This is a genomic window from Streptomyces sp. NPDC046887 (genome assembly GCF_040644755.1).
In the GTDB taxonomy this organism is placed as follows: Bacteria; Actinomycetota; Actinomycetes; order Streptomycetales; family Streptomycetaceae; genus Streptomyces; species Streptomyces lichenis.
Map to the genome: position 1 here is coordinate 1 of NZ_JBEYXH010000006.1, position 230,686 is coordinate 230,686.

At 72.9% G+C, this 230,686-nt stretch carries 175 protein-coding genes, 1 tRNA gene, 1 rRNA gene, 5 pseudogenes and 1 riboswitch (1 of these 183 cut by a window edge); of the genes and pseudogenes, 122 read left to right on the forward strand and 60 right to left on the reverse strand.

What is annotated here, in order from left to right; all coding sequences use genetic code 11:
* Positions 1-138 precede the first annotated feature (138 nt).
* The 3 genes from rrf to ABZ945_RS08560 all read left to right on the forward strand — a co-directional run bounded on the left by rrf (position 139) and on the right by ABZ945_RS08560 (position 1,139).
* Positions 139-255 (forward strand): 5S ribosomal RNA (rrf, locus tag ABZ945_RS08550).
* Positions 256-259: 4 nt separating this feature from the next.
* Positions 260-332: transfer RNA gene (locus ABZ945_RS08555), tRNA-Thr, on the forward strand.
* Between the two features lie 216 nt (positions 333-548).
* Positions 549-1,139, forward strand: a complete 591-nt coding sequence (locus ABZ945_RS08560) for a hypothetical protein (protein ID WP_361266019.1) — start codon at positions 549-551, stop codon at positions 1,137-1,139.
* 8 nt (positions 1,140-1,147) lie between these two features.
* Here ABZ945_RS08560 and ABZ945_RS08565 read toward each other — a convergent pair whose 3' ends face one another.
* On the reverse strand, positions 1,148-3,814 hold the full coding sequence (locus ABZ945_RS08565) for a SpoIIE family protein phosphatase (protein WP_361266021.1): 2,667 nt from the start codon (positions 3,812-3,814) through the stop codon (positions 1,148-1,150).
* Positions 3,815-4,108: 294 nt separating this feature from the next.
* Here ABZ945_RS08565 and ABZ945_RS08570 point away from each other — a divergent pair, with 294 nt between their 5' ends.
* The 10 genes and pseudogenes from ABZ945_RS08570 to ABZ945_RS08615 all read left to right on the forward strand — a co-directional run bounded on the left by ABZ945_RS08570 (position 4,109) and on the right by ABZ945_RS08615 (position 19,456).
* Complete coding sequence (locus ABZ945_RS08570; protein ID WP_361266024.1) at positions 4,109-9,613, forward strand: HAMP domain-containing protein; 5,505 nt, start codon at positions 4,109-4,111, stop codon at positions 9,611-9,613.
* A gap of 254 nt (positions 9,614-9,867) precedes the next feature.
* Positions 9,868-10,527 carry a response regulator gene (locus ABZ945_RS08575; RefSeq protein ID WP_248631029.1) on the forward strand — a complete coding sequence of 220 codons (660 nt, stop codon included), beginning with the start codon at positions 9,868-9,870 and terminating at the stop codon, positions 10,525-10,527.
* Positions 10,528-10,636: 109 nt separating this feature from the next.
* The gene (locus tag ABZ945_RS08580; RefSeq protein WP_361266027.1) at positions 10,637-13,435 is read left to right on the forward strand and encodes a DNA translocase FtsK; all 2,799 of its coding nucleotides are present in this window, start codon (positions 10,637-10,639) and stop codon (positions 13,433-13,435) included.
* A gap of 250 nt (positions 13,436-13,685) precedes the next feature.
* Positions 13,686-14,543 carry a RodZ domain-containing protein gene (locus ABZ945_RS08585; protein ID WP_361266382.1) on the forward strand — a complete coding sequence of 286 codons (858 nt, stop codon included), beginning with the start codon at positions 13,686-13,688 and terminating at the stop codon, positions 14,541-14,543.
* Positions 14,544-14,879: 336 nt separating this feature from the next.
* Positions 14,880-16,379: a 30S ribosomal protein S12 methylthiotransferase RimO gene (gene rimO, locus ABZ945_RS08590; protein ID WP_361266029.1), complete on the forward strand. Its 1,500-nt coding sequence runs from the start codon at positions 14,880-14,882 to the stop codon at positions 16,377-16,379.
* Positions 16,376-17,254, forward strand: a complete 879-nt coding sequence (pgsA, locus tag ABZ945_RS08595) for a CDP-diacylglycerol--glycerol-3-phosphate 3-phosphatidyltransferase (protein ID WP_361266031.1) — start codon at positions 16,376-16,378, stop codon at positions 17,252-17,254. Before rimO ends, pgsA begins: the two co-directional genes overlap by 4 nt.
* A pseudogene (locus ABZ945_RS08600) lies at positions 17,251-17,776 on the forward strand (CinA family protein). The gene pgsA and the pseudogene ABZ945_RS08600 overlap by 4 nt, the downstream one beginning before the upstream one ends.
* Positions 17,777-17,885: 109 nt before the next feature.
* Positions 17,886-18,269 carry a helix-turn-helix transcriptional regulator gene (locus ABZ945_RS08605; protein ID WP_248631034.1) on the forward strand — a complete coding sequence of 128 codons (384 nt, stop codon included), beginning with the start codon at positions 17,886-17,888 and terminating at the stop codon, positions 18,267-18,269.
* A 188-nt stretch (positions 18,270-18,457) separates the two neighbouring features.
* Positions 18,458-18,928, forward strand: coding sequence for a DNA starvation/stationary phase protection protein (locus ABZ945_RS08610; protein WP_361266034.1), 471 nt, complete (start codon positions 18,458-18,460; stop codon positions 18,926-18,928).
* A gap of 204 nt (positions 18,929-19,132) precedes the next feature.
* Positions 19,133-19,456: a hypothetical protein gene (locus ABZ945_RS08615; protein WP_361266384.1), complete on the forward strand. Its 324-nt coding sequence runs from the start codon at positions 19,133-19,135 to the stop codon at positions 19,454-19,456.
* On the opposite strand, the gene ABZ945_RS08620 is transcribed toward ABZ945_RS08615, so the two are convergent.
* Entirely contained in the window at positions 19,399-20,223 is an 825-nt protein-coding gene (locus tag ABZ945_RS08620) for a DNA-formamidopyrimidine glycosylase family protein (RefSeq protein WP_361266036.1), read from the reverse strand. The genes ABZ945_RS08615 and ABZ945_RS08620 overlap by 58 nt on opposite strands.
* Positions 20,224-21,095: 872 nt before the next feature.
* Positions 21,096-25,721, reverse strand: coding sequence for an ATP-dependent helicase (locus ABZ945_RS08625; RefSeq protein WP_361266039.1), 4,626 nt, complete (start codon positions 25,719-25,721; stop codon positions 21,096-21,098).
* A gap of 135 nt (positions 25,722-25,856) precedes the next feature.
* Here ABZ945_RS08625 and ABZ945_RS08630 point away from each other — a divergent pair, with 135 nt between their 5' ends.
* From ABZ945_RS08630 to ABZ945_RS08650, 5 genes are all read left to right on the forward strand, one after another.
* Positions 25,857-26,735 carry an AraC family transcriptional regulator gene (locus tag ABZ945_RS08630; protein ID WP_361266041.1) on the forward strand — a complete coding sequence of 293 codons (879 nt, stop codon included), beginning with the start codon at positions 25,857-25,859 and terminating at the stop codon, positions 26,733-26,735.
* Between the two features lie 10 nt (positions 26,736-26,745).
* Complete coding sequence (locus tag ABZ945_RS08635) at positions 26,746-27,585, forward strand: AzlC family ABC transporter permease (RefSeq protein WP_361266043.1); 840 nt, start codon at positions 26,746-26,748, stop codon at positions 27,583-27,585.
* Positions 27,582-27,890 carry an AzlD domain-containing protein gene (locus ABZ945_RS08640; RefSeq protein WP_248631040.1) on the forward strand — a complete coding sequence of 103 codons (309 nt, stop codon included), beginning with the start codon at positions 27,582-27,584 and terminating at the stop codon, positions 27,888-27,890. The genes ABZ945_RS08635 and ABZ945_RS08640 overlap by 4 nt, the downstream gene beginning before the upstream one ends.
* Positions 27,891-27,974: 84 nt before the next feature.
* On the forward strand, positions 27,975-28,169 hold the full coding sequence (locus ABZ945_RS08645; protein ID WP_248631041.1) for a DUF3046 domain-containing protein: 195 nt from the start codon (positions 27,975-27,977) through the stop codon (positions 28,167-28,169).
* A gap of 299 nt (positions 28,170-28,468) precedes the next feature.
* Positions 28,469-29,686: an AI-2E family transporter gene (locus tag ABZ945_RS08650; protein WP_361266386.1), complete on the forward strand. Its 1,218-nt coding sequence runs from the start codon at positions 28,469-28,471 to the stop codon at positions 29,684-29,686.
* Here ABZ945_RS08650 and ABZ945_RS08655 read toward each other — a convergent pair.
* Positions 29,668-30,261, reverse strand: a complete 594-nt coding sequence (locus ABZ945_RS08655; RefSeq protein WP_361266388.1) for a CGNR zinc finger domain-containing protein — start codon at positions 30,259-30,261, stop codon at positions 29,668-29,670. The genes ABZ945_RS08650 and ABZ945_RS08655 overlap by 19 nt on opposite strands.
* A gap of 239 nt (positions 30,262-30,500) precedes the next feature.
* On the opposite strand from ABZ945_RS08655, the gene ABZ945_RS08660 reads away from it, so the two are divergent.
* Complete coding sequence (locus ABZ945_RS08660; protein WP_361266047.1) at positions 30,501-31,700, forward strand: MFS transporter; 1,200 nt, start codon at positions 30,501-30,503, stop codon at positions 31,698-31,700.
* Here ABZ945_RS08660 and ABZ945_RS08665 read toward each other — a convergent pair.
* The 6 genes from ABZ945_RS08665 to ABZ945_RS08690 all read right to left on the reverse strand — a co-directional run bounded on the left by ABZ945_RS08665 (position 31,681) and on the right by ABZ945_RS08690 (position 36,735).
* Positions 31,681-32,472 (reverse strand): ABC transporter permease, encoded by a 792-nt coding sequence (locus ABZ945_RS08665; RefSeq protein ID WP_361266049.1) that lies wholly within the window; start codon positions 32,470-32,472, stop codon positions 31,681-31,683. The genes ABZ945_RS08660 and ABZ945_RS08665 overlap by 20 nt on opposite strands.
* Positions 32,469-33,479, reverse strand: a complete 1,011-nt coding sequence (locus ABZ945_RS08670; RefSeq protein WP_361266051.1) for an ATP-binding cassette domain-containing protein — start codon at positions 33,477-33,479, stop codon at positions 32,469-32,471. The genes ABZ945_RS08665 and ABZ945_RS08670 overlap by 4 nt, the downstream gene beginning before the upstream one ends.
* A 77-nt stretch (positions 33,480-33,556) precedes the next feature.
* The gene (locus tag ABZ945_RS08675; RefSeq protein WP_361266053.1) at positions 33,557-34,405 is read right to left on the reverse strand and encodes a DUF4097 family beta strand repeat-containing protein; all 849 of its coding nucleotides are present in this window, start codon (positions 34,403-34,405) and stop codon (positions 33,557-33,559) included.
* 88 nt (positions 34,406-34,493) lie between these two features.
* A complete protein-coding gene (locus tag ABZ945_RS08680; RefSeq protein WP_361266055.1) occupies positions 34,494-35,012 on the reverse strand; it encodes a toxin-antitoxin system HicB family antitoxin in 519 nt (172 codons plus the stop codon).
* A gap of 242 nt (positions 35,013-35,254) precedes the next feature.
* Positions 35,255-35,983, reverse strand: coding sequence for a class I SAM-dependent methyltransferase (locus ABZ945_RS08685; RefSeq protein WP_361266057.1), 729 nt, complete (start codon positions 35,981-35,983; stop codon positions 35,255-35,257).
* A 113-nt stretch (positions 35,984-36,096) separates the two neighbouring features.
* Positions 36,097-36,735, reverse strand: coding sequence for a thioredoxin domain-containing protein (locus tag ABZ945_RS08690; protein ID WP_361266059.1), 639 nt, complete (start codon positions 36,733-36,735; stop codon positions 36,097-36,099).
* Positions 36,736-37,086: 351 nt separating this feature from the next.
* Between ABZ945_RS08690 and ABZ945_RS08695 the strand changes: the two genes are divergently transcribed.
* The 4 genes from ABZ945_RS08695 to ABZ945_RS08710 are packed head-to-tail and all read left to right on the forward strand — an operon-like array spanning position 37,087 to position 41,489.
* On the forward strand, positions 37,087-37,461 hold the full coding sequence (locus ABZ945_RS08695; RefSeq protein ID WP_361266061.1) for a hypothetical protein: 375 nt from the start codon (positions 37,087-37,089) through the stop codon (positions 37,459-37,461).
* On the forward strand, positions 37,458-38,933 hold the full coding sequence (locus ABZ945_RS08700) for a PrsW family glutamic-type intramembrane protease (RefSeq protein ID WP_361266063.1): 1,476 nt from the start codon (positions 37,458-37,460) through the stop codon (positions 38,931-38,933). The genes ABZ945_RS08695 and ABZ945_RS08700 overlap by 4 nt, the downstream gene beginning before the upstream one ends.
* Positions 38,930-39,304, forward strand: a complete 375-nt coding sequence (locus ABZ945_RS08705; RefSeq protein WP_361266065.1) for a hypothetical protein — start codon at positions 38,930-38,932, stop codon at positions 39,302-39,304. Before ABZ945_RS08700 ends, ABZ945_RS08705 begins: the two co-directional genes overlap by 4 nt.
* Entirely contained in the window at positions 39,294-41,489 is a 2,196-nt protein-coding gene (locus ABZ945_RS08710; RefSeq protein WP_361266067.1) for a hypothetical protein, read from the forward strand. The genes ABZ945_RS08705 and ABZ945_RS08710 overlap by 11 nt, the downstream gene beginning before the upstream one ends.
* A gap of 85 nt (positions 41,490-41,574) precedes the next feature.
* Here the strand turns inward: ABZ945_RS08710 and ABZ945_RS08715 are convergent, their stop codons facing one another.
* The 3 genes from ABZ945_RS08715 to ABZ945_RS08725 all read right to left on the reverse strand — a co-directional run bounded on the left by ABZ945_RS08715 (position 41,575) and on the right by ABZ945_RS08725 (position 43,012).
* Complete coding sequence (locus ABZ945_RS08715) at positions 41,575-41,709, reverse strand: hypothetical protein (RefSeq protein ID WP_361266069.1); 135 nt, start codon at positions 41,707-41,709, stop codon at positions 41,575-41,577.
* Positions 41,710-41,755: 46 nt separating this feature from the next.
* Positions 41,756-42,586, reverse strand: a complete 831-nt coding sequence (locus ABZ945_RS08720) for a MerR family transcriptional regulator (RefSeq protein ID WP_361266071.1) — start codon at positions 42,584-42,586, stop codon at positions 41,756-41,758.
* A gap of 78 nt (positions 42,587-42,664) precedes the next feature.
* Positions 42,665-43,012 carry a VOC family protein gene (locus tag ABZ945_RS08725; protein WP_361266073.1) on the reverse strand — a complete coding sequence of 116 codons (348 nt, stop codon included), beginning with the start codon at positions 43,010-43,012 and terminating at the stop codon, positions 42,665-42,667.
* A 199-nt stretch (positions 43,013-43,211) separates the two neighbouring features.
* Between ABZ945_RS08725 and ABZ945_RS08730 the strand changes: the two genes are divergently transcribed.
* The 3 genes from ABZ945_RS08730 to recX all read left to right on the forward strand — a co-directional run bounded on the left by ABZ945_RS08730 (position 43,212) and on the right by recX (position 45,269).
* Positions 43,212-43,388, forward strand: a complete 177-nt coding sequence (locus ABZ945_RS08730; RefSeq protein ID WP_361266075.1) for a hypothetical protein — start codon at positions 43,212-43,214, stop codon at positions 43,386-43,388.
* 186 nt (positions 43,389-43,574) lie between these two features.
* Positions 43,575-44,702: a recombinase RecA gene (recA, locus tag ABZ945_RS08735; protein WP_361266077.1), complete on the forward strand. Its 1,128-nt coding sequence runs from the start codon at positions 43,575-43,577 to the stop codon at positions 44,700-44,702.
* A 3-nt stretch (positions 44,703-44,705) separates the two neighbouring features.
* A complete protein-coding gene (gene recX / locus ABZ945_RS08740) occupies positions 44,706-45,269 on the forward strand; it encodes a recombination regulator RecX (RefSeq protein WP_361266078.1) in 564 nt (187 codons plus the stop codon).
* Between the two features lie 144 nt (positions 45,270-45,413).
* Here recX and ABZ945_RS08745 read toward each other — a convergent pair whose 3' ends face one another.
* The 8 genes from ABZ945_RS08745 to ABZ945_RS08780 form a co-directional block, all read right to left on the reverse strand.
* Positions 45,414-45,830 (reverse strand): rhodanese-like domain-containing protein, encoded by a 417-nt coding sequence (locus ABZ945_RS08745; RefSeq protein ID WP_361266080.1) that lies wholly within the window; start codon positions 45,828-45,830, stop codon positions 45,414-45,416.
* Positions 45,831-45,859: 29 nt separating this feature from the next.
* The gene (locus ABZ945_RS08750) at positions 45,860-46,426 is read right to left on the reverse strand and encodes a cysteine dioxygenase (protein ID WP_361266082.1); all 567 of its coding nucleotides are present in this window, start codon (positions 46,424-46,426) and stop codon (positions 45,860-45,862) included.
* Positions 46,427-46,598: 172 nt separating this feature from the next.
* Positions 46,599-46,685, reverse strand: a complete 87-nt coding sequence (locus ABZ945_RS08755; RefSeq protein ID WP_313960178.1) for a putative leader peptide — start codon at positions 46,683-46,685, stop codon at positions 46,599-46,601.
* A gap of 559 nt (positions 46,686-47,244) precedes the next feature.
* A complete protein-coding gene (locus ABZ945_RS08760) occupies positions 47,245-49,131 on the reverse strand; it encodes an FAD-dependent monooxygenase (RefSeq protein ID WP_361266084.1) in 1,887 nt (628 codons plus the stop codon).
* 333 nt (positions 49,132-49,464) lie between these two features.
* The gene (locus ABZ945_RS08765) at positions 49,465-50,400 is read right to left on the reverse strand and encodes an amino acid ABC transporter permease (protein WP_361266086.1); all 936 of its coding nucleotides are present in this window, start codon (positions 50,398-50,400) and stop codon (positions 49,465-49,467) included.
* Positions 50,397-51,044: an amino acid ABC transporter permease gene (locus ABZ945_RS08770; protein WP_361266088.1), complete on the reverse strand. Its 648-nt coding sequence runs from the start codon at positions 51,042-51,044 to the stop codon at positions 50,397-50,399. Before ABZ945_RS08770 ends, ABZ945_RS08765 begins: the two co-directional genes overlap by 4 nt.
* 383 nt (positions 51,045-51,427) lie before the next feature.
* On the reverse strand, positions 51,428-52,348 hold the full coding sequence (locus tag ABZ945_RS08775) for a glutamate ABC transporter substrate-binding protein (protein ID WP_361266090.1): 921 nt from the start codon (positions 52,346-52,348) through the stop codon (positions 51,428-51,430).
* Positions 52,349-52,487: 139 nt separating this feature from the next.
* Entirely contained in the window at positions 52,488-53,273 is a 786-nt protein-coding gene (locus ABZ945_RS08780; protein WP_361266092.1) for an amino acid ABC transporter ATP-binding protein, read from the reverse strand.
* Between the two features lie 340 nt (positions 53,274-53,613).
* On the opposite strand from ABZ945_RS08780, the gene ABZ945_RS08785 reads away from it, so the two are divergent.
* Together ABZ945_RS08785 and ABZ945_RS08790 are read left to right on the forward strand one after the other, a co-directional pair.
* Positions 53,614-54,339 (forward strand): response regulator transcription factor, encoded by a 726-nt coding sequence (locus tag ABZ945_RS08785; protein WP_361266094.1) that lies wholly within the window; start codon positions 53,614-53,616, stop codon positions 54,337-54,339.
* Positions 54,340-54,359: 20 nt separating this feature from the next.
* Positions 54,360-55,760, forward strand: a complete 1,401-nt coding sequence (locus tag ABZ945_RS08790) for a HAMP domain-containing sensor histidine kinase (RefSeq protein ID WP_361266096.1) — start codon at positions 54,360-54,362, stop codon at positions 55,758-55,760.
* A gap of 19 nt (positions 55,761-55,779) precedes the next feature.
* Here ABZ945_RS08790 and ABZ945_RS08795 read toward each other — a convergent pair whose 3' ends face one another.
* The gene (locus tag ABZ945_RS08795; protein ID WP_361266098.1) at positions 55,780-56,772 is read right to left on the reverse strand and encodes a TAXI family TRAP transporter solute-binding subunit; all 993 of its coding nucleotides are present in this window, start codon (positions 56,770-56,772) and stop codon (positions 55,780-55,782) included.
* A gap of 193 nt (positions 56,773-56,965) precedes the next feature.
* On the opposite strand from ABZ945_RS08795, the gene miaB reads away from it, so the two are divergent.
* On the forward strand, positions 56,966-58,504 hold the full coding sequence (gene miaB / locus ABZ945_RS08800) for a tRNA (N6-isopentenyl adenosine(37)-C2)-methylthiotransferase MiaB (protein ID WP_361266100.1): 1,539 nt from the start codon (positions 56,966-56,968) through the stop codon (positions 58,502-58,504).
* 61 nt (positions 58,505-58,565) lie between these two features.
* Positions 58,566-59,273: a class III extradiol dioxygenase subunit B-like domain-containing protein gene (locus ABZ945_RS08805; RefSeq protein ID WP_361266102.1), complete on the forward strand. Its 708-nt coding sequence runs from the start codon at positions 58,566-58,568 to the stop codon at positions 59,271-59,273.
* 95 nt (positions 59,274-59,368) lie between these two features.
* Here the strand turns inward: ABZ945_RS08805 and ABZ945_RS08810 are convergent, their stop codons facing one another.
* Positions 59,369-59,620: an antitoxin gene (locus ABZ945_RS08810; RefSeq protein ID WP_361266105.1), complete on the reverse strand. Its 252-nt coding sequence runs from the start codon at positions 59,618-59,620 to the stop codon at positions 59,369-59,371.
* Between the two features lie 65 nt (positions 59,621-59,685).
* Positions 59,686-60,096 (reverse strand): hypothetical protein, encoded by a 411-nt coding sequence (locus ABZ945_RS08815; protein ID WP_361266107.1) that lies wholly within the window; start codon positions 60,094-60,096, stop codon positions 59,686-59,688.
* Between the two features lie 181 nt (positions 60,097-60,277).
* On the opposite strand from ABZ945_RS08815, the gene miaA reads away from it, so the two are divergent.
* The 6 genes from miaA to hflX all read left to right on the forward strand — a co-directional run bounded on the left by miaA (position 60,278) and on the right by hflX (position 68,873).
* Complete coding sequence (miaA, locus tag ABZ945_RS08820) at positions 60,278-61,216, forward strand: tRNA (adenosine(37)-N6)-dimethylallyltransferase MiaA (protein ID WP_361266109.1); 939 nt, start codon at positions 60,278-60,280, stop codon at positions 61,214-61,216.
* 107 nt (positions 61,217-61,323) lie between these two features.
* On the forward strand, positions 61,324-61,818 hold the full coding sequence (locus ABZ945_RS08825) for a hypothetical protein (RefSeq protein ID WP_361266390.1): 495 nt from the start codon (positions 61,324-61,326) through the stop codon (positions 61,816-61,818).
* An 85-nt stretch (positions 61,819-61,903) separates the two neighbouring features.
* On the forward strand, positions 61,904-62,785 hold the full coding sequence (gene dapF / locus ABZ945_RS08830) for a diaminopimelate epimerase (protein WP_361266111.1): 882 nt from the start codon (positions 61,904-61,906) through the stop codon (positions 62,783-62,785).
* 359 nt (positions 62,786-63,144) lie between these two features.
* The gene (locus tag ABZ945_RS08835) at positions 63,145-65,379 is read left to right on the forward strand and encodes an HD domain-containing protein (RefSeq protein ID WP_361266114.1); all 2,235 of its coding nucleotides are present in this window, start codon (positions 63,145-63,147) and stop codon (positions 65,377-65,379) included.
* Positions 65,380-65,478: 99 nt separating this feature from the next.
* On the forward strand, positions 65,479-67,068 hold the full coding sequence (locus tag ABZ945_RS08840) for a M1 family metallopeptidase (RefSeq protein WP_361266116.1): 1,590 nt from the start codon (positions 65,479-65,481) through the stop codon (positions 67,066-67,068).
* A gap of 311 nt (positions 67,069-67,379) precedes the next feature.
* Positions 67,380-68,873 (forward strand): GTPase HflX, encoded by a 1,494-nt coding sequence (gene hflX / locus ABZ945_RS08845; protein ID WP_361266118.1) that lies wholly within the window; start codon positions 67,380-67,382, stop codon positions 68,871-68,873.
* A gap of 170 nt (positions 68,874-69,043) precedes the next feature.
* On the opposite strand, the gene ABZ945_RS08850 is transcribed toward hflX, so the two are convergent.
* Positions 69,044-70,228 carry a hypothetical protein gene (locus ABZ945_RS08850; RefSeq protein WP_361266121.1) on the reverse strand — a complete coding sequence of 395 codons (1,185 nt, stop codon included), beginning with the start codon at positions 70,226-70,228 and terminating at the stop codon, positions 69,044-69,046.
* A gap of 522 nt (positions 70,229-70,750) precedes the next feature.
* Here ABZ945_RS08850 and ABZ945_RS08855 point away from each other — a divergent pair.
* The 5 genes from ABZ945_RS08855 to ABZ945_RS08875 all read left to right on the forward strand — a co-directional run bounded on the left by ABZ945_RS08855 (position 70,751) and on the right by ABZ945_RS08875 (position 79,623).
* Positions 70,751-72,175, forward strand: a complete 1,425-nt coding sequence (locus ABZ945_RS08855) for a diaminobutyrate--2-oxoglutarate transaminase family protein (RefSeq protein WP_361266123.1) — start codon at positions 70,751-70,753, stop codon at positions 72,173-72,175.
* A 32-nt stretch (positions 72,176-72,207) separates the two neighbouring features.
* The gene (locus ABZ945_RS08860; RefSeq protein ID WP_361266125.1) at positions 72,208-74,238 is read left to right on the forward strand and encodes an IucA/IucC family protein; all 2,031 of its coding nucleotides are present in this window, start codon (positions 72,208-72,210) and stop codon (positions 74,236-74,238) included.
* Between the two features lie 331 nt (positions 74,239-74,569).
* Positions 74,570-75,307, forward strand: coding sequence for a GNAT family N-acetyltransferase (locus tag ABZ945_RS08865; protein ID WP_361266127.1), 738 nt, complete (start codon positions 74,570-74,572; stop codon positions 75,305-75,307).
* Positions 75,308-75,630: 323 nt separating this feature from the next.
* Positions 75,631-77,448 (forward strand): IucA/IucC family siderophore biosynthesis protein, encoded by a 1,818-nt coding sequence (locus tag ABZ945_RS08870; protein ID WP_361266392.1) that lies wholly within the window; start codon positions 75,631-75,633, stop codon positions 77,446-77,448.
* 183 nt (positions 77,449-77,631) lie between these two features.
* Positions 77,632-79,623, forward strand: a complete 1,992-nt coding sequence (locus ABZ945_RS08875) for an ATP-dependent DNA helicase (protein WP_361266130.1) — start codon at positions 77,632-77,634, stop codon at positions 79,621-79,623.
* A gap of 178 nt (positions 79,624-79,801) precedes the next feature.
* Here ABZ945_RS08875 and lexA read toward each other — a convergent pair whose 3' ends face one another.
* Positions 79,802-80,599, reverse strand: coding sequence for a transcriptional repressor LexA (lexA, locus tag ABZ945_RS08880; RefSeq protein WP_361266132.1), 798 nt, complete (start codon positions 80,597-80,599; stop codon positions 79,802-79,804).
* A gap of 600 nt (positions 80,600-81,199) precedes the next feature.
* Between lexA and nrdR the strand changes: the two genes are divergently transcribed.
* Together nrdR and ABZ945_RS08890 are read left to right on the forward strand one after the other, a co-directional pair.
* Entirely contained in the window at positions 81,200-81,712 is a 513-nt protein-coding gene (gene nrdR, locus ABZ945_RS08885) for a transcriptional regulator NrdR (RefSeq protein ID WP_361266134.1), read from the forward strand.
* Between the two features lie 258 nt (positions 81,713-81,970).
* The gene (locus ABZ945_RS08890; protein ID WP_361266136.1) at positions 81,971-84,859 is read left to right on the forward strand and encodes a vitamin B12-dependent ribonucleotide reductase; all 2,889 of its coding nucleotides are present in this window, start codon (positions 81,971-81,973) and stop codon (positions 84,857-84,859) included.
* An 80-nt stretch (positions 84,860-84,939) separates the two neighbouring features.
* Here the strand turns inward: ABZ945_RS08890 and ABZ945_RS08895 are convergent, their stop codons facing one another.
* Positions 84,940-85,479, reverse strand: a complete 540-nt coding sequence (locus ABZ945_RS08895; protein WP_361266138.1) for a TerD family protein — start codon at positions 85,477-85,479, stop codon at positions 84,940-84,942.
* Positions 85,480-85,638: 159 nt separating this feature from the next.
* Between ABZ945_RS08895 and ABZ945_RS08900 the strand changes: the two genes are divergently transcribed.
* The 4 genes from ABZ945_RS08900 (at position 85,639) to ABZ945_RS08915 (ending at position 90,286) form a co-directional block, all read left to right on the forward strand.
* On the forward strand, positions 85,639-86,244 hold the full coding sequence (locus ABZ945_RS08900) for a YdbC family protein (RefSeq protein ID WP_361266140.1): 606 nt from the start codon (positions 85,639-85,641) through the stop codon (positions 86,242-86,244).
* 161 nt (positions 86,245-86,405) lie between these two features.
* Positions 86,406-87,065 (forward strand): histidine phosphatase family protein, encoded by a 660-nt coding sequence (locus tag ABZ945_RS08905; RefSeq protein ID WP_361266143.1) that lies wholly within the window; start codon positions 86,406-86,408, stop codon positions 87,063-87,065.
* A 12-nt stretch (positions 87,066-87,077) separates the two neighbouring features.
* The gene (locus ABZ945_RS08910; RefSeq protein WP_361266145.1) at positions 87,078-88,076 is read left to right on the forward strand and encodes an ADP-ribosylglycohydrolase family protein; all 999 of its coding nucleotides are present in this window, start codon (positions 87,078-87,080) and stop codon (positions 88,074-88,076) included.
* Positions 88,077-88,567: 491 nt separating this feature from the next.
* On the forward strand, positions 88,568-90,286 hold the full coding sequence (locus ABZ945_RS08915; RefSeq protein WP_361266147.1) for a DUF4173 domain-containing protein: 1,719 nt from the start codon (positions 88,568-88,570) through the stop codon (positions 90,284-90,286).
* 34 nt (positions 90,287-90,320) lie between these two features.
* Here the strand turns inward: ABZ945_RS08915 and ABZ945_RS08920 are convergent, their stop codons facing one another.
* On the reverse strand, positions 90,321-91,811 hold the full coding sequence (locus ABZ945_RS08920) for an MFS transporter (RefSeq protein ID WP_361266394.1): 1,491 nt from the start codon (positions 91,809-91,811) through the stop codon (positions 90,321-90,323).
* A 259-nt stretch (positions 91,812-92,070) separates the two neighbouring features.
* On the opposite strand from ABZ945_RS08920, the gene ABZ945_RS08925 reads away from it, so the two are divergent.
* From ABZ945_RS08925 to ABZ945_RS08935, 3 genes are all read left to right on the forward strand, one after another.
* Positions 92,071-92,694: a TetR/AcrR family transcriptional regulator gene (locus ABZ945_RS08925; RefSeq protein ID WP_361266149.1), complete on the forward strand. Its 624-nt coding sequence runs from the start codon at positions 92,071-92,073 to the stop codon at positions 92,692-92,694.
* A gap of 194 nt (positions 92,695-92,888) precedes the next feature.
* The gene (locus ABZ945_RS08930; protein ID WP_248631090.1) at positions 92,889-93,599 is read left to right on the forward strand and encodes a ribonuclease HII; all 711 of its coding nucleotides are present in this window, start codon (positions 92,889-92,891) and stop codon (positions 93,597-93,599) included.
* Positions 93,600-93,846: 247 nt separating this feature from the next.
* A complete protein-coding gene (locus ABZ945_RS08935) occupies positions 93,847-94,500 on the forward strand; it encodes a hypothetical protein (protein ID WP_361266152.1) in 654 nt (217 codons plus the stop codon).
* A 202-nt stretch (positions 94,501-94,702) separates the two neighbouring features.
* Here the strand turns inward: ABZ945_RS08935 and ABZ945_RS08940 are convergent, their stop codons facing one another.
* Both ABZ945_RS08940 and ABZ945_RS08945 read right to left on the reverse strand, forming a co-directional pair.
* The gene (locus ABZ945_RS08940) at positions 94,703-95,332 is read right to left on the reverse strand and encodes a hypothetical protein (RefSeq protein ID WP_361266154.1); all 630 of its coding nucleotides are present in this window, start codon (positions 95,330-95,332) and stop codon (positions 94,703-94,705) included.
* A 273-nt stretch (positions 95,333-95,605) separates the two neighbouring features.
* On the reverse strand, positions 95,606-97,786 hold the full coding sequence (locus tag ABZ945_RS08945; protein ID WP_361266156.1) for a RecQ family ATP-dependent DNA helicase: 2,181 nt from the start codon (positions 97,784-97,786) through the stop codon (positions 95,606-95,608).
* Between the two features lie 200 nt (positions 97,787-97,986).
* Here ABZ945_RS08945 and ABZ945_RS08950 point away from each other — a divergent pair, with 200 nt between their 5' ends.
* The 3 genes from ABZ945_RS08950 (at position 97,987) to ABZ945_RS08960 (ending at position 103,410) form a co-directional block, all read left to right on the forward strand.
* A complete protein-coding gene (locus ABZ945_RS08950) occupies positions 97,987-99,675 on the forward strand; it encodes a DUF4192 domain-containing protein (protein WP_361266158.1) in 1,689 nt (562 codons plus the stop codon).
* Between the two features lie 546 nt (positions 99,676-100,221).
* Positions 100,222-102,180: a glycogen debranching N-terminal domain-containing protein gene (locus ABZ945_RS08955; RefSeq protein ID WP_361266396.1), complete on the forward strand. Its 1,959-nt coding sequence runs from the start codon at positions 100,222-100,224 to the stop codon at positions 102,178-102,180.
* A 129-nt stretch (positions 102,181-102,309) separates the two neighbouring features.
* A complete protein-coding gene (locus ABZ945_RS08960) occupies positions 102,310-103,410 on the forward strand; it encodes a winged helix DNA-binding domain-containing protein (RefSeq protein ID WP_361266160.1) in 1,101 nt (366 codons plus the stop codon).
* A 132-nt stretch (positions 103,411-103,542) separates the two neighbouring features.
* On the opposite strand, the gene ABZ945_RS08965 is transcribed toward ABZ945_RS08960, so the two are convergent.
* Positions 103,543-105,519, reverse strand: coding sequence for a heavy metal translocating P-type ATPase (locus tag ABZ945_RS08965; RefSeq protein ID WP_361266162.1), 1,977 nt, complete (start codon positions 105,517-105,519; stop codon positions 103,543-103,545).
* Positions 105,520-105,638: 119 nt separating this feature from the next.
* Here ABZ945_RS08965 and ABZ945_RS08970 point away from each other — a divergent pair, with 119 nt between their 5' ends.
* The 6 genes from ABZ945_RS08970 to ABZ945_RS08995 all read left to right on the forward strand — a co-directional run bounded on the left by ABZ945_RS08970 (position 105,639) and on the right by ABZ945_RS08995 (position 113,935).
* Positions 105,639-106,037 carry a metalloregulator ArsR/SmtB family transcription factor gene (locus ABZ945_RS08970; protein WP_361266164.1) on the forward strand — a complete coding sequence of 133 codons (399 nt, stop codon included), beginning with the start codon at positions 105,639-105,641 and terminating at the stop codon, positions 106,035-106,037.
* A 70-nt stretch (positions 106,038-106,107) separates the two neighbouring features.
* The gene (locus ABZ945_RS08975) at positions 106,108-106,875 is read left to right on the forward strand and encodes an NUDIX domain-containing protein (protein WP_361266166.1); all 768 of its coding nucleotides are present in this window, start codon (positions 106,108-106,110) and stop codon (positions 106,873-106,875) included.
* Between the two features lie 171 nt (positions 106,876-107,046).
* Positions 107,047-109,161, forward strand: coding sequence for an ATP-binding cassette domain-containing protein (locus ABZ945_RS08980; RefSeq protein WP_361266169.1), 2,115 nt, complete (start codon positions 107,047-107,049; stop codon positions 109,159-109,161).
* Positions 109,162-109,267: 106 nt separating this feature from the next.
* On the forward strand, positions 109,268-110,209 hold the full coding sequence (locus ABZ945_RS08985) for a FadR/GntR family transcriptional regulator (RefSeq protein ID WP_361266171.1): 942 nt from the start codon (positions 109,268-109,270) through the stop codon (positions 110,207-110,209).
* A gap of 1,070 nt (positions 110,210-111,279) precedes the next feature.
* Positions 111,280-112,827, forward strand: a complete 1,548-nt coding sequence (locus ABZ945_RS08990) for an RNA polymerase sigma factor (protein ID WP_361266173.1) — start codon at positions 111,280-111,282, stop codon at positions 112,825-112,827.
* A 334-nt stretch (positions 112,828-113,161) separates the two neighbouring features.
* Positions 113,162-113,935 (forward strand): serine protease, encoded by a 774-nt coding sequence (locus ABZ945_RS08995; protein WP_361266398.1) that lies wholly within the window; start codon positions 113,162-113,164, stop codon positions 113,933-113,935.
* A gap of 616 nt (positions 113,936-114,551) precedes the next feature.
* On the opposite strand, the gene ABZ945_RS09000 is transcribed toward ABZ945_RS08995, so the two are convergent.
* On the reverse strand, positions 114,552-114,779 hold the full coding sequence (locus tag ABZ945_RS09000; RefSeq protein WP_248631104.1) for a hypothetical protein: 228 nt from the start codon (positions 114,777-114,779) through the stop codon (positions 114,552-114,554).
* A 431-nt stretch (positions 114,780-115,210) separates the two neighbouring features.
* On the opposite strand from ABZ945_RS09000, the gene ABZ945_RS09005 reads away from it, so the two are divergent.
* From ABZ945_RS09005 to ABZ945_RS09015, 3 genes and pseudogenes are all read left to right on the forward strand, one after another.
* Positions 115,211-117,346 (forward strand): DNA topoisomerase IV subunit B, encoded by a 2,136-nt coding sequence (locus ABZ945_RS09005; protein ID WP_361266176.1) that lies wholly within the window; start codon positions 115,211-115,213, stop codon positions 117,344-117,346.
* A 201-nt stretch (positions 117,347-117,547) separates the two neighbouring features.
* Positions 117,548-117,973 (forward strand): annotated as a pseudogene (locus ABZ945_RS09010) (DUF485 domain-containing protein); the annotation flags it as partial.
* Between the two features lie 542 nt (positions 117,974-118,515).
* Positions 118,516-120,111: a cation acetate symporter gene (locus ABZ945_RS09015; RefSeq protein ID WP_361266178.1), complete on the forward strand. Its 1,596-nt coding sequence runs from the start codon at positions 118,516-118,518 to the stop codon at positions 120,109-120,111.
* Between the two features lie 34 nt (positions 120,112-120,145).
* On the opposite strand, the gene ABZ945_RS09020 is transcribed toward ABZ945_RS09015, so the two are convergent.
* Positions 120,146-120,829 carry a response regulator gene (locus ABZ945_RS09020; RefSeq protein WP_361266180.1) on the reverse strand — a complete coding sequence of 228 codons (684 nt, stop codon included), beginning with the start codon at positions 120,827-120,829 and terminating at the stop codon, positions 120,146-120,148.
* Between the two features lie 797 nt (positions 120,830-121,626).
* A pseudogene (locus ABZ945_RS09025) lies at positions 121,627-123,177 on the reverse strand (sensor histidine kinase); the annotation flags it as partial.
* Positions 123,178-123,500: 323 nt separating this feature from the next.
* On the opposite strand from ABZ945_RS09025, the gene ABZ945_RS09030 reads away from it, so the two are divergent.
* From ABZ945_RS09030 to ABZ945_RS09045, 4 genes and pseudogenes are all read left to right on the forward strand, one after another.
* Positions 123,501-124,595: a GTP-binding protein gene (locus ABZ945_RS09030; RefSeq protein WP_361266182.1), complete on the forward strand. Its 1,095-nt coding sequence runs from the start codon at positions 123,501-123,503 to the stop codon at positions 124,593-124,595.
* A 257-nt stretch (positions 124,596-124,852) separates the two neighbouring features.
* The gene (locus ABZ945_RS09035; protein WP_361266184.1) at positions 124,853-125,614 is read left to right on the forward strand and encodes an isocitrate lyase/phosphoenolpyruvate mutase family protein; all 762 of its coding nucleotides are present in this window, start codon (positions 124,853-124,855) and stop codon (positions 125,612-125,614) included.
* Positions 125,615-125,990: 376 nt separating this feature from the next.
* Positions 125,991-127,346: pseudogene (locus tag ABZ945_RS09040) on the forward strand (bifunctional o-acetylhomoserine/o-acetylserine sulfhydrylase); the annotation flags it as partial.
* Positions 127,347-127,432: 86 nt separating this feature from the next.
* Positions 127,433-128,566: a homoserine O-acetyltransferase gene (locus tag ABZ945_RS09045; RefSeq protein WP_361266400.1), complete on the forward strand. Its 1,134-nt coding sequence runs from the start codon at positions 127,433-127,435 to the stop codon at positions 128,564-128,566.
* Positions 128,567-128,810: 244 nt separating this feature from the next.
* Here the strand turns inward: ABZ945_RS09045 and ABZ945_RS09050 are convergent, their stop codons facing one another.
* Complete coding sequence (locus tag ABZ945_RS09050) at positions 128,811-131,267, reverse strand: DNA topoisomerase IV subunit A (protein ID WP_361266186.1); 2,457 nt, start codon at positions 131,265-131,267, stop codon at positions 128,811-128,813.
* A gap of 347 nt (positions 131,268-131,614) precedes the next feature.
* On the opposite strand from ABZ945_RS09050, the gene ABZ945_RS09055 reads away from it, so the two are divergent.
* From ABZ945_RS09055 to ABZ945_RS09070, 4 genes are all read left to right on the forward strand, one after another.
* Positions 131,615-132,982, forward strand: a complete 1,368-nt coding sequence (locus ABZ945_RS09055) for a pitrilysin family protein (RefSeq protein ID WP_361266188.1) — start codon at positions 131,615-131,617, stop codon at positions 132,980-132,982.
* A 26-nt stretch (positions 132,983-133,008) separates the two neighbouring features.
* Positions 133,009-134,376 (forward strand): pitrilysin family protein, encoded by a 1,368-nt coding sequence (locus tag ABZ945_RS09060; protein WP_361266402.1) that lies wholly within the window; start codon positions 133,009-133,011, stop codon positions 134,374-134,376.
* Between the two features lie 227 nt (positions 134,377-134,603).
* Positions 134,604-134,767, forward strand: a riboswitch (cyclic di-AMP (ydaO/yuaA leader).
* Between the two features lie 12 nt (positions 134,768-134,779).
* Complete coding sequence (locus ABZ945_RS09065) at positions 134,780-135,607, forward strand: M23 family metallopeptidase (protein ID WP_361266190.1); 828 nt, start codon at positions 134,780-134,782, stop codon at positions 135,605-135,607.
* A gap of 239 nt (positions 135,608-135,846) precedes the next feature.
* Complete coding sequence (locus tag ABZ945_RS09070; protein ID WP_361266192.1) at positions 135,847-136,542, forward strand: GntR family transcriptional regulator; 696 nt, start codon at positions 135,847-135,849, stop codon at positions 136,540-136,542.
* A gap of 278 nt (positions 136,543-136,820) precedes the next feature.
* Here the strand turns inward: ABZ945_RS09070 and ABZ945_RS09075 are convergent, their stop codons facing one another.
* Positions 136,821-137,102: an HPr family phosphocarrier protein gene (locus ABZ945_RS09075; protein WP_361266194.1), complete on the reverse strand. Its 282-nt coding sequence runs from the start codon at positions 137,100-137,102 to the stop codon at positions 136,821-136,823.
* Between the two features lie 160 nt (positions 137,103-137,262).
* On the opposite strand from ABZ945_RS09075, the gene ABZ945_RS09080 reads away from it, so the two are divergent.
* From ABZ945_RS09080 to ABZ945_RS09095, 4 genes are all read left to right on the forward strand, one after another.
* Complete coding sequence (locus ABZ945_RS09080; protein ID WP_361266196.1) at positions 137,263-140,157, forward strand: GNAT family N-acetyltransferase; 2,895 nt, start codon at positions 137,263-137,265, stop codon at positions 140,155-140,157.
* 68 nt (positions 140,158-140,225) lie between these two features.
* Positions 140,226-140,810, forward strand: a complete 585-nt coding sequence (locus tag ABZ945_RS09085; protein ID WP_248631119.1) for a DUF5998 family protein — start codon at positions 140,226-140,228, stop codon at positions 140,808-140,810.
* Entirely contained in the window at positions 140,810-142,015 is a 1,206-nt protein-coding gene (locus ABZ945_RS09090; protein WP_361266199.1) for a nucleotide pyrophosphatase/phosphodiesterase family protein, read from the forward strand. The genes ABZ945_RS09085 and ABZ945_RS09090 overlap by 1 nt, the downstream gene beginning before the upstream one ends.
* 54 nt (positions 142,016-142,069) lie before the next feature.
* Positions 142,070-142,720, forward strand: coding sequence for a thymidine kinase (locus ABZ945_RS09095; RefSeq protein WP_361266201.1), 651 nt, complete (start codon positions 142,070-142,072; stop codon positions 142,718-142,720).
* 30 nt (positions 142,721-142,750) lie between these two features.
* On the opposite strand, the gene ABZ945_RS09100 is transcribed toward ABZ945_RS09095, so the two are convergent.
* Positions 142,751-143,314, reverse strand: coding sequence for a hypothetical protein (locus tag ABZ945_RS09100; protein ID WP_361266203.1), 564 nt, complete (start codon positions 143,312-143,314; stop codon positions 142,751-142,753).
* 174 nt (positions 143,315-143,488) lie between these two features.
* On the opposite strand from ABZ945_RS09100, the gene ABZ945_RS09105 reads away from it, so the two are divergent.
* On the forward strand, positions 143,489-146,044 hold the full coding sequence (locus ABZ945_RS09105; RefSeq protein ID WP_361266206.1) for a discoidin domain-containing protein: 2,556 nt from the start codon (positions 143,489-143,491) through the stop codon (positions 146,042-146,044).
* Between the two features lie 64 nt (positions 146,045-146,108).
* Here ABZ945_RS09105 and ABZ945_RS09110 read toward each other — a convergent pair whose 3' ends face one another.
* Positions 146,109-146,894: a VOC family protein gene (locus ABZ945_RS09110; RefSeq protein WP_361266208.1), complete on the reverse strand. Its 786-nt coding sequence runs from the start codon at positions 146,892-146,894 to the stop codon at positions 146,109-146,111.
* A gap of 414 nt (positions 146,895-147,308) precedes the next feature.
* Between ABZ945_RS09110 and ABZ945_RS09115 the strand changes: the two genes are divergently transcribed.
* Positions 147,309-148,175 carry a sulfurtransferase gene (locus ABZ945_RS09115; protein WP_361266210.1) on the forward strand — a complete coding sequence of 289 codons (867 nt, stop codon included), beginning with the start codon at positions 147,309-147,311 and terminating at the stop codon, positions 148,173-148,175.
* A 582-nt stretch (positions 148,176-148,757) separates the two neighbouring features.
* Here the strand turns inward: ABZ945_RS09115 and sepH are convergent.
* Entirely contained in the window at positions 148,758-149,852 is a 1,095-nt protein-coding gene (gene sepH, locus ABZ945_RS09120) for a septation protein SepH (RefSeq protein ID WP_361266212.1), read from the reverse strand.
* A gap of 440 nt (positions 149,853-150,292) precedes the next feature.
* Here sepH and ABZ945_RS09125 point away from each other — a divergent pair, with 440 nt between their 5' ends.
* Positions 150,293-151,411 carry a hypothetical protein gene (locus ABZ945_RS09125; protein ID WP_361266214.1) on the forward strand — a complete coding sequence of 373 codons (1,119 nt, stop codon included), beginning with the start codon at positions 150,293-150,295 and terminating at the stop codon, positions 151,409-151,411.
* A 146-nt stretch (positions 151,412-151,557) separates the two neighbouring features.
* On the opposite strand, the gene ABZ945_RS09130 is transcribed toward ABZ945_RS09125, so the two are convergent.
* A complete protein-coding gene (locus ABZ945_RS09130) occupies positions 151,558-152,880 on the reverse strand; it encodes a D-arabinono-1,4-lactone oxidase (RefSeq protein ID WP_361266216.1) in 1,323 nt (440 codons plus the stop codon).
* The gene (locus tag ABZ945_RS09135) at positions 152,837-154,087 is read right to left on the reverse strand and encodes an MFS transporter (RefSeq protein ID WP_361266218.1); all 1,251 of its coding nucleotides are present in this window, start codon (positions 154,085-154,087) and stop codon (positions 152,837-152,839) included. Before ABZ945_RS09135 ends, ABZ945_RS09130 begins: the two co-directional genes overlap by 44 nt.
* A 1,296-nt stretch (positions 154,088-155,383) precedes the next feature.
* Between ABZ945_RS09135 and ABZ945_RS09140 the strand changes: the two genes are divergently transcribed.
* Complete coding sequence (locus ABZ945_RS09140) at positions 155,384-156,511, forward strand: ferrochelatase (RefSeq protein WP_361266404.1); 1,128 nt, start codon at positions 155,384-155,386, stop codon at positions 156,509-156,511.
* Between the two features lie 51 nt (positions 156,512-156,562).
* A complete protein-coding gene (locus ABZ945_RS09145; protein ID WP_361266406.1) occupies positions 156,563-157,372 on the forward strand; it encodes an inositol monophosphatase family protein in 810 nt (269 codons plus the stop codon).
* 88 nt (positions 157,373-157,460) lie between these two features.
* On the opposite strand, the gene ABZ945_RS09150 is transcribed toward ABZ945_RS09145, so the two are convergent.
* Entirely contained in the window at positions 157,461-157,628 is a 168-nt protein-coding gene (locus ABZ945_RS09150) for a hypothetical protein (RefSeq protein WP_361266220.1), read from the reverse strand.
* A gap of 467 nt (positions 157,629-158,095) precedes the next feature.
* Between ABZ945_RS09150 and ABZ945_RS09155 the strand changes: the two genes are divergently transcribed.
* From ABZ945_RS09155 to ABZ945_RS09170, 4 genes are all read left to right on the forward strand, one after another.
* Positions 158,096-158,749 (forward strand): response regulator transcription factor, encoded by a 654-nt coding sequence (locus tag ABZ945_RS09155; protein ID WP_361266222.1) that lies wholly within the window; start codon positions 158,096-158,098, stop codon positions 158,747-158,749.
* Positions 158,750-158,753: 4 nt separating this feature from the next.
* Positions 158,754-159,983, forward strand: a complete 1,230-nt coding sequence (locus ABZ945_RS09160; protein WP_361266224.1) for an ATP-binding protein — start codon at positions 158,754-158,756, stop codon at positions 159,981-159,983.
* A gap of 641 nt (positions 159,984-160,624) precedes the next feature.
* Positions 160,625-160,921, forward strand: a complete 297-nt coding sequence (locus ABZ945_RS09165) for a DUF4193 domain-containing protein (RefSeq protein ID WP_003955561.1) — start codon at positions 160,625-160,627, stop codon at positions 160,919-160,921.
* Between the two features lie 13 nt (positions 160,922-160,934).
* Positions 160,935-161,855, forward strand: a complete 921-nt coding sequence (locus ABZ945_RS09170) for a hypothetical protein (protein WP_361266226.1) — start codon at positions 160,935-160,937, stop codon at positions 161,853-161,855.
* A 79-nt stretch (positions 161,856-161,934) separates the two neighbouring features.
* Here ABZ945_RS09170 and ABZ945_RS09175 read toward each other — a convergent pair whose 3' ends face one another.
* Positions 161,935-162,483 carry a DUF3093 domain-containing protein gene (locus tag ABZ945_RS09175; RefSeq protein ID WP_361266228.1) on the reverse strand — a complete coding sequence of 183 codons (549 nt, stop codon included), beginning with the start codon at positions 162,481-162,483 and terminating at the stop codon, positions 161,935-161,937.
* A gap of 58 nt (positions 162,484-162,541) precedes the next feature.
* Here ABZ945_RS09175 and ABZ945_RS09180 point away from each other — a divergent pair, with 58 nt between their 5' ends.
* From ABZ945_RS09180 to ABZ945_RS09210, 7 genes are all read left to right on the forward strand, one after another.
* Complete coding sequence (locus tag ABZ945_RS09180; protein ID WP_361266230.1) at positions 162,542-163,117, forward strand: PaaI family thioesterase; 576 nt, start codon at positions 162,542-162,544, stop codon at positions 163,115-163,117.
* The gene (gene dut / locus ABZ945_RS09185) at positions 163,117-163,692 is read left to right on the forward strand and encodes a dUTP diphosphatase (RefSeq protein ID WP_248631135.1); all 576 of its coding nucleotides are present in this window, start codon (positions 163,117-163,119) and stop codon (positions 163,690-163,692) included. Before ABZ945_RS09180 ends, dut begins: the two co-directional genes overlap by 1 nt.
* A gap of 1 nt (position 163,693) precedes the next feature.
* Positions 163,694-164,461, forward strand: a complete 768-nt coding sequence (locus ABZ945_RS09190; protein ID WP_361266232.1) for a DUF3710 domain-containing protein — start codon at positions 163,694-163,696, stop codon at positions 164,459-164,461.
* 201 nt (positions 164,462-164,662) lie between these two features.
* Positions 164,663-167,242 carry an ATP-binding protein gene (locus ABZ945_RS09195; RefSeq protein WP_361266234.1) on the forward strand — a complete coding sequence of 860 codons (2,580 nt, stop codon included), beginning with the start codon at positions 164,663-164,665 and terminating at the stop codon, positions 167,240-167,242.
* Entirely contained in the window at positions 167,239-167,961 is a 723-nt protein-coding gene (locus ABZ945_RS09200; protein WP_361266236.1) for a response regulator, read from the forward strand. Before ABZ945_RS09195 ends, ABZ945_RS09200 begins: the two co-directional genes overlap by 4 nt.
* Positions 167,962-168,036: 75 nt before the next feature.
* Complete coding sequence (locus ABZ945_RS09205) at positions 168,037-168,447, forward strand: OB-fold nucleic acid binding domain-containing protein (RefSeq protein WP_361266238.1); 411 nt, start codon at positions 168,037-168,039, stop codon at positions 168,445-168,447.
* Positions 168,448-168,450: 3 nt separating this feature from the next.
* On the forward strand, positions 168,451-169,266 hold the full coding sequence (locus ABZ945_RS09210) for a DUF3159 domain-containing protein (protein WP_361266240.1): 816 nt from the start codon (positions 168,451-168,453) through the stop codon (positions 169,264-169,266).
* A gap of 133 nt (positions 169,267-169,399) precedes the next feature.
* Here the strand turns inward: ABZ945_RS09210 and ABZ945_RS09215 are convergent, their stop codons facing one another.
* Together ABZ945_RS09215 and ABZ945_RS09220 are read right to left on the reverse strand one after the other, a co-directional pair.
* Positions 169,400-170,080, reverse strand: coding sequence for a TrkA family potassium uptake protein (locus ABZ945_RS09215; RefSeq protein WP_361266242.1), 681 nt, complete (start codon positions 170,078-170,080; stop codon positions 169,400-169,402).
* Complete coding sequence (locus ABZ945_RS09220; RefSeq protein ID WP_361266244.1) at positions 170,080-170,751, reverse strand: TrkA family potassium uptake protein; 672 nt, start codon at positions 170,749-170,751, stop codon at positions 170,080-170,082. The genes ABZ945_RS09215 and ABZ945_RS09220 overlap by 1 nt, the downstream gene beginning before the upstream one ends.
* Before the next feature lie 319 nt (positions 170,752-171,070).
* On the opposite strand from ABZ945_RS09220, the gene ABZ945_RS09225 reads away from it, so the two are divergent.
* Both ABZ945_RS09225 and ABZ945_RS09230 read left to right on the forward strand, forming a co-directional pair.
* Entirely contained in the window at positions 171,071-173,164 is a 2,094-nt protein-coding gene (locus ABZ945_RS09225; protein WP_361266246.1) for an APC family permease, read from the forward strand.
* Between the two features lie 142 nt (positions 173,165-173,306).
* Positions 173,307-174,662 (forward strand): class I SAM-dependent RNA methyltransferase, encoded by a 1,356-nt coding sequence (locus ABZ945_RS09230; RefSeq protein ID WP_361266248.1) that lies wholly within the window; start codon positions 173,307-173,309, stop codon positions 174,660-174,662.
* Between the two features lie 158 nt (positions 174,663-174,820).
* Here the strand turns inward: ABZ945_RS09230 and ABZ945_RS09235 are convergent, their stop codons facing one another.
* Both ABZ945_RS09235 and ABZ945_RS09240 read right to left on the reverse strand, forming a co-directional pair.
* Positions 174,821-175,366: a hypothetical protein gene (locus ABZ945_RS09235; protein WP_361266249.1), complete on the reverse strand. Its 546-nt coding sequence runs from the start codon at positions 175,364-175,366 to the stop codon at positions 174,821-174,823.
* Between the two features lie 745 nt (positions 175,367-176,111).
* Positions 176,112-176,834, reverse strand: a complete 723-nt coding sequence (locus tag ABZ945_RS09240; protein WP_361266251.1) for a helix-turn-helix domain-containing protein — start codon at positions 176,832-176,834, stop codon at positions 176,112-176,114.
* Between the two features lie 68 nt (positions 176,835-176,902).
* On the opposite strand from ABZ945_RS09240, the gene ABZ945_RS09245 reads away from it, so the two are divergent.
* From ABZ945_RS09245 to ABZ945_RS09255, 3 genes and pseudogenes are all read left to right on the forward strand, one after another.
* Positions 176,903-177,556, forward strand: coding sequence for a flavin reductase family protein (locus ABZ945_RS09245; protein WP_361266253.1), 654 nt, complete (start codon positions 176,903-176,905; stop codon positions 177,554-177,556).
* 121 nt (positions 177,557-177,677) lie between these two features.
* Positions 177,678-179,159, forward strand: a pseudogene (locus ABZ945_RS09250) (transposase).
* A gap of 154 nt (positions 179,160-179,313) precedes the next feature.
* Positions 179,314-180,048 carry a hypothetical protein gene (locus ABZ945_RS09255; protein WP_361266255.1) on the forward strand — a complete coding sequence of 245 codons (735 nt, stop codon included), beginning with the start codon at positions 179,314-179,316 and terminating at the stop codon, positions 180,046-180,048.
* Between the two features lie 31 nt (positions 180,049-180,079).
* Here ABZ945_RS09255 and ABZ945_RS09260 read toward each other — a convergent pair whose 3' ends face one another.
* Entirely contained in the window at positions 180,080-180,565 is a 486-nt protein-coding gene (locus tag ABZ945_RS09260; protein ID WP_361266257.1) for a DUF4265 domain-containing protein, read from the reverse strand.
* A 534-nt stretch (positions 180,566-181,099) separates the two neighbouring features.
* Here ABZ945_RS09260 and ABZ945_RS09265 point away from each other — a divergent pair.
* Both ABZ945_RS09265 and ABZ945_RS09270 read left to right on the forward strand, forming a co-directional pair.
* The gene (locus tag ABZ945_RS09265; protein WP_361266259.1) at positions 181,100-181,729 is read left to right on the forward strand and encodes a PASTA domain-containing protein; all 630 of its coding nucleotides are present in this window, start codon (positions 181,100-181,102) and stop codon (positions 181,727-181,729) included.
* A gap of 223 nt (positions 181,730-181,952) precedes the next feature.
* Positions 181,953-184,769, forward strand: coding sequence for a phosphatidylinositol-specific phospholipase C domain-containing protein (locus tag ABZ945_RS09270; RefSeq protein ID WP_361266261.1), 2,817 nt, complete (start codon positions 181,953-181,955; stop codon positions 184,767-184,769).
* Positions 184,770-184,930: 161 nt separating this feature from the next.
* Here the strand turns inward: ABZ945_RS09270 and ABZ945_RS09275 are convergent, their stop codons facing one another.
* Positions 184,931-186,010 (reverse strand): LacI family DNA-binding transcriptional regulator, encoded by a 1,080-nt coding sequence (locus tag ABZ945_RS09275; protein ID WP_361266263.1) that lies wholly within the window; start codon positions 186,008-186,010, stop codon positions 184,931-184,933.
* 258 nt (positions 186,011-186,268) lie between these two features.
* Here ABZ945_RS09275 and ABZ945_RS09280 point away from each other — a divergent pair, with 258 nt between their 5' ends.
* The 12 genes from ABZ945_RS09280 (at position 186,269) to ABZ945_RS09335 (ending at position 203,021) form a co-directional block, all read left to right on the forward strand.
* Positions 186,269-187,519 carry an ABC transporter ATP-binding protein gene (locus ABZ945_RS09280; protein WP_361266265.1) on the forward strand — a complete coding sequence of 417 codons (1,251 nt, stop codon included), beginning with the start codon at positions 186,269-186,271 and terminating at the stop codon, positions 187,517-187,519.
* 16 nt (positions 187,520-187,535) lie between these two features.
* The gene (locus ABZ945_RS09285; RefSeq protein ID WP_361266267.1) at positions 187,536-188,792 is read left to right on the forward strand and encodes a spermidine/putrescine ABC transporter substrate-binding protein; all 1,257 of its coding nucleotides are present in this window, start codon (positions 187,536-187,538) and stop codon (positions 188,790-188,792) included.
* The gene (locus ABZ945_RS09290) at positions 188,789-189,679 is read left to right on the forward strand and encodes an ABC transporter permease (RefSeq protein ID WP_361266269.1); all 891 of its coding nucleotides are present in this window, start codon (positions 188,789-188,791) and stop codon (positions 189,677-189,679) included. The genes ABZ945_RS09285 and ABZ945_RS09290 overlap by 4 nt, the downstream gene beginning before the upstream one ends.
* Positions 189,676-190,500, forward strand: coding sequence for an ABC transporter permease (locus tag ABZ945_RS09295; RefSeq protein ID WP_361266271.1), 825 nt, complete (start codon positions 189,676-189,678; stop codon positions 190,498-190,500). The genes ABZ945_RS09290 and ABZ945_RS09295 overlap by 4 nt, the downstream gene beginning before the upstream one ends.
* Before the next feature lie 43 nt (positions 190,501-190,543).
* Positions 190,544-191,590 (forward strand): SIS domain-containing protein, encoded by a 1,047-nt coding sequence (locus ABZ945_RS09300; RefSeq protein WP_361266273.1) that lies wholly within the window; start codon positions 190,544-190,546, stop codon positions 191,588-191,590.
* Between the two features lie 110 nt (positions 191,591-191,700).
* Complete coding sequence (locus tag ABZ945_RS09305; RefSeq protein ID WP_361266275.1) at positions 191,701-192,666, forward strand: PfkB family carbohydrate kinase; 966 nt, start codon at positions 191,701-191,703, stop codon at positions 192,664-192,666.
* Positions 192,630-192,920, forward strand: coding sequence for a peptidase inhibitor family I36 protein (locus ABZ945_RS09310; protein ID WP_361266277.1), 291 nt, complete (start codon positions 192,630-192,632; stop codon positions 192,918-192,920). The genes ABZ945_RS09305 and ABZ945_RS09310 overlap by 37 nt, the downstream gene beginning before the upstream one ends.
* Before the next feature lie 142 nt (positions 192,921-193,062).
* On the forward strand, positions 193,063-194,568 hold the full coding sequence (locus ABZ945_RS09315; protein WP_361266279.1) for a hypothetical protein: 1,506 nt from the start codon (positions 193,063-193,065) through the stop codon (positions 194,566-194,568).
* Complete coding sequence (locus tag ABZ945_RS09320) at positions 194,565-195,431, forward strand: hypothetical protein (RefSeq protein ID WP_361266281.1); 867 nt, start codon at positions 194,565-194,567, stop codon at positions 195,429-195,431. The genes ABZ945_RS09315 and ABZ945_RS09320 overlap by 4 nt, the downstream gene beginning before the upstream one ends.
* Positions 195,424-199,902, forward strand: a complete 4,479-nt coding sequence (locus tag ABZ945_RS09325) for a hypothetical protein (protein WP_361266283.1) — start codon at positions 195,424-195,426, stop codon at positions 199,900-199,902. The genes ABZ945_RS09320 and ABZ945_RS09325 overlap by 8 nt, the downstream gene beginning before the upstream one ends.
* Positions 199,899-201,062: a hypothetical protein gene (locus ABZ945_RS09330; RefSeq protein WP_361266285.1), complete on the forward strand. Its 1,164-nt coding sequence runs from the start codon at positions 199,899-199,901 to the stop codon at positions 201,060-201,062. The genes ABZ945_RS09325 and ABZ945_RS09330 overlap by 4 nt, the downstream gene beginning before the upstream one ends.
* Before the next feature lie 117 nt (positions 201,063-201,179).
* Positions 201,180-203,021, forward strand: coding sequence for a tetratricopeptide repeat protein (locus ABZ945_RS09335; protein WP_361266287.1), 1,842 nt, complete (start codon positions 201,180-201,182; stop codon positions 203,019-203,021).
* Between the two features lie 94 nt (positions 203,022-203,115).
* Here the strand turns inward: ABZ945_RS09335 and ABZ945_RS09340 are convergent, their stop codons facing one another.
* The 4 genes from ABZ945_RS09340 to ABZ945_RS09355 all read right to left on the reverse strand — a co-directional run bounded on the left by ABZ945_RS09340 (position 203,116) and on the right by ABZ945_RS09355 (position 206,698).
* Positions 203,116-204,312: a cytochrome P450 gene (locus ABZ945_RS09340; RefSeq protein WP_361266289.1), complete on the reverse strand. Its 1,197-nt coding sequence runs from the start codon at positions 204,310-204,312 to the stop codon at positions 203,116-203,118.
* Positions 204,309-205,499: an MAB_1171c family putative transporter gene (locus tag ABZ945_RS09345; protein ID WP_361266291.1), complete on the reverse strand. Its 1,191-nt coding sequence runs from the start codon at positions 205,497-205,499 to the stop codon at positions 204,309-204,311. Before ABZ945_RS09345 ends, ABZ945_RS09340 begins: the two co-directional genes overlap by 4 nt.
* The gene (locus ABZ945_RS09350) at positions 205,496-206,023 is read right to left on the reverse strand and encodes a regulator component (RefSeq protein ID WP_361266293.1); all 528 of its coding nucleotides are present in this window, start codon (positions 206,021-206,023) and stop codon (positions 205,496-205,498) included. Before ABZ945_RS09350 ends, ABZ945_RS09345 begins: the two co-directional genes overlap by 4 nt.
* A 219-nt stretch (positions 206,024-206,242) precedes the next feature.
* Positions 206,243-206,698, reverse strand: a complete 456-nt coding sequence (locus tag ABZ945_RS09355; RefSeq protein WP_361266295.1) for a helix-turn-helix transcriptional regulator — start codon at positions 206,696-206,698, stop codon at positions 206,243-206,245.
* 381 nt (positions 206,699-207,079) lie between these two features.
* Between ABZ945_RS09355 and ABZ945_RS09360 the strand changes: the two genes are divergently transcribed.
* Positions 207,080-207,781: an HAD family phosphatase gene (locus ABZ945_RS09360; RefSeq protein WP_361266297.1), complete on the forward strand. Its 702-nt coding sequence runs from the start codon at positions 207,080-207,082 to the stop codon at positions 207,779-207,781.
* Positions 207,782-207,863: 82 nt separating this feature from the next.
* Positions 207,864-208,637 carry a glucose 1-dehydrogenase gene (locus ABZ945_RS09365; protein ID WP_361266299.1) on the forward strand — a complete coding sequence of 258 codons (774 nt, stop codon included), beginning with the start codon at positions 207,864-207,866 and terminating at the stop codon, positions 208,635-208,637.
* A 220-nt stretch (positions 208,638-208,857) separates the two neighbouring features.
* Here ABZ945_RS09365 and ABZ945_RS09370 read toward each other — a convergent pair whose 3' ends face one another.
* Positions 208,858-209,868 (reverse strand): ScbA/BarX family gamma-butyrolactone biosynthesis protein, encoded by a 1,011-nt coding sequence (locus ABZ945_RS09370; RefSeq protein ID WP_361266301.1) that lies wholly within the window; start codon positions 209,866-209,868, stop codon positions 208,858-208,860.
* Between the two features lie 166 nt (positions 209,869-210,034).
* On the opposite strand from ABZ945_RS09370, the gene ABZ945_RS09375 reads away from it, so the two are divergent.
* A complete protein-coding gene (locus ABZ945_RS09375; RefSeq protein ID WP_361266303.1) occupies positions 210,035-210,670 on the forward strand; it encodes a ScbR family autoregulator-binding transcription factor in 636 nt (211 codons plus the stop codon).
* 243 nt (positions 210,671-210,913) lie between these two features.
* Here the strand turns inward: ABZ945_RS09375 and ABZ945_RS09380 are convergent, their stop codons facing one another.
* Positions 210,914-211,618, reverse strand: a complete 705-nt coding sequence (locus ABZ945_RS09380) for a ScbR family autoregulator-binding transcription factor (RefSeq protein ID WP_361266305.1) — start codon at positions 211,616-211,618, stop codon at positions 210,914-210,916.
* 327 nt (positions 211,619-211,945) lie between these two features.
* Between ABZ945_RS09380 and ABZ945_RS09385 the strand changes: the two genes are divergently transcribed.
* Positions 211,946-213,157 carry a transposase gene (locus tag ABZ945_RS09385; RefSeq protein ID WP_361266307.1) on the forward strand — a complete coding sequence of 404 codons (1,212 nt, stop codon included), beginning with the start codon at positions 211,946-211,948 and terminating at the stop codon, positions 213,155-213,157.
* Here ABZ945_RS09385 and ABZ945_RS09390 read toward each other — a convergent pair.
* A complete protein-coding gene (locus ABZ945_RS09390) occupies positions 213,137-214,060 on the reverse strand; it encodes a shikimate dehydrogenase (protein ID WP_361266309.1) in 924 nt (307 codons plus the stop codon). The two genes, ABZ945_RS09385 and ABZ945_RS09390, sit on opposite strands and share 21 nt — an antisense overlap.
* A gap of 402 nt (positions 214,061-214,462) precedes the next feature.
* Here ABZ945_RS09390 and wrbA point away from each other — a divergent pair, with 402 nt between their 5' ends.
* From wrbA to ABZ945_RS09405, 3 genes are read left to right on the forward strand one after another with little or no spacing between them, the layout of a single operon-like run.
* Positions 214,463-215,077: an NAD(P)H:quinone oxidoreductase gene (gene wrbA, locus ABZ945_RS09395; RefSeq protein ID WP_361266311.1), complete on the forward strand. Its 615-nt coding sequence runs from the start codon at positions 214,463-214,465 to the stop codon at positions 215,075-215,077.
* A gap of 43 nt (positions 215,078-215,120) precedes the next feature.
* Positions 215,121-216,377, forward strand: a complete 1,257-nt coding sequence (locus ABZ945_RS09400; RefSeq protein ID WP_361266313.1) for a 3-hydroxybenzoate 6-monooxygenase — start codon at positions 215,121-215,123, stop codon at positions 216,375-216,377.
* Positions 216,378-216,397: 20 nt separating this feature from the next.
* Positions 216,398-217,888: an ABC transporter substrate-binding protein gene (locus ABZ945_RS09405; protein ID WP_361266315.1), complete on the forward strand. Its 1,491-nt coding sequence runs from the start codon at positions 216,398-216,400 to the stop codon at positions 217,886-217,888.
* 141 nt (positions 217,889-218,029) lie between these two features.
* Here the strand turns inward: ABZ945_RS09405 and ABZ945_RS09410 are convergent, their stop codons facing one another.
* The 4 genes from ABZ945_RS09410 to ABZ945_RS09425 form a co-directional block, all read right to left on the reverse strand.
* Complete coding sequence (locus ABZ945_RS09410) at positions 218,030-219,979, reverse strand: anthranilate synthase family protein (RefSeq protein ID WP_361266317.1); 1,950 nt, start codon at positions 219,977-219,979, stop codon at positions 218,030-218,032.
* 65 nt (positions 219,980-220,044) lie between these two features.
* Entirely contained in the window at positions 220,045-220,692 is a 648-nt protein-coding gene (locus ABZ945_RS09415) for an isochorismatase family protein (RefSeq protein WP_361266319.1), read from the reverse strand.
* A 171-nt stretch (positions 220,693-220,863) separates the two neighbouring features.
* The gene (locus tag ABZ945_RS09420; protein ID WP_361266408.1) at positions 220,864-221,631 is read right to left on the reverse strand and encodes a 2,3-dihydro-2,3-dihydroxybenzoate dehydrogenase; all 768 of its coding nucleotides are present in this window, start codon (positions 221,629-221,631) and stop codon (positions 220,864-220,866) included.
* Between the two features lie 60 nt (positions 221,632-221,691).
* On the reverse strand, positions 221,692-222,933 hold the full coding sequence (locus tag ABZ945_RS09425) for a 3-deoxy-7-phosphoheptulonate synthase (RefSeq protein WP_361266321.1): 1,242 nt from the start codon (positions 222,931-222,933) through the stop codon (positions 221,692-221,694).
* A gap of 586 nt (positions 222,934-223,519) precedes the next feature.
* Between ABZ945_RS09425 and ABZ945_RS09430 the strand changes: the two genes are divergently transcribed.
* From ABZ945_RS09430 to ABZ945_RS09455, 6 genes are all read left to right on the forward strand, one after another.
* Positions 223,520-224,329, forward strand: coding sequence for an arginine deiminase-related protein (locus tag ABZ945_RS09430; RefSeq protein WP_361266323.1), 810 nt, complete (start codon positions 223,520-223,522; stop codon positions 224,327-224,329).
* A gap of 32 nt (positions 224,330-224,361) precedes the next feature.
* On the forward strand, positions 224,362-226,233 hold the full coding sequence (locus ABZ945_RS09435) for a FixH family protein (RefSeq protein WP_361266325.1): 1,872 nt from the start codon (positions 224,362-224,364) through the stop codon (positions 226,231-226,233).
* Positions 226,234-226,375: 142 nt separating this feature from the next.
* Positions 226,376-227,656, forward strand: a complete 1,281-nt coding sequence (locus ABZ945_RS09440; RefSeq protein WP_361266327.1) for an MFS transporter — start codon at positions 226,376-226,378, stop codon at positions 227,654-227,656.
* A 312-nt stretch (positions 227,657-227,968) separates the two neighbouring features.
* On the forward strand, positions 227,969-228,796 hold the full coding sequence (locus ABZ945_RS09445) for an isocitrate lyase/phosphoenolpyruvate mutase family protein (protein WP_248631182.1): 828 nt from the start codon (positions 227,969-227,971) through the stop codon (positions 228,794-228,796).
* Between the two features lie 144 nt (positions 228,797-228,940).
* On the forward strand, positions 228,941-230,356 hold the full coding sequence (locus tag ABZ945_RS09450; protein WP_361266330.1) for an XRE family transcriptional regulator: 1,416 nt from the start codon (positions 228,941-228,943) through the stop codon (positions 230,354-230,356).
* Positions 230,357-230,535: 179 nt separating this feature from the next.
* Positions 230,536-230,686, forward strand: partial view of a SidA/IucD/PvdA family monooxygenase gene (locus tag ABZ945_RS09455; RefSeq protein ID WP_361266332.1) — the 5' end (the start) only. Its footprint extends 1,160 nt past the window's final position; the window shows 151 of its 1,311 coding nt (coding positions 1-151); the start codon lies at positions 230,536-230,538; its stop codon lies off the right edge, out of view.

Below are 230,686 nucleotides of genomic sequence, written 5' to 3' on the forward strand. Positions count from 1 at the left end.
GAAGCCCAGTAATGGGTGGAGTTGACCGGTACTAATAGGCCGAGGGCTTGTCCTCAGTTGCTCGCGTCCACTGTGTTAGTTCTGAAGTAACGAACAGCCGTGAATTTTGCCCGGTTGGTTTGGTTAACTTCATAGTGTTTCGGTGGTCATAGCGTTAGGGAAACGCCCGGTTACATTTCGAACCCGGAAGCTAAGCCTTTCAGCGCCGATGGTACTGCAGGGGGGACCCTGTGGGAGAGTAGGACACCGCCGAACTTCTGCCCCTATAGCTCAGTCGGTAGAGCGTCTCCATGGTAAGGAGAAGGTCAACGGTTCGATTCCGTTTGGGGGCTCCGTAACGAAAGCCCCGCCCATCATTGATGGGCGGGGCTTTTTTTGCGTTGTGCGTGGACATTCCAGGCTCACCTTCGTCCCTGAGTCGCATGATCCCCTCAGTCCGGCGGCGGAGTGGAGTTGGCTCTGTGGAGCGATCCGCCGGCCCGCCGCTCACTGCGATCGTCATGGCGGGACGGGTCCGCCAGCGGCCCGCCGACACCGGGGGGTCACACATGCCGTTCGCCGCACCTCGCCACGATGCCGTTGCCGCTCGTCGGCCCGGTCGGTTCCGCGCCGGGTGGCGGGCGGCGCATCAGCCCGTACCTGGGGTGTCACCGCACCTGCGACGTACCGCCTACGCCGTGCCCCTTGTCGTGCTGCCCTCAAGCCTGTGGCGGCTTCCGGCGGCGTTCGACCGGGGGAGCGGCTGGGGGGAGGGGCTGTATATCGTCTCCCTCTCCGTCGTCTCCGAGCTTCTGGCCTTCGCCGCGATCGGGCTGGTCGCCCGCTGGGGGGAGGTGTTCCCGCGCTGGGTCCCTGGGCTGGGCGGCAACCGGGTCCCGACGAAGGCAGCGGTCATCCCCGCCGCCCTCGGGGCCACGGTCCTCACGCTCGCGTTCACTGTGCTGGCCATCGTCAACGAGGTCCGGGGCACCACGATGCGTGGCGACGATCTGCCTGCTGACTTCCCCGGCGAGGCCGGCGGCTGGGAAGCCGCCTGGTTCTACCTCTGCTACACGCCCCTGATCCTGTGGGGACCGTTGCTGGCCGTGCTGACCGTCGCCTATGCCAAGCGCCGCCGCGGAGAGAAGCGCGCAGCTTAGAAGGCGCCTCAGGCGGGCGGGGGCTCCTCGGGGACGCGCATGGCGAGGATGGCCATGTCGTCGGAGGGCGGGTCGGCGGCGAAGCGTTCGACGGCGCGCATGATGCGGGCGGAGACCGCGCCGGCCGTGAGGCCCGTACAGCTGGTGAGGACTTCGGCGAGGCCGTCGTCGCCGAGCATGCGGGAGCCCTCGCGGCGCTCGGTGACGCCGTCGGTGACGCAGAGGAGGACATCCCCGGGATCGAGGGTGACGGTCTCCTCGTACAGCTCCAGGTCGTCCATGACGCCGAGGAGGGGCTGCGGTTCGGCGGCGGGGGTGACGGTACCGTCCTGGCGCAGCCGCAGGGGGAGCGGGTGGCCGGCGCAGACGACCTTGAGTTGGGCGCTGCCGTCGGGCTGGGGCCGCAGCTCCCCGTAGAGGAGGGTGAGGAAGCGGCTGCGGGCGCCCTCGTCCAGGATGGCGGCGTTGAGGCGTTCCAGGACGGCGGGGCCGCCGAGGCCCTCGCGGGCGAGCAGGCGCAGGGCGTGGCGGGCCAGGCCGGTGACGGCGGCGGCCTCCGGGCCCGTACCGCAGACGTCGCCGATGGCGAAGCCGTAGGCGTTGTCGCGGATGGGGAAGAGGTCGTAGAAGTCGCCGCCGACCTCGTTGCCCTCGCCGGCGGCGCGGTAGATGACGTCGACCTCGACGCCGGGGATGTCGGGGAGGCCGGGCGGGAGCAGGCTGCGCTGGAGGGACTGGCTGATGGCGGTGCGCTCGCTGTAGAGGCGGGCGTTGTCGAGGGCCAGGGCCGCTCGGCGGGAGAGGTCCTCGGCGAGTTCCAGGATCTCCTGGCGGAAGTGGTCGTCGGAGGGCTTGCCGAGGGTCAGCATGCCGATCACGCGGTTGCGGGCGACCAGGGGGAGGACGACGGTCTCGCCGCCGACGGCCGAAGCGGTGGCCAGGGTGGTGCTGATGCCGGGGGACGCGGAGGAGCCGAGGCCGAGCTCGCGCATGGAGGTGCGGACGGCGGCCTGGTGGGCGGCTTGAGAGGGCGCGGTCCAGACACGGGCGCCGGGGGAGGGCACCGGTTCGGGCGGCGGGACCTTGCCGAGCAGGTCCTTGAGGCCGTCGATGCGCTCCTCGTCCTCGTGCAGGACGTAGGAGAGGTACGGGTCGGAGGTGGCGTCGGCGATCGTGTAGACGGCGCACCAAGTGGCGAGCGTCGGCACGGTCATCTGGGCCATGAGGGCGAGGGTCTGGTCGCGGTCCAGGGTGCCGGCGAGCAGGTCGGAGGCCTCGACCAGGAAGCTGAGGGAGCCGCGGCGCAGGCGTTCGAGCTCACCGAGGCGGGCGGATTCGACGGCGAGCGCGATCCGGTCGGCGGCGAACTGGAGGCGCAGGGCCTCCTCGTTGGAGTAGCGGGCGGAGGCTTCGGCGGCGACGCCGAGGGAGCCGGTGAGCCGCCCTTCGACCTTGAGCGGGACGGTGACGACGGAGCGCATCCCGGTGCCGCCGAGGAGGGGTACGGCGCCGGGGGCGGCGTCCAGGTCCTCGTGGACGGCGGGCATCCGGGCGGAGGCGTACCGTCCGGTGCCGGACTCGACGGGGACGCGGGCGAAGCGCTGGCGGGCGGAGGGCAGCCCGGTGGTGGCGCGGACCTCCAGCTCGGTCTCGTCGTCGGTGGCCAGGAGCAGGAAGGCGGCGTCGCCGTCCAGCATGTCGCGGGCGCGCTCCACGGTGCGCTGGAGGAGGCCGTCCAGGTCGTCGGGGGCGGGGGAGCCGATGAAGACCTCGAAGGGGTCGATCGGGCGGCCCTCGGCACCGGCCGTGCCGTTGTCGGCGGTGGCGGAGTGGTTGCGGGGCGGGGACTGGAGGACGGCGCGCTCGTAGTCGCGGACCAGCAGGCAGACGGTGGAGGGCTCGCCGCTGGTGTCGCGGACCCGGAGGTGGGAGCCGTAGACCGGGATGACGCGGCCGCCGGTGTCGCGGATGCCGTAGCTGCCCTCCCAGCGGGAGAGCTTCAGGGCCTCGGCGAGGCCGGTGCCGGTGCCGGGGGTGTGCGGCCAGGCGGCGAGGTCGCCCAGCGGTTTGCCGGTGACCTGGTCGGCGGTGTAGCCGAAGAGCTGCTCGGCGTCCTCGTTCCACGCGCCGATGGCGCCGCCCTGGTCGATCTGGACGACGGCGACGCGGACCCGGTCGTCGGTGGTGGGCAGCAGTTCGACGGGGAGGACCGGGCCGGCGGAGCGGGTGCCGACGGGGCGCTCGGGCAGGTCGAGCTGGAACCAGACATGCTTGCGAGTGGGGGAGTAGTCGACGCCCCAGCGGGTGGCGAGCGCGGCGCAGAGCATCAACCCGCGGCCGTTCTCCTGGTCGGGGTCGGCGACGGCCGGGCCGCTGCCCTGGAGGGGGACCTCGCGTTCGGGGTAGCGGTCGGCGACCTCGACGCGGACGCTGTGCTCGGTGCGCAGGCACAGCACATCGGCGGAGGTGCCGGCGTGGATGACGGCGTTGGTGACGAGTTCGCTGGTCAGGACGACGGCGTCATCGACGACATCGGTGTGGCCCCACCCCTGGAGGGTGTCCCGGACGAAGGCCCGGGCGGTCGCCACGGACCGCCCCACGGGTTCGAAGGTGGCGGCCGCCCGCGCGGTGATCACAGAACTCCTCGTACGCGTCTCGACGCCCGGGTCTGCCATGCTCGGCTCAGCCCCTCCCCTGGTAACACCGGTAACCGCTGGTCGTGCCGCCCGTCCACCGCCTCCGCCGGGCGGACCGGGGCGGTTGGACAGCCGGATGCCAGGTTACTTACCTTCGCTGTCCTGGCGGATGGTGGTCACCGCTGTTTCCGTCCCCCGAGGGTGGGGACGTTATGCGAAGCTGCCGAACTGTTATGGCCTGGTTCCGCCGCGGTGAAACACTGGGGGATGGTTCCGGCGCCGGCTGGTGGCGGAGTACCGAGCATGACGGTCGACCCTTGCGGGAGGGACACGGTGGAGTCTGGCGTGACGGCGCGGGGCGGCAGCACGCGCGCGAAGGGCGGACGGCCCCGGTCGCGGTCGCGGGGCAACGGGACCGTGGAGGTGGACGCGGCCGCGCTGGACCGGCTGCTGAGCGCCCTGGTGTCGATGCGGGACGGGAACGTCCGCAAGCGGCTGACGGTGACCGGCGACGGGCCGATGGCGGAGATCGCGGCCGTCTTCAACGAGGTCGCGGACCGGCAGATGCATCTGACCGGGGAGCTGTCGCGGGTGCGGCGGGTCGTGGGCCGTGAGGGCAAGCTGTCGGAGCGGCTGGAGGTCGGGGCCGGCGAGGGCGCCTGGGCGCAGGCCGTGGAAGCGGCGAACGCGCTGGTCGACGACATGACCCGGCCGGTGTCCGAGGTGGGCCGGGTGCTGGCGGCGGTGGCCGACGGCGACCTGGAGCAGCGGATGGAGCTGCGCTCGGAGGGGGCGGACGGGTCGGCGCGGCCGCTGCGGGGCGAGTTCCTGCGGGTGGCCCGTACGGTGAACAACCTGGTCGACCAGTTGTCCACGTTCACCGACGAGGTGACCCGGGTGGCGCTGGAGGTCGGTACCGAGGGCATCCTCGGTGGCCAGGCCCAGGTGCGCGGGGTCTCGGGGTCCTGGAAGGACCTCACCGACTCGGTCAACACCATGGCGTACCGGCTGACGGCGCAGGTGCGGGACATCGCGCTGGTGACCACGGCGGTGGCCGAGGGCGACCTGTCGCAGAAGGTCACCGTGCATGTGTCCGGGGAGATGGCGGCGCTGAAGGCGACCGTCAACACGATGGTGGACCAGCTGTCGTCGTTCTCCTCCGAGGTGACCCGGGTGGCCCGCGAGGTGGGCACCGAAGGCGAGCTGGGCGGTCAGGCGAAGGTGCCGGGGGTCGCGGGGGTCTGGAAGGACCTGACGGACTCCGTCAACACGATGGCGGGCAACCTCACCTCCCAGGTGCGCGGGATCGCCGAGGTGACCACGGCGGTGGCCAGCGGTGACCTGTCGCAGAAGGTGCGGGTGAGCGCGCGCGGTGAGGTGGCGCAGCTCGCGGACACCATCAACCAGATGACCGAGACGCTGCGGACCTTCGCCGACGAGGTGACGCGGGTGGCGAGCGAGGTCGGCGCGGAGGGCCGGCTCGGTGGCCGGGCCCGGGTGCCGGGGGCCGCGGGGACGTGGAAGGACCTGACGGATTCGGTGAACACGGCGTTCACCAATCTGACCGGCCAGGTGCGGGACATCGCCACGGTGACCACCGCGGTGGCGAACGGCGATCTGTCGCAGAAGGTCACCGTCGATGTGGCCGGCGAGATGCTGGAGCTGAAGAACACCGTCAACACGATGGTGGACCAGCTCTCCGCGTTCGGCTCGGAAGTGACACGGGTGGCCCGTGAGGTCGGCGTGGAGGGCCGGCTGGGCGGTCAGGCGAAGGTGCAGGGCGCGGCGGGGACGTGGAAGGACCTGACCGACTCGGTGAACACCGCGTTCACCAACCTCACCGGCCAGGTGCGGGACATCGCGACGGTGACGACGGCGGTGGCCAATGGCGATCTGTCCCAGAAGGTCACCGTGGACGTGGCCGGGGAGATGCTGGAGCTGAAGAACACCGTCAACACGATGGTGGCGCAGCTGTCGTCCTTCGCGGACCAGGTGACCCGGATGGCGCGGGACGTGGGCACCGAGGGCCGTCTCGGCGGTCAGGCGAAGGTGCCCGGCGTTTCGGGCACCTGGAAGGAGCTGACGGACTCCGTCAACTTCATGGCCGGGAACCTCACCGACCAGGTGAGGCAGATCGCGCAGGTGACCACGGCGGTGGCCCGAGGTGATCTGTCGCAGAAGATCGATGTGGATGCCCGGGGCGAGATCCTGGAGCTCAAGAACACCATCAACACGATGGTCGACCAGCTGTCGGCCTTCGCCGAGCAGGTGACCCGGGTGGCCCGCGAGGTGGGCACCGACGGGCGCCTCGGCGGTCAGGCGCAGGTGCCGGGCGTGGCCGGGGTGTGGCGGGATCTGACGGACTCGGTGAACGGCATGGCCGGGAACCTGACGGCCCAGGTCCGCAATATCGCGCAGGTCGCCACCGCGGTGGCCCGGGGCGACCTCTCGCAGAAGATCGACGTGGACGCCCGGGGCGAGATCCTGGAGCTGAAGAACGTCCTGAACACGATGGTCGACCAGCTGTCGGCCTTCGCCGAGCAGGTGACGCGGGTCGCCCGCGAGGTGGGCACGGACGGGCGACTGGGCGGTCAGGCCGAGGTGCAGGGGGTCTCCGGCACCTGGAAGGACCTGACCCAGTCGGTCAACTCGATGGCGAACAACCTGACCTCCCAGGTGCGCAACATCGCCGAGGTGACCACCGCGGTGGCGCGCGGCGACCTGTCCAAGAAGATCACCGTGGACGCGCGCGGGGAGATCCTGGACCTGGTGACCACCGTCAACACCATGGTGGACCAGTTGTCGAACTTCGCCGACGAGGTGACCCGGGTGGCCCGTGAGGTCGGCACCGAGGGCATCCTCGGCGGCCAGGCCCGGGTGCGCGGGGTGACCGGCATCTGGAAGGACCTCAGCGACAACGTCAATGTGATGGCCAACAACCTGACCTCGCAGGTGCGGAACATCTCCCGGGTGTCCTCGGCGGTCGCCAACGGCGATCTGACCAAGAAGGTCACCGTGGAGGCGCGCGGCGAGGTGGCCGAGCTGGCCGACACCGTCAACACCATGGTGACGACGCTCTCCTCGTTCGCGGCCGAGGTGACCCGGGTGGCCCGCGAGGTGGGCACCGAGGGCGAACTGGGCGGCCAGGCCCGCGTACCCGGGGTCTCCGGGACCTGGAAGGACCTCACCGAGTCGGTGAACTCGATGGCGTCCAACCTCACCGGCCAGGTGCGCCAGATCGCCACCGTGACGACGGCCATCGCCAAGGGCGATCTCACCAAGAAGATCGACATCGACGCGCGCGGTGAGATCCAGGAGCTGAAGAACACCATCAACACGATGGTCGACCAGCTCTCCTCGTTCGCCGAGGAGGTCACCCGGGTCGCCCGTGAGGTGGGCACCGAGGGCAGCCTCGGCGGCCAGGCCCGGGTGCGGGACGTGGACGGCACCTGGCGCGATCTGACCGAGTCGGTGAACGAGATGGCCGGGAACCTCACCCGGCAGGTGCGGGCCATCGCGGCCGTCGCCACGGCGGTGACCCGCGGCGACCTCAACGTGAAGGTCGACGTGGACGCCTCGGGGGAGATCCAGATCCTCCAGACCCACATCAACACGATGATCGTCAACCTGCGGGACACCACCCTCGCCAACGAGGAGCAGGACTGGCTGAAGGGCAACCTGGCCCGGATCTCCGGGCTGATGCAGGGCCGCCGGGACCTGGACGACGTGGCCTCGCTGATCATGAGCGAGCTGACCCCGGTGGTCTCCGCCCAGCACGGCGCGTTCTTCCTGGCGATGCCCACCGGCGGCGGCAACGAGATCGGTTCGGACGAGGACGGCTCGTACGAGCTGTGCATGCGCGCCAGCTACGGCTACACCGCCGGGGCGATGCCCACCGCCTTCCGGCCCGGGGAGACGCTGATCGGCACCGCCGCCGAGGAGAAGCGGACCATCCAGGTCAACGTCCCGCCCGGCTATCTGAAGATCTCCTCCGGGCTCGGCGAGGCCGCCCCGGCGCATGTCATCGTGCTGCCGGTGCTCTTCGAGGGGAAGGTCCTCGGGGTGATCGAGCTGGCGTCGTTCCAGCCGTTCACCCAGATCCAGCGGGACTTCCTCAACCAGATCGCCGAGATGATCGCGACCAGCGTCAACACCATCAGCGTCAACTCCAAGACGGAGGTGCTGCTGAAGCAGTCGCAGGAGCTGACCGAGCAGCTGCGGGAGCGCTCCGCGGAGCTGGAGAACCGGCAGAAGGCACTCCAGGACTCCAACGCCGAACTGGAGGACAAGGCCGAGCTGCTGGCCCGGCAGAACCGCGACATCGAGGTGAAGAACACCGAGATCGAGGAGGCCCGGCAGGTGCTGGAGGAGCGGGCCGAGCAGCTCGCCGTCTCCATGCGCTACAAGTCGGAGTTCCTGGCGAACATGTCGCACGAGCTGCGCACCCCGCTCAACTCGCTGCTGATCCTCGCCAAGCTGCTCGCCGACAACGCCGAGGGCAACCTCTCGCCGAAGCAGGTGGAGTTCGCCGAGACCATCCACGGCGCGGGCTCCGACCTGCTCCAGCTGATCAACGACATCCTGGACCTGTCCAAGGTCGAGGCCGGCAAGATGGACGTCTCGCCCACCCGGATCGCGCTGGTGCAGCTGGTCGACTATGTGGAGGCCACCTTCCGGCCGCTGACCGCGGAGAAGGGCCTGGACTTCGCGGTGCGGGTCTCGCCCGAGCTGCCCGCCACCCTGCACACCGACGAGCAGCGGCTCCTCCAGGTGCTGCGCAACCTGCTGTCCAACGCGGTGAAGTTCACCGACAGCGGGGCGGTGGAGCTGGTCATCCGGCCCGCCCGGGCCGATGTGCCGGCCTCGATCCGCGAGCAGCTGCTGGAGGCCGGTTCGCTGCGGGAGCCGGGCGGCGATCTGGTCGCCTTCTCGGTGACGGACACCGGGATCGGTATCGCGGCCGGCAAGATGCGGGTGATCTTCGAGGCGTTCAAGCAGGCCGACGGCACCACCAGCCGCAAGTACGGCGGTACGGGGCTGGGGCTGTCCATCAGCCGGGAGATCGCCCGGCTGCTGGGTGGCGAGATCCACGCGGCGAGCGAGCCGGGCCGCGGCTCGACGTTCACCCTGTATCTGCCGCTGGCCTTCAACGAGTCACTGCATGTGCCGGTGGCCGAGGACGGCCCGGAGGCGGGCGAGGCGGGTGCGGTACGGGATGTGCCGCCCGGCCAGGGCCGCGCACCGCGCTCGGGCGCGCTCTTCCGGCACCAGCGGCGGGCCGCGCTGGACGGCGCTCCGGCCCGGGCGGCGCTGGAGGCCGGCAACGGCACCGCCACCGCCCCCGAGCAGGCGTCCGCGCCCGCGCCGAGCGGGGCGACCGCGGCCCAGGGCGGTGAGGCCGCCTGGGCGGTGGCCGGGCAGGACGAGGGGGAGGCGCCGGAGGCGGCGCGGAGCATCACGTTCAGCGGCGAGAAGGTGCTGATCGTGGACGACGACATCCGCAATGTGTTCGCGCTCACCAGCGTGCTGGAGCAGCACGGTCTGTCGGTGCTGTACGCGGAGAACGGCCGCGAGGGCATCGAGGTGCTGGAGCAGCACGACGATGTGACCGTGGTGCTGATGGACATCATGATGCCCGAGATGGACGGGTACGCGACCACCACCGCGATCCGCCGGATGCCCCAGTTCGCCGGTCTGCCGATCGTGGCGCTGACCGCCAAGGCGATGAAGGGCGACCGGGAGAAGGCCATCGAGTCCGGCGCTTCCGACTATGTGACCAAGCCGGTCGATCCCGATCATCTGCTGTCGGTCATGGATCAGTGGATGCGCGGGGAGTGACGTTGAGTGACCGATCAAGGGGGTAAATCTGGCTGCTTGTTGACAGACTGTGGTGGAAAACGTGTGAGAAGGCCCTCACCGGGGAACTTTCTGGTCGTCGGCCGCGTTTGAGCTGTGTGGGCAGTGACATCGCGGTGACAGGGTGTGGTGACAGGCGGGGTGCGGCTACGATGACCGGCACAAGGACGGACGGCGCAAGGGAGTCGTCTTCTGGGGCGGCGCCCGGCCGACTGCCGGGGCGAGGAGGACGGGCCATGGTGCAGAAGGCCAAGATCCTCCTGGTCGATGACCGACCGGAGAATCTGCTGGCGCTGGAGGCCATCCTCTCTGCGCTCGATCAGACGCTGGTGCGGGCATCGTCAGGGGAGGAAGCGCTCAAGGCGCTGCTGACGGACGACTTCGCGGTCATCCTGCTGGACGTCCAGATGCCGGGGATGGACGGCTTCGAGACCGCCGCGCACATCAAGCGCCGCGAGCGGACCCGGGACATCCCGATCATCTTCCTCACCGCGATCAACCACGGCCCGCACCACACCTTCCGGGGCTACGCGGCCGGCGCGGTCGACTACATCTCCAAGCCGTTCGACCCCTGGGTGCTGCGCGCCAAGGTCTCCGTCTTCGTCGAGCTGTACATGAAGAACTGTCAGCTCCGCGAGCAGGCCGCGCTGCTGCGGCTCCAGCTCGAAGGCGGCGAGAGCCCGGAGCAGAACGGCGCCGCGGTACGCGAGTCCCCCGGGCTGCTCGCCGAGCTCTCCGCCCGGCTGGCCGCCGTCGAGGAGCAGGCCGAGGCGCTGTCCAAGCAGCTTGACGACGAGTCGGCGGACGCCGCCGCCGTCGCCACCGCCGCCCATCTGGAGCGCAAGCTCACCGGGCTGCGCCGCGCCCTGGACGCGCTGGAGCCCGGCGCCTCCTGACCCGCCCCGCTGAGGCGCCGTCAGCCCGCCCTCGTACACCGGACGACACGAACGGGTGAAGCGGTGGGCACACGTGTCCACCGCGCCCCGCGGCGGTAACCTCACCCCCATGGCCTCACGTACGTCCGGCAAGGGTTCCCAGGGCACGGCGGGCGCCGCGAAGCCGCCAGCCGGCCGTACGGCGGCCGCGCGGAAGACGGCGTCCGCCGCCCCTCCGCCGCCCGCCCGCAAGGCCGCCGCCCGCAAACCCCCCGCCAAGAAGGCGCCCGCCAAGCGTCCGCCGGCCAGGAAGGCCGTCCGCACACCGGCCAAGCCCGCGCCCTCAGCCACCGGTGGCGTCTACCGCCTGGTCCGCGCCTGCTGGCTCGGCCTCGCGCACGCCGTCGGCGCCGTGTTCCGCGGCATAGGGCGCGGCGCTAAGGGACTCGACCCGGCCCACCGCAAGGACGGTCTCGCGCTGCTGCTGCTCGGCATCGCCCTGGTCGTCGCCGCCGGCACCTGGGCCCAGCTGCGCGGGCCGGTCGGCGACCTGGTCGAGATGCTGGTCACCGGCGCCTTCGGCCGGCTCGACCTGATCGCCCCGCTGCTCGTCGGCGCCGTCGCCGTCCGGCTCATCCTGCACCCCGAGAAGCCCGAGGCCAACGGACGGATCGTCATCGGGCTCTCCGCCCTGGTCATCGGCGTCCTCGGCCAGGTGCACATCGCCTGCGGCTCCCCGGCTCGCAGTGAGGGCACCGACGCCCTGGCCAACGCCGGCGGCCTCATCGGCTGGGCCGCCTCCCAGCCCCTGGTCTTCCTGATGGGCGAGGTCCTCGCGGTCCCGCTGCTTGCGCTGCTCACCGTCTTCGGCCTGCTCGTGGTCACCGCCACCCCGGTGAACGCCATCCCGCGCCGTCTGCGGGCGCTCGGCGAACGGCTCGGGATCATCGAGCCCCGGTACGCGCCCGAGGCCCCCGGCGAGGAGGGGTACGCGGACGAGTGGCGGGACGCCCCGGCGCGGCCCCGCCGACGGGCCGCCGCCCCGGCCGAGGACGACCCCTACGCGGCCGAGGCGGAGGCGCTCGGCAGCCGCCGCCGCACCCGGCGCACCGGGAGCGGCGGGCCCTCGCAGGACGCGGTGGACGTGGCCGCGGCCGCCGCGGCGGCGCTGGACGGAGCCGTACTCGGCGGGATGCCGCCCTCCCCGGTCGTCGCCGACCTCACCAAGGACGTCACCGCCGACCGGCGCAAGGCCCGCGAGGAGGCGGCCGGCGCCCCGGTGCCGGGCAGCCGCCGCGACCTCCCGGGCCCCGGCTCCGTACCCCCGGCCCGGGACTCCGGCACCGCGGGGGACGGCGAGGACAGCGGGCAGGTGCCCGACCTCACCAAGTCCAGCCCGGTGAAGGAGGACAGCGGCTCACTGCCGGCCCGCGCCGAGCAGCTCCAGCTCTCCGGCGACATCACCTACTCGCTGCCCTCTCTGGACCTCCTGGAGCGCGGCGGCCCCGGCAAGACCCGCAGCGCCGCCAACGACGCCATAGTGGCCTCGCTGCGCCGGGTGTTCTCCGAGTTCAAGGTGGACGCCGACGTCACCGGCTTCACCCGCGGCCCGACGGTCACCCGCTACGAGGTGGAGCTCGGCCCGGCGGTCAAGGTGGAGCGGATCACCGCGCTCACCAAGAACATCGCCTACGCCGTCGCCAGCCCGGACGTGCGGATCATCTCGCCCATCCCCGGCAAGTCCGCCGTCGGCATCGAGATCCCCAACACCGACCGCGAGATGGTCAACCTCGGAGACGTGCTGCGGCTCGCCGACGGCGAGGAGGACGACCCGATGCTGGTCGCCTTCGGCAAGGACGTCGAGGGCGGGTATGTGATGCACAGCCTCGCCAAGATGCCGCACATGCTGGTGGCTGGCGCCACCGGCTCCGGCAAGTCCTCCTGCATCAACTGCCTGATCACCTCGATCATGATGCGGGCCACCCCGGAGGACGTCCGGCTGGTGCTGGTCGATCCCAAGCGGGTGGAGCTCACCGCGTACGAGGGCATCCCGCATCTGATCACCCCGATCATCACCAACCCCAAGAAGGCCGCCGAGGCCCTCCAGTGGGTGGTGCGCGAGATGGACCTGCGCTACGACGACCTGGCCGCCTTCGGCTACCGGCACATCGACGACTTCAACGCCGCCATCCGCAGCGGCAAGCTGAAGACCCCCGAGGGCAGCGAGCGGGTGCTCCAGCCCTATCCGTATCTGCTGGTCATCGTGGACGAGCTGGCCGACCTGATGATGGTCGCCCCCCGGGACGTCGAGGACGCCATCGTCCGCATCACCCAGCTTGCCCGGGCCGCCGGCATCCACCTGGTGCTCGCCACCCAGCGGCCCTCGGTGGACGTGGTCACCGGACTGATCAAGGCGAACGTGCCGTCCCGGCTGGCCTTCGCCACCTCCTCGCTCGCCGACAGCCGGGTCATCCTCGACCAGCCCGGCGCCGAGAAGCTCATCGGCAAGGGCGACGGGCTGTTCCTGCCGATGGGCGCCAACAAGCCCACCCGTATGCAGGGCGCCTTCGTCACCGAGGAGGAGGTCGCGGCCGTCGTCCAGCACTGCAAGGACCAGATGGCCCCGGTCTTCCGCGACGACGTCACCGGAGGCAGCAAGCAGAAGAAGGAGATCGACGAGGAGATCGGCGACGACCTGGACCTGCTCTGCCAGGCCGCCGAGCTGGTCGTCTCCACCCAGTTCGGCTCCACCTCGATGCTCCAGCGCAAGCTGCGGGTGGGCTTCGCCAAGGCCGGCCGGCTGATGGACCTGATGGAGTCCCGGGGCGTGGTCGGGCCGAGCGAAGGGTCCAAGGCCCGGGACGTCCTCGTCAAGCCGGACGAGCTGGACGGCGTACTGGCGGTCATCCGGGGGGAGTCCGAAGGCTGAGGACACGCATTCGCCGCCCGCACGCGGGCAACCGTTTCCCCTCGGCGTACGTCACGTTGGGCAAGGAGGCGGATGATGCCGTCCCGAGCCCACTGCGAGACCCCTCCGTCACCCGCTTCTGTCACCTCCGGGCGGACAATCATTCCAACGGCGTACGAAGTGCGTCCGTCCGGTTGCTCCACCCTTTCGCTCCCCTCATAAACTGAACTACCCGCAGGTGGTTGCACGCTCGAAAGGCGCACTCGTGTCCATCGGCAACTCCCCCGAAGAAGAGCAGCCTTCGACAACTCCGGACCCCGAACCCGCTGAGGACCGGCCCTCGATCGGCAGCGTGCTCCGGCACGCGCGGACCGCCTCCGGTCTCACCGTCGAGGAGGTCAGCGCCTCCACCCGCGTGCGCGTCCCCATCGTGCACGCGATCGAGGAGGACGACTTCTCCCGGTGCGGCGGAGACGTGTACGCCCGAGGCCACATCCGTACGCTCGCGCGTGCGGCCGGCCTGGACGCCGACGCCCTGGTGGAGCGGTACGACGCCGAACACGGCGGCCGCCCCGCCCCGACCCCCGCCGCGCCGATGTTCGAGGCGGAGCGCATCCGCCCCGAGCGCCGCCGGCCCAACTGGACCGCGGCCATGGTGGCGGCGATCGTCGCGGTCATCGGCTTCGTGGGCTTCACCCTGTTCAGCGGGGGTGAGCCCGACGCGCGCGGCAGCAATGTGGCCGGCGACCCGGCCTCGCCCGCGCAGGAGTCGGTTTCCCCGCCCAAGCCGAGCAAGGCCGCCCCCCGGCCCGCCCCGGCCGAGAGCGCCATCGCGGCGGTCCCCAAGGACCGGGTGACGGTCAAGCTCACCGCCGTCCAGGGCAAGAGCTGGGTCACCGCCACCGGCACCAACGGCAAGCGGCTCTTCGACGGCCTGCTGGACCAGAAGGGCCCCGAGAAGAGCGCCAGGACCGTGGACGTCGAGGACCCCGAGCAGGTCGACCTGGTCCTCGGCAACGCGGGCGCGATCGAGCTGTTCGTCAACGGCAAGAAGGTCGAGGACAGGTACGCCCTCGGCGAGGTCAAGCGGATCAGTTACCAGAAGGGCGACGACCCCCAGGACGGGTGAGCCCCGGCACATTCACGGCCGGTACGTCCACAGGCGCCCGGGAGCGATCGGCTCCCGGGCGCCTGTGTGTCTGCGGGGGCCGGAGGCCTGATTCCCGGGGGCGGGGCGGCCTCCTGCCGTCGCCCGGGGCGCTCGGGCGGGGTGCGCGGTGGGCGGGATACGGGGTGGGCGGGATGCGGGGCCGGATGCCGCGGCCCGGCGGGGTCCGGCCCCACCGGCTGACGCCGCCCGGGGGCGCTCAGGCGGGGTGCGCGGTTCGCGCCGGCGGGCGGCCGGCCGCAGGGGTGGCGACCCTGCGCGGCAAGGCGCCCATCGGGACGAAGTAGTCTTGAGTCCATGCCCGAACGCCGCACCGTCGCCCTCGTCACCCTTGGCTGCGCCCGTAACGAGGTGGACTCGGAGGAGCTCGCCGGCCGCCTGGCGGCGGACGGCTGGGACCTCGTCGAGGAAGCCGCCGACGCGGATGTCGCCGTCGTCAACACCTGCGGCTTCGTCGAGGCCGCCAAGAAGGACTCCGTCGACGCCCTGCTCGAAGCCAACGACCTCAAGGACCACGGCCGCACCCAGGCCGTCGTCGCCGTCGGCTGTATGGCCGAGCGGTACGGCAAGGAGCTGTCCGACGCGCTGCCGGAGGCCGACGGCGTGCTCGGCTTCGACGACTACGCCGACATCTCCGACCGGTTGCAGACCATCCTCAGCGGCGGCGTCCACGCCTCGCACACCCCCCGCGACCGGCGCAAGCTGCTGCCGCTGTCGCCGGTGGAGCGCCAGCAGGCGGCCGGCGGGGTCGCGCTGCCCGGCCACGGCGACGCCGACGCCCTGGCCAGCGCCCCGAGCGACCTGCCCGACGGCCTCGCGCCCGCCTCCGGGCCGCGCGCCCCGCTGCGGCGGCGGCTCGCCACCAGCCCGGTGGCCTCGGTGAAGCTCGCCTCCGGCTGCGACCGGCGCTGCTCGTTCTGCGCCATCCCCTCCTTCCGCGGCTCCTTCGTCTCCCGCCGCCCCAGCGATGTGCTCGGCGAGACCCGCTGGCTGGCCGAGCAGGGGGTGAAGGAGGTCATGCTGGTCTCCGAGAACAACACCTCCTACGGCAAGGACCTCGGCGACATCCGCCTGCTGGAGACCCTGCTGCCCGAGCTGGCCGCGGTGGACGGCATCGAGCGGGTGCGGGTCAGCTACCTCCAGCCCGCCGAGATGCGGCCCGGGCTGATCGACGTGCTGACCTCCACCGAGAAGGTCGCCCCCTACTTCGACCTCTCCTTCCAGCACTCCGCCCCCGCCGTGCTGCGCTCCATGCGCCGCTTCGGCGACACCGACCGGTTCCTGGAGCTGCTGGACACCATCCGCTCCAAGGCGCCCCAGGCCGGTGTGCGGTCCAACTTCATCGTCGGCTTCCCCGGCGAGAGCGAGCAGGACTTCGCCGAGCTGGAGCGCTTCCTCACCTCCGCCCGGCTCGACGCCATCGGGGTCTTCGGCTACTCCGACGAGGACGGCACCGAGGCCGCGACCTACGAGGCCAAACTGGACCAGGAGACCGTCGACGAACGGCTCGCCCACCTCTCCCGGCTCGCCGAGGAGCTGACCGCCCAGCGTGCGGAGGAGCGGCTGGGAGAGACCCTGGAAGTGATGGTCGAGTCGGTGGACACCGACGAGGACGGTGACGGAGCGGTCGGCCGCGCCGCCCACCAGGCACCGGAGACCGACGGCCAGGTGGTCTTCACCCCCCCCGAGTCGGCGGCGCGCGCGGGCCTGGTACCGGGCCGTATGGTGACGGCCAAGGTCATCGGCACCGAAGGGGTCGACCTGGTGGCCGAGTGTCTTGAGGAGGCGAGCAGATGACCGGAGTGCCGGCATCCGCCGCGGGCGGTACGGGAAGGCCGGCGCCCGGCGGCAAGCTGGGCGCTGCGGCCGTCAACCAGGCCAGCCTGTGGAACATCGCCAACATCCTCACCATGGTCCGGCTGGTGCTGGTACCGGGTTTCGTGCTGCTGCTGCTCCAGGACGGCGGCTACGACCCGGCCTGGCGCGCCTGGGCCTGGGCCGCGTTCGCCGTGGCCATGATCACCGACATCTTCGACGGCCATCTGGCCCGTACGTACAACCTGGTCACGGACTTCGGGAAGATCGCCGACCCGATCGCCGACAAGGCGATCATGGCCGCCGGGCTGATCTGCCTGTCCGCCCTCGGCGATCTGCCGTGGTGGGTGACCGGGATCATCCTGCTGCGTGAGCTGGGCATCACCCTGATGCGGTTCTGGGTGATCCGGCACGGGGTCATCCCGGCCAGCCGCGGCGGAAAGATGAAGACCCTGGCGCAGGGCACCGCGGTCGGGATGTACGTGCTGGCGCTCACCGGGCCGCTGGCCACCCTGCGGTTCTGGGTGATGGCGGTGGCCGTGGTGCTGACGGTGGTGACCGGGCTGGACTACGTGCGCCAGGCCGTGGTCCTGCGCCGCAAGGGGCTCGCCGCCGAGCGGGCCGACCAGGCGGCGCGGATGGCGGCCGAGGCGGCGGCGCTCGCCCGCGCGGCCGCGATGGGACCGGCTCCGGCGGACGCGGGTACGGACGCCCGCGCGGTGGCGGCGGAGACGGTCGCATCGGCCACCGCCCCCGTGGACGCGGATTCGGGGGCGGTTGAGGGCCGGGGCGGCCCGGAGGATGTCCATGATCCGGACAGGTTCGCCGGCCACGCCGAGGTGGAGCCGGGGCGGTGAGTGCCGCCGCCCGGGCCCTGAGCCTGCTCACGCAAGGTGACCAGACTGTGGCCGTCGCGGAGTCGCTGACCGGTGGGCTGGTCGCCGCCGAACTCACCGCCGTACCCGGCGCCTCACGATCCTTCCGGGGCTCCGTCACCGCCTACGCCACCGCGCTCAAGCAGCAGCTGCTCGGGGTGGACCCGGTGCTGCTCGCCGAGCGGGGAGCGGTCGACCCGGAGGTCGCCGCGCAGATGGCGGCAGGTGTACGGGACCGGCTGCGGGCCGACTGGGGGCTCGCCACCACCGGGGTCGCCGGGCCGGATCCGCAGGACGGGCAGCCGGTGGGGACGGTGTACATCGCGGTCCACGGGCCGAGCGGAAGCCGGTGCTCCGGCGGTAAAGTCCTCGCCCTGCGGTTGAACGGCCACCGGGCGGAAATTCGTAAAGAGAGTGTACGGAGCGTGCTGGAGCTGCTCGCGGAGGAACTCACGGCGAACGCGCGGGCGGGCACATGATACGGAACAGAACGGGGGGAACTGATGTTTGCAGCCCTGAGTGAACACGTCATCGCTCCCCGCACGGCCGCGTCGCGAGGCGGTACGGTGGGGCGAGAAGGATGCGGCTACACGGTCCGAGGAGGGAGCCACCGATGATTCTGCTCCGTCGCCTGCTGGGTGACGTGCTGCGTCGGCAGCGCCAGCGCCAGGGCCGTACTCTGCGCGAAGTCTCCTCGTCCGCCCGGGTCTCGCTCGGCTATCTCTCCGAGGTGGAGCGGGGGCAGAAGGAGGCTTCCTCCGAGCTGCTCTCCGCGATCTGCGACGCGCTTGACGTACGGATGTCCGAGCTCATGCGCGAGGTGAGCGACGAGCTCTCGCTCGCCGAGCTGGCCGAGTCGGCGCGGGCCACCGAGCCGGTCCCGGCTCCGGTACGCCCCATGCTGAACCCCGTGTCCGTGACGTCGGTGACCGGTGTGCCGACGGAGCGGGTGACCATCAAGGCGCCGGCGGAAGCGGTGGACGTCGTCGCCGCGTAGCGTGCCGCCGGCTCGCTGCCGGTGAGTGTTTTGGGCTGAGCCCCGGTCGGGTACCCGAGTGCCGACCGGGGCTTTCGCTTATTCCGAATGCCCGTTTTAGGTCCTATGTGCCATGGTGGACATGCGTGCGGCCAGGGATTCCCGGTGACCCCCGGGACGGACCGCACGTCAGAATGTGGAGGATTCCAATGACTGTCGTCAAGAGCTCCCTGCCCGAGGCCGACCTCAAGGTGGTCGGCGAGGCTCTGCAGGGCGCGCTGGTGGATGTGGTGGACCTCTCGCTGGTGGCCAAGCAGGTGCACTGGAACGTGGTGGGACCGCGCTTCCGCTCCATCCACCTCCAGCTCGACGAGGTCGTGACCACCGCGCGCCAGCACTCCGACACGGTGGCCGAGCGCGCCGCCGCCCTGGGCGTGAGCCCGGACGGACGTGCCGAGGCGGTCGCCAAGTCCAGCGCCATCGCGACGGTGCCCGAGGGCTGGATCAAGGACAACGACGCCGTGCAGATCCTGGTGGACGCCCTCGGCGCGGTGATCGCCCGGATGCGTGAGCGGGTCGCGGCGACCGATGAGCCGGACCCGGTGACCCAGGACCTCCTGATCGCGCTCACCGCCGACCTAGAGAAGCATCACTGGATGTTCCAGGCCGAGCGGGCCTGACTCCGGTACGGCGACCGTAGGGGCGCGTGGCCGCGTCGGATGCGCCCTCGGTGCTCCGGTGCGCCCCGCCGCCCGGCGGTAGCCCGGTTCCGGCCCGGTTCCGGCCCCGGCCCGGTGGAAGGCTGGGGCTGGGCGGCCTCGTCCGGCGGGGTGTCGCGTCCTGAGAGGCCAGAGGCGGAGGCGGTGATGATACGGGCGGTGAGGATACGCAGGCGGCGGATACCCCTGCTCGTACTGGCGCTGGCCGCCGGTGCGCTGTGGTGGTGGGCCGTACTCCGGCTGGTGCTGGAGCCCGGGCAGAGCGGGGCGGTCGAGGCGGCCGTGGCGGCGGGCGGCTGGGGCCTGAGCCTGCTGCCGGTCCATGTGGCCGCGGCCCGGCCGCGACGCCCCCGCCTCGCCTCCGTACGGGAGTGGCAGCGCCGCCGAGGCCTGCGCCCCGGCCCCCGGCCGCAGGGGCGGACCCTGCTCAGTCAGCGCCGCGGTACGGGACCCGGCCCAGGGCCCAGCTGGCAGCCCGGGCACCAGTAGGAGACCCGCTCCCGGTCGTCCTCCTCCCGATGCCGGATCGGGGTGCCGCAGCGGAAGCAGGCCTTGCCGCGCCGCCCGTAGACGTACACCCTCCGGTCGGGGCGGTCCACATGCCCGCCGGGCATCACGGTCTTCCGCTCCGAACGCCCCTTGTTGGCCTCCAGCAGCCGGTGCGCGGTGGCGACCAGGCGCTCCGGCACACCGTCGGGCAGCTTGCCGACTGGCAGCCAGGGGGTGGCCCGGGCCAGGAAGGCCAGCTCGCACTTGTAGACATTGCCGATGCCCGCCAGATTCCGCTGGTCGAGCAGGGCCTCGCCGAGCGGACGGGCGGGATCGGCGCACAGCCGGCGCACCGCCTCGGCCGGCTCCCAGTCCGGGCCCAGCAGATCCGGCCCCAGATGCCCCACCACGCTCGCCTCCTCGGCGGTACGCAGCAGCTCCAGCACGGGCAGGCGGTAACCGACCGCGGTGGCGTCGGCCGCGCCCAGGACGGCGCGGATCTGGTGGTCCGGCCCGCCGTTCCAGCGCTGCCCCGGGGCGAACACCCGCCAGGAACCCTCCATCCGCAGATGGGAGTGGAGCGTCAGCCCGCCCTCGACCCGGGCCAGCAGATGCTTCCCGCGCGGAGTGACATCCAGCAGCGTCCGCCCGGTCAGATCCACGGTGGCGAAGCGGGGCACGCGCAGGTCGAAGCGGGTCAGCACCCGCCCGGCGAGCGCGGTGTGCATCCGGTGGGCGGTCAGCCAGACGGTGTCTCCTTCGGGCATGGCTCCATGATGCGCGAAGTCCGAGGACGGGGGGGCCCGTGCGGGGCGCGGGTTCGCCGGTGTGCGGGGCCCGTGCGGGGCGGGGGTTCGGGACGCGGGGCGTGGGTTCGGGATGTGGGGCCTCCGTGCGGGGCGTGGGTTCGCCGGTGTGCGGGGTCCGTGCGGGCCGGGGGTTCGGTGTGCGGGGCCCGTGCGGGGCGGGGGTTCGGGGACGCGGGGTCCGTGCAGGCCGTGGGTTCGGGGCGCGCGGCCTTCGTGCGGGGCGTGGGTCTGGGATGCGGGGCCTTCGTGCGGGGCGCGGGTTCGCCGGTGTGCGGGGCCCGTGCGGGGCGGGGGTTCGGGACGCGGGGCGTGGGTTCGGGATGTGGGGCCTTCGTGCGGGGCGGGGGTTCGCCGGTGTGCGGGGCCCCGTACAAGGTGTGGGTCTGGGCCGCGGTGCCCGCGCAAGGCACCGGTCCTGTACGCGGGGCCTGCGGCCAGGGCCGCTGGGCCGGGTCGTTGCAGCGCGTGACGCGTTCGGGAGCCGGCCGGCTCGTCGTAGCCGCCGCGTTGGGGGAGCCGTCCGGCTCGTACACCACCCCGTAGGGGCACGGCGCCTCCCATAGCCGGGGCAGGGCCGGCGGGTACGCGTCCGGGGCACCCGCGCTGGGGCAGCCCTCGCTCGGGGGCGGCGGCCGTGTGGACCGGCCTTCGCCGCGTGCCGCCTCGGCCGTCCGGCGCGGGTTACGTGCCCAGGGGCCGTGCCGGGGTACGGGTGGACAGCGGCCGCGCGTAGCCCGACGCCGCGGGCGCCGCGTCCGCGGCGTCGGCCGGGCTGCGGGGTGCCACGTACGGGTAGGGCGCCCCCACGGGCCGACCGCTGGGCCGTCGCCTCAGCCTCGTAGTCGGAGGCCTCTGGGGGTGGCGTGGAAGCCGGCGTGCTCCAGGGCGGCGGAGAGGGGGGAGGTGAGGGCGGCGGTGCCGTTGATCCGTTCGACGGTGACCGTGCCGAGGGAACCGGCGCCGGCCGCCTGGGCGAGGGCGGTGGCGGCGGCGTGGAGGGCGGGGTCGTCCGGTTCGGTGGCCCAGCTGAGCACGGTCTTGCCGCCGCGCTCCATGTAGAGCGTCAGCTCTCCGTCGACCAGCACCACCAGGGAGCCGGCCTTGCGGCCCGGTTTGTGGCCGGCGCCGGTCGGCGGCTCGGGCCAGGGCAGGGCGGCGCCATAGGCGTTGGCCGGGTCGGCGGCGGCCAGCACCAGCGCGCGGGGGGCGGCGGAGCCCTCGGCCCGCTCACGGGCGGTGGACGCGGCCCGCAGCCGGTCCACCGCGCCGTCCATGGCGAACTGGGCGGCGCCCAGCCCCTCCACCACATAGCCGCGCCGCGCCTGACCGGTGTCCTCGAAGGCGGACAGCACCCGGTAGACGGCGGAGAAGCCGCCCTCCACGCCCTCGGCGGCGACCGCGCCCCGGGTGACCACGCCATGGCGGTCCAGCAGGGTGCGGGCCAGCGCGTGGGCGCGATGGGTCGGGTCCGCCTCGGCGGGCGGCAGCAGCGACCAGCGGCCGCTGACCGTGGGCGGCCCGGAGCGGGACGCCGTACGGGCGGCGGCGCTCAGACTCCCGTACCGGCCGCGCGGCACGGTGCGGCGGGCCCGGTGGGCGGTGGAGCCGGCCGTGCGCCCGGAGCCGAGGACGGCCCGCAGTGGGGCCACCGTGTCGTTGGTGAGCCGGCCGGACCAGGCCAGCTCCCAGACCGCGTCGGCCAGTTGCGGGTCGGTGGCCTCGGGGTGGGTGGTGGCGCGGATCTGCTCGGCGATCTGCCGGAAGAACAGCCCGTATCCGCCGGAGAGGGTGGTGAGGACGGACTCGTGGAGCGAGCTCAGCTCCAGGGGGTGGGGCGGGGGGAGCAGGAGCGGGGCGGCGTCGGCCAGGTAGAGGGAGACCCAGCCGTCCTTGCCGGGCAGCGCGCCCGCCCCGGCCCACACCACCTCACCCGCGACGGTCAGCTCGTCCAGCATTCCGGGGGCGTATCCGGCGACCCGGGACGGCAGCACCAGCCGCTCCAGCGCGGAGGCCGGTACGGGAGCCCCTTGGAGCTGTTCGATCGCCCGGGCCAGCCCGTCCAGCCCGCGCAGACCGCGCTCGCCCACGTGCTGCCACTGCGGCAGGAAGCTGCCCAGGGCGGCCGGCGGCACCGGCTCCAGCTCCTGGCGCAGCGCCGCCAGCGAGCGCCGCCGCAGCCGGCGCAGCACCGCCGCGTCGCACCACTCCTGGCCGATGCCGGCGGGGTGGAACTCGCCCTGCACCACCCGCCCGGCCGCCGCCAGCCGGTGCAGCGCCCCGTCGGTGACCGCGCCGCCCAGCCCGAACCGGGCGGCCGCGTCGGCGGAGGTGAAGGGGCCGTGGGTGCGGGCGTAGCGGGCGAGCAGATCACCCAGCGGGTCCTTGACCGGCTCGGTGAACGCCTCCGGTACGCCGACCGGCAGCGCCGTGCCCAGGGCGTCGCGCAGCCGGCCCGCGTCCTCGATCGCCGCCCAGTGGTCGGCGCCCGCGATCCGCACCCGGATGGCCCGCCGGGCGCCCGCCAGCTGCTCGGCCCACTCCGGCTCGGCGCCCCGCTCGGCCAGCTCCGCCCCGGTCAGCGGGCCCAGCACCCGCAGCACGTCGGCGACGCCCTCCAGGTCCTTGACCCGGCGGTCCTCGGTGCGCCACTGGAGCTCGGCCTCCAACTCGGCCAGCACCTCGGCGTCCAGCAGCTCGCGCAGCTCGGCCTGGCCCAGCAGCTCGGCCAGCAGCCGGGAGTCCAGCGACAGCGCGGCGGCCCGGCGCTCGGCGAGCGGTGAGTCACCCTCGTAGAGGAACTGCGCCACATAGCCGAAGAGCAGGGAGCGGGCGAACGGGGACGGCTCCGGGGTGGTGACCTCCACCAGGCGGACCCGGCGGGACTCGATGTCGCCCATCAGCTCCCGCAGCCCCGGCACGTCGAACACATCCTGGAGGCATTCGCGGACCGCCTCCAGCACGATCGGGAAGGAGCCGAACTCACTCGCCACCTGGAGCAGCTGGGCGGCCCGCTGGCGCTGCTGCCACAGCGGGGTGCGGCGGCCCGGCTGGCGACGCGGCAGCAGCAGGGCGCGGGCCGCGCACTCCCGGAAGCGGGAGGCGAACAGCGCCGAGCCGCCGACCTGGTCGGTGACCACCTGGTCCACCTCACCCGCGTCCATCAGCACATCGGCCGCGCCGACCGGCGCCTTCTCGGCGTCGTACTCCGTGCCGGGCGCGGCCGGATCCTGGTCCAGCAGGTCCAGGCCCATCAGATCGGCGTCCGGCAGCCGCAGCACGATCCCGTCGTCCGCGTGCATCACCTGGGCGTCCATCCCGTACCGCTCGGCGAGCCGGGCGCCCAGCGCCAGCGCCCACGGGGCGTGCACCTGGGCGCCGAACGGGGAGTGCACCACCACCCGCCAGTCGCCCAGCTCGTCCCGGAACCGCTCCACCAGGATCGTCCGGTCGTCCGGCACATGGCCGCAGGCCTGGCGCTGCTCGTCCAGATAGGCCAGCACGTTGTCCGCGGCCCAGGCGTCCAGCCCGGCCGCCACCAGCCGCAGCCGGGCGTCCTCCGCCGACAGGGCCCCCACCTCGCGCAGGAACGCGCCCACCGCGCGCCCCAGCTCCAGCGGCCGCCCCAGCTGGTCGCCCTTCCAGAACGGCAGCCGCCCCGGCACCCCCGGCGCCGGGGAGACCAGCACCCGGTCGCGGGTGATGTCCTCGATCCGCCACGAGGAGGTGCCCAGGGTGAACACGTCGCCGACCCGCGACTCGTACACCATCTCCTCGTCCAGCTCGCCGACCCGCCCGCCGCCCTTCTTCGGGTCCGAGCCGGCCAGGAACACCCCGAACAGACCCCGGTCCGGGATGGTGCCGCCGGAGGTCACGGCCAGCCGCTGCGCCCCGGGGCGGCCGGTGACCGTCCCGGTGACCCGGTCCCACACCACCCGCGGCCGCAGCTCGGCGAAGGCGTCCGAGGGATAGCGCCCGGCCAGCATGTCCAGCACCCCGCTGAACGCCGACTCCGGCAGCGAGGCGAACGGCGCCGCCCGCCGCACCAGCGCCAGCAGATCGTCGTAGGCCCAGCTGTCCAGCGCCACCATGGCCACCAGCTGCTGCGCCAGCACGTCCAGCGGGTTCGCCGGGACCCGCAGCGCCTCGATCGCCCCCGACCGCATCCGCTCCGTCACCACCGCCGCCTGCACCAGGTCGCCCCGGTACTTGGGGAAGACGACCCCGGTGGAGACCGCGCCCACCTGGTGCCCGGCCCGGCCCACCCGCTGGAGCCCGGAGGCCACCGACGGCGGCGACTCCACCTGCACCACCAGGTCCACCGCGCCCATGTCGATGCCCAGCTCCAGACTGGACGTCGCCACCACCGCCGGAAGACGCCCGGCCTTCAGGTCCTCCTCCACCAGGGCCCGCTGCTCCTTGGAGACCGAGCCGTGGTGCGCCCTGGCCAGCAGCGGCGGCGCCCCCCGCGCCTCGCCCGAACCGCCCATCAGCTCGGCCGGGGAGTGGTCCTCCGGCATGGGCTCACCGGTGGCGCGCTCGTAGGCGATCTCGTTCAGCCGGTTGCACAGCCGCTCGGCCAGCCGCCGCGAGTTGGCGAACACGATGGTCGAGCGGTGCGCCTGCACCAGATCCGCGATCCGCTCCTCCACCTGCGGCCAGATCGAGGGCCGGTCCTGCTGCCCGCCGCCCGCGTCCGCGGCCGGGGAGCCGCCCAGCTCGCCCATGTCCTCCACCGGCACCACCACCGACAGGTCGAACTCCTTGCCGGAGGCGGGCTGCACGATCTCCACCCGCCGCTGGGGCGAGAGGTACCGCGCCACCTCGTCCACCGGGCGGACGGTGGCCGACAGACCGATCCGGCGGGCCGGGCGTGGCAGCAGCCCGTCCAGCCGCTCCAGCGAGAGCGCCAGATGGGCACCCCGCTTCGTCCCCGCGACCGCGTGCACCTCGTCCAGGATCACCGTCTCCACCCCGGCCAGCGCGTCCCGGGTGGCGGAGGTCAGCATCAGGAACAGCGACTCGGGGGTGGTGATCAGGATGTCCGGCGGCCTGGTCGCCAGCGACCGCCGCTCCGCCGCCGGGGTGTCACCCGAACGGATGCCGACCCGCACCTCCGGCTCCGGCAGCCCCCGCCGTACCGACTCCTGGCGGATACCCGTCAGCGGGGAGCGCAGATTGCGCTCCACATCCACCGCCAGCGCCTTCAGCGGGGACACGTACAGCACCCGGCAGCGCTTCTTGGGATCGGCCGGCACGGGAGTGGACGCCAGCCGGTCCAGCGAGGCCAGAAAGGCCGCCAGCGTCTTGCCCGAACCCGTCGGCGCCACCACCAGGACGTCCGCACCCTCGCCGATCGCCCGCCACGCCCCCTCCTGGGCCGCGGTGGGCGCGCTGAACGCCCCCGTGAACCAGCCGCGGGTGGCGGGGGAGAAGGAATCGAGCGCGCTCTGTGCCATGTCCACCATCGTGCACCCCGGCACTGACATCGACCCTGATACCCGGCCTCCGGCGGTCCGGCGCCCGGCGGAACGCCTCCGTCCACACCATGGACGCCCGGGTCCGGCCACGTGTGCGGTGCGCACAATGGAGTCATGGGAGGCACGGGACCCGCGGCAGACGCTCGGGACGGTGAATGGGCCAGGCACTGGCAGTACCCCGCGGTGCCCGGACTCGACCTGCTCCGCGCCCGCTACGTCCGCCACTCCTTCGTCCGCCACACCCATGAGGGGTTCGTGCTGGGCGCGGTCCGCCGGGGCGTCGAGGACGTGGTCATGCCGCACGGCACCCTCCATGCCCACCCCGGCACCGTCGTGATGGTCAACCCCGAGGTCCCGCACTCGGCGCACGCCGGGGACCCCGAGGGCTGGTCCTACGCCACGCTCTACCCGTCCTCCGCCCTGGTCACCGCCATCGCGGCCGAGGAGACCACCCTGCGCGGCACCCCCGGCTTCGCGGAGACCATGGTCCTGGACGAGGACACCGCGCTGCTCATCCGCGCCGTGCACCGGGCCGCCGAGGAGGGCAACGCGCTCGCGGCCGACAGCCTGCTGCGGGTCGTCCTCGCCCGGCTGCTGCGCCGCCACGGCCGGTCACTGCCCGCCCGTACCCCCAAGGCCGCCGGTGCGGGAACGGCCGCCCGCGCCCGGGAGCTGCTGCTGCGGCGGATGGCCGAGCCGCCGTCCCTGGAGGAGCTGGCCCGCGAGCTGGGCACCGGCACCTTCGCGCTGCTGCGTGCCTTCAAGGCCGCGTACGGGATGCCTCCGCACACCTGGCTGACCGACGCCCGGATCCGCGCCGCCCGCCGGCTGCTGGAGGCCGGGACTCCGCCGGCGGCGGCCGCGGCCGAGGTCGGCTTCACCGACCAGCCCCACCTCAACCGCCACTTCACCCGGATCGTCGGCGTCCCGCCCGGCGCCTACCAGCGCGAGCGCGCAATTTCGTACAAGACCGCTGTCACCCGTCCGGCCTAACGTCTCCGATGTGCCAGAACAGACAGCGATGACAGCGCCCGAGGACCGGGACCGGGGTCCGGTGCCGGACCGGGATCCGGAAGGGCCCCCGGACCAGGGCAGCGGTCCGGTGGGCGGCTCGCCGGTGGCCTCCGGGGCCAGACCCGACCGCGCGGTGGTCCGCGACGCCCTCGGCGTCGGCGTGGCCGTCGGACTCTCCGGCTTCGCCTTCGGCGTCACCTCGGCCGGTGCCGGGCTCACCCTCCTCCAGACCTGCGCGCTCAGCCTGCTGGTGTTCACCGGGGCCTCGCAGTTCGCGCTGGTCGGGGCGCTGGCGGCGGGCGGCAACCCGTTCACCGCCGCCGCCGGGGCCTTCTTCCTCGGCACCCGGAACGCCTTCTATGGACTGCGGCTGTCCCAGCTGCTGGCGGTGCCCCGCTGGCTGCGCCCGTTCGCCGCGCACTGGGTGATCGACGAGACCACCGCGGTGGCGCTGGCCCAGCCCGACCGGCGGTCCAGCCGGATCGGCTTCACCGCCACCGGGCTCACCCTCTATGTGCTGTGGAACCTCACCACCCTGCTCGGCGTGCTGGGCGCGGAGGCCATCGGCGACACCGCCGCCTGGGGCCTGGACGCCGCCGGTCCCGCGGTCTTCCTCGCGCTGCTCGCCCCCATGCTCCGTACCGCCACCGAACGGGCCACCGCCGGCCTCGCCGTGGTGCTCGGCCTCGCATTCCTGCCCGTGCTGCCGGCCGGTGTGCCGGTGCTGGTGGCGGCGCTGGCCGCGCCCCTGGTGCTGTGGTTCCAGGGCCGCCGGATCCGGCGCGGTGACGACACTTCCGGCACTCCGGCGAAGAGAGACGTGCGATGAACGTATGGATCGCCATCGGTCTGACCGCGGCAGGCTGCTACCTGGTCAAACTCGCCGGGCTGCTGGTGCCTGCCGACACCCTGGAGCGCCCGCTGGTGCAGCGGCTCGCGGCCCTGCTGCCGGTCGCCCTGCTGGCCGCGCTCACCGCCCAGCAGACCTTCGCGGTGGGCAGCACCCTCACGGTGGACGCCCGGGTGGCCGGGGTGGCGGCGGCCGCGCTCGCCCTGGTGCTGCGTGCCCCCTTCCTGGTGGTGGTCGGCGCCGCCGTCGCCGTCACGGCGGTGGTACGCGCCCTGGGCGGCTGAGCGCTTCACGCTGTACGGGCCGCCGGGGCGCACGCCGGGTCGCCGGGGCCGTCCGCGGCCCCCCGGGAGCGGGATACTGAGGGCATGCGGTTGACGATTTTCTGGGAGCGGATGGCCGACCACTTCGGTGAGGCCTACGCCGATTCCTTCGCCCGTGACCATGTCATGTCCGAACTGGGCGGGCGGACGGTGCGGCAGGCGCTGGACGCCGGCTGGGAGACCCGGGACGTGTGGCGGGCGGTCTGTACAGCGGTGGGGATCCCGCCCGAGAAGCGCTGAGGCCGGGGGACCGGAGGGCCGGAGGGTTGAGGACCGGGGGATGGGCTGGGGGAACGGAGGCTTCCGTTCCTCCGGGTGCGGTGGCCGGGCGACGGGCTGTCAGCCGCGTACGCGAAACTTGCCGCGTGGCCCCGACTGACGACAACGAGACGACCACCGCCGATCCGGCGGCACGGACCCCGGCCCCGCCGGTCACCGACGGCAGCACGACACCGCCCGGGCCCGCCGCGGCGCCCGCCGGGGGCGGGCCCGGCGGACCACCGGCGCCGGCCGGCGGACCGGGCGGCCGGGCCGCCGGCATGCCGCGCTGGCTGCCCAAGGCCATGCTGCTGGCGCTCGCCCTCTACGCCTGCTTCCAGCTGGGCAGCTGGGCGTTCCACCAGCTCATCGGCCTGCTGGTCAACATACTGATCGCCTTCTTCCTGGCCCTGGCCATCGAACCGGCGGTCGGGCGGATGGCGGCCCGGGGGATGCGGCGCGGACTCGCCACCTTCCTGGTCTTCTTCACGGTCCTGGCCTGCGGCATCGGCTTCACCGTCCTGCTCGGCTCGATGCTCGCGGGCCAGATCATCGAGATCGTCGAGGACTTCCCCCGCTACCTCGACTCGCTGATCAAGTGGATCAACCACACCTTCGACACCGAGCTGTCCCGGGTGGAGGTCCAGGACAGCCTGCTGCGCTCCGACTGGCTGCAGCGATATGTGCAGAACAGCGCCTCCGGGGTGCTGGACGTGTCGGCGACCGTGCTCGGCGGGCTGTTCCGGCTGCTGACGATCGTGCTGTTCTCGTTCTACTTCGCCGCCGACGGGCCTCGGCTGCGCCGGGCCCTCTGCTCGGTGCTGCCGCCCGCCCGGCAGGCCGAGGTGCTGCGGGCCTGGGAGATCGCCGTCGACAAGACCGGCGGCTACATCTACTCCCGCGGACTGATGGCACTCATCTCCGGCGCCGCGCACTACGTCCTGCTGGAGCTGCTCGGCGTTCCGTACGCCCCGGCGCTCGCCGTCTGGGTCGGTCTGGTCTCGCAGTTCCTGCCGACCATCGGCACCTATCTGGCCGGTGCGCTGCCCATGCTGATCGCGTTCACCGAGAACCCCTGGTACGCGGTGTGGGTGCTGGGCTTCGTCGTGGTCTACCAGCAGTTCGAGAACTACGTGCTCCAGCCCAAGCTCACCGCCCGGACGGTGGACATCCACCCGGCGGTGGCCTTCGGCTCGGTCATCGCGGGCACCGCGCTGCTCGGCGCGGTGGGCGCCCTGATCGCCATCCCGGCCGTCGCCACCCTGCAGGCCTTCCTCGGTGCCTATGTGCGGCGGTACGACGTGGCGGAGGACCCGCGGATGCACGGGCACCGGCGGCACGGTGAGGCGGTGATGGCCCGGGTGCAGCGGATGCAGCGCGCGCTGCGCACCAAGGTGGACAAGGAGGCGCAGCAGCGTTCCGGGGCAGGGGGGAGGGTGCCCGACCCCCGTCAGGAGGACCCTCGCCGCGAGGACCCCCATCAGGAGGACGCCGGCTGATCGGACCGGGCGGCGGTCCGGTCCGCGCCCGGTCGGTCGGGCCGGCTGTCCGGGTCCGCCGACCGCTCGGTGGAGCGGAGGCGGCGGTGGGCCGCGACCCTTTCGCGGGTCGCGCACCGGCGGGAGCAGTAGCGGCGTTCCGGGCCGCTGCCCAGGCTGACGAAGACGTTCCGGCAGGCGGTCGAGGCGCAGATCCGGCCGGGCGGTCGCTGCCGGTCCCAGAGCAGCACGGTCAGTGCCATACAGGACGAGGCGAGGAGCCAGGCGTCCCAGGGCGCGTTGTCGTCCCCGTCGAGATGGGGGTGCCACGGGCTACCGCCCCCGTGCGAGGTCAGTCGGAGCGGTCCGGTGTGCTCCAGGAGGAGGCGGTTGAGGACCGCCGCGGCGGTGTCGGCGTTTTCGGCGGCGAAGACCGGCCGCAGCAGCTCGGCCGCCGCGCGCATCCCGGCGACCTCGGCGGTGGTGAGCTCGACCGGTTCCGCCTCCCCGTACACGCGGAGCACTTCGGCGACGGCGGCCGGATCGGGACGGTCGTCGGCCAGTGCGTTGATCAGCGCGGCGGTTCGCCGGGCCATGGCCGGCACCGAGTGCCGCGTGGCCCAGTCGCCGCCGGTGCCTTCGGCGGACCTGCCGTACGCGGCGGACCGGCCGCGGGCCGAGGAGGCCGCTCCGGAGGCCGCTCCGGACAGGGCTGCTGAGGAGACGTCGGAGCGGGCCCCGGAGGAGGCTGAGGCTTCTGAAGGGAGGGAGGCCATCGTCGCAATGTAACGCATATTGCTGAGTTTTGAGTTACCTCCGTAACGTCTCGCCAGTGATGAGGCGTTACTCCCTTACCTGCTATCTCGCCGGAGCGCTGGCCGCCCGGATCGGGGACGAGATGTCCGGGCCCGCGTTGATGCTGGCGGCCTTCGCCCTGGCCGGGTCGCCCGTCGACGCGTCCTCGCTGCTCGCGGGCGTCACCGTGTCCGCCGCCGTGGGGGGCCCGTTACTCGGGGCGCTCCTCGACCGGGCGCGGCGGCCGGGCCGGCTGCTGGCCGGCGCCCTCCTCCTGTACGCGGTCGGGCTGGTCGCGGTCCTGGTGGGGCTCGGCCGTCTGCCGTTCGCCGTCACCCTGCTGACCGCGGTGGCGGCGGGGCTGCTGGGACCGGCCCTGTCAGGGGGATGGACCGCCCAGCTCCCCCGGGTGGTGCCGGGCGACCGCCTGCCGCGGGCGAACGCCCTTGACGCCATGACGTTCGGCGCGGCGAGCCTGGCCGGCCCGGCGCTCGCCGGGGTCGCGGCCGCGGGGCTGGGTGCGCCGGCGGCCGTGGTGGTCTCCGCGGCGCTGGTGGCCCTGGCGCTGCCCGCCGCATGGCGACTGCCGACCCGCCCCGGTGGGGCGCGGAGGGCCGGGTTCGCCTCGGTGCTCGGCGACCTCGCGGCCGGGGCGCGGGTCGTCGCCGCCAGCCGGACGCTGGCCCGGGCGACCCTCGGCTCGGTCGTCTGCTGTGCGGCGCAGGGCATGCTGACGGCCTGCCTTCCCCTGCTGGGCGCGCACGCCCTGGGCGGGCCCGCCCACGGCGCCATGCTGCTCTCCGTCGCGGCGGCCGCCGCGCTGGCGGCCACCGCCGTACTCGCGCGGTTCCCCCGCTCCGTAACCCCCGACACGGTCATCCGGGCCGGGGCCCTCGTCCAGGCCGCCGCACTCGCCCTGGCCGCGTCCGGCCGGCCGCCGCTGCTCCTCGCGGCGGCCCTCCTGCTCGGCTGCGGCGAGGGCCCCCAGCTGGCCGCACTCTTCGCGGTCCGCCACCGGGAGGCGCCGGAGCACCTGCGCGGTCAGATCTTCACCACCGGCGCCAGCCTGAAGATCACCGGCTTCGCCCTGGGCGCGGTGGCCGCCGGCCCGGTGGCCGCCCGGTCCCTGCCCGGCGCTCTGCTCCTGGCGTCCGGTACGGCGGCCCTCGCCGCCCTGGCGCCCCTGGCGATTCCCCGGCGGTGGTTGAGAAGAGACCGGGCTACTTCGGGTCGCGGTTGAAGACCGCCTTCGACCAGAGGTAGCCGAGTACGGTGAGCGCCAGGCACCAGGCGGCCGCCAGCCAGCCGTTGTGGCCGATCTCGCTGCCGAGCAGCAGGCCGCGCAGGGTCTCGATGGCCGGGGTGAAGGGCTGGTACTGGGCGATCGGCTGGAACCAGCCCGGCATCGCGTCGATCGGGACGAAGGCGCTGGAGATCAGTGGCAGGACGATCAGCGGCAGCGCGTTGTTGCTGGCCGCCTCGGCGTTCGGGCTGACCATGCCCATCCCGACCGCGATCCAGGTGAGCGCCAGGGCGACCAGCGCCAGCAGCCCGAACGCCGCCAGCCACTCCAGGGCCGTGGCGTCCGTGGACCGGAAGCCGATGGCCACGGCGACCGCACCCACCAGGACCACACTCATGACCGACTGCACCACGCTGCCGATGACATGCCCGACGAGGACCGCGCCGCGGTGGATCGCCATGGTGCGGAAGCGGGCCATGATGCCCTCGGTCATGTCGTTGGAGACGGACACCGCGGTCCCGACCACGGTGCCGCCGATGGTCATCATCACGATGCCCGGTACGAGGTAGGCGAGGTACACCGAGCGGTCGGCGCCGCCGCCCGCGATGCCCGCGCTCATCACGTCCCCGAAGACGTAGACGAAGAGCAGCAGCAGGACGACCGGGGTGAGCAGCAGGTTCAGGGTGAGGGAGGGGTATCTCCGGGCGTGCAGCAGGTTGCGGCGCAGCATCGTGGAGGAGTCGCGTACGGCGAGGGCCAGAGAGCTCATCGGACAGCCTCCTCGGGCTGGTCGTTCGGCTGATGGGGCTGGTCGGTGCCGGTCAGGGCGAAGAACACATCGTCGAGGTCCGGGGTGTGCACGGTGAGCTCGTCGGCCTCGATTCCGGCCGAGTCCAGCCAGTCGAGGACGGAGCGCAGTTCGCGCTGGCTGCCGTCGCCGGGGATCCGCAGCGCCAGTGCCTCGTCGTCCCGGGTCGCCTCGCGCAGTGCGCCGGCCGCCGACCGGTACGCGGAGGGGTCGGCGAATCGGAGCCGGATGTGCCCGCCCGGGATGAGCCGCTTGAGCTCGTCGGCGGTGCCCTGGGCGGCGATCCTGCCGCCGTGGAGCACGGCGATGCGGTCGGCGAGCTGGTCGGCCTCTTCCAGGTACTGGGTGGTGAGGAAGACGGTCACCCCGTCGGAGACCAGCTCCCGGATGATCTGCCACATGGTGTGGCGGCTGCGAGGGTCGAGGCCGGTGGTGGGTTCGTCGAGGAAGATGATCCGCGGCTCGCCGACCAGCGTCATGGCGATGTCGAGGCGGCGCCTCATACCGCCCGAGTAGCTCTGTGCCGGCTTTTTCGCGGCCTCCACCAGGTCGAAGCGCTCCAGCAGTTCGGCGGTGACCCGTCGCCCCTCCGCCTTGGGCAGATGGTGCAGATCCGCCATCAGGAGCATGTTCTCCTCGCCGGTGATCAGGCCGTCGACGGCGGAGAACTGCCCGGTGACTCCGATCGCGGCACGGATCCCCTCCGGTGAACCGGCGAGGTCGTGGCCGGCCACCTGGGCCTGACCGCCGTCGGCGGCGATCAGCGTGGACAGGATGTGCACGGTGGTGGTCTTGCCGGCGCCGTTCGGACCGAGCAGCGCGAACACGGACCCGGCCGGGATGTGCAGGTCGATGCCGTCGAGCACGGTCTTGTCGCCGTAGGACTTGCGCAGACCGACGGCGGAGACGGCCGCGGACGGCTGCGGACGGCCGTCTGGAATGGACGTGGGCATGACAGGTGAACGCATGGAGCCCTCTCGTTCCAAGAGTGCGGGGTGTGGGATGACGGGTGAGGTGACCGGAGGGCCTGGGAGCGGGGTGGGGCTCAGCTCCGGGCGCGGAGGACGTCGATGTTGCCGAACTTGGTGCGGGCGTGGACCTTGACCGTGTCCTCGGCCTCCTCCGGGTCCGGGGCATCGGAGGCGCTGAGCGAATTGCGCACCTGCCCGGAGGTGGAGTTGACGTCGAGCCAGGCGGCGGTGCCCTTCCGGATGCCGACCTCGATGGCGCCGAAGGAGGTCTCCAACCGCACGGTTCCGCGGGCGACCTCGCCGACCCGCACGGTTCCATGGGCGGTGACGGCGGTGACCGAGTCCTCGGCGTGACGGATGTCGATGTCGCCGTTGGCGCCGCGCACCTGCAGTTCGCCGTTCGCGGTGCCGACGGTCGTGGTGCCGTGCGAGTTCTTCAGGACGGCGGGGCCGTCCAGGTGCCCGACGCGCAGGCTGCCGGAGCTGGTGGTGATCTCGGCCGCGCCCTCGACGCGGTCGACGGTGATGGAGCCGTGCGACGCCCTGAGGTTCAGCGGCCCGGTGGTGTCGAGCCGTACGTCACCGGTCGAGGTCTTCACCCGGACCTCGCCGAGCCGGCCCTCGCCGACGACCTGGGTCCAGGCTCCGGTGGTCTCGGTGTGCGAGCCCGTGGGCAGTTCGACCACCACGTCCACGGTGCCGGTGCGGCCGAGCCTGGGTGCCTTGGGCGCCCTGATGGTCAGTACGCCGCTCGCGTAGGTGACCTCGGTCTGCTCGGCCGCCTTCACGTCCCGGTCCCGCTGGGGATCGCGCGGCCGCACGTCGACGAGGGTGTCGAGGCGGTCACCGGCGGAGAAGGTGACCGAGCCGGCGTCCACCTGTGCGGTGACGGAGATCGCTTGGGGCGTGTCAAAAGAAGGCATGGCTGTTCCGTCCTCCTGGGTCTTGGGGGCGTCCCCGCTGGTGGGACGTGGTGTGGGTGAGGAAGTGGTAAGGGCGGGGGTGCGGGCTTCAGCGCACCCAGCCGGTGTAGCCCTGTCCGACGGTCCGGGATCGCTCCGTCTCGCGCGGCCGGGCGCCGCCGTCGACCGCGGCCGACACGGCGCGCACCAGCCAGGCGTTGACCGACAGGCCTTCGCGCGCCGCGGCCTCCTCGGCACGGGCCTTCAGCGGGGCCGGCAGCCGCAGATTGACGCGAGCGGTGCCCCCCTCGTCGCCGTCGGCGGGCGCCGGCGCCCTGAACGCCTCGGCCTGCGCGGCGGCCGGCTCCACCGGGCCGCCACCGGAAGGCGGCGGTGTCACCACGAAGTCGGGGTCGAGCCCGCGCAGCCGCACATCGACCGAGCCGGGCGCCAGGTCGCGGGTGATCTCGTCCATCGCGGCGGAGAGCACATTGAGCATGGTCAGCCGGGTCGCGGACTCCAGAGGGGCGATCAGCCGCTCGGCTAGTTCGCGGGCGTCCTGCCCGCCGGCCTCGGCGGCCACCGCGAGTTCACGGCGGAGAGTGTCGACATAGGGCGTCAGGTCCATGACGTCATAGTGGCACTATTGTGGTGCCAAGCGCAACCCCCAGTGGCGCCATGCATGGCTCGCGGCCGAACTCGACCCACCTGACCTGCGAGAACGCAGCGCAACTACCCTGAGCTGTCATGGCGCCAGAGGCTGCCAAGCCCTCGCGAATACGCCGGTAAAGGCCGAGTGGCGCCATGTGGCACCACCTGGCGCCATGCCCCGTGCCACGAGGCGGCGGGCCTCTTCCGTGCATCGGGGCATCACGGGCGCCGCGCCACGAACACGAACTCCCTCCCCGGTCGGTCGGGTGCGTCACGCACCTCTTCCAGCACATATCCGCACGCGACCAGGTCCCCCTCCACCTCTTCGCGCTCCCGGAAGCGCAGCGTCGAGTCCGACGTCAGCACCTGCCCGTCCGCGGCGAAGACATAGGTCCAGCGGAAGGTCACCAGTGGCAGGCTCACATCGAGCAGCCGGACCCAGCTCGCGACGGAGCCGGCCCCGGGGATCTCCGTCACCCGGTAGGAGCTCTCCCGGGTCCACTCCTCCCAGGCGCGCCGGGCCGGATCGCGCGTCTCGAACACCAGGAACCCACCGGGCCGCAACGCGCCATGGGCTCCCCGCAGCGTCTTCCGCCATGCCTCCGGATCGGTGATCTCCTGGGCGACGTTCGCCGTCATCGTCGCCAGGTCGACCCGCAGCGGCGGGAGATCCCTCGCGTCGCCGTGGATCCAGCGCACCCGCTCACCGCCCGGTTTGGCCCGGGCGACATCGAGGGACGCCAGGGCCGGATCGACGCCGACCACCTCGGCCCCGCGGTCGGCCAGCAGGAGTGCGAACACCCCGGTGCCGCAGCCGATGTCCAGCACCCGGCGCGCCCCGCACTCCTCCGCGATCCGGACATACGCGTCGAGATCGCCACGGTCGGGGTCGAGCGGGTCGTAGATCGCGGCAAGCCGTGGATGCGCGAAGCAGTCGTCAGCCGTCATGCCGCCGAACGTAGGGAGCGCCGGAGCGGAACCGCTACGGGGTTTCGCGGACGGTGACGACGTGCGGGCTCTGGTGGCGGTCACTGTGCCACCAGGTAACGGGCCCCGGCGGGCTACCTGGTCCGCGGCCGGCCGCCGGCCGAGGTGAGGAGCTGGTCGAACCATTCCTGGTCGAACAGCCGGCTGTACGCATCATCCGTGACCTGCCGGCCGTTGATGACGGCGGTGGGAGTGCCCGGTCCGCCCGGGTCGTCGCCGTCGGCAGCCTCGTAGGCCTTCTCCGAGGCGGTGACGAAGGTGCGGTACTTCATCGTCGTCACGGCAGAGTCGAAGGACTCACCCCGCAACCCCGCGACCTGGTTGGCCAGTTCCAGCAGGGAGCCCGTGGTGTAGCCGCCCTCCTGCTCGCTCCTCGCCATGTGCGCGAACAGCACGGCGTGGTACTCGGTGAACTTGCCTTCGTCCAGCGCTGCGCGCAGGGCGTTGACCGCCCTCTTCGACCCGTCGCCGCCCAGGCGCTCGTCTCTGAACGACGCGAGGGTGTACTCGGTCTTGGCCTCGCGGCGCAGCATCGTCTCGCGCAACGCCAGGGCGCCGGTCTTCTCGAATTCGTCCACCACCGGGCAGCGCGGGTCCTCGTACAGCCGGACCGTCGTCGCCGCGGCCGGGTCGCCCACCACGATCGTCGTGCCGTCCGCGGCCATCTTCTCGGGCAGCTCTTCGAAACCCGCGTAGGGCTGCGGCTGAGGCACGTCGGCACCGTGAGCCCTCGGCGCACACCCCGTCACCACGAGCACGGCCATACCGACCGCGGCCGTGGCCGCCACTCTTCGTATGTTCTTCACCTGCGGATCCCCTCCCCTTGATCGTGCAGACTCTAGATCCTTGAGGTCACCCGTCGCCCGGCGATATCGCGGGCGGAGCCCGGCGTGCCCGCCAGGACGGCCGAAACGCCGCCGATCCCCGTGCGACTCCCGTAAAGGGAACGTAAGCTCCGCTGCAACGGGGCACCCCACAGGCTGAGTTGACCACGAGCCGACAGGCCGGCTCGGGCGGCCGAGCCTCTGGCGAGCGGGTGCCGTCATACGGGACGGGGGAAACAGTTGGGTACCCACGACACGATGCAGGTCCGGCTGCTCGCGGCGGGAGGAGGGCTCGGCGTCGTACTCCTGGCGCTGGCGCTGGCGGTGAATCTGAGCGGCGCCAACGAGACGGTGGTGCCGAAGCTGCCGCGGTTACCCTCGGCGCCCTCCCTGCCGTCGGCCCCGGATCTCCCCGGTGTGCCCAGCGGCATGCCCACCGCTCTGCCCAGCGGCCTGCCGACGGATCTGCCCACCGCCTTTCCCAGCGGCTTCCCGACCGCGTTCCCCAGCGACCTGCCCACCGCCTTCCCCAGCGGCTTCCCGACCGCTCTGCCGACGGACCTGCCCACCGACCTGCCGACCGACCTGCCGGGTCTGTCCGGAGGTGGATCATGACCGGACCGCGTCCGCTGCCGATGCGCGACGAGCCGCTCGCCCGGGCCCGCGCCCTGCTGATCGCCCGTCTCGCCATCGCGCTCTATATCGTCGAACTGCTGCTCAACCTGGTCCGGCCGCATCTGCTCCCGGACGAGCCGGCGCTCTCCATCTTCTACGAGATGCCCGGCGACTCCGGCACGCTCGGCCGGTTGCTCTCCACACCGCGGCTCGTGTTCTGGATCGTGCTGGCCGGCATCGTGGCCGGCGCCGCCGTCCAGATCTACGCCGCCCTCACCCGCGGCAAGGCCGCGGACGACGGCGGACGGCGTGCCGCCCTCCTCACCTGGATCACCCTCGGCTGTCTGCTGCTGCCGTTCGGGCTGATCTCGCTGACGGTCCTCTTCGTGTTCTTCCCGATCACGATGCTGTGCCTGCCCAGCACCGCCCTGGTGATGCTCCTGCTGCGTGTGACCGTGCGGTTCGGCCGGCTGTCGTGGACGGCGCTGCTGCTCGCCTTCGGCTGGGGCGCGCTGATCGTCTTCGGGCTCGGGCGCGCGTACACCAGCCTGGCGTTCGGCACCCTCTACGGCTATCTGGGCCCCAAGGCCGGCACCGGCCTCGGCGGGTTCACGGCAAGTCTCAGCCGCACCATGAACCTGCTGGTCGTCCACCTCAGTGTCGTCAACGCGCTGGTCATCGCGGCTGGTGTCGCACTGCTGCTGATGCTGCTGCGCCATCGTGTCACCGACGCGGTGACGGGCCTGGTACTCGGCGGCGCCGTCGGCCTCGGCTACAACTTCGTGGAGAGCATCCTCTTCATCAAGATCTACGGCACCCTGGGCGCGTTCTTCGGCCCCACCGGCGGCTTCGAGTACTGGATCCGCCAGTCGATCGGCGTGCTCGGCGGCCAGGTGACGTTCGGGGCGCTGATCGGCGCCGGGCTGGGCGCGGCCGTGGGCGCGCGGCGGCGCGGGAAGGTCATCGCGGGAGGCCTGCTGGCCGGCATCGGCGGGGCGGCCGGCGCCGAGATCCTGTCGGGCTGGCTGGCCGGCCGGGTGAGCGGCCATGTCGAGGTCGGCAGCACCCTGGACACGCTGGTGATCTCGCCGTTCTTCTGGCTCCTTCCTCAACTGCCCTTCCTGGCACTGGCCGTGGCGCTCCTCGTCACGGGGCTGCGCTCGCGCGCGAGCCTGCTCAGGGACGCGCTCGCGGCGGAGACGACGGCGGCCGGGCCCATCACCGCGGCCGAGGCACCCGTTCTGGCCGCACCGGGCCTGAGGTTCTGGGCGCTGGTGAGCACCTGGCGCAGTCACGGCAGGGGTACCGCGCTGGCCCTGCATCGCCTGCAGTCCGCCCAACTCGACCTGGCCGGCTGGCGCGCCGGGCGGAGCCCGGAAACGGACACGGAAACAGAGACCGAAGCCGAGGGGGACACGTTGAGGGCACGAGTCATGCGAGGCAAGGGCGAGTCCCGGACGGTGCAGTCGTGAGCCCCGCCGGCCGCGGGCGCGGGCTCGCCGCACGGCTTGCGGTGAGCGTGGTCCTGGCGCTCTGGACCCTGCTCCCGGCCGCGCAACCGGCTTCCGCCTGCGCCGTGGGCATCGGCTACAAGCCCTCCTTCAGCATCAGTGACCTGACCAACCGGCGCACTTGTTCCACCGCCACATCGGCGATCGGTTCCGGCGTCGTCGCCCTGCTGGCCCTCGGCGCGCTGGCCGCGGCCGGTGCGGTGGTCGTTCGCAGGGCCGAGCGGCAGATGGGCCGGGCCGCGGACGGCGCCGGACCCTCTCCGGCGCTCACCGCCTACCTCGACGCGACGGGCCTCGCCCCTCGGGCGGTGGAGCGGGACCATGAGGCGTAGCGCCCGGCGCCTGGCGGTGCTGCTCACGGCCCTGTTCCTGGTCCTCGCACCCGCCGCCCTGCCGGGCGGTGGCACGGCGGTGGCGGAGTCGTCGGGCGGGTCCGGCGGGGACCCGTTCGTGGTGGTCACACCGAGCACCATGCCGGACGCCAAGAGCCTGCCCACCTACGCCCGGAGAATCATCCGCCATCCGATGGGCGAAGAACTCCATGTGATGGTCAACCGATTCGCTCTGCTTCCGAAGCCTCCGGTGAACACCCAGGTGGTGTTCTTCACGTTCGGCTGGATGGACACCAGCACGAAAGTGCCCTCCTGGGTGCGGGAGCGCTATCGCGACTTCATGTCCCAGCTGCCCGAGGAGATGCGCTCGCCCAGTACACCGCCCAAGTGGAACTACCCGCTGCACGCGACCATGGTCGATGCCGAGAACTACGGCTATGACGACCTGTTCGAGGAGCTGGGCGAGTACCCGGTGGACAGATACGGAAACGAACAGGTGCTGGAGCTGGCCACCGGCAGCGGGGGACGCGACCGGCACTCCGAGGACGCCATGGACGAATGGTTCTCCCGCACCATCAGGAACACCCTCGGACGCATCGCCCGTTCCGCCGACGAACGCGGGCAAGTGGACAAGGTCCTCAGTGTCGTCAAGAGGGAGGCCAGTGCGGGAATCGCCGGCCAGCGAGGCTTCTGCGATGTCTGTAAGGAAAGGATGTCGAAGCGCCCGTACAACTTCCGAAGCCGGCTTTTCATCGCCGAATACGACAAGTCGAAAGGGCCGCAGGCCAAGCTCGCGAACAGCGCGATCGGACGGCTCAAGCCGCACCTGAAGACGGCGTACGACGAGTACTCCGAGGAAAAGATCGACAAGGCTCTGAACAAGGTGGGACTCACACCCCCCTGCTCACCCGTGAACAATCCCGGGAGCATGAACATCGCCGCCGCGCCCATGGCCTCCCCCTGCGACGAGGCCGGCAGCGGCCTCTCAGGGGCGCTCGGTTCACCGTCGTACGGCGGCGTCGACTTCTCCAGCCTCCAGCTCCGCTACCTCTCGGACGACGGCAGCTCCCAGGTGAAGTACGCCTTCTCCGCCGACGCGGCCAAGGAGGGGCTGAAGCAGGACCCCCGCACCGGGGGCCAGACGCTGCTCGACAGCATGGGCGCCCTGCGCACCTGGCTGGCGCTGAGCCCCGACAAGTTCTGGGTCAACCTCAACCCGGGCGAGCCGGACCGCATCATCGACGCCCAGCTCGGCCGGACCAACGCCGGGCGCGCCCTGCTGGAGGCGGACTGGCAGATGAAGCGCAGCACGGGAAGGCTGCTGGACCCCAAGACCTCGTTCGGCGCCGAATACTGGCGGCGGCTCAGCGGCTCGTCGGGGCCCAGCTGCTATTCGTCGCGGATGTGGATCGTGCCCGGCACGGTGGAGGTACGCCAGGACGGCTCCTCGTTGTACGTCCTCAAGGCCGCGCTCGATGTGAAGGCCAAGCCCGAGACCATCGCCGGTCTGGAGCAGGACGCCTGCAACACCGACCCGGCGGAGACTGCCCGCAACGCCCGAGTGGAACAGGAGATGGTCGTACCGAGGATCGTGAAGGCGGTGAACACGGCACCCGAGTACGCGCCGTTGCGACAGGTGTTCCTGGCCCGTGTGGTGGCTCAGTGGATACGTGACCGGCATGCCGAGGGCGAAAGCACCTCGTTCGACGAACTGATCGACTCGGGCGACCTGGGCTCCGCCGTGGAGACCGGGGCCTGGAAGCCGCAGCAGGTGTACGACACCTATGTCCGCTCCATCCGCGAGGGGAGCTTCACCTACCGGCAGACCACCCGGGTCGGGGACACCACCGTCACCTATGTGATGCGGACCGGCGGCGTCGACTTCAGCAAGCTGAGCCCGGCCAGGCTCAGCGCCGCGGACATGAACCGGCGGGTGCCGGGGTTGCCGGAGACCGTGGCGAAGTCGGCGCGGCGGCCCGCGACGGCGGCGGACGGCTCGATCTGGCTCGCGGACACGGCGGAGGCTCCCGCCGTCAGCACCTGGGACCGCGTCCGCGACTACGCCACCGGGCGCACCGGCATCGTGGTCATGCTGGTGGCGGCGCTGGGCATCCTGCTCTTCTTCGTCCGCGACGGCTCCGCCTTCCGGCGCAGGCCCCCGGGGCGGCCTGGGACCCCCGGCTGACGGCCGCCGCACCGTACACGGGGCGACAGGTGAATGCCAAGGGTGTCCAGGAAGGAGGCGGCGACCCAGACGTCCTCCGCCTCCTTCACGTGGGAGTCGACTGGGAGTCGACGGTGGTGTCCGGGGTCCAGGCGAAGGCTCCGTGTCCGCTTTGCAGGGCGGCGACGTAGGCGCCAGTGCGGGTGCGCTGTTCGTCGGTGGGGCGGTTGCGGGCGGTCATGAGGTGGCCTCTCACGAATGTGCCGGTCGGCGGCGGAGTCTTCGGTTCAGGGGGCCGTGCGGAAGACGGGCCAGCACACCTCGATATGGGCCCGGCCCTCGGCGGGCCGGCCGAGGAGGCCCGTCAGGTAGTGCTCGCGCAGGGGGGCGTCGACGGTGAGGGCGTGCTCGGCCACGAAGGTGCCCAGCGCGGCGAAGGTGCGGTCCAGGTCCTCGGCCGGGCCGGTGTGCACGGCCACGGCGTACTCCGCGGCCGGCAGGACCAGCGCCTCCACCCGCCCCGCCGCCGCCTGCCGAGCAGGGCCGGCGACCGGGACGAACGCGGTGACCTCGCCCCGCTCGGTCTCGAACAGGCCGGGAGCGTACAGACCGCCGTCCGGGCCGTCCGTCTCCACCTGGGGGCAGCCGTCGACGGCTTCGTGCAGCTCGGCCAGGGCCTGCGGGAGCCATCCGGGCACCTCGTCCTGTCCGAGGACGGCCCGGACCGCGAGGACAGAGGTCGGCGCGGTGGAGCGGAACTCCACTGGGACCGGGGCGGACGGGTTGTCCACGAGGTCGCGCAGTGAGGTGACCGTCTGCCGTGTCTGCCGCAGCCGGTCCTCCATCTGCGCCAGATGCCGCATGATCACCGCGTTGCGGGCCGCCACGTCCTCGGTGCGCACGACCGCCGACAGCTCCTCCAGCGGCATGCCCAGGTCGCGGAAGCGGCGGATGACCTGCGCGAGCGGAACCTGCTGCTCGGTGTAGCGCCGGTAGCCGGTCGAGGGATCGACGTCGGCCGGCTCCAGCAGCCCGATGTCGTGGTAGTGGCGCAGCGTCTTCACGCTCAGCTGTGTCATCCGGGCGAAGTCGCCGATGCTCAACAGGGCCGTTCCCATGACCGCATCCTCCGCTGCACGTTGCCGGACGAGACGAAGCGCCACGCCCGGCCGGGCGGCCGGGGGCCGTCGTCGTTCCTACTCGTCGGCCAGGTCGAACGTGTTGCCTTCAGGGTCGGTGAAGGTGGTGAACCGGATGCCGTTCTCCTTCACCTCCGCCACCACGCTCGCCCCCACGCCGAGCAGACGGGTGCACTCGGCCTCGTAGTCGCTGGTGGCGAAGTCCGGGTGGGCCCGGTTCCGGCCGGCGGGAAGGCCGTCGAGCTTCTGGAACACGTAGAACGGGCTGCTCTGGCCCATCCCGATGGTCGCGATACCGGGGGAGTCCGAGGGGTCGACGTCTTGGCCGAGCACCCGGGACCAGAACTGCGCCAGCGCCTGCGGGTCGACACAGTCGAACGTGATCGCGTGCAGCTTCACCGTCACGACGGACTCCTTGCTTCGAGGGATTCTCCTGCGTACCGGCCGCGCACCGGCCGATGACTCGACCCTCCGCCCTCCCACGACGGGAGAGTCAAACCCGGCGCCCGAGGCGTTCTCGCAGACACCTGCCGCTTCGGCCGCTGTCCTGTGCCATCGAACGTTGAGTGACGTGTCCGGCTGCCGTCGCAGTCGTTGGCAGGCCATGACTTCCCGCTGGGCGCTGACCGCCCTCGCCGCCACCGCCGCCACCACCGGCGGCATCCTGACCGCCACCCCCGCCGTCGCCGGAGGTCAAAGTTCGATGGCCAACGGTCACGGTTCGATGACACGGGACGGCCGCTCGACGCGCGTCGCTCTGCGGGCAGCGCGGCTCGCTTGACAGTAAAATCGAACATCCATTCTGATGGGCTGTGCGGCCCGGGGATACCGGGGCGGCCGGGTGGGGGAGGGGGCGCCGGGCCGCCGGGTTTTCCACAGGTCGGAGGGACGCCGGGGCCCATTGTCAGTGGCAGGGGTTAGCGTCTTTGACGTGAAGCGATCGACACAAGCAAACCGGGTGGAACCCATGGCAGGAACCGACCGCGAGAAGGCGCTCGACGCCGCGCTCGCACAGATTGAGCGGCAGTTCGGCAAGGGCGCGGTGATGCGCATGGGCGAGCGGTCGAGGGAGCCCATCGAGGTCATCCCGACCGGCTCGACCGCGCTCGACGTGGCGCTCGGCGTCGGCGGGCTGCCGCGCGGCCGGGTGGTGGAGATCTACGGCCCGGAGTCCTCGGGTAAGACGACCCTCACCCTGCACGCCGTGGCCAACGCGCAGAAGGCGGGCGGCCAGGTCGCCTTCGTGGACGCGGAGCACGCCCTCGACCCCGAGTACGCCCAGAAGCTCGGCGTCGACATCGACAACCTCATCCTGTCCCAGCCGGACAACGGTGAGCAGGCCCTGGAGATCGTGGACATGCTGGTCCGCTCCGGCGCCCTCGACCTGATCGTCATCGACTCCGTGGCGGCGCTGGTGCCGCGGGCGGAGATCGAGGGCGAGATGGGCGACTCGCACGTGGGCCTCCAGGCCCGTCTGATGAGCCAGGCGCTGCGGAAGATCACCAGTGCGCTCAACCAGTCCAAGACGACGGCGATCTTCATCAACCAGCTCCGCGAGAAGATCGGTGTGATGTTCGGCTCCCCCGAGACCACCACCGGTGGCCGGGCGCTGAAGTTCTACGCCTCGGTGCGCATCGACATCCGCCGCATCGAGACCCTCAAGGACGGCACGGACGCGGTCGGCAACCGCACCCGCTGCAAGGTCGTGAAGAACAAGGTCGCCCCGCCCTTCAAGCAGGCCGAGTTCGACATCCTCTACGGCCAGGGCATCAGCCGCGAGGGCGGCCTGATCGACATGGGTGTGGAGCACGGCTTCGTACGCAAGGCCGGCGCCTGGTACACCTACGAGGGCGACCAGCTGGGCCAGGGCAAGGAGAACGCCCGGAACTTCCTCAAGGACAACCCCGACCTGGCCGACGAGATCGAGAAGAAGATCAAGGAGAAGCTGGGCGTCGGGGTCCGGCCGCAGGAGCCCGCCGCCGAGGCGGGCGCGGACACCGCGGACACCCCGGCCGGCGACGACCCGGTGAAGTCGGTCCCCGCCCCGGCGGCGAAGGCCGCCAAGGCCACCAAGGCCACGGCGGCCAAGGGCTAGCCCGTGGTCCGGCGCACCGAATGGCCGGGCGGCAGCCCCGACTCGTCGAGGGCCGAGAAGGAGCTGCCGCCCCAGGATCCGGCCGAGCGGGCGCGGGCGATCTGCCTGCGCCTGCTCACCGGAACGCCGAGGACCCGCAGCCAGCTCGCGGACGCCCTGCGCAAGCGCGAAGTCCCCGACGAGGTCGCCGAGGAGGTCCTCTCCCGCTTCGAGGAGGTCGGCCTGATCGACGACGCGGCCTTCGCCGGGGCCTGGGTGGAGTCCCGCCACCACGGCCGGGGCCTGTCCCGTCGCGCTCTCGCCCGCGAGCTGCGCACCAAGGGGGTGGACGGCGAACTGATCGAGGAGGCGGTCGGACGGCTCGACTCCGAGCAGGAGGAGGAGACCGCCCGGGAGCTGGTGGCGCGCAAGCTGCGCTCCACCCGCGGTCTCGACCGGGACCGCCGGCTCAGACGGCTCGCGGGCATGCTCGCCCGCAAGGGGTACCCCGAGGGCATGGCCCTACGGGTGGTGCGGCAGGCCCTGGAGCAGGAGGGGGAGGACATCGAGGGACTGGAGCCGGAGTAGCGGGACACGCAGGGCCGCCACCGGGGGCCTCGTGGCCAGGAGTATCCGGGAGTGTCTCCGGGGTGTCCGGGCCGGGGAAGGCTCCCGTCGCGATGGGTGGCGCGGGTGGTCAGGGGGCGGCAGGGGCCTTGGGGCAGCGGTGGATCAGGGGGCTACGGGGGGCTCCGGGGCGGCGGTGATCGGGAGGCCGGCCGCTGCCCAGGCCTGGAAGCCGCCGACCAGGTCGGTCGCCCGGTGCAGCCCCAGCTGGTGCAGCGAGGCGGCGGCCAGGGAGGAGGCATAGCCCTCGTTGCACACCATGACCACGCGAAGGTCGTGGCTCACCGCCTCCGGGACGCGATGGCTGCCCCGGGGGTCGAGCCGCCACTCCAGTTCGTTGCGCTCGACGACCAGAGCCCCGGGGATGAGCCCGTCGCGGTCCCGCAGCGCGGCGTACCGGATGTCCACCAGCAGGGCGTCCCCCGCCTCGGCGGCCGCGAAGGCCTCCCGCGCGGTCACCCGGTCGAACCCGTCCCGTACCCGCTCCAGCAGTTCGTCTATGCCCACCTGCGACTCGGTCACCGTTCCGCTCCTCACTGCCGGTCCTCGGGTCACTGCCAGTCCTCGGGGCGCTCCACCTGTTCCAGCCGGAGCACACTCCCCGTACGGCTGAAGCGGCGCATCAGCGGCAGCGGAGGGTAGTAGGCGTGCACCGACACCGCGTGCGCGGTGGCGGACTCGTTGAGCACCTCGTGCACATGGTGCTGCCCGAACGCCCTGGAGTCACCGGCACCCAGCCGACGCTCCCGGTCGACGCCCTCCTCCAGTTCGAGGCTGCGCCAGCCGCTCGACGGCAGCCGGACGGCGAGGGAGTGCTCGGTCAGCGAGCCGCTCGCGGTGGCGAAGGCGCCGCGCGACTCGGCATGGTCGTGCCAGCCGGTGCCGGTGCCCGGCGGCCAGCCGATGAGCCAGGCCTCACTGCCGCCGGGTCCCTCCAGCCGTACCCAGGTACGGCCGTCGGGGTCCAGGGGGAGAGAGGCGATCAGTTCGGCGTCGGCCGCGGCACGGCGGACGAAGGCGAGCAACTGGGCGGCGGTCGGCGCCGCGGACCCGTTCCCGGCCTGTGCGGGAGCGGAAGCGGGCGCGGCGGGCACGATGGGCACGACGGGCGAAGACATGGGAACCGTCCTGAGGTTCTGACTCGGTGTCCGGGGAGCGCGTACGACGAGACGGCGCGCGGCGGCAGCCCGGGTGACCGGAGAGCCCGGAGGGCGAGGACACCGCTGGGGATCAGGCGCGCGAAGCAGGGCGCGCGAACGCCGTACGAAGAGGTACGCAGGGAAGCTGAGTTCAGCAGGACGGACGACACACGCAGCCTGCGTAGCGGACCAGGTCCATATGGACCCTCCGCCACAGGCGCACACAGGTGTCGGTCATGATCCGGAGTACAGCACGCCGTGCCGACCTCGGTCAAACCCCCGACAACATCCGGACACCCGGCGGCGGGGCGGGGATGAGGGGATGAGGAGCCTGAGGGCAGAGGGGCGGACCGGGGCGCACAGGGCGGACAGGAGTCGGATAGGGGCAATCGGGTCAGCGGTTGCGGCGGGGCCTCTCGTCACGGGCGGGTGCGGCGCCGCCCGGACTGACGGGGCTGCCGGGGCCGCCTCTGCCGCCCGGACTGCCAGGGCCGCCTGCCGGCGAGCCGCGGGCCGACGAGCCGCAGGCGGGCGGTCCGCCTGCCGGGGTACCACCTGCCGCACGGTCGGTGGGCGGCTCGGCCGACTGAGGGCGGGGCGGAGGGGAGGCATCCACGCCTGGGCCGGATGCGGTACCTCGGCGGGACGCCGCGTCTGGGCCGGATGCCGTACCCGAACCGGATGCCCCGTCTGGGCCGGATGCCGTACCTCGGCCGGAGGCCGTACGGGCCGGATGCCGTACCCGTGCCGGGCGCCGCGTCTGCGCCCGTCTCGATGCCAGGTCCGTAAGCCGTACCTCAGCCGGACGCCGTACTCGGGCCGGGCGGCGCGTTCGCACCCGGCACGGTGCCCCTGCCGGGCCCGCTACCGGTACCCGCACCCGTACCCGCATTGCGGCCGGTCCCGGGGGCGGCGCCACCGTCCGCGGGCCCGGGTGCGGGCTGCTCGGGTACGTGCCCCCCGGGCTCCGGGTCGTCCACCGGGCCCGGCGCGGGCGCGTCGCCGCGTACCGCCTCGGCCGCCGCCCGCAGCTCCGCCGGGCGGACGCCGGCGAAGGCCGCGGCGAGATGCCCGTCGGGCCGCACCAGCAGCACGGTGTGCGCGGACGCGCCCGGATACGCCTCGGTCACCAGGACCTCCGCGGCCACCGGCAGCGCGGCCACCGCCTCGGCCAGCCGCGGCATCACCCCCGCCGACATCCAGTGCCGCCGGTCCCACACCCCCGTGCCCGGGGCGACCAGCACCGCCAGCAGCCTCCGGCGCCCCAGCCGGTCCCGCAGACCGCCGGCCGTACCGTCCGGGGCCGTCACCCGGACGTTCTCCACCGGGGCGCCCTCCGGGGTCGCCACCGAGGTGTGTCCCTCGGCGGGGGCGGGCGCGAGCGGGGAGAGCGGATAGGCGGGCGGAGCGCCGAGCGGGCCGCGCCCCACATGGCCGTCCGTCAGCAGCGCGTCATGCCCGGCGCCCCGTAGATAGGTACGCAGACCGCCCCCGCCGCGCAGCACCGGCAGCGACTGGTCCGCCGCCCGCAACCGGGCCGCGACCGCGGTCCGCCGCTCCGCCTGGTAGCTGTCGAGCAGCACCGGCGGGGCCTCGCCGTGCCAGACCAGTGCCAGCTTCCACGCCAGGTTGGCGACGTCCCGCAGCCCCTCGTCCAGCCCCTGGGTGCCGAGCGCCCCCATTAGATGGGCGGCGTCCCCGGCGAGGAACGCCCGCCCCACCCGCCAGCGCTTGGCCAGCCGGTGGTGCAGGGTGTAGACCCCGGTGTCGACCAGGTCGTACGGCGGGGTCTGGCCGCACCAACCGGCGAGGGTGTCGCGGATCCGCCCCACCAGGGCGTCCGGCGTCACCAGGTCGCCCCGGGGCGGCAGCAGCCAGTCCAGCCGCCAGGCCCCGTCCGGCAGCGGCCGGGCGGTGACCTCCTCGTCGGCGCCCCGCCAGGTCGGCTGGCGGTGCAGCACGCCCTCCTCAGGCCAGGGCAGCTCGGTGTGCAGGGTGGCGACCGCGTGCCGCTCCACCGCGGTACGGCCCGGGAAGCGCACGCCCAACAGCTTGCGCACGGTGGACCGGGCGCCGTCGCAGCCCACCAGATGGCTGCCGCGCCACCAGGTGCCCTCGGGGCCCCGGGTGTGCGCGGTGACGGACCCGGCGTCCTGCTCGATCGCGTCCAGCCGGCTGTGCGTCACCACCCGCACCAGCGGGCCACCCGCCGATGGGCCACCCGCCGACGGACCACCGGCCGACGGACCGCTCACCGACGGGGCGACGGCGGAGCGGGTGACCGCGGAGGGGCGGCCGGGCGTCTCCGCCAGCGCGGCGATCGCGTCCCGCAGGCCCGCCGTCAGGGCGTGCTGGGCGATGTGCACCGGCGCCGGGGTCTCCGGACTCCCTGGGCCATCCGGACTGTCGGGACTCTCGGGTCCGAAGCGGACGTGCCGCGTCCGCTGCTTGCGCCGCATCGAGTGCCAGCCCGCCCAGCGGATCCCGGCCTCGCGCACCGCCGTGCAGCCGAGCCGTTCCAGGAAATCCGCGGTGTCCTCGCGCAGCACCGCGGTCCGGGCGGGCCGAGCGTCGTCCTTGCCGGGCCCCTCGTCCAGGACGACGGAGGGGACCTCCTGGGCGGCGAGGGCCAGGGCCAGGGCGAGCCCGACCGGACCCGCCCCCACCACGATCACCGGGTCCACGGCGCGCCCTCCGTCCCCGGGAGCCGGCCGGGGGCACCCGCCCGCACGGCCCCGGGGGCCGCCACGGCGCCACCACCCCGTAGACCCTCACGGCCCCATGGACCATCACCGCCCCGTGCGGCGCTCCGGCCCCATCCCTCCCGCCGGCCACTCGGATCCGCGCGGTGAGCAGGGGAAACGGGCGTGACGACGGCGAGGGGCCGGGGTGAGTTGATCACAGAACGTATGCAACCTACTGCCGGTGCTTGCGTCAAGTGACGGGGGCAGCGGCGCGACCGCCACTGCCCCCGTACCCCGTACATGCCACCCGGATGATGTCACACGGCGTCAGTTCTAGGCGCCGCCACCGGTACCCGGGCCGCCGATCTGGTTGCTGTCGCCCTGGATGAGGATCGCGGTGCCGGCGGCCTGCCCGGCGTCGCCGCTCAGCAGTGCCGACTCACCGGCCGGCGGGGTGCCGATCCCGGTCTTGGCGCGGCGGCCGCGCTTCTCGATCCAGGTGGCGAGCCCGGACAGCGCCAGGCACATCGCCACATAGACGACGCCGACGACCACGATGGTCGAGACATACGGGTACTGGCCGTTGACCAGGGTGTTGGAGGCGATCAGCCGGGCCGAGTTCAGCAGCTCGGGGTAGAGGATGATGTAGCCGAGCGAGGTGTCCTTCAGGGTCACCACCAGCTGGCTGATGATCGTCGGCAGCATCGCCCGGACCGCCTGCGGCAGCAGGACGGTGACCATCACCTGGGTCTTGCTCATGCCCAGGGCGTACGCGGCCTCCCGCTGGCCCTTCGGCACGGAGTTGACGCCGGCGCGCAGCACCTCGGCCTGGACGCAGCCGTTGTACAGGGTCAGACCGACGGCCAGCGCCCACATCGAGTAGTCGGTGAGGAAGCCGGCCCACACCGCGTAGATGGTGATCAGCAGCGGGATCGAGCGGAACAGCTCGATGAAACCGGTGGCGAACCAGCGCACCGGCTTGTGCTCGGAGAGCCGGGCCACCGCCAGCAGCACACCCAGCGCCACCGACCCGACCGCGGCGATGCCGAAGGCCTTCAGGGTGGCGAGGATGCCGTCGAAGATGTTCTGCCGGATACCGGAGTAGTTGAAGATGTCCCACATCTCGGGGGCGAGGTGCCCCTTGTCGCTGAGCCGCACGATGCTGAAGGCCAGCAGTCCGGCGATCAGCAGCGCGCCGGCCACGGCGAGGATCCGGTTGCGTACGACGGCCTTGGGGCCGGGGGCGTCGAAGAGAACGCTGGCACTCATCGGGCGACCTCCATACGGCGCTCAAGGAGACGGAACACACCGCTGATGAAGAACGTGACCACCAGATAGGCGAGGGCGACCCAGAGGAAGACGGGCACGATGTCGTAGCCCTCCTCGCCCATCAGCTTCTGCCAGCCGAAGAGCTCGGTGACGCTGAAGGCGCCGGCGATGGCGGAGTTCTTGGTCAGGGCGATGAGGATGGAGCTGAGCGGCGGCAGCACGGTCCGGGTGGCCTGCGGCAGCACGATCAGGCTGAGCGTCTGCGGGAAGGTCATGCCCAGCGAGCGGGCGGCCTCGGCCTGTCCGAGCGGCACCGTGTTGATACCGGAGCGCACCGCCTCGCAGACGAAGGAGGAGGTGTAGAAGCCGAGCGCGAGCGAGCCGAGCACGAAGGCGCTCATCCCGGGGAACAGGATCTCCGGGACCACGAAGGTGGTCACCAGGAAGAGCAGCGTCAGCGGGGTGTTGCGCAGCAGGGTCACCCAGGCGGTGCCGAACCACCGCAGCGGCGGGATGGGGGAGACCCGGAAGCCGGCGATGACGAGGCCGAGGACCAGCGCGATGACCGTACTGACGGCCGTGATCGACACAGTTCCTATGAAGCCGTCTCGGAAATCTGAGAAATGGTCGAGCAGTACGTTCATGGGGTCTCCGCGTCGGCGGTCAGCGGCGGGCGGGCGGCAGGGGCGGGCGGCGGTACGGAAGTGCTGCGGGGGTGGTGCGCAAGCGTGTACGGGCCGCGGGGGAACGTGCGGCGGTACGGGGCGGGGAGGAGGCGGACGGCCTGCCGCCGCGCCCCGGGTGCGTCGGGTGGGCTGTGGCCACGCCCCCGAGGGCGTTCGGGTGCGTCGGGTGCGCGATGGCCGGTCCTCCGAGGGCGTCCCCGGGACCGTCCCGTTCGGCTTCGGCTTCCCGAGCCGCCCGGCGCGACCGTGACGGCCGCGCCGGGCGGGCTTCGGCGGTCGGGGCGCGGTCGGCGACCGCTGTTCAGCGGCCCCCTATCCCTGTCCGCGCCCCGTGCCCGGCGTCAGTAGCGCTCAAGCGCCGGCGGCTCGGTGTACGCGGAGCCGGACAGGCCGAGGGTGGCGTCGTAGATCTTCTTGTACGTGCCGTCCTTGATCTTGGCCTCCAGCACGTCGTTGACCTTGCCGCGCAGGGCCTTGTCCTCCTTGCTCATGCCGATGCCGTAGGGCTCCTGCGTGAACGGCTGGCCGACGACCTTGAGCTTGCCGGGGTTCTGCGCGGCGTAGCCCTTGAGGATGGCGTCGTCCGTGGTCACCGCGTCGACCTGCTTGGTCAGCAGCTGCTGGACGCAGTCCGAGTACTTGCCCAGCTCGGTGGTCTGCGCGCCGTACTCGGGCTTCTTGATCTCCTGCAGCGGGGTGGAGCCCTTGATGGAGCAGACCTTCTTGCCCTTGACGGCCTTGGGGCCGGTGATGGCGGTGTCTTCCTTGCGGACCAGCAGGTCGGCGCCGGCCTTGTAGTACGGGCCCGCGAAGCCGACCTGCGCCTTGCGCTTGTCGTTGATCGTGTAGGTGCCCACGTAGTAGTCGACCTGGCCCTTGGAGATGGCGGTCTCACGGGTGGCGGAGTCGACCGTCTTCCACTCGATCTGCGCCTCGGTGAAGCCCAGCTCGGCGGCGATCAGCTTGGCGATCTCCACGTCGAAGCCGGAGCGCTTCTTGGTGGACTGGTCCTCGAAGCCCAGGTACGGCTGGTCGGCCTTGGAACCGATGACCAGCTTGCCGCGCTCCTTGGCGGCCTTGAAGGTCGGCGAGTCCACGTTCACGTCGGTGGCGACGACGTACTTCGGCAGCGCCGGGGCGTCGGAGGCGCCCGGCTGCACCCCGCCCGGCTTGTCGCCGGCGGAGCCCTCCTTGCCGCCGCAGGCGGTGGCGGTCAGTGCGAGCACGGCAACGGCCAGCGCGGCCGTCTTGCGGAACTTCATGGTGAACATCCCTTGGTCGTGTGGTCGTTGTGGGGCGTCGGTCGCCGGTCGTCGCCGTAAGCCCGGAGCCCGGTAGGCGGTGTCGCGGAGGCCCGGAAAGCGGGTGCCGCAGGCGCCGGCACAGGAGTGAGGCCGGTGCTCAGTGGTGCAGGATCTTGGAGAGGAAGTCCTTGGCCCGGTCGCTGCGCGGGCTGCTGAAGAACTGCTCGGGGGCCGCCTCCTCCACGATCCGGCCGTCCGCCATGAAGACCACGCGGTTGGCGGCGGAGCGGGCGAAGCCCATCTCGTGGGTGACGACGACCATCGTCATGCCCTCGCGGGCCAGCTGCTGCATGACCTCCAGGACCTCGTTGATCATCTCGGGGTCCAGCGCGGAGGTCGGCTCGTCGAAGAGCATCACCTTCGGGTCCATGGCCAGCGCACGGGCGATCGCCACACGCTGCTGCTGGCCGCCCGAGAGCTGGGCCGGGTACTTGTCGGCCTGGGTGCCGACACCGACCCGGTCGAGCAGCGCCCGGGCCTTGCGCTCGGCGGCCTTGCGGTCCGTCTTGCGGACCTTGACCTGGCCCAGCACCACGTTCTCCAGCACGGTCTTGTGCGCGAAGAGGTTGAACGACTGGAACACCATGCCGACGTCGGAGCGCAGCCGGGCCAGCTCCTTGCCCTCCTGCGGCAGCGGCCGGCCGTCGATGGTGATGGCGCCGGAGTCGATGGTCTCCAGCCGGTTGATCGTGCGGCACAACGTGGACTTGCCGGACCCGGACGGACCGATCACCACGACCACCTCGCCGCGGGCGATGGTCAGATCGATGTCCTGGAGCACGTGCAGAGCGCCGAAGTGCTTGTTGACGTTGCTCAGCACGACCAGGTCGCCGGTGGTGGGTGCGGCGTCCTCCGGGCCCTTGGTCACTGATACTCCGCTCATCGGCTGCTCCGTCCTCCTCGGTTAGCCATGGACCATAGGCACCGGGCGCGACCAGCGTCATCACATCTGAGCGGAACTTGAGCATAACGATCCGGCCGCAACCCGACACACTGGGTGAAGGGGGCGGACACTGTGAGTACAGGTCCATAACGGATCCCTGGTAGGGGTTCATAACGGATCCCGAGTACGGGTCCATAACGGATCCCGTGGTGGCCGGGAGCCCCTCTTGACGCGGACCCCGCCCATCAGCGTTCATGCCGGGGTGGCCGCCGGACCGCCGGGCGTTCACCCGAGGGGAACGTCCCGGAGGAAACGGCCCGGAGGGGGAACGGAGAGGCCCATGAGACTGCTGCTCGTGGAGGACGACGACCATGTCGCCGCGGCGCTGTCCGCCGTGCTGAAGAAGCACGGCTTCGACGTGGTGCACGCCCGCAACGGCGAGGAGGCCCTCCAGGCCGTGCTGCCCACCGCCCACGGCGAACGGGCGCCCTTCGCGGTGGTCCTGCTCGACCTCGGGCTGCCCGACCAGGACGGCTACCAGGTGTGCGGGCGGCTGCGCCGGCTCACCTCCACCCCGGTGATCATGGTGACCGCGCGCAGCGACGTACGCTCCCGCATCCACGGGCTGAACCTGGGCGCCGACGACTACGTGGTCAAGCCCTACGACACCGGTGAACTGCTCGCCCGTATCCACGCCGTCGCCCGCCGCTCCGGCGCCGCCGAGACCGAGGACGGCGCGGTGCCCGGCGAGCCGCAGGAGGCCGCCCCGCTGCGGCTCGGCCCGGTGGCCGTGGAGCTGTCCACCCGCCGGGTCAGCGTCGACGGCGTCGCCGTCCCGCTCACCCGCAAGGAGTTCGACCTGCTCGCCCTCCTCGCCCAGCGCCCCGGGGTGGTCTTCCGCCGCGAACAGATCATCAGCGAGGTGTGGCGCACCAGTTGGGAGGGCACCGGCCGCACCCTGGAGGTGCATGTCGCCTCGCTGCGGTCCAAACTGCGGATGCCCGCACTCATCGAGACCGTCCGCGGGGTCGGCTACCGCCTGGTCGTCCCCGCACCGGCCGGCTGACCCCACCCGAGGTCCCACCCGTGCGCTCCCGCCTGCTGCCGCTGCTCATCGTCCTGATGGCCGGTGTTCTGCTCGCCCTCGGCTTCCCGCTCGCCGCCAGCCTGGCCGCCGCCCGCCAGCAGACCGTCGTGGTCGACCGCATCGACGACACCGCGCGGTTCGCCGCCCTCGCCCAGTTCGTCACCGAACGCAGCCCCGGCCTGGACGAGCGGCAGTCCACCCTCCAGTCCGAACTGCTGCGCTACCGGCAGGTGTACGGGATCGAGGCCGCCGTCCTCTACCGCGACGGCACCCCCATGGCCCGCGCCCCGCTCGACTGGGAACTGCCAAAGGACGGCGAGACCCGCCGCGCCTTCCGCGAGGCCCTGCTCGGCCGGCGCAGCCACGACCCGCCCCAGGTCTGGCCCTGGCAGGGCGGCGCCCGGCTCGCGGTCGCCTCACCGGTGGTCCGGGACGGCGATGTGGTCGCCGTGGTCGTCACCGACTCGCCCACCGGCCAGCTCCGCTCCCGGATCCTCCAGGGCTGGCTGCTGATCGCCGCCGGCGAGTCCGCCGCCATGCTGCTCGCCGTCGCCGCCGCCATCCGGCTCACCGGCTGGGTGCTCAGACCGGTACGGGTACTGGACGCGGCCACCCACGACATCGCCACCGGTCGGCTCAACTCCCGGGTCGCCCCGGCCGGCGGGCCCCCCGAACTGCGCCGCCTCGCCCGCTCGTTCAACGAGATGGCCGACAACGTCGAAGAGGTGCTGGAGCAGCAGCGCGCCTTTGTCGCCGACGCCTCCCACCAGCTGCGCAACCCGCTCGCCGCACTGCTGCTGCGGATCGAGCTGCTCGCCCTGGAACTCCCCGAGGGCAACGAGGAGATCGCCTCCGTACGCACCGAGGGCAAACGGCTCGCCCGGGTCCTGGACGACCTGCTGGACCTGGCCCTCGCCGAACACGCCGCCGCCGACCTGCGGCTCACCGACATCGGCGCGCTGACCGGCGAACGGCTCGCCGCCTGGCGCCCGCTCGCCGACGAGAAGGGCGTACGGCTCACCGGCGGCGGCCGCGCCGTCACCGCCTGGGCCGACCCGGTGGCCCTCTCCAGCGCCCTGGACGCCGTGATCGACAACGCGCTGAAGTTCACCCCCGAGGGCCAGGAGGTGCATGTCGCCACCTCCGCCGAGGGCGACACCACCATGATCACGATCACCGACCAGGGCCCGGGGCTCAGCGAGGAGGAGCTCGCCCGGATCGGTGACCGCTTCTGGCGCAGCAACCGCCACCAGAACATCAAGGGCTCCGGCCTCGGCCTGTCCATCTCGCGCGCCCTGCTCGCCGCGGGCGGCGCCGGCATCGGCTACGGGCACCACGAACCGCACGGACTGCGGGTCACCGTCACCCTGCCCCGTACCGCACCGCACCACGACGGCTGAGCCGGCGGATCCGGGTGATTCAGGGCTTCGCCGAGTGGTAGTAGCGCCGGGCGCCCTCGTGCAGCGGCAGCGGATCGGTGTAGATGGCGGTCCGCAGATCCACCAGCTGGGCGGAGTGCACCTTGCCGCCGATCCGGTCCCTGCTCCCTATCACCGTACGGGTGAAGGCCTCCGTCAGGGCCGCGTCGGCCCCCTCGGTGGTCACCAGCAGATTGGCCACCGCCACCGTCGGCACCGGCTCCCCGCGCTGCGCCTCCGGATAGGCGTCCCCCGGGATGACCGCCGAGCGGTAGTGCGGGCTGCCCATCTCGTGCAGCCGGCCGATCAGGCCCTCCTCCAGCGGCACCAGCCGGACCGCGAAACGCTCGGACAGCTCCTGCACCGCCACCGTCGGCAGCCCGCCCGACCAGAAGAACGCGTCCAGCCGGCCCCGCTCCAGCAGCCCCGGCATGGCGTCGATGCCCGCCGGGACCGGGGTGATGTCCTCGGCGGCGTCCAGCCCGGCACCCGACAGCAACCGGTTCGCCAGCAGCCGGACCCCGGATCCGTCCTGCCCGACCCCCACCCGCTTCCCGCGCAGATCACGGGCCGAGCGCACCGGCGAGTCCTTCGGCACCACCAGCTGCACATAGTCGTCGTACAGCCGCGCACACCCCCGCAGCCGGTCGGCGCCGGGCCGGCGGTCCCGCAGATAGGCGGCCACCGCGTCCGCCGTGGCCACCGTGAAGTCCGCCTGGCCCGCGGCGACCCGCGCCAGGTTCTGCTGCGAGCCCTCACTGTTGCGCAGATCCACCGAGACCTCGGGCAGATCCCGGGCGAGCGCCTCCTTCAGCAGCTCCCCGTACCGCTGGTACACCCCCGTCGGCACCCCGGTGCTGAACACCACCCGCCCCCGCGGCTCCGGACGGCCGTCCGGCACCAGCCACCAGGCCACCAGCCCCAGCACCACCGCCAGCACCGCCGTCACCCGGAGTACACGGGCACGGCGAAGCGGGGTCAGGGCCGGGAGCATGGCCGCGATCCTGCCAGCCGTTCCCGCCACCCGGCCAGGGCCGGTGCGCAACCGTTGCCCTGCTGTGTCCGGGAACCGTCCGCGAGCCGTCCCCGGAGCCGTCCTCAACGGTCATGGGGAGCGTCCTCAACGGCCGTCGGCATGGTGCCGGGGGCCGACCGGAGGCACTCGGGGGAGCACTTACCCTTGAGGGATGACCAGCAGCAACCGCCGGAGCAGCACCGTGGACACCCAGGGGACGGGGACAGGGACGAGGACCTACGAGGTCCGCACCTACGGGTGCCAGATGAACGTCCACGACTCCGAGCGCCTCTCGGGCCTCCTGGAGGACGCCGGCTACGTCCGTGCCCCCGAGGACGCCGACGGGGACGCGGACGTCGTCGTGTTCAACACCTGCGCGGTGCGGGAGAACGCCGACAACAAGCTGTACGGCAACCTCGGCCGGCTCGCGCCCCGCAAGACCTCCCGCCCCGGGATGCAGATCGCCGTCGGCGGCTGCCTCGCCCAGAAGGACCGCGACACCATCGTCAAGCGCGCCCCCTGGGTCGACGTGGTCTTCGGCACCCACAACATCGGCAAGCTGCCGGTGCTCCTGGAGCGCGCCCGCGTCCAGGAGGAGGCGCAGGTCGAGATCGCCGAGTCGCTGGAGGCCTTCCCCTCCACCCTGCCCACCCGCCGCGAATCCGCCTACGCGGCCTGGGTGTCGATCTCCGTCGGCTGCAACAACACCTGCACCTTCTGCATCGTCCCCGCGCTGCGCGGCAAGGAGAAGGACCGCCGCCCCGGCGACATCCTCGCCGAGATCGAAGCCCTGGTCGGCGAGGGCGTCTCCGAGATCACCCTGCTCGGCCAGAACGTCAACGCCTACGGCTCCGACATCGGCGACCGCCAGGCCTTCTCCAAGCTGCTGCGCGCCTGCGGGACCATCGAAGGACTGGAGCGGGTCCGCTTCACCTCCCCGCACCCCCGCGACTTCACCGACGACGTCATTGCCGCCATGGCCGAGACCCCGAACGCCATGCCGCAGCTGCACATGCCGCTCCAGTCCGGCTCCGACACCGTGCTCAAGGCGATGCGCCGCTCCTACCGCCAGGAGCGCTTCCTCGGGATCATCGAGAAGGTCCGCGCCGCCATCCCGCACGCCGCCATCTCCACCGACATCATCGTGGGCTTCCCCGGCGAGACCGAGGAGGACTTCGAGCAGACCCTGCACACCGTCCGCGAGGCCCGCTTCGCCCAGGCCTTCACCTTCCAGTACTCCAAGCGCCCCGGCACCCCCGCCGCCACCATGGACGGCCAGCTGCCCAAGGAGATCGTCCAGGCGCGCTACGAGCGGCTGGTCGCCCTCCAGGAGGAGATCTCCTGGGAGGAGAACAAGAAGCAGGTCGGCCGCACCCTGGAGGTCATGGTCGCCGAGGGCGAGGGCCGCAAGGACGGCGCCACCCACCGCCTCTCCGGCCGCGCCCCCGACAACCGGCTGGTCCACTTCACCAAGCCCGAGCAGGAAGTGCGCCCCGGCGACGTGGTCACCGTGGAGATCACCTACGCCGCCCCGCACCACCTGCTCGCCGAGGGCCAGGCCACCGCGGTCCGCCGCACCCGCGCCGGCGACGCCTGGGAGAAGCGGAACACCGCCCAGGCACCCGCCCCCGCCGGAGTGATGCTGGGCCTGCCCCAGATCGGCGTCCCCGCCCCCCTCCCGCCCGTCACGGGGGGCTGCGCCGTCTCCTGACCTTCCCCCGGGGCCCGGTACAGGACCGGGCGCCAGGGCAGGAGCGGCTACGCTGCGGATCATGCTTGTCGCCGCCGCCGTCTGCCCCTGCCCGCCGCTGCTCGTCCCCGAGGTGGCCGCCGGCGCCGCGCCCGAACTGGACGCCGCCCGCACGGCCTGCTCCGACGCGCTCGCCGTCCTCGCCGCCTCCCGCCCGGACCTGCTGGTGGCGGTCGGACCGGACGAGGGCGCGGCCAGCGTGCCGTACCCCACCGGATCGGTGGGCGACTTCCGCGGCTACGGCGTCGACCTCGCCGTACGACTGGGCACCGGCGCCCCCGCCGACCGCCCGCTGCCCGGCTCCCTCGCGGTCGGGGCCTGGCTGCTGTCCCGTACGGGATGGGCCGACGCCCCGGTCGAGGGCCTGGCCGTCGGCGACCGGCTGGCGCCCGAGGCCTGCGCCGAGACCGGCCGCGAACTGGCCGAGCGGGCCGTCCGTGTCGCCCTGCTGGTCCTCGGCGACGGCAGCGCCTGCCGTACGGTCAAGGCTCCCGGCTATCTGGACGAGCGGGCCGCCGGCTTCGACGAGCGGTGCGCCCGCGCCCTGGGCACCGCCGACACCGCCGCCCTGGCCGCCCTGGAGCCCGGACTCGCCCGGGAGCTGAAGGCCGCCGGACGCGCCCCCTGGCAGGTCCTCGCCGGCGCCGCCCAGGACGCCGGACTGGACGGCCGCCTGCTCTACGAGGACGCCCCCTACGGAGTCGGCTACTTCACCGCCACCTGGGCCTGACCCCGCACAGCCCGCGACCGGCCCGTACCCCGCCGAGGGCCCGGAGCGGCCACGTACCTTCCCCGTCTTCCCCTCTCCGGCTCCGCCTCCGGATCTCAGGAGGCGGGCGGAGCCGGCGGGGGAGGGGCACCGCCCTCGTCCCGATGGGCGATACGGCCGACGGCGTTCTTGGCCTTGCCCGTACCCGACTCGATCTTGTCGCTGTACTTGCCCTTGGTCCGTTCATCGACCATCCGGGCCGCCTTCTCCAGCCCCTGGTCGATCTTGCCCTCATGCTGCTGCGCCAGACCGGACACCCGGTCCTTGGCAGGGGCGAGCTTGGCCTTCAGCGTGTCCAGAAACCCCATCGGGCACCTTCCTCGTCGGTACGCGGTGTACGCGGTCCCTATGCCGTCGTCGTACGCGGCGCCCGCTAGGCGCGGGCGTTCTCGCCTGCCTCGTTCTCCGCCGCCACCTCGGCCGACTGCTGCGTGGGGATTCCCGCCTCGGAGGCCGGCGTGGGATCGGCATCCGGCTCCGAGCCCCGCTCGCCCTTGGCGCCCTCCGTCCGACTGACGCTCTCCGTCACCCGGTCGACGCCGCCTTCCCCGGCGATCTCCCCGTCCTCAGCAACCGCCGTGCCGACGCTCCCTTCCTTCCCCTGGTCCCTGCCCTGATCCTTCTCCCGATCCTTCTTCTGGTCCTTCTCCCGGTCCTTCTCCCGGCCGGTCTCCTCCGGCTCCGGCCCGTCCTGGGTGAACGCCTCCGCCGCTACCGGCCCGGCGGTGGCCTCCTCGCCCGGAGCACCGGACGGCTTCCTACGAAACCAAGAGAAAAAGCCCATTACCGCTCCATATTCTACTCAACCGGGCGAAATTCCGCGTTGTCCGGAGCGCCCCATTGCGTCACCCGGTGGAGCCGGTGCGCACACCGGCAGCCGGAACCTCGCATCAGGCAACGACCTCCATCCGGCGGCGTCACCTCACTCGTTCGGGGAAGCGGGGTGGATTTGGGACACTGGGCCGGTGAGAAGCGCAAGCCAGGCCCCTCGGGTCATCGCCGTCGTCGGCCCCACCGCGGCCGGAAAGTCCGATCTGGGTGTCTTCCTGGCCCAGCAGCTCGGCGGCGAGGTCGTCAACGCCGACTCCATGCAGCTCTACCGGGGGATGGACATCGGCACCGCCAAACTGACGCCTGAGGAGCGCGGCGGCGTACCCCACCAGCTGCTGGACGTCTGGGACGTCACCGAGGCCGCCAGCGTCGCCGAGTACCAGCGGCTCGCCCGCGCCGAGATCGACCGCCTGCTCGCCGAGGGCCGTACCCCGGTGCTGGTGGGCGGCTCCGGACTGTACGTACGCGGGGCCGTCGACGCCCTGGAGTTCCCCGGCACCGACCCGGCCGTCCGGGCCCGCCTGGAGGCCGAACTCGCCGAGCGGGGCCCCGGCGCCCTGCACGCCCGCCTCGCCGCCGCCGACCCGGAGGCCGCCCGCGCGATCCTCCCCGGCAACGGCCGCCGGATCGTCCGCGCCCTGGAGGTCATCGAGATCACCGGCCGGCCCTTCACCGCCAACCTGCCCGGGCCGGACTCCGTGTACGACACCCTCCAGATAGGGGTCGACGTCGAGCGCCCCGAGCTGGACGAGCGCATCGCCCTGCGGGTGGACCGCATGTGGGAGGCGGGGCTGGTCGAGGAGGTACGGGCCCTGGAGTCCCGCGGACTGCGCGAGGGCCGCACCGCCTGCCGCGCCCTCGGCTACCAGCAGGTGCTCGCCGCGCTGGCCGGGGAGTGCACCGAGGACGAGGCCCGGGCCGAGACGGTGCGCGCCACCAAGCGGTTCGCCCGGCGACAGGACTCCTGGTTCCGCCGCGACCCGCGGGTCCACTGGCTGAGCGGCGCCGCCTCCCACCGCGGGGAACTCCCGGGGGAGGCATTGGCGTTGGTCGAACGAGCGGTCACAGCCTGATCACGTGATGGCATCGGGACGCTCCGGTCGTCCTTTCGGGGGTCCGGAGCGTGCCATCATCGAGCATCGACGAGCCAGTGGATTCCGAGTGGGGAGGGCGCGTGGCGATGGAGGCCGGCCCTCGCGACAGAGAAGAGCAGCAGGCGCCACCGGAGGACATCCGGGTGGGCGCCGCGGCCCCTGGCGCCCCGCTCGCGACGCCACCCGGCCTGAGCCCCGACGGCCCCGACTTCGACGAGGACGGTACGCCGCGGATCGCGCCGGACGAGGTCGAGGTGGAGCTGCGCCCGCAGCGCAAACTCCGCATCTGGCAGCTCGCCCCCATCGTGGGGCTGGCCGTGATCGGTTCCCTGATGTTCGGCTTCCCGCTGGCCTTCGGCTCCGGTGACGGCGGCGCGGTCCTCGCCATGCTGGGCCTGCTGCTGTGCGGTTGTGCGGCCGGCTGGGGCCTGATGGCCGCCCGCCGGGTCGGCTACACCTGGCCCGGTCTGCCCGCCCGAGGCTCCGGCGAACGCCCGGACTGGCGGGTCCTCGTCCTCTACGCGGCCGGGGTCGCGGTCCCCGTGGTACTGGCCGTCTGGCGCGTCGCCCGCCTGCGCTGACCCCGGATCGGCCGAGCGCGCGACGGGACGCCCGCCCGCGGACGTCCTACCCCGGTTGTCCTACCCCGGTCGTACGATGGGCCCCGTGAACACCGCACCCATCGCCTTCCTCAAGGGCCACGGCACCGAGAACGACTTCGTGATCGTGCCCGACCCGGACAACGCGCTCGACCTGCCGGCCGCCCTGGTGGCCCGGCTGTGCGACCGGCGCGCGGGGATCGGCGGCGACGGGCTGCTGCACGTCGTCCGGTCCGCCGCCCACCCCGAGGCGCGGGAGTCCGCCGGCGAGGCGGAGTGGTTCATGGACTACCGCAACGCGGACGGCTCGGTCGCCGAGATGTGCGGAAACGGCGTGCGGGTGTTCGCCCGCTACCTCCAGCACGCCGGGCTGGTCACCGCCGGGGACCTCGCCGTCGCCACCCGCGGCGGCGTCAAGCACGTCCACCTCGCCAAGAACGGCGAGGTCACCGTCGCCATGGGCCACGCCAGGCTGCCCGAGGAGCAGGCCACCGTCAGCGTCGGCGAGCGCAGCTGGCCCGCCCGCAACGTCAACATGGGCAATCCGCACGCCGTCGCCTTCGTCGAGGACCTGGCCCACGCCGGCGACCTGTACAGCGAGCCGCCGTACAGCCCCGCCTCGGTCTACCCGGACGGGGTCAACATCGAGTTCGTCGCCGACCGGGGCCCCCGTCATGTGGCCATGCGCGTCCACGAGCGCGGTGCCGCCGAGACCCGTTCCTGCGGTACCGGGGCATGCGCCGTGGCGGTGGCCGCCGCCCGCCGGGACGGGGTCGACCCTGCCCTCACCGGCACCCCCGTCACGTACACCGTCGACGTTCTCGGCGGCACCCTGGTGATCACCGAGCACCCGGACGGCGCCATCGAGATGACCGGCCCCGCCGTCATCGTGGCCGAGGGCCACCTCGACCCGGCCTGGTTCGACGCGGCGGCCGGCGCCTCGGGCTGAGCCCTGCGCCTATCGGTAGGCGTGGGGGCGGCCAGTTGCTGTTGCGGCAACTGGCTGAGGCCGCCGCCGCACCTGCATCACCGGCACCAGCCGCCCCACCTGCATCACCGACACCATTGGTCCCACTGGCACCGTCTGTCGCGCCCGTGCCATCTATCCCATCGGACCCATTGGGTGGGCCGGGGCCTTACCCGTGTGGGGGTTCGACTAATCGCTGGAGGTTCGCTCGAACGGGTGGTCCCGTTCACGCTGAGCGAGAGCGGGACAGCGCACCGTGGTGGGGTCGGTAGCATCAAGCACCGGCCCGGCGGGCGTGTCGAGCCCCGCCCTCCGCCGGTCGACTCGCCGGAGGTGCCCCCATGAGCGCAGAGGCTGCCAGCCCCGCCCCAGCTCCCGCCCCCGCTCCGCCTCCTCGGCGCCGCGCCCGTCCGAGGATCGACCTCCGCAGACTCGGCCGCGCCGCCCTGTTCGCCCCCGCGCTGCTCGGTCCCGCCTCCCGGGACCGGCTGTCCGACGCCATCGGCCATGTCGCCGACGCCCACCGCGCGCATCACCCCGACGCCGACCTCGATGTGCTGCACCGGGCCTACGTCCTGGCGGAGTGCTCGCACCGCGGCCAGTTCCGCAAGAGCGGCGAGCCCTACATCACCCATCCGCTCGCCGTCACCCTGATCCTCGCCGAACTGGGCGCCGAGACGACCACGTTGACCGCCTCGCTGCTCCACGACACCGTCGAGGACACCGAGGTGACCCTTGATCAGGTCGGTTGTGCATTCGGAGACGAGGTGCGTTACCTGGTCGACGGCGTCACCAAGTTGGAGAAGGTCGACTACGGCGCCGCCGCCGAACCCGAGACCTTCCGCAAAATGCTGGTCGCCACCGGCAACGACGTACGGGTCATGTCGATCAAGCTCGCCGACCGGCTGCACAACATGCGCACCCTCGGGGTGATGCGCCCGGAGAAGCAGGCGCGGATCGCCAAGGTCACCCGGGACGTGCTCATCCCGCTCGCCGAACGGCTCGGCGTCCAGGCGCTCAAGACCGAACTGGAGGATCTGGTCTTCGCCATCCTCCACCCCGCCGAGTACGAGGAGACACGCGCCCTGGTGGCCGCGGACGCCGGACCGGACGCGCTGGCGGCGATCGCGGAGGACGTCCGCGGGGTGCTGCGCGAGGCCCGGATCACCGCCGAGGTGCTGGTCCGCCCGCGCCACTTCGTCTCGGTCCACCGGGTCCGGCTCAAGCGCGGCGAGCTGCGCGCCACCGACTTCGGGCGGCTGCTGGTCCTGGTCGAGGAGGACGCCGACTGCTACGGCGTACTCGGCGAGCTGCACACCTGCTTCACCCCGGTGGTCTCGGAGTTCAAGGACTTCATCGCGACCCCCAAGTTCAACCTGTACCAGTCGCTGCACACCGCCGTCGCCGCGCCCGACGGAGCCGTCGCCGAGGTGCTGATCCGCACCCATCGGATGCACAAGGTCGCCGAGGCCGGGGTGGTGGCTCTCGGCAACCCCTATGCGGCTCCGGCCCATACGGACGACCCCCCTGCGGTCGCGGTCGCTTTGGAAGGTGAGGAGGGCAAGAAGGGCGAGGGCCTGACCGGTCCTGGGGTGGACCCGGACGGTACGGAGGACGGTGAGCGGCACGATCCGACCCGGCCCGGCTGGCTCTCCCGGCTGCTTGCCTGGCAGCGGCACGCGCCCGACCCCGACACCTTCTGGGCGACCCTCCGCGTCGACCTGGCCCAGGACGGCGAGATCACCGTCTTCTGCCCGGAGGCCGGCCCGCTCGCCCTGCCGGCCGGGGCCACCTGTGTGGACGCCGCCTACGCCCAGTACGGCGAGGCGGCCCATGACTGCGTCGGCGCCCGGGTCAACGGCCGCCTGGCCGCCCTGAGCACCGTCCTCGCCGACGGCGACGCCGTACAGCTGCTGCTCGGCCACCAGCCGGCCGCCCCCGTCCCCGCCTCCGGGCCGTCGCCGGAGTGGCTGGACTGCGCCATCACACCCGCCGCGCGGATCGCGATCGGCGGATGGCTCGCCGCCCACCCGCCGGCCCCGGCGGCCGACCCCGTGCCGACCCGAGCGGACGAGCCCCGGGCGGCGGTGGCGGCCCCGGACGCCCTGCCCGGCCGCCCGCGGGGGTCCGACCGGAACACCGCCGGCTGCGCCGTGCTCGCCGGGCCCCCGGACGCCCTGGTGCGACTGGCCCGCTGCTGTACCCCCGTACCGCCGGACGCGGTGACCGGGTTCGCGGTACGGGGTGGCCAGGTCACCGTCCACCGGGCCGCCTGCCCCGCGGTCGCCCGGATGGCGGATGCAGGGCGGGAGGCGGTGGCCGTCGGCTGGGGCGAGGCCTCCGGGTGCCGGGTCACCCTGGTCGCCGAGGCGTTCGGGCGCCCCAGGCTGCTCGCCGACCTCACCGAGGCCATCGCCACCGCGGGCGCCGCGATCGTGGCGGCCACCATCGAGCCGCCCAGCGAGCAGCGGGTGCGCCACACCTACACCCTCCGGCTCGCCGACGCCGCGGAGCTGCCCGCGCTGATGCGGGTGATGCGGCAGGTCGCGGGCGTGTACGACGTCGGCCGGGCCTGACGGCCGCCCCTGAGCGCGTACGCAAGGGAGGGCGGCCGTTCGGGTGCGCGGGGCGCGCGCCGTCCCGGTCGGGGAGCGGAGCCCTGGTAGCGGTTGCCCATGTCCCTCACACCGCCCTTCCGGGCCCGCCGCGGCACCCCGCCCGCCTCACGTACCCCTCGCGCCCCACGCACCTCACGCCTCACTCGGGTCGCGCTGGCCGTCCTCGCCTCCGGCGGGCTGCTGGCGGCCGCCGCGCCCGCCCCCGAGCCGCTGGGCATCGGCGACCCGCTCTTCCCGCACCTGGGCAACCCGGGGTACGACGTCCTCGCCTACGACCTCGCCTTCACCTACGGCGGCGACAACACCAAGCCGCTGCCCGCCGTCACCACCGTCGACGCCCGGGTCACCGACCGGCTGGAGAGGATCAACCTCGACTACACCCACGGCACCGTCCAGTCGGTCGCGGTGGACGGGCGGCCGGCCGAGTTCGTCCGCAGCGGGGAGGACCTGGTCGTCGACCCGGGCCGCGCGCTGGAGGCGGGCGAGCGGGTGCGGATCACCGTCGCCCACCGCAGCGACCCGACCGGTCCCCAGGGCGCCGGCGGCTGGGTGCGCACCGCCGACGGGCTGGCCATGGCCAACCAGGCCGACGCCGCGCGCCGGGTCTTCCCGAGCAACGACCACCCGTCCGACAAGGCCCCGTTCACCTTCCACGTCACCGCCCCCAAGGACCTCACCGTGGTGGCCAACGGGCGCCGGATCGGCTCGGTGTTGAGCGGCGCCACCCGGACCTGGCTCTACCGCGCCGCCGAGCCGATGGCCACCGAGCTGGCCCAGGTCTCCATCGGCCGCTCCACCGTGCTGGAGCGCACCGGACCGCGCGGACTGCCGGTGCGCGATGTCGTCCCCACCGCCGACGTCACCCTGATGACGCCCTGGCTGAAGCGGACCCCGTCCCATCTGGAGTGGATGGAGCGGAAGACCGGCCGCTACCCCTTCGAGACGTACGGGGTGCTCATCGCCTCCGCCGACACCGGCTTCCAACTGGAGACCCAGACGCTCTCGCTCTTCGAGCGGTCGCTCTTCACCGCGTCCGGGCTGCCCGACTGGTACATCGAGTCGATCATGGTGCATGAGCTCGCCCACCACTGGTTCGGCAACAGCGTCTCGCCGCGCCGCTGGGCCGACCTCTGGCTGAACGAGGGCCATGCCACCTGGTACGAGATGCAGTGGGCCGAGGAGGAGAAGGGGGTCGCGATGACCACCCGGATGCGCCAGGCGTACGCGGAGTCCGACGGCTGGCGCAAGGCGGGCGGCCCGCCGGCCGCGCCCCGGCCGCCCGCCGCGGGCCAGCAGATCAGCCTGTTCCGGCCGGTGGTCTACGACGGCAGCGCGCTGGTGCTGTACGCGCTGCGCCAGGAGATCGGCACCGCCACCTTCGAGCGGCTGGAGCGGCGCTGGGTGACCGACCACGCGCACGGTACGGCGAGCACCGACGACTTCGTCCGGCTCGCCTCGGAGGTGGCCGGCCGGGACCTCGGCGGCTTCCTGCATGGCTGGCTGTACGGCGAGAAGACGCCGCCCATGCCGGGCCACCCGGACTGGCGCGCCGCCGCGCCGGTCAAGGCCGCGCAGCCGGGGAAGGAGACGGTCGAGGGACCGGGCCACCCGCACCACTTCACGGGCCCGGCCGCCGGGAAGCGCTGACCCTTCGCCGGGGCGGGGGCCGGACCCGCCCGCCCCCGGCGAAGGCCGGTGGAAAAGGCGGTGACGGGGCCGGCGGCTCATGGGACGATCGACGTGTCGCGCCGGCACCGCCGGGCGGCCCGGACCAGGCGCGGAGCCCGCGCCGGGCGCACGGCCCCAGGCCTCGGCCCCCGCCGGGAATCATCCGGGTGGGTCACGCGTTGTGACGGTGACGGTGTACGACCGCCGAGGATGGTCGTCGGCCCCCGTCACCGTTCCGCCAGGCCCGGCCCAGCCGAGCCATCCGTATCCCCGACCAGGTAAAGGATCCAATGACCTCCTCTTCATCCCCTTCCCAGGACACGCAGAACTTCGCGGACACCAGCCGCACCGAAGGCCGCCGGGCCGATGCCCTGATGGAAGAGGACGTCGCCTGGAGCCACGGACACGACGGGGAGCGTGACGGCGACCAGTTCGACCGGTCCGACCGCGCCGCCCTCCGCCGGGTGGCCGGTCTGTCCACCGAGCTGGAGGACGTGACCGAGGTCGAGTACCGCCAGCTGCGCCTGGAGCGCGTGGTGCTGGTCGGCGTCTGGACCACCGGTACGGCCCGGGACGCGGAGAACTCCCTCGCGGAGCTGGCCGCGCTCGCCGAGACCGCGGGAGCCGTGGTGCTCGACGGCGTCATCCAGCGCCGCGACAAGCCGGACCCGGCCACCTACATCGGCTCGGGCAAGGCCGACGAGCTGCGGGACATCGTGCTGGAGACCGGCGCCGACACCGTCGTCTGCGACGGTGAGCTCAGCCCCGGCCAGCTCATCCACCTCGAAGACGTCGTCAAGGTGAAGGTGGTCGACCGGACCGCGCTGATCCTGGACATCTTCGCCCAGCACGCCAAGAGCCGTGAGGGCAAGGCTCAGGTCGCGCTCGCGCAGATGCAGTACATGCTGCCGCGGCTGCGCGGCTGGGGTCAGTCGCTGTCCCGGCAGATGGGTGGCGGCGGCGGTGGCGGCATGGCCACCCGCGGTCCCGGTGAGACCAAGATCGAGACCGACCGGCGGCGGATCCGCGAGAAGATGGCGAAGATGCGCCGGGAGATCGCGGAGATGAAGACCGGCCGCGACATCAAGCGGCAGGAGCGCCGCCGCAACAAGGTGCCCTCGGTCGCCATCGCCGGATACACCAACGCCGGCAAGTCCTCGCTGCTCAACCGGCTGACCGGGGCCGGTGTCCTGGTGGAGAACGCCCTGTTCGCCACCCTGGACCCGACCGTGCGCCGGGCCGAGACGCCCAGCGGGCGGCTGTACACCCTGGCGGACACCGTCGGCTTTGTCCGGCACCTGCCGCACCACCTGGTCGAGGCGTTCCGCTCCACCATGGAGGAGGTCGGTGACTCCGACCTGATCCTGCATGTGGTGGACGGCTCGCACCCGGCCCCGGAGGAGCAGCTGGCGGCCGTACGCGAGGTGATCCGCGACGTCGGCGCGACCGACGTGCCGGAGATCGTGGTGATCAACAAGGCGGACGCGGCCGATCCGGTCGAGCTCCAGCGGCTGCTGAGGATCGAGCGCAACGCCATCGCGGTCTCGGCGCGCACCGGTGCCGGCATCGACGAGCTGCTCGCGCTGATCGACGCCGAGCTGCCCCGGCCGCAGGTCGAGATCGAGGTGCTGGTGCCGTACACCGAGGGGGCGCTGGTCTCCCGGGTGCACGCCGAGGGTGAGGTCCTCTCCGAGGAGCACACCCCGGAGGGCACCCATCTCAAGGGCCGGGTGCACGAGGAGCTCGCCGCGTTCCTCGCGCCCTATGTGCCCACGGTGCACTGACGACGCGCTGATTCCGCAGGCCTCGCGGCCCCGAAGGCCCGCCTCCCGGTCGGATCATCCGACCGGGAGGCGGGCCTTCCGCCTGTTCCGCCTGTTGTACGTACGCACCTTGTACGTACGCACCGCCGGCGCCGCCCGTACGCGTACGGGAACGGCGGCCGGGCCCGGCGTCAGCGGCCGGCGAACTTGCGGCTGACCGCCTCGTAGACGCCCTTGGCGCCCTGGTCCAGACGGGGGCCGGCCAGCCAGCCGCCGGTGACCGGGCCGATGGAGGTGTTGGACACCAGCGCCGGCTTGCCGTCGCGGCCGGTGCCGACCCAGCCGCCGCCGGAGGCCCCGCCGGTCATCGTGCAGCCGATCCGGTACATGGTGGGCTGGTCCGCCTCGATGGACAGCCGGCCCGGCTCGCCCTGGCACCGGAACATCCGCTGCCCGTCGAACGGCGGCGCGGCCGGGTAGCCGGTGGCCTGGAGGCTGCCCGCCTCGGCCGCCGCCGGTGCCGCGAACTCCACCGGCAGCGCCGTACCGACCGTCTCCTCCAGGGACGTGCCGTCGCCGCCCTTCTCCGGGGTCACATGGATGACCGCGTAGTCGTACGGGGCGCCCTGGCCGCCGGTGCTGGCGCCCTGGTCGATCCACTGCTCGGAGGTCTGCGCCCAGTCGCCCCACCACACGCCGTACGGCGCGATCTCCTCGCGGTTCGCGTCCTCCAGCTGCGCCGCCGAATCGCCGGAGTCGTTGTACGAGGGGACGAACGCGATGTTGCGGTACCAGCCGCCCTCCTTGCCCGCGTGCACACAGTGGCCGGCCGTCCAGACCAGGTTGGACTTGCCGGGGTTGGCCGGGTCCTTCACCACGGTCGCCGAGCAGACCATCGACCCCTGCGGGCCGTCGAACAGCACCTTGCCGGAGGCCGGAGAGGCCGAGTGGTACGGGCTCCGCACCGCCTGCGCCTCCACCGGCGCGGGCTCCGGGTCGGTCACCGCCTCGTCACCGGAGATGTCACCCTCGTCCACCGGGCGCTGCGGCTCCTCCGCCTCCCGCATCCGGTCCGGGTCCCACAGGTCCTCGATGATCGGGTTGACGTAGTCCTTGGCCTCACGCAGCCAGCGGTCCTGGTCCCAGTTCTTCCACTCGCCGTCACGCCACTTGTCGATGTCGATGCCGTGCTCCTTGAGCCGGCCCTTGAGGTCCTCCGAGATGGTGAAGCCGTCGGACCCCGAGCTCGCGGTCTGCGTGGCGGAAGCGGACGGCTCGCCGCCCGCGTTGTCCTCGCCGGGCCCGCAGGCGGTGGCGGTGAGCGCCAGCACCGCGGCGGCACCGGCCGCGGTGAGCAGCGGACGTATCGGTCGCATGTGGTGATCCCCCAGGGAACTTCGGGTTCGGGTTCGGAAACGGCTCGGCGTACGTGCGGCGGCACGGGGACGGCGATACGTACGGCACCGGAGTGCGGCCCCCACTATGCCGTGCCGGAGGGGACGGCTTCCGCGAAGGCCGCGGTTCCGTCCAAGGCGGCGGCCAACCCGGCGAACTGGGCGTCCGAGGGGCTCTGATGGGCCGCGACCGCGGGTATCCGCGAAAGCGGGCCGCCGTCCGTGCGGTGCGGCGGCCACCGGTGATCTCCCGGTGACCAGCGCTCAACCGGGGTGCGGGAAAGGGTGGTCGCGGGTATCCGGTCCGTCATCGATGATCTTCATCGCAGCCGTGTTCCTGAACGGGGGTGGTCGTTGGTACGTAGGGGGACCTGAGGACGGCGTCTCACCGCCCTCCGCGGCGGACGCCGACACACCCATGCGCACCGCGCCGGCACCGATGGCCCGCTCCGTGCGCGTATCGATCCCGCGCGCAGCGCGACCGTGACCGGGAGGACGAAAGCCGTGGCCCTGACCCACACACCGGTGGCACCCACGTCCGTACACGAGGGCATCCTGCGCCGGCAGTCGCTGAGGGAGTCGGCCGCCCGGACCTACGCCCGGTCACTGCCGATCGTCCCGGTGCGCGCCCGGGGGCTGACCATCGAGGGCGCGGACGGCCGCCGCTATCTGGACTGCCTCTCCGGAGCCGGCACCCTCGCCCTGGGCCACAACCACCCGGTGGTGCTGGAGGCCATCAAGAAGGTCATCGACTCCGGTGCCCCGCTGCAGGTGCTGGACCTCGCCACCCCGGTCAAGGACGCCTTCACCACCGAGCTGTTCGCCACCCTCCCGCCCGGGCTCGCCGACGACGCCCGGGTGCAGTTCTGCGGCCCGGCCGGCACGGACGCCGTCGAGGCGGCGCTCACCCTGGTCCGTACCGCCACCGGCCGCGGCGGGCTGCTGGCCTTCACCGGCGCCTACCACGGCATGACCGCCGGAGCGCTCGCCGCCTCCGGGGGCGCCCCGGACGTCCGGGTGACCCGGCTGCCCTACCCGTACGACTACCGCTGCCCGTTCGGCACCGGCGGCGAGCGGGGCGCTCAACTCGCCGCCCGCTGGGCGGAGAACGTGCTCGACGACCCCAAGGCCGGTGTCCCCGCGCCGGCCGGGATGATCCTCGAACCGGTGCAGGGCGAGGGCGGGGTGATCCCCGCCCCCGACGGGTGGATGCGCCGGATGCGGGCGCTCACCGCGGACCGCTCCATTCCGCTGATCGCCGACGAGGTGCAGACCGGGGTCGGGCGCACCGGGACCTTCTGGGCGGTCGAGCACAGCGGTATCGTCCCCGATGTGATGATCATGTCGAAGGCCATCGGCGGATCCCTTCCGCTGGCCGTGATCGTCTACCGCTCCTCACTCGACCAGTGGCGCCCGGGAGCCCACGCCGGGACCTTCCGCGGCAACCAGCTCGCCATGGCCGCCGGCGCCGCCACCCTCGCCTACGTCCGGGAGAACCGCCTCGCCGAGCGCGCCGCCACCCTCGGCGCCCGGATGCTGGGCCGGCTCCAGAGCCTCGCCGCCGCCCACCCCTGCGTCGGTGACGTCCGCGGTCGCGGACTGATGATCGGCGTCGAGCTGGTCTCGCCCGCTTCATCCGGACCACCTGTCCCGCCGGGCCCGGACTCCGCACCGGACGGCGGTGCACCGACCGGGGAGACCGGCGCCCCGCCCGCCGACCCTCGGCTCGCGGCCGCCGTCCGGCGCGAATGCCTCCGCCGGGGCCTCATCGTCGAACTCGGCGGCCGCCGCAACGCCGTCGTCCGCCTGCTGCCTCCGCTCACCCTCACCGACGAACAGGCGGAAGCCGTCCTCGACCGCTTCGCCGACGCCCTGGCCGCCGCGGAACGCGCCGCACCGCACCCGGACGTCCCCGCCGCCCTCGGCTGACGTCCGCCCCCACTCACCAGAAAGCGCACACCGTGAACCCCACCCCCGTACCCGACGCGGCCGGCGCCGACGGCCGCCCCACCCGCCCGCACCACGACACCCCGCTGACCGTGAACCCCCATGCCGCGGGATCCCCACACGCTTCGGGGTGTGCGGCCGCGGTCGAGTCCACCACCGTGCCGCGCCAGCCCCACGGGGCCTACGACGCCCTGCCCGCCGGCGGGACGGCGGCACCCGACGGAGCCTGCCCCTGCACCGAGCCGGCGGCCGACCGGGGAGCGACCCGGGGCGAGGAGGGCCCGGAGGAAGCCGACCCTCTCGACCACCCGGACGCCGGCCGGGCCGCCGACACCGCGGCCACCGAGAACCTGCTGCGGTGCTGGGTACGGGAGACCGGCCTGGCCCGCCCCGACGGCCGCACCCTCCGGGTTCCGCTGGACGCCAGCGGTACGGCACTGCTGGTCCCCGTGCGCTACTGGTCCCCGACCGGCTGGCACCGTTTCGGAGCCCCCCTCCTCGAAGGCGCCCCACCCGCCGCCCCGCCCGTCGACGCGGTGACCGTGGCCGCGCTCATCGGCCGGGAGTCCGCCGGCGCCGCTTCCGGCGGGGGCACGCCCTCGGGCGACGGCGCCGACCTGGTCGGCCGGGTCGCCGACTCGGTCCGCCGCACCGCCGACTTCATCACCGACCGGCGCGCCCGGCCAGAGGTCCGCCCCGAGGCCGACCTCTTCCTCACCGCCGAGCAGGCCCTGCTCCTCGGCCACCCGCTGCACCCGACGCCCAAGAGCCGCGAGGGGCTGTCCGACGCGGAGGCCTGGCTCTACTCGCCCGAGCTGCACGGCTCCTTCCCGCTGCACTGGCTGGCCGTCGATCGGTCCGTGCTCGCCGCAGACTCGGCCTGGACCGAGCAGGGGCGGACCGTGCCCGCCGAACGGATCACCGCGGACCTCGCCGACGGGCTGGCGCTGCCGGACGGGACGGCCGCCCTGCCCGTGCACCCCTGGCAGGCCCGCGAGGTGCTGGGCCGCCCCGAGGTCGACGCACTCGTCTCCGCCGGGCTGCTGACGGCCCTCGGCCCGTACGGCGCACCCTGGCACCCCACCTCCTCCATCCGCACCGTCCACCGCCCCGGCGCCCCCGCCATGCTCAAGCTGTCGCTGGGCGTACGGATCACCAACTCCCGCCGGGAGAACCTCCGCAAGGAGCTCCACCGGGGCGTGGAGGTGCACCGCCTGCTCGGCACCGGGCTGTCCGAGCAGTGGCGGGCCGCGCACCCCGGCTTCGACATCGTGCGCGACCCCGCCTGGCTCGGCGTGGACACCCCCGCCGGCGAGCCGGTCGCGGGCCTCGACCTGATGATCCGCCACAACCCTTTCGGCTACGGCGACGACGCCGTCTGCATCGCCTCCCTCACCGCGCCCCGCCCCTGGCCCGGGCAGGACCGGATGCGCTCCCGGCTGGAGGTCACCGTCTCCCGGCTGGCCGCCCGCACCGGCCGGACCGTGGGGGCGGTGGCGGAGGAGTGGTTCCTCCGCTATCTCGACCAGGTGGTGCGCCCGGTGCTGTGGCTGGACGGCACGGCGGGGGTCGCCCTGGAGGCGCACCAGCAGAACACCCTGGTCCTGCTCGACCCGGACGGCTGGCCCTGCGGCGGCCGCTACCGCGACAACCAGGGCTACTACTTCCGGAACTCCCACCGCGATGCTCTGGAGCGCCGCCTTCCCGGCATCGGCACCGCCAGTGACACCTTCGTCTCCGACGAGGTCACCGACGAGCGCTTCGCCTACTATCTCGGCATCAACAACGTCCTCGGGCTCATCGGGGCCTTCGGTGCGCAGGGCCTCGCCGACGAGCGCCTTCTCCTCGCCGCCTTCCGGCAGTTCCTCCACCAGGCCGCCGGACTCGGCTCGCCCCTGCCGGCCCGGCTCCTGGAGAGCCGCACCCTGCGCTGCAAGGCGAACCTCCTCACCCGCCTGCACGGCCTGGACGAACTCGTCGGACCGGTGGACACCCAGTCCGTCTACGTCACCATCGGCAACCCCCTGCATGACTCAGCCGCATGACTGAGCCGCATGGCTGATCCATACGCCTGGCCCGCCTGACCGGCCCGTGCGCCTGACCCGTACATCCGACCCGTACGCCTGAGAGGAGCCCGCCTCCCGAACTCCCCGCCGCCGGCCCGACCGTCACCTCCCCGTACGCACACCCCCCACCGGAACAGCGCAGACCCGTACTGCTGAGAGGAGCGCCACCATGCCTCCCCCCGACCGCGGGGCCCGCCCGGGCCGCGACGCCGACATAGGCACCAGCCCCGAGGCGGAGGCCCCGTCCGGCGCCAGGCCGGTACCGGCCCCCGGACCCGGCCCGGTCTCGGTACCCGGAGGCCATCGGGGCGTGGCAGCGCCCGGTGCCGCCGCCCCGGGTGCGGGCGGTCGGAGCAGTACGGCTGTCGCGGGCGGCGCGGACCGGGGGACGGCCGAGCGCGGCGGCGGGTACGGGGCCGGGGCCGACCCCGCCGCCGGTGGCGAAGCCCGTCCGGTGCGGGGCGGTGATCGGGGAGGTGAGCTGGTCGGCGGCATCGAAGGCTGGGGTCCGGTCGCCACCACCGTCGGCCGCTTCCGGCTGGTCCCGGTGCGGCTGGACCGGGATCTGGCGATGATCACCGAGTGGATGAACGAGCCCGCCGTCGCCGCCTTCTGGGAGCTCGCCGGCCCCGAGTCGGTCACCGCCGACCACCTCCTTCCCCAACTCGACGGCGACGGCCGCAGCGTGCCCTGCCTCGGGGTCCTCGACGGCGTCCCCATGAGCTACTTCGAGATCTACCGGGCCGATCTCGACCCGCTGGCCTCGGCGTATCCGGCCCGCGAGCACGACACCGGCGTCCACCTCCTCATGGGGGGTGCCACCCACCGGGGGAGGGGGGTGGGCACCGCGCTGCTGAGAGCGGTGACCGATCTCGTCCTGGACCACCGGCCCGCCTGCACCCGGGTCGTCGCGGAGCCCGATCTGCGCAACACCCCTTCCGTCTCCGCCTTTCTCAGCGCCGGCTACCGCTACTCCGCCGAACTCGATCTTCCTGACAAGCGAGCGGCCCTCATGGTCAGCGACCGGTCCCTGCGGCACCTGCTCTGAAGCCGCCCGCTGCCGTGCGTCCACCGCTCGCCCGATCCGTATCGGTCCCACCCTGAGGAGTCCCTGTGCCGAAGTCCCCTGCCACCCACGACTCCACGGAGCCCTCCGTCTCCCGGTCTTCCGACTCTCCCTCCTCCGCCGCCGGCCCGTCCGCGCCGCCGCTCCCCACCGCCGCGCGCCCCGTCTCCCCGTCCTCTCCTGCTCTCCCCGGTGTCCCTCCGTCTCCGGCCGCCCCTGCTGCCGCCGCCTCCCCGGCCTCCGCCCCGCCGGCCTCCGCTCCCCAGGCGGGCGCTCCCACCGCCGACTCGCCGTCCGGCGCCGCGATACTGGCCGCCCCCGCCGAGCTGCGGGCCTCCACCTGGCTGAGCGCCTCGCGCCGCCTGCTGGCCAAGACCCTCGGAGAGTTCGCCTACGAGGAGATCATCGAGCCGGTGCCCGTGGACGGCCCGGCAGCGACCACCGCCGCGGGTGCCGACGGCTCCGGCCGCGAGTACGCCCTCGGGCTGGACGACGGCTCCCGGATCGGCTTCCACGCCCGCCGGACCGCCTACGGCAGCTGGCGGGTGGACGCCGACTCGATCACCCGCACCGACCCGGACAGCGGTGCCACCGCCCCGTACACCGATCCGCTGGACTTCCTGGCCAGGGCACGCGGGACCCTCGACCTGGACGGAGCCACGCTCGGACACCTCGTCCGCGAACTGACCGCCACCCTCTCGGCCGACGCCCGGCTCGAAGACACCGCACTGCCCGTCGGGCGACTCGCCGACCTCGGCTACGCCGAACTGGAGGGACACCAGACCGGCCATCCCTGGATCGTGCTCAACAAGGGCCGGGTCGGCTTCTCCGCCACCCAGACGGCCACCTGGGCACCGGAGGCCCGGACCCCCGTCACCCTGCCCTGGATCGCGGTCAGCAGGACGCTGGCCACCTACCGCGGTATCTCCACGCTCTCCACCCCCGACGACCTCTACTCCGGTGAACTGGGCGACGGTGTCCGTGAGACCTTCACCGCCGTACTGCACGCCCGGGGCCTGGACCCCGCGGACTACCTCCTCCTCCCCGTGCATCCCTGGCAGTGGGACGAGGTGGTGGTGCCCCTCTACGCCCCCGCCATCGCCGACAACCTCATCGTGCCACTCCCCACTGACAACGACCTCCGACTGCCCCAGCAGTCGATCCGGACCTTCCTCAACCTCAGCGACCCGGACCGGCACACGGTCAAGCTGCCGCTGTCCATCCTCAACACCCTGGTGTGGCGAGGTCTGCCCACCGAACGCACCCTGGCCGCGCCGGCGGTCACCGCCTGGGTGCACGCGCTGCGCGACGGCGACCCGTTCCTGACCGAGGAGTGCCGGGTGGTGCTGCTCGGCGAGGTGGCCTCGGTCACCGTCGAGCACCCGCTGTACGACCGGCTGCCGGAAGTCCCGTACCAGTACCGGGAGCTGCTCGGCGCCATCTGGCGGGAGCCGCTGCGGCTGCCGCCCGGGGAACGCGCCCGCACCCTCGCGGCCCTGCTCCACACCGACCCCGACGGCCGGGCGTTCACCGCCGAACTGGTCGCCCGCTCGGGGCTGGAGCCGGGGGAGTGGCTGCGACGGCTCTTCGCCGCGCTGCTGCCGCCGTTGCTCCACTTCCTCTACCGCTACGGCACGGTCTTCTCGCCGCACGGCGAGAACGCCATCGTCGTCTTCGACGAGCACGACATCCCCGTCCGGCTGGCGATCAAGGACTTCGTGGACGACGTCAACGTCAGCGCGGCGGTGCTGCCGGAGCACGACTCGATGCCCGAGGACGTCCGGGCCGTGCTGCTCACCGAGGAGCCGGACTTCCTGCCCCAGTTCATCCACTCCGGGCTGTTCGTCGGTGTCTTCCGCTATCTCGCGCCGCTGTGCGAGGAGCAACTGGGTTTCGCCGAGGCGGACTTCTGGTCACTCGTCCGGGCGGAAGTGCTGCGCTACCAAGGCCGCTTCCCGGAGCTCGCCGACCGCTACGAGCTCTTCGACCTGCTCACCCCCCGGATCGACCGCCTCTGCCTCAACCGGAACCGGCTGCACCTGGACGGCTACCGGGACCGCCCGCAGCGCCCGCACGCGGCGGTGCACGGCACCGTCCCCAACCCGCTCGCGGCCCGTGACTGATCGCGGGACAGCGGACAGCGGGCCGGGCGTCCGCGACTGAGGGCGGGACAGCGGTCGGCCTTTCGGACCCGATCGCTTCCGCCTGGAAGTGATCGGGTCCGGCCGTTGCCCGATCGTCGCCCGGCGGGTGATCCGGTCGCCCGGCCGCCCGTTGTCGGTGGTGCCCCGTAGGGTGGACGGGCTATGACGAAGCCATCCCTCCCCGAGCTCCTGCACGCCGCCGTGACCGCCGTCGGCGGCATGGAGCGGCCTGGCCAGACCGCCATGGCCGAGGCCGTCACCCAGGCCATCGACGACGGCTCCCATCTGCTGGTCCAGGCCGGCACGGGCACCGGCAAGTCCCTGGGATACGTGGTGCCGGCCCTGGCCCACGGGGAGCGGGTGGTGGTCGCCACCGCCACGCTGGCCCTCCAGCGGCAGCTGGTCGAGCGCGATCTGCCGCGCACGGTGGAGGCGCTCCATCCGCTGCTGCGGCGCCGGGCCGAGTTCGCCATGCTCAAGGGCCGGTCGAACTACCTCTGCCTGCACCGGCTGCACGAGGGCATGCCGCAGGACGAGGAGGAGGGGCTGTTCGACCAGTTCGAGGCCGCCGCGCCCTCCAGCAAGCTGGGGCAGGACCTGCTGCGGCTGCGGGACTGGTCGGACGATACGGAGACGGGCGACCGGGACGATCTGACGCCGGGTGTCTCGGACCGGGCCTGGGCCCAGGTGTCCGTCTCCTCCCGGGAGTGCCTGGGCGCCTCGAAGTGCGCCTATGGCGCGGAGTGCTTCGCCGAGGCGGCCCGTGAGCGGGCCAAGCTGTCCGATGTGGTGGTCACCAACCACGCGCTGCTGGCGATCGACGCGATCGAGGGCGCCCCGGTGCTGCCGCCGCACGAGGTGCTGATCGTGGACGAGGCGCATGAGCTGGTCTCCCGGGTCACCGGGGCCGCCACCGGCGAGCTCACCCCCGGGCAGGTCAACCGGGCCGTGCGCCGGGCGGCCAAGCTGGTGGACGAGAAAGCGGCGGACCAGCTCCAGACCGCCTCCGAGGGGTTCGAGCGGCTGATGGAGCTGGCCCTGCCGGGGCGGCTGGAGGAGGTCCCGGAGGACCTCGGTTACGCGCTGGCGGCGCTGCGTGACGCGGCCCGTACGGTCATCTCGGCCCTGGGCGGCACCCGGGACCGGTCGGTGCAGGACGAGGACGCGGTGCGCAAGCAGGCCATGGCCTCGGTGCAGAACGTCCATGACGTGGCCGAGCGCATCACCCAGGGCTCCGAGTACGACGTGGTCTGGTACGAGCGGCACGACCGGTTCGGTGCCTCGCTGCGGGTGGCGCCGCTCTCCGTCTCGGGCCTGCTGCGCGAGAAGCTGTTCTCCGACCGCTCGGTGGTGCTGACCTCGGCCACGCTCAAGCTGGGCGGGGACTTCAACGGGGTCGGGGCCTCGCTGGGGCTGCCTCCGGAGGGCACGGTCGGTACGGCGGACGAGGACCTTCCGTCCTGGCGCGGGATCGACGTCGGTTCGCCGTTCGACTACCGCAAGCAGGGCATCCTCTATGTGGCCCGGCACCTGGCCACCCCCGGCCGCGAGGGCGGCCGAGGGGACATGCTGGACGAGCTGGCGGAGCTGGTCGAGGCCGCCGGGGGCCGTACGCTCGGCCTCTTCTCCTCGATGCGGGCCGCGCAGGCGGCGGCGGAGGAGCTGCGCGGCCGGCTGGACAAGCCGATCCTGCTCCAGGGCGAGGACACCCTCGGTGAGCTGATCAAGAACTTCGCGGCCGACCCGGAGACCTGCCTGTTCGGCACCCTCTCGCTGTGGCAGGGCGTGGACGTCCCGGGCGCGAGCTGCCAGCTGGTGGTCATGGACCGGATCCCGTTCCCCCGCCCCGACGATCCGCTGATGAGCGCCCGGCAGAAGGCCGTGGAGGAGGCCGGGGGCAATGGCTTCATGGCCGTGGCCGCCACCCATGCCGCCCTGCTGATGGCCCAGGGGGCCGGGCGGCTGGTGCGGGCGACCGGGGACCGGGGCGTGGTCGCCGTGCTGGACCCTCGGTTGGCGACGGCCCGCTACGGAAGCTACCTCCGCGCCTCACTGCCGGACTTCTGGTACACCACGGACCGCAACCAGGTCCGCCGCTCCCTCGCCGCCATCGACGCGGCCGCCCGCGCGGGGGACGGCGCAAGCACCGGCTGACCCGCGCAGAGCGGACAGGGGCGGGCCCCGGAACCGGCGCAGTGGGTTCCGGGGCCCGGTCGTAAGCCGGCGGGTCGGGGCCGACGGTGCGGGCGGGAGGCCTCACACCCGCCTCAGCCCCTCACACGCGCCGGGAGCCCTCACACGCGCCGGGAGCCCCCACACGCGCCGGGAGCCCTCACACGCGCCGGAGCACGGCGACCACCTTGCCCAGGATGGTGGCCTCGTCACCGGGGATGGGCTGGTACGCGGCGTTGTGCGGAAGCAGCCAGACATGGCCGTCCTCCCGCTTGAAGCGCTTGACCGTGGCCTCGCCGTCCAGCATCGCGGCCACGATGTCGCCGTTCTCCGCGACCGGCTGGCGACGGACGGTCACCCAGTCCCCGTCGCAGATGGCGGCCTCGATCATCGAGTCACCGACGACCTTGAGGACGAAGAGCTCGCCGTCTCCGACCAGCTGCCGGGGGAGGGGGAAGACGTCCTCCACCGACTCCTCGGCCAGGATGGGCCCACCGGCCGCGATCCGGCCGACGAGCGGGACATAGGAGGCGGCGGGCTTGCCGGTGGTGTCGGTGGGCTGGCTGCTGGGCTGGTCGGAGCCGCGGACCTCGTACGCCCGGGGGCGGTGCGGGTCCCTGCGCAGGAAGCCCTTCCGCTCCAGCGCCATCAGCTGGTGCGCCACGGAGGAGGTGCTGGAGAGGCCCACCGCCTGGCCGATCTCCCGCATCGACGGCGGGTACCCCCGGCGCTGGACGGAATCCCGGATCACCTCGATCACCCGCCGCTGCCGCTCGGTGAGCCCGGAGCTGTCGGCCCTGATGCCTGGGGGGCGTCCAGGGAGGGAGCGCGCGGGCTTGGCGCCCTCCGGGCCCGTACCCGGGTCGCCGGCGGCGCGCACCGGTTCGAAGCGGCCGGGCGAGCGGTCCTGTGCTGCCTGGGCGGTGATGGTGGCGGCACTGTCTGCGGTGGTGGTCACGTCAGCCCCTCTCGAATGGTCTCCCTAGCTGGACAACGGTAGTTGCTTTCGAAAGGTTGCGCCAAACACACGTTCGAGTGAAAAATCGCGGATTGGCTTACCAGTGCGGCTGGCGAGGTGTATGTGCGATCGCCGCGCGGGGGTGGTCGCACGGACGTCCACCCGTCGCCGGGCGACGTCGACCATCGCCGGGCGGGCGTCGGGCCATTGCCGGGCCGTGCCGCCGCCTCGCCCGCGTTCCGTACCGGGTGCCGCCGGGCTTCACCGTAGTGGCCCGGGTGGCCGCCGCCCCGGGCGGGTGGGGCGGGTCCGCCCCGGGCCCCGGCGGGCATCCGGGTTCGGGCGGCCGCCGTGGTTCCCGTAGGCTCGGGGCCGGCCCCTGGCTCCCCGTGCCGCTCGCCTGCCATCCGTACCGCAAGGTGCGTGTCGCGAACGGGGTAGACCCTAGATCTAGTGGTTGGATTGCTCCGGTCACCCAGAAGTAGTGGTCCCGGGGCTTCCGGGGCTCTGGCGATCGCCTATGCTGGTGGCTGCCTCGCAGGGCTCGTCCCGAGCCTGCGGCGGGGCTGTCGAGTCGTGCTGTGAGGGAGGGTTGGGACCATGCACTGCCCCTTCTGCAGGCACCCCGACAGTCGGGTCGTGGACAGTCGCACCACCGACGACGGGACGTCCATCCGACGCCGCCGCCAGTGCCCCGACTGCTCCCGCCGCTTCACCACGGTGGAGACCGCGTCCCTGATGGTGATCAAGCGGAGCGGGGTCACCGAACCCTTCAGCCGCACCAAGGTCATCTCCGGGGTGCGCAAGGCGTGCCAGGGCCGCCCGGTCACCGAGGACGCGCTGGCCCAGCTCGGCCAGCGGGTCGAGGAGGCGGTGCGCGCCACCGGCAGTGCCGAGCTGACCACCCACGACGTCGGGCTCGCCATACTCGGACCGCTCCAGGAACTCGACCTCGTCGCGTACCTGCGCTTCGCGTCCGTGTACCGGGCGTTCGACTCGTTGGAGGATTTCGAGGCGGCCATCGCGGAGCTCCGCGAGCGGCAGCCCGACGGCGCCGCGGACGGCAAGGAGACGCCGGCCGGCGTCCCCGTACCGGCCAAAGCCGCCGACTGAGCGCGCGGCCGGCCGCCCCTCACGGCGGAGCGGCCGCTGAATCGGCCCACCGGCCCGCCGACGCGCTTCGGCGCGAGGTCGCCGGGGCCCGAGAGGACCGCCGGGCGGCGGGACCGTCCACGGCCGGGGTGCGGCCGCAGCGCGGCACACATGCGTGTCGCGGGCCCTGAGCTTGGGGCCCGCGACGACAGACAGATAGTGGATGCCCGGGGAAGTTCTGGGCAGTCCAGAGTGTTTTGCCCGTATATGGGAGGCGGCATGACAGAGACGGCGAGCAGCCCGGCACGTGGGACCCGTACCAAGGGTTCGAAGGCCGGCAAGGGGCTGCGTATCGAGCGCGTCCACACGACCCCCGGTGTGCATCCGTACGACGAGGTGGTCTGGGAGCGTCGTGACGTCGTCATGACCAACTGGCGGGACGGCTCGGTCAACTTCGAGCAGCGGGGCGTCGAGTTCCCCGACTTCTGGACGGTCAACGCGGTCAACATCGTCACCAGCAAGTACTTCCGCGGCGCGGTCGGCACCCCGCAGCGCGAGACCGGTCTGAAGCAGCTCATCGACCGGATCGTGAAGACGTACCGCAAGGCCGGTGAGGACTTCAACTACTTCGCCACGCCCGCCGACGCGGAGATCTTCGAGCACGAGCTGGCGTACGCCCTGCTGCACCAGGTGTTCAGCTTCAACTCCCCGGTCTGGTTCAACGTCGGCACGCCCCAGCCGCAGCAGGTGTCCGCCTGCTTCATCCTGTCCGTCGACGACTCCATGGAGTCGATCCTCGACTGGTACAAGGAGGAGGGCATGATCTTCAAGGGCGGCTCCGGGGCCGGCCTGAACCTCTCCCGTATCCGCTCCTCCAAGGAGCTGCTCTCCTCCGGCGGCAACGCCTCCGGCCCGGTCTCCTTCATGCGCGGCGCCGACGCATCCGCCGGAACGATCAAGTCCGGTGGCGCCACCCGCCGGGCGGCCAAGATGGTCATCCTGGACGTCGACCACCCCGACATCGAGGACTTCATCAAGACCAAGGTCACCGAGGAGGAGAAGATCCGCGCCCTGCGCGACGCGGGCTTCGACATGGACCTGGGCGGCGACGACATCACGTCCGTCCAGTACCAGAACGCCAACAACTCCGTCCGGGTCAACGACGCCTTCATGAAGGCCGTCGAGGAGGGCGGGAAGTTCGGGCTGCGCGCCCGGATGACCGGCGAGGTCATCGAGGAGGTCGACGCCAAGTCGCTCTTCCGCAAGATGGCCGAGGCCGCCTGGGCCTGCGCCGACCCCGGCATCCAGTACGACGACACCATCAACCACTGGCACACCTGCCCGGAGTCCGGCCGGATCAACGGCTCGAACCCCTGCAGCGAGTACATGCACCTGGACAACACCTCGTGCAACCTGGCCTCGCTGAACCTGATGAAGTTCCTCAAGGACGACGGCCTGGGCAACCAGTCCTTCGAGGCCGAGCGCTTCGCCAAGGTCGTCGAGCTGGTCATCACCGCGATGGACATCTCCATCTGCTTCGCGGACTTCCCGACCCAGAAGATCGGCGAGAACACCCGCGCCTTCCGCCAGCTGGGCATCGGCTACGCCAACCTCGGCGCCCTGCTGATGGCCACCGGCCACGCCTACGACTCCGACGGCGGCCGCGCGCTGGCCGGTGCCATCACCTCGCTGATGACCGGCACCTCCTACCGCCGCTCGGCCGAGCTGGCCGCGGTCGTCGGCCCGTACGACGGCTACGCGCTGAACGCGACCGCCCACAAGCGGGTCATGCTCCAGCACGCCGACGCCAACACCAAGGCCGTCCGCGTGGACGACCTGGACACCCCGGTCTGGGCCGCCGCCACGGAGGCCTGGCAGGACGTGATCCGGCTCGGCGAGAAGAACGGGTTCCGCAACTCCCAGGCGTCCGTCATCGCCCCGACCGGCACCATCGGCCTGGCGATGTCCTGCGACACCACGGGCCTGGAGCCCGACCTGGCGCTGGTCAAGTTCAAGAAGCTGGTCGGCGGCGGCTCGATGCAGATCGTCAACGGCACCGTCCCGCAGGCCCTGCGCCGCCTGGGCTACCAGGAGGAGCAGATCGAGGCGATCGTCGCCCACATCGCCGAGCACGGCAACGTGGTCGACGCCCCCGGCCTGAAGCCTGAGCACTACGAGGTGTTCGACTGCGCCATGGGCGACCGGTCCATCTCCGCGATGGGCCACGTCCGGATGATGGCCGCGATCCAGCCGTGGATCTCCGGCGCCCTGTCCAAGACGGTCAACATGCCGGAGTCGGCGACCGTCGAGGAGGTCGAGGAGATCTACTTCGAGGCCTGGAAGCTGGGCGTCAAGGCGCTGGCCATCTACCGCGACAACTGCAAGGTCGGCCAGCCGCTCTCCGCCAAGAAGAAGGAGCAGGAGAAGGCCGAGGTCACCGAGAAGGCCGAGGAGACCATCCGGGCCGCGGTCGAGAAGGTCGTGGAGTACCGCCCGGTCCGCAAGCGCCTGCCCAAGGGCCGCCCCGGCATCACCACCTCCTTCACGGTCGGCGGCGCCGAGGGCTATATGACCGCCAACTCCTACCCGGACGACGGTCTGGGTGAGGTCTTCCTGAAGATGTCGAAGCAGGGCTCCACCCTGGCCGGCATGATGGACGCCTTCTCCATCGCCGTCTCGGTCGGCCTCCAGTACGGGGTGCCGCTGGAGACCTACGTCTCGAAGTTCACCAACATGCGCTTCGAGCCGGCCGGTATGACGGACGACCCGGACGTGCGGATGGCGCAGTCCATCGTGGACTACATCTTCCGCCGCCTGGCGCTGGACTTCCTGCCCTTCGAGACCCGTTCGGCGCTCGGCATCCACTCGGCCGACGAGCGCCAGCGCCACCTGGAGACCGGCTCGTACGAGCCCTCCGAGGACGAGGTGGACGTCGAGGCCCTGGCCCAGTCCGCCCCGCTCCACCGCGAGGCCCCGGCCGCCCCGGCCACCCCGCGGCAGGTGGACACCCCGGAGCGGAAGCAGGCCCACACCTCGGCGGAACTGGTCGAGATGCAGCTCGGCATCAGCGCGGACGCGCCGCTCTGCTTCTCCTGCGGCACCAAGATGCAGCGGGCCGGTTCCTGCTACATCTGCGAGGGCTGCGGCTCCACCAGCGGCTGCAGCTGAGCGGCTGCGGGCCCGCGTCCGTTGAACGGCAGTGAGTGAGGGCGGGGGGCCGGCATCTGCCGGCCCCCCGCCCTGCTCCGTCAGCCGGCCGCGCCGCCCATCAGTTCCGTGAAGGAGCGCGGGTCGGCGTCGAAGCCGCGCAGGGAGCGGCTCCACCGCCAGCCGCCGGTGCCGCCGTCGGCGCGGGTGAACTCCGCGATCGTCGCGGCGGTGGCCGGGCCGAGATCGGCCAGCCGGAGGTTGTCCAGCTCCTGGTAGCCCTCCTTGACTGCCACCTGCCCGCCCGCGACATCGGCGAAGGCGATCCGGCCGCCGCCCTGCTGGATGGCCACGCCCACCACCACCCGCCCGTAGGCGGGCGACAGCCGTTCCAGCTCCAGGGTCATCACCTCGTCCGAGCCGAACCCCTGGCCGGTGCGGCTGTCCCGGTCCAGCGTGATGGTGCCGTCCGGCGAGCGGCTGCCGAAGTGCACCAGGTAGACGGGCGTGCCGTGCGGGTCCTCCTGGGGGTAGACCGCGGCGATGATGTCGAGGTCGTGGTCGGGGGCGCCGGCCGGGCTCGGGTCCCACCGGAGTGTCACCTGCACCTTGCCGACACCCTTGTTGAGACTGCTGGTCACGCCATCCCCTCTCGTCTGCGGCCACCGGCACCGGTTCCTCCCCGCGCGGCCGCCCGGTCAATCCCCCGCCCCCAACGCTCCCCGCGGGCAGGGCCGTTGCCATGGTGTCATGCGGTGGATCGCCGGAAGGCGGTATCTCCCGGGCCTTACCATGGCGCGGTGCTGGTCAAGTGGATTCGCTGCACCGTCGTGGACCGCCGAGGATTCGAACGCGCGCAGCGGAAATGGGCGGGGCTGCTGGGTGAGCCGGGCTTCCGCGGGCAGGGCGGCGGCTGGAGCCGGACCCGCCCCGACGTCGCCCATGTCTTCACCTTCTGGGAGAGCCGCCCGTTCTACGACTCCTTCATGGCACGCTCCCACGACCGGCTCGCCGCCTCGCAGGTCGGCACCTACACCCGGTCGCGGGCCAAGCTGTTCGAGCACCGCTTCGATGTGAAGACCGGGTTCGAGCCGCGCTTCACCGACGCCGACGTGGTGCGGGTGGCGCACAGCAGGATCCACCAGGAGCGGGTCGAGCACTACGCGCTGATGCAGGAGAAGGTGTGGAACCCGGCGATGGCCGGCTCGCCCGGGATGCTGCGCGGGCTGTTCGGGGAGGCGCCGGGGCACGAGTTCCTGGTGCTGTCGATGTGGCGCTCCGCGGCCGAACACGGCAAGTACCGCGCCGAGCGGGTGGAGCGGCTGGCGCTGCGTACCCAGATCGAGGCCGATGTGGCGGCGCTGACCGGGGACGTGGTCGACCTGGAGACGGCGTGGACGGTGTGAGCGCGGGGCGGTTCGCGCCGGGCGGATGCCCCGTACGGTGCCGCCGCCGGGCGGATGCCCGTACGGTGCCGCTGCCGGGCGGATGCCCCTTGTGGCGCCGTGCGTCTGTGATACGTGGCACTTCCCGGCTGGATCCGTGACGCACGGCCTATCGTCGGGGCATGGCACGACCGCGGCGCATCGTTCTCGTACGGCACGGCGAATCGGAGGGCAACACCGATGACACGGTGTACGAGCGCGAGCCCGACCACGCGCTGAGGCTCACCGACCGGGGGCGGCGCCAGGCCGAGGCGGCCGGGGAGCGGCTGCGGGAGGCCTTCGGCGAGGAGCGGGTCAGCGTCTACGTCTCGCCCTACCGCCGCACCCACGAGACCCTGCGGGCCCTGCGGCTCGACCCGTCGCTGACCCGGGTACGGGAGGAGCCGCGCCTGCGCGAGCAGGACTGGGGCAACTGGCAGGACCCCGCCGACGTAGGCCGTCAGAAGGCGAAGCGCGACGCCTACGGGCACTTCTTCTACCGCTTCGCCCAAGGCGAGTCCGGCGCCGATGTGTACGACCGGGTCGGCGCTTTCCTGGAGAGCCTGCACCGCAGCTTCGCCGAGCCCGACCATCCGCCGAACGTCCTGCTGGTCACCCATGGGCTGACCATGCGGCTGTTCTGCATGCGGTGGTTCCACTGGACGGTCGACGAGTTCGAGTGCCTGCGCAACCCCTCGAACGGGGAGACGCGCACGCTGCTGCTCGGCGCCGACGGCCGGTACGCACTGGACCGCCCGTTCGAACGGTGGCGGGAGCCCGAGCCGTACGGGACCACCGGTTAGAGTGGCAGTGCGATGACGGCTGACTCCTCTTCCCGCTCCACGGACGGTCCCCGCACCCCTGGCGACCATCCCACCCCCACCTCCTCCTCCGCCTCCGGTCCGGCCTCCGCGCCCGACCCGCTGGGTCGCGCGCTCGCCAGCCTGCGCGGGCTGTCGGTGGGCGACGCCCTCGGCTCGCAGTTCTTCGTCCCGGCCCACTACCCGCTGCTGAAGCGGCGCGAGCTGCCGCCCGGCCCGTGGCAGTGGACCGACGACACCGAGATGGCCTGCTCGATCGTCGCCGTCCTCGCCCGGCACGGCCGCGTCGACCAGGACGCGCTGGCCCTCTCCTTCGCCGAGCACCATGACTTCGACCGCGGCTACGGTCCCGCGGTCAACCGTATGCTCCGGCTGGTCCGCGAGGGGGCGGACTGGCGAGAACTCGCCGCGGCCTTGTTCAACGGGCAGGGCTCGTGGGGCAATGGAGCGGCGATGCGGATCGCCCCGCTCGGTGCGTGGTACGCCGACGACCCCGAGCAGGCGACCCACCAGGCCGAGATCTCCTCGTACACCACCCACCAGCACCGCGAGGCGGTCGTCGGCTGTATGGCCGTGGCCGCCGCGGCGGCGCTGGCGGCCCGTCCCGGAGGGCCTCCGACGCCGGAGGAGCTGCTGGACGGTGTCGTGGCCCTGGTGCCGCGCAGCGCGGTCGGCGCCGGGCTCCGCCGTGCCCGGGACATGCTCGACTACGCGGACGCCGGCACCGTGGCGGCGGTGCTCGGCTGCGGCCGCCGCACCAGCGCGCATGACACGGTGCCCTTCGCGCTCTGGTCGGCCGCGCGGGCGCTGGGCGACTACGAGCGGATGTTCTGGACGACGGCGCAGGCCGGCGGAGACGTCGACACCACCTGCGCCATCGCCGGGGGAGTGGTGGCCGCGGCGGGCGGCGCACCACCGGCCGCCTGGCTGGAGCGCACGGAGACGCTGCCGGACTGGCTGACGGCCGCCACGACCGGGGTGCTCGGCGCCTGACGCCGGAGGGGTCGGTCGGGCCTTGTGCCGGGGTGCCGGGATGCCGGGATGCCGGGATGCCGGACGGACCGGTCATCCGGCATGGCCCGGCTTACTGTCACGGTCCTGCCACAGAGCGGCCTCGGCGGCGGAGGCAGGCGCTTTCGGGACTAGCCTTGCCGCCACACCGCCGCCTTGATCATCAACGGCCGCGCTGAGCAGACACCGGAGCCGGTCCGTCCGGGCCGCCGCCACGACGGGCGGTACGCGGCCGGCCGGGAGGGGGTCCCGTGTCCGACACACCGCCCACACCGTCCGTACCGCCGCCGCCACCGGAGCGGCCGGGCCAGGGCAAGGGCAAGGATGACGAGCCGGCGGACGTGGTCCCCGCGCCGGGGGACAACCGCCTGGCCGGTACGGATGCCGATGCTGGTGGCGGGAGCCGGGCTGGTGCCGGGGGCGGGGAGGGTACGCCTTCGGGCGCGGCTGCTGCAAAGGGTGCGGCGCCCGGCATGGACGCGGCACCCATCCCGGTGCAGACCGCAGGCGCGTCGGCCGCCGGCCGGGCGGGCATGTCGGGGGCGCACACCGGTCGGCCGCAGGCGCGTACCGGCGCCCCCGCCCACGTATGGGTGCCGCCGCAACCGCCGCGGCGCGGGCCCAGCCCGATACGTCCGCGCCCTCCCGCCCCCGTGCCGACCGGGGCGCTGGTCGCCGTGCTCGCCACCGGTCTGCTCAGCGCTCTTCTCCTGGGCGACGGGGGCATCGGGCTGAACCTGCTGATCGTCGCCGTACCGGCCGCCCTCGCCGCCGGCTTCGCCGCGGTCGCCGCCGGGCGGCGGATCCGCCCCTGGACGGTCGTCTGGGCCCTGGGCGGGCTCGCCCTGCTGGCCGTACCCGCACTGCGTGACGCGGGCTGGCCCACCTTCCTCGCCATCGCCGCCGCCTTCGGCCTCGGCGCGCTGGCCCTGCACGGCAGCCGCAGTTGGCGCGGCATCGTCCTCGCCCCGCTGGGCCTCTTCGACTCGGTGCCCGCCGGGATCGTCTGGGGGTGGCAGGGGGTACGCCAGCGCGCCGCCGCACGCGGCTCGCTTGGCCCGATCCTGCGGACGACCGGGGTGGCGCTGGCGCTGCTCGTCGTCTTCGGCGCTCTGTTCGCCGGTGCGGACGCCGCCTTCGCCGACCTGGTGGGCTCCCTGGTGCCGGACATCTCCGTGACGGAGGGGCCCTGGCGGGTGCTGCTCTTCGCCTGGGGTCTCATCGGGGCGCTGTGTGCCGCCCGTACCGCCGCCGCACCACTGCGCTGGGACCTGCTGCCGGCGACCCCCGGCCGTCCGCGCGGCCGACTGGAATGGGCGCTTCCGCTCATGGTGCTCACGGTGCTGTTCGCCGCCTTCAACGCCGTACAACTCGCGGTGCTGCTCCGCGGCTACGACCGGGTGCTCAGCGAGACCGGCCTCACCAACGCCGAGTACGCCCGCCAGGGGTTCTGGCAGTTGCTGTGGGCCACTCTGCTCACCGTGGTCGTGATCGCCCTGGCCGTCCGCTGGGCGCCTCGCGGCGGGACCCGCGACCGCACCCTGGTCCGGGCGGTGCTCGGCACGCTCTGCCTGATGACGCTGGTGGTGGTCGCCTCGGCGCTGCGGCGGATGGACCTGTATGTGGACGCCTACGGGCTCACCCGGCTCCGGGTCTCGGTGGCCGCCGTGGAGCTGTGGCTGGGCGTCGTCCTCGTCCTGGTGATGGCCGCGGGGGTCCTCGGCGCCAGGCGCCTCCCGCTGCCGCGCGCCGTGGCGGTGAGCGCGGCGGTGTTCGTGCTCGGCTTCGGCCTGCTCTCCCCGGACGCGCTGGTCGCCGAACGGAACGTCCAGCGGTACGAGAAGAGCGGCACCATCGACATCGGCTACCTCGACAACCTGTCGGCCGACGCCGCCCCCGCCCTGGACCGGCTGCCCGAGCCGCTGCGCTCCTGCGCGCTGCGGAACATCGAGCGCGACCTCGACGCCGCGGACACGCCCTGGTACGCGCTCAGCCTCGGCGAGCACCGCGCCCGGGAGATCATCGACGCCCGCCCGGTCTCCACCGCCGGATATGTGTGCACCCCGGGGCGGGACGGCGGCGACCGGGACGACTACGACGAGTACGGGGACTGGGAGCCGGACACCGGGGGGCTGGAACCGCCGGAGACCGGGGGCGGGGGATCGGATCCGTTCGGGGACTACGGGCGGTAGCCCGCGGACCTCATTGGCCACCCCCGGCCCCTTGTCAGCCCAGCCCCGGTCCGGCGGACTCGGCCGTTCCGCTGAGGGCCGCCAGATCACTGCGGCGTACCCGGACGACAAGCAGGGCGGTCAGCAGCGCCACCGCCACCATGGCGACCGCGACCATGAAGGACGTGGAGATGCCCTCCGTCAGTACCTGACCGCCCCAGGGGGCGGGCAGTTCGCGGGTGGCGGCGAACTCCTTCAGCTGCTCCGGAGTGGCCTGCGCCATGAAGTCGGGCAGCTGCTTCTGGGCCTCCTCGCGGCTCGCCGTGCCGAAGACGGTGACCAGGATGGACAGGCCCAGCGAACCGCCCACCTGCTGGGTGGCGTTGAGCAGACCCGAGGCCGCGCCCGCCTCGTGCGGGGCCACCCCGGAGACCGCCGTCAGGGTCAGGGTGACGAAGTTCAGCCCCATGCCGAAGCCGAAGAGCAGCAGCGGCCCCAGGATGCCGCCCAGGTAGGTGCTGCTCGGCGAGACGAAGGTCTGCCAGAACAGCCCCGCGCCGGTGATCGCCGCACCGGACACCATGAACGGCTTGGGCCCCAGCACCGGCAGCAGCTTCTGCGCCAGCCCGGCGGCGACGATGATGGCCGCGGTGACCGGCAGGAAGGCGAGGCCCGCCTCGATCGGGCTGTAGACCAGCACGTTCTGGACGAAGAGCACGATGAAGAAGAACATCCCGAACATGGCCGCGGACAGGCTGAGCATGATCACATACGTGCCCGAGCGGTTGCGGTCGGCGAACATCCGCAGCGGGGTGATGGGCTCCTTCGCCCGCCGCTCCACCACCGCGAAGGCGGCCAGCAGGATCACGGCGGCCACGAACGACCCGATGGTCAGCGCGTCGCGCCAACCCTCCTCGGAGGCCCGGATGAAGCCGTAGACGAGCGAGGCCATACCGCCCGTGGAGGTCAGCGCGCCCGCGATGTCGAACCGTCCGGGGTGGCGCTCGGACTCCCGGATGCAGCGCGGGGCGAGGAAGGCGATCAGCAGCCCGATGGGCACGTTGACGAACAGCACCCAGCGCCAGTCCAGCCACTCGGTGAGCATCCCGCCGGCCAGCAGACCGATGGCGCCGCCGCCGGCCGAGACGGCCGCGAACACGCCGAACGCCCGGTTCCGGGCCGGCCCCTCCGGGAACGTGGTGGTGATCAGCGCCAGCGAGGTCGGGGAGGCGATCGCGCCACCGACCCCCTGCAGCGCCCGGGCCGCCAGCAACTGCCAGGGTTCCTGCGCGAATCCGCCCAGCAGCGAGGCCGCGGTGAAGAGCAGGATGCCGGTCATGAACACCCGGCGGCGGCCGAGCACGTCCCCGGCCCGCCCACCGAGCAGCAGCAGGCCGCCGAAGGTGAGCGTGTAGGCGCTGAGCACCCAGGACAGGCCGGTGGTGGAGAAGGAGAGCGCGTCCTGGATGTGGGGCAGCGCGATGTTCACGATGGTGGAGTCGAGCACCACCATCAACTGGCAGGCCGCGATGACCGCGAGGGCCAGACCGGCGCGGGCCGGTGGCCCCGCCGCCGGTCTGCTGTGCTCCCGCTGGGTCTCCGGCGCGGAAATTGTCACTATGGTTCCCCCAGGGGTGATGCAGTGAACGGAGGCGTTCACTGCGGTCGCCACGGTAGTGAGTCCCCGTCAGGGAACGCAAGCGTTCACTGAATCGCCGCCGCTGGGGTCGCCGGGCGGCATCAGTCGTCCGGTGCCGCTCCCTGCCGGCCCCGCGCCCGGCCAGTCGACCGATGGAGAGTTGCCGATGGCGAACACCCGCACCGAGGAAGCCGGTCACGAGCGCGCAGCCTGCCGCCGGCACGGCGCCGTGCTGGAGCGGGCCATCCTCGAAGCCGCCCTTGCGGAGCTGGCCCGGGTCGGCTGGAACGGCCTGACCATGGAGGGGGTGGCCGCCGCCGCGCGGACCGGCAAGGCGGCCGTCTATCGTCGCTGGTCAGGCAAGGAGGAACTGGTCGCGGAGGCGTTGCGGGCCGCGCTGCCGTCACTGGATGAGGTCCCCGACCTCGGCGGGGTGCGCGAGGACCTGCACGCCCTCTGCCGGATGATCCGGGACGCGATGTTCTCCGCGTCGGGCACGGCTCTTCGCTCGGTGCTTCACGAATGCGACGGTGCGGGCGGCGAGCGGTTCCACGGTCTCATTCGAACGGGTGTCATCGACCCCGGAACCCGGCTGATCCGCGCGGTGCTGGCCCGTGGCCGCGAGCGGGGCGATGTCCGGTCGGACAGCGGCGACGGGCTGGTCGTCGATGTGCTCCCCGCCCTGCTGATGTACCGCTCGAAGGTGCACGGGAGCGAGTGGCCGGACGCGGAGGTGGCGGAGCTGGTCGACCAGGTGCTGGTGCCGCTGCTGCGCCCCGGCGCCCACTGACGCCTTCTGGGCCTTACGCGTGCGGTCGCCGGGGGACGGATGCCGGACGGTGTCCCGGGGTGGATACCGGCCGGTAAGGGGGTGGATGTCCGCTGGTGCGGGGGTGGGTAACCGGCGGTACGGGGGCGGCGGGGGGCCCGTAGGGCAATCCGGGTATCGCGGGCCGGGCCGGGCGGCGTAACCTGTCTGGCGCCATGCCGTACGAACCTCCCACCCACACCGTCGAACGCTCGATCCGAGCGACCACCGGCGCCAAGACCATCGCCGGGGTCGACGAGGTCGGACGCGGGGCGTGGGCCGGGCCCGTCACGGTGTGCGCCGCCGTCACCGGTCTGCGCCGGCCGCCCGCCGGACTGACCGACTCCAAGCTCATCAACCCCAAGCGCCGCGCCGAACTCGCCGTGGAGCTGGAGAAGTGGGTCACCTCGCACGCCCTCGGCCATGCCTCTCCGGAGGAGATCGACGAGCTCGGGATGACCGCGGCGCTGCGGCTGGCCGCCGTCCGCGCCCTGGACGCGCTGCCGGTGCGGCCGGACGCGGTGATACTGGACGGCAAGCACGACTACCTGGGGGTGCCCTGGCAGGTGCGTACGGTGATCAAGGGCGACCAGTCCTGTGTCGCCGTCGCGGCGGCCTCCGTCATCGCCAAGGTGCGCCGGGACGCGATGATGGCCGAACTGGAGGCGGAGTCGGCGCAGTACGCCGCCTTCGGGTTCGGGGCCAACGCCGGTTACCCGTCGCCGGTGCACAAGGCGGCGCTCCACGAGTGGGGGCCCACGCCCTACCACCGGCTCAGCTGGGCCTATCTCGACGGGCTGCCCCAGTGGCGGCACCTCAAGAAGGTCCGCATCCCACCCCAGGCGGCCGAACGGGAAAGCGGGGGCCAACTCGGCTTCGACTTCTGACGCGAACCGCTCGACCTTCGACCTTCGATCGTTCGGCTTCGGTCATCCGACGTCGACCGCTCGACTCCCGACTGCTCGACTTCGACTGCTCGATCCCCGACCGATCGACTTCCGACCGATCGACTCCTGACCGGTCGACTTCCGACCGCTCGCGGACGGCCGGCGGCCCTGACCGACCGCCCCCCGTGCCGCGTGCAAGCACCACCCGCCGCCGTCGCTTCGGCCGGCGTTTGATAGACAACCATCCATGCCTCTCATCCCCGAGGAGCCTCAGATTCCCGAGAGTGCCCAGGGTCCCCGCGCCACCCCGGCCGCAGGCCGTACCGCGCCGACCCCTCGACCCGTACCCGGTCCGCGAGCCGTCCCCGGCCCGCGCTCCGCTTCCGCGCCGCGTCCCGGACGTCCGGGCCCCGGCCCCGCCCGGCCGGCGCCGCCCGTCCAGCGCCAGCACGGCTCCACCGCTCCGGCCCCCGGCCCGCGGATGGAGAATCGTTCCGCGACGGAGGCCTCCGGGCCCCGGATCCAGCTGATCCCCGCCCCGGTGGACGGCGCGCTCGACGCCGCCGAGGAGGCGGTGGACCTGCTGCTGGACACCGGCCGTGCGCCCGGCGACATCCTGGTGCTCACCACCGGTGAGCAGCACCCCTGGGCCGCCCACGAACTGTCCTTCGGCGAGGCGTCCTACTGGGCGCAGCACGACGCCGGTGAGGACGTGTTCTTCGCGGACGCCACCGCCGCCACCCGTGCCTCCGACCGGCCGGTGGTGGTCGTCGCCCTGAACGGCGGCGACGACGACGCGGCCGCGCGCACCCTGCCGGCCGCACTGACCCGGGCCACCGCCCTGCTGGTCGTCTGCGGCGACGCGGAGCGCGTCAACTCGGTTCTGGGCGCCGGGGTCTGAGCGGTCGCCCGGGCGACCGCCGCCCGGGCACCGATCGGTTCCCGCTGCCGGGCGCCCTATGGCGGCTCCCGACGAACGGCCCGTACGCGGCCGGCACCATCAGATGCCGGCCGCGTACGGCTGTGCGGTGACCGGTGGTTCGCCCCGGTGGGCGGTACGGAGCCGAGCCGAGCTCAGCCCAGCCGTGCCGTCTGAAGGGGGCTCAGCGGGCCGCCGAACGGCGCAGCGCCTCGGGGGCGCCGCCGGCCCCGCGCGGTACCGCGAGCAATCCCTCCGGCGCCGGATCGGCCAGGTCGCTCGGGGGCGACGCGGAGTGCGGTCGCCGCCCTCCCCGGCCCTCGCCCAGCACCTGCCAACCGCCGCTGGTCAGGGTGATGTACGCGCCGCAGCGCAGCCCGTGCAGGGTGCAGGCGTCCCGCAGCCCCCACATCCACGCCCCGTCCTCCTCGGTCCAGCGCTCGTCGCCGTCCCGGCAGTAGAGCAGCACCGCCGTGCGCACCGGAGTGCGGCGGCGCAGGTCGTGTGGGATGACCCGGCGCAGATGCGCGAGCAGCGCGTTGCGGAAGTCCCAGCCGTCCGCCGGTACGGCGCGCCGGGCGAAGGAGGCGCTGGCGGTGAGCCGTTCCTCCTGGTCCAGCACGGCCACCACGGCGGTGGCGGGGGTCGGATGGTGGCGGGCGTGCAGACCGCTGACGATCTCGCGCGGGCTACGCAGCAGGGGGATGCCCGCCGCCGCCCATTCCGTCGGCTGGAGCATCCTGGCAAGGCTGCTCGCGGAATGGTTCGGGGAGTCGATCGAGGTGGCAGTGGACGGGGCGAATCCGAAGGTCACGGTCCTCCCTTCGCATACGCGGCCACAAGGGCGGCAGGGTCGAGTGAGGGACGCACCGGCATGGCCCTTCCAGGGCGAATGGGCCGCACGGGGAGCGGATTCCAATTGTTCCTGGCGGAACGGGCCAGCGGCAACGAGCAATTGAGGCCGACGCCGGGAATGGGTTGGTATGACACTCATATCCTGCCCGTTCCCGGGCGGCTGATGCCTCTCCGCGCTCCCGGAGGCGGTGGAAGGCCCTTTGAAGCCCCGTCCGCGGGCCCGCGCGGCCGATCATCCCTGCGCGGCGAGGACCAGCGGAAACACCCCCTCCGCTCCGGCTCCGCGCAGCAGCCGGGCCGCTACCGCGAGCGTCCACCCGCTGTCGGTGAGATCGTCCACCAGCAGCACCGGTCCGCCCGCCGCCGCCAACTCCGCGGCCAGCTCCGCCGGTACCTCCAGCGCGTGATGCAGACCCAGCACCCGCTGGGCGCTGTTGGTCCGGGACAGCCGGTCCGACGGGCCGGACGTGTACCGCAGAGCGCCGAGCAGCGGCATCCGCCCCACCTCCGCGATCCGGCGGCCCAGTGAGCCCACCAGCTCCGGCCGGCCGCGCGAGGGGACCGTCACCACCCCGACGGGCCGTGCCGGGGCGTCGGCCGCACCGGAGGCCCAACCGCCCGGGCCGCGCGCCCAGTCGGCCATCACCCGCACCACCGCGTCCACCACATCGTCCGGCACCGGTCCGTCCGGCGCGCCCGGGGCGAACAGCGGCCGCAGGCGGTTGCCCCACCCGATGTCCGACAGCCGGCCGAGCGCCCGCCCCGCGAACGACTGCTCCGACGCCGGGATACGGCCCTTCAGCTCCACCCCGGCCGCCGGCAGCCCGGTCGGCCACATCCGGCGCGGCTCCACATCGATCCCGGGCCGGCCCAGCTCACCGCGCGCGGCGTCCAGCGCGGCCGCCGACACCTTGGTGTCGAAGCGGGGCCCCGCGCAGTTGTCGCAGCGGCCGCAGGGGGCCGCCTCCTCGTCGTCCAGCTGGCGCCGCAGGAACTCCATCCGGCAGCCCTCCGACGCGGCGTACTCCCGCATCGCCTGCTGCTCCGCCGTGCGCTGGCGGGCCACCCAGGCGTATCGCTCGGTGTCGTACGCCCAGGGTGTGCCGGTGCTCGTCCAGCCGCCCTTCACCCGCCGGACCGCGCCGTCCACGTCCAGCACCTTCAGCATGGTCTCCAGCCGGGTGCGGCGCAGCTCCACCAGCGGCTCCAGCGCCGGCAGCGACAGCGGGCGCCCGGCGTGGGCCAGCACGTCGAGCGTCCGGCGCACCTGCTCCTCGGGCGGGAAGGCCACCGAGGCGAAGTACTGCCAGATGGCTTCGTCCTCCGCGCCGGGCAGCAGCAGCACCTCCGCGTGCCGGACGCCGCGCCCGGCGCGCCCCACCTGCTGGTAGTACGCGATGGGCGAGGACGGCGAGCCGAAGTGGACCACGAACCCCAGGTCGGGCTTGTCGAACCCCATGCCCAGCGCCGAGGTCGCCACCAGCGCCTTGACGCGGTTGGCCAGCAGGTCCTCCTCGGCCTGCCGGCGGTCCGCGTCCTCGGTGCGGCCCGTGTAGGAGGCCACCGTGTGCCCGCACTGCCGCAGATAGGCCGTGACCTCCTCGGCCGCCGCCACGGTCAGCGTGTAGATGATGCCGGACCCCGGCAGGGCGTCCAGCTGGTCGGCCAGCCAGGCGAGGCGGTGCGCCGCGTCCGGCAGGCGCAGCACTCCCAGGGCGAGGCTCTCGCGGTCCAGCGGGCCGCGCAGCACCAGCGCGTCACCACCCGCCCCGGTGCCCAGCTGCTCGGCCACGTCGGAGGTCACCCGGGCGTTGGCCGTGGCGGTCGTCGCCAGCACGGGGACCCCGTCCGGAAGCTCGGCCAGCATGGTCCGCAGCCGCCGGTAGTCGGGCCGGAAGTCATGGCCCCAGTCGGAGACGCAGTGCGCCTCGTCGACGACCAGCATCCCGGTCGCGGCCGCCAGCCGGGGCAGCACCTGGTCGCGGAAGTCGGGGTTGTTCAGCCGCTCCGGACTGACCAGCAGCACGTCCACCGCGCCTGTGGCCACCTCCTCGTGGATCGCCTCCCACTCCTCGCTGTTGGAGGAGTTGATCGTGCGGGCGCGGATCCCGGCCCGGGCGGCCGCGTCCACCTGGTTGCGCATCAGCGCCAGCAGCGGCGAGACGATCACCGTGGGCCCGGCGCCCTGCGCGCGCAGCAGCGAGGTGGCGACGAAGTACACCGCGGACTTGCCCCACCCGGTGCGCTGCACCACCAGCGCGCGGCGGCGCTCCGCGACCAGCGCCTCGATCGCCCGCCACTGGTCCTCGCGCAACCGCGCCGTCCCGCTCTCGTCCCCGACCAGGCGGGCAAGCACGGCATCGGCCGCCGCGCGGAGATCCTGGGGTGCTGCTGCCTCGCTCGTGTGCTCCATGCCCCCATGCAACAGCACGGCTGTGACAATCGGCGAACCATGGCGGCCGCCGTGGCCACTTCTCGCCACAGCGGCTCCGACGAGGGAGGACGCCCCCGAATACCCCCTGGTGGGCGGCGGTGTCGACCCCTGTGGACAACGCTGTCCACGCTGTCCACAGGGGTCGACGGGGGCTTGCGGAGTGCGGGACGGTCTCGGCCATGAGCGAACGACAGGACATCCCCCAGCCCCACGACCGCCCCCTTCCCCTCCCCGAGTCCGCCCTTCCCACCGACCGCGTCACCGACCCCACCGGAGCAGCCATGCCGCTCGTCCCCGCCGAATCCTCCGCGTCCTCCGGGTCCCCCGAGCCCGCCGTGTCCCCCGAGCCCGGCAACGACTTCGGCGAGCGCTCCGAGGACCAGTCGTCGGACCACCGGTCCGGCGGGTGGGCGGGTGGCCGACCGGGGTCCCGGCCGGGGCCCGTGGAGCAGATCACCCTGCGCGGTCCCGCCGAGCTGGCCGACGCCCTGCCGTACATGCTGGGGTACCACCCGACCGACTCCATCGTGCTGGTCGCGCTCCACGGTGACCGGGGCAGGTTCGGCGGCCGGGTGCGGCTGGGCATTCCGCGCTCGGCCCGCGAGTGGCCCTCCGTCGCCGACCAGCTCGCCGAGGCGCTGGTCGAGGGGGGCGAGCGGCGCGGCACCCGTCCGGACGGCATCGTGGCGTTCCTCTGCCAGGACCCCGCGGAGGGCGAGTCGGCCCTGCGGGTCATGGAGCGGCTGCGTCCGCTGGCACAGCGGCTGCGTACCGCCTGCGGCGCGCTCGACGTACCCGTGTACGAGGCGCTGTGCGTCTCGGACGGCCGCTTCTGGTCCTACTGCTGCCCGGACAGCCGCTGCTGCCCGCCCGACGGCACCCCGCTGGTGGCGCCGGGCACCTCGGTGATGGCCGCCGCCGCGACCTACGCGGGCATCCAGGTCCGCGGTTCGCTACGGGACCTCCAGGCCCGGCTGCGCCCCTGGGACCGAGGCACCCGGGCCGCCGACGAGCAGTTGCGCGCGCTGGACGAGGCGGGGGCGGCCCTGGTGCCGGCCATCCTGGGCGAGCAGGGCCGGGACGGGGTACGGGAGGACACCCTGCGGCTCGCCGAGGCTCTGATGCGGCGGCTCGCGCACAACCCGCCCGGCGGCGACTCCGCCGCCGCCGACACCCACGACGACGGGCTGCTCGGCCACCGGGAGGCGGCCTCGGTCATCCTCGGGTTGCAGGACCGGCTGACGCGGGATCGCGCGGCGGAGTGGATGGAGGGGCCCGGCGCTCCCTCCGCGCTGCGGCTCTGGCGCGCGCTGTCCCGCCGCTGTGTGGGGGCCTACGTCGAGCACTCGGCCGCGCCGCTGACCCTGGCCGGCTGGGTGTCCTGGTCGACCGGCGACGAACCGGCCGCCCGGATCGCGCTGGGGCTGGCCTTGGAGGTGGACCCCGAGTACGTCTTCGCCAAGCTGCTGCACCAGGCGTGCAACGAGAACCTGGACCCCGAGTCACTGCGCCAGTGCCTTCGGAAGGAGCGCGAGGTGCGGGCGGCGGCGGAGGGGGAAGTGACCTCCGCCCGTCCCCCGGAGGCCGGGGCCCGGGCCGGTCGGACCCGGACCAGGACCCGGCTGCGGACCCGGGCCGGGGCCGGTGGGGCCGACGGCGGTGACGGAGGCCGGAGGACCGGTGCGCCGCGCGCTGCCAGGGCCCGGTCGGCGGCGGGAGCTCGGAGGGCTGATGCCTCACGACCGGCCGCCGGTTCGGCGCCGACGGCGGCGGCCCGCACGGCCGGCGGAGTGCCGAGCAGCGGCCTCCGCGCGGCGGGCCGGGGAGAGGAGGGAGACCGTACCGAGAGCCGCACGCGAGCCGAGTGAGCCCGGCCCGGCGGGTGGAACGCCGGTCCGACCGGAGACGGGTCGGTGAGCCGGAGGCGGGTCGGTGAGCGGGGCAGGGCGGGGGAGTGGGTCCGTCCGGCTGCGCCGGGGATGGCCGAGGAGCCGGCCGCCACTCGCGTGGCGTCGGCTGTGCGCCGAGACCCTGGCGGCGAGTACGGCCACACCGGCCGTGTGCGACGGGGATCGAAGAAAGGTGAGGAGGGGGAGGGCGACGGTGGTGGATGGTGACGTACTTGCCGGAAGGAGGCGCATGGGCGGCGGTGGGGGGCTCGGCGTGACCGGATCGTCTGCCTGGCCGTTGACCTCGGTGGCGGAGTCGCCTGACCCGTGCCGCCGTACGTCCAGCGGCTGTCCGGAGCACACAGAAGGCCCTCTCACCCCTCCATGGACCTCCCTCAGCCCGATCCGGCATCCGATCCGGTACCCGGTCCGTGGCGCGCCCTGCCTCGGCAGGCGTCACCGCTGGCCGGCCGGGGAGCGCCGGTGGCTTCCGTTCGGCAGGGCGGGCCGCCGCCGGTCCACGAGATGCTCGTCAGCGTCGCCATGCCCGCCTTCGCCCTCTCCCCGCCTCATGGCCAGCTCACCGGGCACGGCGTCGACGGGGTGTTCCACGCGGGTCGACGCGTCCTCGCCCGGGCGCGGCTGCGGGTCGCGGGCCGGGAGCCGGTCACCGTCCAGGCCGGGACGCTGGGTGCCGGTCAGGCCCGGTTCACGGCGCTGGTCCAGGCGCCGGCCGGCGGTGGGCCGGATCCCGCGATCGTGGTGGAGCGGAGCCGACAGGCCGACGGTTCCGAGCGGATCACCCTGCGCAGCGCGCTCGACCGGGTGCTGCGCCTTCCGGTCGAACTCCTCCTCGGCGCCGATCTCGCCGAGTTGGGCGCGATCGCGGCGGGCCGCCCCGGTCCCGAGCCGTCCGCCGCGGTCCATGGCGCGGGGCTTCGCTGGTCGGCTCCGGTCGGCTGGGCCTCCGTCACCGCCGAGCCGGCTCCGGACGACACCCTCGCCTCGGCCGGGGTGCTGCGCTGGCTGCTCGACCTCGGACCGGGGGAGCAGCGCACCATCGAGCTGCGGGTCCGCTCGTCCCTCATGCCCCGTGGCGGCCCCGGCCACCGCCGTCCCTCCGCCGGTGGTGCGCTGGCGGCCGAGGGGGCGAGCGGTGGGCGCTGCTTCTCCGACGCCCGCGCCGAGGCGGACGACCCGCGGGTGGAGCGGCTGTTCGCGGCGGGCGTCGCCGACCTGCGGGCGCTGCTGCTGCGCGACCCGGCCCACCCCGGAGGCGCCCTGTTCGCCGCGGGTGTTCCCTGGCGCGCCCGCCCGGTACCGGCGGAGGCGCTGTGGGCCGCGCGGATGGCTCTCCCGCTGGGCACCGGGGCGGCGGTCGGGACGCTGCGGGCGCTGGCGCGGACCCAGCACACCGCACCAGGGGACGGGGCCGGGTTCATCCCCGGGCCGCTGCGCGACGGCGGGCCGGGGCTGCCTCCCGTATGCACCGGCACCGAAGCCACCCTGGCGTTCCCGGTGGTGCTGGCCGAGGCCCGTCGCTGGGGGCTGCCCGACGGTGAGTTCGCCGAGCTGCTGCCCGCCGCCGAGCGCTGCCTGCGCTGGCTGCGGGCCGCCGCGGGTGAGGACGGTTATGTGCCGGAGCCGGGCTCCGGCCGCGTACTCCGCGCCGAGACGCAGGCGCACGCGCACCGGGCCGCCGTGCTCGGCGCCGACCTGCTGGAGGCATGCGGCCGCCCGGGCGCGGAGGAGTGGCGGTCCTGGGCCGGCCGGCTGCGTACCCGGTTCCGGGCCGACTTCTGGATCGACGACCGGGGAGGCGGTCGGCCGGTGGCCGTACGCACCGCGGGCGGACCGCGCCCGCACCTCGGCGGTGCCGCCGCCCATCTGCTCGACACCGGCCTCGGGGACGGCGGGCGACCGGCGCGCGGACTGCTCGACCCGGTCCGGACCGGGCGGCTCGCCCGGCTGCTCGGCAGCCCCGCCCTGGACTCCGGTTGGGGACTGCGGGGGCTCGGCGCGGATGAGCCGGGCTTCAACCCGTTCGGCCACCGCACCGGCGCGGTACGGGTGTACGAGACGGCCGTCGCCGTCGCGGGGCTCGCGGCGAGCGGTCATGAGCGGGAGGCGGCCGCCCTGCTCGGCGGTCTGGTGCGGGCCGCGGAGAGCTTCGCGTACCGGCTGCCGGAGATGTACGGCGGGGGCCGGCGCACGGCGGGCGGCGCCCCTGTGCCGCATCCGGCCGCCTGCCGCCCCTCCGCGCTCTCCGCGGCCTCGGCCGTGTACCTGCTCGCCACCGCCGCGGGCATCCGCCCGGACGTACCGGCGGGGCTCCTCGCGGTACGGCCGCTGGGCTCCGCGCCCCTGGGCGCGTTCCGGCTCTCCGGGCTCGCCGTCGCGGGGGAGCCCCTCGCCGTCCGGGTCAGCGGACTCGGGCTGGGGCTGGTCGAGGCCGCCGCCCCGGGTCTCCGGCTCGGCGGCTGACCGGCCACCGCCGCCGCGGCTGCTCCGGGATGCGGTCACCACCTGACCGCATCTGCTGCGACGGTGGGCACTGAACCGAACCGGACCGTGTGAGCCGAGGTGGATCCGAGTGGTGGAGGTGGTGAGCAGATGACCGTCCTGAGCGACAGGGCGCTGGGCCGCGCGACACTCGCCCGGCAACTGCTGCTCGATCCGGCCGGTATGCCTGTCGAGGACGCCGTTTCCCACCTCGGCGGTCTGCAGGCGCAGGAGCCCCAGGAACCGTTCGTCGGACTCTGGTCGAGGCTGTGCGCCTTCGACTCCTCGCAGCTGTCCGGTGCACTGATCGGACGCCGTGTGGTGCGGACCCATCTCATGCGCCGCACCGTCCACCTCGTCACCGCCGAGGACGCCCTGGGCTGGCGGTCCCGCCATGACGCCATGCTGCGCCAGCGGGCCCTGGGGGCCCACCGCCGCGAACTCGCCGGGGTCGATCTGGACGAACTCGCCGCGGCGGGACGGGCGGTGCTGGCCGACGCCGAGCCCCGCACCATGGGCGAGCTGGTGCGGGCCGTCGAAGGGCGCTGGCCGGCGGCGGGGCGGCGGGCGCTGGGCGAGATGCTGGTCGCCGCCCTGGTGCCCGTCGTGCAGATCCCGCCACGTGGGCTGTGGCGCACCAGGGCCGGGGTACGCAATGTCCTGCTCTCGGCCTGGCTCGGCCGTGAGATCGCCCCGCCCGCCCCGGACGGCGCCGACCCGGTCGGCCAGGCCCTCGTGAGGCGTTACCTAGCCGCGTACGGCCCTGCCACCTCGGCGGACCTTCGGGCCTGGTGCGGCCTGGCCGGGTTGCCCGCCGCGGTGGCCGCGGTTCGCGCGGAACTGGTCGGCTTCCGCGACGAGCACGGGAGGGAGTTGCTGGACCTGCCCGACGCCCCGCGCCCCGGCCCTGACGCGCCTGCCCCGGTGCGGTTCCTGCCGGCCTTCGACAGCGCGATCCTCGGCTACCGGTATCGCGGCAGGATCATCGACGACGCCCACCGCGGTCTGTCGGTCGCCGGTGAGCGCGTCGTCCTGGTCGACGGGCGGGTCGCCGCGACCTGGAACGTCGACCGGGACGCCACCGTCACCGTCACCCCGCTGCGCCGCCTCACCCCGGCCGAGCGCTCCGAGAGCGCCGAACAGGGGCAGGCGCTGGCCTCGTTCCTCTCGGACGGGGAGAGCGATCGCGTCGAGGTCACCGCAACGGACTGACCGTGCGGGGAGGGAGGAAGGAGGGCGACCGTGACATCCGGGAGTCGGAGGAAGGCATGTGCCGGCGGGAGCGGTGACCTTGGCGGGGCCGCGGCAGACCGTGACGGTGGCCCGCCCGGTAAGGGCGACTGCTCATGCTGCGGGAGGGGTGGGTCGGGGCCAGGCGGCCTCGCGCAGCAGGCGCAGGCCGTTGAGGCCGACGATGACGGTGGAACCCTCGTGGCCGGCGACCCCCAGGGGCAGGGGCAGGGTGCCGATCAGGTCCCAGGCCACCAGGACGGCGATGAACGTGCCGGCGATGGCCAGGTTCCGGATGACGAAGCGGCGTGCGGTGCGGGAGAGCTGAACGAGCGAGGGGATGGCGGCGAGTTCGTCGCGGACGACCACGGCGTCGGCGGTCTCCAGGGCGAGGTCGGAGCCGGCCTTGCCCATCGCGATCCCGGAGTGCGCGGCGGCCAGGGCGGGGGCGTCGTTGACGCCGTCGCCGACGACCAGCACCCGGCGTCCCCGGGCTTCCCACTCCTGGACGGCCGCCACCTTGTCCTGGGGCAGCAGTCCGGCGCGGACGTCGGTGATGCCGACCTCGGCGGCCAGGTGCCGGGCGGCGCGTTCGTTGTCGCCGGTCAGCAGAATGGGCGTGCGGCCGGTCAGCCGGGTGAGGGCGGCGACGGTGGCCGCCGCGTCCGGTCGCAGCCGGTCGGCGATCCCGAGCACGCCCACCGGTTCCTGATCCCGCAGGACGGCGACGGCGGTTCGTCCGGCCTCCTCCAGTTCGGCCACCACGGCTCGCCCGGGCTGGTGGCCGGCGGCGTCCACGAGCCGGGCGGGGGCGCCGACCGTGACGGTGTGGCCGTCGACGGTGGCGGTGACTCCCCGGCCCGGAGCGGCGGTGAAGTCCTCGACGCCGGTCAACGGCAGGCCGCGTTCGCGGGCGGCGGCGACCACAGCACGCGCGAGCGGGTGTTCGCTGGGGTGCTCGGCGGACGCCGCCAGCCTCAGCAGGCTGTCCTGGTCCAGGCCGCTGCCGGGCAGCGGGCGCAGGTCGGTGACGCGGGGGGTGCCTTCGGTGAGGGTGCCGGTCTTGTCCAGGGCGACGGTGTCGATCCGGCCGAGGCGTTCCATGACGACGGCGGACTTGGCGAGGACACCGTGGCGGCCGGCGTTGGCGATGGCGGACAGCAGCGGCGGCATGGTGGACAGGACGACCGCGCACGGCGAGGCCACGATCATGAACGTCATGGCTCGTAGCAGGGCGGCGGAGAGGGCGTCGCCGAAAGCGAGCGGGATCGCGAAGACGGCGAGGGTGGCGGCCACCATGCCGATCGAGTAGCGCTGTTCGACCTTCTCGATGAACAGCTGGGTGGGAGCCTTGGTCTCGGAGGCCTCCTCGACCATCCTCACGATCCGGGCGATCACCGAGTCCGACGGGTCGCGCTCGACCTGGACCCGCAGGGCGCCGGTGCCGTTGACGGTGCCGGCGAACACCCCGTCGCCGACCTGCTTGGCCACCGGCAGCGGCTCGCCGGTGATGGTGGCCTGGTCGACCTCACCGGCCCCGTAGAGGACCCGGCCGTCCGCCCCGACCCGTTCGCCGGGCCGGACCAGGATCGTGTCCCCGACCGCCAGACGCTCCGCCTCGACCGTCTCCTCGGTGCCGTCCGGCAGCAGCCGGGTGGCGGTGGCCGGGGCGAGGTCGAGCAGACCACGCACGGAGTCGGCGGTCCGCGCGGTGGCGACGGCCTCCAGGGCACCGGAGGTGGCGAAGATGACGATCAGCAGTGCGCCGTCGAGGACCTGTCCGATCGCGGCGGCTCCCAGGGCCGCGACGACCATCAGCAGATCCACGTCCAGGGTCTTGTCCCTGAGGGCCTTCAGCCCCTCCCATCCGGGCTCCCAGCCACCGGTGGCATAGGTGGCGGCGAACAGCGTTCCCCACAGCCAGGCCGGGCCGTCCAGCAGGTGCACGGGCAGGCCGATCAGGAACAGCACCAGGGCCGCGATCGCCCAGCGGGCCTCCGGTAGCGCCAGTAGCCGCGTCCGGCGGTGGGGGGCCGCAGTGCGGTGTGCGGCGACGGGCGGCGCGGGCCGCCGATCGAGGACGGAAGGCATGACAGAACCGACCCTTCACGGGCGAGATGGACGACCCCTCGTGGGCGGACCGGGGTGGCATCACCACCGTACACGAACATATGAACAGGTCTTCAGGTGTTCTCGGTATGATGAGGTGCATGGGTCACGGAACCGGCACCGCCAGCAGCGCCACCACCCGCGAGCGTCTTGACGCGGTCGGCACCGCCGATGTCGCCGCCACCCTCCAGGCTCTGTCCACCCCGTCCCGGCTCTACATCCTGGCCCGCCTGCAGGAGGGGCCCTGCTCGGTGAGCGAGCTGGCCGACGCAGTCGGTATGGAGGCCTCCGCCTGCTCCCACCAGCTGCGCCTGCTGCGCAACCTCGGTCTGGTCACCGGCGAACGCCACGGGCGGTCCATCGTCTACGCCCTGTACGACAACCATGTCGCCGAGCTTCTCGACCAGGCCCTCTACCACGTCGAACACCTGCGCCTCGGCGCCCATGACGCCCCCACCGGAGTCGAGCGCGCGGCCTCGACGCGGGTGCGGTCGATGTGACCGCCGGGCGACGGTCCGATGCGTCCGGTAGGGCGTGCTTATCGTCAGGAAGACGACTATGATGCGCGGCATGTCGCCCTACGACCCCTCGGCCTTCCCGCCCTTCGCCGTCACCGTCGACCTCGTGGTGCTCACCGTGCGCCGCCACGCGCTGTGCGCGCTGGTCGTGCGGCGCGGGGAGCAGCCGTTCCAAGGGCGTTGGGCGCTCCCGGGCGGCTTCGTACGGGAGGACGAGGATCTCGGGGCCGCCGCGCGCCGGGAACTCGCCGAGGAGACCGGGCTGTGCGCCCACGACGCGGGCACGCCCCCGGCCGAGACGAGCGGTGCCCACCTCGAACAGCTCGCCACCTACGGCGCCCCGGGCCGCGACCCCCGGATGCGGGTGGTCAGCGTCGCCCATCTCGCTCTGGCGCCCGACCTTCCCGCGCCCCGGCCCGGGGGCGACGCCAACAGCGCACGCTGGGCCCCGGTGGAGGAACTCCTCGAACCGGAGGGCGCCCCGCCGCCCTCGGAGGAGCAGCCGGCCCCGCTCGCCTTCGACCACGGCCGGATCCTCGCCGACGGTGTGGAGCGCGCCCGGTCGAAGATCGAGTACTCCTCACTGGCCACCGCCTTCTGCCCGCCGGAGTTCACCGTGGGTGAGCTGCGGCGGGTGTACGAGGGTGTCTGGGGCGTGGCGCTGGACCCCCGCAACTTCCATCGCAAGGTGACCGGCACCCCGGGCTTCCTGGTGCCGTCCGGTGGGACCACGACCCGTCAAGGCGGCCGCCCCGCCCAGCTGTTCCGGGCCGGCGGTGCCACCCTGCTCAACCCGCCGATGCTGCGCCCCGAGGTCTGACACCGGCCTGAGCCCGACATCGCGGGGGGGGTATCGAGAGTCCGATATCGGGGGCGAATCGCCCGGTTCTACGGGTTTGGTCGGAAATGTAGCGCTATCTTGTCGCGGTACCGACCCGCCCTGCCGCGGAGCGCCTGCCGCCGAGCGGCCCCCGACCTCGCGGGAGTAGCGATGCTCCAGGCCATCGGACTGACCAGTACCAGCCGCCGCCCAGGCCGCCCGCCCGCGGTCGACGACCTGACCTTCGAGGCCCGCCCCGGCAGTGTCACCGCGCTGCTCGGCGCCCGCGGTTCCGGCAAGACCACCGCCCTGCGGATGATGCTGGAGCTCGAACCGGGGCGTGGGATCACCTGCTTCCGCGGCAGGCCGCTGCGCCGCATCGCCCATCCGGCACGCGAGGTCGGCGTCCTCCTCGGCGACGTACCCGGGCACCCCTCGCGTACCGCTCGCGGGCAGTTGAGGATGCTCGCGGCCGCCGCCGGGGTCCCTGCCTCGCGCGCCGACGAGCTGCTGGACGTCGTCGGACTGGCCGCCCTGCGCAACCATCGGCTCGGCGCGCTGTCGCTCGGGATGGACCGCCGACTCGGCCTCGCCTTGGCGCTGCTGGGCGACCCGCACACGCTGCTGCTCGACCAGCCGTCGAACGGGCTGCCCCCTCGTGAGGCCCAGTGGCTGCACGGGCTGCTGCGCGCCCACGCCGACCATGGCGGCACCGTGCTCTTCACCACCGACGACCCGAGGGAGGCGGCCCGCCGGGCCGACCGCGTGCTGGCCCTGGACCGGGGCCGGCTGGTGGCGGACCAGGACGGCGCCGCCTTCGCCCGTACCCGGCTCCGGCCCCGGGTCGCCGTCCACACTCCGCACGCGGCGCGGCTCGCCGCGCTGGTCGCCCGCGAGGCCCGGGCTTCGGGGCGGCCCGTCGAGGTGGTGGCCGAGAGCGGAGGGCGGCTCTCCGTCTACGGCAGCGACTGCGCGCGGATCGGCGAGACCGCGTTCCGGCACGGCGTACTGCTCCATCGACTCGCCGACGAGACGGGTGAGGAGGCGACCCCTGTCCCGTTCCCCAGCCCGCCTCGATCCCCGGGTACGGCTTCCGGCTCGCGTCGGTCACCACTCTCGGCCCCGGCCCCGGGCGAGGACTCCGGTCCGCCTCGGTCACTGGGCCCGGCCCCTGATGGGGCGTCCGGCGGCTCGACGCCTCCGGTCCCGGCTCCGGCTCAAGCCGCCGCTGCCGGATCCGCGCCCGCCCCGGCCTCCGACTCCGCGCCCGCCCCCGCTGCCGGGTCCGCGGCCACCCCCGCCTCCGGGTCCGCGGCCACCCCGGCCTCCGGGTCCGCGGCCACCCCGGCCTCCGGGTCCGCGGCCACCCCGGCCCCCGGGTCCGCGGCCGCCCAGGTCGCCAAGAGAGCGCCCGTCCCGGCCCTCGGGGCCGCGCCCGCGCCGGTGGCCCGGCCTGCGGGGGTTGCTGTTGTGGGGCGGCAGGCCGCGGTGCCGCCGTTGGTGCGGCGGCCGCCGCGGGGGCCGGCGCGGCCGGTGCGTTACGAGGTGCGGCGGCTGCTGGGGGTGCCCAGTACCCCGCTCACCGCGGCCGCCGGGCTCGCCGCCTCGGTCCTGATCGCGGTCCTGCTGGCACGGTCCGGGGGCGTTCCGCTGCCGACCGCCCTGGCCGCCTGGCCACGGATGCTGCCGTTGCCGCCCGCCGCGCTCGCCGCCGGGCTGCTGGGCGCGCTCTCCTTCGGCGACGAGTACCGCCACCCCGGCCTGAGTTCCGGGCGGGGCGCCGTCCCGCGCCGGCTCGGGCTGCCGCTCGCCAAGCTCCTCGTCACCGCGGTCACCGCGGCACTGCTCGCCCTGGTCTCGGCGCTGGCCGGCTTCGCCGCGCTGCGGCTGCTGTACGGCGGCGAGGCCATCCCGGTGCCCCGGCACTGGGCGCCGCTGGTCGCGATCTGGACGGCGCTCTGCGTCGGTTGCGGCTGGGCCGGGCTGCTCGGGGCGGGCGTGTTCCGGGTCACCGCGGCAGGGGTCGCCGCGGTGCTGGCCGTGCCGGTGGTGGTGGCTCCGCTCGTGCAGCGGGTGTCGGCGGGTCCCTCCGTCCGCCCGATCGCCGGTCTGCCGGACCGCCTTCGCGAACTCCTGTGGCCGCGTTGGCCGTTCGATGTCGATGGCGCGTTGGGTGTTGCGGCTCGGATGGCGGCCCAACCGATGGGCGCGGCACTGGTGTTGTCGCTTTCGGTCTTGATCTGCGCGTATCTGATCACTGGATGTCGATGCCGCGCCCGTTGGTGATCGTAAACCGAAGGAATGTGCCCAACGGGTCGGAAAAACCCAGGAGGTTGCCTGAGTTGTTCTCCTCCGGCGTCAATGGATGAGCGGGCGCCGATCACCCTTTCGTGTGCTTTTCACTAAAGACCTCAAGGGGCGTGGAACCGACGCCGACAAAGGATGCGTGAACACCCTTGCGCACACGATGATGACCGCCGCCGCCCGCCCCGTGGAAAGCCTCACGGCGCCCGGCGCCCTGGACCGTTACCCCTACCCCGAGGGCCCTGCCGCCGATCGCATGGCGCCGCCCGCCTGGGAGGGGCCCGACACCGAGCTGGGCCGGATGGGCCGCCGGGCGACCGGCAGCCGGGGCCGCGGTCTGCACGGCCAACTCGTCCAGCAGCTCGGCCAGATGATCGTCTCCGGCGACCTCGGCGCGGACCGCCCCCTGGTACCCGAGGAGATCGGCCAGCGTTTCGAGGTGTCCCGCACCGTGGTGCGCGAGTCGCTGCGCGTGCTGGAGGCGAAGGGACTGGTGAGTGCCCGCCCCAACGTCGGCACCCGGGTCCGCCCGGTCAGCGACTGGAACCTGCTCGACCCGGACATCATCGAGTGGCGCGCCTTCGGCCCGCAGCGCGAGGACCAGCGCCGTGAACTCGGCGAGCTGCGCTGGACGATCGAGCCGCTGGCCGCCCGTCTCGCCGCCGGGCACGGCCGGGAGGAGGTGCAGCAGCGCCTCCACGACATGGTCGAGATCATGGGCCATGCGCTCGCCCAGGGCGACGCGATCACCTTCTCCCGGGCCGACACCGAGTTCCACGCCCTGCTGATCCAGCTCGCCGGCAATCGCATGCTGGAGCATCTGTCGGGCATCGTCTCCGCCGCTCTCCAGGTGTCCGGCGCCCCGGCCACCGGCTGCGACCGCCCCAGCGAGAGCTGCGTCGCGCACCACGCGCGGATCGTGGACGCCCTGGCGGCCGGGGACGGCACCGCCGCCGAGTCGGCCATGCGCCAGCTGCTCACCGTCCACCCCGAGGTCGAGCGGGTCGTCCCCGCGCCGCGCGAGCACTGACCCGACCCCACCCGACCCGGCAACCCGGACGCGCCCCACCGTGTACGGGGGCGCATCGGTCGGCCACGCGTGCCGGACCCGAGCCCCGTACCCGGGCCCTGGTCCGCGTATCGGGGCCTGATCCGCGTACGGGATCCCGATCCCGGGCCCGGCCCGCGTACCGGGAAGCGCTCGGCGGAGTGCATGGAGTACGCGGAGTACGAGGAGTACGCGGAGTACGCGGAAGGCACCCGGAGGGTGTCCTTGGGTGGTCGAAGCCGCCGAGGCGGCGCTTCGGGGGTCGGAGGGCCTACTCGAAGGCCCCCGCCGGCGATGGGCCAAGGGGCGAGGACGGCCCCAAGGCCACATGGCCCACCAAGAGGCCACCAGGCCCCAAGGTCCCCAAGGTCCCCAAGGTCCCCAAGGTCCCCAAGGTCCCCAAGGTCCCCAAGGTCCCCAAGGTCCCCAAGGTCCCCAAGGTCCCCAAGGCACACACGGCCCGGAACGGGGGCGTGGCGGGCGCCGGCAGGGGTGTGTACGCGGATCCGGCGGGGGTAGGCGGGGGACGTCGCCCGAAGGGTTCACCCGAGTGGACCCCCGGGTGGGTCCGGAGCACGGATGGCGCGGTCGAACCTCACCGCGGAGTCCGGGACGGGCCCCGCGCGGCGGATCACCTGGCGGCGGAGAGCCCGGGGCACGGAGTGCCACTCGGCCGGGTCGCTGGTCAGGCCGGGGCGGCTCGGCTGCGGTTCCGGCAGGTCTCCGGTCGGGCTTCCGGGCGGGTTCCGAGGAGGGGCGCGGTCGGATCGGTCGCCCGGAGGGAGTCGAACTGGGGGCGAACTCCCGTTCTGTGCGCTTTCGCCGGGTATGCGGTGTGACTCGGGCCACGCGGATTGGGCGTAACGCTCCCGTAAGCCCTGCGATGACCTAAGAGGTGATGGCCGAGGAAGGAATACAGCCGCCGTGGACGGCGCTGTGCAGCTCCGAGGTTCAGCCCGCGTCGTCGGCACACTCCCCGCCGACGGTCGTCGGCACCGACCCGATCACGGGCGGCGCCGGAAGCCGTTTCCCATCATTCCGAGAGGTTGTTCGTGTCGGCCAGCACATCCCGTACGCTCCCGCCGGAGATCGCCGAGTCCGAGTCTGTGATGGCGCTCATCGAGCGGGGAAAGGCTGATGGACAGATCGCGGGCGATGACGTGCGTCGGGCCTTCGAAGCCGACCAGATTCCGCCGACCCAGTGGAAGAATGTCCTGCGCAGCCTCAATCAGATCCTCGAGGAAGAGGGTGTGACGCTGATGGTCAGTGCAGCGGAGCCGAAGCGCACCCGCAAGAGCGTCGCAGCGAAGAGTCCGGCGAAGCGCACCGCCACCAAGGCCGTCACCGCGAAGACGGCCGTGGCGAAGTCCGTCCCCGCCGCGTCGGCAGCGGCGCCGGGCGCGGACGTCCCGGCCGACGAGGCCGGCAGCCCCGCCAAGAAGGCGGCCGCCAAGAAGACCGCCGTCAAGAAGGCGGCGACGGCGAAGAAGACCGTCGCCAAGAAGACCGCGGCCAAGAAGACCACCGGCGGCAAGAAGGACGCCGACGAGGTCATCGAGTCCGAGGAGCTGCTGGAGGACGTCGCGCCCGGCAAGGGCGAGGACGAGGAGGCCGAGGGCGAGAACAAGGGCTTCGTCCTCTCCGACGAGGACGAGGACGACGCGCCCGCCCAGCAGGTCGCCGTCGCCGGTGCCACCGCCGACCCGGTCAAGGACTACCTGAAGCAGATCGGCAAGGTCCCGCTGCTCAACGCCGAGCAGGAGGTCGAGCTCGCCAAGCGGATCGAGGCCGGCCTGTTCGCCGAGGACAAGCTCGCCAACTCCGACAAGCTCGCCCCGAAGCTCAAGCGCGAGCTGGAGATCATCGCCGAGGACGGCCGCCGCGCCAAGAACCACCTGCTGGAGGCCAACCTCCGCCTGGTGGTCTCGCTGGCCAAGCGCTACACCGGCCGCGGCATGCTCTTCCTGGACCTCATCCAGGAGGGCAACCTGGGTCTGATCCGCGCGGTCGAGAAGTTCGACTACACCAAGGGCTACAAGTTCTCCACGTACGCCACCTGGTGGATCCGGCAGGCGATCACCCGCGCCATGGCCGACCAGGCCCGCACCATCCGCATCCCGGTGCACATGGTCGAGGTCATCAACAAGCTCGCGCGCGTCCAGCGCCAGATGCTCCAGGACCTGGGCCGCGAGCCCACCCCGGAGGAGCTGGCCAAGGAGCTCGACATGACCCCCGAGAAGGTCATCGAGGTCCAGAAGTACGGCCGTGAGCCGATCTCGCTGCACACCCCGCTCGGCGAGGACGGCGACAGCGAGTTCGGTGACCTGATCGAGGACTCCGAGGCGGTCGTGCCGGCCGACGCGGTCAGCTTCACCCTGCTGCAGGAGCAGCTGCACTCGGTCCTGGACACGCTCTCCGAGCGCGAGGCCGGTGTGGTGTCCATGCGCTTCGGTCTGACCGACGGCCAGCCCAAGACGCTGGACGAGATCGGCAAGGTCTACGGGGTCACCCGTGAGCGCATCCGCCAGATCGAGTCCAAGACCATGTCCAAGCTGCGCCACCCGTCCCGCTCCCAGGTGCTCCGCGACTACCTGGACTGATCCCGCCGCGCGCGGGGGCGGTCCGCCGCCCGCGCCGCGCGCACGCTGGTGACCTGCGAGGAAGCCGCCGCCCGAGGGTTCTGCCCCGGGCGGCGGCTTCGTCGTGCCGATACCTCCCCGCCACGCCCCCGCCGAGGCCCGGTTCCGCCAGGGAGCCGGGCCTCGGCCGTGCTCCGGGGGTGCGGCAGACGGCGTAGTGCGTGACCCTGGGTGAAGCTGGTCCACCGGAGAGTAAGGAGACCGTATGCGTCGCCCCATCAGCCGGACCATCAGCCGGACCACCAGCTGGAGGAAGCGGACGGCCCGGGAGTGCGCGGCCCCGCTGGCCGCCCTCATGGCCGCGGCCGTCCTGCCGCTCGGCACGACCACTCCGGCGGCCGCCGACAGCGTCGTCGTCGGCGGGCAGCCGGTCCGGGCCGAGGACAGCCCCTGGGTCGTCGCCCTCTCCAGCCGTGACCGGTTCGGCGGTACCCGGGCCGGCCAGTTCTGCGGGGGAGTGGTGGTGGCTCCCACCAAGGTCGTCACCGCCGCGCACTGCCTGGGCCCCTCGGTGCTCGGCACCGACTCCAAGGAGCTGACCGACCTCAGGGTCATCGCGGGCCGCACCGAACTGCGCGACTCCGGCGGCGTGGAGATCGCGGTCACCGGCACCTGGATCAGCCCGTCCTACGACCCGGCCACCCAGGCGGGCGACTTCGCCATGGTCACGCTGGAGACGGCGCTGCCGCGCGGCTACGTCATCGAGACGGCGAAGGCGGGTGACCCGGCGTACCGGGCGGGCACCCGCGCCGCCGTCTACGGCTGGGGGGACACCACCGGTTCCGGTTCCTACGCCTACGCGCTGCGCGCCGCCCAGGTGCGGGTCCTGGACGACGCGGTGTGCGCCCGGGCCTACCCGGCGGAATCCGGCGGCGGCTATCTGCCCGCGACCATGCTCTGCGCGGGCGACCCGGCCGGGGGGCGGGACGCCTGCCAGGGCGACAGCGGCGGCCCGCTGGTGGCCCGGGGCCGGCTGATCGGCCTGGTGTCCTGGGGAAGCGGCTGCGGCGAGGCGGACGCCCCGGGCGTGTACACCCGGCTGTCGGCGGTGCTCCCGGACGAGCCGTGACGACCCGCGGGGCGGTGGGCCGGGGGTCGGTGGAGGAGGGGCCGGAGGGCCCCCGGGGCCAGCGGACGAGGGCCGGTGGGTCCTCCGGGGGCTTGGCCGACGAGAGCCCGGTGGCCGAGCGCCCGGTGGCCGGGGGCCGCGGACGGGGGCCCGGTGAAGGAGGGTCCAGTGGACGAAGGTCCGGTGGCCGAGGGGTCGACGGACGAGGGCGGGGCCTCGGCGGACCAGTGTGGACCTGTGCCGGCCTGTGACGAGTGTGGGCCTGTGGCGGGCTGTGGCGGGCTGACGGGCGCACCGGGCGGGGAGGGCGGCCCTGGGGAGGTTACGGGGCCTGGCGCGGCCGTATGGAGCCTGTCCAGGGGGCCGTACGGGGCTTCCTGGCGGCTCCCACGGCCCTGAGCGGGCTCCGGTGCCCATGCGGGAGGGCGGACGGGGGCCTCGGGCCCGTACGAGCGTTCAGGCTCGCGCGGCCGACACGGTCAGGGTGGCCGACCCGGTCAGGGGCGGCCGACGCGGCCGGGGTGGGGGTACGAGAACGGGCGACCGCCTCCGGGAGGGAGGTGGTCGCCCGTCGGCCGGTCCGGGACCGGCCCCTGGCTCGTCGGGGATGCGAGTGTCAGCGCTCCTCTTCCGGTGCGCCCGGCACGGCGGTCAACCGGTCCGTCTCATCCTGTATTTCCGAAGCGATCTTCTTGAGTTCCGGCTCGAACTTGCGCCCGTGGTGGGCACAGAAGAGCAGCTCACCACCGCTGGTCAGCACGACGCGCAGATAAGCCTGGGCGCCGCAGCGGTCGCAGCGGTCGGCGGCCGTCAGCGGGCTCGCGGGGGTCAGAACAGTAGTCACGTCGCCTCTTCTCTAGCTCGACGAGCTGTCGTACCAGGGTCAACATCCAACCAGGCCGAAAACGTTCCCGCTCGTGGCTTTTCCTCGAAAGTTTCCCTCCGAGGGGGTTGTCTGCCGACGGTTGGCGGCGAATGAGCCGTATTGCTGTGCTCTACGGGTTTCGCGTTGCTTACGTCTTACGCCCTCCCGGCGGTTGCCGGTTGTGCAAGAGGACGTGCCCGGAGCCTAAATGGTTCATGCCTCGAAGGGAACGTGATGTCCACGTCACCCCATCGAGCGATCGAACAGACATGCGAGCGTGGACTAGCATGAACGTCGCGGTGGGTGGCGTGACAACCGCTCTACCAGGCCTCTGTACGCTCTGATCCGGCGACAGCCGTCCGGCCTTACCCACCAAGGCCCTATCCCAAATTCAGCGAGGAGCGAACCGCGTGACCGCCGATACGTCCGTGCCGTCCAGTGCGCTGCTGACCGCAGACCGTGACGGTTCCAACTACACCGCGCGGCACCTGCTCGTCCTGGAGGGGCTTGAGGCGGTCCGCAAGCGACCCGGAATGTACATCGGGTCCACCGACAGCCGCGGCCTGATGCACTGCCTCTGGGAGATCATCGACAACTCGGTCGACGAGGCCCTCGGGGGCTACTGCGACCGCATCGAGGTCCTGCTCCACGACGACGGCTCGGTCGAGGTCCGGGACAACGGCCGGGGCATCCCGGTCGACGTCGAGCCCAAGACCGGGCTCTCCGGCGTCGAGGTCGTGATGACCAAGCTGCACGCCGGCGGAAAGTTCGGCGGCGGCTCGTACGCGGCCTCCGGCGGCCTGCACGGCGTCGGCGCCTCCGTGGTCAACGCGCTCTCCGCCCGGCTCGACGTCGAGGTGGACCGCAACAGCGCCACCCACTCCATCAGCTTCCGCCGAGGTGTGCCCGGCATCTTCACCGAATCCGGGCCGGACGCGCCCTTCGACCCGGGGAACGGGCTGGTCAAGGGCAAGCGGGTGCGCAAGGACCGCACCGGCACCCGGGTGCGCTACTGGGCCGACCGGCAGATCTTCCTCAAGGACGCCAAGCTCTCCCTGGACCATCTGCACCAGCGCGCCCGGCAGACCGCCTTCCTGGTGCCCGGCCTCACCATCGTGGTCCGCGACGAGCGCGGCACCGAGGGCACCGGGGGCGCGGAGGGCGCCGGGGTCAGCGAGGAGACCTTCCGCTTCGACGGCGGCATCAGCGAGTTCTGCGAGTACCTGGCCCAGGACAAGCCGGTCTGCGACGTGCTGCGCCTCAGCGGCCAGGGCACCTTCAAGGAGACCGTCCCGGTCCTCGACGACCGCGGCCATATGACCCCCACCGAGGTCACCCGGGAGCTCGGGGTGGACGTGGCGCTGCGCTGGGGCACCGGCTACGACTCCACGGTGAAGTCCTTCGTCAACATCATCGCCACCCCCAAGGGCGGCACCCATGTCAGCGGCTTCGAGCGCGCCGTGACCCGCACGGTCAACGACGTGCTGCGCTCGGCCAAGCTGCTGCGCGTCGCCGAGGACGACGTCGTCAAGGACGACGCCCTGGAGGGGCTGACCGCCGTGGTCACCGTCCGCCTCGCCGAGCCGCAGTTCGAGGGCCAGACCAAGGAGGTGCTCGGCACCTCCGCGGCCAACCGGATCGTGGCCAACGTGGTCGCCAAGGAGCTGAAGGAGTTCCTGACCTCCACCAAGCGGGACGCCAAGGCGCAGGCCCGGGCGGTGCTCGACAAGGCCGTCGCCGCCGCCCGTACCCGGATCGCCGCCCGCCAGCACAAGGAGGCGCAGCGCCGCAAGACCGCGTTGGAGTCCTCCTCCCTCCCCGCCAAGCTCGCCGACTGCCGCAGCGACGACGTGGAGCGCAGCGAGCTGTTCATCGTCGAGGGCGACTCGGCCCTGGGCACCGCCAAGCTGGCCCGCAACAGCGAGTTCCAGGCGCTGCTGCCGATCCGCGGCAAGATCCTCAACGTCCAGAAGTCCTCCGTCTCGGACATGCTGAAGAACGCCGAGTGCGGGGCGATCATCCAGGTCATAGGAGCGGGCTCGGGCCGCACCTTCGACATCGACGCGGCCCGCTACGGCAAGATCGTGCTGCTGGTCGACGCCGATGTGGACGGCGCGCACATCCGCTGCCTGCTGCTGACCCTGTTCCAGCGCTATATGCGCCCGATGGTCGAGGCGGGCCGGGTGTTCGCCGCGGTGCCGCCGCTGCACCGGATCGAGCTGATCCAGCCCAAGCGGGGCCAGGACAAGTACGTCTACACCTACTCCGACAACGAACTGCGGCAGACCCTGCTGGAGTTCGAGCGCAAGGGCGTCCGCTACAAGGATTCCATCCAGCGCTACAAGGGCCTCGGCGAGATGGACGCCGACCAGCTGGCGGAGACCACCATGGACCCGCGCCACCGCACCCTGCGCCGGATCAACATCGGTGATCTGGACGGCGCGGAGCAGGTGTTCGACCTGCTGATGGGCAACGAGGTCGCCCCGCGCAAGGAGTTCATCACCAGCTCGGCGGCGACGATGGACCGCTCCCGGATCGACGCCTGATCCGTACGGGAACGCTCCGTCGTGCCCGTCATGCTCCTTGATCCGGCCCGGAACCGCCGACGCGGTTCCGGGCCGGATCGGTTCCCGGGTTCCGGTCACCTGATGGGGTGAAGACTCCCTGGATCGGGGGTCGGGAGCGTCCCGGTCTGTCCATCCTTGTGCACGCGGCCGAAACGGTTCGCTGACAAGGAGAGTTGACCGGTGATCGATGACCCGTGGTACGACGCGCTGGCCTCCGAATGGGGGGAAGGGGCCGGGACCGGCGGACCGGCCGTCCCGGGCGTCCCGGGTGCCCGGAGGGAACCGGCCCCGCCGCACCCCCGCAGCGCCGCCGACATCTACCTGGAGGTGCACCGCAGCGCCGCCTTCCAGGAGGTGCGCAGCCGCTACCGGCGGTTCGTCGTGCCCGCCACCGCCGGGTTCCTCCTCTGGTACCTGAGCTATGTGGTCGCGGCCACCGCCGCGCCGGAGTTGATGTCCCGGCCGGTCTTCGGCGCGGTGAACGTGGCGATGCTGGCCGGGCTCGGCCAGTTCCTCACCACCTTCCTGCTGACCTGGGCGTATGTCCGGCACGCCGGCCGCCATCGGGACCAGGCCGCGCTTGACCTGCGGTGGACCGTCTTCGACCAGGGCCGGACCGCCGCGCAACGGCCGCGGGACGAGGAGGAGCAGCCGTACGCGCGGGAGGAGCGCCTGCCGGAGACGTATGCGCCGGAGGCGTCGGTACCGGAGATGTACGGGCCGCGGACGTACGTACCGGAGGGGTACGCGGACCCGGAGCCGTACGCCCCGGAGCCCTACGCACCCCAGCCGTACTCCTCCGAGCGGTACGGGACCGAGCAGTACGAGCCCGAGCGGTACGGGACCGATCAGTACGGGACCGATCAGTACGGGGCCGAGCGGTACGGGGCCGAGTCGGCGGCTTCGGCGCAGGTGGCGGCGCCCGGGTGGCCCGCCGCGGGTGCCGCCGCCCCTGAGGCGGTCGCACCGCGGCCGGTCGTGCCGGGGCCGGTCGTGCCGGTACAGGGCGGGCCGGGGCCGGTCGTGCCGGGGCAGGGTGGGCCGGGGCCGGTGACGGCGGTACGGCAGGTGGCCAGGGAGGCGGCCGGGTTGCCGCTCCAGCCGCTGCCCGGCCGCCCGGCGACCGCGACCGGCGGGGAGGCGGCACGATGACCGGCGACCACCAGACCCTGGCGCTGGTCCTGTTCAGCGTCTTCATCGCGGTCACCCTGGCCATCACCAGCTGGGTCAGCCGCAGCCGGCACGGCTCCGCCGAGGAGTTCTACGCCGGCGGGCGGCTCTTCTCGCCCATGGAGAACGGCTTCGCCATCGCCGGCGACTACATGTCCGCGGCCTCCTTCCTCGGCATCTCCGGGCTGATCGCCCTCTTCGGCTACGACGGCATGCTCTACTCGGTCGGCTTCCTGGTCGCCTGGCTGGTCGTGCTGCTGCTCGTCGCCGAACTGGTCCGCAACTGCGGCCGGTTCACCCTGGCCGACGTCCTCGCGGCCCGGATGCGGGAACGCCCGGTGCGGATCGCCGCGGGTACCTCCTCGGTCACCGTCTCGGTGCTCTACCTGGTGGCGCAGATGGTCGGCGCGGGGAGCCTGGTCGCCCTGCTGCTCGGCGGCACCAGCGAGGCGGCACGCGCCTGGACCGTGATCGGCGTGGGCGCGCTGATGGTGATCTACGTCTCCTGGGGCGGGATGCGGGCCACCACCTGGATCCAGATCGTCAAGGCCGTGCTGCTGATGGCCGGCGCGATCACCCTCACCGTCCTGGTCCTGCTGCGCTTCCACGGGGACATCGGGCTGCTGCTCACCAGCGCCGCCGAACGCAGCGGCCACGGTGCTTCGTTCCTCGGCCCCGGGCTCCGCTACGGCGGCGACTGGACCGCCCGTCTGGACTTCGTCAGCCTCGGCCTGGCCCTGGTCCTGGGCACCGCCGGGCTGCCGCACATCCTGTCCCGGTTCTACACGGTGCCCACCGCCAAGGCCGCCCGCCGCTCGGTGGTCTGGTCCATCGGCCTGATCGGCGGCTTCTACCTGATGACCATCGTGCTCGGCTTCGGGGCCGCCGCGCTGGTCGGCAGCGACGCGGTCCGCGCCTCCAACGCGGCCGGCAATACCGCCGTACCGCTGCTCGCCCTGGACCTCGGCGGAGGCGCCGGTTCCACCGGGGGAGCGGTGCTGTTCGCGGTGGTCGCCGCGGTCGCCTTCGCCACCATCCTGGCCGTGGTCGCGGGGATCACGCTGGCCTCCTCCGCGGCCGTCGCCCATGACCTCTATGCCTCGATGCGCCGCGCCCCCGGCCGCAAGCGGCACAGCGAGGTGGCGGTGGCCCGGGTCGCCGCCGCGCTGGTCGGGGCGCTGGCCATCGGGCTCGGGCTGCTGGCCCGCGACCTGAACGTGGCCTTCCTGGTCGGCCTCGCCTTCGCGGTCGCCGCCTCCGCCAATCTGCCGGTGCTGCTGTACTCACTGTTCTGGCGGCGGTTCACCACCCGGGGGGCGGTCTGGTCGGTGTACGGCGGTCTGGTGCCGGCGGTGCTGCTGGTGGTGTTCTCGCCGGTGGTCTCGGGCAGCCCCGGGGCGCTCTTCCCGGGGGTGGACTTCCACCTCTTCCCGCTGGAGAACCCGGGCATCGTCTCCGTACCGCTCGGCTTCCTCGCCGGCTGGCTGGGCACCGCCACCTCGCCCGAGCCCCCCGACGAGCAGCGGCACGCCGAGACCGAGGTGCGGGCGCTGACGGGGGCCGGGGCGGTCTGAGCGGTCGTCCGCCCACCGGTCGCCCGGGCGTCGGTCAGCCGGGTGACGCCCAGGCGTAGCGATGCTCGGGGCGGCCGGTCTCGCCGTAGCGGAGCGAGAGCACCACCCGGCCCGCCCGCTCCAGGAGCTTCAGATACCGCTGGGCGGTCTGCCGGCTCATCCCGGCCCGCTCGGCGATCGCCTGGGCGGAGAGCGGCTCCTCGGCGGTGAGCAGCACCTGCCGGACCAGTTCGGCCGTGGTGGGCGAGTGGCCCTTCGGTAGATCGGGCGGGGCCGCCGAGCGGGCCGACAGGGCGCCGAAGATGCGGTCCACCTCGGCCTGCTCGGCCTCGCCGCCGACATCGAGGGTGCGGCGCAGCTCCGCGTAGGCCTCCAGTTTGGGCCGCAGCCCGGCGAAGGAGAACGGTTTCACCAGGTACTGGAGCGCGCCATGGCGCTGCGCCGCCTGCACGGTGGCCACGTCCCGGGCCGCCGTCACCATGATCACGTCGGTGTGGTGGCCGCGTCGGCGCAGCTCCCGGACGACCGCCAGCCCGTCGCCGTCGGGGAGGTAATGGTCGAGCAGGATGAGGTCCACCGGCTGCTCGGCGAGCCGGGCCAGGGCCTCGGCTGCCGAGTGGGCCAGCGCCACCACGGTGAAGCCGGGCACCTTGCCGACGTACGCCGCGTTCACCTTGGCCACCCGGACGTCGTCGTCCACCACCAGGACCCGGATCACCGCGCACCTCCGGGCGGGGTGGGAGGGGAAGCGGGGGAGCGCGGTGCGGATGCCGGCACGGACGGTGGTACGGGTACGGGGGATCTGAGGGGGGTGTCGCCGGGGCGGCTTGAGGCCTGACCGGACTCGCCTGGCCTGCGGGGGACGCCGCTGGGTCCGGCGGCGGTCTCGCCGGGTCCCCCGGGCGCCTCACCGGGTCCACCAAGGGCCTGACCGCGCTCGCCGGGGACGTCGCCGGGTCTGGCGGGGTCCCGCCCCGGTTCGGCGGGGGCGTCGCCGGGGCGGCTGGGGGCCTCGCTAGGGCGGCTGGGGGTCTTACCGGGCTCGCCCGGCCCGCCGGGGGCTTCGCCGGCTCCGCCGAGGGTGTCGTCGGGTCTGGCGGGGTCCCGCCCCGGTTCAGCGAGGGTCTGCCCCGGCTCGGCGAGGGCCTGACCTGGCTCGCCGGGGGTGTCGCCGGGTCTGGCGGGGTCCCGCCCCGGTTCGGCGAGGGCCTGACCGGGTCCGCCGGGGGTGTCGCTGGGGCGGCTGGGGGTCTTACCGGGCTCGCCCGGCCCGCCGGGGGCCTCGCCGGCTCCGATGGGGGCCTGACCGGGCTCGCCGGGACCCACACTGGGTCTGGCGGCGGCCTGCCTCGGTCCGGCAGGGACCTGATCAGGGCCGCCGGGGGCGTCGCCGGGCTCGCCGGGGGCGTCGCCGGGCTCGCCAAGGGCCCCATCGGCTCCGCCAAGGGCCCCATCGGCTCCGCCGAGGGCGGCATCGGTTCCGCCAAGGGGGCCATCGGTTCCGCTGAGGGCGGCGGGGGCGGTCGGGTCGGTCAGGGCCTCCGGGAGGATGACGGTGAACTCCGCGCCGCCCGCCTCGGCCTCCGCCAGGGTCACCGAACCGCCCTGCCGCTCGGCGAGTCTGCGTACCAGGGCCAGTCCCAGTCCGCGCCGTCCGCCGTGTGCCGGGCGGTCCTTGGTGGACCAGCCCTCGGTGAAGACCAGCTCCCGGTGGTCGGCCGGCACGCCCGGGCCGCTGTCCGCGACCCGCAGCCGCACCGTACGGCCGTCCTCGGCCCGCAGCTCGACCTCCACCCGCGCCTGACGGCTGCCGGCGGCCGCGTCCACCGCGTTGTCGACCAGGTTCCCCACCACCGTCACCAGCTCCCGCGGCTCCACCAGCCGGTCCGGCAGCAGGGTCGAGGGGGCGATCCGCAGGCCGACCCCGCGCTCCGCCGCCACCGTCGCCTTGCCGACCAGCAGCGCGGCCAGCAGCGGGTCGCGGACCTTCTCGGTGACCTGCTCGGCGGTCGCCCGGTGCACGCCGACCACCTCGGTGACGAACTCCACCGCCTCCTCGTACAGCTCCAGCTCCAGCAGCCCCAGCAGGGTGTGCAGCCGGTTGGCGTGCTCATGGTCCTGCGCCCGGAGCGCGTCGATCAGCCCCCGGGTGGCGTCCAGCTCGCGGCCCAGCCGCTCCAGCTCGGTGCGGTCCCGCAGGGTGGCCACCGCGCCCCCGTCGTCGGTGGGCATCCGGTTGGCGATCAGCACCCGCTGACCGCGTACAGTCACCAGGTCCTCGCCGGTGACCCGCCCCGCCAGCACCTCGGCAGTCCTGCCTGCCCCCAGTGCCTCGTCCAGCGGCTTCCCGGCGGCCTCGGGGCCCAGGCCCAGCAGCCGCTGCGCCTCGTCGTTCATCAGCCGGATACGGCCGGACCGGTCCAGCGCCAGCACGCCCTCGCGGATGCCGTGCAGCATCGCCTCGCGCTCGGCGAGCAACGCGGAGATATCGGAGAAGGCCAGGTCATGGGTCTGCCGCTGGAGCCGCCGGGAGATCAGATACGCGGCCAGCGCCCCGACGGCCAGGGCCCCGCCCGCGTACGCCAGCAGCCCGGGGATGGCCGACAGCAGCCGGGCCCGGACGCTGTCGTACTCGATACCGACCGACACCGCGCCGACGATGGTGCCGCCCTGGTCCCGCAGCGGGACCTTGCCGCGCGCCGACCGGCCGAGGGTGCCGCTGTCGATCTCCATCAGGTCCCGGCCGGCCAGCACGGCGCTGGGGTCGGTGGAGACGGGCCGGCCGATCTGCGCCGGGTCGGTGTGCGACCAGCGCACTCCCCAGCGGTCCATCACCACCACGTACTCCGCGCCGGTCTCCCGCCGGATGCGCTCGGCCTCCCGCTGGACCGGGCCGGTCGCGCTGGGCCGGGAGGCGGTCAGATCGGCCGCCAGGTCGGTGGAGGCGGTGGTCTCGGCGATGGCGAGCGCCCGCCGCATGGCCTGGTCGTCCAGCTGGGCGCTGAGCGGTGCCAGGAACAGGCCGGTGGCCAGCACCGTCACCCCGAGCACGATCAGCAGCTGCATCAGCAGGACCTGCGCGAACACCCGCCGCGGCCAGCCCAGCCGCCGGCGCCGGACGGCCGGGCGCGCGGCGGGCGCGGCGACCAGGGTGGAGGGCGGAGCGGGTACGGGAGGCATGCACCGAACGGTAAGCGGCGGCGCCCGCAGAGCGAAATGTCCGGAGGGGGATGGTCACGGGGGAGTAGGGGGCGGTCGGAGCTGAGGGTCCGGGTGGGGCTGTGCGGGCGTGCCGGGCGGCGGCGGGGTGGAGGCGCGCGCGGGCGTCCTATCCTGGGGCCCGCCTCGACCTCCTCACTCCCCGATCCCCACTCATGGAAGGGCGCCCCTTGAGCAGCGCGCAGCCGATCCCCGTCGTCGTCCTCGCGGGATTCCTCGGATCGGGCAAGACGACCCTGCTGAACCATCTGCTGCGCAGCGCCAGAGGCACCCGGATCGGGGTCATGGTCAATGACTTCGGCTCGATCGAGATCGACGCCATGACCGTCGCCGGGCAGGTGGGCTCCACCGTCTCGCTCGGCAACGGCTGTCTGTGCTGTGCGGTGGACGCCAGCGAGCTGGACACCTATCTGGAGACGCTGACCAGGCCGTCGGCCGGGCTGGACGTCATCGTGATCGAGGCCAGCGGGCTCGCCGAGCCGCAGGAACTGGTGCGGATGGTGCTGGCCAGTGACAACGGGCGGGCGGTGTACGGGGGGCTGGTCCAGGTCGTGGACGCGGCCGAGTACGACACCACCCGGCAGCGGCACCCGGAGACCGACCGGCACCTGGCCATCGCGGATCTGGTGGTGGTCAACAAGGCGGACCGGGTCCCGGCCGAGGAACTGCGGCGGGTACGCGCCTCGGTCACCGCCCTGGCCGGCCGGGCCGCCGTGGTGCAGGCGGCCCACGGGCGGGTCGACCCGGAGCTGCTGTTCGAGCGGGCCGCACCGCGCGACGGGGCCGGCGAGGGACAGCTCTCCTTCGACGACCTGCGGGAGGACGAGCACGCGGACCATCCGCACGCGGCGTACGACGCGGTCTCCTTCACCGCCGACCGGCCGATGCACCCGCGCCGGTTGCTGGACTTCCTCGACGGCAGGTCGGAGGGGCTGTACCGGATCAAGGGCTTCGTGGACTTCGGCACGGCCGATCCGGCCAACCGGTACGCGGTGCACGCGGTCGGCCGGTTCCTGCGCTTCTACCCGGAGCCCTGGCCGGAGGGTGAGCCGCGCCGCACCCAACTGGTGCTGATCGGCTCCGGGGTGGACGGGGCCGCGCTGGGCGCGGCACTGGAGGGCTGCCGGGTCACCGGCCCCGAGGACGTACCGGAGGAGCACAGCATGTGGGGCGTGTTGCGCTACGTCCCGGAGAAGGGCGAACCGGAAGAGGGCGGACCGGAGGCGGGCGGACCGGAGGCGTCCGAGGTGCCGGTGGAGCTCTGACCGCCGGGGGCGGCGGGACGGCCGGGAAGACGGGGTCGGCGGGATCGGCGGGATCGGCGGGATCGGCGGGATCGGCGGGTCCGCAGGGTTCCCAGGGCTTTCCGGGCTCTTCCGGGTCGGGCTCTTCCGGGTCGGTGGGGGAGTGGGCGCCGCCCGCCGCGGTCGAGCGGTGGGGCTGGCCCGGCTGTGGGCGGTCCGCCACCGGGCGGTGCCTGTGGGTGCGTTGGGTGTGGCGGTCCGGGGGTAGCGTCCTCGGTATGGATCTTCGTACTACCGTTGCGCGCGCTCAGCGCCTCAGGCAGTTGCATGCCCAGTACCAGCCGCTCGTACTGCCCACCGTCTGGGACGTCTGGTCCGCGCGGACGGCGGTCGGCGCCGGGTTCCCCGCGCTGACGGTCGGCAGCCATCCGCTGGCCGACTCCCGAGGGGCCGATGACCACGAGGGGCAGACCTTCGAGGAGGTTCTCGCCGCCGTCAGGCCGATCATCGCGGCGGTGGACGTTCCCGTGTCCGTGGACCTGGAGGCCGGGTACGGGCAGCAGCCCGCGGACCTGGTCGCCGGGCTCACCGAGGTCGGCGGCGTCGGGCTCAACATCGAGGACACCGTCCACTCGGACGGCGGACGCGTGCGGGGCACCCAGGAGCACGCGAGCTATGTCGCCGGTCTGCGCGCGGCGGCCGATGACGCGGGAATCCCGCTCTGGGTCAACGGGCGCACCGACCTCTTCCTGCACGCGGAGGATCCCTCCGCTGTCCTCGACGAGGCGATCGAGCGGTTGCGGGCCATGGAGCAGGCCGGTGCCGACAGCGTCTACCCGGTGCGTATCCAGGACGACGACGAGCTGCTCGCGGCGGTCGTCGGCGCCGTCGCCGTCCCCGTGAACTCCACGGCCCACCCCGTCAAGCACGATCTTGAGCGCTTCCGCCGCCTCGGCGTCGGCCGGATCACCTACGGCCCGCTGCTGCAACTCGCCCTGGCGGATGCGATGAAGGGCATGCTCGGGCCGTGGGCGCCCTGACCGGTCACCTCCACTGACAGGTGCGGTGTGACCATGGGTGGGGGTTGGGGGCGGGGCGTCGCCGGTTGTGCCGGTCGGGTCCGCGCGGTGGCGGTCCGCGCGGACCCGGTCGTCCGGCGGCCGGGCGGGGCGTGCGTGAACGTTGTATGTCACGCCCGGTGGACCGCTGGTCCGCATGGCGGCGCTGTGCTTACGTGAAGGCGTCACCGCTCTTCCGCCGGCTTACGCGGCTGTGATCCGGCCTGTGCCACCGCCGTGCGCGCCGAGCGGGCCGCGATGGAGATCCCGGCCCGCCTTCCGACTCCCCGTTGGCCGCCCTGCCCCGGCAGGGCGCGAGGCCGTGCGCGCACCCGTACCTCGTACTAGGAGCACCGCCATGAGCCAGCCCATCGACTCCGTCGCCGCCGGTCACACCCCCGAGGACGAGCCCACTGGGCCCGACACCTCGGCCTGGTCCTTCGAGACCAAGCAGATCCACGCGGGCGCGACGCCCGACCCGGCGACCGGGGCGCGGGCGACACCGATCTACCAGACGACGTCCTTCGTGTTCCGGGACACCCAGCACGCCGCCGACCTGTTCTCGCTGGCCGAGCCCGGCAACATCTACACCCGTATCCACAACCCCACCCAGGACGTCTTCGAGCAGCGGATCGCCGCGCTGGAGGGCGGGGTCGCGGCCGTCGCGCTGTCCTCCGGGCAGGCGGCCGAGACCCTGGCGATCCTCACCCTGGCCGGCGCCGGGGACCATCTGGTGGCCAGCACCTCGCTGTACGGGGGTACGTACAACCTGTTCCGGCACACCCTGCCCCGGTTCGGCGTCGAGGTGTCCTTCGTGGACGACCCGGACGACGCCGAGGCCTGGCGGGCGGCGATCCGGCCGGAGACCAAGGCGCTGTTCGCCGAGACGCTGGGCAACCCCCGCGGCAACGTCCTGGACGTGCGCGCGGTCGCCGATGTGGCGCACGCGGCCGGGGTCCCGCTGATCGTGGACAACACCGTGCCCACGCCCTATCTGCTGCGGCCCCTCGAACACGGCGCCGACATCGTCGTCCACTCGGCGACCAAGTTCCTCGGCGGGCACGGCACCACCGTCGCGGGCGTCGTCGTGGACGGCGGCACCTTCGACTTCGGGGCGCACCCCGACCGCTTCCCGGGCTTCACCGAGCCCGACCCCAGCTACCACGGCCTGCGGTACTGGCCGGCGCTCGGCCCGGGCGCGTTCGCGGTCAAGCTGCGTGTGCAGCTGCTGCGCGACCTCGGCCCCGCCCTCTCCCCGCACTCCGCCTTCCTGCTGCTGCAAGGGGTCGAGACGCTGAGCCTGCGCATCGAGCGGCACTCCGCCAACGCGCAGGCCCTCGCCGAGTGGTTGGAGCAGCGCGACGAGGTCGCCGCCGTGCACTACCCGGGCCTGCCGTCCAACCGCTGGTACGAGGCGGGCCGGCGCTATCTGCCGCGCGGCGCGGGCGCGGTGCTCTCCTTCGAGCTGCGCGACGGCGTCGAGGCGGGCAAGCGGTTCGTGGACGCCGTCGAGCTATTCAGCCATCTGGCCAACATCGGGGACGTACGCAGCCTGATCATCCATCCGGCGTCCACCACCCACAGCCAGCTGGACGAGGCGCAGTTGGCGGCGACCGGCACCTCGCCCGGCCTGGTGCGCCTGTCGGTGGGCCTGGAGAACCTCGCCGACCTCCAGGCGGATCTGGAGGCGGGCTTCCGGGCGGTCAAGGGCGCGGTGAGGGGAGCGGCCGGGGGCACGGCTGGGGACGCGGCCGAAGACGTGGCCAGGGACGTGGCCGGGGGCGCGTTCTGAGCAGGTCGCTGCCGCCGTCCGGGATACCCCTGGCGGCGGCCTCGGGGGGCTGGCGGGAGGGGGATCCGGCGGGAGGGCGCCGGTGGTACACCCGCCGGGCGCCGCTGGGGCTGGAGGCGGGCGGGGAACTCCCCGGTCTGAGAATGGCGTACGAGACCTGGGGCACGCTCGCGCCGGACCGCGCCAACGCGGTGCTGGTGCTGCACGCCCTCACCGGCGACAGCCACGCCGCCGGCCCGGCCGGCCCCGGACACCCCACCCCCGGCTGGTGGGACGGGCTCATCGGGCCGGGGCGCGCGCTGGACACCGACCGCCTGTTCGTGGTGGCGCCCAATGTGCTGGGCGGCTGCCAGGGCAGCACCGGGCCGTCCTCGCGCCGGGCCGACGGCCGCCACTGGGGCGGCGACTTCCCCTTTCTGACCCCGCGTGACCAGGTCGCGGCCGAGGCCGGTCTCGCCGACGCACTCGGCGTCGACCGCTGGGCGCTGGTGATCGGCGGCTCGATGGGCGGGATGCGGGCCCTGGAATGGGCCGTGACCCACCCCGAACGCACCGGCGCGCTGCTGCTGCTCGCCACCACGGCGGCCGCGAGCGCGGAGCAGATCGCCTGGGCGTCGATCCAACTGCGCACGATCCGCGCCGACCCGCACTGGCAGGGCGGCCACTACCACGGCACCGGCCGGGCCCCGCACACCGGACTGGGCCTCGCCCGCCGCCTGGCCCATGTCACCTACCGCAGCGAGCCCGAACTCGCCGCCCGCTTCGGCCGCGCCGCCCAGGACACGGAGGACCCCTGGCGTGGCGGCCGCTACCGGATCCAGTCCTACCTCGACCACCACGCGGCCAAGTTGGCCCGCCGCTTCGACGCGGGCAGCTATGTCGTGCTGACCGAGGCCATGAACGGCCACGACATCGGCCGGGGCCGCGGCGGCACCCGGGCCGCACTGCGCCGGGTGACCGCCCGGACCCTGGTCGCCGGCATCGACTCCGACCGCCTCTACCCACCGTCCCAGCAGGCGGAGTTGGCGGCCGGCATCCCCGGTGCCGACCGCCCACGCGTGCTCCGCTCTCCGCATGGCCACGACGGGTTCCTCATCGAGGTGGAGCAGGTCGGCGCGCTGGTGACCGAACTGCTCCACTGAGCGGTCGGCCCGAGCGGGCCGTAGGCCGGACGGACCGGAGCCCGAGCGGGCCGGAGCCTCCACCGCCCCTGGTGCGGCAGCGGCCGCCGGCCGGGAGCGAGCGGGCCACGGGGATGCCGATCGGCCGGGTCGGCCGACTCTCCCGTCCGCGCCGACGGTTCCCGCTGCGGTGGCAGGCCGGTTACGGACCGGTGGCGGACCACCGACCTTCGACTGACGGCCCCCCCGGCCCGCCGTACCCGCCCTAGGAGACCGGGCCCGCGAGCACCGCCACCGGCTTGGCCAGGGGGGTCCCGGAGCCGTCGCGGCGGGGGTCGGGCTCGGGGAGCTCGACCGGGGCGCCGGTCTTCTGGGCGGCGCGGGCCGGGGCGGCGCCCGCCCAGGCCAGGATCAGGTGGTCCTCACCGCGCAGGAACCGCTGGCAGCGCACCCCGCCGGTGGCGCGGCCCTTGCGCGGATACTGGTCGAAGGGGGTCAGCTTGGCCGAGGTGGCGGCCGTGGCGTCCAGCGCTCCGGAGGAGCCGGCCACGGTGAAGACCACCGCCTCGGCGGAGGGGTCCACGGCGGTGAAGGACAGCACCTCGGCGCCGGCGGCCAGCTTCACCCCGGCCATGCCGCTGGCCGGGCGGCCCTGCGGGCGGACCTGGGCGGCCGGGTAGCGCAGCAACTGGGCGTCGGAGGTGATGAAGACCAGGTCCTCCTCGCCGGTGCGCAGCTCCATGGCGCCGACGATCCGGTCGCCCTCCTTGAGGGTGATGACCTCCAGCTCCTCCTTGTTCGCCGGATAGTCCGGGACCACCCGCTTGACCACGCCCTGGAGGGTGCCCAGGGCCAGGCCGGGCGAGGACTCCTCCAGGGTGATCAGGCAGAGCACCTGCTCGTCCTTCTCCAGGGTGAGGAACTCCGAGACCGCCGCCCCACCGGAGAGGTTGGGCGTGGAGGCGGTGTCCGGCAGCTGGGGCAGGTCGATCACCGCGAGCCGCAGCAGCCGCCCGGTGGAGGTGACCGCGCCGACCTCACCGCGCTGGGTGGCGAGCACCGCGGAGACGATCACATCGTGCTTGGTGCGCCGGCCCCCGGCGTCCGGCAGCGGCTCACCGGTGACGGTGCGGGCCAGCAGACCGGTGGAGGAGAGCAGCACCCGGCAGGGGTCGTCCGCCACCTCCAGGGACTGCGCGGCGACCGGGGTGCCCGCCGACTCCAGCAGCACGGTGCGCCGCTCGGTGGCGAACTTCTTGCCCACCGCCGCCAGCTCGCCGGAGACCAGCTTGCGCAGCTCGGTGTCGGACTCCAGGATCCGGGTCAGCTCCTCGATCTCCCCGGTGAGCTTGTCCCGCTCGCTCTCCAGCTCGATCCGGTCGAAGCGGGTGAGCCGGCGAAGCGGGGTGTCCAGGATGTACTGGGTCTGCACCTCGCTCAGCGAGAAGCGCTCGATCAGCCGCTCCTTGGCCTGCGCGCTGTTGTCGCTGGACCGGATCAGCCGGATGACCTCGTCGATGTCGAGCAGCGCGACGAGCAGGCCCTCCACCAGGTGCAGCCGGTCGCGCTTCTTGCCGCGGCGGAACTCGCTGCGCCGGCGCACCACCTCGAAGCGGTGGTCGAGGTAGACCTCCAGCAGCTCCTTGAGGCCCAGGGTGAGCGGCTGGCCGTCCACCAGCGCCACGTTGTTGATGCCGAAGGACTCCTCCATCGGCGTCAGCTTGTACAGCTGCTCCAGCACGGCCTCCGGGATGAAGCCGTTCTTGATCTCGATGACCAGGCGCAGCCCGTGCTCCCGGTCGGTGAGGTCCTTGACGTCCGCGATGCCCTGGAGCCTCTTGGCGCCCACCAGGTCCTTGATCTTGGAGATGACCTTCTCGGGGCCGACCGCGAAGGGCAGTTCGGTGACGACCAGGCCCTTGCGGCGGGCGGTGACGTTCTCCACGGCGACGGTCGCGCGGATCTTGAAGGTGCCGCGGCCGCTCTCGTACGCGTCCCTGATCCCGGACAGCCCGACGATCCGGCCGCCGGTGGGCAGGTCCGGCCCCGGCACGTACCGCATCAGGGTGTCCAGGTCGGCGCCCGGGTGCTTGATCAGGTGCCGGGCGGCCGCGATGACCTCGCCCAGGTTGTGCGGCGGCATATTGGTCGCCATGCCGACCGCGATCCCGGAGGCGCCGTTGACCAGCAGGTTCGGATACGCGGCGGGGAGCGCGACCGGCTCGCGCTCCTGGCCGTCGTAGTTCGGGTTGAAGTCGACGGTGTCCTCGTCGATCGACTCCGTCATCAGCGAGGTGGCGTCGGCCATCCGGCACTCGGTGTACCGCATCGCGGCCGGCGGGTCGTCGTTGCCCAGCGAGCCGAAGTTGCCGTGGCCGTCGACCAGCGGCAGCCGCATCGAGAACGGCTGCGCCATCCGCACCAGGGCGTCGTAGATCGAGGCGTCGCCGTGCGGGTGGAGCTTGCCCATCACCTCGCCGACGACCCGGGCGCACTTGACGAAGCCTCGGTCGGGGCGGAGACCCATCTCGTTCATCTGGTAGACGATGCGGCGGTGCACCGGCTTCATGCCGTCCCGCGCGTCGGGCAGGGCGCGGGAGTAGATGACCGAGTAGGCGTACTCAAGGAAGGAGCCCTGCATCTCGTCCACGACGTCGATGTCGAGGATGCGCTCCTCGAAGCCGTCGTCGGGCTGCGTGGTCTTCGTGCTGCGGCGGGCCATCGCGGCTACGGCTCCTTCACCAACAAGGCTGATCTGACGAACAAGGCTGATCTGACGCGGACCATTGTGGACCGTGCCACTGACAACGCGGACCGCGACCCGGGCGGAAGTGGGGCACACACCCGGGCACAACCGGTCGCACCACCGCACCGGGACGGCCCGCCACCCCGTACGAGGGAAGCACCGGCCGCCCGGGAACTTCGCCGGGTCCCGGTCCGCTTGCATACAGTGGCAGGACCTTGAGCAACGGCAGGGCACCTCGGGGCGTCGGACACCTCCGCGCACCCCGGCGGCCACCCCGCCGAGCAGGACTCTTCCACATCGCGATCGAAGGGACGTACATGCCCATGGGTCACACGGACGCCGCCCGAGCCGGCTCCGGCGGACTGACGGCGACCGAGCACCGACTGGCCAACGGCCTGCGCGTGGTGCTCTCCGAGGACCATCTGACCCCGGTCGCCGCGGTCTGCCTCTGGTACGACGTCGGCTCCCGGCACGAGGTCAAGGGCCGCACCGGACTGGCCCACCTCTTCGAGCACCTGATGTTCCAGGGCTCGAAGCAGGTCTCCGGCAACGGCCACTTCGAGCTGGTGCAGGGCGCCGGCGGTTCGCTCAACGGCACCACCAGCTTCGAGCGGACCAACTACTTCGAGACCATGCCCGCCCACCAGCTGGAGCTGGCGCTCTGGCTGGAGGCGGACCGGATGGGCTCGCTCCTCGCCGCGCTGGACGAGGAGTCCATGGAGAACCAGCGCGACGTGGTGAAGAACGAGCGCCGCCAGCGGTACGACAACGTCCCCTACGGCACCGCCTTCGAGCGGCTGACCGCCATGTCGTACCCGGAGGGCCACCCGTACCACCACACCCCGATCGGCTCGATGGCCGACCTGGACGCGGCCACGCTGGAGGACGCGCGGGAGTTCTTCCGCACCTACTACGCGCCCAACAACGCGGTGCTGTCGGTGGTCGGCGACATCGACCCCGAGCAGACCCTCGCCTGGGTCGAGCGCTACTTCGGCTCCATCCCCTCGCACGACGGCAAGCAGCCGCCCCGGGACGGCTCCCTGCCCGACACCATCGGCGCCCAGTTGCGCGAGGTGGTGGAGGCCGAGGTCCCGGCCCGCGCCCTGATGGCCGCCTACCGGCTGCCGCAGGACGGCACCCGCGAGTGCGACGCGGCCGACCTCGCCCTCACCGTCCTCGGCGGCGGCGACTCCTCCCGGCTGCACAACCGCCTGGTGCGCCGAGACCGCACCGCCGTCGCGGCCGGCTTCGGGCTGCTGCGCCTGGCCGGCGCGCCCTCGCTCGGCTGGCTGGACGTGAAGACCTCCGGCGGCGTCGAGGTCCCCGACATCGAGACCGCCGTCGACGAGGAACTGGCCCGGTTCGCCGCCGAGGGGCCCACCCCCGACGAGATGGAGCGCGCCCAGGCCCAGCTGGAGCGCGAGTGGCTGGACCGGCTCGGCACCGTCGCCGGGCGCGCCGACGAACTGTGCCGGTACGCGGTGCTGTTCGGCGACCCGCAGCTGGCGCTCACCGCCGTCCAGCGGGTCCTGGACATCACCCCGGAGGAGGTGCGGGCGGTCGCCGAGGCCCGGCTGCGCCCCGACAACCGCGCCGTCCTGGTCTACGAGCCGCTGGCCGCCGAGGCCGACGAGCAGGACGACACGAACGACAGCATCGGTGCCGAGCAGGAAGTGGGGGCGGACAAGTGAGTGAGACCGCCGAGTCCCTGACGTCCATGGAGTTCCACCCGCAGCCCCAGCCGGGCGCCGCGAAGCCGTGGGCCTTCCCCGCCCCCGAGCGCGGCACGCTGGACAACGGCCTGACCGTGCTGCGCTGCCACCGCCCCGGCCAGCAGGTCGTCGCCGTGGAGCTGTCGCTGGCCGCCCCGCTGGACGCCGAGCCGGCTGGACTGGAGGGCGTGGCCACCATCATGGCCCGGGCGCTCTCCGAGGGCACCGACAAGCACTCCGCCGAGGAGTTCGCCGCCGAGCTGGAGAAGTGCGGCGCCACCCTCGACGCGCACGCCGACCACCCCGGCGTCCGGGTCTCCCTGGAGGTCCCGGTCTCCCGGCTCGGCAAGGCCCTCGGGCTGGTCGCCGAGGCCCTGCGCGCCCCCGCCTTCGAGGCGGGCGAGGTCGAGCGCCTGGTGCGCAACCGGCTGGACGAGATCCCGCACGAGAACGCCAACCCGGGCCGCCGGGCCGCCATCCAGTTCTCCAAGGAGCTGTTCCCGGCCGACTCCCGGATGTCCCGCCCCCGCCAGGGCACCGAGGAGTCGGTGGCCGGGATCGACGCCGCCGCGGTGCGCGCCTTCTACGAGGCCCATGTCCGCCCGGCGACCGCCACCGCGGTCGTGGTCGGCGACCTGGACGGGACCGACCTGGACGCCGTCCTCGCCGACACCCTCGGCGACTGGACCGGGAACGCCGGCGCCCCGCGCACCATGCCGCCGGTGACCGCCGACGACACCGGCCGGGTTGTCATCGTGGACCGCCCCGGCGCCGTCCAGACCCAGGTGCTGATCGGCCGGGTCGGCCCGGACCGGCACGACCGGGTCTGGCCGGCCCAGGTGCTCGGCACCTACTGCCTGGGCGGCACCCTGACCTCGCGGCTGGACCGGGTGCTGCGCGAGGAGAAGGGCTACACCTACGGCGTACGGGCGTTCAGCCAGGTGCTGCGCTCCGGCCCGGAGGGCGTGGGCGCGGCGATGCTGGCCATCAGCGGCTCGGTGGACACCCCCAACACCGGCCCGGCGCTGGACGACCTGTGGAAGGTGCTGCGCACCCTGGCCGCCGAGGGCCTGACCGACCCCGAGCGGGATGTGGCGGTGCAGAACCTCGTGGGTGTGGCGCCGTTGAAGTACGAGACGGCCGCCTCCGTCGCCGCCACTCTGGCCGACCAGGTGGAGCAGCACCTCCCCGACGACTACCAGGCCCAGCTGTACGCCGCGCTCGCCGCGACGGGCACGGTGGAGGCCACCGCGGCGGTCGTCAGCGCCTTCCCGGTGGACCGGCTGGTCACCGTGCTGGTCGGTGACGCGGCGCAGATCAAGGAGCCCGTGGAGGCGCTCGGTCTCGGCGCGGTGACGGTCGTCCGCAGCTGACCCTCCCGTCCGGCCCACGGACAGGTCGATCCGACCTCTCGGCAAGCGGACCCCGGTACTCCGAAGTGGGTGCCGGGGTCCGGTCGTTTGTCCGGATTGGTAGGGAGGGGGCGGCTTGGCGGTGTGGCGTGCGCAACAAAAGGCCGAGACCATTTGGATATTGAAAGATCGGACGCTTAGCGTCTGATGCGCTGTCCGCCCGCTGCATCCGCCGCATCCGCGGCATCGGACAGCGATCGCCGAGTCCCCGTCAGGCGCGAGCCTGGGGAGCCGGGGACCCACAGTCCCCTGGGGTGAATCGGGTGCCTTCGCCGTTAGGCGGAGGGGCCCGTAGGAGACCTTCCTGCTCCGAACCCGTCAGCTAACCCGGTAGGCGAGAGGGAAGGAAAGGACCAGCCGCTTCATGGCGTTCACCCGTGCCACCGGGAAGCACCGCGCCCCCAGCCGTACGAACGTTCTGACCCGCAAGGGTGCGCAGGCCGCCGGTATCGCCGCGCTGGCCGGCGGTGGAGTGATCGGCTCGCTCGCCTCCCCGGCGTTCGCCGCCGACACGGAACTGCCGCACTCCATGCCGGATCTGGCCGATACCGGTCTGAACCAGGCCGTCACCACGGACGTCATCGCCGAGCGGGTCGGCGCCCAGGCCCAGGCCCAGCAGCTGGAGGCCACCGAGGACGCCGCCAAGGCGGACGCCCAGGCCAAGGCCGAGGCCGAGTCCATCCGCAAGGCCGAGCTCCGGTTCAAGGCGGCCCGTGACGCCAAGGAGCGCGCCGACCGCGAGGCCAAGGAGCGCGCCGAGCGCGAGGCCGAGCGCAAGCGGCTCAACTCCTTCCAGTCGCCGGTGGCCGGCTCGTATGTGAGCACCTCGTACCAGGCCGGCGGCGGCATGTGGTCCTCCGGCAGCCACACCGGCATCGACTTCCACGCGGCCTCCGGCACCCAGGTCGTCTCCGTGGGCGCGGGCACCGTCGTCGAGGCCGGCTGGGGCGGCGCGTACGGCAACAACGTGGTGATCCGGATGAACGACGGCACCTACACCCAGTACGGCCACCTCTCCCAGCTCAGCGTCTCGGTCGGCCAGAGCGTCACCCCGGGCCAGCAGATAGGCCTGGCCGGTTCCACCGGCAACAGCTCCGGCCCGCACCTGCACTTCGAGGCCCGCACCGGCGCGGACTACGGCTCGGACATCGACCCCGTGGCGTACCTCCGCTCGCACGGCGTCAGCCTCTGAGCCGCACGCCCCCGTACACCTTCCGAAGGCCCCGGTTCGATGGAACCGGGGCCTTCGTGTGCCACCAGGAACTGCCTGCGGAATTCGGCCGGTTCACCGGCCGGGGTGTCGCCGGGGTGTCGGAATTCCCGGCGGGCTGCCATAGAGTCGGGGGAAACGGGAACGGCCCCGGCATGAATTGCGGCCGCGAGGCGGGTGTGTTTCACGCGGCCCGCCGTGGATTACCTGGGAGGTTCGTGATGCGTGTTCCGGCGCACTCGGTGTGCACGGCGATCCGCGACGACATCATCACCGGAGTGTTCGAGCGCGGCGGCCGGCTCACCGAGGAGCAGCTCGCCCGCCGCTACGGCGTCTCCCGGGTCCCGGTGCGCGAGGCGCTGCGCACCCTGGAGTCGGAGGGGTTCGTCACCACCCGCCGGCACGCCGGCGCCTGTGTCGCCGAACCCACCGAGCAGGAGGCCGCCGACCTGCTGGAGGTGCGGCTGCTGGTGGAGCCACTGGGTGCCGCGCGGGCCGCCCGGCGGCGTACCGAGGCCCATCTGAAGGTGCTGCGCGGGCTGGTCCGGCTCGGGCAGGAGCGCGCCCGAGCCGGCCGGGGCGAGGATCTGCGGCCGCTGGCCGGCTGGTTCCACGGGACGCTGGCCCAGGCCTCCGGCAGCCCGGCGCTCACCGCGCTGCTCACCCAGCTGCGGCAGAAGATCGCCTGGATGTACGCGGTCGAGCAGCCGGCCCGGCCGGGGGAGGTCTGGGCCGAGTACGGCGCCATCGTGGACGCGGTGGCGCGCGGCGACGCCGAGCGGGCGCGGGCGCTGACCGCCCAGCACGTGGAGCGGCTGGCCGGCGCGCACCGGCTGCGGATCCCCGCGCCCCGGCGGCCCGCCGGGCGGGTGAGGACTTCGCAACATCCCGTCAACACCGTCGGCGTCCGCACTTAACGCGGGCGGCGTACAAACGGAGTCGGGACGTATACGAAGCCGGGTCGGCCGTATGCAGAAGCGAGTCGGCGTGTGCGCACCGGTGCCACCGGGAATCCCGGTGATTTCCCCTGCCTTCCCGCTCCTTGCGTGAACGCGCGGTAATTCTGCGGCGGAATGCACGAGGAAATTCCCGGTGTGGGAAAGGCGAAGAGCCGCACCCCTCGTGGTCGGGGAGGGTGCGGCTCGTTCGGTTCCGGAGCGGGCCCCGCTGGGGGACCCGGGATCGGAAGGGCGGGTCAGACGGTCTCGGGGGCCTCGTCCAGCCCCTCGGAGACCAGCTTCGCCAGCCGATCCAGGGCGGCGTCCGCGCCCTCCGCGTCCGAGGCGAGCACGACCTCCTCGCCGCCCTGCGCGCCCAGACCGAGCACACCGAGCATCGAGGCGGCGTTGACCGGGGCGCCGTCGCCCTTGGCGATGGTGACCGGGACGCCCGCCGAGGTGGCGGCCCGGACGAAGATCGCGGCGGGGCGGGCGTGCAGGCCCTCGGCCCAGCCGATGTTGACGCGGCGCTCAGCCATGGTGTTGCCCTTCGGGTCGTGCGGTGTCCAGGGTGTCTAGAGGTTGTCTAGACCAGTTGTCGTTCGTCAGTCTCTCATGCCCGCCGAGGTGCCCGCGCCGTGGCGGGGGTGCCGTCCCGGGGCTCTGTCCGCCAGGCCCCCGGGCCGTACCCTGGGGCCCATGCGGAAGCCGTCGGACCAGCAGGACCAAGGCCAGCGGGATGGGGAGCGGCCGGAGCACGCCTACCCCGACCACTGGGAGGCCGACGTGGTGCTGCGGGACGGCGGCACCGCCCGGATCAGGCCGATCGCCGCCGAGGACGCGGACCGGCTGGTCAGCTTCTACGAGCAGGTCTCGGACGAGTCGAAGTACTACCGGTTCTTCGCACCATACCCCCGGCTTTCGGCCAAGGACGTGCACCGTTTCACCCACCACGACTACGTCGACCGGGTGGGCCTGGCCATGACCGTCGGGGGCGAGTTCATCGCCACCGTCCGCTACGACCGGATCGACGCCGACGGCATGCCCGCGACCGCCCCCGCCGACGAGGCGGAGGTCGCCTTCCTGGTGCAGGACGCCCACCAGGGGCGCGGGGTCGCCTCCGCGCTGCTGGAGCACATCGGCGCCGTCGCCCGGGAGCGCGGCATCCGGCGGTTCGCGGCCGAGGTGCTGCCGGCCAACACCAAGATGATCAAGGTGTTCACCGACGCCGGGTACACCCAGAAGCGCAGCTTCGCCGACGGGGCCGTCCGGCTCCACCTCGACCTGGAGCCCACCGACCGCTCTCTCGCCGTGCAGCGCGCCCGGGAGCAGCGCGCCGAGGCCCGCTCCGTGCAGCGGCTGCTCGCCCCCGGCTCGGTCGCCGTCATCGGCGCCGGCCGGCGCCCCGGCGGAGTGGGCCGCACCGTGCTGCGCAACCTCCTGGACGGCGGCTACACCGGCCGGCTGTACGCGGTGAACTCCGCGCTCGCCGGCCCCTCCGCCCTCGACGGCGTGCCCGCCTTCCCCACCGTCGGCGACATCGGCCACCCGGTGGACCTCGCCGTGGTCGCCGTCCCCGCCGAACGGGTCCCCGAGGCCGTCGCCGACTGCGGCGAGCACGGCGTCCAGGGGCTGGTGGTGCTCTCCGCCGGATACGCCGAGCAGGGCGCCGAGGGCAGGGAGCGGCAGCGCGCGCTGGTCCGCCAGGCCCGCTCGTACGGGATGCGGATCATCGGCCCAAACGCCTTCGGGGTGATCAACACCGCCGACGCCGTCCGGCTCAACGCCTCGCTGGCCCCGCACCCGCCCGCCCCCGGCCGGATCGGGCTCTTCACCCAGTCCGGGGCCATCGGCATCGCCCTGCTCGCCGGACTGCACCGGCGCGGCGCCGGGTTGTCGGCCTTCGTCTCCGCCGGCAACCGCGCCGACGTCTCCGGCAACGACATCCTTCAGTACTGGTACGAGGACCCGGACACCGATGTGGTCCTGCTCTATCTGGAGTCGATCGGCAACCCCCGCAAGTTCACCCGGCTCGCCCGCCGCACCGCCGCCGTGAAACCGGTCGTCGTGGTCAAGGGCGGCCGCCACTCCGGCAGCGCCCCGCCCGGCCACGCCGTCCCCGCCACCCGTATCCCGCACACCACCGTCGCCGCGCTGCTCCGCCAGGCCGGGGTGATCCGGGTCGACACGGTCACCGAACTGGTGGACGCCGGACTGCTGCTGGCCGGGCAGCCGCTGCCGGCCGGGCCCCGGGTGGCCATCCTGGGCAACTCCGAGTCGCTGGGCCTGCTCGCCTACGACGCCTGCCTCACCGAGGGCTTGCGCCCGCTGCGCCCCCGCGATCTGACCACCTCCGCCACCCCGGAGGACTTCCGCGCCGGGCTCACCGAGGCGCTGCACGACGAGTCCTGCGACGCGGTGGTGGTCACCGCCATCCCCTGGGTCGCCGAGGGGTCGGACGGGCATCGGGGCGGCTACGGGGGCGGGGTGAGCGAGTCGGCGGACGGCGGCGAGGTACTGGCCGAGGCGCTGCGCCAGGCGGCCGCCACCGCCCCGGCCAAGCCGGTGGTCGTGGTCCATGTCGAGATGGGCGCCCTCGCCGACGCCCTGGCCTCCGCCACCAGCACCGCCCCGCCCCCGCCCGGGACACCCGAGGCCGCCCCCGCAGCCGTCCGTACGACCGAAACCGCTCCACCAGCAGCCCCCGCCCCGGAAGCCCCCGGCCACCGCATCCCCGCCTACCCCGCCGCCGAGCGGGCCGTCCGGGCGCTGGCCGAGGCCGTACGGTACGCGGGCTGGCGCCGGCAGGCCGCCGACCCCGGGCGCGTCCCCGAGTACGAGGGCATCGACGAGGGCGGGGCCGCCGCCCAGATCGAGCGCGCCCTGACCCCCGAGGTGGACGAGCGCGGCATCACGCTCACCCCGGAGGGCGCCGGCGAACTGCTCGGGCGCTACGGGGTCCCCGTACAGCCGGTGCTGCCCGCGCCCACCCCCGACGAGGCGGTGGACGCCGCCCGGCGGCTCGGCTACCCGGTCGCCCTGAAGACCACCGCCCCGCACCTTCGCCACCGCCCCGACCTCGGCGGGGTGCGCCTCGACCTGGCCGGCGAGGAGCAGTTGCGCACCGCCTACCGGGAGCTGACCGAGGCCCTGGGCAAACCGGCCGAGCTCCAGCCGGTCGTCCAGGCCATGGTGCCCCGGGGCGTGGACACCGTGGTCCGCGCCGCCATCGACCCGGCGGTCGGCGCCGTCCTCTCCTTCGGCCTGGCCGGCGCCCCCTCCGAACTGCTCGGCGACATGGCGCACCGGCTGGTGCCCGCCACCGACCGGGACGTGGCCGAGCAGATCCGCTCGCTGCGCACCGCCCCGCTGCTCTTCGGCTGGCGGGGCTCCGCCCCGGTGGACACCGCCGCCCTGGAGGAGCTGCTGCTGAGGGTGTCCCGGCTGGTCCACGACCACCCCGAGATCGTCTCGGTGGCCCTGGAACCGGTGATCGTGGCGCCCCGGGGCCTGTCGGTGCTCGGCGCCACCGTCCGGCTCGCCCCGGCCCCGGCGCTCGGCGACCTCGGTCCCCGCCGGCTGCCCAGCTACTGACCAGGCCCGCAGGGGCGCCGGTACACGGCCGTCCCGGAGCGCCACCGGCCCCCCGTAGGATGGTCCCCATGGCGAAGACCGGTACGACGACCCAGGGGCTGCGCGCGGCGATCGAGCGCAGCGGCTACTACCCGGCCCTTGTGGCCGAGGCCGTGGAGGCGGCCATCGGCGGCGAGCCGATCGCCTCGTACCTGGTCCACCAGGAGACCACCTTCGACGCCAACGAGGTCCGCCGGCATGTCACCGTCCTCGTCCTGACCTCCACCCGCTTCATCGTCAGCCACACCGACGAGCAGAACGCGGACACCAGCTCCCCGACCCCGTACGCCACCACCTCCACCGAGTCCGTCAAGCTCGGCCGGATCTCCTCGGTGGTGCTCAGCCGGGTGGTGGCCAACCCGGAGTCCTACGCCCCCGGCACCCTGCCCCGCGAGGTGGTGCTCACCATCGGCTGGGGCGCCGTCTCCCGGATCGACCTGGAGCCCGCGGCCTGCGGCGACCCCAACTGCGACGCCGACCACGGCTACACCGGCAACTCCACCGCCGACGACCTGAGCCTGCGGGTCAGCGAGGCGGGCGACGGACCGGAGACCGTCCGCCAGGCGCTCGCCTTCGCCCAGGCGCTCTCCGAGGCCACCGCGGCCACCCGCTGATGGCCCAGCCCGCCCACCCGGCCGCCGCCTGGCCGGACGACCCGGTCCCGCTCGCGCCGGCCACCGCGCCCGTCCCCGCCTACGGCACCGGTTCGCTCGCCGATCTGCTGCCGACCGTCGCCGCCGGTCTGGAACTGCCCGGCTTCCAGCCCCGGATCGCCGAGCTGACCCCGGCCGACCGGGCCTGCGTCTTCCTGATCGACGGGCTCGGCTGGCAGCAGATCCAGGACCACCGCGCGTACGCGCCCTTCCTGCACTCGCTGCTGGCCGGCTCCCGGGGTGGCACCGGCCGGCCGATCACCGCCGGCTTCCCCGCCACCACCGCCACCTCGCTGGCCTCGGTCGGCACCGGCCTCGCCCCCGGCGAGCACGGGCTGCCCGGCTACACGGTCCGCGACCCGGCCACGGGCGAGCTGATGAACCAGCTCCGCTGGAAGCCCTGGACCCCGCCGCACGTCTGGCAGCCGTACCCCACCGTCTTCCAGCTCGCCGACGCCGCCGGGGTGCACACCGCCCAGGTGTCCTCGCCGACCTTCGAGACCACCCCGCTCACCAAGGTCGCGCTCAGTGGCGGAACGTTTCACGGGCGGCTCACCGGCGAGGACCGGATGGACCTCTCCGCCGAGCTGCTCGGCGCCGCCGACCGCGCGCTGGTCTACACGTACTACAGCGAGGTCGACGGCAGCGGGCACCGCTTCGGGATCGACTCCGACGCCTGGCGCGGCCAGTTGATGACCGTGGACCGGCTCGCCCAGCGCCTCGCCGAGCAGTTGCCGCCCCGCTCGGCCCTCTACATCACCGCCGACCACGGCATGGTGGACATCCCCTTCGACGAGCGGTCCAGGATCGACTTCGACGAGGACTGGGAGCTGGGCGCCGGGGTCGCCCTGCTGGGCGGCGAGGGCCGGGCCCGGCATGTGTACGCCGTCCCGGGCGCCCAGGCCGATGTCCTCGCCTGCTGGCGGGAGGTGCTGGGCGAGCAGTTCTGGGTGGCCGGCCGCGACGAGGCGATCGCGGCGGGCTGGTTCGGGCCGGTGGTGGACGAGCGGGTGTACGGCCGGATCGGCGATGTGGTCGCCGCCGCGCACGACGACGTGATCATCACCGCGTCGGTCAACGAGCCCAACGAGTCCGCGATGGTCGGGGTGCACGGCTCGATGACCCCGGCCGAGCAGTTCGTCCCCCTCCTCGAAGTCCGCACCTGAGCCCCCGTCTCCCCTTCTCTCCCCCTCCCGTACGTGAAAGGCCGTCACCACCCCATGCCCGAGCTGGTCTTCTTCTCCGGCACGATGGACTGCGGAAAGAGCACACTGGCTCTGCAGATCGAGCACAACCGCTCCGCGCGCGGACTCCAGGGCATGATCTTCACCCGGGACGACCGGGCCGGCGAGGGCAAACTCTCCTCCCGGCTCGGCCTGGTCACCGACGCGGTGGAGGCCGGTGAGGGACTGGACCTGTACGGGTATCTGGTGGCCCATCTCTCCCAGGGCGGCCGCTGCGACTATGTGATCGCCGACGAGGCCCAGTTCCTCGACCCCGGGCAGATCGACCAACTGGCCCGGGTGGTGGACGACCTCGGGATGGACGTCTACGCCTTCGGCATCACCACGGACTTCCGCACCAAGCTGTTCCCCGGCTCCCAGCGGCTGATCGAGCTCGCCGACCGCATCGAGCAGCTCCAGGTCGAGGCCCTGTGCTGGTGCGGCGCCCGCGCCACCCACAACGCCCGCACCGTGGGCGGGCGGATGGTGGTCGAGGGCGCCCAGGTCGTCGTCGGCGACGTCAACCGCTCAGCGGAGGAGATCGGTTACGAGGTGCTCTGCCGCCGGCACCACCGCCGCCGCATGACCAGCGCCTCCGCCCGGGCCGGCGCCCTCTCCCCGGACGTGCTCCCGGTCAACGGCGGCTGACCTGCGCCGGTACGGGGATGGGGTGACCGCTCACCGGGCGGCCTCGCGCCGGTCGGCCGCCGCCAACGCCCGCTCGACCGAGGCCAGTCGGCGGTGCAGACGGCGCATGGTGAACGGGGTGGAGGACATCAGCAGGGTCAGCGACAGATACAGCGCGGCTGAGGGGTAGTCCTCGGACCGCAGTGAGATGACGCCGTTGAGCAGGAACAGTACGGCGGCGCCGGCCCAGGTCCACCGGTACCAGGTGTACCGGTGCTGGTCCAGACTGCGGCGCTGCCGGGCGACACTCTCGACCACGGCCGGCCGCTCGTACGGATCCTCCGGCAGCCTCCCGCGCCGGATCTCCCAGCCGATCCGCAGAAACCGCCCGGTGCTCAGGCCGAACCCCCGCGCCCGGCGGCCCTCCCGCACCCAGACCACGATCCCCGCCACCACCCCGAGCAGTAACGTTGCCCCGCCCATGATCAGCCCGGTGGCGAGCCGTTCGCCCGGGTCCCCGATCAGCGCGCCGACCACCACCCCGTACGCCGTCAGCCCCACCAGGCCCGACGCGAGCTGTGCCGCCGTCCGGCCTTTCCCGGTCGTCTTCCCCATCCCCACCCTCCGCATGGTCGGCCCTTCCCCGATCTCCGGCGCTTCGCCATACCCGAAAGGTCCATGACACGGCAACGCCCCGATGGCGCGCCGTTTACAGCGCGTCGCACGCCTGTCACTGTGACGTCCCCCCGTACGCCCGTACGGGGGACACCCCGGCCCATCGGAGGCTCCGTGACGCCCGGAGACAGACGTTTACCCCGTATCCCGACCGGCTCCCCGGCGCTCGCCCGCTGGCTGATCCTGTTCGCCGCCGTCGCGCTGGCCCTGGCGCTGGTGCCGCTGCTCGGCACCCCGAGCGGGGCGGCCGGGGCCGGCGCACCGCCCGTACCCACCCCGTGGGGGAGCGCGCCGCCGTCCGCGCCCCACCACGGGGCCGCACCCGCCGCCGCGATGGAGCCCCTCGCCCCGACCCTGCCGCGCACCGGGTGGACGGTGACCGCGAGCGACGAGGAGACGGCACGCGAGGACGGCCGCGCGGCCAACGTCCTGGACGGCGATCCCGCCACCATCTGGCACAGCAGGTGGTCCGGTGGCACGGCGGCCCCGCTGCCCCACCACCTCACCGTCGACATGGGCAAGGCCGCCGTGGTCTCCGCGGTCGTCTACCGGCCGCGCACCCAGAGCCCCAACGGCCGGATCGGGCAGTACACCATCCGTCTCAGCACCGACGGCACCACCTGGGGCGCCCCCGTGGCCACCGGCACCCTCGCCGACGACGCCACCGTCAAGACGCTCAGCTTCGCCCCCCAGGGCGCCCGTTACCTCCGGCTCACCGCGACCAGCGAGGCCGGCGGACGCGGGCCGTGGTCCTCGGCCGCCGAGCTCGACCTCCTCGGCGACCCGGGCGCCGGCGCCCCCACCGTCGACCTGCCGCGCACCGGCTGGACCGCGAGCGCGAGCGACGAGGAGACGGCCGCGAGCGACAACAAGGCCGCCAACGTCCTCGACGGCCGCAGCACCACCCTCTGGCACAGCCGCTACCGGGCCACCCCCGCGCCGCTGCCGCACCACATCACCCTGGACATGAAGCGCGATCAGACCGTCGCCTCCCTCACCTACGAGCCCCGCCATGACGGCGGAAACGGCCGCATCGGCGCCTACACCGTCACCACCAGCACCGACGGCACGACCTTCGGCGCCCCCGTGGCATCCGGCACCTGGCGGGACGACAGCTCCGTGAAGGGCGCCACCTTCACCCGGCCGGTCACCGCCCGCTACGTCCGGCTGACCGCGACCACCGAGGCCGGCGGCCGGGGACCGTGGAGTTCGGCGGCCGAGATCCGCGTGGGGGCCCCGGCCGATCCGGCCACCGCCGGAGCCTGGGGACGGGTCACCGGGTTCCCCCTGGTGCCGGTGGCCACCGCCGTACTGCCCAACAACAAACTGCTCGCCTGGTCCGCGTACGCCATCGACCGCTTCGGCGGGAGCAACGGCTACACCCAGACCGCCGTCATGGACCTCACCACCGGTCAGGTCAGCCAGCGCCGGACCGACAACACCGGGCACGACATGTTCTGCCCCGGCACCGCCCTCCTCGCCGACGGCCGGGTCCTGGTCACCGGCGGCAGCAACTCCCAGCGCGCCAGCGTCTACGACCCGTACACCGACGCGTGGACCTCGACGGCGGACATGAACATCCCCCGCGGCTACCAGGCGATGACCCTGCTCTCCAGCGGCGAGGCCTTCGTCCTCGGCGGATCATGGAGCGGCGGCGAGGGCGGCAAGCACGCCGAGGTGTGGAACCCGGCCACCGGCCAGTGGCGGAAGCTGCCCGGGGTGCCCGTCACCACCACCATGACCGCCGACCCGCGCGGGGCCTACCGCGCCGACAACCACCAGTGGCTGCACGCCATGCCGAACGGCCGGGTGCTGCACGCCGGTCCGAGCAGGCAGCTCAACTGGATCACCACCACCGGGGACGGCACCATCACCCCGGCCGGCACCCGGGCCGACAGCGCCGACGCGATGAACGGCAACGCCGTCCCTTACGACACCGGCCGGCTGCTCACCCTCGGCGGCGCCACCGCCTATGAGAACGTCGACGCCACCGCGCGGGCCTACACCGTCGACGCCCGGGGCGAGACGCCCGTCTCCGCGCGCACCGGGGACATGCGCCAGCCCCGTGCGTTCGCCAACAGCGTCGTGCTGCCCGACGGCAAGGTCGCCGTCTTCGGCGGCCAGTCCCGGCCGGTGCCGTTCAGCGACGCCGGCTCGGTGATGACACCGGAACTCTGGGACCCGGCCACCGGCACCTTCACCCCCCTCGCCGCCATGGCCGTCCCCCGCAACTACCACAGCGTCGCCAACCTCCTGCCCGACGGGCGGGTCTTCACCGGTGGCGGCGGGCTGTGCGGCGACTGCGCCACCAACCACTCCGACGGCGCGATCTTCACCCCGCCGTACCTCCTCAACCCCGACGGCACGGAGAAGACCCGGCCGGGGATCACCTCCACGGTGCCCGCCACCGCACGCCTCGGCACCACCCTCACCCTGACCACGGACGCCCCCGTGCGGTCCTTCGCCCTGGTCCGCGCGGGCGCGGCCACCCACTCCACCGACAACGACCAGCGCCGCGTCCCGCTCATCTTCCGCCCCACCGGCGGTGCCACCACCTACGAGCTGGACATCCCCGCCGATCCCGGCACCGCCCTGCCGGGCACCTATATGCTCTTCGCCCTCGACGCGGAAGGGGTGCCCAGCAGGGCGAAGATGCTGACCGTCTCCTGATCGCCGGACCCTGGACGCCTCCGCCCCGGCACCGGGGCGGAGGCGTCCGCCGGTCAGCGCCCGGTCAGCGCCCGGCCGAGCGTACGAGGGTGAAGACCGCACCCTCGGGGTCGGCGACGATGGCGGACCGTCCGGCCGGGGTGTCCTCGGGCGGGCGGACCAGCCGGCCGCCCAGTTCGGTCACCCGGTGCGCGGCCGTGTCGGTGTCCTCGACCTCGAACCAGGTCATCCAGTGCGCCCCGCGGTCACGGGGCAGGGCTCTGCCGAGGCCGTGCAGGGAGGCGACCGGGCGGTCCGCCACCCGCAGGGTCACCACGTCCGGGTCCGAGGCCGGGTCCGCGGCGCCGGCCGGCTCCAGCTCATAGCCGAAGACCGACCGGTAGAACTTGCCCACCGACTCGGTCTCCCAGGTCAGCAGCTCGTTCCAGACCGGGGTGCCGGGCTCCCCGGCCACCGCGGCGCCGGTGTGCGCGGCGGCCTGCCACACCCCGAAGACCGCGCCCGCCGGATCGGAGCAGATCGCCATCCGCCCGGCGTCGCCCGCGTTCAGCGGGCCCACGGCCACCGTGCCGCCGCTGTAGCGGACCGAGGAGGTGGTGGCCCCGGCGTCGTCCGAGGCGAGGTACGGCGTCCACGCCGTCGGCAGGTCCCGGTCCGCCGGCAGCCGGCCGATCCCCGCCACCTCCCGGCCGTCGAGCAACCCGCGGGCGTAGGGCCCCAGCTGCTGGGGGCCGGGCTCGAACCGCCAGCCGAACAGCGCCCCGTAGAACTCCTCCGCCGCGTCGAACCGCCGCACCATCAGACTCACCCAGCAGGGTGTACCGGGACTGCGCCGAACCGCCTGGGTCATCGTGACTCTCTCCTCGGACCATCGTGGTGGCCGTGCGGGGACGTGGGGCGCCGCGGCGGCCGCGCCAAGGCCGGCCGGGGGGACACCTGCTCCGTACCCCGTCCGATGCTGGCACCGGCGACCGCGCGGTGCGCCCCGGCCGCGCCGGGGTTTGGCGCGATCCCGCAGGAGGATGCCCGATTTCCCGCAGACCATCCGTCCCACGGCCCGCCACCCCCGGGTGTGTCCGCCGCCGCACGCCCCCCGTACGCGCCCTCCCGCCCCCTGGGCCGACCACGCCCCCTGACGGCCGCCTCACCGGCCGGGGGCGCCCGGATCCGTACCGCACGCCCCCTCAGGCCGCCCCGCCGCGCCCCGGATCCGCGAGGGGGAGGGGGCTCCCGCCGGACCCCTCGGCTGGGCGAGGATGGCGGCATGAACGCGATCACGGGCACGGGCCCGCTCATCTCGGCGCAGGAACTCGGCCGCGCGGTGGCCGGGGCACGGCCGCCGGTCCTGCTGGACGTCCGGTACCGGTTCGGCGGCCCGCCCGGCCGCCCGCTGTACGAGGCGGGCCATCTGCCCGGAGCCGTCTTCGTCGACCTGGACGCCGAACTCGCCGCGCCGCCCGGCGCGGGCGGCCGCCATCCGCTGCCCGAGCCCGGCGCGTTCGGCGCGGCCATGCGGCGCGCCGGGGTCCGCGCGGACCGCCCGGTGGTCGTCTACGACGACGGGCCGGGCTGGGGCGCCGCCCGCGCCTGGTGGCTGCTGCGCTGGGCGGGCCACCCGGACGTCCGGGTGCTGGACGGCGGCCTCCCGGCCTGGGACGGTCCCCTGGAGGAGGGGCAGCCCCTCTCCACGGGGCCGGCGGATCCCGCCGAGGCAGGGGACTTCGTACCGGAGCCGGGTGGCCTGCCCCTGCTGGACGCCGACGCGGCGGCCGCGCTGGCCCGTTCGGGGCTGCTGCTGGACGCCCGGGCGGGGGAGCGCTACCGGGGCGAGACCGAGCCGATCGACCCGGTGGCCGGGCACATCCCGGGCGCGGTCTCCGCGCCGACCACCGAGAACCTCGGCCCGGACGGGCGGTTCCTGCCGGCGGAGGCACTCGCGGACCGCTTCAAGCGGCTGGGCGCGACCGACGCGGCCGAGGTGGGCGTCTACTGCGGCTCGGGGGTCTCGGCCGCCCAGCAGGTACTGGCCCTGGAGGTCGCGGGCATTCCGGCGGCGCTGTACGCGGGGTCGTGGTCGGAGTGGTGCGGCGACCCGGCCCGGCCCGTCGCCACCGGCCCGGACCGCGGCTGATACCTGAGGCGTCGGGTCCGAAGGCGTGACCGCCGATGGCTGGGCCCGGGCCGCGGCTGGCAGCGGCCGGGTGCGGCCCGCACGTGCGGTCGCTGCGGGCCTGTCGGCGGGGCTGTGGCCGGGCGCGGTTCGGGCGGAGACCGCCGGTGGCCGGCGCGGGGCCGCCTCCCCCGGGCTTCGGTCCGGGGGTGCCTCCCAGTCCTCGGCCGGGGGTGCCTCCCAGTCCTCGGTCAGGAGGCGTGACTGCCGCCGTCTCGGTCGGGGGTGGCGGCTGCCGGGTTGGGTCCGGGCGTGCGGTCGCCGGGAGCCCCGGGCCGCGGTCGACGGCGGCCGGGTACGGCTCGGGCGGGCGGTCGCCCGCGGGCCCGTCGGCGCGGCCGCGGCCGGGCACGGTCCGGGCGTGCGACCGCAGTGGTGGCCGACCAGGGGCGGTCTTCCGGGCGTCCGGGGGTGCCTCTCAGGCCTCGGGTCCGGACGTGCGACCGCCGCCGACCCCTCGGTGGGGCGGCGGCGGTCGCAGAGGCAGCAGGAACGGTACGGCGGCAGGAGCCGCAGGAACGGTACGGCGGGCGGTACGGCTGGCTACTCCTGCTTCTTGCGGCGGGTGCCGAAGACGATCTCGTCCCAGCTGGGCACCGCGGCCCGGCGGCCCGGGCGGACGCCGTCGGCCTCGGCCTGCCGGTCGGTGGTGCCGGTCAGCCGGTCGCGGTGACCGCTCACCGCCCGCGGCATCAGCACATCCGCGTACGCCGAACCGGCGCCCGCCGAGGCGGCCGGGGCGGGCGGTTCCTCCGCCTCCTCGGCCTCGTCCGGCTCGGCCACCGAGGTCACGGAGTGGTCCGCGGCCGGTCGTTCGGGCACCACCAGGTCGCCCCGGAAGCTGGGCACCGCCTCCAGCAGGCTGGTCAGCGAGTCCCGCTCCGGCTCCTCGTCCGGCTCGGCCGAGGGCAGCGGCACCGGGGCGGCCGGACGCTCGATCTGGCGGTCCAGGGCGCGGTCCAGCGGCCGGTCGCGGGGGAGTCGGGCGATCCGCGGGACGAACGGGGAGCTGGGCTCCTGCACGGCGACCGCGTCATCGGTCTCGCCGATCAGCATCCGCGCCTCGTCGTCCACCGCCTGCACCAGCCGGCGGGGCGGGTCGTAGGACCAGTTCGCCGAGTGGATCTCCCCGGCCACCCGGTAGACCAGCAGCACCTCCCAGGTGCCGTCGTCCCGGCGCCAGGAGTCCCAGACCACGGTGTCCTTGTCGGCGCCGCGCAGCAGCAGCCGCTCGGCCACCGCCTCGCCCAGCTGGGGACCGGTGTTCTCACCGGGGCGGCGCACCGGGGTCTTGCGGGCCCGCTCGGCCATGAACGCGCGCTCGGCGAGGACCGGGCCCTCGAAGCGGCGCACCCGCTCCACCGGGATGCCGGCCAGCTGGGCGACCTCCTCGGCGGAGGCACCGGCTCGTATCCGGGCCTGGATGTCCCGGGGGCGGAGGTGGCTCTCCACCTCGATCTCGATCTGACCGAGCCGGGCCCGGTCATTGCGGACGGCCGCACGCAGGCGCTCGTCGATCGGAAGCGTGAACTCCGTGTTGTCCGCAGCCTTGAGCACCAGTCGTGTGCCGTCGTTGGAGACGGCCACGACACGCAGTTCGGGCATGGGGACCTCCCGGGTGGTGCCTGCCGACGTCACCTGCGTCGCTGCTTCCGCTAGTCGAGTCGAGTGTGGCCTGCCCGGGTGCAGCCTGCCACAACCTTGCCGTGTTCCCCGGCGTGTCGGACGGATGCCCCGGAACGCCGTTGTGACACGGTGAGCAGTTCGGCAACTCAGGGTGACCATTGGTCACTCTGTGCAGCGAACGGCTGTGTGCTGCCGACGACGCCGCCGGATCGAGCGCCGCTCCCGGCCCCCTCCCGTTGGTTCCGGCCACCGAGAAGGCTCGTGGGCCGGGGCTCGCCACAGTACTCCATTCGGGCCATCCGGGTGGACCGGCGCGCCGCCGAAGTTCTCACCGGGTACGGCAGTTGGCGCCCGTGGGCGCGATCGGCCGTACGTGGCGTCGTTCACAGAACCGCTGATAACGGAACTATTCGCTTCGCCCGAAGGTCCCTTCTCCCTGCATGCTGGTACAGATGGGTGAACCGAGGCCGGAAGTGAACAAGCAGGTGCAGAAGCCGAATCAGCGGACGGAAGCGGCACAGCCGGAGGAGGGCAAGCCGGAGGAGGGGAAGAAGCGGATCGACCTCAGTACCCCGCAGGTGGCGGGCAGCGCCGTCGCCGCCGTGGTGGCCGCCAAGCTCGCCTCGAACCTCGGGGTCTACGGCACGGTGCTCGGAGCCGGTGTGATCAGCGTCATCGCCACCTGTGGCGGCACGCTCTTCCAGCACCTGTTCAGCAGTACCGGCGACCGGGTACGCGACGCCAAGGACCAGGTCACCGGCCGGTCGCGGCGCCGGTTCGGTGGGCGGCGGACCGGCGCGGGAGCGGCCGGCGGGGCCGGTGCGACAGCTGTGACGGGTGGTGGTGCGGTCGCCACCGGGTCGCCAGGTGCCGCGCCACCGAAGGGGGCTGACGAGCGGTTCGGCGCGGCCACCACCTATGGCACCCGGGTGCGTGGCTGGAAACGATCGGCCGTCGCCGCCGCGCTGGTCTTCCTGGTCGCCATGGCGGGCATCACCGCCTATGAGCTGGCGACCGGTCAGGACTTCAGCGGCGGCAAGGGCACCACCGTCGGCTCGGTGGTCCGCGGCGGCGGTGGCTCCGCGGCCGACGACGGCCCCTCCTCCCCGGGTGGCGGTACCGATCAGGGCCCGGACGGAGACCGGAGCGGCGACCAGGACCGGGACGGCAAGCAGGGCGGGGACCAGAGCCCGGATCCCAGCCGCTCCCCGAGCGACTCCGGAACGGACGGTTCCGGAGCGGGCGAGTCCGGGACGGACGGCTCCGGTAAGGACGGCTCCGGCAAGGACGGCTCTGGTGGGGACGGGACCTCGCCGAGCCCGGGCGCGGGGACCGGTCCCGGCACCGGTGGCGACCGCGAGTCCGGCGGCGCCGGGAACGGTGACGGTGGCGGCGCCAGCCGTGAGCCCGGCGCTTCCCCCTCGCCGCCGTCCGGGAGTACCGGCCCCTCGGCCCCCGGCGGCCAGGGCTCCGGCAGCCGGGGACCCGGCGCCGCGCAGGACGGCGGCGCGGGTGGTGCCACCCCGCCGGCCGCCCCGCCCGCGAACGGCGGCGCCCCGCCCGCCGAGTGAAACTCCCGGTGTACGCCGACGGGGCCGCGCTTCCCACGAGAAGCACGGCCCCGTCCCCGTACCGCCGAGCAGGCACGGCCCCGTTCCCGTACCGACGAGAAGCGCGGCCCCGTTCCCGTACCGCCCCTGTCGCCCCTACCGCCCGCTCAGTCGCCGAGCACCCGCCGCAGATAGTCGTTGCCGAAGAGCCGGTCCGGGTCCAGCCGGTCCCGCAGGGCGGTGAACTCGGCGAACCGCGGATAGACCGCCGCCAGATAGGCCGCGTCCCGGGTGTGCAGCTTGCCCCAGTGCGGCCGGCCCTCGTGGGCCGTCATGATCCGCTCGACCTCGGTGAAGTACCCCCGGTAGGGCGTCCCCTTGTACATGTGCACCGCGATATAGGCGGTGTCCCGGCCCGAGGCCGTCGAGAGCGGGATGTCGTCCGCCGGGGCGGTCCGCACCTCCACCGGGAAGGACACCCGCAGCGGCGAGCGCTCCAGCATCGCCCTCAGCTCCCGCAGCGCCGCCATCGCCGCGCGGCGCGGCAGCGCGTACTCCATCTCCACGAACCGCACCCGGCGCGGGCTGGTGAACACCTTGTACGGGATGTCGGTGTACGTCCGGGCCGACAGCGCCCGGCTGGAGAGCTTGGCGATCGCCGGGACGGCGGCCGGCACCGCCTTGCCGAGGGTGCTCACCACCTGGAACAGCCCGTTGGAGAGCAGCTCCTCCTCGATCCAGCCGCTGATCCTGCCGGGCGGGTCGATCGGGCCCTGGCTGCGGTTGTTCCGCTTGGTGACGCAGCCGTCGGTGTGCGGGAACCAGTAGAACTCGAAGTGCTCGTTCTCCGTGTGCAGCGCGTCGAACTCCGCCACCACCCGGTCGAAGGGCATCGGTTCCTCCTGCGCGCGCAGCAGGAACAGCGGCTCCACCGCGAAGGTGATCGCCGACACCACCCCCAGCGCGCCCAGCCCGATCCGGGCGGCCGCGAAGACCTCCGGGTTCTCCTCCGCCGAGCAGCTGAGCACCTCGCCGGCCGCCGTCACCAGCTCAAGGCCGGTGATCTGGGCGGCGATCGAGGCCGACTCCCGGCCGGTGCCGTGCGTTCCGGTGCTGGTGGCGCCCGCGACCGTCTGCTCCATGATGTCGCCCATGTTGGTGAGCGAGAGCCCCTCGCGCGCCAGCGCCGTGTTCAGCCGCTTCAGCGGGGTGCCGGACTCCACGGTCACCGTCATCGCCCGGCGGTCGATCCGCCGGATCCCGGTCAGCAGGTCCGGGCGTATCAGCACCCCGTCGGTGGCCGCGATCGCGGTGAACGAGTGCCCGGTCCCGACCGTCTTGACCCGCAGGCCCTCCGCGGCCGCCGTCCGCACCGTGTCGGCCAGCTCGTCCACCGAGGCCGGCCGCGCCTCCCGGGTAGGCCGCGCGGACACGGTGCCGGCCCAGTTAACCCACGTGCTGCTGCTCCGGGTCCTGTTCACGATCGTCACGCTTCCCCTGCCCCTCACGCGTCGGTGCCGGCGTGCGCAGCCGGCGGTACCCCGAGAGACCCACCACGGCCGCGAGCACTCCCGAGACTCCGGGCACCGTGTACCCCGCGGCCGCGCCGTAGGCGTCGACCACCCAGCCACCGGTCGAGGCGCCCAGGGCGATGCCCACCGCGAGCCCGGTGCTCGTCCAGGACATGCCCTCGGTCAGCTTGCTGCGCGGTACATGCGTCTCGACGAGGGCCATCGTCGTCACCATGGTCGGTGCGATGGCCAGGCCCGCGACGAACAGCGCCACGGCCAGGACAGGCAGGTTCCCGGCCAGTTGGAGGGGGATCATACTCACGGCCATCGCGCACACACCCACCAGCCAGCGGCGCGGGGCCTCGCCCTTCAGGTGCAGCAGCCCGAAGACCGCGCCCGCCAGGCAGGAGCCGAGCGCGTACACCGCCAGCACCAGGCTGGAGGCCGCCTTGTGGCCCTCGGCCTCCGCGAACGCCACCGTCACCACGTCCACCGAGCCGAAGATGGCGCCGGTCGCGACGAACGCCGCCACCAGCACCTGGAGTCCGCGCGAACGCAGCGCCGAGCCGCCGGAGTGCTGCTCCACCGGGTGCGGCTCGGGCTCGGTGGCCCGCTGGGCGGTCAGCCACCACACCCCGACGGCGAGGAACGCCCCGGCGAGCACCGGCCCGGCCGCCGGGAACCAGGTGGTGGACAGCCCGACGGCGATGATCGGGCCGAAGATGAAGCAGATCTCGTCCACCACCGACTCGAAGGAGTACGCGGTGTGGAGCTCGCGCGGCGCGTGGCGGTAGAGCACCGCCCACCGCGCCCGGGTCATCGCGCCGACCGAGGGCACGCACCCCACGGCCGCCGCGAACACGAACAGCGTCCAGTCCGGCAGCCGCAGTTGCGCACAGGTCACCAGGCCGGCGGCCGCCACCAGCGAGACCAGCACCGTGGGGCGCAGCACCCGGCGCTGCCCGTGCCGGTCCACCAGTCGGGACACCTGGGGGCCCAGCACCGCGGCGGAGACGGCCATGGTCGCCGAGAGCGAGCCCGCCAGCCCGTACCGGCCGGTGATCTCCGAGATCATGGTCATCACGCCGAGGCCCATCATGGCCAGCGGCATCCGGCCGAGGAGCCCGGCGGCGGAGAAGGACACCGTGCCGGGGGCGGCGAATATCGCACGGTAGGAACTGGGCAAGGGGCACTCCGGCCGGTCGGACGGGGAAGCGGCGGCGCGGATCGGCGGAGAGCCCGTCGGCACCGCCGCCCGTAAGGCGTATGGGCAGCCTTCACAGCTTACGACCGGAGGCCGCCCGTCCGCACCGGATTTACGCCCGGGATTCCACGGTACGTGTCAGGGCTTCCGGATTACGGAAGTGGCGGGGTGGTGGTCGGGGGCACGTGGCCTGTCCCCGCCGACGCCCGGGCCCGCCTCCCGCCGCCCCGGGCGCCGGAACCATACGAAGGCGCCGGGACCGCCCGGACCGCCCGTACCGAGGCCGGGCGCCGGGACCGCCCGTACCGAGGCCGGGCGCCGGGACTGCCCGCGCCGAGGCCGGGCGCCGGGACCGTCCGTACCGAGGCCGGGCGCCGGGAACCGTCCGTACCGAGGCAGGGCGCCGGGACCGCCAGGATCGCAGGCGATTGCCGGGACCGCCCGGGCCGTGCCGGACCGGTGCGCTCGGCACCGCCCGGCCCGCCCGGGCCGTGCCGGACAGGTGCGCCCGGGACCGCGCGGGGGTGCCCGGCCCGCCCGGAGGCGCCCGAACCGCCTGGAGGCGGCCCGGACCGCGCGCAGGCCGGAGCCTCCGTTCGGTGCGGATCCGGCGCTCGCTTCTGGACGAGCCCGGTGCGCCCGGCCCCGTGCGGGCCCGATGCGCCTGGCCTCCTGCGGGCCGGGCCGGGTCTGCCCGCCCCATGCAGGGCTCCCGTACGGGCCCTGGGGTGCCCGGCCCCGTGCGGGCCTGGTGTGCCCGGCCCGCGCGGCGGCCCCGTACGGGCCCCTAGGGTGCCCGGCCCCCCTGTGCGGGCGGCCTGGTGTGCCCGGTCCGTGCGGCGGCCCCCGTACGGCCCCCGGGGGTGCCCGCCCGGTATGTGCCGGTGCGCTCGCTGCGTACGAGACCGGTTCGCTCACTGCGTACGCGCCCGCCGCGAAGGCGCGGCCCGCCGCCGGCGGCTCCGGCGCCCGGCACCTTGCGCCGCGCGCCCCACCAGCGGTGGCTCCCGCGCCCGGTGCCTCGGGCATGCGACCCGGCGGCTTCCGCGCCCGGCGCCTCGGGCCGTCCGGTGGCCCCCGCGCCCGGCGGCCCGGCGGGGCCCGCGCCCGGCGCCTCGGGCTGTACGGCTTGATGGCTCGCCGGACGCCTCGGGCCGTACGGCGCTGGCCCCCCCGGCTGACGGAGCGCGGAACTCCCCGCGCCCCACCCGCCCGTACCGCACGGCGGTTTCCCGGGTGTCGGACCCGGGTGGCAGGATCAAGAGCATGTCCGACGCCATGTCCGCACAGCGCGACCCCGCCCCGTACGACGCCCTGCTGCTGCTCTCCTTCGGCGGGCCGGAGGGCCCCGACGACGTGGTCCCCTTCCTGGAGAACGTCACCCGCGGGCGCGGCATCCCCACCGAGCGGCTGAGGGAGGTCGGGCAGCACTACTTCCTCTTCGGCGGCGTCAGCCCGATCAACGACCAGAACCGCGCCCTGCTCGCCGCGCTGCGCAAGGACTTCGCCGACGCCGGACTCGACCTGCCCGTCTACTGGGGCAACCGGAACTGGGCCCCCTACCTCACCGACGCCCTGCGCGAGATGGTCCGCGACGGGCGCCGCCATATCGCGGTGCTCGCCACCAGCGCGTACGCCTCCTACTCCGGCTGCCGCCAGTACCGCGAGAACCTCGCCGACGCCCTCGCCACCCTCGAAGCGGAAGGGCTGCCGCTGCCCCGGGTGGACAAGCTGCGGCACTACTTCAACCACCCGGGCTTCGTCCGCCCGATGATCGACGGGGTGCTGCGCTCGCTCGCCGAGCTGGACGAGGAGGTCCGCGCCGGCGCCCACCTCGCCTTCACCACCCACTCCATCCCCACCGCCTCCGCCGACACCTCGGGCCCGGTCGGCGAGCACGGCGAGGGCGGGGCCTATGTGGCCGAGCACCTGGACACCGCCCGCTTGATCGCCGACGCGGTACGCCAGGAGACCGGCGTCGAGCACCCCTGGCAGCTCGTCTACCAGTCCCGCAGCGGCGCCCCGCACATCCCCTGGCTGGAGCCGGACATCTGCGACCACCTGGAGGAGCTGCACGGCGTCGGCGCCCCGGCCGTGGTGATGGTGCCCATCGGCTTCGTCTCCGACCACATGGAAGTGCTGTACGACCTGGACACCGAGGCCACCGCCAAGGCCGCCGAGCTGGGGCTGCCGGTGCGCCGTTCGGCCACCGTGGGGGACGACCCCCGATTCGCCGCCGCGGTGCGCGACCTGCTGCTGGAGCGGGCCGCCGCCGAGCGGGGGAGCGCGCCCGAGCGGTGCGCCCTGGGCTCGCTCGGCCCCTCGCACGACCTCTGCCCGGTCGGCTGCTGCCCGGCCCGCTCCGAGCGCCCGGCCGCGGCCGGTGCGGACAGCCCCTACGCCTGACTGTGCCCGATGACCTCTGAGGAGTCCCGTCCCGTGTCCGACCAGCCCCCGATCGAGGCCACCGAGGACCCGCTGACCGCCGAACTGCTGGCGGTCGCCCTGGCGGCGGCCCACCGGGCCGGTGCCCTGCTGCGTGACGGCCGCCCGGCCGACCTGGGCGTGGCCGCCACCAAGTCCAGCCCCATCGACGTGGTCACCGAGATGGACCTGGCCGCCGAGAAGCTGATCACCGGTTACCTCGCCGAGCACCGCCCCGACGACGGGCTGCTCGGCGAGGAGGGCGCCGCCACCGAGGGCACCAGCGGGGTGCGCTGGGTGATCGACCCGCTGGACGGCACGGTCAACTACCTCTACGGGCTGCCCACCTGGGCGGTCTCCATCGCCGCCGAACGGGACGGCGAGACCCTGGTCGGCGTGGTGGAGGCCCCGATGCGCGGCGAGACCTACCACGCGGTGCGCGGCGGCGGCGCCTACGCGGGCGAGCGCCGGCTGGCCTGCCGCCCGTCCCCGCCGCTGGACCAGGCGCTGGTCTCCACCGGCTTCAACTACGTGGCCGAGGTCCGCGCCCACCAGGCCGAGGTGGCCGGCCGGCTGATCCCGCTGCTGCGGGACATCCGCCGCTCCGGCTCCGCCGCGATCGACCTGGCCGATGTGGCCGCGGGCCGGCTGGACGGCTACTACGAGCGCGGGCTGCACCCCTGGGACCTGGCGGCCGGCGACCTGATCGCCCGCGAGGCCGGCGCCCTCACCGGCGGCCGCCCCGGCGAGCCGCCCTCCGGCGCCCTCACGGTCGCCGCCTCCCCGGGCGTCTTCACCCCGCTGCAACGGCTGCTGGACAAGTACGGCGCCTGGCACGACTGATCAGTCTCCGAGCCGAGCCGCCCCCGGACACACCCCGGCCCCGCACCGTCGTCCTGGTGCGGGGCCGGGGTCGTCGGGCGGTGGGAGATCAGGCGACGGTGACTTCGACGCCGTGCTCGGCCGCGAGCCGGTGGAGGTCGTCCAGCTCCTCCTGCTCCACATCGGCCAGGAAGTCGTCACCGGTCTCCCTGGCCCGCGAGAGGTCGGTCTCCGCGGTCCTTATGCGCTGCAGCAGTCCAGCGGTGAAAGCGTCCATCGTGCGCCCCCTCGTCATGGGTAGGTGGCACGGGGTGTGCCGGGGGTGGGAACGGGGATCACGCGCACGGCGCCTGCGGGGGCAGAGCGTTCGGTGGCGTGCCACACACGCGGCGTGATCTCGGGTGTGCAAGTCGTCCTCCCCCGAGGCTCCCGCACGGAAACCTCAACCGCCCGCCCAATCCGGTGATTCCCGTAACGCCGGCGAAACGCGCGGCCGGTTCCGGACCGCGCTCCGGGGCGGCCGCCGGGGACCCCGCAGGCCGCCTTACAGCCGGTTTACGCGCGTACGGGGCAGGATGGGGCGCACGGTCCGGTGCCGGGAGTCTGCCCGGAACGGGTCGCGGATCCGTCAGCGGCCGGGGCCATGGACGTCCGCCCGGCGCCCAAAGGGCCAGAGGCCGTACCGGAACGACAAGCACAGGGGATGCCCGCCCGACAGCGGGCGCTGAGGAAAGGAACAGCGCCGTGCGCGTACTCGTCGTCGAGGACGAGCAGCTGCTCGCCGATGCGGTGGCCACCGGACTGCGCCGGGAGGCCATGGCCGTCGACGTCGTGTACGACGGGGCGGCCGCCCTGGAGCGCATCGAGGTCAACGACTACGACGTGGTCGTCCTCGACCGCGACCTCCCGCTGGTCCACGGCGACGACGTCTGCCGCCGGCTGGTCGAGCTCCAGGTGCCCACCCGGGTGCTGATGCTCACCGCGTCCGGTGACGTCAGCGACCGGGTCGAGGGGCTGGAGATCGGCGCCGACGACTACCTGCCCAAGCCCTTCGCGTTCAGCGAGCTGATCGCCCGGGTCCGGGCGCTGGGCCGGCGGACCTCCGTACCGCTGCCGCCGGTGCTGGAGCGGGCCGGCATCCGGCTGGACCCCAACCGCCGGGAGGTCGCCCGGGACGATCGGGAGATCCAGCTCGCCCCCAAGGAGTTCGCGGTGCTGGAGGTGCTGATGCGCAGCGAGGGGGCCGTGGTCTCGGCCGAGCAGCTGCTGGAGAAGGCCTGGGACGAGAACACCGACCCGTTCACCAACGTGGTCCGGGTCACTGTGATGACCCTGCGCCGCAAACTGGGCGAGCCGCCCGTGATCGTCACCGTGCCCGGCTCCGGCTACCGGATCTGAGCCGATGCCCACCTTGCACGCCCCCCCGCACACGCCCCCCAAGCCCACCTGGGACCCCCGCGACCCGGTCCGCCCCTGGCTGCGGCCCACCATCCGGATACGGCTCACCCTGCTGTACGGCGGGATGTTCCTGATCGCCGGCGTCCTGCTGCTGTCGATCATCTACCTGCTGGCCGCGCAGGCCCTGCACATCGGCAGCGAGCTGCCGTTCAAGATCGTCGAAGGCAAGATCACCAGCAGCGTCTGCTCGTTCCCCGCGCAGGCCGGGGTGAACGTCGACGTCGCCAACCAGGCCATGAACGCCTGCGTCAACCAGCAGCGCCAGCACGCCCTGGACGACCTGCTGCGCCGCTCGCTGTTCGCCCTGCTCGGGCTGAGCCTGATCGCCTTCGCCTTCGGCTACGCGATGGCCGGCCGGGTGCTCTCGCCGCTGGGCCGGATCACCCGCACCGCCCGCAACGTGGCCGGCGCCGACCTCTCCCGCCGGATCGAGCTGGACGGGCCGGACGACGAGCTGAAGGAGCTGGCCGACACCTTCGACGACATGCTGGACCGGTTGGAACGCGCCTTCACCGCCCAGCAGCGCTTCGTCGGCAATGCCTCGCACGAGCTGCGCACCCCGCTGGCGATCAACCGGACGCTGCTGGAGGTCCATCTCTCCGACCCGGGGGCGCCGGTGGAGCTCCAGCAGCTCGGCAAGACCCTGCTGGCCACCAACGAGCGCAGCGAGCAGCTGGTGGAGGGCCTGCTGCTGCTGGCCCGCAGCGACAACGAGATCATCGAGCGCAAGCCGGTGGACCTCGCCGAGGTGGCGAGCCGGGCCATCGAGCAGGCCCGCGGGGAGGCGGAGGACAAGGGCGTGGAGATCCGCGGCGAACGCGCCCCGGCCGTGGTCCAGGGCAACGGGGTGCTGCTGGAGCGGATCGCGCTCAACCTGGTGCAGAACGGCGTCCGCTACAACAGCGCGGGCGGCTGGATGGAGGTGCGCACCGAGACCGGCCCCCAGGGGGCGGTGCTGGTGGTCACCAACACCGGCCCGGTGGTCCCGGCCTACGAGGTGGACAACCTCTTCGAGCCGTTCCGCCGGCTGCGCCAGGAGCGCACCGGCAGCGACAAGGGCGTGGGGCTCGGTCTGTCCATCGCCCGCTCGGTGGCCCGGGCGCACGGCGGCCGCATCACCGCGGAGCCCCGGGAGGGCGGCGGACTCGTCATGCGGGTCGTGCTGCCCACCTGAGCCTGCTCCTCGTGGCTCCTGGTCGGGGTCGGGGTCGGGGTCGGGTCGGGGTCGGGTCGGGGTCGGTCCGGAGCTGTGCCCTGGCGGGAGGGCCGGGCACCCGGCCGGGGGCCGGTCCACTCCGCCGGGGGCCGGTTCCCGGGCCGCGCACCGCTTCCGGGCCGCCCTGGGGCCCGGCGACGGCTCCGGTGGTCGGGTGCGGAGGGTGACTGTCGACCACCTCTCTGTGAGACAACGGTCGGCGACACGCCGGTCCCGGCAGCGGACTTGTTCGCTTTACGCGCAATTTCCAAGGTCGGCCGAGAACCGGTCGCTGTGTGATCGATCACACGCGATGCCTTTCGGTCATCCACGCTGTGTGATCGGAAAAGGCCCCGGAAAGCCGGGAAAAATCCGGGTTTCCCGGGCCCGAGATCACGGGAAGTACACGGGGTGGCGCCTGTTCTGGGCATCCCCGCGACCGTGTACGGTCCCGTTCGCCACCCAAACCCGATCACCCCCGCGGGGTCCGGTTGGGTGTCGATTGAGTAACAGACCTTGATGTGAGGCAAAATCTCCGCCTCAGGTCGGGCACAAGACCGGCCTCTCACGCGTTACGTGCGCTGGAGACACCGCAAACACCCAGAGGGGGAGAGCGCGACATGGCAACCGACTACGACACCCCACGCAAGACCGACGACGACGTCGACTCGGACAGCCTGGAAGAGCTGAAGGCCAGGCGGAACGACAAGTCGACCTCGACCGTCGACGTCGACGAGTTCGAGGCCGCCGAGGGCCTGGAGCTGCCCGGAGCCGACCTCTCCAATGAGGAGCTGGCCGTCCGGGTGCTGCCCAAGCAGGCGGACGAGTTCACCTGCATGAGCTGCTTCCTGGTCCACCACCGCAGTCAGCTGGCCCGCGAGAAGAACGGCCAGCCGATCTGCCGCGACTGCGACTGAGGACCGGTCGGCCGTGGCAGCAGGCGACAACCCGTCTCGGAAACGACGCTTCCGGCTCACTCGCAAGCCGGAGGCGTACCAGGGCGGCACCGACCCGGCACCCGGGGCGCATGACGCACCCGCCGGGCACGGGGCCCCTCTGCCCTCCGCCGGCCCGCAGGACGACGACGAGCGGGGCCCCGGGGCCTCGCTCGAAGCGGCCACGGCGGCCGACCGGTCCGGACCGACCACCCGGACAGGACGTGCCGCCGCCGTACGCGACGGCGTGCGCCGTGGGCGCGAGGGCGCCCGGGCGGGCCTGAACCACCTCGCCGACCGGCTCATCGAGCTCGCGCCCCGGATCCCGGTCCGCGACCTCGACACCCTGCGCCGGCACTTCCCCGGCCTCGGCCCGGAGGAGATCGCCGACAAGCTGGTCGCCGGCGCGGCCAACGCGGCGTCCACCGTCGGCGCCGGAGTCGGCGCGGCGGCGATGCTGCCCGTACCCCCGGCGATGCCCGCCGAGCTGGCCGCCGAGATCACCGGCGTCGCCGCCATCGAGCTGAAGCTCATCGCCGAGCTGCACGAGGTCTACGGCCAGCGGCCGCCCGGGACCTTCAGCCAGCGGGCCGCCGCCTATCTGACCTCCTGGACGGAGGAGCGCGGCATCGATGTCACCAAGCCCGCCTCCGTCAACGCCGCACTGGGCGGCCGGATGCGGCGCGAGCTGCGCCGGGCGATCACCAAGCGGATGGTCCGCAACCTGCCCAACCTGGTGCCGTTCATGGTCGGCGCCGTGGTCGGGGCCGCGATGAACCGCCGCGACACCAAGAACCTCGCCGCACGGATCCGTGAGGACCTGCGCCGCCGCCAGGTGCCCTGGGACGCCCTGCCGCAGCTGCCGCCGCTGGACCGGCCGGAGAACGCCAAGAGCCCCAAGGAGCTCGGCTACTAGCGCGGGCGGCCTCCTGCCCGGGCCCCGGCCTCGGGCGGGCGCGATCCCGTACGGGCCGCGACCCCTGGCGGGCCGCGCCTCAGGCCGTACGGGCCTCCGCCGCCGGGCCCTCGGGCCCCTCGGCCCGTACCGCCGTCTGCTCGCTCACCGGCCCCGTACCGCTGGCGCCTGCCGCCGTCAGCGCGGCCGCCAGGGCCCGCGGGTCGCGGGTGGACAGGTAGACGTACGGCGTGGGGTCCGACGGGTCGGTCACCGGCACCCGTACCGCCGTCGGGACATAGCTCCGCAGCAGCAGGAAGGCGCGGGTGTCGGCCTTGTAGGTGCGCCAGGCGCGGGCCTCCTCGCCCTCCAGCGCCTCCGGCTCGCCCAGCGCGGCCACCGGCAGCCGGGCATCCCCCGCGACCAGCGAGCCGGCCACCACGCGGATCCGGGCCGAGCCGTAGGCGCTCACCGTCATCGCCGCCAGCGCACCCGCCACGATCAGCCCGCCCAGCATCGGCAGTGTCCCCAGCGGCAGCATGATCAACGCGCCCGAGAGCCCGATCAGGACGGCGATCAGCCACCAGGAGCGCGGGGCGGTCAGGCGTTCGTCGTACTGCGGCTGCGCGGCCGCGGCGGAGGGCTGCATACACCCAAGCTTGGCACGGCGCGACCGGGGGTCCGCCGCGCGGGTAAGGTTCCCCGCTGTGACGACAGCACTGACGCCTCCGGCCGGCGCCCGGCCGCCGGTACGCCACCCCGACGCACCCGCCCCGGGGGAGCCGCTCGGCTCCCACTACGAGCACTGCTTCGGCTGCGGCGGCGGGCAGCCGCACGGACTCCACCTGGACGCGCGCGCCGAGGAGGGCGTCGCGGTCACCGCCGAGTTCACCGTCACCACCGACCACCAGGGCGCCCCCGGGCTCGCGCACGGCGGGGTGCTGGCCACCGCGCTGGACGAGACCCTCGGCTCGCTGGGCTGGCTGCTGCGGGTCATCGCCGTCACCGGGCGGCTGGAGACCGACTTCGTCCGCCCGGTGCCGGTGGGCACCGCCCTGCACCTGGCCGCGCAGGTCACCGCCGTGCACGGCCGCAAGATCTACGCCACCGCCACCGGCCGGATCGGCGGCCCCGAGGGGCCCGTCGCGGTGCGCGCCGACGCCCTCTTCATCGAGGTCAAGGTCGACCACTTCATCGACAACGGCCGCCCCGAGGAGATCCAGGCCGCGATGGCCGACCCCGACACACAGCGGCGCGCCCGCGCCTTCGAGGTGAACCCCTGATGCGCAACCCCGTCGACATCCTCATCCGCCGCGTCGACCCCGAGGTCCCCCTCCCGTCGTACGGGCATCCGGGCGACGCCGGGGCCGATCTGGTCACCACCGAGGCCGCCGAACTCGCCCCCGGGGAGCGGGCGCTCCTGCCCACCGGGGTGTCCATCGCCCTGCCCGACGGGTACGCGGCCTTCGTGCACCCCCGCTCCGGGCTGGCCGCCCGCTGCGGAGTGGCCCTCGTGAATGCCCCGGGGACCATCGATGCCGGGTACCGTGGGGAGATCAAGGTGATCGTGGTGAACCTGGACCCGCGCGAGAGCGTGCGGTTCGAGCGGTTCGACCGGATCGCCCAACTGGTCGTCCAGCAGGTCGAGAAGGTCCGCTTCCACGAGGTGGCGGAGCTCCCCGGCTCCGCGCGGGCCGCGGGGGGCTTCGGGTCCACCGGCGGCCATGCCGCCGTGGGGGACCGGACGGGCGTTCCGGCCGGCGGTCCGGCGGGCGGTCCTCTGGAAGGTCCGGCGGACGGCGGTTCAACGGGTGGGAATCCCTACGCATCGGTCGTATCCGACCGGGAAGGACAGTGACGTGTTCGGACGTCGCAAGAAGAGCGAAGCCGCTGCCGACGCGGCCGGCGAGGCCGAGCAGGTCGTCGACGAGACCGCCGAGGACGAGGCGGCCGAGAACGGCGAGCAGCGCCGGGTGAACCTTCCGCCGGCGCCCCGGCCCGACGGCCCCTGGGACGTCTCCGAGGTCTCCCGCCCCGACGAGGGCCGGGTCGACCTCGGCGGAGTGTTCGTGCCCGGGGTCGAGGGCATGGAGCTGCGCGTGGAGGTCGCCGGTGACGCGATCGTCGCCGCCACGGTGGTGCTGCGGGACAGCGCCATCCAGCTCCAGGCGTTCGCCGCCCCCAAGCGCGAGGGCATCTGGGGCGAGGTCCGCGAGGAGATCGCCTCCGGCATCACCAAGCAGGGCGGCATCATCGACGAGGTCGAGGGGCCGCTCGGCTGGGAGCTGCGGGCCCAGGTGCCGGTGCAGCTGCCGGACGGCACCGGCGGGGTGCAGCTGGTGCGCTTCGTCGGCGTGGACGGCCCGCGCTGGTTCCTGCGCGGGGTGATCTCCGGGCAGGGCGCGGTACAGCCGGAGGCGGCCGGCCTGCTGGAGCAGATCTTCCGGGACACGGTGGTGGTACGCGGTGAGGGCCCGATGGCCCCGCGCGACCCGATCGTGCTCAAGCTCCCCAACGACGCCCAGATGGTGCCCGAGGGCGTGCAGCAGGAGGACCAGGAGACCTCCCGCTTCTCCGGCGGCATGGGCCAGCTCCAGCGCGGCCCGGAGATCACCGAGGTCCGCTGACCGGCACACGGTTATGGCGGTGCCCCCGTCCTCGCGGTCGCGCGGTGGACGGGGGCACCGCCGTCTGCGTCCGCTGCCCCGCGCTCCATCAGGATCGGGTCAAAAGGTCCCGGTCAGGGGCCTTGACCGTAGGTCCGCCCCGCCGCTCGGCCGTATGGTCATCGAACGATCAGAGCGGACGTACATACGACAATGGGACCCATGGGACGCGGCAGGCTACGGATCTATCTCGGCGCGGCGCCGGGCGTCGGCAAGACCTACGCCATGCTGGCCGAGGCGCACCGGCGGGTGGGGCGCGGCACCGACTGCGTGGTCGCCTGTGTCAGCCACCATGACCGCCCCCGTACCCTCGCCGTCCTGGAGGGCCTGGAGCGGGTCCCCGTCTGCGAAGGCGCCTCCGGCGCCTCCGGCGCCGAGATGGACGTGGACGCGGTGCTGGCCCGCCGCCCCGCCGTGGCCCTGGTGGACGACCTCGCCCACACCAACGCCCCCGGCTCGCGCAATGCCAAGCGCTGGCGGGACGTGGAGGAGCTGCTCGCCGCCGGGATCGAGGTCGTCTCCACCGTCAACATCCAGCATCTGGAGTCCCTGGGCGATGTGGTGGAGTCCATCACCGGGGTCCGCGAGCCGGACACCGTGCCCGACGAGGTGGTGCGCCGGGCCGACCAGATCGAGCTGGTCGACATGGACCCGCAGGCGCTGCGCCGGCGCCTCGCCCACGGCAACGTCTACCGCCCCGACGAGGTGGACGCGGCCCTGTCCAACTACTTCCGCCCCGGCAACCTCACCGCCCTGCGCGAGCTGGCGCTGCTGTGGACGGCCGACCGGGTCGACGAGTACCTCCAGCAGTACCGCGGCGAGCACGGCATCCGCACCACCTGGCAGGCCCGGGAGCGGATCGTCGTCGGGTTGACCGGCGGCCCCGAGGGGCGCACCCTGATCCGCCGGGCGGCCAGGATCGCCGCCCGGGGCTCCGGCAGCGAGATCCTCGCCGTCTATGTCGCCCGCAGCGACGGACTCACCTCCGCCTCGCCCAACGAGCTGGCCCTCCAGCGCACCCTGGTGGAGGACCTCGGCGGCTCCTTCCACCATGTGATCGGCGACGAGGTGCCGCAGGCGCTGCTGGAGTTCGCCCGCGGGGTCAACGCCACCCAGGTGGTGCTGGGCTCCAGCCGCCGCAAGGCCTGGCAGTACGTGCTGGGGCCCGGCGTCGGCGCCACCGTGGCCCGCGACTCCGGGCCCGACCTCGATGTGCACATCGTGACCCACGAGGAGGTCGCCCGCGGCCGGGGGCTGCCGGTGGCGCGCGGCCGCCGACTGGGGCGCTCCCGGGTGCTGTGGGGCTGGCTCACCGGGGTGGCCGGGCCCGCGCTGCTCACCCTGCTGCTGACGCACACCGACGCCGACCTCGGCCTCGCCAACGACATGCTGCTCTTCCTGTCGCTGACCGTGGCCTCCGCGCTGCTCGGCGGCCTCGCCCCGTCCCTCGCCTCGGCCGCCTTCGGCTCGCTGCTGCTCAACTGGTTCTTCGCCCCGCCGCTGTACCGCTTCACCGTCGCCGACCCCAAGAACGTGGTCGCCCTCGCGGTCTTCTTCGGGGTGGCGGTCGCGGTGGCCTCCGTGGTGGACCTCGCCGCCCGCCGCACCCACCAGGCGGCTCGGCTGCGGGCCGAGTCCGAGGTGCTGTCCTTCCTGGCCGGCAGTGTGCTGCGGGTGGGCGTCTCCCCACCGGGACCGGGCGCCGAGACCGCGCTCGACGCGCTGCTGGAGCGGGTCCGCGAGACCTTCTCGATGGAGTCCGTCGCCCTGCTGGAGCGGGCCGGCGACACCGAGCCATGGACCAGCGCCGGGCGGATCGGCCCCTGCCCGGTCGGCCGGCCCGAGGACGCCGATGTGGACGTGCCGGTCGGCGACCACCTCGCGCTCGCCCTGTCCGGCCGGGTGCTGCCCGCGGAGGACCGCCGGGTGCTCGGCGCCTTCGCCGCCCAGGCCGCCGTCGTGCTGGACCGGCAGCGGCTGGTCGACCAGGCCGACCAGGCCCGTAAGCTCGCCGAGGGCAACAAGATCCGCACCGCCCTGCTGGCCGCCGTCAGCCACGATCTGCGCACCCCCCTGGCCGGGATCAAGGCCGCCGTCTCCTCGCTGCGCTCCGACGATGTGGAGTGGTCCGAGGAGGACCAGGCCGAGCTGCTGGCCGGTATCGAGGCCGGCGCGGACCGGCTGGACCACCTGGTCGGCAACCTGCTCGACATGTCCCGGCTCCAGACCGGCACCGTCACCCCGCTGCTGCGCCCCACCGACCTGGACGAGGTGGTGCCGATGGCGCTCGGCGGGGTGCCCGACGGCAGCGCCGAGCTGGATGTGCCGGAGACCCTGCCGATGGTGGAGGTCGACCGGGGGCTGCTGGAGCGGGCGGTGGCCAATGTGGTGGAGAACGCCGTCAAGTACAGCCCCGGCGCCGCCCCGGTCCTGGTCTCCGCCAGCGCGCTGGCCGAACGGGTCGAGGTGCGGGTGGTCGACCGCGGCCCCGGCGTCCCCGACGAGGCCAAGGAGCGGATCTTCGAACCCTTCCAGCGCTTCGGGGACGCCCCGCGCGGCGCCGGGGTGGGCCTCGGGCTCGCCGTCGCCCGCGGCTTCGCCGAGGCCATGGGCGGCACCCTGACCGCCGAGGACACCCCGGGCGGCGGTCTGACCATGGTGCTCACCCTGCGCGCCGTACCCGCCCGGTCCGCGTCCGGACCCCCGGCACCCCCCTCCCTGGAGAAAGCAGGCCCCCGGTGAAGGACAGCAGGCCCCCGGCCGGAGACAGCGGGTCCCCCAAGACCCGGGTGCTGGTCGTGGACGACGAGCCGGGGATCGTGCGCGCCCTGGTGCTCAACCTCAAGGCGCGCTCCTACGAGGTCGACGCCGCCCCCGACGGGGCGAGCGCGCTGGAGCTGGCCGCGAGCCGCCACCCCGACGTCGTCGTCCTCGACCTGGGCCTGCCCGACATGGACGGCGTGGACGTCATCACCGCGCTGCGCAGCTGGACCCGGGTACCGATCCTGGTGCTGTCCGCCCGGCACACCTCCGACGAGAAGGTCCAGGCCCTGGACGCGGGCGCGGACGACTACGTCACCAAGCCCTTCGGCATGGACGAGCTGCTGGCCCGGCTGCGCGCCGCGGTCCGCCGGGCCGAGCCGGCCGGCGGCGACGGCCCCGAGATGGTGGTGGTCCCCGGCTTCACCGTGGACCTGGCCGCGCGGAAGGTGCAGCGCGACGGCCGGGACGTCCGCCTGACGCCCACCGAGTGGCACCTGCTGGAGGTGCTGGTACGCAACGGGGGCCGGCTGGTCGGCCAGAAGCAGCTCCTCCAGGAGGTGTGGGGGCCCTCGTACGGGACGGAGACCAACTACCTGCGGGTCTACATGGCGCAGCTGCGGCGCAAGCTGGAGGCCGATCCGTCCCATCCGCGGCACTTCATCACCGAGCCGGGGATGGGCTACCGCTTCGAACGCTGAACCGGTCACCCGGCCCCGGCCCACCGGCTCTCCGGCCCGGATCCGGTGTCCGAGCGGGCCGGTACCCTTTGCTGTATGAGTGCGAGTCCGCATCCCGATCGGCATGCAGAGAAGCCGGCCGGTCGTTTCCGCCGGATGCTCGACCGGCTGTCCAGTTCCCAGGGGGACCTGGAATCCCGGGAGCTCCAGGAGGACGCCCAGGCCTCCGGATGCCTGCGGATCTCCGAGTGCGACGATCGGCAGATCGTGAAGGTGACTGGTACCTTGCGCACGGTCACCCTGCGTCCCCGGGCCGGCGTGCCCGCCCTGGAGGCGGAGCTCTTCGACGGGACGGCACCGCTGGACGTGGTGTGGCTGGGCCGGCGCTCCATCACGGGCATAGAGCCGGGCCGCAAGCTGATCGCCTCCGGCCGGATCTCGCTGAGCCACGGCCGCCGGGTGCTCTTCAACCCCAAATACGAGCTCCGACCGCTCGGACAGGAGTAGCCGGTGACGTCCTTCGACAAGCCGACCCCCACCGACCAGGACGCCCAGCGCGCACCCGACCCCCGCGACCCCGAGGCGGCGACGTCGAAGGCGGTCACCGAGGCCGCCCTGTTCGAGGCCTTCGGCGGGCTGCGCGGACTGGTGGAGACGGTCCTGCCGGGCCTGCTGTTCGTCACCATCTACACCATCAACCAGGACCTGCACCTCTCCGCGCTCGCGGCGCTCGGTGTCTCCCTGGTGCTGCTGGTCCTCCGGCTGGTCCGCCGGGACACCATGAAGCACGCCTTCAGCGGCGTCTTCGGGATCGTCTTCGGCGTGGTCTTCGCGATGATGACCGGCAACGCCAAGGACTTCTACCTGCCGGGCATGCTCTACACGCTCGGCCTGGCCCTCGCCTACTGCGTCACCGCCCTGGCGGGCGTCCCGCTGATCGGCCTGATCCTCGGCCCGGTCTTCAAGGAGAACCTCTCCTGGCGGACCCGCAACCCCGGCCGCAAGAAGGCGTACACCAAGGCCAGCTGGGCCTGGGGGCTCATCCTGCTCGCCAAGTGCGCCATCCTCTTCCCGATGTACTTCTGGGCCGACACCACCAAGTTCGGCTGGGTGCTGATCGCCCTGAAGATCCCGCCCTTCCTGCTGGCGGTCTATCTGACCTGGGTGTTCCTCGCCAAGGCGCCGCCGCCGATCGACGTCTTCGCCGAGATGGAGGCCGCCGAGAAGGCGGAGAAGGCCGATAGGACCGAGAAGGCCCGGCTGGAGCGGGACGGCGTCGGTGGTGCCCCCGCCCCCGTCCGACCGCAGCCTGACACCGAGGTCTGAACCGGGGTCTGAACGTGCGGGTCCCACCGGCCCGCACCACCGCCTACGCCAAGGGGCCCGGGTGAGACGGTCACATCGACCGTGCCACCCGGGCCCCTCTTCGTACTCCTTCGTACCCCTTCATCCTCCGCCGTCAGTCGCCGGCGGCCGCCCCCCGGCGCACCGACAGCAGCTCCTCCAGCTGCTCCTCACGCGCCTGGGCCGCGACGAACAGCAGCTCGTCCCCGGCCTCCAGGGTCTCCTCGGGGCTCGGCGTCAGCACTCGCGAGCCGCGGATGATCGTCACCAGCGAGGTGTCCTGCGGCCAGTCCACGTCACCCACCGACGTACCGGCGACCGGCGACTCCGGCGGCAGGGTCAGCTCGACCAGGTTGGCGTCGCCATGGCTGAAGCGCAGCAGCCGGACCAGGTCGCCGACGCTCACCGCCTCCTCCACCAGGGCCGACATCAGCCGCGGCGTGGAGACGGCGACGTCCACGCCCCAGGACTCGTTGAACAGCCACTCGTTCTTGGGGTTGTTGACTCGGGCGACCACCCGCGGCACCGCGTACTCGGTCTTCGCCAGCAGCGAGACGACCAGGTTCACCTTGTCGTCACCGGTGGCCGCGATCACCGTGTTGCAGCGCTGCAGCGCCGCCTCGTCCAGCGAGGTGATCTCGCAGGCGTCGGCCAGCAGCCACTCCGCCTGCGGCACCCGCTCCACCGAGATGGCCGTGGGCGCCTTGTCGATCAGCAGCACCTCGTGCCCGTTCTCCAGCAGCTCGCCGGCGATGGAACGGCCCACCGCGCCGGCGCCCGCGATAGCGACCCGCATCAGTGACCACTCTCCCCGTCAGGCCCCTCGGCGAACGCCGCCTCGACCTTCTCGATCTCGTCCGTCCGCATCATCACGTGCACCAGGTCGCCCTCCTGGAGGACCGTCTGCGACGTGGGCAGGACCGCCTCGCCCAGGCGGGTGAGGAACGCCACCCGGACCCCGGTCTCCTCCTGGAGCCGGCTCACCTTGTGGCCGATCCAGGCCGCCGAGGTGTGCACCTCGGCGAGCTGCACCCCACCGCTCGGATCCCGCCACAGCGGCTCCGCGCCGGACGGCAGCAGCCGCCGCAGCATCTGGTCCGCGGTCCAGCGCACGGTGGCGACCGTCGGGATGCCGAGCCGCTGGTAGACCTCGGCCCGCTTGGGGTCGTAGATGCGGGCGGCCACGTTCTCGATGCCGAACATCTCGCGGGCCACCCGCGCGGCGATGATGTTGGAGTTGTCGCCGCTGCTGACCGCGGCGAAGGCGCCGGCCTCCTCGATCCCCGCCTCGCGCAGGGTGTCCTGGTCGAAGCCGACCCCGGTGACCCGCCGCCCGCCGAAGCCCGAGCCCAGCCGGCGGAAGGCCGTCGGGTCCTGGTCGACGACGGCGACCGTGTGCCCCTGCTGCTCCAGGGTCTGCGCCAGCGCGGCACCGACCCGGCCGCAGCCCATGATGACGATGTGCACGTCCGCTACCCCGCACTCCTGGTCGCCGTGACGGCCACCATGACGACCACCTGCGCAAACACCCTGCTCACTCTTCTCTCTCGGCCATCTCCCGGCCTTCTCTCGGCCTTCTTTCGGCCTCTTCTCGGGCCGCGTGCGGTGCTGTCCGACGACGAGCTTATTCCGCCACCCCCGGCAACCCCGCATCCCGGGGTGCCGACGCGGCCCGGGCCCCCTGACAGGGCTGATCAAGCACCGGCGCGTTAAGGGCGCGCAATGATTTCCCGGCGGCGGGGTGGGAGGTACGTACGGCCGAATTCGACCGCTTACGATCCTCTGCGTGTCCAAACTGACCGACGTGCCCAAACGCATCCTGATCGGCCGGGCGCTGCGCAGCGACAGGCTGGGGGAGACCCTCCTCCCCAAGCGCATCGCCCTGCCCGTCTTCGCGTCCGACCCGCTCTCCTCGGTGGCGTACGCGCCCGGTGAGGTCCTGCTGGTCCTCTCCATCGCGGGTGTGTCGGCCTACCACTTCAGCCCCTGGATCGCGGTCGCCGTCGTGGTCCTGATGTTCACCGTGGTCGCCTCCTACCGGCAGAACGTCCACGCCTACCCCAGCGGCGGCGGCGACTACGAGGTCGCCACCACCAACCTCGGCCCCCGGGCCGGGCTGACCGTGGCCAGCGCGCTGCTGGTCGACTACGTCCTCACCGTCGCCGTCTCCATCTCCTCCGGCGTGGAGAACCTCGGCTCCGCGATCCCCTTCGTGGTCGAGCACAAGGTCTTCTCGGCCATCGCCGTGATCGGCCTGCTCACCGTGATGAACCTGCGCGGGGTGCGGGAGTCCGGCAAGCTCTTCGCCATCCCCACGTACGTCTTCGTGGCCGGCGTCTTCATCATGATCGCCTGGGGCGCGTACCAGTCGCTGGTCCTGGGCGACACCATGAAGGCCCCCACCGCCGACTTCGAGATCAAGCCCGAGCACCAGGGCCTGGCCGGTTTCGCCCTGGTCTTCCTTCTCCTGCGGGCCTTCTCCTCCGGCTGCGCCGCGCTCACCGGCGTGGAGGCGATCAGCAACGGCGTCCCCGCCTTCCGCAAGCCCAAGAGCAAGAACGCCGCCACCACCCTGGCCCTGATGGGCGGCCTGGCCGTCACCATGTTCTGCGGCATCATCGGCCTGGCCATGGCCTCCGGCGTCAAGATGGCCGAGCAGCCCTCCACCGACCTCATCCGCGACGGCGTCCCGGTCGGCTCCGACTACGTCCAGAACCCGGTGATCTCCCAGGTCGCCGCCGCCGTCTTCGGCGAAGGCACCTTCTTCTTCATCCTGCTCGCCGCCGCCACCGCCCTGGTCCTCTTCCTGGCGGCCAACACCGCCTACAACGGCTTCCCGCTGCTGGGCTCGATCCTGGCCCAGGACCGCTATCTGCCGCGCCAGTTGCACACCCGCGGCGACCGGCTGGCCTTCTCCAACGGCATCGTGCTGCTGGCCGGGGCCGCGATGCTGCTGGTCGGGATCTACGAGGCCGACTCCACCAAGCTGATCCAGCTCTACATCGTCGGCGTCTTCGTCTCCTTCACCCTCAGCCAGACCGGCATGGTCCGGCACTGGAACCGCCATCTGCGCACCGAGAAGAACCCCGCCGTCCGCCGCCGGATGGTCCGCTCCCGGGCCATCAACGCCTTCGGCGCCACCTTCACCGGCCTGGTCCTGATCGTCGTCCTCGCCACCAAGTTCACCCATGGCGCCTGGGTCGCGCTGCTCGGCATGGTGATCTTCTACGGCGTGATGAGCGCGATCCGGAAGCACTACGACCGGGTGGCCGCGGAGATCTCCGCCCCCGACGAGCCCGGCGACGAGACCGCCCGCCCCTCCCGGGTGCACTCCATCGTCCTGGTCTCCAAGCTCCACCGCCCCACCCTCCGGGCCGTCGGCTACGCCAAGCTGATGCGCTCCGACAAGCTCGAAGCCCTCAGCGTCAACGTCGACCCCGCCGAGACCAAGGCGCTGCGCGACGAATGGGAACGCCGCTCCATCAACGTCCCCCTCAAGATCCTCGACTCCCCCTACCGCGAGATCACCCGCCCGGTGATCGAGTACGTCAAGTCCATCCGCCGCGAGAACCCGCGGGACGCGGTCAGCGTGATCATCCCCGAGTACGTGGTCGGCCACTGGTACGAGCACCTGCTGCACAACCAGAGCGCCCTGCGCCTCAAGGGCCGCCTGCTCTTCACCCCCGGCGTCATGGTCACCTCGGTGCCCTACCAGCTCCAGTCCTCCGAGGCCGCCAAGCGCCGCGCCAAGAAGCGCTCCGAATGGAACGCCCCCGGCGCCGTCCGCCGCGGCCCGGTAGACCCCCGCCACGGCAAGGAACCGTCCCGGCCGGGCACCGGAAACGGCACCGCGAACGGGAACGGGAACGGGAAGGGCTGACGGAGCCCGAGGTCGGGGCCGGCGGCGGTACGGACCCTTGCCCATGTCCGCGTAGACTGGTGGGCTGCCCGCCCTGACCGGTGGGCCGTCCCTCCGGGTCGCCCACCGTCCCGCCCCCACCCCTCCCTGGAGCTCCGCCGCCATGCCGCACGCCCCCGAGCCCTCCTCCTCCGTCTCCTCCGGGAGTTCCCCCCAGCCCTCGCTGGTCGGGGAGGAGTACGAGGTCGAGGTCGGCCCCGTCGCGCACGGCGGGCACTGCATCGCCCGCAACGACGAGGGGCGGGTGCTCTTCGTCCGGCACACCCTGCCGGGGGAGCGGGTGGTGGCCCGGGTGACCGAGGGCACGGCCGACTCCCGCTACCTCCGCGCCGACGCCGTCGACATCCTGACCCCCTCCAAGGACCGGGTGGAGGCCCCCTGCCCGTTCGCCGGGCCGGGCCGGTGCGGCGGCTGCGACTGGCAGCACGCCAAGCCCGGTGCCCAGCGCCGCCTCAAGGGCGAGGTCATCGCCGAGCAGCTCCAGCGGCTGGCCGGCCTCACTCCCGAGGAGGCCGGCTGGGACGGCACCGTCGTTCCCGCCGAGGGCGACAAGCTTCCCGCCGGCGAGGTGCCCGCCTGGCGCACCCGCGTCCAGTACGCCGTGGACGCCGAGGGCCGCGCCGGACTGCGCCGCCACCGCTCCCACGAGGTCGAGCCCATCGACCGCTGCCTGATCGCCGCCCCCGGTATCTCCGAACTCGGCATCGAGCGGCGCGAGTGGCCGGGCATGGCCTCCATCGAGGCGATCGCCGCCACCGGCTCGGCCGACCGCCAGGTCGTCCTCACGCCGCGCCCCGGCGCCCGCCTGCCCATCGTCGAGCTGGACCGGCCCGTCTCCGTCCTCCGTATCCACGAGCGGGACGGCAGCGTCCACCGCGTCCACGGCCGCCCCTTCGTCCGCGAACGCGCCGACGACCGCACCCACCGCGTCGGCAACGGCGGCTTCTGGCAGGTCCACCCCAAGGCCGCCGACACCCTGGTCACCGCCGTCATGCAGGGCCTGCTGCCCCGCAAGGGCGACACCGCCCTCGACCTCTACTGCGGCGCCGGCCTCTTCGCCGGGGCCCTCGCCGACCGGGTCGGCGACCAGGGCGCCGTCCTCGGCGTCGAACTCGGCAAGCGCGCCGTCGAGGACGCCCGCCACAACCTCCAGCACTTCGACCGGGTCCGCATCGAGCAGGGCAAGGTCGAGCAGGTCCTGCCCCGCACCCGGATCACCGAGGCCGACCTCGTCGTCCTCGACCCGCCCCGCGCCGGCGCCGGCCGCGACACCGTCACCCGCCTCGCCACCCTCGGCGCCCGCCGCATCGCCTACGTCGCCTGCGACCCCGCCGCCCTCGCCCGCGACCTCGCCTACTTCCGCGAAGCCGGCTACCGGCCCCGGACCCTGCGGGCGTTCGACCTGTTCCCGATGACGCACCATGTGGAGTGCGTGGCGATTCTGGAGCCGGTTAAGTAAGGGCTCTGACCTGGGGCTTTGTTGGCGCGCGGTATGCGCGGTGTGGGCGTTGCGGGCGATACCTTGACGCTGAGATGACGCTCGCAACGCTCATTTGACGCTCGTTCTGATGGGGTGTCAGGTCAGGGTTGGGGGTTGCCCCCTCCCTGTCCTGCCGATTACGCAAGGCGTCTTCCACCTCCACTGGGATGGTGCTGGCGTCGTGGTGGCTTCCCCACGACTGAGAGTCCCGTCCCGCGTGTGTCTTGGATGCCGCACACGCTCCTGTACAAGCCCTCGGTCGCCCGTTCCGACACGGGAGCCCAGGTGTTGATGGCCAGGGCGCGGGGATGCCCCCGGGTGGCGAGCGCCGGCCGCCACCCGCTTGACTGCGCCGTCGACGGTCTCGTGTTCCCAGATGCGGAGGGCAGCCAACCGATCAGCGTGAGGTGGGCATCGGTCTCCTCATCGCGGCGGGCATTGCCCCGAAGCTTCTGCCGCCACCACTCCGAGTTGTGCCGGGGCGCGTGCAGGTGAGTCGGGCAGGCGTGCCAGAAACAGCCCTGCACGAACACGGCGGTGCGCCACTTCGTGAACGTGACGTCGGCGCGACGACGTGGCATGCCGACGATCGGCAGGTCCACGCGGTAGCGGAAGCCCAACGAGTGCAGAGCCCGGTGAAGCGCAAGCTCCGGAGCCGTGTCCCGGCTTCGCTGAGCGACCATGACCCTTCGCGCGTTGGCATCGCGCGGCGTGGGCGTCCCTCTGCGACGTTCCTGGATTCTCACGCCTGATCAACCATCGGGTTCCCTCGCCGTTACGGGCGGCGTACCGATGATCTGTTCGGGCCGTTCACGACCGCCGCTCATGCTGCGACCGAACTCGGCATCGTGCTCCTTCCCGGTTTCACCGAGGGGTTGTGGGCAGCGGTCGGACGTGATTGTGCGACGGGCAGGCCTCAGGAGCCGGACAGCGGCGCCGTGACCGTGGATGGAACGAGTTGGGCCGCCGCGAGGACGCCGGGGATGGCCCCGTGTCGACCGCGCTGAAGATCAGGGGCGGACACAGAGGGGCGTCGTCTTCAGACCGAATCGAATGCTTGGGGGCGATCGGCGGCTGTCCCTGGGCTCCCTCCGGAGCTTGGGAGTCGGACACCTGGTCCCAGGTGCTGGCTGTGCTGCTCCTCCGATCGCCGATGAAGAACTGTGCGTAACCGAAGAAAGCCTTCCGTCTTGCTCTTTGTAGGACTCGACCTGTGGTCAAGTACTTAGAAGGGACTTGGTGGGTAGGGGAATAGAGTGGCTCTGACCTGCGTGAACGTACTCAGTCGCTCGCCGCTCCCGAAAACTTCCGGTGTCTTCGGGACGGCGGGGCTGTCAGTGGTGGGGGCTAGGAGCGTGGGTCACCAACGAACCACAGACTGCGGCGCGGGGCCGGGGACGACAGTGTCTGACCGGGTGGGATCGGTCTTCATCTGATGGGAGTGTGCGTCTCGCCGGACAGGCCGAGGTGGACTCGAAGCGCGCGGCGACCGGTCTCGGTGAGAGCGACGGCGCGACTGGTGCCGATCCGGGTGATCCAACCGGAGTCGAAGGCGTGACGGCACAGGGAGGCACCGACGGCACCGGCCAGGTGAGGGCGGCGTTCGGTCCAGTCCAGGCACGAGCGGACGGGCGGACGCCGCGTAGCGGCCGATAGCACCATGCCGAGTTCGGCCAGCCAGTCGGTCCCGTTGCCGGTGAGCGCAAGCCCCTGCTCCCAGTCCAGCAACCCCCGGTCGGTCATCGCCTCGGTGATCGCGACCCCGAGGGCGCCCGCGAGGTGGTCATAGCACGTGCGGGCGCGGGCCAACGCCCGGCTCCGGTTGACAGCGGGCAGTGAGCGGGGCGGATCGCCGCGTCGAGGCGCCATGGAGGCAAGGGTCTCGATCAGTTGGGCCGTCTCGGGATCGGCGAGGCGGACGTAGCGATGACGGCCCTGACGCTCCTGCGCGAGCAGTCCTCCGCCGACCAGGAGGTTCAGGTGCTCGGTGGCCGTCGAGGCGGCCACCCCTGCATGGCGCGCCAACTCGGTCGCGGTCCATGCCCGACCGTCCAGAAGGGCCAGGCAGAAGCTCGCGCGGGTGCCGTCCGCCAGAAGTCCGGCCAGAGCGGCCAGGTCCGGGCCCTCCGGGTGCGCGTCATGGCTTCTCATCGCCGTCCATCATCCACCAGCGATCCTTCGGCGAGGGCCGAAGAGTCTTCACCCTACGGTCGACTCCCATGGACACCGCGACACCCAGCACCACACCCAACAACACGTCGGCCGCCCATGCGGCCATCGAGCCGAGCATCCTGTACTTCGGGACGCCGGTCGTACTGCTCTCGACGGAGAATGAGAACGGCTCCTTCAATCTGGCGCCGATGTCCTCGGCCTGGGCACTGGGCCACGTCATCGTCCTCGGTCTGGGGCCTGAGGGACAGACCGCGCACAATCTCCGCAGCCGCCCCGATCTCGTGGTCAACCTCCCCGCGCCCGCCCAGTGGCCGGCGGTGGAGCGGCTGGCGCCGCTGACCGGACGCACCCCGATACCCGTGGACAAGCGCGGCACCTTCCGTTTCGAGCCGGACAAGTTCGCCGCTGCCGGCCTGCGACCTGAACCCTCCGAGCTGGTTCGGCCACCCAGGGCCGCCGAATGTCCCATCCAACTGGAGGCCCGCGCCGCCCGGGTCCAACCCGATGCCTCCGGAGCTTTCCTCATCGTCGAAGCCCAGGTGCTCAAGGTCCACGCCGATCCGCGCATCGTCGTCCCCGGCTCCCAGCACATCGACCCGACCGTGTGGAGCCCACTGATCTACAACTTCCGTCACTACTTCGGGCTGGGCCCCGAACTCGGCCGCAGCTTCCGCTCCCAGACACCCCGGCAGAGCCACTGACCGACCTCGAAGCCGGTAAGCGCATGGGACAAGGGGGACCGGAATAGGCCGCAACCGGCAGCCTGCCTCGATTCTGTGATCATTCGTGCGGAATGATGTCGGTATGCGTGATAGGGAGGGCCTGTTCGAGGCCGAGCCGGTCGAGAAGAAACGGCCTCGGGCGCGTGCGGCGGCGGCGGTGGACAAGCGGTTCAGGGCGTTCGACCCGCGCTAGGCGTTGCTGCTGCCGCCGTCGCTGGATGACTGGCTGCCGGAGGACCACCTGGCGCGGTTTGTCGCCGACCCGGTCGACCAGGCGCTCGACCTGGCGCCGATCCTGGCCGACTACACCGAAAAGCGCGGCTACCCGCCCTACGATCCGCGGCTGATGGTGCGGCTGCTGATCTACGGCTACACCACCGGTGTGCGCTTCTCCCGGGCAATCGAGCGCAAGTGTGTGGACGACGTGGCCTTCCGGTTCCTGTCCGCCGACCAGGCTCCGGGTTTCCGCTCGATCGCCCGGTTCCGCCGTCGGCACCTCGACGCGCTCGCCGACCTGGTCCTGCAGTCCCTGCACCTCGCCCTGAAGCTCGGCATGGTCAAGATGGGCCGTGTCGCCCTGGACGGCACGAAACTGGAGGCCAACGCCTCCAAGCACAAGGCGATGAGCTACGGGCGCCTCGTCGACAAGGAGGAACGCGTCGAGGCCGAGATCGCCGAGCTGGAGGCCACGGCTGCCGCCCTGCTGGCCAACGCCGAGCATGTCGACACTGCCGAGGACGCCAGGTTTGGCGTCGACGGCAAGGAGGTAGACCTGCCCGCCGAGCTGAGCCGCCGCGAGAAGCGCCTCGCGCGGTTGCAGGCCGCCCGTGCCCGGATCGAGGCCGAGGCTGCCGACAAGGCCCGCCGCCACGCCGAGGGCAAGGAACGCCGCCAGCTGCGCGCCGGCAAAAGCGACGAGCAGGCCGTCACCGACGCCGGCGAGCAGGCCGCCGCGAACGCTCGCCCGAAGCCGAAAGCCCAGGCTAAGTTCACCTACCCCGACTCGCGGATCATGAAGAACAGCGACGGCGCCTGCATCCAGGCCCACAACGCCCAGGCCGTTGTCGACGAGCAGCATCAGGTCATCACCACCGCCGATGTGACGACCAACGCCTCCGACGCGCTGAACTACGCCAGCATGCTCGACCAGTCCGCCGCCAACACCGGAACCCACCCCAAGCAGGCCCTCGTGGACGCCGGCTACTGCTCCGAAACCAACCTCGAAGCCGCACAGGACCGCCAACTGTTCGGCGGCACCGACACGTTCATGGCCACCGGCCGCCTCGGCCACGACGAACAGGTCCCACCCGCACCACGCGGACGCGTCCCCAAGGACGCCACGCTCAAGGAGCGTATGGCCCGCAAACTGCGGACCAAGCACGGTCGGAAGGCCTACGGCCGCCGCAAGGCCATCGTCGAACCCGTCTTCGGGCAGATCATGACCTGCCAGAACGGCCGCCGGCTCCTCCTGCGCGGCGAGGACGGCGCCCGAGGAGAGTGGCGCCCGCTGACCGCCTGCCACAACTTCCGCAAGACCTTCCGGCACGTCGGCACCGCAGGACTCGCCGCAGCGATCGCCTGACCGGCCCGGGCCACCGGCCCTCTGGGCCGCTTCCCGGGCCGACAGGACCAGCACCCGCGCGGCAGACACAGGCCGGGCGGCCACAACCAACCTCGACGAGTACGACCACTCGGTCAGTTGCCGGTTACTGAGACACGCTCCTAGCGTGCGTCGCATGGGAGCGAAGACGGCGCTACTGGCGTACGCGGACGGAGACGTGGCCTCGGCGCTGCGGGAGGCCGGCGAGCCGACGGCTGAGGGAACGGCGGCGGTGATTGCCCAGGTCTTCCCGGGCTGGGGTATGGAGTCGACGAAGGGCGATGTCCTGGGGGAATCGACGTACCCGCCAGAGCGCCTCGCGTATGCGGCGAGCTTCCCGGGCATGGACCTGGTCTGCGATCGGCGTCTGATGTTCGACCGCCCGTCGGAACTCCCGGCGCACCTTCTGGAGGCCGCCGCGGGCCGTCGCGTGATCCTGCACGCGATGCACAGCGTCTCGGATTGGCTTGCCTTCGCGGTCTGGGAGGAGGGCCGCCTCCGCCGCTCGCTGAGCCTCTCGCCGGACGGCGGCATCGTGGAGAACATCGGTGACCCGTTCCCCTTCGAGATGCCCTACTGGGCTGGTGACCGGCCCGTGGAGCCTGACCCGGAGTGGGACGAGGAGCCGTACGCGCTGCCGTTCCGCCCTCTGGAACTGGGCAATGATGCCCTTCGAGTCCTGTTCGGCTTCCTCCTGGAAGGCCGGTCGTTGCCCGAGGACGCTGACCCGGACGAGGTCCCGCTGCTCGGCTTCGACCTCACGGACCCGGATACGTCCCGGCGAGCCCAGGAACGGGCAGCACTCGAAGAGGCAGCTCGGCGGATGCAACGCAGGAGCCTCCACCGCGGCCCGGATGGGATCTGGAGCTAAGCCGTCGGTGCGTAACTGGCGCGCACGCCGCTCACCCCGACTGTGCTGCCCGCCAGGCGTCGGTGATACGGCCCTCTTCCATGTCCCACCATTCTTGGGCCACGCCGTGATCGAGGAGCCGCTGGACCCTCGCGAGGTCCGCCTCCGGTGGCACGTCGAGGGCGACCATGCCGAATCGCTCGATCCCCTCTCCACCCACTCCCAGTTCCGCGAAGGCGTTCAGAACGCTCTGCAGTGCCGCGCCAGATCCTTTGTCCCGCAACACGATGAGTCGGATCGTGCAGTTCTGAGACGGCTCGACCACATGGCCCGCCCAGAGAACGCCCTCCTCGTCGGGGTGGGTGGCAAGGACGTCTCCGCACGCCACGCCGCGTACGAACCAAGGAGTGTTGTCGAGTTGCGCGGTGCCGTCGCCGTGGTCGAGAGCCCAAAGACTCTCTACCGAGGCGGGAGGCCAATCGCCATCCGTCTCGAGGTGGAAATGCACCTTCACATGGTCGGCTCCGGTCTGCGTCATTCGGTCAGGATGCACGACCTCTCCGACTCAGGCCCCGTGGGGCCCGTGCTTGAATCGGTGAGTGATCGAGTGGCAGTTGCCTAGGGGCGGGCGCGGACCTTACGACGAGGTTCCGCCTGTTCTCGAGCGGGTTCTGCGATCGCCGTCCCTCGACGAGGAAGCTTGGCGGGAACTCTGGCACCTCCTGGCCACCGAGGGACTCACGGTCTCGGCAGCCAGCTTCGTCGCGCTTCCGTATCTGAGGGACCTCGCCCGCAGCACATTCGTCGTTGCCGATCGGTACGCAGCCGAGAACGAACTCCACCACTCGTCAAGTGGCCCTGTCCCGATCGGTGGCTGGTGACAGGAGGAGAAACCGATCTTCTCGTGTCCCGCGCAGGGACCCTGGGCATTCGGCACCCGACCCTGGGGCAGGGCGGCCAGACGTCTTCTCCGCTGCTCGGTCACAACTCCATCACCACGGGAGCATGTGGCACCACGGAGTGTGTGGGGCCCGCTACGGGCAGGCCCTCACGAACCATCCTGGGGGACGCGTTGAACACTCGCACCATCATCGCCGCGCTCGCGTGCATCGCCGCGGTGGGCCTCGTCGGCTGCGACCCGGCCGCTACGGGACCGACTCCGGCCGCTACAGGGTCGACCCTGGCCGCGCCCGCCGCCACCCGGCCCACCGCCGAGGCTTCGGCCGAGAGGAAGGCGGTTCCGAACTTCGTCGGCATGGGGCTGCAGTCCGCCCAGGACGCCGCGCAGGAGGAGGGCTTCTTCGCGCTTACGTCGCATGACAGTGCCGGGCGGGGGCGTGTGCAGGCCTTCGACCGGAACTGGAAGGTGTGCTCGCAGAACGTGGCGGCCGGCAAGACCGTCCCGACCGACACCGCGTTGGACTTCGGCGCGGTGAAGTTGGAGGAGGAGTGCCCGGCCGGCGACGCCAAGGCGCCGGATGCGGCCGAGGGAACCATGCCGGACTTCGTCGGGAAGTCCGTGAAGGTCGCCCGCGACGCGCTCGACTCCGGCACGTCGATCACCGTCACCGACGCGGCTCAGGGGCGGATGGTGCTGGTGGAGAGCAACTGGCAGGTGTGCACCCAATCGCCCTCGGTGGGTACGGCGTTGGATGGGCAGCCGGTCGAGTTCACCGCGGTGAAGTTCGGGGAGGACTGCTGAGGCGATCCCATCCCGTGCGGCCGCCGGGGGCCCGGGGGTGGCGGTCGGGGGTGGGTGATCTTGGTTACACGTCGTGAAGGTCTGGACCTTGTGTCATGGTGCGCTGCGAGACTTCGGGCGTCCCATCCGGTGACCGCGTATGACGTGGCCACGTCCCGACGAGGTGCAGATGCCTTCCCTTTCCGCATGGACGACGAGAGAGCCGCGGCAGCGCGGCAGGGCCGTGTTCGGGGCCTTACTCGCCTTGGTGCTCTCCCTCTCCGGTATCGCCCTGGGTGCCACGCCGGCGCAGGCGAGCGATGCCTACAACAGCATCACCAGCGCGTCCGCGGCCAACGCCGACTGGATGTCCCGCGTCGCGGACGGCACCAGCCTGTCCTGGCTCTCGGTGCCCGGTACCCATGACAGTCTCGCGCTGTGCGGGGAGCTCGATCCGAAGACCGGGAAGTGCGGCGGCGTCGCCACCAGCATCACCCAGACCCAGGAGAACCACGGGTTCAGCGCGAAGACGCTGACCACCCAGTTCCGCGCCGGTATCAGGGCCCTGGACATCAGGGTCCGGCTGGACAAGGGCGACGAGGGGCTGAAGTTCACCATCCACCACGGCAGCGCCTACCAGTACGCCAACTTCACCGACGTCCTGAACGCGACCCGTGACTTCCTGCGCGAGAAGCCGGGCGAGACGGTGCTGCTGCATCTGAAGGCCGAGTGCGACGGCGGCACCTTCGGCTGCGAGGACGCCGAGGGCTTCCGTACCGACGAGTGGCGCAAGAAGGTCTTCAACTCCTATCTGGACGGCCGCTCGTACACCGGGAAGGGGGACGAGTACACGCAGGACACGGCGTGGCGGGACCTGTTCTGGGGTCCGTCGGTGAACGGGTGGGGCCAGGCGGACCGCGTCCCGAGCCTCGGGGAGGTGCGCGGGAAGGTCGTGCTGATGGGCTTCCGGGGCACCAAGGGCGGCATCTACGACGGGTACGGCATCAAGCAGCCGTATCCGGCGGGCGGCTCCAACAAGGAGTACGTGCAGGACGAGTACGAGGTCGCCACCATCAGCGACATCGCCGGCAAGTGGGAGAAGGCGCGGGCCCATCTGCGCCGGTCCAACGGGACCTGGGACTCGTCGCGACCGGGTGAGAAGGAGTACCCGTACCAGCCGGGCGCGCTGTACATCAACTACACCAGCGGCACCGGCGGCGGAGCCCACCCCTACACCGTGGCCGGCGGCACCCCCACGGCGACCGGGGTCAACTCCTTCCTCAGGCAGTGCCTCCAGGGAGAGAACGACCGCTGCCCCGAGTTCCACTCCGGCCGCGGCGGCAAGTTCGGCGGCCGGGAGAAGCTGGACCGGCTCGGCGTCGTCATGATGGACTTCCCCGGCGGAAAGCTCCTCGACGACATCATCGCCCGCAACCGGAGCGATGACGGCACCCTGAGGGTCATGGTCGTCGGCGACTCCATGACCCAGGGCCACGAGGGCGACTACACCTGGCGCTACCGGCTGTGGCAGTGGTTCCGCGACCAGCGCGTACCGGTCGACTTCGTCGGCCCCTACACCGGCACCAAGCCCCAGGACACCGGGTCCGCCCCGCAGCCGCCCCGCCTCCAGGGCGAACCGGAGCCGGCGCCCGGCCCGCCCCGGACCCACGGTGCCTACGCCAGGGGCGTGGAGCTCTTCGACAGCGACCACTTCGCGGTGTGGGGACGGCAGGCCGCCCAGGACAAGAGCCTGATCAAGGAGCAGGTCGCCCGGTACAAGCCGGACCTGATGCTCGTCGGCCTCGGCTTCAACGACATGGGCTGGTTCGTCAGCGACGCCCACGGCACCCTCGCCAGCATGAAGACGCTGGTGGACGAGGCTCGCGCGGCCAAGCCGGACCTCAAGTTCGCCCTGGCCAACGTCCCCCAGCGGACGAAGATCGACGGCCGCGACGACCTGATCGGCAACACGACCGCGTACAACAAGCTGCTGGCCGACGCCGTCCCCCGCTGGAACACCGGCAGTTCGCCGGTCAAGCTGGTCGACTGGCAGGGCGCCTACGACTGCGCGCCCGCCGGGTGCCCCGCCGCCTATGACGGCCTGCACCCCAACGCCGTGGGCGAGTACCAGATCGCGGGCGCGTTCGGGTCCACCCTGTACAAGGAGTTCGGGCTGGGGTCCTCCGCTCCCCGGGTCCCCACGGCCGGTCCGTCGCGGCCCTTCGGCACGCCGGTCAATGTCAGGGCCGTCTCCGCGGACAGCGGGATCGTCGTCACCTGGGACCCGGTCTTCGGGGCGTACGGCTACGAGGTCCGCTCCCGCCTGGCCGGGGTCACCGACTGGAGCACCACCCGCTCCCTCGGCAACCGGTTCGACACCACCTGGCTCATGGACGGCCAGAAGTGGGAGTACCAGGTCCGCACGAACAACGGCGACACCACCTCCGAGTGGTCGGGGACCGTGAGCGCCACGGCCCACCCGAAGACCGCGCCCGGACCCGTGGGCATCGTCACCCGCCCCACCGCGACCGGCATCGACTTCGCCTGGGGCACCCCGACCGGCCCGTACACCGACACCATCGAGCGGTACGGGGTGCTCGCCTACGACCTGGACACCCCTGGCGCGTTCGTGGAGTCCGTCGGTACCCGTGGCAAGGCCCTGCACTTCGGGGGCCTGAAGCCCGGTCACCGCTACGCCCTGGCCGTACAGACGTGGAACAAGGCGGGCGGCGGTCTGCCCGCCGCCGGTCGGCCCGTCGTCGTCGGCGCCGGCACCCCGCCGGCCCCGAGCGGGCTGAAGGTCACCTCCACCGACCCGACGACCGTCCAGCTGAACTGGACCGGCTCTCCCCAGGCGGGCGGCTACCGCGTGTGGATCCGCAACATCCACGACGGCAGTCCCTCCAAGGCCGAGGAGATGGTCATCCAGGAGACGCACCACGGGGTCGCGTACCTGTTCCCGGGCGTGTGGAACTACGAGTTCTGCATGACGGCGGTCAACGGCGCGCTGGAATCGGGCAAGTCCAACTGCGTGGTCGCCCCGAGGCCGGCCGGCAGCTGACCGACCGCCCAGCTCCCTTCGGGACACCGGTGCCCGGACAGGCCGCAGCGGCCTGTCCGGGCACCGGTGTTGCCGGGGTGTTGCTGGGTGCGGCGGAGGAGCTGCTGGTTCGGGACGCCGCGGCCGGGGAGCTCGCACCGGACCTTCGGGGTGTTCGGGCCTCAGGCCGGTGGCGGCAAGCGGAGGGGGCGGGGGGTGGTGGGGGCGGGGGCGGTGGATTCGCGGTCGATGTAGGTGCTGCGCAGGGTGTGGCGGCGGGGGCGGGCGGTGGAGCCGTCGATGCGGCGTAGCAGGATTTCGGCGGCCAACCCGCCCAGGTCCTGAGCGGGTTGGCTGACGACGGTGAGGCGGGGGCGGATGAGGGTGGCCCATTCGGCGTCGTCGAAGCCGATGACCGACACATCGGCCGGGAGGCGCGCGTCGAGGTCGCGCAGGGCGTCCAGGGTGCCGAGGGTGGCGACGTTGTCGGTGGTGAAGACGGCGGTGGGCCGGTCGTCGGCGGTCATCAGGCGCAGTACGGCGGCGCGGGCGCGGGCGCGGTCGTAGCCGGTGTGGCGGACGACCTCGGCGGTGCGGGGGATGCCGGCGGCGCGCAGGGCCTGGCGGTAGCCGGTAAGGCGCTCGGTGGTGGTCCAGATGTCCGCGCCACTCGCCAGGGCGGCGTCGTCGTCGGCCGGGGTGGCCGGGGAGGCGGAGGTGATGACGGCGATACGGGTGTGCCCCCGGTCGGTCAGGCCCGCGACGGCGGTCTTGGCGGCCTCCCGGTTGTCGACCACCACGCTGTCGAGTCCGGCGCCGCCGAGCGCGCGGTCCAGGAGGACCACCGGGATGCCCGAGGCGACGGCCTTGTCCAGGTGGGCGTGGTCGGAGCCGGCGGGGGTCACCACCAGGCCGTCCACCCGGCGCTCGATGAACATCTGCACCGCTGCCCGCTCCTTCTCGGCGTCCTCGTCGGTGTTGGCGAGGACGACCTGCAGGCCGGCCCGGGCGGCCACGTCGCTGACCCCGCGTACGGCGCGGGCGAAGTAGGCGTTCTCCACGTCGGCCACCACCACCCCGAGGGTGTGGGTCCGGCCGCTGATCATGCTGCGGGCCACCGCGTTGGTGCTGTAGCCCAGTTCGGTCGCGGCGGCCAGCACCCGTTCCCGGGTGGCGGCGCTGGCGGAGCCGTAGCCGCCGAGCACCCGGGCCGCGGTGGCCTGCCCGACTCCGGCGTGCCGGGCGACGTCGGGGATGGTCACGCGGCGGGGCGGGCGGGCGGGTTGCGGCATGGCGGCTGCTCCGGGACGGCCCGGCGGGTGAACGCCGGGGAAAGGTTGGATGAGATCCACCGGCATTCAACCATTGACGGGTGGCCGAGGGGCGTGGGTAAGGTACGGGCCGTTGGTAACGTTATCAATCACCGGACACCACGCTGACGATGACGTCGCTCACCGACGCGGCCGCATCTGCGGCCAGGAGCTTCGCACCCACCCGGATCCCCTGCGGAGGTACCACGGATGGCCCCCGACACCCTCGCCGCGCCACCGCCGGCCCACGACCACGCCACCACCCCGCCCGGTCCCGCCATCAGCCTCGTCGACGTCGTCAAGGACTACGGCGGGGACCGGAAGGGCGCCGCGAACGGCGCCGCCGTGCGCGGGGTGGACCTGGAAATCGGCGAAGGCGAGTTCTTCTCCCTGCTCGGCCCGTCCGGCTGCGGCAAGACCACCACCCTGCGCATGATCGCCGGGTTCGAGGAGCCGACCGGCGGCCGGATCCTGCTGCACGGCCGCGACATGGTCGGCGTCCCGCCCGACCAGCGGGACGTCAACCTGGTCTTCCAGTCGTACGCGCTCTTCCCGCACCTCAGTGTCGCCGACAACGTGGCCTTCGGCCTGCGCCGCCACCGGGTGCCGAAGGGCGAGATCCACGACCGGGTCGACCGCGTGCTGCACACCGTCGAACTGGTCGACAAGGCCGACCGCCGCCCCCGGCAGCTGTCCGGCGGCCAGCAGCAGCGCGTCGCCCTGGCCCGCGCCCTGGTCAACCGCCCCCGGGCGCTGCTGCTGGACGAGCCGCTGGGCGCGCTGGACCTCAAGCTGCGCCAGTCCATGCAGCTGGAGCTCAAGCGCATCCAGCGCGAGGTCGGCATCACCTTCGTCTACGTCACCCACGACCAGGCCGAGGCGCTGACCATGTCCGATCGCATCGCCGTGATGAACGGCGGCCTGGTCGAGCAGGTCGGACCGCCGAGGGAGGTGTACGAGCGGCCCGCCACCGCCTTCGTCGCCGGCTTCATCGGCACCTCCAACGTGCTCTCCGGGCGGCTCGCCGACAGCGGGACCGAGTCAGGGGCGGAGGCCGGGGCCGGGACGCGGACGGGCGTGCTGAACCTCGGCGGCGGCCAGCAGGTCGTGCTGCCGCTGCCGGAGGGCGCCGCGGCCGGCTCGCCGGTCGAGGTCACCGTACGGCCGGAGAAGATCACGCTCGGCGCGGCCCCGCCGGCCGGCCGGGTCAGCCGGATCCGGGGGACCGTGGAGGAGGTCGTCTACCTCGGCACCTCCTCCAGCTACGCGGTGCGCACCGCCACCGGCACGGAGCTGACCGTCTTCCAGCCCAACGACGGCACCGCCGCGCTGACCCCCGGGCGGGGCGACACCGTGTGGCTCACCTGGGCCACCGCCCACTCCTACCCGCTCGCCCCGGCCCCCGCGCCCGCCCCCGCACCGGTCACGGCGCCGGGCCCGGACGCCCCCGCCCCGCGCTGACGACAGGTCCACCGCCATGCCCCTGCCTCCCCCGCCCGGCGCGCCCCGCCCGGCCCGGTACTCCCGGCGCACCCTGCTGCGGTCCGCCCTCGGTGCCGCCGCCCTCGCCCCGCTCGCCGCCTGCTCCGTCCCCGGCGCCCGCAAGGACGTACCCACCGGCCCGGCCGAGATCGCCGCCGCCGTACGGGACTTCTGGTCCGGCAAACGCCGTACCGGCAGGCTCGACTTCGCCAACTACACCCAGTACATCGACGCCGACCCGGCCGACCAGAGCCGCCACCCCACACTGGAGGAGTTCACCAGGAGGACCGGGGTCAAGGTCACCTACCAGGAGCTGATCGACGACAGCGCCTCCTGGTTCGGCAAGACCCAACCGCTGTTCGCCTCCGGCGAGGGCATCGGCCACGACCTGATGGTGGTCGGCAGCGACAGCTACCTCACCAAGTACATCGAGCTGGGCTACCTGGCCCCACTGGACCACTCCCGGCTGCCGAACTTCGCCCGCCACGGCGGGGCCGCCTACAAGAACAGCTCCTTCGACCCCGGCAACGTCTACACCGTGCCCTGGCAGTCGGGGATGACCGGGATCGGCTACGACCCGGCCAAGGTCGGCCGGAAGATCACCAGTTGGCAGGACCTTCGCGACCCGGCGCTCCGCGGCAAGGTCGGGATGTGGAACGACGCGGTGCAGATGGGCAACGTCGCCCTGCTCGCCATCGGCCGCGATCCCGAGACCTCCACCCCCGAGGACTGGCGCCGGGCGGCCGACTGGCTGCGCGGGCAGCGCGACGCGGGCATGGTGCGCGCGTACTCCACCGCCACCTACCAGTCGGCCCTCCAGCGCGGTGACCTCTGGGCCTCGCTCGTCTACTCCGGAGACGTCTACCAGGCCAACCGCAGCGGCTCCCGGCTGGAGTTCGTCATCCCGGAGGAGGGCGGGCTGCTGTGGACCGACAACCTGTGCCTGCCGGTCACCGCCGCCGGCGCGGTGGACGCCCTCACCTACATGGACTACGCGTACCGGCCCGAGGTCGCCGCGCGCATCACCGAGACGGTCCAGTTCATCTGCCCCGTCCCCGCCGCCCGGGACGTCATCGTCCGCGAGGCGGCCGCCGCCACCGGCGAGCGGCGGGCCGCACTGGAGGCGCTGAGCACCAGCCCGCTGGTGTTCCCGAGCGAGTCCGACCAGTCCAGGCTGCGCCGTATGCGGGTGCTCGAACGAGCGGAGGAGAAGCAGTGGAACGCACTGTTCGAACCGATCTACCAGGCGTGAGCCGGCCCCCCGCGCGGCGGGCGCGCCGCCGCCCGGTCGCCGCCCTCGCCCCGTATCTGCTGGTCCTGCCGGGCTGGCTCTGGCTGGCCGCCTTCTTCGTCGCACCGGTGCTGGTGATGCTGTCGCTGTCGCTCCAGACCGGCGACTTCATCGACGGCTTCCGGCAGACCTTCCACATAGGCACCTACGGGGACGCGCTGGCCGCGTACCACACCCAGCTGGTGAGGTCCCTGTTGTACGGCGGCGCCGCCACCGTGTGCTGCCTGCTGATCGGCTACCCGGTGGCGTACTGGATCGCCTTCCGGGCCGGGCGGCACAAGTCGGTGTACCTCTTCCTGCTGCTGCTGCCGTTCTTCGTCTCGTTCGTCATCCGCACCCAGTCCTGGAACGTGGTGCTCGCCGACAACGGCGTGGTCCTCGGGCCGCTCAAGCACCTCGGCCTGCTGCCCGCCGACTTCCATGTGCTGGCCACGCCGTACGCCGTGATCGGCGGACTCGCCTACAACTTCCTGCCCTTCACGGTGCTGCCGGTGTACGTCGCCCTGGAGCGGGTCGACCCCCGGCTGCTGGAGGCGGCGGCCGACCTGTACGCCGGGCGGGCCGCGACCTTCGCACGGGTGGTCCTGCCGCTGTCGCTACCGGGCGTCTTCGCCGGGGTCCTGCTCACCTTCGTGCCCGCCTCCGCCGACTACGTCAACGCCGCGATCCTGGGCGGGCCCTCCACCACCATGATCGGCAACATCATCCAGACCGAGTACTTCACCAATCTCGACTACCCCGGGGCGGCGGCCCTGTCGTTCCTCCTGATGGGCACCCTGCTGATCGCGGTCTTCCTCTACGCCAGGGCGCTGGGCACCAGGGACGTGCTGGAGGTGGCCGCGCGATGACGACCACGGCCACCCCCTCGCGCACCGTCCGCCGCCGCCGTACCGTCCGCCGCGTCTCCGGACTGCGGCTGTGGACCTGGCTGGTGATCGGCTGGCTGCTGCTGCCGATCGCCGTGATGATCCTCTTCGGCTTCAACGACACCAGCGGCAAGGTGAACTTCACCTGGCAGGGCTTCACCCTCACCTGGTATGAGCACCTGTTCGCCATCCCCAACCTCACCGACGCCCTACTCAACAGCCTCGGCATCGGCCTGGTCGTCGCGGTGGTAGCGACCCTGCTGGGCACCCCCATCGGCATGGCCCTCGGCCGCTACCGCTTCCGCGGCCGGGGCTCGGTGGACCTGCTGCTCTTCGCGGCCATCGCCGCGCCGGAGATCGCCCTCGGCGCGGCGCTGCTCTCGCTGTTCATCGTCCTCGGCGTACCACGCGGGTACGGCACGGTGGTCGTCGCCCATGTGGCGTTCTGCATCCCGTACGTCGCGATCACGGTGCGCGCCCGGATGGCCGGCTACGACCCGACACTGGAGGAGGCCGCCCGCGATCTGGGGGCGGGCCCCTGGACGGCGTTCCGGCTGGTCACCCTGCCGATGCTGCTGCCCGGCGTGGTCTCGGGCGCGCTGCTGTGCTTCGCGCTGTCGGTCGACGACTACGTGATCACCAGCTTCAACGCCGGGCGCACCGTCACCTTCCCGCTCTGGGTCTACAGCGCCGCCCGCACCGGGGTGCCGCCCCAGGTGAACGTCATGGGGACGCTGATCTTCGCCGGCGGCCTGCTGGTGGCGGGGGCCAACGTCCTGCTGGCCCGGCGCCGCGCGAGCTGACTCCCGCCCGTCTGCCACCCGTACCACCGTCCCCTCGTCACCCATGCCCACGCCGTACCACCCGAACGAACCGAAGGAAGACCTCACCGTGCTGTCGTTCAACGAGACCGAGTTCACCGCCCAGACCGAGAGCGTGATCGCCCTCCGCCCTCGCATCGAGGAACTCGCCGACCGGCTGGTGGACGAGGGGTACGACACCCTCCTGCTGGTCGGTGCCGGCGGGACCTACGCGCAGATGTGGCCCTACGAGCACCTGGCCCGGCGCACCTCTCGGCTGACCGTCCGCTCCGCCATCGCCGCCGAACTCGTCGTCTCCGGGGACGCGTTGCTCGGTGAGCGCACCGCCGCCGTCTTCACCTCCGTCTCCGGCACCACCGAGGACAGCCTGCGCGCCATCGAGCACTGCGCCTCCCGGGGCGCCCTCACCATCGGCTTCACCGGCCTCCCGGACTCGCCGGTGGCCCAGCGGGTGGACACCGCGCTGGTCTCGGCGCCCAAGGCCTGGCCGTTCGACGTGCAGTTGCTACTGCTCCTCGGCCGAGTGCTGTCCCAGCGGGGGGAGTTCGCGGACTACGACCGGCTCGCGGACGAACTCGCCGTACTACCCAAGGTGCTGGTGGACGTGGCCCGGCAGGCCGAACCGGTGGCCGCCGCCTTCGCACAGGCCCACAAGGACATCGACTACCACTTCCTCATCGGCGGCGGGAACCTCTGGGGGTTCACCTACCTGTACTCCATGTGCATCCTGGAGGAGATGCAGTGGCTGCGCACCACCCGGGTGCACAGCGCGGAGTTCTTCCACGGCTCGCTGGAACTGCTGGAGGAGGACACCAGTGTCATCGTCTTCCAGGGCGAGGACGAGACCCGGCCGCTGACCGACCGCGCTGAGGCGTTCGCGAAGCGGATCTCCCGGGACGTGTCGGTGTTCGACACCCGCGACTACCCGCTCGACGGCATCAGCCCCGAGTTCCGCGGCCTGCTCTCCCCGCTGGTGCTCGACACCGTCATGGACCGGGTCAGCAAGCACCTGGAGCGGGTCCGCGACCACTCCCTCGACCTGCGCCGCTACTACCGCGTCATGGACTACTGAGCCCCGCCGGACGCCCGGCCCCCCTTCCCCCTGTCCTGTGGCCGCCACCGGTCCCGGCGCGCTCAACCGCCCCGGCACCGGTGGCGGGCGCGCGCTTCGAGGAGCCCCCTGTGAAAGTCCTCGGCTTCGGTGACAACGTCATCGACCGGTTCACCGACCGCGGCACCGACTACCCGGGCGGCAACTGCGTGAACGTCGCGGTCTACGCCCGCCGCCTCGGCCTGGACGCCGCCTACCTGGGCGTGTTCGGCGACGACGACCTCGGCGCCTTCCTGCGCACCGCCGTGGCGGCGCGGGGCGTCGCCCTGGACCACTGCGCGGTGCGGCCCGGCGAGAGCGGGGTGTCCACGCTGGAGGTCCGGGACGGCGAGCGGGTGTTCACCGGCTGGAACGGCGGCGGGGTGACCGTACGCGAACCTCCGGTTCTGGACGCCCGGTTGCTCGCCTACGCGGCCTCGTTCTCGCTGGTGCACTCCAGTGTCTACTCGCGTACCGAGGACCGGCTGCCCCGGCTCGCGGCGGCCGGACCGCTGGTCAGCTTCGACCTCTCCGACGAGGACGAGTACCGCACCCCCGGCTACCTGGACCGGGTGTGCCCGCACGCGGACCTGGTGCTGCTCTCCTGCTCGCACCTGGACGAGACGGCCACCCGGGCGCTGCTGTCCCAGGCGGTACGCCGGGGGGCCGGGCTGGCCCTGGCCACCCGCGGCCTCGCCGGGGCCCTGGTCCACGACGGCCGGACCTGGGTCGCCGCCCCGGCGCGCCCGGTGTCCCCACCGGAGGCCGTCACCGACACCATGGGCTGCGGGGACGCCTTCCTGGCTGGCTTCGCCGTCTCGCTGCTGCGCGCGGGCTGGACCCGCGCGGACCCGCCGGGCCCCCAGACCCTGCGGCGCGCCCTGCGGGACGGGGCGGACGCGGCGTACGAGCAGTGCTTCGTGGAGGCGGCCTTCGGCGGCGGCCGCCCGATGACCGCCGCGCGGACGGCGTACGGATCCGCCGGCCGTCGGGCCGGTCCGGCGCCTGTGCCGGCCGATGAGTGGGGTGCCCGTGCCGGTGCGGGAGAAGGGCCGTAAACCCTGGCTGCGTCTGGTCGGGGCAGAACTACACCGGCCGGATGCAGAAGGTCGAAGGCGACAACCGGAACCTGACCCAGTTCGCGGTCTTCCTGAGCTTCAAGTCCTGGTACAACCACGGCGCGTCCTGCGACTTCAAGTGGTACTCGCTGAGGAACCACGGTGGAGACAGCGGGGTCATCGCGCGGGGGCACCGGAAGACCGACAACGCGTCCCACTACATCGAGTCCAACAAGTGGGTCAACTGTCGCTAGCGGAGCCTGGCCCGGGGTGCCCGTGCACGTGGGAACCGGCACCCCGCGCGGCCTGATCACGGCACGGAGCATCAAACCCTGTCACGAAGTGAAATCCCCGTTTCGGGTTCACGGAGATCAGTAGCTCATTACAGTGCCTGGTGTGCGTGCTGAATCGACGGAGCCGTCCGCGAACATGCCGGACGAGGGGCTCGTCCGGCGGGTCAAGGCGCTGGCTTGTACCGCGCCGTTGCAGGCGCTTGAGGACAACAAGGGGAGTCTGGGGCGAGTCGACGCCCGCCCCTATCACATGGTGGAGTTGGCCCTGCACACCATCGATCAGGTCGCCATGGCCATGGACTTCGACCGGGGCGCGGAACACGACAAGGTCATCGAACAGGTCAGCCGATTCGCCGCGGTCCAGGTACCCGAGCAGAGTGAGCAGGAGCACCACGTGGTGGCGCAGTGGGTGCTTCACAAGCTCATCAACATCGGCACCCTCGACCGCGGCTTCACCTGGACCTACGGGCGGATCGACGGTGAGGGCGCCTACGACCGCTTCGACTTCGATTTCAAGCTGCTCGTCGAGCACTCCACGCCCGACGGGCGGATCTATCTGAGGGTGACCGACGAGGCGATCAACGTCCTGGTAGGTGCCCTCGACACAGACGTGGAGTCGGCACAGGTGGCCGCGGAGTACAAGCTCGAGTACCTCATCAACCGGCGCCGGCTGGAGGACGCCAAGCTGGCGGCCGAGCAGGCGCGGTACCGCAGTGTGCAGTACGGCGAGTATCTGCGGCAGTACCTCGACGCCACGCGGCGCGACGTACGGACGGTCGACTGGGAGCGGCAGGTCCCCGAGCTGCTTGAAGCAGCGCTCGAACACATCGAGGAGCGGTACCGGCACGAGAGCGCCATCCTGACCAACATCACCCAGCACCGCGACAGCACCCACGACGCCAAGAAGAAGCGTCAGGCAGCCGAGCTGGTGGATATCGTGCGCAACTGCATCCACCGGCACATGCAGTTGCAGACGAAGCTCCAAGGCGCGGGAGCGCTGTTCCGGGCAGAACAGGACCGCCAGCAGTTCTCAGGCCTTCCGCAGCGCGCGGCGGTGGACGTCTTCAACCAGTTGCTGATGCCTCTCCTCGGCCTGCCGATCGCCATGGCACTGGCTCCGGTGACCCACTTCTTCCGCAGCGGAGTCGCGCCCGCGCCGCCCGCGGTGACGTCGATGAACGCACTGATCGGACGACTGCTCTCGGTCCGCACGGAAAGTAACCGGTACGCGGGCGCCGTGCCCGTCCCCGATGTGCGAGGCGCCGTCGAAGCTCCGCCGTTCAGCGAGGAGGACCAACGCATCGCCGGCCAAGTGCTCGACCTCGCCGTGGACGAGCCGCGCACGTTGAGCACTCTGCTGAGCGAGGCGCGCAGGCATGGACCGGCGGTCGAGCGGCTGGTGCTCCATGACGCCATGCACGCCTTCAACCCCGCTCTGAGCGAAGCCCTGCTCCGCGGCGACCAGAGCATGCTGCTCGCGACCGCGGCCGGCGGTACGTTCGACAGCACCGCGGCCAGAGGGGACGAATTGCTGGTCACACGGGTCCGCCTGGAACCACTCGACAGCGAGCTGGACGACGACATGGCAGACGGGGAGCACGACGAGTGACGCCGGCCATCACCCTGGACGACGCCGAGGACGCGGCGATGCTCATCGCCTTCGGTATGCGTCCCAGGCAGCGACCCGCGAAGGACCGGGGCTATCGGGCTCTGGTCGTCAAATACCGTACCGAGGGTGCCTTCCGCGCGCTGGTGGAGCGCACGGCTCGCGGGCTGGGACTCAAGGTCCTCGGTGCCAGCGAGGACATCGGCCTGGCCCTGGCCGCTCTGCCGAACTCGGTCTACGAGACAAGGATCGAGGACTATGTCCGGGTCGCCAAGCAGCGTGGCGAGGCAGAGAGGCTGCTGCACGGGATCATCCATCTCGCCATCGCCGCTCTGGCCTTCCCCCGCCCCGATGATCTCGCCAACGACGGCTACGTCGGGCGGGTCAGTACGGAGACGGTCGACCGGACCGTACGCGACGCCTGCGACCGGCTCCGGGAGAAGGCCGCGGCGACGGAGGCTGGTGGAGACACCCCTTCCGGCATGCGAGAGCTCGAAATGGTGTGGAGTGCCTACGCCAAGCGGCCAGGGGCCTCGCTGACGAAGGACGGCCGACTGGCCCCGAACTCCACCGGAGGAATGATCACCAGAGCCCTCAACTTCCTGACCGACCAGGGCTTCCTCAACATCGCCGGAGCCGGCGAGGACGGCTGGTACCGCACCACCCCGCGCTACCAGCTCCAAGTCCGTGAGCTGGCCGCGACCAGCGCGTTCGACGAGCTGCTCGCACTCGGCGTGGTACCTCTCTCGTCGCACGGCACCCTGCGTTCCACCGCGCCGGCGCCGATCCCCGAGCCGAGGGACGGCGAAGGCGACACGAGCACGCCGGATGCCGACAGCCCGGACGAAGGGCTCTTCCGTGTATGAGCTCTCCCGCGTTCTACTGCGCGGGGTGGGGCCCAAGGGCGCTCGGTACGAGAACGTCCTGCTCGACTTCAGCGGAGTCGGCGGCTTCGTCACCAGCGGCCGGCAGGGCGATGTGTTCGACATGGGCGAGCCACCGCGGCGCCCCTCTCCGGCGAGTGTGCTCTTCCTGGAGAATGGCGGCGGCAAGTCCGTGCTGCTCAAGCTCGTCTTCTCGGTGATCCTGCCCGGGCGCCGTGAGGTGGTCGGTACCCGTAACACCCGCGCCCTCGAAGGCTTCGTCCTCCGCGGAGACGTGGCCCATGTCGTGCTGGAGTGGACCCACGCCGCCAGCGGCAAAAGGCTCGTCACCGGCAAGGTGAGCCAGTGGAAGGACCGCCGGAGCTCCGACGAGTCGGACCTGGTCGAGCGCTGGTACCACTTCCGCCCGGGCCGCTTGCTCGACCTGGACACCCTGCCCATCGAGGAGCACGACACCTACCTCGGCCTCAACGAGTACGGTGAACGTCTGCGGCTCACCAATGATCGCGAACCGGCCCTCGGCTACCGCAGCTTCGAGCTGCACGGGGAGTGGACGGACCGGCTCATGGGGCTGGGACTCGACCCCGAACTGTTCCGCTACCAGCGGGCCATGAACAGCGATGAGGGAGAAGCGGCCGACGCCTTCTCCCTGGGCAGCGACCAGGCCTTCGTCAACTTCCTGCTGACTGCCGTCCTGCCGCTCCAACCCGCCCGTGACCTGGCCGAAGTGCTGTGGACATATGCCGACAAATTGGCGGATCGGGAGAACATGGAGCTGGAGAAGAGCTTCGTGGAGGGAGCGCTCGCGGTACTGCTCCCGCTGAAGGAGGCTCACGATGGTCGTGCCGCGGCCGCCGAGGGCCAGAACCGGACCAGGATTGCCCTGGACCGCTTCGTCCATCAGGTGCGGGCCCGGGCCGACCAGGAGAAGAAGTGGCTCGCGGACCGGGACCAGGAGGCGACCCGACTGAAGGATGTCGCCGGGCGCGCCGAGCAGGAGCACGACCGGGCGGCCTCCACCGTCACCGCACTGGAGCGCGCCGTGGCCCAGTTGTGTCTGGAGGAGGCCCAGAGCCACTTCGACGTCGCCGATGCCGACTGGCAGGCGGCCATCGCGGCCGAGCGGGGCTGGCTCGCTGTCCCCGCGGTGCTCCGGGAGTTGGAGGCGATAGCCACGGCCGGGCGGCTGCGTGACCGCGTCGCCGATACGGAGGAGGCCGCGCGACCGGCTCTGGCGGCCCGCGACGATGCAGCGTCGGAGCTTGGGCACACCCTCCGCGCCATGGTGCGCAACCTCACCGACGAGGCGGAGGAACTGGCGCAGAAGGCGGTCGAACACGACCGAAGTGCCGCGACCGCCCAGAAGGAACACGACACGGCCGTGGTGACCGCTGCCGCGGGGCAGGCCAAGGCGGAGGCCCTGGAGGAACGCGTCGCGGAGGTGGCGGAGCAGATCGCCGCCGCGGTCCGGGAGGGGCTGATCCTCGACGGCATGTCTCCGCAGGAGGCTGCCGCACTCGCCGAGGCGGAGGCGGCGGCAAACCGCGAACGGCTCGCCGAGGCCGAGACGACAGTGCAGGACCTTGAACGCGACCACCATGAGGCGGGCCTGCGATGCGAGACGGCACGAACCGCCCTGACCCGGGCCGAGCACGCGCACGACCTCGCACGTCGTGAGGAGGAGGCCGCCCACACGACCATGCTGCGACTGGCGGAGGAACTGCACGCGGCCGGTGTCTACGGTGGCCAGGCGGGCGAACTCGACTTCGAGGCCGCTGGCCTCGCCGACCGACTGGCCCGGACCCTGGAGGAGGCCGAGACCACCCGGATCGATGTCCGCATCGCCAAAGCGGCCGAAGAACGCGCCCTCTTCGCATTGGAGACGACCGATCTCCTTCCACCCTCGCTCGAAGCGGCGCGGATCTGCGACCTCCTGAACGAGCGCGGGGTGCCCGCCGGTACCGGTTGGGAGTACCTGGCCGGCATTTCCGACGTCGAGCGCCGCAAAGAGCTGGCCGACGCCTTTCCTCAGCTTGTCACCGGTGTGCTCGTCAACGACATCGATCATGTCGAACTGGCCTCGGAGCTCATCGCCACCGAGAACGTCACGGCGTCCGGCTTCGTGGCACTGGGCACCACGGAAGCACTCCGTGGCGAGAGCGGTCCGCTGTCGGGAGTCTCCCTCGTCGTACCGCCGCACCCCGCTCTCTACGACGAGCGGGCCGGTGAGTCCGAACGCCTGCACCTGACCGCCCGACGCAGCGAACATGACCGCCTGCTCGCCGAGCTGGACGAGACCCTGCGCACCAACTCGTTGCTCGCGGCGAGGCTGGCGCAGTGGCGCGAGACCTGCCCGCCCGGCCGGCTCGCCGCCCTGTACGACGCCGTGGTCGCCGCGGACGACAGCCTGCGCAGCGCACGTGACACGGCAGCGGCCGAGGACGCGGCCAGGGACGCCTTGTCCGGCCGGTTGGCTGAGGCGCGAAACCTGCTGCCCGGGCTCAGGGACGCCCGCGCACTCATCGAACGCCGCATCGAAGCCCTCCGCGGCCTCGTCCGGGCAGCGGCACGGGTGCCAGGCTGGCAGATGGAAGCCGCGACGGCGCGGGAAAGCGCGGAAGCCCATCGAAACCTGGCGGAACAGGCGCGGGACAGGGCGGAGCGCGTCCGGCTGGCCGCTGCCGACACCCGGCGTACCGTCGACGCGCTGCTGGCCACGGTCACCCGCACCGAGGAGGAACTCGCCGGCCTGCCTATCCGGGAAGCCGAGGGAACAGCCGACTCCTCGCACTCCGGATCCGGACAGCCGTTGGAAGTGCTGCGCCGTCTCTACCGCACCGCCGCCGAGCAGTACGCCCGCGTGGCGGTGGGTGAGACGCTGCTCGGTGATCTCCACCAGGCTGAACGGGAGCAGGAGGCAGCTGGCCGAGCCCTGGCAGCCTTCCCCGACGCCGACCGCGGCATGGCGCGGCAGCTGCTCCAGGGCTCCGATGGTGCGGACGCCGCCGCACTGGACGCCGGCCGGTCCCGGGCACGGCGGCAGGCAGAGGCCGCGAGCGCCCAACGCGACGAACGGTACGAAGCGGTGGTGCGCTGCCGCGCCGCGCTGACCGCCCTGGGCGACCCCCCTCCTGATACGGAGGCCGTCGACTTTGCCCCGTTCCGGGCACCGCGCGACCCCGCCCAAGGCGCGCGCTTCGTCGCGGCGGCGAAGCGCGCGAAGGACGAGGCAGCCTCGCTCGCCGAGGGCTGCCGGAAGCAGCTGGAGGAACTGGCGCAGCAGCAGAGCGAGGCCCGCCAATCGGCCCGTGGGTTCAAGATGCTGGTCGACCTCCTCGGCGAACCGGACGAACCGGATCTCGGACCGGTCGGCGCCTTGTCGCCGTACGAGGGTGACGTGGCGGCCGCACGGCAGCGGCACGACCGGCTGCGTAGCGAGCACGCCACGGCACAGGAGGCCGTCGCGAAAGCCGAGGCGGCCGAGCGGGCGCTCGCCGACCGGCTTGCCGCCCACGCGGCGGACAGCCGCTTCGAGGAGCTGCACTCACCCAGCCGCCGGGTGATGGTTACCACCGACCGTGCCGAACTGCCGGCCCGGGCGAGCCTCTGGAGGGACGATCTGAAACCACGGCTGCGCACTCTTCAGATCGACCTCGACTCCATCGGCAGGCACCGCCGACAGATCGTGCTGCAGTTCGTGCAGCAGGTGCGTGAGGCCCTCCGCACGCTCAAGCGGGCACAGCGGCTGTCGCAGTTGCCGGAGGGGCTGGGCAGCTGGTCCGGTCAGCAGTTCCTGCAGATCAGCTTTCCCGAGGCCACCGACGAAGTGCTGGCGGAACTCCTGGGCCACGTGGTGGACGGGGCCGCCGTCGAGAGCACGGACCGCCGAGGCAAGCGCGACGCCCGCCAGCTCGTGCTAAAGGGCGTGGAGGCCGCGGTGGCACCCAAGGGCTTCCGAGTGACCGTCCTCAAACCCGATGTCGGACTGGCGGTGGAACGCGTGCGGGTGGCCGAGACCAAGGACGTCTTCTCCGGTGGCCAGATCCTCACCGCGGCCATCGTCCTCTACTGCACGATGGCCGCGCTGCGCGCCAACGACCGCGGCCAGGTACGCCACCGGCACTCCGGTGTCCTGTTCCTGGACAACCCGATCGGCCGGGCTTCGGCCCGCTATCTGCTCCGACTCCAGCAGGCGGTCGCCAGAGCTCTGGGGGTCCAACTCGTCTTCACGACGGGGTTGTACGACAAGACGGTCCTGGACGTCTTCCCTCTGGTCATCAGAATGCGCAACGACGCGGATCTCCGGGCCCGACGCCGCTATATCTCGGTGGCCCATCGCGAGATCGAGCCGCACATCACCTCCCTCCGGGACGGCCCGGGCGGCGACATCGCCGCCGTCCGCTACCACCGTCACGAAGCTTCCGACGAGATGGCGGAGGCGGGATCCGGATGACCGCTCCGGAGTTACTGGCCGAGGAGCTCTGGCGCGAAGTGCGCCGCTGGGCCGACGCCCAAAAGTGGAACGGCTATCAGAAGAAGCAGCTGCGGCAGACGGAACTGCTCGACCTCTTCCGGGCCGTCTACCGGGCAGGTTCCGACAGCGACCCGGAAGAGCACACGCTCGACCGGTGCCTGACCGTCCTCACTGACGCGGGGCGCATCACGCCCATGCGGCGGTCGCGTGGTGACGTGCTGCCGCCGGGCATCCACCTGCTGCCCGTCCGGCCGGCACCGGCTCCGCGTCGTCGTCGCAGCACCCTCCTCCACCCCTCCCTCTACCGGCTCACCGGAGGAAAACCGCCCCTCACTGATCAACAGGAGGTCGCCTACCCGGCGATCAGCGACTGGCTGCACCTCCAACAGGAACCGGTGCTGGAGGTCCCGGTACGGGAACGCGCCCTGGAAATCTTCGGAAAGCTCATGTACACGGAGTGGTTTCCGGAACCGGAGAAGTGCCTGGACGCAAGAGGGTTCGGCGGACCGCTGTTCAAGCAGCGGTCCGCCTTCTACAAGTTGATCCGTGCCTTCCCCACCGATCCACCGCTGCTGAACGCCCGGTTCCCGCACTTCGATCCCAGAGAACACAGCACCGCGATCGACAGTGGCGACATCCTCCTGGTCGTCGAGAACTCGGCAACCTACACCTCCCTGGTACGGCGACTGCGTGAACTGCCCGCAGTGCCACACCGAGTCGGATGTGTGGCCTGGGGTGTCGGCCGTTCCTTCACCGCGTCGGTGCGCACCGTCCAGGACCACTACGGTACGGACGACCGAGGCAGGCCGCGCTTCCGGGCCATCCGGTACTTCGGCGACCTGGACGCGAGCGGCCTCGACATCCCCCTTCAGGCGTCCGAGACGGTCCGTGATCTGGGCCTGCCGGAGATCCGGCCCACCCCGGTGCTCTACCGGGACCTGCTGGCGGTCGGGACACCCCTGCCCGGCAAGGAGAGCAGCACGCGGCAGCAGGCGGAGACCCTGGTGAAATGGCTGGAAATGGACCATGACCTCGGACCCGTCGTGGACGTTCTCATGGCGGGTGGACGGTGGGCGCAGGAGTGGGTCGGACGGCGTCATCTACAGCTCACCGATGACTGGCTGGCCGACATGCGCTGATTGCGAGGTCCGATGGATCCGAGGGTGGGCACGAGAGCGGTCCCGCAGCCGTTGCCGGCAGAGCGTGGGAGGGGGATTCCACCGCTTAACCCGTGCTTCCGCGGCCGCGGCGCGGCCATGACGGAGCTGGACCGGATCCTGTGCCGTCAGGCCCCGTACATCGCCGTCCTGGTCGGCCCGCCCGGAGTGGGCAAGACGCAGCTCGCCGCCGAGTGGGTGTACCGCAACGAGCCACGATTCAGGTACGTGTTGTGGACCGGCCCGGATGCCGGGCCTGCCGATCACCCCCACGTAACGGCGGACTTCCAGGGTGAGGACCGGCCGGTGGGCCCAGTGGAGCTCACGGTGGTCGACGGCCTGTGTGACCCCGCCGAGCTCGACGACTACCTGCCGGACGGCGGCGAAGGGCACGTTCTGGTCACGGCTACCGGGTCCGTAGGGGATTGGGAGGGGTGGGCCGAGGTTGTTCCGGTCGATGCCTGGTCGAGAGCGGAAGCGATCGCGCATCTGCAAGCCTCCGCGCACCGGCTGACCCGGGAGGACGCATCCCGGGTGGCGGCTGCCGTCGGCGATCTGCCGCAAGCGCTCGATCATGCCGCGCAGTGGCTCGAACAGGGTGGCGCAGCCGAAGAGTTCGTGGAGGAGCTGCACCATCATCCGCGCGAGGCTCTCGGCGGAGCCGGTCCGGACCGCTACCACGGCTCGCTCGCCGACCGCCTCGACAGGGTGCGCGACCGTCTCGCGGGCACCGACCGCTGGCTGGGGGACATCCTGGACGCGTTCGCCCTCCTCGGCCCCGACCCTCTGCCGATCCAGGCGATCCGGCCGGGCGTGCTCTGCCGTTCCTCCGACCTCGTACACGGGGTGGATGCCTCTCTCCATACATCCGAACTACTGCGTGCGCTTCCCGCCTTGGTGAGGACCGGCCTGGCGACGCTCGACCAGGGACTGCTGCGGGTGAGCACGGTGTACTGCGCGGCGGTACGCGGCCTGAGCTCTCCGCATCAGTGTCACTCCGCCGAGCGGTGGGCCGACCTCCTGCTGAAAGCGGTGGAACCCGGCCGGTCGTCGGACCGCCACCGCGGTCGGCAGCAGTGGTCGCCTGTGCTGCCCCTCTTCCTCAATCGCGACCCCGAGGACGCCGTCACTCATGAGGGTCTGTCCGCTCTGCACAGTGCGTACGGCCATATGGTCGAGAGGGGACGATGGAGTGCCGTACGGGCACGACTCGAGTCACTGCACCGTCGGGCGGTGCATCTTCTGGCGGCGGGCGCCCCACTGGTCTGGGAGATCGGCGAGCTGCTACTCCGCGTCTACACCGACGCGCACCTGTACGCCGACGCGCTGGCACTGGGGAAGGACCTGTGGGAGCGCCGTACGGGCCAGTACGGCCCCGGTCATGCGGCGACGCTGCGCTCTGCCTCCGCCCTGCTCGTCCCGCTGGCGAGTTGCGGTCGCCTCGCCGCCGCGACAGAACTGGCGGAGAGGACCCAACGGGAGCAGGAGTCTCTTGTCGGCGTCGACGGCACGGACGCGTTGCTCACCGGCAGCCGGCGCATCGTCATCGACCGGTTGGACGGCAGGCCCCTGGACGCTGTCTCCCGGGGAGAACAGGTGCTCGCCCGGCAGCGGAGCCAGCTGGGGGAAGCCCATACTCATACGCTGGCGACCGCCTACGCCCTGGGTCGGGCCTATGACGCGACGTTCGTTCAGGCGGCGTCTGCCGTGGAGTTGTTCTCCCGGACGCTGCCCCTTCAGGAGGACGTTCTCGGTGCCCGCCACCCGGCCACCATCCGCACGGTCGCGGCCCTTGAACTCGCCCACGAGCGTGCGTACGGGGCCGTCAATGACGCCGGCCGGTGCGCGGACGTCCTTCGTCTCCTCCGGATGGAGTTCGGTCCGTGTGACGACGACGTCACGCGCCTGCACAGCCTGGTGACCCTGGAGCCAGGCACGTAGGGGCGATTGTCCTGCGGATCTGTGGGTGGCCGGGAGGGGCGGTAGGGAGCCCGTCCAGGTTTCGGCCGAGGGCGGGCGCGGTCGCCGGGGCCGGTCAGCCGAGGACGAGAGGAAGGGCGGCCAGCCCGCGGGTGAGGCGGGTTCGGCGCCAGGTCAGGGATTCGGCGGGGATGGCCAGGCGGGTGTGGGGGAAGCGGGTCAGCAGGGTGTGGAGGGCGATCTCGGCTTCGGCGCGGGCCAGGGGGGCGCCCGGGCAGCGGTGGATGCCGTGGCCGAAGGAGAGGTGGCCGCCGGCGTCGCGGTCGAGGTCGAGGCGGTGCGGGTCGGGGAAGGCCGCGGGGTCGCGGTTGGCGGCGCCGGGGGCGATGAGGACCGGGAAGCCGGCGGGGATGTCGACCCCGCCGACGCGCAGGTCCTCGGTGCTGTGGCGGAAGGTGGCCACGCTGACGGGTGAGTCGTAGCGGAGCAGTTCGTCGAGGGCGCCGGGGATCAGCTCCGGGTCCCGGCGCAGCCGGTCGAAGGCCTCGGGGTGCCGGAGCAGGGCCAGGACGGCGTTGCCGAGGAAGTGGGTGGTGGTCTCATGGCCGGCGACCAGGAGGAGAGCGGCCAGGGAGACGGCCTCGTCGCGGTCGAGGCCGCCCTCCTCGCAGGCGTGCAGGAGGGCGGCGAGCGCGTCGGAGTGGGAGTCGGAAGTGGGGCGGGGGGTGGTGAGGAGGCGGGTCAGGTAGTCGCCGATCCGGTGCGAGGCGGCGTCGATGCGGGCGGTGTCGGTGGCGTCGAAGAGGTCGTGGGACCAGGCGGCGAGGGTGGGGCGGTCGGCTTCCGGTACGCCGAGCAGCTCGCAGATTACGGTGACGGGGAGGGGGACCGCGAGTTCCGCTACGAGGTCGATCTCCTTGCCGGGGTGCCAGGTGGCCGTGAGGTCTTCGATGACGCGGGTGATGAACGGGCGCAGGGCGCGGACGCGTCCGGTGGTGAACAGCGGTGTCGCCACCCGGCGTTGGCGGGTGTGCGCGGGTGGGTCGCTCGCCAGCATGGTGCGGGAGACCGCCGGGTGCAGATCGCGGTTCGAGGGGCGCTCGGCGAAGAAGCGGGCGGTGTCCTTGGACAGCCGGGGGTCGGTGAACGCCTCGCGGGCCTCGGCGTGGCCGGTGATCAGATAGGAGTGGTGGCCGCCGGAGCCGGTGGGGATCCGTTGGACCGGGCAGCTCTCGCGCAGCCGGTCGTAGGTGGGGTAGGGGTCGGCGAAGAAGCGCGGGTCGCGCAGGGGGTCCTGCCGCGGGGCGGTCATGAGGCCGCCTCCGCGTGGGCGGGTGCCGGCTGCCGGGCGTAGGCGTCCGCCACCAGCAGCAGCCACGCCGTCTCCGCCGGGAGGTCGCCCTTGCGGGAGGCGGTTCCGGTGGCGGGCGGGGCCCCGTCGCCCTCGGGGGCGGTTCCGGCGCGCTTGGCGGCGACGGCCGCGGCGATGACCGCCGCCTCCACCTCGGCGTCGCCCTCGGGGGTGCCGGCCGTGCCGCGGCGGGCGGCCTCGGCGGCCGCGGCGTCGCCTACCGAGGCGGGACGGTACCTGCGCAGGGCCAGCACGCAGTCGTTGATCTCGATGACCCGGCGGTGCAGATGGAAGTCAAGATCGTGGGTGTCGGCTCCGGTGCTGCCCGGGTCGAGTACGACCTCGGGCACCGCCGAGGTGACCTCCCGCCACAGCGGTTCCAGCGCGTTGAAGGAGGCGCGCTCCCAGCGTCGGCGGCGGAGTTGGCTGAGCGGCCAGAGGAGGGCGGGGAGGGTGAGTCCGACGGTGATGAGGAGCACGGCGACGGCGGGCGCGGTCACGCTGAACGCGCAGCGGAACGGGGTCAGCGGCGTCGAGCAGCGGGAGTGGTCGGGGACGAGTCCCAGGCCGAGGCCGAGGGAGATGAGGGTGAAGAGCTTGTACGCGGCGTAGAGGAGGGCGAAGCCGCAGCCGACGGAGGTCGTGCGCAAGCCCCAGCGCTGGCTGCGGCGGGTCGAGCGCCGGGCCTGGGACCAGGTCTGGAGCAGGAAGTCCTTGGCTGTGTAGGCCAGGTAGGAGATGTAGATGAGTACGTAGCACGCGTACAACGCCGAGTTGCGGCCGGTGAGTTGTTCGGCGGTGAAGAAGGCGGTCATGCCGGCGACGGAGACCGCGAGGACGATGACGCGCAGCCGGATCTGCCGATGGGCCCGCTCGCGGTCCAGGTTGAGCTGGAAGAGGAAGGCGAGGACCGAGGTGGCCGCGGTCAGGGTGAAGGTGTTGCTGAGGAGCCGGGCGACATGGGGGACCACCGACTCGACCGCCCGCTCCACGGCGGGGGCGTAGGAGGCGAAGGCGAGGGCGAAGGAGGTCAGCAGTGCCGCCATCGCCCAGGTGCCCGTGGGGCGGTGTCCGCCGCGCCCCCGCACCCAGTAGGCGGCGAAGCACAGCAGCACGACGGCCGTGCCGGTGAAGAGGATGTTGATCATTTCCGGTGGCGTTTCTTCCTGTGTGGCTTGGCGAACAGCGCGTCCCAGCTCTCGGCGCCGCTGGCGGGACGGCTCGGCGGGCCTTCGCGTCCCCGGTACATGAGTTGCCGGATCACGCTGGCCATCACCTCGGCCTCGCGCTCGTCCCGGCTGGTGTAGCTGGTCCGGCCGGACATCCGCTGGACGAGGGTGGGGTCGAACCCGATCGCGCGCAGGGTGTCCTGGTCGAGTTCCAGGCTGCCGGGGTGGTCGCAGATGATGTGGCTGCTCTCGTGGGCGAGGATGTGGTTCTGGTGGAGGGGCGAGGTGGCCTCCTCGTAGAACAGCAGGTCGGCGTCCGGGGTCTCCAGGCGGATCCCGCACGGAGCGTCCACGGCGCCCAGGGTGTTCAGGGGGCGCAGGATGATGGGGCGTCCGCGTTGTTCGGCCACGGCGTCGCGGAGGTCGCGGGTGCTGAAGCGGTGCGGGAGCCGAAGCGCCTCGACGCGTGCCTCACACGCGGCGCGAAGCTGCTCAAGGTCCATGTCCTCACACTCTGGTGACGCCGGTGGGGGAGGGAGAGGGCCGTTGCGGATCCCGTCGCGGAAGCCCGGTGTGCGCGCCCCATGCTGACATGTGCGCGACCGCGCGGTACGGGCGGGATGCCCTGGCGGACGTGGTGTGCGGCTCGGCACGCCGGACCTGTCACCGAGCACGGCTGAGCCCCTCCTGGCGAGCGATCACAGATCGTGTCGGGGCGCGGTTCAGTCGTCCAGGTCGAGGTCCTGCGCGCTGTCGTCGGTGGTGAGTCCTTCGAGCTTCCGGGCCTGCTCGATCACGGTGGACAGCATCTTCAGGCTGTCGACGCTCAGGCCGTTGGCGCGCAGGGCCACCTTGCGGACGTCCTGGTCGCGCATGGCGGCCAGCAGGCCGATCTCCGCCTTGGTCCGTTCGGCCGCCGCGTTGTCGACGAAGTAGCCCGCCGGTACGCCGAAGAAGTCGGCCAGGGCCTTGATGGTGTGCCGCGTCGGGTTCCGCTTGGCGCCGGTGCGCAGTTGCTGGATGGCGCTGGCCGTCACTCCGCGCCCCTCCCCGGTCGCCGCCTCGCGGATCCCCTCGGCGACCTCCGCGTAGGTGTAGGGCCCCCGGGAAGGGGGGTGCACCTCGCGGAACAGGTAGTCCAGGAGCTGGGCGAAGGTGGGCGACTGGTCATCCTCCACGTAACACGACCTCCTTGGCGTGCTGCCGGGCCTTCGCCCACCACAGTGTTTCTCGAAGCCTCTCGGGACGGCCCCGGCAACACTCTGGTTGACTCCGGGCGGTCACTCTGGTGTACGTTACCAATGCTTCGCCGCCACTGGAGTGTCGGTGGGGAGGAGCGAGCGGCGCGGGCCGGTTCGGGGTCGAGCTTCACGGGGGTGAGTTCGGCCGGCGGGCCCGGAGAGCGCCGCGGCCGCGCCGGACGGGCTCGCCCTGTCCGGCGGGCCGCCACTCCGATCCACGACTGGGACACCGCCCGGGCTTCGAAAGGCCGTCCCGGCCGCCGCGCCGACCCGCTACGCTCGCTCGCCTGGGGAGGGTCCCGAGCGAGGGGAGAGGGCATGGCGGGCGGAGGGCTCACGCGTTTGCGGGCGGCCGCGGTGAACATCGACGGGGTGATGCTGAACGACACCTTCAGTCCGGTGATCCACCACTTCATCGTGAGCCGGGGCGGTGTCTACACGGCGGAGCTGGAACGGCGGATCTTCTCGCAGCGGCAGGCCGAGGCCGCACAGGCCATCGCCGAGGCGGCGGGGCTCGCCTGGTCCACGGAGAAGGTACTGGAGGAGTACTTCCGGGAGCGGGCCGAGTATCTGGAGCGCCACCCGGTGCGGATCCTGGACGGGGCGCTCGCGCTGGTCGGGCTGCTGCGCTCGCTGGGGCTGCGGACGGTCTGCTACGGGGGGTTGGAGCGGGCGCACTTCGACGCGGCGCTGGGCGCGCACGCCGGGCTCTTCGACGACCCGGGGTATGTGTGCACGGACGCCTACCGCCCCGGGCTGCGGGAGATCGTCACCGAGACCTTCGGGCTCCGGCCGGACCAGGTGCTGGTCATCGATGACGTGGCGCGGGTCGCCGAGACGGCCCGGGGGCTGGGGGCGCCCTTCATCGGCAACCCCAGCGACTTCGCGTACGGCTTCCAGCGGGCGGCGATGCGCGAGGCGGGGGTGCGGCATCTGGTGCGCTCGCCGGCCGAGATCGGGGAAGCGCTGGTGCGCACCGTGGATGCCGAGGCGGCGGCGGGAAGCTGCTGGGACGGGTGAGCGGGGCAAGAGGCGTTACGCGCGGGTTAACTGACGGTCGAAAGGCAGTTCGCGGACCGCTGACGTGCGCTATGAATCGGGCATGACATCTCAGGAGAACGGGCTCCTCGCCGGCAAGGTGACCCTGATAACGGGCGCGAGCAGCGGGATCGGTGCCGCCGCCGCGCGGGTCTTCGCGCGGGAAGGCGCCTCGGTGCTGCTCGTGGCCCGAAGAGAGCCGCAACTGAAGCAGTTGGTGGACGAGTTGCTGAGTGCCGGGCACAAGGCCCGGTATGCGGTCGCCGATGTGGCGCGCGGCGACGAGGTCGCCGAGGCGGTACGGGCGGCGGTCGAGCACTTCGGCCGGCTGGACGCGGCCTTCAACAACGCCGGGTACGGGGTGGAGCAGACACCGCTGCATCTGATGGACGACGAGGTCTACGACCGGATCATGGACACCAACGTCCGCGGCGTCTGGAACTGCCTGCGCCACGAGATCGCCGCGATGCTGGAGACCGGTGGCGGGTCCATCGTCAACACCAGCAGTGTGGGCGGCCTGGTGGCGACCCCGGTCGCGGCGCCCTATGTCACGTCCAAGCACGCGGTGGTCGGGCTGACCCGGGCGGCCGCGGCGGAGTACGCCGGTCAGGGCATCCGGGTCAACGCGGTGGCCCCGGGGACCACCCGCAGCGAGATGGTGACCGAGTGGTTCCAGGCCAACCCCGCCGTGGAGCCGCTGCTCCACCAGCTGACCCCGCAGTCGCGGACCGCCGAACCCGAGGAGATCGCCGAGGCGGCGGCCTGGCTGTGCAGTGACCGCTCCTCCTTCGCCACCGGGGTGGTCCTTCCGGTGGACGGCGGGTTCACCATTCTGTAAGGCGCGAGGACGGCGAACGGGGATGGCGGACGGGACCGCGGGTAGCGGGTAGCGGGTACGGTGCGGGTCCCCGTTCGCCGTTCCGGTCCGCCGCGGGCCCCCGTTCGCTGTTCCGGTCCACCTCGGATCCCCGTTCGCCGTTCCGGCCCGCCGCGGGTCCCCGTTCGCCGTTCCGGTCTTCCGGGGGCGGGGCCGTGGGAGGGGGGCTCTGGGGGGGGGGCTACGCGGTGGGCGCGGCGAGGGTGATGGTGCTGCTGAACGCGGTCCGGCCGTCCTGCTCGGCCCGTACGGACACCACCCGGACCGCGGGATCGTCCGAGTCCAGCTCCTCCGCCTCGATCAGGCAGGGCGCGTCGAACTCCACATAGCGGGTGAAGGAGCTCTCGGCCGCGATCGCGGTGGAGCCGGGGGCGAGTAGCCGGGTCACCTGGCGGGCCGCCTCCAGCAGCACCATGCCGGGGATGTGGTCCCCGGGGTGCTCGAAGAGGACCGGGTGGCGCTGGTCGGCCCGCAGCAGCCAGCGGCCCTCGCCCTCCCCGGGGGAGAGCACCACATCGGGGGCGTAGCGGCGGTCGACCAGCGCGGGTTCGACCGGCTCGGACAGCATCGCCCCGGTGCCCGGGTCCGGCGTCAGGTGCTCGCCGCGGATCCGGCGGTAGACCTCCGGCCGCAGGATGGTGGCCTTCGCCATGCCCGAGCCCACCGGCCGGCCGTCGCGCAGGATCTCGACGTCGAACCGGATCCCGGCCAACTGCCCGGCGCGGGTGCGGCGGAGCTGCGAGCAGCTGACGACCAGCGTCAGCTCGGCCGGTGTCCCGAGGACCTTCAGCTCCGTCGGGTCGCAGAGGTACTGGAGGTCGTTGAGGATGAAGTTGCTGTCCAGCGGCACGCCGTACTCGGCGTGCGCCACCAGGGTGCCGGCCTGGCGGACCGTCTCGGCCACCAGCGTGGAGTCGTAGGACGTCCCGCAGAGGGACGTGAAGTAGCTGTGGGCCCGCGGCCACTGCGCCGAGACGGCGAAGCGGTCCTCGGCCAGGGGCTGCCAGCCGGTCAGCAGCACCTCGGCGACGGCGGCGCGGTGGACGTACTCCTTCGGCACCGTGGTGGTGAAGTGCGGCTGCGGTCTGGACGACTGCCGCTGTGCCGGGATGAAGATGTGCGGGTACGCGCCGCTGGGCGCGGTGTGCGGGGCCTGCGGTTCCACTTCGAGCATGAGCAGCGAGTCGGACATGTCCCCCCCAAGGAGATTTCGAACCCCTGTCGTGTGAGGATCACAATACAGGGCAGCCGGTTTTTTTCTACCGGTCGGCGATGACAACTTGCTAAGTTGTCGTACCAGCCGGTCCGGCCGCCGTACCGGCCGTGACGGGGTGGCGAAGAGCAACGGGAGAAAGCGCATGGCACAGCAGGCGCGGGCAGTGGAGACCAGGCGGCTCATCCTGCAGGGCGCGGCGGTCGTCTTCGACGAGCTGGGCTACGACGCGGCGTCGATCAAGGAGATCCTGTCCCGGGTGCCGGTCACCAAGGGGGCCCTGTACTTCCACTTCCCGTCGAAGGAGGACCTGGCTCGCGGGGTCCTGGAGGAGCAGACCCTCCATCCGAACTTCCTCCCCCAGGCGTCCAAGCTGCAGCAGGTGGTGGACCTCGCGATGACCGTGGCCCACGCCCTGCCCAACGACGCGATGCTGCGGGCCGGCAGCCGGCTGGCGCTGGAACGCGGGTCCGTCGACTTCGCGGCGCACAGCCCCTTCCTGGCCTGGGCCAAGGTGTGCGAGGAGCTGCTGGAGCAGGCCAAGGGCGACGGTGAGGTCCTGCCGCATGTGGACTGCCGCGAGACGGCCGAGCTGGTCGTCGGCTCGTTCACCGGGATCCAGGCGTTCTCGCAGGTCAGCTCGGGTCTGCTGGATCTGGAGCAGCGGGTGTCGGCGATGTGGCGGCACATCCTGCCGGCCGTCGCCGTGCCGTCCGCGCTGACCCGGATGGACACCGGCCCCGACCGGGGCGCGCGCCTCTCCCAGATCGCCGCGGGCTGAGACGACCGCACCGAGCCGCCGCCGCCCCGGTGCGGCGGCGGCTTCATCGTGCGGCCCGCACGACCGGGCCGCGCCCCACCCGAGGGCCGCACCCCGCCCGAGGGTCGTGGCCTCGTGAGTCCCGGACCATCGGTGCGGCCGTCCCGGCCGAGGGCGGCCGTGCCCTTCTCCCCGTACCGCCAAGGCGCCCCCGGCCCCGGGTTTTCCCGGGGGCTGGGGGCGCTTCCGCGGCACCACTCCCGCTCACCCCAGGGTGGCCGGGCGGGCTCGGTGGTGGCCGCCGGCCCGGAGTTCGCGGTCCGGGGCCGTGGGCTGCCGGGGGACCAGGGGGACCCGGCCACAGGGGCGGAAGGCGGCGACCCGTTCCGCCGGGACCAGCGCGGGGAGCAGGGTCTCCCAGGCCGCGGCGACGACCGGAGTGGTCAGCCAGCCCCGGTCCTTCCGGGAGAGCGTCTCGATCCCGGCCGTGGTGGCGGTGAGCATACGGGCGGTCTGCCGCACGTCCAGCCCGGGCAGCAGCTCCCCCCGCCGCTCGGACCGGGCGAGCAGCAGCGTCAGGGCCCGCTTCCAGCTGGGGTACGGGCTGGGGAAGCGGTCCTCGCCCGGCCAGCGCTCGTCGCACAGCCGCAGCCCCGCCCGGAACACCACGTCGTGGTGGATGCGCTGGGCCACGTCATGGGTCATGTCGATCAGTGCTTGCAGCACCGGTCCTCCCGGTGCCCTGGCGGCCCGCAGCACATCCCGCCAGCCGGCGCCCGACTGGGTCGCGACCGCCTCGGCCAGCTTCTCCTTGGACTCGAAGTGGAAGTACAGGGCCCCTTTTGACACCTTCGCCGTCTCCACGATGTCGCTCAGGCTGGTCGCCGCGAACCCGGTGGTGTCGAAGCGCGCGGCGGCGGCGCGGACGACCAGCTCGCGGGTGCGTTCGGCGCGTTCCTGACGTGCCATGACGTCTCCTTCGTGGGTGTTTCGCGATCCTTGGGGATCTTCGGGGCGCTTCGGGGATCTTCGCGGCCCTTCGCCGGTCTTGGCGACCCGGGGAAGTTCCTTCGGACTTCACCCTAACAAACCAACCAAGCGGTATGGTATGCCTGTGTCAGGTCACCTCGATGTCGGAAAACAGCGATGTGACGGAGTCAGATAAACCAACCGTCCGGTACGGTATGGTCGTACCCAGTCGACGTATCCAGTCCACGTACCGGGTGCGGTCCTCGGCCATGCCGCCGCCTGCGGGCGTCGCCGGCGCGGGCGGACCGAGAAGGAGGAGGGGGAGACATGGAAGGCGTGGAGAGCGAAGCCCTCGCGCAGACCTGGGGCGATGTCGCGGACGACTTCGTCACCGAGTTCTGCCGCCGGATGCTGGCCTCACTGAAGCGGCGCGACCAGCGGACCAGGGGGGAGTGGTACGTCTCCGGACTACTGTCCGTACCGGGGCGCAAGTCCATGCGGGCGCTGGCGGCGGTGGCCGACCACGGTGCCGCCGAGCAGAGCCTGCACCACTTCATCAGTGACTCCTCCTGGGCGTGGGCGCCGGTACGGCAGGCGCTCGCCCGCCATCTGGACCGGGTGCTGCTGCCGCAGGCCTGGGTGATCGACTCCATGGCCATCCCCAAGGCCGGCGCGCACTCCGTCGGAGTCGCGGAGTCCTTCCGCTTCGACCTCGGCCGGGTGGTCAACAGCCAGCAGGCCTACGGGGTCTCGCTGGCCAACGAGCAGCTGAGCGCGCCCGTCAACTGGGGCCTGAACCTGCCGCCCGAGTGGCTGGAGGACGAGGCGCGGCGGCGCCGGGCCCGTATCCCGGACGACGTACCGGCCATGAGCACGGAGGCGGGAGTCGTCCACACGGTGGCCGAACTCACCCAGCCCGACTGGGGGTTGCGCCGGAGGCCGGTGGTGCTGGACGCCCGCACCCTGGACTCCACCGCCCTGGTGGAGCAGTTCACCCGGCGGAACGTGCCCTTCGTGATGCGTGTCGACGGGGCGACCCGGGTGGTCGGCTTCGACCCCGGCCGGCCCGGCTCGGGGGAGGCGCTGTTCCAGGCGCAGCAGCTGGCCGAGCGCGGCAAGAAGCTGTCCAAGCCGGTCGGCTGGGTGGACCCGGAGTACGCCATCACCCGGTCACTGCTGGTCAGCGGGGCCCGGGTGAGCCTGCCGGCCGTCCGCAGACCGGGGGTGCGGCAGGCGCCTCCGCAGCCGCTCACCCTGGTCGGCGGCTGGCCGATGCAGAAGGGGAGGCCGGGCGAACTCTGGCTGTCCAACCTGCTGGAGGTGCCGCCGGCCGCGCTGCTGCGACTGGGGCGGCTGACCCGCCGGGTGAGCAAGGACTTCACCGAGGTCAGCACCCGGGTGGGGATGCGGGACTTCGAGGGGCGCTCCTACGCGGGCTGGCACCGCCATGTCACGCTCTGCTCGGTGGCCCACTCGATCCTGGCGCTCTCCTCGGCCCGCCAGCAGCGCTACGGCACCTCACATGAGCTTTCCGCCTGAACCGGCGGGCTCGGCCGACCGGGCCTCCCGACGGGCCAGTTCGTCCAGGGCCGCCGCGCGCATCGCCGCGAGCGGCAGCTCGCCGACACAGGCCCGGCCGGTCAGCAGCTCGATCTGGCGCACCGTCCGGTGCAGCCGCATGGTCAGCCCGTCCACCACGGTGCTGCCGGCGAAGCCCGCCGCCTTGGCGAGCCGGGTGGGCCAGGCCGAGCACACCGCGTCCAGCACGGCCGCCCCGGACCGGGCGACGGTCGGCGCCAGCGCGTCGGCGGCGCCCGCGGGCAGGGTGGAGACCACCACCGGGACGCCCCGGAGCAGCCGGCCCAGCTCGTCCACATGGCGCAGCTCCACCGAGACACCCAGCCGGCCGGCCGCCGCCTCCACCTCCAGGGCGCGGTCGCGCTCACGGACCACGACCACCGGCTCCCGTACCCCGACCTCCCGCAGCGCGGCCAGCGCCGAGCAGGCGCCCGCCCCGCCGCCCAGCACCACGGCGGAGCCCGGCGCGGTCAGCCCGGCCTGGTGGATGGCGCTCCTGATGCCGTGCGCGCCGGTGTGCTCGCCGACGCTGCGGCCGTGCCGGAAGACCACGGTGTCCGCCCCGCCCACGTCCATCGCCAGCTCCGACACCTCGTCCAGCAGGGGCAGCACGGCCCGGGGCAGCGGTACGGCCAGGGTGGTCCCGGCCCAGTCGGGGCCGAACGAGCCGAGCAGCGCGGGCAGCGCCTCCTGATCGCAGTCGATCGCCTCATGGCTCCAGCCGTCCAGGCCCATGGCCGCGTAGGCGGCCCGGTGCAGCACGGGGGCCAGACAGCGGCCGGCCGGCGATCCCAGGGCCGCCACCCGGTTGCCTCCGCCGCCCCCGGGCGCCCTGCGGCCCGCCATCGTCCTCCCTGTTCGCATCGGGGCTCCTTTCACCTCGGCGAGTGATGTACCGGATACCGGAACGTTCACGGGATGCCGGATATCGGAAGGGTCACCGAAACAGCGTAGAACCCGGCCCGAGCCGACCGGCCGCCGAGTTGACACAGATCCCCGGCCGATCCCGAAAAGGGTCGGATTTCCGGACCGACCACGCCCCACCTGCGGTTCTCCATCCCCGCGGTATCCCACAACGTGATGAAGTCCCCGCCGGTCCTTTGTCCCCGCACCGGCCCTCGCGGAAGAGTCGATTACCGCGAGGCAGTCCACCGAAGGCAGTCCACCGAAGGCCGCCCGTCAGAGGCCGTCCCTCGAAGGCCGTCCGGCGCCTTTCGCCCCATCGCTCTTATGCCAGTCCCCGCCCCCCGAATGGGAGTCGTGATCGTGACCAACGTCGCCGTCGTCTACTACTCGTCCACCGGACATGTGCACACGCTCGCCCAGGCGGCCGCCGCGGCGGCCGAGAAGGCCGGCGCCGAGGTGCGTCTGCGCAGGGTCGCCGAGACCGCCTCCGCGGACGCCATCGCGGCCAACCCGGAGTGGGCCGAGCACACCGCGGCCACCGCCGATGTCACCGCGGCGGCCGTCGAGGACCTGGAGTGGGCCGACGCCATCCTGTTCGGCACCCCGACCCGCTACGGACTGCCGGCCGCCCAGCTGAAGCAGTTCATCGACGCCACCGGCGACCTCTGGGAGCAGGGCAAGCTGGTGAACAAGGTGGTCTCCTCCTTCACCTCGTCCGCCACCGCCCACGGCGGCCAGGAGAGCACCCTGCTCGCCCTGAACAACACCTTCTACCACTGGGGCGCGATCATCGTCCCGCCCGGCTACGCGGACCCGATCCAGTTCGCCGAGGGCAACGGCAACCCGTACGGCACCAGCCACACCGCCGCGGACACCACCCCGCCGAGCGGCGAGAAGCTGGGCGCCATCGAGTTCCAGGCCCGCCGGCTGACCGAGATAGCCACCGCGCTCCAGGCCGGTCTGCGGGCCGCCTGAGCCCGCACCCTGCCGAGAAGCGACCGAACCGGGGGTGACCGGAATGGCGAGGATACTGATCGCGGGCGGCGGCATCGGCGGGCTGGCGACCGCGGTGAGCCTCGCCCGCCACGGGCACCGGGCACTGGTGCTGGAGAGCCGCGAGGAACTCACCGAACTCGGCGCGGGCATCCAGCTGGCGCCCAACGCCTTCCACGCACTGGACCTGCTCGGCGTGGGCGATCCCGTACGCGAACGGGCCGTCCATATCGACGAGTTGCGCTTCATGGACGGGACCACGGGGCGGCGGGTGGCCGGGCTGCCGCTCGACGCCGCCTACCGCCGCCGCTTCGGCGGGCCCTACGCGGTGGTCCAGCGGAGCGACCTCTACGCCCCGCTGCTGGCGGCCTGCCGCGCCTCGCCCGCCATCGAACTGCGCACCGGCGCCCGGGTACGGCACTACACCCAGGACGAGTCCGGGGTCACCGTCCACCTGGCCTCCGGCGAACGGGTACGCGGCACCGCGCTGGTCGGCGCCGACGGACTGTACTCCGCGGTGCGCCGGCAACTGGTCGGCGACGGACCGCCCCGGGTGTCCGGCCACACCATCTACCGCTCCGTCATCCCGATGGAACGGGTGCCGCGCGAGCTGCGCTGGAACGCGGTGACCCTCTGGGCCGGCCCCCACTGGCACATCGTCCACTACCCCATCGGCGGCGGCCGGTTCCTTAACCTGGCCGCCACCCGCGACGACGGGGCGACGGAGCCGGTGACCGGTGTCCCGGTGGAGGCGCGGCGGGTGCTGGGGGAGTTTCCGGGGGTGAGCGAGACGCCCCGCAGACTGCTCGGCCTCGGCGCCGACTGGCGCTCCTGGGTGCTCTGCGACCGCGACCCGGTGGCGCGGTGGACCGACCGGCGGGTGGTCCTGACCGGGGACGCCGCCCACCCCATGCTCCAGTACGCCGCCCAGGGCGCCTGCCAGGCCCTGGAGGACGCGGTGGTCCTCGGCCGGCTGCTGGTCGGCGCCGGGGAGAGGGCGTACGAGCAGCGCTTCGGCTGGTTCGCCGACGAGCGGCGCGAGCGCACCGCCGCCACCCAGTCGGCCGCCCGCGCCATGGGCCACCGGCTCTACCACCCGGCCGGCGAGGCGGCGCACCGGCGCAACGCCCTGCTGTCCGCGCTCTCCACCGAAGACCTGTACGACCGGGTCGCCTGGCTGCACGGCGCCCGAGTCGGCGTACCCGGCGCGGCCTCCGACCAGCCCCCGCACGGCGGCCGCACCTCCGCACGCCACCGAGCAGACGCCCTGTTGACACCATGATCCCGAGGGGACGCACACCCATGAAGACCATCAGCTGGAACGGCACCGAACCGGAGAACCCGCTGGTTCCGGGCGATGCCACCGAACGCGACAGCGTGAAGATCGTCAACGCGCTGTTCACCGGACTGGTCGAGTACGACCCGCAGACGGCCGAGCCCCGGATGGCCGCGGCGCAGTCCATCGAGTCGCCCGACTCCCGGGTCTACCGGATCACCCTGAACCCCGGCTGGACCTTCCACGACGGCACCCCGGTGACCGCCGCGAGCTTCGTGGACGCCTGGAACTACACCACCTACGGCCCCAACCGGCTCCAGGGCGCCGAATACCTCTCCCACATCGAGGGCTACGAGGCCGCCCAGAGCGGAGCGGCCGACACCCTCTCCGGCCTCAAGGTGATCGACGACCTCACCTTCGAGGTGACCCTCTCGGCGCCGTTCTCGGCCTTCGTCACCCAGCTCGGCTACGCCGCCTTCTTCCCCCTGCCGCGCGCCTTCTTCGCCGACCGCGCCGCCTTCGAGGCCCACCCGGTCGGCAACGGCCCGTTCGCCTTCGCCTCCCACACCCCCGGCGAGAACATCGTCCTGGGGCGCTACGACGCCTACGCCGGGGCCCGCAAGCCCAAGGTGGAGGGCGTGGAGTTCCGGTTCTACCGGATGCTGGAGGACGCCTACGCGGACGTGGTGGCCAACAAGCTCGACTACCTGGACTTCGTCCCGGCGGACGCCCTCGACGGCGGCCGCTACAAGACGGAGCTGGCCGGCCGCTGCGTCTCCAAGCCGTACATGGGCGTGCAGTCCATCTCCTTCCCGCTCTACGACGAGCGGTACGGCGACCCGCGCCTGCGCCAGGCCATCTCCATGGCCATCGACCGGCAGTACGTCATCGACAAGGCCTTCGACGGCGACAAGATGCTGCCGGACGGACTGGTTCCGCCGATCGTGCCCGGCTACGGCGGCGACGCCAGCGGCGAGCTCTGCACCTACCAGCCGGAGAAGGCCAAGGCGCTGTTCGAGGCCTCCGGCTTCGAGGGGCCGATCGAGCTCTGCTCCAACGACGACTCCGCCAACCAGGTGTGGATCGACGCGGCCTGCGCCACCATCACCGCCGCCCTGGGCGTGGAGGCCCGCTACGCGCCGGTCCCGACCTTCGGCGAGTTCCGCAAGCTGATCAACGAGCAGAAGATGACCACCGCCTTCCGCTCCGGCTGGGTCGCCGACTACCCGTCGATCGAGAACTTCCTCAACCCGATCTTCCGCACCGGCGCCGCGGTCAACGGCTCCGGCTACTCCAGCCCCGAGGTGGACGCCCTGCTGGCCAAGGCGGACGCGGCCCCCACCGAGCAGGAGGGCTGGGAGCTCTACCGCCAGGCCGAGAAGCAGATCATCCAGGACATGCCCGCGGTCCCGCTCTGGTACCAGAAGGTCGAGTCCGGCTGGTCCACCCGCACCGGCAATGTCACCGTCACTCCGCTGCTCCAGCTGGACCTGTTCGATGTGACGCTGGAGGATTGACCCACCGTCCGGCACCCGCTGCCCCACCGTCGAAGGCCTCGAACGGCCCTCGGCGGTGGGGCTTTCGGCTGTCCGGGACCCGGGAAGCGGAAAGGGCCGCGGCCTCGTGGAAGGATCCACGAGGCCGCGGCCCACCACGCCCTACCGGCCGGCCTCCGCCAGCAGTTCGGCCAGCAGCCCGGCGATGACCTCCACACCGTTCTGGCTGAGCACCGACTCCGGGTGGAACTGCACCGAGCGGAAGCCCGGGCCGCGCAGCGCGTGCACCTGCCCGGTGCGCCGGTCCCGGCACACCTCGACGGGGCCGGCCAGGCCCGGGGCGGTGAGCAGGTCCGCGTCCGCCCGCGCGGCGAAGGTGTTGTAGAAGCCGACCAGTTCGGTCCGGCCGAAGAGGTCGATCTTCTTCTGCACCCCCTGGTCGGGGTGGTTGCGGCGGACCAGCTCCAGGCCGAGCAGTCCGCTCAGCACCTGGTGGCTCAGGCACACCGAGAGGAACGGCCGCCCCGTGTCCAGCAGTTGGCGGGTGACCGCGCGCAGCCGGGCCGTCTTGGGGTGGTGGTCCGCCTCCCGGGGGTCCCCGGGGCCGGGCCCGAGCACCACCAGGTCGTACGCCCCGGTCGCGTACTCCTCGTCGTAGCGGCGCACCGTCACCTTCGTTCCCAGGGAGCGCAGTTGGTGGGCCCACATCGCGGTGAAGCTGTCCTCGGCGTCCACCACCAGCACGGTCCGCCCGGCCAGCCCGGGCACCGCGGGCGCGGCGCCGTCGGCCAGCCAGAAGGAGGAGAGGGTGCCGTTGCGCTGGCGCAGTGCGGCGAGCACCTCGGGGTGCCCGGTGAAGGAGGGGGCCGGACGGGAGCGCGGGGTTGGCCGGTTCGGCGGGGGAGTGTGGCCGAGCGCGGAGAGCAGTACGGCCGCCTTGGCGCGGGTCTCGGCCGCCTCCGCCACCGGGTCGGAGTCCCGGACCAGGGTGGCGCCCACCCCGACGCTCATCCGGCCCTCGGCGTCGATGACGGCGGTCCGGATCAGGATCGAGGAGTCCAGGGTGCGCTCACCCCGGCCGTCGCGCCCGATGAGCGCCAGCACCCCGCTGTAGTAGCCGCGGCCGTGCGGCTCGTAGCGGCGGATCACCCGGGCCGCGCTCTCCACCGGGCTGCCGGTCACCGTCGGCGCGAACAGGGTCTCCCGCAGCACCTCGCGGACATCGGCGCCGGTCCGGCCCTCGACGGTGTACTCGGTGTGCGCCAGGCCGGCCATCTCGACCAGCCGCGGGCCGCGCACCCGCACCCCGGAGTCGCTGACCCGGGCCACCATCTTCAGCTCCTCGTCCACCACCATCGACAGCTCGTCGGCCTCTTTGGCGTCCGCCAGGAAGGTGAGCACCCCGTCCAGGGTGGGGCCCTCGGCCGGATAGCGGTAGGTCCCGCTGATCGGGTTCATCACCGCGAGCCCGCCGGACAGGCTCAGATGCCGTTCCGGGGTGGCGCCGACGAAGGTCCGGCCGCCGGTGTGCACCAGAAAGGTCCAGTAGGCGCCCTTCTCCCGCTCCAGCAGCCGGCGGAAGACGGCCAGCGCGGAGAGCGGGGAGTGGCCCCGGACCTCGGCGTGGAAGGTGCGCCGGATGACGAAGTTCGCGCCCTCGCCGGTGCCGATCTCCTCGGCGACCACCCGGCGGACGATGTCCGCGTACGCGGTGTCGTCCAGGTCGAACTCCCCGCCGGCCAGGTCGAGTCCGCGGTCCGGCAGCCGGGCCAGCGCCTCGCCGACCGGCACCGACTCCTGGGCGCGGACCCGCAGGGTGATCACCGGGGCCCCGTCGTCCACCGCGGCGAACCCGCGCTCGGCGAGCTGCCGGTAGGGGACCACGACCAGCGTCTCGGGGCCGGTGCCGCCCGGGTCGTCCGGCAGCGGGACGTCGGCCAGGACGGCCACCTCGGCGGTGTCGCCGACCAGCACCTCGATCCGGTCGGCCGGGCCGGTCCGCGGCCGGTGCAGCAGCGCGAAGTCGGTATGCCGCCCGGCCAGGACCTGCCCGAGCAGGGTGGCGTGGTCGATGTCCGCGCGGTGCGGACCGGTGGTCACTGGGTGCGTCATGGCACTCCTTGGCGTAGGAACGGTCGGACCGCGCCCGCCGGCCGTGCCGAGGGCACCGGGAGGAATCAGGGGAGCTGGGCGAGGACGGTGTCGGTGGTGACCGTCATCGCGCAGCGCTCGGCCGCGTAGCGCAGGGCGGAGTGGTGGTGCTCGGGGGAGAAGTCGGCGACGGCGTCGGCCACCAGGAACGGCTGGACGTCGGAGGCGAAGGCGTCCGCGGCGGTCATCAGGACCCCGACATGGGCGTACACCCCGCAGACGATCAGCTGGTCGCGCCCGCGCTCCCGCAGCTCGGCCAGGAGCGGGGTGCGGTGGAAGGCGCTGTAGCGCCACTTGGTCAGCAGCAGGTCGCCCGGCGCGGGCCGCACCGGGTCGGCCACCTCGCGGTGCTCCGGCTCGACGGTCATCCCCGGGCCCCAGAAGTCCTTCACCAGCCCGCGCTGCTCCTCCGTCATCCCGCCGGGCTGCAGGGTGTACGCGACCGGGACACCGAGCGCGGCACACCGCTCCCGCAGCAGGGTGACGTTGCGGACCAGCTCGGTCACCGGGGAGCGGCCGGCCGGGAAGGGGCGCAGGAAGTACTTCTGCATATCGTGGATCAGCAGCATCGCCCGCCCCGGGTCCGGCGTCCACCGGGCGGTGTTCTCCGGCAGCTGGTCCTCGGTCGGCATCGGGTAGGCCGCGATGGCCGGGATTCCCCTACGAGATCCCATACGAGAGCTGTCCTCTCCGGGCCGGGGCGGGCCCGGCGAAGTCGGTACGGGCCGGGGCGGCCCCAGTGAAGTCGGTACGGGGCCCGGGCGGCCCGGGCGAAGTCGGGTACGGGCCGGCCCCGGGGACGTGGGTACGCCCCGGGGCCGGCGAAACGGGTACGGCCGAGGCCGCTAGCGGCCGAGGGTCGCGCCGCCGTCGACGGTGAGGCCGTGCATGGTGATGTGGGCGGCCCGCTCGGAGAGCAGGAACACCACCGCGTCCGCGATGTGCTGCGGCCGGGCGATCCGGCCCAGCGGGATGCCGACCCGGAAGGCGGACGGCATCCCGTCGATGGACGCCTGCTCGGCGCCGTCGTCCCAGAGGGCGGTCAGCATCGGGGTGTCGGTGGAGCCGGGGGCCACCACATTGCAGCGGATGCCGAAGCGGGAGACCTCCAGGCCCAGGCACTTGGTGAACATGGTCGCGGCGGCCTTGGACGCCGAGTACGCGGCCATGTCCACCCGCGCGGTGCCGGCCGCGTTGGACGCCACCGTCACCACGGCACCCCGGCGGCGCTCCACCATCCGGTTGACCACGGCGCGCGAGACGAGGAAGACGCCGGTGGTGTTCACCGCGAAGGTGGCCGCCCAGTCCTCGTCGCTCAGGGCCCGCGCCTGCCCCAGGCGCAGCACCCCGGCACCGTTGACCAGATAGGCCAACGGGCCGAGCTGCCGCTCTATCCGCTCCACCACCGCCTCGACGGCGGCGCTGTCGGTGACATCGGCGGGGAACGCCTCCGCCCGCCCACCGGACTCCCGCACCTGCTCGGCGAGCTCCTCCAGCCGCTCCGCGTTCCGGTCGACCATCGCGACCACCGCGCCGGACGCGGCGAGCGTCCGGACCACGGCCTCGCCGATGCCACCCGCCGCCCCGGTGACCAGGGCGACCTTGTCGGCCATCTCATCGGCGTACATGACGACCTCGCAGAAGGTAGGAAGCGGGACGGGGGAGAGGGAGGATCAGCGTCCGGGCGCGCGGCCCTCCCAGGCGGCGGCGACCTCCCAGGCCTGGTCCGGGTTGAGCCGCGGGTCGCACAGGCTGGTGTAGCGGTCGCCGAGGGTGTCGATGGACCGCTGGTCGGCCACGCACTCGCGGACGTCCTCGGGGGTGGACTCCAGGTGCAGCCCGCCGACCACCGCCCCGGCCTCGCCGATCACCGCCTGGAAGTCCCGCACCTCGCGGACCACGGTCTCCACCAGCCGGGTCTTGTAACCGCCGGGCGCGGTGACCGTGTTGCCGTGCATCGGGTCGGACAGCCAGACCACCGGGTGCCCGGCGGCGTGCACCGCCGCGGCCATGGCCGGCAGCTGCTCGGTGACCGCCGCCGCGCCCATTCTGGCGATCAGGGTCAGCCGGCCCGGCTCGCGGTCCGGGTCGAGCCGCTCGCACAGGGCCAGCAGATCGGCTATCGCCATGCCCGGACCGACCTTGGAGGCCACCGGGTTGGCCACCGAGGCCAGCAACGCCACATGGGCGCCGTCCAGTTGATTGGTGCGGAAGCCGATCCAGGGCCAGTGGGTGGAGGCCAGATAGCGCCGGCCGGTCTCCTCGTCATGGCGGATCAGCGGCGCCTCGTAGTCCAGCAGCAGCGCCTCATGGCTGGTCCACACCGGGGTGGCGAAGGCCGGCGGCTGCTCGGCCGTCCGGCGCCGCAGCACCTCCATGGCCCGGCTCGCCGCCTCGTAGCCCGACAGCAGCCGCCGCGGGTCGGGGCGCCGGGAACGGGCGTCCGGCTCCGGGCTGTTGACCATATGGCCCCGGTAGACCGGCAGTTCACGCCCGTCCACCACCTCCGTGGGGCGGGAGCGCGGCTTGGCGAACTGGCCCGCCATCCGGCCGACCCGCAGGGTGGGCAGCAGGGTGTTCATGGACATCGCCCCGGCCAGCGCGTCCAGCAGCGCCACCTTGCGGGTGATGTGCCCCGGCTCGCACTCGGCCGGGTCCTCGGCGCAGTCGCCCGCCTGGACCACATGGAACCGGCCGGCCACCACCTCGGCCAGCAGGCCGCGCAGTCCGGCCACCTCGCCGGCGGTGACCAGTCCGGGCCGGTCGGCGAGGTCGAAGGTGACCTCGGCCAGCAGGTCGAGATCCTCCCACTCCGGCTGCTGTGCCGCGGGAAGGGCCCTCCACAGTTCGCCCGGGTTCTCCAAGAGGGCGGATCCGGCCGGGGCCGTTCGGGTCGCGATCGCGTCGCTGGTCACCAGGAACCTCCGTGGTCGTCAGGGAAAAACCGTGTCGGGGAGGGCGGGTCCGAACACCGCACCGCCGCCATCGCCGCCGCGCCGTACAGAAGGACGGCCCTCACCGAGAGCGCTCTCGGGCCACCGGGCGGTCGACACCCGGCGGTGGGTCTCGCCGGGCGCCCGGGACATCGTCGTCCGCGGGATGCCAGGGCCGTTCGACAACCGGATCCCGGCCGGTCGGCATGGGCCGACAGCCCCGGTCCTCTCACCGGACCTCCGGGGCCGGTCGCGGCCGTTCGGCGGCCGCTCGGCCCGAACGGATCCGGCCTGATGAATCCTCCGTGACCGGCCACCCGCCGACGCCGCTTGTCGGAAAGTGCCGAGGGGACTCCGTCAGGTCCGGCCGAAATGCACCCGGTTTCCGACACGGCGGCGGCGCGGCCTGCGGAAAGCGGACACCATGTACCGCTCAACGGACTTGATTGCTCCTGCCGTTCAAGGCTCGCGATCAATCCGGCGCTCGGCTGAACTCGTACCGAGGCGAACACCGACGCAGCGCCCTGCGGCACCACCCCAGCGCAGACCACCGAAGAGAGGGCATCCCGTGAACAGCGAACTGCTTGTCTCCGACGCGAGCCACTTCCGGGTCGACTACCAGATCAACCCCTATATGGACCCCACCGTCCAGCCCGACACCGAGGCGGCTCTCGCCGAGCACCAGGCGATCGTGGCCGCGCACCTCGCGGCCGGCCGCAAGATCCAGTACGTGCCCTCCGCACCCGAGTGCCCGGACATGGTGTTCACCGCCAACGCCGCCGTGATCCGCGGCGAGGTGGCCGTCCTGGGCAACCCGCCCCGCGAGCGGAAGACCGAGATCCCCTACTTCCGGGCCTGGCTGGAGGAGCACCGCTACGAGATCGTGGAGGCGCCCTACGCCTTCAGCGGCCAGGGTGACGCGCTGGCCTGCGGCGACCTGCTGCTCGCGGCCTACGGGCAGCGCACCGACGGGCGGATGCTCCCGCTGCTCGCCGACGAACTGGGCTACGAGGTGGTGCCGCTGCGCACGGCGGGCGAGCGCTGGTACGACCTGGACCTGGCCGTCGGGGTCATCTCCGCGGACACCCTGGCGTACTGCCCCGAGGCCCTGGACGCCCCCAGCCTGCGCACCCTGCGCGGACTCGGCCTGGAGCTGATCCGGGTGGCCCCCGAGGAGGCCGCGCGGTTCGCGCTCAACCTCGTCAGCGACGGCGCCACCGTCACCATGACCCAGGGCGCGCCGCGACTCGCCGCCGAGTTGCGTGAACGCGGCCTGGAGGTGGTCGAACTCGACACCACCGAACTGGCCAAGGGCGGCGGCGGGATCCGCTGCACCGCGCTGGCCCTGGACAACCCGCCGCCCGCCCTGTGGCCTTAGGGCCTGACGTCTCGACAGAGGAGCAGCCAGGAATGACCACGGGATCCGCGCGGACGCGCCGAGCCGCCGGTGCGCTGATCGCACTGCTGGCGGCCGTGCTGGCGGTGCTCGGCACGGCGGGCACCGCGTCCGCGCACGGGGCGCTCGACTCCACCGACCCCGTGCAGGGGTCGGTGGTGGCGCGGCAGCCCTCCGCCGTCACGCTCACCTTCGGCGAGGGCGTGACCCTGCCCGCCGAGGCGCTACGGGTCTTCGACCCGGCGGGCGGACGGGTGGACACCGGCACTCCGGACCACGTGGGCGGCAAGGCCGAGACCGCGCGGGTCGCCCTGCGCGGCGGCCTCGCCGACGGCACCTACACGGTGGCCTGGCGGGTGGTCTCCGCGGACTCCCATCCCATCGGCGGGGCCTTCACCTTCTCCGTCGGCGCGCCCTCGGCCAGCACGGTGTCCGCCGAATCACTCCGGGGCAGCACCGACACCAACGGCCTGATCGGCTTCCTGTACGGCACCGCCCGGCTGATCGCCTACGCGGCCTTCGCGCTGCTGGCCGGGGCGGTGGCGTTCGTCCTGCTCTGCTGGCCCGCGGGCGCGGCCGCCCGGTCGGTGCAGCGGCTGCTGGTGGCCGGCTGGGTCGCCCTGCTCGGCTCCACCGTGGTGCTGATGATGCTGCGCGGCGCGTACGAGCAGGGCGGCGGTATCGCGCCCCCGGCCGACCCCGCGACGGCTCCCGCCCATGTCGACCTGGACGAGCGGATCTATCTGGTGCTGGCGGCCAGGCTGCTACTGCTCGTGGTGAGCGGGGTCTTCCTGGTGCTGCTGGTGGGCCAGTCGGGACAGCCCGGCCCCGAGGAGACCGAGCAGACCGACCCTGAGCAACCCGAGCGCTCTCAGGCCCGGTCCCGGACCCGGCTCCGGCTGGCCGGACTGGCGCTGGCCGTCGGGCTGTCGGCGACCTGGGCCGTCACCAACCACTCCTCCGAGGGCGCCCAGGTCTGGCTGGCCGTACCGGTGACCGCGCTGCATCTGCTGGCGATGGCCGCCTGGCTGGGCGGTCTGGCCACCCTGCTCTCCGGACTCCGCGACGACCTCCCCGCCACCGCGGTGGAGCGCTTCTCTCAACTGGCCTTCGTCTCGGTGACCGTCCTGGTGCTGACCGGGCTCTACCGGTCCTGGCGCGAGGTGGGCACCTGGGACGCCCTGTTCTCCACCGGGTACGGGCAACTGCTGTTGGTCAAGGTGGGGTTGGTGGCCCTGATGGTCGCCGCCGCCTGGGTCTCCCGCTCCCGGCTGGCCCGGCTGCGCGCCACCGCCGGTACGCCGGCCCGAGTCGCCGTCCCGGCCGGCGCGCCCGCACCCGATCCTGTAGAACCCCCGGAGGACCCGCCCGCTCGGGCCGCCCTGCGGCGCTCGGTCCTGGCCGAGGCCGCCGTGGCCGTCGCTGTCCTGGTCGTCACCACGCTGCTCACCGCCACCTCGCCCGGCCGGAACGCGAACGCGGCGACGGCCGCCGCCCCGGGCCCGGCCGCGACCGACGCGAGCCGCGCCCCGGCCCGTACCACCACCGTACGGATCCCGTACGACACCGGCGGCACCACCCCGAACGCCCAGGGCGCCGCCACCGTGGACCTGGTCCCGGCGAAGGCCGGCGGCTACGCCGTACGGGTGAGTCTGCGCGACGCCGCCGGGAAGCCGGCCGAGGTGCCGGAGGCGCGGCTGGCCTTCTCGCTGCCCGCCCGGGACCTCGGGCCGCTGCAGGTGGCGCTCCGCCCGGACGGCGCCGGACGGTGGACCGGCACCGTCCCGCTGGCCCTGGCGGGGGAGTGGAAGGCGCTGCTCACCGTGCGTTCCTCCGATATCGACATGGCGACCTCGACCCGGAGCTTCCCTCTCGGCCAGAGCTGATCCGGCATACGACCCCCGAGCCCGGTGCGGAACTCCGCGCCGGGCTTCCGGCGTTGTGCCCTCCCCGGCCCGGCCACGTGAACCTGACAAGGTGTCCCCGCTCCGCTTTTCGCGAGGGTGACCGCTCGACCACGCTGGGACAATGATTCGTCAGAAGCAACTCTGGCCGTGGATGATCGCGGCCATCGGATTTGTCGCGCTGGTCGCGGCGGCTGGCTTCCGGGCGACCCCCGGTGCTCTGGTGGAGCCGCTGCAGAACGAGTTCGGATGGTCGACCGGGACCATCGGATTCGCCATGTCCGTCAACCTGGCCCTCTACGGTGTCACCGCCCCGTTCGCCTCCGCGCTGATGGAGCGCTACGGCGTGCGCAAGGTGACCGCGGTCGCCATGACACTGATCGCCCTCGGCAGTGGTCTGGCCATCTTCATGACCGCCTCCTGGCAGCTGGTGATGCTCTGGGGCGTGCTGGTCGGCCTGGGCGCCGGCTCCATCTCGCTGGGCTTCGTCGCCACGATCGGCACCCGCTGGTTCGTCAAGCGCCAGGGCCTGGTCACCGGTCTGCTCACGGCGGGCGGCGCGACCGGTTCGCTGATCTTCCTGCCGGTGGTGGCCAAGCTCTCCGAGTCGGACGGCGGCTGGCGGACGGCCGCGATCGTCACCTCCCTGGTGGCCTTCGCCACGGTCCCGTTCGTGCTGCTGTTCTTCCGCGAGCACCCCGGCGACGTCGGCATCCCGCCGTATGGCGCGGACGAGGTGGTGCCCACCCCGCCGCCCACCCGCAACGCCGGCAAGCTCGCCGTGGACGCGCTGAAGAGCGCCAGCCACAGCAAGGCGTTCTGGGTCCTGGCCGCCGCCTTCGCCATCTGCGGCGCCACCAGCAACGGCCTGATCAACACCCACTTCATCCCCGCCGCCCACGACCACGGCATGCCCTCGGTCACCGCCGCCGGACTGCTCGCCCTGATCGGTGTCTTCGACCTGGTCGGCACCGTGGTCTCCGGCTGGCTCAGCGACCGCTACGACCCGCGCAAGCTGCTGGCCGTCTACTACGGTCTGCGCGGCCTGTCGCTGCTGGTCCTGCCGCAGCTGTTCGACGACAAGGTCACCGGCTTCATGCTGATCTTCGTCATCTTCTTCGGCCTGGACTTCATCGCCACCGTGCCGCCCACCGTGGCCCTGTGCCGGGAGCACTTCGGCATGTCCGCCCCGATCGTGTTCGGCTGGGTCTTCGCCGCCCACCAGCTCGGTGCCGCCTTCGCCGCCACCATGGCCGGTGTCACCCGTGACGGCTTCGGCAGCTACGCCCCCGCCTGGTACGCGGCCGGCGCGCTCTGCATGGGCGCCGCGGCGCTGTCCCTGTGGACCCGGCGGCGCCCCGAGACGATCGAGGACACCCTCATCAAGGAGCCCGCGCGGGCCTGACCCCCGCCCGCGTGCCCCGTTTTCCCGTCCATCCGCCCGCACCGTCCCCGCGAGACCTGGAAGTGGCGCCTCCCCCGCGCACCACGGGAGGCGCCACCTCGATGTCCGGGCCCGGTCCACGGGAGGCGCCACCTCGATGTCGGGGACCGGCCAGCGGACGCGCGTCCGACATGGCACCGTGCCGGGGAGCGCGAGGCGCGAGGCCGCGGGAGTGACCGTCCGTGACGTGACGGAGTCCCTGCTTCCCCATTCAACCTCTTTCCGCGATTCGGCAGGATGCCGAGTACACCCCCTTTCACGAAAGGTCCCGTTATGACGAACAGCCAGCAGGCCAAGGCCACCGTCCTCCGCGAGCTGCACCAGGACGGCATCCTGCTGCTGCCGAACGCCTGGGACGCGGGCAGCGCGGTGCTCACCGTCCAGGGCGGCGCCAAGGCCGTCGCCACCACCAGCGGCGGGGTTGCCTGGTCGGCGGGCCGGCCGGACCAGCAGGCGCTGACCCGGGACGAGATGGTCGCCCTGGTCGGCCGGATCGCCCAGTCCGTGGACGTACCGGTGACCGCCGACATCGAGGGCGGCTACGGCCCCGCCCCCGAGGACGTGGCGGCCACCGTCACCGCCGTGATCGGGGCCGGCGCGGTCGGCGTCAACCTGGAGGACTCCAAGCCCACCGGCGAACTGTTCACCGCCGAGGAGCAGGCGGACCGGATCCGCGCCGCCCGCCGGGCGGCCGAGGAGGCCGGGCTGCCGGAGCTGGTGGTCAACCTGCGCACCGATGTCTTCCTCTTCCAGATCGGCGCCCCCGAGGGCCGCAAGGACGAGGTGCTGGCCCGCGCCGCCGTCTACGCCGAGGCCGGGGCGGACAGCCTGTTCGTGCCGGGCCTGCTCGACCTGGACACCATCGCCGAGCTGGTCAAGGGCCAGTCGCTGCCGGTCAACGTGATGGCCGGGCCCGGCGCCCCGGCGGTGGCCGAGTTCGAGGCGGCCGGGGTGCGCCGGGTCAGCCTGGGCACCGCCGTCGCCCAGGCCGCCTTCACCGTCGCCCGGCGGGCCGCCGCCGAGCTGGTCGAGAAGGGCACCTACGAGGAGCTGGCCGGGGCGCTGGACTTCGGCGCGGTGAACGGCAGCTTCAGCCGCTGAGGCGTGCGGGAGGATCCCGCAGCCTGACGGCATGGCACATCCGGGGCGGGGCACGGCCGGCGGTAGCGGACCGGCCCCGCCCTCCGTGTTTTCACAGGACGCGTCATCCATAGGCATACGCAGAAGAGAGATGAGGGGATGGAAATGGGGAGGCCGGAGAAGCCAGTGGACGCCTCGGGCGGAGCGGTCGCGGAGTTCGCGAGCGGACTGCGCCGCCTACGGGCCGACGCCGGCAGTCCGACGTACCGGGACATGGCCAGAACCGCCATGTACTCGGCCTCGGTGCTGTCCAGCGCGGCCAACGGGCACCGGATGCCCACCCTCCAGGTCGCGCTGGCATACGCGGCGGCCTGCGGGGGCGACCGCGAGGAGTGGCGCCGGCGCTGGCTGGCGGCGGCCGCCGACGGCGCACCGGTGACACCGCCGGCACCCGTGAAAGCCGGGGCCCCGGCCGTACCGCCGGCACCCTCCGTACCGGCGGCGGCCCAGGCGGCCCCCCGCCCGGCGCAGGTGCCCACCGCCTGCGCGCTGCCCAGCCCCCGCCAGCTGCCGCCGCAGCCGCGGGCGCTGGTCGGCCGCGCCGAGGAGCTGCGCCGGCTGGCCGCGCTGCCGCCCGGGCCGGTGCTCATCAGCGGACCGGCCGGGATCGGCAAGAGCGAGCTGGCCCTGCGCCACGCGCACACCCTGGCCCCGGCCATGGTGGACGGCCAGCTCTACGCGGACGTCGGCCCGGTGCCCCAGGGCGGCTACGACACCGGGGCGCTGATCGGCCAGTTCCTGGCCGCCCTGGGAGTGCCCGCCGAGCGGATCCCGGACGGGGTGGACCAGCGCGCCGGGCTCTACCGCTCGCTGCTGGCCCAGCGCCGGGTCCTGGTGCTGCTGGAGAACGTGCACTGCGAGCGGCAGATACGCCCGCTGCTGGCCGACTCCGCGACCAGCACCACCATCGTGGTGGGCCGCTCCTCGCTGCTGGGCCTGCGCGATGTGCACCGGGTCCGGCTGGAGGCGCTGACCCGCGCCGACTCGGTGGCGCTGATCGCCCGGGGCCTGCCCGAGCGCGCCCAGGCCGATCCGGCCAGCGCCGACCGGCTGGCCGGGCTCTGCGGGGACCTGCCGCTGGCCCTGGACATCGCCACCCGCCGGCTGCTCGCCCACCCGGAGACCTCGCTGCGCTGGGCGGTGGGCCGGCTGGAACGGCCCGAGGCGCTGCTGGACTGGCTGAGCGTCGGGGACCTGTCGCTGCGCGAAGTGCTCAACTCCGCCCATCTCGGACTCAGTGAACCGGCCTCGGAGCTGCTGGACCGGCTGGCGGACCTGCCGGACCCGGTGCACCAGGAGCTCCGGGCGGACGAATCAATCCTCGCCGGAGCCGACCGATTGATCGACGAGTTGACCGAGGCCGGCATGCTCCGGCCGACCGAGCGGCTGGGCGGATACCGGCTCGACCCGCTGGCGCGGGCCTTCGTCGCCGACCGCGATCCGGCCCACAACCTGCTGCCCCGCCGCTCCGTGCCCTTCCCGCGGATCCGGCCCCGGGCCGCCGAACCCCAGTTGACCTGACCCCGCCGGCCCACCCGAACAACCCGTCCACCAACCCGCCTTGATTGTCCGCTCCGGACAAGCCTGCCGATCAACAGCCGCTCTCGCTGTACTCGTCCTACCGAACGGATCCGAAGCAGAACGGGCCGTCGGCCTGATCGCTCGAACGGGCGGCAGGACGAGTAGCGAGGTGGCAGAGCATGACGAACCACGAGGTCGAGGTGCTGGCGATCGGAGCCGGCCCGTCCAACCTGGCCCTGGCGGTGGCACTTGAGGAGTCCGGTTCCACCGGGCTCGCGGCCGACACCCTGATCCTGGAACAGCACTCGGACGTGCAGTGGCAGCGCAACC

What these genes read in the sequence shown, in the direction of transcription:
- ABZ945_RS08560 (WP_361266019.1), top strand. Translation starts at nt 549, where the DNA reads ATGCCGTTCGCCGCACCTCGCCACGATGCCGTTGCCGCTCGTCGGCCC.
- ABZ945_RS08565 (WP_361266021.1), bottom strand. Translation starts at nt 3,814, where the DNA reads ATGGCAGACCCGGGCGTCGAGACGCGTACGAGGAGTTCTGTGATCACC.
- ABZ945_RS08575 (WP_248631029.1), top strand. Translation starts at nt 9,868, where the DNA reads ATGGTGCAGAAGGCCAAGATCCTCCTGGTCGATGACCGACCGGAGAAT.
- ABZ945_RS08580 (WP_361266027.1), top strand. Translation starts at nt 10,637, where the DNA reads ATGGCCTCACGTACGTCCGGCAAGGGTTCCCAGGGCACGGCGGGCGCC.
- rimO (WP_361266029.1), top strand. Translation starts at nt 14,880, where the DNA reads ATGCCCGAACGCCGCACCGTCGCCCTCGTCACCCTTGGCTGCGCCCGT.
- pgsA (WP_361266031.1), top strand. Translation starts at nt 16,376, where the DNA reads ATGACCGGAGTGCCGGCATCCGCCGCGGGCGGTACGGGAAGGCCGGCG.
- ABZ945_RS08605 (WP_248631034.1), top strand. Translation starts at nt 17,886, where the DNA reads ATGATTCTGCTCCGTCGCCTGCTGGGTGACGTGCTGCGTCGGCAGCGC.
- ABZ945_RS08610 (WP_361266034.1), top strand. Translation starts at nt 18,458, where the DNA reads ATGACTGTCGTCAAGAGCTCCCTGCCCGAGGCCGACCTCAAGGTGGTC.
- ABZ945_RS08620 (WP_361266036.1), bottom strand. Translation starts at nt 20,223, where the DNA reads ATGCCCGAAGGAGACACCGTCTGGCTGACCGCCCACCGGATGCACACC.
- ABZ945_RS08625 (WP_361266039.1), bottom strand. Translation starts at nt 25,721, where the DNA reads ATGGCACAGAGCGCGCTCGATTCCTTCTCCCCCGCCACCCGCGGCTGG.
- ABZ945_RS08630 (WP_361266041.1), top strand. Translation starts at nt 25,857, where the DNA reads ATGGGAGGCACGGGACCCGCGGCAGACGCTCGGGACGGTGAATGGGCC.
- ABZ945_RS08640 (WP_248631040.1), top strand. Translation starts at nt 27,582, where the DNA reads ATGAACGTATGGATCGCCATCGGTCTGACCGCGGCAGGCTGCTACCTG.
- ABZ945_RS08645 (WP_248631041.1), top strand. Translation starts at nt 27,975, where the DNA reads ATGCGGTTGACGATTTTCTGGGAGCGGATGGCCGACCACTTCGGTGAG.
- ABZ945_RS08650 (WP_361266386.1), top strand. Translation starts at nt 28,469, where the DNA reads ATGCCGCGCTGGCTGCCCAAGGCCATGCTGCTGGCGCTCGCCCTCTAC.
- ABZ945_RS08655 (WP_361266388.1), bottom strand. Translation starts at nt 30,261, where the DNA reads ATGGCCCGGCGAACCGCCGCGCTGATCAACGCACTGGCCGACGACCGT.
- ABZ945_RS08660 (WP_361266047.1), top strand. Translation starts at nt 30,501, where the DNA reads ATGAGGCGTTACTCCCTTACCTGCTATCTCGCCGGAGCGCTGGCCGCC.
- ABZ945_RS08665 (WP_361266049.1), bottom strand. Translation starts at nt 32,472, where the DNA reads ATGAGCTCTCTGGCCCTCGCCGTACGCGACTCCTCCACGATGCTGCGC.
- ABZ945_RS08670 (WP_361266051.1), bottom strand. Translation starts at nt 33,479, where the DNA reads ATGCGTTCACCTGTCATGCCCACGTCCATTCCAGACGGCCGTCCGCAG.
- ABZ945_RS08675 (WP_361266053.1), bottom strand. Translation starts at nt 34,405, where the DNA reads ATGCCTTCTTTTGACACGCCCCAAGCGATCTCCGTCACCGCACAGGTG.
- ABZ945_RS08680 (WP_361266055.1), bottom strand. Translation starts at nt 35,012, where the DNA reads ATGGACCTGACGCCCTATGTCGACACTCTCCGCCGTGAACTCGCGGTG.
- ABZ945_RS08685 (WP_361266057.1), bottom strand. Translation starts at nt 35,983, where the DNA reads ATGACGGCTGACGACTGCTTCGCGCATCCACGGCTTGCCGCGATCTAC.
- ABZ945_RS08700 (WP_361266063.1), top strand. Translation starts at nt 37,458, where the DNA reads ATGACCGGACCGCGTCCGCTGCCGATGCGCGACGAGCCGCTCGCCCGG.
- ABZ945_RS08710 (WP_361266067.1), top strand. Translation starts at nt 39,294, where the DNA reads ATGAGGCGTAGCGCCCGGCGCCTGGCGGTGCTGCTCACGGCCCTGTTC.
- ABZ945_RS08715 (WP_361266069.1), bottom strand. Translation starts at nt 41,709, where the DNA reads ATGACCGCCCGCAACCGCCCCACCGACGAACAGCGCACCCGCACTGGC.
- ABZ945_RS08720 (WP_361266071.1), bottom strand. Translation starts at nt 42,586, where the DNA reads ATGGGAACGGCCCTGTTGAGCATCGGCGACTTCGCCCGGATGACACAG.
- ABZ945_RS08730 (WP_361266075.1), top strand. Translation starts at nt 43,212, where the DNA reads ATGACTTCCCGCTGGGCGCTGACCGCCCTCGCCGCCACCGCCGCCACC.
- recA (WP_361266077.1), top strand. Translation starts at nt 43,575, where the DNA reads ATGGCAGGAACCGACCGCGAGAAGGCGCTCGACGCCGCGCTCGCACAG.
- ABZ945_RS08750 (WP_361266082.1), bottom strand. Translation starts at nt 46,426, where the DNA reads ATGTCTTCGCCCGTCGTGCCCATCGTGCCCGCCGCGCCCGCTTCCGCT.
- ABZ945_RS08755 (WP_313960178.1), bottom strand. Translation starts at nt 46,685, where the DNA reads ATGACCGACACCTGTGTGCGCCTGTGGCGGAGGGTCCATATGGACCTG.
- ABZ945_RS08765 (WP_361266086.1), bottom strand. Translation starts at nt 50,400, where the DNA reads ATGAGTGCCAGCGTTCTCTTCGACGCCCCCGGCCCCAAGGCCGTCGTA.
- ABZ945_RS08770 (WP_361266088.1), bottom strand. Translation starts at nt 51,044, where the DNA reads ATGAACGTACTGCTCGACCATTTCTCAGATTTCCGAGACGGCTTCATA.
- ABZ945_RS08775 (WP_361266090.1), bottom strand. Translation starts at nt 52,348, where the DNA reads ATGAAGTTCCGCAAGACGGCCGCGCTGGCCGTTGCCGTGCTCGCACTG.
- ABZ945_RS08780 (WP_361266092.1), bottom strand. Translation starts at nt 53,273, where the DNA reads ATGAGCGGAGTATCAGTGACCAAGGGCCCGGAGGACGCCGCACCCACC.
- ABZ945_RS08785 (WP_361266094.1), top strand. Translation starts at nt 53,614, where the DNA reads ATGAGACTGCTGCTCGTGGAGGACGACGACCATGTCGCCGCGGCGCTG.
- ABZ945_RS08795 (WP_361266098.1), bottom strand. Translation starts at nt 56,772, where the DNA reads ATGCTCCCGGCCCTGACCCCGCTTCGCCGTGCCCGTGTACTCCGGGTG.
- miaB (WP_361266100.1), top strand. Translation starts at nt 56,966, where the DNA reads ATGACCAGCAGCAACCGCCGGAGCAGCACCGTGGACACCCAGGGGACG.
- ABZ945_RS08805 (WP_361266102.1), top strand. Translation starts at nt 58,566, where the DNA reads ATGCTTGTCGCCGCCGCCGTCTGCCCCTGCCCGCCGCTGCTCGTCCCC.
- ABZ945_RS08810 (WP_361266105.1), bottom strand. Translation starts at nt 59,620, where the DNA reads ATGGGGTTTCTGGACACGCTGAAGGCCAAGCTCGCCCCTGCCAAGGAC.
- ABZ945_RS08815 (WP_361266107.1), bottom strand. Translation starts at nt 60,096, where the DNA reads ATGGGCTTTTTCTCTTGGTTTCGTAGGAAGCCGTCCGGTGCTCCGGGC.
- ABZ945_RS08825 (WP_361266390.1), top strand. Translation starts at nt 61,324, where the DNA reads ATGGAGGCCGGCCCTCGCGACAGAGAAGAGCAGCAGGCGCCACCGGAG.
- ABZ945_RS08835 (WP_361266114.1), top strand. Translation starts at nt 63,145, where the DNA reads ATGAGCGCAGAGGCTGCCAGCCCCGCCCCAGCTCCCGCCCCCGCTCCG.
- ABZ945_RS08840 (WP_361266116.1), top strand. Translation starts at nt 65,479, where the DNA reads ATGTCCCTCACACCGCCCTTCCGGGCCCGCCGCGGCACCCCGCCCGCC.
- hflX (WP_361266118.1), top strand. Translation starts at nt 67,380, where the DNA reads ATGACCTCCTCTTCATCCCCTTCCCAGGACACGCAGAACTTCGCGGAC.
- ABZ945_RS08850 (WP_361266121.1), bottom strand. Translation starts at nt 70,228, where the DNA reads ATGCGACCGATACGTCCGCTGCTCACCGCGGCCGGTGCCGCCGCGGTG.
- ABZ945_RS08875 (WP_361266130.1), top strand. Translation starts at nt 77,632, where the DNA reads ATGACGAAGCCATCCCTCCCCGAGCTCCTGCACGCCGCCGTGACCGCC.
- nrdR (WP_361266134.1), top strand. Translation starts at nt 81,200, where the DNA reads ATGCACTGCCCCTTCTGCAGGCACCCCGACAGTCGGGTCGTGGACAGT.
- ABZ945_RS08890 (WP_361266136.1), top strand. Translation starts at nt 81,971, where the DNA reads ATGACAGAGACGGCGAGCAGCCCGGCACGTGGGACCCGTACCAAGGGT.
- ABZ945_RS08905 (WP_361266143.1), top strand. Translation starts at nt 86,406, where the DNA reads ATGGCACGACCGCGGCGCATCGTTCTCGTACGGCACGGCGAATCGGAG.
- ABZ945_RS08910 (WP_361266145.1), top strand. Translation starts at nt 87,078, where the DNA reads ATGACGGCTGACTCCTCTTCCCGCTCCACGGACGGTCCCCGCACCCCT.
- ABZ945_RS08915 (WP_361266147.1), top strand. Translation starts at nt 88,568, where the DNA reads ATGGACGCGGCACCCATCCCGGTGCAGACCGCAGGCGCGTCGGCCGCC.
- ABZ945_RS08925 (WP_361266149.1), top strand. Translation starts at nt 92,071, where the DNA reads ATGGCGAACACCCGCACCGAGGAAGCCGGTCACGAGCGCGCAGCCTGC.
- ABZ945_RS08930 (WP_248631090.1), top strand. Translation starts at nt 92,889, where the DNA reads ATGCCGTACGAACCTCCCACCCACACCGTCGAACGCTCGATCCGAGCG.
- ABZ945_RS08935 (WP_361266152.1), top strand. Translation starts at nt 93,847, where the DNA reads ATGCCTCTCATCCCCGAGGAGCCTCAGATTCCCGAGAGTGCCCAGGGT.
- ABZ945_RS08945 (WP_361266156.1), bottom strand. Translation starts at nt 97,786, where the DNA reads ATGGAGCACACGAGCGAGGCAGCAGCACCCCAGGATCTCCGCGCGGCG.
- ABZ945_RS08950 (WP_361266158.1), top strand. Translation starts at nt 97,987, where the DNA reads ATGAGCGAACGACAGGACATCCCCCAGCCCCACGACCGCCCCCTTCCC.
- ABZ945_RS08955 (WP_361266396.1), top strand. Translation starts at nt 100,222, where the DNA reads ATGCTCGTCAGCGTCGCCATGCCCGCCTTCGCCCTCTCCCCGCCTCAT.
- ABZ945_RS08960 (WP_361266160.1), top strand. Translation starts at nt 102,310, where the DNA reads ATGACCGTCCTGAGCGACAGGGCGCTGGGCCGCGCGACACTCGCCCGG.
- ABZ945_RS08965 (WP_361266162.1), bottom strand. Translation starts at nt 105,519, where the DNA reads ATGCCTTCCGTCCTCGATCGGCGGCCCGCGCCGCCCGTCGCCGCACAC.
- ABZ945_RS08970 (WP_361266164.1), top strand. Translation starts at nt 105,639, where the DNA reads ATGGGTCACGGAACCGGCACCGCCAGCAGCGCCACCACCCGCGAGCGT.
- ABZ945_RS08975 (WP_361266166.1), top strand. Translation starts at nt 106,108, where the DNA reads ATGTCGCCCTACGACCCCTCGGCCTTCCCGCCCTTCGCCGTCACCGTC.
- ABZ945_RS08980 (WP_361266169.1), top strand. Translation starts at nt 107,047, where the DNA reads ATGCTCCAGGCCATCGGACTGACCAGTACCAGCCGCCGCCCAGGCCGC.
- ABZ945_RS08995 (WP_361266398.1), top strand. Translation starts at nt 113,162, where the DNA reads ATGGCCGCGGCCGTCCTGCCGCTCGGCACGACCACTCCGGCGGCCGCC.
- ABZ945_RS09015 (WP_361266178.1), top strand. Translation starts at nt 118,516, where the DNA reads ATGACCGGCGACCACCAGACCCTGGCGCTGGTCCTGTTCAGCGTCTTC.
- ABZ945_RS09035 (WP_361266184.1), top strand. Translation starts at nt 124,853, where the DNA reads ATGGATCTTCGTACTACCGTTGCGCGCGCTCAGCGCCTCAGGCAGTTG.
- ABZ945_RS09050 (WP_361266186.1), bottom strand. Translation starts at nt 131,267, where the DNA reads ATGGCCCGCCGCAGCACGAAGACCACGCAGCCCGACGACGGCTTCGAG.
- ABZ945_RS09055 (WP_361266188.1), top strand. Translation starts at nt 131,615, where the DNA reads ATGGGTCACACGGACGCCGCCCGAGCCGGCTCCGGCGGACTGACGGCG.
- ABZ945_RS09060 (WP_361266402.1), top strand. Translation starts at nt 133,009, where the DNA reads ATGGAGTTCCACCCGCAGCCCCAGCCGGGCGCCGCGAAGCCGTGGGCC.
- ABZ945_RS09065 (WP_361266190.1), top strand. Translation starts at nt 134,780, where the DNA reads ATGGCGTTCACCCGTGCCACCGGGAAGCACCGCGCCCCCAGCCGTACG.
- ABZ945_RS09070 (WP_361266192.1), top strand. Translation starts at nt 135,847, where the DNA reads ATGCGTGTTCCGGCGCACTCGGTGTGCACGGCGATCCGCGACGACATC.
- ABZ945_RS09075 (WP_361266194.1), bottom strand. Translation starts at nt 137,102, where the DNA reads ATGGCTGAGCGCCGCGTCAACATCGGCTGGGCCGAGGGCCTGCACGCC.
- ABZ945_RS09080 (WP_361266196.1), top strand. Translation starts at nt 137,263, where the DNA reads ATGCGGAAGCCGTCGGACCAGCAGGACCAAGGCCAGCGGGATGGGGAG.
- ABZ945_RS09085 (WP_248631119.1), top strand. Translation starts at nt 140,226, where the DNA reads ATGGCGAAGACCGGTACGACGACCCAGGGGCTGCGCGCGGCGATCGAG.
- ABZ945_RS09090 (WP_361266199.1), top strand. Translation starts at nt 140,810, where the DNA reads ATGGCCCAGCCCGCCCACCCGGCCGCCGCCTGGCCGGACGACCCGGTC.
- ABZ945_RS09095 (WP_361266201.1), top strand. Translation starts at nt 142,070, where the DNA reads ATGCCCGAGCTGGTCTTCTTCTCCGGCACGATGGACTGCGGAAAGAGC.
- ABZ945_RS09100 (WP_361266203.1), bottom strand. Translation starts at nt 143,314, where the DNA reads ATGGGGAAGACGACCGGGAAAGGCCGGACGGCGGCACAGCTCGCGTCG.
- ABZ945_RS09110 (WP_361266208.1), bottom strand. Translation starts at nt 146,894, where the DNA reads ATGACCCAGGCGGTTCGGCGCAGTCCCGGTACACCCTGCTGGGTGAGT.
- ABZ945_RS09115 (WP_361266210.1), top strand. Translation starts at nt 147,309, where the DNA reads ATGAACGCGATCACGGGCACGGGCCCGCTCATCTCGGCGCAGGAACTC.
- ABZ945_RS09125 (WP_361266214.1), top strand. Translation starts at nt 150,293, where the DNA reads ATGGGTGAACCGAGGCCGGAAGTGAACAAGCAGGTGCAGAAGCCGAAT.
- ABZ945_RS09140 (WP_361266404.1), top strand. Translation starts at nt 155,384, where the DNA reads ATGTCCGCACAGCGCGACCCCGCCCCGTACGACGCCCTGCTGCTGCTC.
- ABZ945_RS09150 (WP_361266220.1), bottom strand. Translation starts at nt 157,628, where the DNA reads ATGGACGCTTTCACCGCTGGACTGCTGCAGCGCATAAGGACCGCGGAG.
- ABZ945_RS09160 (WP_361266224.1), top strand. Translation starts at nt 158,754, where the DNA reads ATGCCCACCTTGCACGCCCCCCCGCACACGCCCCCCAAGCCCACCTGG.
- ABZ945_RS09165 (WP_003955561.1), top strand. Translation starts at nt 160,625, where the DNA reads ATGGCAACCGACTACGACACCCCACGCAAGACCGACGACGACGTCGAC.
- ABZ945_RS09175 (WP_361266228.1), bottom strand. Translation starts at nt 162,483, where the DNA reads ATGCAGCCCTCCGCCGCGGCCGCGCAGCCGCAGTACGACGAACGCCTG.
- dut (WP_248631135.1), top strand. Translation starts at nt 163,117, where the DNA reads ATGCGCAACCCCGTCGACATCCTCATCCGCCGCGTCGACCCCGAGGTC.
- ABZ945_RS09195 (WP_361266234.1), top strand. Translation starts at nt 164,663, where the DNA reads ATGGGACGCGGCAGGCTACGGATCTATCTCGGCGCGGCGCCGGGCGTC.
- ABZ945_RS09205 (WP_361266238.1), top strand. Translation starts at nt 168,037, where the DNA reads ATGAGTGCGAGTCCGCATCCCGATCGGCATGCAGAGAAGCCGGCCGGT.
- ABZ945_RS09215 (WP_361266242.1), bottom strand. Translation starts at nt 170,080, where the DNA reads ATGCGGGTCGCTATCGCGGGCGCCGGCGCGGTGGGCCGTTCCATCGCC.
- ABZ945_RS09230 (WP_361266248.1), top strand. Translation starts at nt 173,307, where the DNA reads ATGCCGCACGCCCCCGAGCCCTCCTCCTCCGTCTCCTCCGGGAGTTCC.
- ABZ945_RS09235 (WP_361266249.1), bottom strand. Translation starts at nt 175,366, where the DNA reads ATGGTCGCTCAGCGAAGCCGGGACACGGCTCCGGAGCTTGCGCTTCAC.
- ABZ945_RS09240 (WP_361266251.1), bottom strand. Translation starts at nt 176,834, where the DNA reads ATGAGAAGCCATGACGCGCACCCGGAGGGCCCGGACCTGGCCGCTCTG.
- ABZ945_RS09245 (WP_361266253.1), top strand. Translation starts at nt 176,903, where the DNA reads ATGGACACCGCGACACCCAGCACCACACCCAACAACACGTCGGCCGCC.
- ABZ945_RS09255 (WP_361266255.1), top strand. Translation starts at nt 179,314, where the DNA reads ATGGGAGCGAAGACGGCGCTACTGGCGTACGCGGACGGAGACGTGGCC.
- ABZ945_RS09260 (WP_361266257.1), bottom strand. Translation starts at nt 180,565, where the DNA reads ATGACGCAGACCGGAGCCGACCATGTGAAGGTGCATTTCCACCTCGAG.
- ABZ945_RS09280 (WP_361266265.1), top strand. Translation starts at nt 186,269, where the DNA reads ATGGCCCCCGACACCCTCGCCGCGCCACCGCCGGCCCACGACCACGCC.
- ABZ945_RS09285 (WP_361266267.1), top strand. Translation starts at nt 187,536, where the DNA reads ATGCCCCTGCCTCCCCCGCCCGGCGCGCCCCGCCCGGCCCGGTACTCC.
- ABZ945_RS09295 (WP_361266271.1), top strand. Translation starts at nt 189,676, where the DNA reads ATGACGACCACGGCCACCCCCTCGCGCACCGTCCGCCGCCGCCGTACC.
- ABZ945_RS09300 (WP_361266273.1), top strand. Translation starts at nt 190,544, where the DNA reads ATGCCCACGCCGTACCACCCGAACGAACCGAAGGAAGACCTCACCGTG.
- ABZ945_RS09330 (WP_361266285.1), top strand. Translation starts at nt 199,899, where the DNA reads ATGACCGCTCCGGAGTTACTGGCCGAGGAGCTCTGGCGCGAAGTGCGC.
- ABZ945_RS09335 (WP_361266287.1), top strand. Translation starts at nt 201,180, where the DNA reads ATGACGGAGCTGGACCGGATCCTGTGCCGTCAGGCCCCGTACATCGCC.
- ABZ945_RS09340 (WP_361266289.1), bottom strand. Translation starts at nt 204,312, where the DNA reads ATGACCGCCCCGCGGCAGGACCCCCTGCGCGACCCGCGCTTCTTCGCC.
- ABZ945_RS09345 (WP_361266291.1), bottom strand. Translation starts at nt 205,499, where the DNA reads ATGATCAACATCCTCTTCACCGGCACGGCCGTCGTGCTGCTGTGCTTC.
- ABZ945_RS09350 (WP_361266293.1), bottom strand. Translation starts at nt 206,023, where the DNA reads ATGGACCTTGAGCAGCTTCGCGCCGCGTGTGAGGCACGCGTCGAGGCG.
- ABZ945_RS09360 (WP_361266297.1), top strand. Translation starts at nt 207,080, where the DNA reads ATGGCGGGCGGAGGGCTCACGCGTTTGCGGGCGGCCGCGGTGAACATC.
- ABZ945_RS09365 (WP_361266299.1), top strand. Translation starts at nt 207,864, where the DNA reads ATGACATCTCAGGAGAACGGGCTCCTCGCCGGCAAGGTGACCCTGATA.
- ABZ945_RS09370 (WP_361266301.1), bottom strand. Translation starts at nt 209,868, where the DNA reads ATGTCCGACTCGCTGCTCATGCTCGAAGTGGAACCGCAGGCCCCGCAC.
- ABZ945_RS09375 (WP_361266303.1), top strand. Translation starts at nt 210,035, where the DNA reads ATGGCACAGCAGGCGCGGGCAGTGGAGACCAGGCGGCTCATCCTGCAG.
- ABZ945_RS09380 (WP_361266305.1), bottom strand. Translation starts at nt 211,618, where the DNA reads ATGGCACGTCAGGAACGCGCCGAACGCACCCGCGAGCTGGTCGTCCGC.
- ABZ945_RS09385 (WP_361266307.1), top strand. Translation starts at nt 211,946, where the DNA reads ATGGAAGGCGTGGAGAGCGAAGCCCTCGCGCAGACCTGGGGCGATGTC.
- ABZ945_RS09390 (WP_361266309.1), bottom strand. Translation starts at nt 214,060, where the DNA reads ATGCGAACAGGGAGGACGATGGCGGGCCGCAGGGCGCCCGGGGGCGGC.
- ABZ945_RS09400 (WP_361266313.1), top strand. Translation starts at nt 215,121, where the DNA reads ATGGCGAGGATACTGATCGCGGGCGGCGGCATCGGCGGGCTGGCGACC.
- ABZ945_RS09405 (WP_361266315.1), top strand. Translation starts at nt 216,398, where the DNA reads ATGAAGACCATCAGCTGGAACGGCACCGAACCGGAGAACCCGCTGGTT.
- ABZ945_RS09410 (WP_361266317.1), bottom strand. Translation starts at nt 219,979, where the DNA reads ATGACGCACCCAGTGACCACCGGTCCGCACCGCGCGGACATCGACCAC.
- ABZ945_RS09415 (WP_361266319.1), bottom strand. Translation starts at nt 220,692, where the DNA reads ATGGGATCTCGTAGGGGAATCCCGGCCATCGCGGCCTACCCGATGCCG.
- ABZ945_RS09420 (WP_361266408.1), bottom strand. Translation starts at nt 221,631, where the DNA reads ATGGCCGACAAGGTCGCCCTGGTCACCGGGGCGGCGGGTGGCATCGGC.
- ABZ945_RS09435 (WP_361266325.1), top strand. Translation starts at nt 224,362, where the DNA reads ATGACCACGGGATCCGCGCGGACGCGCCGAGCCGCCGGTGCGCTGATC.
- ABZ945_RS09440 (WP_361266327.1), top strand. Translation starts at nt 226,376, where the DNA reads ATGATTCGTCAGAAGCAACTCTGGCCGTGGATGATCGCGGCCATCGGA.
- ABZ945_RS09445 (WP_248631182.1), top strand. Translation starts at nt 227,969, where the DNA reads ATGACGAACAGCCAGCAGGCCAAGGCCACCGTCCTCCGCGAGCTGCAC.
- ABZ945_RS09450 (WP_361266330.1), top strand. Translation starts at nt 228,941, where the DNA reads ATGGGGAGGCCGGAGAAGCCAGTGGACGCCTCGGGCGGAGCGGTCGCG.